The organism is Cupriavidus sp. H18C1, from assembly GCF_049311595.1.
Taxonomy (GTDB): Bacteria; Pseudomonadota; Gammaproteobacteria; order Burkholderiales; family Burkholderiaceae; genus Cupriavidus; species Cupriavidus cauae.
The window spans coordinates 1,953,342-2,184,027 of sequence record NZ_CP186008.1; the positions used below are offsets into that span (position 1 = coordinate 1,953,342).

The window sequence follows — 230,686 nt, forward strand, 5'->3', positions numbered from 1 at the left end:
GACGCGGATGGCGCCGGCCTGAGTCGATGCATTCGCTGCCATGACGATCCTCCTCCGATTTAGCGATTCACTTCCGATGGCGTGATCGCGGGGTACTTGGCGGCATTGAGCGCGATCTTGTCGCGCACCGCGGCGTCGAGATCGACCTCCAGCACACTGGCCAGCTCGACCAGGTAGATCAGGATGTCGGCCAGCTCCTGCCGCACATGCTCGCGCTCGTCCGTCGCCATCACGGTGTGGGACTCCTGCTCGGTCTTCCACTGAAAGATCTCCACCAGCTCCGCCACCTCGACGCTGAGGGCCATCGACAGGTTTTTCGGCGAGTGGTACCGCGCCCAGTCCCGGGCGCGAATGAAGTCGTTCAGTACCTGTTGCAAACGCTCCGTTTCAATCAGCTTCATCTGCGCGTCCTTGCCCAAGGTAGATGGTTCGATGGGCTACTTTACCGTGCCTGCCTCGGGCTCCGCTCGAGGCGCGGCCTCGTCTGCCGAGTCGTCCGCCGCCTCGTCCGCCGAGTCGTCCGGTGAGTCGTCCGCCGCCTCGTCCGCCTGCCCGGCCGGCTCACCGGCGAGCACGTCGGCCGCCCAGTGCGCAAAGGCTTCGCCGCGCGACGAGCCCAGGCGCACGCCGACCAGCAGCACCGCGTCGAGCGCATAGCACGTCGGGCCGGGCGCGACGCCATCGTCGCGCTGGGCCTCCTTGCGGATCGAGGCCGACCCGAGGCGGCGCCCGCAGAAGGCCGCCTTCAATTGCCTGGCGACATCCTGCTCGGAGGTCCGGTACAGGGCCGCCATATTGTCGAGCGTCATCCACAGCTTGCCGTCGAGCACGCGGCAGGCGACGCGCGTCAACGAGTCCTCGGTCTGGTAATAGCGCCGGTCGGCGCTGTCGGCGTTGGCATTCTCTGTCATGGTCGATGTCCCATGGTCTCCGGCGTTGAAGAACGATGTGGAGACGCAAGGTATCGCTTTCCGAAGGAGTGCACGTACAGCTGGCGCCGATCGGGCGACGCTTTTTAGTGAATTTGGCGCGAAAGCTAATGCCGCCCCCCGGCGGGGAAAAGCGCGGGCAAAATGAAATCGCAACGGCACCGGAGGGGGAGGCGAGGGAAGGGGAAGGGAAGGGAACAGCGAGGAAAAGGCTGGGGGAAGAAAAAAGCCAACTACCAAAGGAAGGATGACGTGCGACCCAACGAGGAGCTGGGTTGGTAGCTGGCTCCCGCAAGCGTTGACGGGCGAACCGACAAACGCGATCGTAGGTGCATCGGCCCGCCGGTTCTGTAGAAAAGCGCGCCGGGCTTTAACAGTCCGCGAGCCGCTCAGGCCACCTCCTGTCCGCTATCGATGCTTCGCCCCAGGAACAGCCCGCACATACACCGCAAAACGCAACTACGGTTGCGAAGCATCGCCCTGGCATTCGAGGACTCTGTGCCGCGGGCAAGTCGATCGCAGACCATCGATGTGCTCGTTGAGGTTTGGTGGAATGCGCTGCCACATGGGATCGAGGATGAAGTCGATTCCTTCGCGCCTGGCCTGCTTTGCCGCCGGCACGAAGTCGGCGTCGCCCGCTATCAGCACGATCTGGTCAACCTGCTTCTTGAACGCCAACGAGGACACATCGACGCCGATTCGCATGTCGACGCCTTTTTTGCCGGATATCGACCATTACATCGTCGGGCGTCAGCTCGGCCATCTGGATCTTGCCGGCCAACAGGTCGGCGACCTTGGAAGCCTTGATGGTCCATTGGCTGTAGGTGGAAAGATGCCCGAGCCGCAGTGCGACCTTGCGCATGCCTCGCAGATGCTCATGGAGCTGAAGCCGGAAAGCAGCCTCGGCCGACTTGGCGAAGTCGACAATTCGCTTGTTGATCGGGTTGTGCATCTTCTTTGTCAGCGGCGGACAGTCGTAGAAGAAGATGCGATACAACTCGCGACGATCCAGCCGCCGTCTCTGGCGATCCGGGAATGCATCGCCTCCAGTGCCGTTTCGACGTGGTGACAGATGGGCACATGCCCATCGATGGGCGCACTCCGCCGCCCGGCGCGCGTCATGGGCGTTCTGCGGCTCGATTGCCCGAAAGCGCTTGATGAAGAAGGCGCCGTCGATAAGGATGGCTGTCGGCATGCTGACTCCCGCGGCCTGCGTTGCTACGCCAAAATGAAAAAAGCCCAGGGGTTCGGCGCGCTGCTGGATGATTGCAACGGCTTACTGCCAAGGGCTGGATGCAGGCGAATCTAGCATTGGCCAGGGTCCGGGGCAACAGCACCCGGGATGCCTCGCAGTGAAAAAGAAAGCGCCCGAAGGCGCTTTCCTTGTCCTGCCGGCAGCCGCGCGTTCAGCGTGCGGTGCCGTTCTGCGGCGTCGGCGCCGAGGCCACCGGGCCGGTTTCGGACAGGCCGCCGCCCAGCGCCCGATACAAGTCGATCGCGTTGTTCAGCCGCAGCTGTCGCGCCTGGATCAGCGCCTGCTCGGCGGTGAACAGTTGCCGCTGCGCGTCCAGTGCTTCGATCTGCCCGGTGATGCCGCTGCGGAAGCGCAGGTTGGCCAGTTCGAAGCGGGCCGCCTCGGCGTTGCGCACCTGCTCCTGGCCGGTGACCTGCTCTTCGAGCGTGCCGCGTGCGACCAGCGCGTCGGCCACCTCGCGGAAGGCCACCTGGATGGTCTTCTCGTAGTTGGCCACCTGGATGTTCTTGCGCACGTTGGCCAGATCCAGGTTCGACATGTTGCGGCCGAAGTCGAAGATCGGCAGCACCAGTTGCGGCGCGAACGACCACGCCTTGGTGCCGGCCTCGAACAACCCCGAGAAGTCGCGGCTCATGCTGCCGAGCTGGCTCGTCAGCGTGATGCGCGGGAAGAACGCGGCGCGGGCGGCGCCGATATTCGCGTTGGCCGACAGCAGTTGCTGTTCGGCCTGGCGGATATCGGGACGCTGCTCGAGCAGGTCCGACGGCAGCCCCGGCGGGATGTCGGTGACGAAGCGTTCGTCCGACAGCGTGCGCGGCGGCGGCAGGTTCGGGATCGCGTCGATCGGGGTGCCGACCAGCACCTCCAGCGCGTTGCGCGCCTGCGCGCGCTGGCGCGCCAGTTCGGCGGCCGAGACGCGGGCTTGCGCCACCAGCGACTCGTTGTCGCGCAGGTCCAGCGCCGAGGTGGCGCCGGCCTCGAAACGCTGCTGCGCCAGGCGGAACGTTTCCTCGCGGGTCTTCAGCGTGTTCTGCGCGATCGCGTACTGCTCGTCGTAGGCGCGCTCGGCCAGGTAGGCCTTGGCCACTTCCGACACCAGCGAGATCTGCGCGGCGCGGCGCGCTTCCTCGGTGGCGAAGTACTGCGCCAGCGCGGCGTTCGACAGGCTGCGCACGCGGCCGAAGAAGTCCAGCTCGTACGAGGTGATGGCGCCGCCGGCCTGCCAGTAGCCGGCGGTATAGCCCTGGCCCGACGGCGAGGCCGCGCCCGAGACCTGCTGGCGCGTGTAGCCGCCGGTTGCGTTGACGGTGGGCAGCAGGTCGGCGCGCTGCACCTGGTACAGCGCGCGCGCTTCCTCGATGCGCAGCGCGGCGGTGCGCAGGTCGCGGTTGTTGTCGAGCGCGGTCCCGATCATCGCCTGCAGGCGTGCATCGCGGAAGAACTCGCGCCAGCCGATGTCGACGGCGCGGCGGCTCTCGCCGGTCTTCACCTCGGACTGGCCGTAGCCTTCGGGAGCGGCCGGGAAGCCGGTTGCCACCGGCGCGGCCGGACGCTCATAGCGCGGCGCCAGGGTGCAGCCGGACAGCACGCCGGCCACCAGCAGCAGCGCGGTCAGTGTCTTGGTCATGTCAGATTTCCTCCTTCGGGTCCAGCCACTTCTGGTCCAGCATGCGCTGACGCTCGCTGCCCTTGAAGCGTTTGCGGATCACCACGAAGAACACCGGCACCAGGAAGATCGCCAGCAGCGTCGCGGTAATCATCCCGCCCATCACGCCGGTACCGATCGCGCGCTGGCTGCCCGAACCGGCGCCGGTCGAGATCGCCAGCGGCAGCACGCCCAGGATGAACGCGAACGACGTCATCAGGATCGGCCGGAAGCGCAGGTGCACCGCCTCCAGCGTCGCGTCGATCAGCCCGCGTCCCTGCGCCTGCAGGTCCTTGGCGAATTCCACGATCAGAATCGCGTTCTTCGCCGACAGGCCGATGGTGGCGATCAGGCCCACCTTGAAGTAGACGTCGTTGGGCATGCCGCGCAGCGTCACGCCCAGCAGCGCGCCGAGCACGCCCAGCGGCACCACCAGCAGCACCGCGGCCGGGATCGACCAGCTCTCGTACAGCGCGGCCAGGCACAGGAACACGATGATCAGCGACAGCGTGTACAGCATCGGTTCCTGCGCGCCGGCCAGGCGCTCTTCGTACGACTGGCCCGACCACTCGAAGCCGAAGCCCGGCGGCAGCTTGGCGAACATCTCTTCCATCGCCGCCATCGCCTCGCCGGTACTGCGGCCCGGCGCGGCCTGGCCGGCCAGCTTGACGGCGGGCAGCCCGTTGTAGCGCTCCAGGCGCGGCGAGCCCATGATCCACTTCGACGTCGCGAACGCCGCGAAGGCCACCATGTCACCGTTGCTGTTGCGCACGCGCAGCTTGGTCAGGTCGTCCGGCAGACGGCGGTCCGCGCCTTCGGCCTGGGCGATCACGCGGCGCACGCGGCCCTCGTAGATGAAGTCGTTGACGTACGAGGAGCCGAACGCGATCGACAGCGTCGAGTTGATGTCGGCGATCGACACGCCCAGCGCGCGCGCCTTCTCGCGATCGATGTCGATCTGCAGCTGCGGCGCGTCTTCCTGGCCTTCCGGACGCACGCCGGCCAGCACCGGATTCTGCGCGGCCATGCCGAGCATCATGTTGCGCGCTTCCATCAGCTTGGCGTGACCCTGGCCCGAGCGGTCCTGCAGGCGGAAGTCGAAGCCGGACGAGTTGCCCAGTTCCGGAATCGCCGGCGGGTTCAGCGGGAAGATGATCGCGTCCTTGATGAACGACAGCGCGCCGAACGCCCGGCCGACCAGGGCCTGCGCGGTTTCGTCGGAGCCGCTGCGCTCCTTCCAGTCCTTGAGCCGCACGAAGGCGATACCGCCGTTCTGGCCGCGGCCGAAGAACGAGAAGCCCGCCACCGTGATCATCTGGTCGACGATCTTGCTTTCCTTCTGCAGGTAGTAGTCCTCGATCTGCTTGAGCACGCCGAGGGTGCGCTCCTGCGTCGCGCCGTTGGGCAGCTGCACCACGGTGATGGTGTAGCCCTGATCCTCGTCAGGCAGGAACGACGACGGCAGGCGCTGGAACAGCAGCACGACCGCGACGATGATCACGCCGTACAGGATCAGATAGCGGCCGGTACGGCCGAGGATGCGCGCCACCATGCTCTGGTAGCCCGTCGCCGCGCGCGCGAAGCTGCGGTTGAACCAGCCGAAGAAGCCCTTCTTCTCGTGGTGATGGCCCGCCTCGACCGGCTTGAGCAGCGTCGCGCACAGTGCCGGCGTCAGCGTCAGCGCCATCAGCGCCGAGAAGGCCATCGAGGCGATCAGCGACAGCGAGAACTGGCGATAGATGTTGCCCACCGAACCGGCGAAGAACGCCATCGGGATGAACACCGCGGTCAGCACCAGCGTGATGCCGACGATGGCGCCGGTGATCTGGCCCATCGCCTTGCGGGTCGCCTCGCGAGGAGACAGCCCTTCCTCGCTCATGATCCGTTCGACGTTCTCGACCACCACGATCGCGTCGTCCACCAGAATACCGATGGCCAGCACCATGCCGAACATCGTCAGCACGTTGATCGAGAAGCCGAACGCCAGCAGCATGCCGAACGTTCCCAGCAGCGCGACCGGCACCACCAGCGTCGGGATGATCGTGGCGCGGAAGTTCTGCAGGAACAGGTACATCACCAGGAACACCAGCACGATCGCTTCGAGCAGGGTCTTGACCACTTCCTCGATCGAGATCTTGACGAAGGCCGAGGTGTCGTACGGAACGGTGTACTCGTAGTCCGCCGGGAAGAACTTCGACAGCTCCTCCATCTTCGCGCGCACCGCGGTGGCGGTGGACAGCGCGTTGGCGGTCGGCGCCAGCTTGATGGCGATGGCGGCCGACTGCTTGCCGTTGGTGCGGGCGACGGTCGAATAGTCTGCACCGCCCAGTTCGACGCGGCCGACGTCGCGGATGCGCACCTGCGAGCCGTCCGGATTCACGCGCAACAGGATGTTGGCGAATTCCTCGGGCGTCGACAGCCGGCTCTGCGTGGTCACCGTGGCGTTCAGCTCGGTGCCGCGCGGCGACGGCGTGCCGCCCAGTTCGCCGACGGCGACCTGGATGTTCTGCTCGGAAATCGCCGCGGTGACGTCCAGCGGGGTCAGGTTGTAGCCGGTCAGCTTGGCCGGATCCAGCCACACCCGCATCGCGTACTCGGTACCGAACAGGTCGGCCTGGCCGACGCCGGGCACACGGCGGATCGAGTCCAGCACGCTGGCCGATACGTAGTTGCCCAGCTCGATCGCGCTGGCATTGCCGGACTTGGACGTCACGGTCAGGAACATCATGTAGTTGTTCCCGGCCTTCTCGACGCGCACGCCCTGCTGGCGCACTTCCGCCGGCAGACGCGCCTCGACCCGCTTCAGGCGGTTCTGCACCTCGACCGAATTCAGGTCGACGTTGGTACCCGGCTGGAAGGCGATGGTGATGGTCGCCAGGCCGGTCGACTCACTGGTCGACTGGTAGTACATCAGCCCGGGCGCGCCATTGAGCTCCTGCTCGATCACCGAGGTGACCGAGTCTTCGAGCGTCTTGGCGGAGGCGCCGGGGTAGGTCGCCGTGACCGAGATGGTCGGCGGCGCGATATTGGGATACTGCGCGATCGGCAACTGCATGATCGACAATATCCCGCCCAGCACGATGATCAGCGCGATCACCCACGCGAACACCGGCCGGTCGATGAAAAACTTGGCCATGAGGCTGGCTCCCTGTGTATTCCGCTATCTGCTAGCGCTTGACTTGCGCTTACCGCTGGTCCCGTTGCCGGAGCCGTGCTCAGCCCTGCTTGGCCTGGGCCGCCGAGGCAGCCGCCGGCGCCGAAGCGCCGCCCTGGCCGGCCGCAGCCGCCGCGCCGCTGGCGCCGCCCGCCGGGGCCTGCGCCTGGAACGGCACGGCCTTGGCCGGCGCACCCGGCTTGACCTTCTGCAGGCCCTCGACGATCACCTTCTCGCCGCCCTTCAGGCCTTCGGTGACGATCCAGCGGTCCCCGATCGCCGCGCCGGCCTTGACCGGCACCGCCGCGACGTTGCCGTCCGCGCCGACCACCATCACCGCGGCGCCCTGGGCGTTGCGGATCAGCGCGCGTTGCGGCACGGTCAGCGCGTTCTCGTCGACACCCTGCTCGACCCGCACCCGCACATAGGTGCCCGACAGCAGCTCGCGCCGCGGATTCGGGAACTGCGCGCGCAGCGCGATCGCGCCGGTGCTGGGATCGACCGTCATGTCGGAGAACAGCAGCTTGCCGGTCTCGCTGTATTCGGTGCCGTCCTCGAGGAACAGGCGCACCTTGGCGCCGCCGTCGACGCCCTTGATGGCGCCGGACTCGATGCCGCGACGCAGCCGCATCACTTCGGTGGCGGGCTGGGTGAAGGTCACCCAGATCGGGTCGACCTGTTCGACCAGCGCCAGGCGGGTCGCCTCGCCGTTGCCGACCAGCGCGCCCTCGGTGACCAGCGCCCGGCCGGCACGGCCCGAGATCGGCGCGGTGACGGTGGTATAGCCCAGGTTGATCTGCGCCGTGGTGACCGCGGCCTTGGCCGAGGCGATCTCGGCGCTGGCCTGGCCCGCGGCCGCGACGGCCTCGTCATATTCCTGCTTGCTGACCGCGTTGACCGCCACCAGCGGCTTGTAGCGCTCGGCCTTCTGCCGCGCGGCGACCGCGTTGGCCTCGGCGCGCGCCAGACTCGCCTTGGCGGAGGCGAGCTGGGCCTGGTACGGCGCCGGGTCGATCTTGAACATCACCTGGCCGGCCTTGACCTCGCCGCCCTCACGGTAGTTGCGCGACAGCACGATTCCTTCGACCCGCGCCCGCACTTCGGCGGTGCGCACGCCTTCGAGACGGCCCGGCAGCTCGTTGACGACCGGTACCGCCGTCGGCGTCACCGTCACCACGCCCACCTCGGGCGGCGGCATCGCGCCGCCCTGCGGGGCGTCGTTGCCGCAGGCGGACAGCGTCAGAACCGTCAGCGCAGCGGTAACGGCAAGCAAACTCGAACGTTGGGACTTCCTCATCGATAACCCCGTGATGGCAATTTGAGATCGGCCGGATACGCCAAACGCCGGCCCAGAGCTAAGGGGCCGGCGTGGACGTCCTGTGCGGCAGAACCCCACGACGGACCGTCGTGGAGAAAAAGAACAATACTAGCCACAAACCGCAATGGTGCCGTATGGATTGCGACAGATGGTCGCGTATGCGTCACAACATGCAGCCCGCAGGACCCGAATGGTCAGGATCTCTTGGTAGAAAGATGCGCAGGGCTGGTCCAAATTGTGGCTAGCGCGTAGTATATATACATTCAAGCATGTATGTAAGAGAAATATTGCACCGCAAGGATGGCCTGTCTCTTGCCCGTCCCCTTTTGCAGGCCGGCATCGTCCGCATATGCGGGTGTGACCCGGATCGGTTAGCATGCCGCCCGTCGCACCGCAGCAAAACAGAGGCAGGAAGTCCAGTGGTACCGCAGTTTCGTGACGGATTTGTTTCTTTCGTGGCTGGCCGGCGACCGCGCGCCGCCGCCCCGATGCCGGGCGAAGCCGTCCCATTCGTCCCTACCGCCCACTGAAGACACCGCTTATGGCCAGACGTACCAAGGAAGAAGCCCTCGAGACGCGACATCGCATCCTCGACGCGGCCGAGGCCGTATTCCATGCGCGTGGGGTGGCGCGGCCCTCGCTGGCCGATATCGCCGAAGCCGCCGGCGTGACCCGGGGCGCCATCTACTGGCATTTCAAGAACAAGAGCGATCTGTTCGCCGCCATGTGCGACCGCGTGCATCTGCCGGTCGAGGCGCTGTGCGAACCGGAGCGGATCGCCAGCCAGGAAGACCCGCTCGGCGGCATCCGCGACATCGTCGCGCTGGTGTTCCGCGAGACGGTGGTCAATCCGCAATGGCGGCGCGTGTTCGAGATCGTATTCCACAAGTGCGAGATGGTGGACGACAACGGCGCCATCCTCGAGCGCCAGCGGCAGTCGCACGAGCAGGGGCTGCTGAAGATGCGCGAGCACCTGCGCCTCGCGGTCGAGCGCGGCCAGCTGTCGGCCGACCTCGATCTGGACCTGGCGGTCAATGCCTTCCATGCCGCCATCGGCGGCGTGCTGGCCCACTGGCTGTTCGCGCCGGGCGACTTCGACCTGAATGCCGACGCGGAACGGCTCGCCGACGTCTTCGTCGACACGCTGCGCTTCGCGCCCTCGCTGCGCAAGGGCTATGTGCCGCGGCCGATGGCCAAGCTGGACGAGGAAATGGCCGCCTTGCGGCTCAAGGTCCAGCAGTGTTCGGGCGGCTGACGCGCCGCCGAGCATCCCACCGCATCGCCCTGCGTTGGCCCGCATCTACTTTCGCCCGAATCTCATCCCTTCATCGCCTCGCGCCAGCGCGCGAGAAAGGCCTGCTTGCGGAGCGTGTCCTGCGCGGCCAGCAGGCCCGGGCCGACGCTGATCGGCTTGAACGCGTAGCCCAGCCGCTCGGCCAGCGCCGCGGCGGTATGGCCGCTCTTCGTATCGGTGCGGATCGTATAGAGCCGCGAGGCCGAGCGCGCCAGCAGCGCCTGCCCCTCGCGCGACAGCAGGAAATCCAGCCATAGCCGCGCCGCCCACGGATGCGGCGCGCGGCGCGCGATGAAGGCCACGCGCGACATCACCAGCGTGTAGTCGCTCGGTGCCACCACGCCGATCGCCGCGCCGCGCTCCATCAGCGACAGCGCGTACGAGCCCAGCAGGTTGTAGGCCAGCACCAGTTCGCCGCTGGCCACCGATTCGACCATGTCGGCGGTCGACGCCGACAGCCGCACGCCGGCGCGTCCCAGCGCCTGCGCCAGATACCAGAACTCGCCGCCCATGCGGGCGTCCTGCTGCGCCAGCAGATAGCCCACGCCCGAGCGCTCGATGTCGTAGGTCACCACGCGGCCGCGCCAGCGGGTCGCGTTGTCCTGCAGCAGCCGCGCCAGCGCGCTGCGGCTGCGCGGCACCGGCATGCCGTCGAAATGGCGGCGGTTGTAGACGATCACCGCCGGCTCGAACGTCGTGCCCCAGGCTTCCTCGCGCCAGCTGGCCCAGCCCGGCAGCCCCGCGCGCTCGGGCGAGGCGTAGTGCAGCGCGTGGCCGTCGTTGACCAGCTTGATCTGCAGGTCCATCGCGGTGCTCCACAGCACGTCGGCGTGGTCGGCGCGGACCGGCTGCGCGGACTCGGCGAGAAAACGCCGGTTCAGCTCGATCGTGTTCAGGTCGTGATAGGCGACCTTGACGCCGGGAAAACGCGCCTCGAAGGCGTTGAGCAGCGGCCGCGCAACGTCCTCGTCGGTCGAGGCATAGACCGTGACCATGCCCTCGCGCTGGGCGCGCGCGATGATCTGGGGATAGTCGGCCGGATAGCCCGGTGGCGGGGCCGGCGAGTTCGGCGCGGGGCCGGGCGCAGTGCCGGATCCGCTGCCGGACCCGGTGCCGGACCCCGTGCCGGGCGCGGCGAACGCGCCTTGCCAGGCCAGCGCGCCGGCGCCGGCCAGCAGGCGGCGGCGCAGCGCGGAGGGCGGGTCGCCGCGCTCGGCTGGCGCGGTCGGATCGGCTGGCATGGAAGGCGGCAGGACAGGCAAGCGGGCAGGGCGCGGACGGTGTCGCGGCAGCACGCGGAAGCGGCAAACCGGCGCGACGGTGGAGCGGTATTATAGGCGCCCGGATCGGGCACGAGTCCACGCCCGCATGGCGACAGCGTCCGCCCCATTGCACGGCGACGCCGGGCTCGCGCGGGCTGGCCTTCGTCAGCGATCCGAGGCGATTTCCGTACCCGTTTCCCCATCCTTTCCCGCGTTCCAACTCCGGCAGGAGGCCGGCATGCGCATTCTGCTGGTCGAAGACGAAACCGAACTCGCGCACTGGGTGGCGCGCGCGCTGGAGCAGGGCGGCTTCGTGGTCGAGCACGTGGCCGACGGCCTGCTCGCCGACGCGCGCCTGCAGGCCGAGGAATACGACGCCGTGGTGCTGGACCTGCGCCTGCCCGGCAAGGACGGCCTGTCGGTGCTCAAGGCGATGCGCGGCCGCGACGACCGCACGCCGGTGCTGATCCTGACCGCGCAGGACACCCTCGACGAACGCGTGCGCGGCCTGAATCTCGGCGCTGACGACTACCTGCCCAAGCCGTTCGCGCTGGCCGAACTGGAGGCGCGCATCCTGGCGCTGATCCGCCGCAGCCGCGGCCGCGCCCACCCGCGCCTGCAATGCGGCACGCTGGTGTTCGACGGCGAGACGCGGAGCTTCACGCTGGCCGGCGCGCCGCTGGCGCTGACCCCGCGCGAATCGACGCTGCTCGGCGCGTTGCTCGCGCGCAGCGGCCAGCCGCTGACCAAGGCGCAGCTGCTCGACAAGGTGTTCTCGCTCGATGCCGACGTCAATCCCGATGCCATCGAGGTGCTGATCTACCGGCTGCGCAAGAAGCTGTCCGGCCACGGCGTGACCATCGTCACGCTGCGCGGCTTCGGCTATCTGCTCGAACCGGAGGCCGCCGCTTGAGCGCGCCGGGCGGGCCTCGGGGCGAACTTCGGGGCGAACTTCGGGGCGAACTTCGGGGCGAACTTCGGGGCGAACTTCGGGGCGAACTTCGGGGCGAACTTCGAGGCGGTCCCCGAAGTGGTCCCCCGAGCGATCACGGCAGTGGTCACCGCAGTGATGACCGCCATGGCCATCAAAGTGGACCCCGAAGCGGTCCCCTGCGCCGCTGGCTGCGCGGCAGCCTGCGGCGCCAGTTGCTGGTGCTGCTGCTGCCCGCGCTGGCGGCGATGATGGCGCTCGACAGCTGGCTGACCTACGGCACGCTGCGTGACGCCGCCAATACCGCCTACGACCGCTCGCTGTTCGGCTCGGTGCGCGCGATCGACAACGCGATCGGCATGGCCGGCGAGACCGTGCAGCTGACGCTGCCCGACGCCGCCATGGAGATGTTCGAGACGGCGGCGCAGACGCGCGTGTTCTATCGCGTCGCGCTGGAGCGCGAGGGCGCCATCGAGACCGTGACCGGCTACGACGACCTGCCGCTGCCGCGCGGCACGCTGGCCAACAACGTGCCGCGCTATTACGACGCGGTCTATCGCGACGCGCCGGTGCGCATCGCCGCGATGGCCCGGCCGGTCTACCGGCCCGACGCCCACATGCGCGTGATCATCCAGGTCGCCGAATCGGCCGAGCCGCGGGCGGCGCTGGTGGGCGCCGTATGGCGCAACACGCTGGCGCGCGACGCACTGCTGATCGTGGCCAGCGCGCTGATCCTGGTGGGCGGCGTGACCTTCGTGCTGCGCCCGCTCAAGCGCGTGCGCGACGATGTCGAGGCGCGCCCGCCCGACGACCTGACGCCGCTCGCGGTCGGCCCCGTGCCGGCCGAGGTGCGGCCGCTGGTCGATGCGGTCAACCGGCACGTGTCGCGCTCGGCGGCGATGGCGCAGGCCCAGGCGCAGTTCATCGCCGATGCCGCGCACCAGCTGCGCACGCCGCTGGCGATCCTGAAGACGCAGGCGGAATTCGCGCGCCGCCAGCTCGACGGCAGCGGCGACCCAGCCCCCGCGCGCGAGGCGGTCGACGGCATCGTGTCGCAGCTGGAACAGGCCTCGCGCCTGGCCAACCAGTTGCTGGCGCTGGCGCGGGTACGCCAGCACGAGGCGCAGGACGCCGAGGCGGGCCAAGGGGCCGACCAAGCGGGCGGCCAAGCGGCGGTGCCCGACACCGTGATCGACGCCGCCGCGGTGGCCGGCCAGGTCGCGCTCGACTATCTGCCGCTGGCGCGCGCCAAGCAGCAGGACTTCGGCTGGGAGGACGGCGGCGGCCGGCCGCTGCCGGTGCGCGCCGACGCGGCGCTGCTGCGCGAGGCGCTGGCCAACCTGGTCCACAACGCGATCCAGTATTCGCCGCGCGGCAGCCGTATCACGCTGTCGGCCGCGCGCGAGCGCGACAGCGCCTGCCTTGCGGTCGAGGACGATGGCCCCGGCATTCCGGCCGAGGAACGCGAGCAGGTGTTCGCGCGGTTCTATCGCCGCGTCGGCCACGACGAGCCCGGCTCGGGCCTGGGCCTGGCGATCTCGCGCGAGATGGCGGCGCGCTTCGGCGGCAGCGTGACGCTGCACGAGGCGCGCCAGGGGCAGGGGTTGCGGGCCGAGCTGCGGCTGCCGCTGGCGGACGCGTAGGCGGATCCATCGGGCGAACGCATCGGGCGGGCGCATCGGGCGGGCGCATCGGGCGGGCGCATCGAGCGGGCGCATCGGGCGGGCGCATCGGGCAGGCGCATCGGGCGGGCGCATCGGGCGGGCGCATCGGGCAGGCGCATCGGGCGGGCGCGGGAAGCCGGCACAGGAAGCCGACGCAACGAGCGGACACCGCCGCCCGACGCACCGCCGGCACGGGTTCGCCGCCTCCACCCGATCCGCGTAAACCCCAGTCCAAAAGCTGTAGTTTTGACAGCTTATTGACAGTTTCCGGCTCCTAGAATCGCCGCCATGGCCGTACAAGCGGCCACTGAACGATAAAACCACGATATCGCAAGCAGGAGACGCCATGCGCCGCACCCTCGTTCGACTTCCCCGCCTTTTCCAATTTGCCCTGATCGGCGCCGCCGTGGCGGCCGGCCCGGCCTTCGCGGTCGACACCGCCAAGTTCATGATCGGCGCCAACCCCGGCGGCGGCTGGGACCAGGCCGGCCGCACCCTCGGCGCCGCGATGGTGTCGGCGGGCGTGGCCAAGTCGGCCTCGTACGACAACCGCGGCGGCGCCGGCGGCACCATCGGCCTGACCCAGTTCGTCAATACCGACAAGGGCAATCCCAACGCGCTGCTGGTCACCGGCGCGGTGATGGTCGGCGCGATCGAAACCAACAAGCCGCCGGTCACGCTGAAGAACGCCACCCCGGTGGCGCGGCTGTTTACCGACACGATGGTGATCACGGTGCCGGCCAGCTCGCCGATCAAGTCGATCAAGGACCTGACCGCGCAGCTCAAGGCCAATCCGGGCAGCGTCAGCTGGGGCGGCGGCTCCAAGGGTTCGATCGACCATATCCTGGCCGGCCTGATCGCCAAGGACATCGGCGTCGATCCGAAGCGCATCAACTACGTGCCGTTCCAGGGCGGCGGCGAGGCCTCGGCCTCGGTGCTGGGCGGCCACGTGACGGCCGGCATCGCCGGCGTGTCCGAGTTCCTGCCCTTCATCAAGAGCGGCAAGATGCGCGCGCTGGCGGTGACCTCGAAGGATCGCGTCGCCGATATCCCGACGCTGAAGGAGCAGGGCGTCAACGTCGAGATCTACAACTGGCGCGGCGTCTATGGCGCGCCGGGCATCACCCCCGAACAGCGCAAGGCGCTGATCGACGCGGTGGTCAAGGCGACCGAATCGCCGTCGTGGAAGCAGGCGCTGGCCAAGAACGACTGGACGCCGTTCCTGCTGACCGGCGACGAGTTCGGCAAGTTCGTCGACGCCGAATCGGCCCGCCTGGGCGCGATGCTGCGCGAACTGGGCGTGGCGAAGTAAGGGCGTCGCGGCCTCGGGGATTTTTCGCCTTCCCCGCCTTGCGCGCCTTTCCTGTCCACCCGGTCCATTCGGCGCTTCCGGCCCTTCCGGCCCTTCCGGCCCTTCCGGCCCTTCCGGCCCTTCCGGCCCTTCCGGCCGATCTGGACCTGACAGCTGCACCGGCGCCGCGGCCTCCCGGACCGCGGCCCGTCCGTTTCCGCCCCCGCCGGATGCGCTCCCCGCATCCGGCCTCGATCCGGAGCCCATCGTGAAACCTTCCCACACTGCCATCGGCATCGTCGTGCTGTTGCTGTCCGCCGGCTTCTTCGCCGGCATCCAGGGCATCTCCGGCGAATCCGGCTACGCCGGCCTGTCGCCGCGTTTCGTTCCCACGCTGGTCGGCGTGGGCCTCGCCATCTGCGGCGCGCTGCTGACCTGGCAGGGCGTGCGCGGCGGCTTTCGCGCGATGCCGGAGGAGGACGCCGAGCTGCCGTCGCAGCCGCACAGCCTGCGCGGCCTGCTGTGGGTCGCCGCCGGCCTGCTGCTGAACATGGCGCTGATCGGCACGCTGGGCTTCGTGCTGGCGTCCACGCTGCTGATGGTCTGCGTCGCGCGCGGCTACGGCAGCCGCCGTTTCATCCGCGACGCGCTGATCGGACTGGCGATCACGGTGCCGATGTGGGTGCTGTTCGATTTCCTGCTCGGCATCAACCTGCCGCTGCTGCCGATCGTCGGCCTGTAAATCCCGGGCCGGTAAATCGCAGGCCTGCTAGGCCGGAGACACGCAAATGGATACGCTGAATCAATTGATGAACGGCTTTGCCGTCGCCATCACGCCGCTGAACCTGATGTGGGCGCTGGTCGGCTGCTTCCTGGGCACCGCGATCGGCGTGCTGCCCGGCATCGGCCCGGCGCTGACCGTGGCGATGCTGCTGCCGCTGACCGCCAAGGTCGAGCCCACCGCGGCGCTGATCATGTTCGCCGGCATCTACTACGGGGCGATGTACGGCGGCTCGACCACCTCGATCCTGATGAACACGCCGGGCGAGTCCTCGACGATGATCACCGCGATGGAGGGCAACCTGATGGCCAAGCGCGGCCGCGCGGGCCCGGCGCTGGCCACCGCGGCGATCGGCTCCTTCGTCGCCGGCACCATCGCCACCGTGATGCTGTCGCTGTTCGCGCCGGTCGCGGCCGACGTCGCGCTGCAGTTCGGTCCGGGCGAGTACTTCATGATCATGCTGCTGGCCTTCACCACGGTGTCGGCCGTGCTGGGCTCGTCGCTGCTGCGCGGCATGACCAGCCTGTTCCTGGGCCTGGGCATCGGCCTGATCGGCATGGACTCGCTGTCGGGCCAGACCCGCTACACGCTGGGCATCCAGGGAGCTGTACGACGGCATCGACATCGTCGTCGTCGCGGTCGGCCTGTTTGCGGTCGGCGAGGCGCTGTTCAACGCCTTCTTCCCGCAGCCCGCGGGCACCTTCAACAAGCTCGGCCCGGTGATGATGTCGCGCTCGGACTGGAAGCGCTCGATCCCCGCCTGGCTGCGCGGGACCTTCATCGGCTTTCCGTTCGGGCTGATTCCGGCGGGCGGCGCCGAGATCCCGACCTTCCTGTCGTATGCCAGCGAGAAGAAGCTGAGCAAGCATCCGGAGGAATTCGGCAAGGGCGCGATCGAAGGCGTGGCCGGACCGGAGGCCGCCAACAACGCCGCGGTGACCGCCACGCTGGCGCCGCTGCTGACGCTGGGCATCCCGACCTCGAACACCACGGCGATCATGCTGGCGGCGTTCCAGAACTACAACCTGCAGCCTGGCCCGATGCTGTTCCAGACCTCGGGCGACCTGGTCTGGGGCCTGCTCGCCTCGCTCTACATCGGCAACGTGATGCTGCTGGTGCTGAACCTGCCGGCGATCGGCCTGTGGGTCCGCATGCTGCGGATCCCGACGCCGCTGCTGTATGGCGGCATCCTGATCTTCGCGGGCCTGGGCGCCTACGGCATCCGCCAGTCGGCCTTCGACCTGCTGCTGCTGTTCCTGATCGGCCTGCTCGGCATGGCGATGCGCCGCTTCGACTTCCCGACCGCGCCGGTGATCGTCGGCATGATCCTCGGACCGATGGCCGAGAAGCAGCTGCGCAACGCGCTGTCGATCAGCCAGGGCGACTGGACCATGTTCCTCCGCCATCCGATCTCGGCCTCGATCCTGGCGCTGACCGTGGCGGTCGTCGTGATCCCGCGCCTGCTGCGCTGGCTGTCGCGGCGCTCGGCGATGCGGGGCGTGGCCGACGCGGCCAATTGATCGGCGCCGGGGCAGGGGTCGCGCTGCATCAGGCGCGGCATCGGGCGCGACATGAAGCGGCGACATGAAGCGGCGACATGAGGGGGGCGACATGAGCGGGCGACATGAAGCGGCGGCATGAAGCGCGACATCCCCCGCCACAATGCGCGACAATGCGCGTGACGCCACAAGGCCCGGGGCTCCCGGGCCTTGTCGTTTGCCTGCCCTCCTCTCACCACAAGAAAGCGGCGGCGCCCTGCGCCAGCCTGCCACCGTCATGCGATCCGTACTCTCCCGTTGGCGTCCGACGCTGCTGACGCTGCTGCTTGGACTGGGCGCCGCCCTGTTGTGCGAATGGCTGCGCACGCCGCTGCCCTGGATGATCGGCCCGCTGCTGGCCGTGGCCGCCGCCCGCATGATGGGCGCCGACCTGCGCGCGCCATCGCAGGCCCGCAACGCCGGCCAATGGGCGATTGGCACCTCGCTGGGGCTCTACTTCACGCCCGACGTGGTCGCCAAGCTAGTCGAGTTCTCGCCTTACGTGATCGCCGGCTCGCTGTTCGCGCTGGTGCTCGGCACCGCCGGCGCGCTGATGCTGCGCCGGACCACCGGGGTCGCCTTCAAGACCGCATTCTTTTCCACCGCGATCGGCGGCGCCTCCGAGATGGCCAACCTGGCCGAGCGCAACGGCGCACGCATCGACCAGGTCGCGGCCGCGCATTCGCTGCGCGTGTTATTGGTGGTAGTAATCGTGCCGGCGCTTTTCCAGTATGGTGGTATTCATGGCCTCGATACCTATATCCCGGGACCACGCACCGTCGATGCGTTGGGGCTGGCCGGGCTGATCGCCATCACCGTGGCCTTCGCGCTGCTGATGAACCGGCTGAACCTGCCCAACCCCTTCGTCATCGGCACGCTGATCGCCGCCGCGGCGCTGACCGCCTCGGGCATCGAGCTGTCGGCGATCCCGACCTCGATGAGCCATGCCGGCCAGCTGCTGATCGGCGTCTCGCTCGGCGTGCGTTTCTCGCGCGAATTCCTGCATACCGCGCCGCGCTTCCTGGCCGGCGTGGCGCTGTACACGCTGGTGGCGCTGGTGATATCGGCGCTGTTCGGCTGGGGACTGGCGGCGCTGTCCGGCGCGCATCCGGCCACCGTGATCCTCGGCACCACGCCGGGCGGCATCGCCGAGATGTGCATCACCGCCAAGGTGCTCGAGCTCGGCGTGCCGCTTGTCACGGCCTTCCACGTGATCCGGATGGCCTTCGTGGTGCTGTGTACCGGCCCCCTGTATCATTGGCTGAAACATCGCGCCGCCCCGGAGGAGACCGAGTAGCCGGGCGGCCAGGACAACCGAGGACCACCGACGGGCCGCCATGCCAGAGACGACGCTTGCCATCGCCGACATCGACGCCATCCTGGAGCGCGTGCTGGCGCCCTGGGTCCGCCAGCTGAACCTGCGCGCCGAGCGCGTCGACGCCGACAGCGTCACGCTGCGGCTGCCCTTCGATCCTTCCCTTCGCCACGCGGGCGGCGTGGTCTGCGGCCAGGTGCTGATGTCCGCGGCCGACACCGCGATGATCGTCGCGATCTCCAGCGCGCTGGGCGGCTTCCGCCCGATGACCACCGTCAGCCTGACCACCAATTTCATGCGCCCCGTGATCGAGGGCGACATGCTGGTGCAGGCCACCGTGCTGCGGCTAGGCAAGACCGTGGTGTTCGGCGAGATCGCGGTGCGCGGCCCCGACGGCAAGCTGGCCGTGCAGGCAACCACCACCTACGCGCTGCTATGACGGGGTCGGCCGCCCGCCCGGACATGGCCACCGACGCGCCGATCGCACCGACGGCGCCGTCGCGCACGCCGTCGCGCGCGTCGCAGTACGGCGGGCCCTTCGAGCAGGTGGTCTTCGCCGGCGGCGGCAATCGCTGCTGGTGGCAGGCGGGCTGGTGGGACACCGTCGCGCCCGAGCTCGGGCTGCGCCCGCGCGTGATCGCCGGCATCTCGGCCGGTGCTGCCACCGCCTGCATGATTTACACGCACGAGTCGCGGCAGGTGATGGACTACTACCGCGGCGTGCTCGCCGGCAACAAGCGCAACGTCTACTGGCGCAACCTGCTGGGCAACCAGCGCGTGTTTCCGCATTACGGCATCTATCGGGCGGCCCTGCTGTCGATCCTGGGGGGACGGCCGCCTGGAGCGGCTGCAGGCCGCGCCCGAGATCCGCATCGGCGTCGCCCACATTCCACGCTGGTGCGGGCCGCGGCTGGCGGTGATGGCGGGACTGCTGGCCTACAACATCGACAAGCATCTGCTCAAGACGCTGCATCCGCGGCTGGGCCGCACGCTGGGCTTTCATCCCGAGTTCGTGCGGGCCCAGGACTGCGCCACGCCGGAGCAGCTGGCAGACCTTTTGCTGCAGTCGTCGTGCACGCCGCCGTTCACGCCCGTGTTGCGGCGCGATGGCCGCGCGGTGCTCGACGGCGGCCTGGTCGACAACGTGCCGGTCGACGCGCTCGACGCCACGCCCGGCGACGTGCTGGTGCTGATGACCCGGCTGTATCCGCGCCCGCGCCGTTTCGTGATGGACTGGAACGGCCAGCGGCGCCTGTATCTGCAACCGTCGCGGCGGGTGCCGATCTCCAGTTGGGATTACACGCGCCCGGAAGGCATGACGCTGGCCTACGACCTGGGCCGGCGCGATGGCGAAACCTTCCTGCGCGAATGGACGGCACAGGCGCCAGCCGATCTGGCGCCGGCCTCGTAGCGCGGGGGCGGCGCAGCGGCTGCTCCCTTCGGTGTTCTTGCGGAATTCTCGCGGCCTGCGCGCCGCGGCAGGAGGCATAGATGACGAAGCGGCAAGCTGGCAACGACAACGAGCGCAAGCGCGCAAGCAAGGTATCGGCCGAACCCCGGATGGAGCGCGTGCCGCGCGGCAAGGGCAACGTCGGCGCCGGCCGCGCGCGCCAGGCCGACTTCGTCGTGATCGGCGGCGGCTCGGCCGGCGTGGCCGCGGCGATGCGGGCGGCCTCGCACGGCGCCAGCGTGATCCTGGTGGAGCGCGAGCAGATCGGCGGCACCTGCGTGAACCGCGGCTGCATTCCCAAGAAGATGCTGCACTACGGCGCGACCTGGGCCGCGATCCTGTCGGGCTGCCTGTCGCATACCGGCGGACGCGAGGACTGGAACGACGCCATCGTCCGCGTCAAGGCGGAGATGGCGCGGCTGCATGCCAGCTATACGCAGCGGCTGCAGGAGGCGGGCGTGCAGGTGCTGCGCGGCGAGGCGACCGTGACCGCGCCGGGCGAGGTACGGGTCGGTGGCGACACGCTGCAGGCGCGCCGCATCCTGATCGCCACCGGCTCGCGGCCGGCACCCCTGCCCGTGCCCGGCGGCGAGCTGGCCAGCACCTCCGACGACGTGTTCGCGTGGAACGGCGTGCCGGCCTCGCTGGTGGTGATCGGCGGCGGCTATATCGCGGTCGAGATGGCGTCGATCCTGTCGCGATACGGCGTCAAGGTCGACATGCTGGTGCGCGAATCGCGGCTGCTGGAAAACTTCGACGAGGACATCGCCCACGCGCTGGCCGAGGCGCTGACCGCCAAGGGCGTGCGGCTGCATCTGAACACCGACGTGACGCTGCTCGACCAGGCCAACGGCGCGATCGAGGTCTGCTACCGGCAGGCGGAGGAGGGCGGCAGCGGCGACGGCGGCGACGGCGGAAATGGCGGCAAGAACGGCAAGGGCAAGCAACGAATCCACAGCGTGCGCGCGCAGGCGGCGCTGGCCGCGATCGGACGCGAACCGAATCTCGACGGCCTCGGCCTCGAGGCGCTGGGCGTGGCGCGCGGGCAGCGCGGCCTGCGCGTGGACCGGCAGTTCCGCACCAGCGTGCGCGGCATCCATGCGATCGGCGACGTCACCGAAGGGCCGCAGCTGACGCCGGTCGCCACCGCGCAGGGCCGCTGGCTCGCCGACCGGCTGTTCGGCCGGCGCGGCGAGCGCGCCGACTTCGACGTGATCCCCACCGCGGTGTTCTGCGAACCCGCGGTCGGCAGCGTCGGACTGACCGAGGCGGCGGCGATCGAAGCCGCCGGCAAGCCCGAGCGCATCGGCACGCGCATCAAACGCTTCGTCTCGCTGGAGAACCGCTTCGCCGGCAACACGATGCCGTCGGTGATGAAGGTCGTCTACAACGCGCGCAGCGGGCGCGTGCTCGGCGTGCATCTGCTGGACAACGCCGCGCCGGAGATCGCGCAATCGATCGCGGTCGCGCTGCGACTGGGCGTGCGGCTGTCGCATCTGGAGACCACGATGCAGCTGCACCCGACCGTGGCGGAGGAACTGTTCGGCTGAGTGGCCGCGACCTGCCGTTCTGCCGCTTTGCCGCTTCGCCGCTTTGCCGCTCGGCTGTTCTGTCGCGCTGCCGCGCCTAGCGCGACACCACCGCGGTCGCCTCGATCTCGAACAGCATGCCGTCGAGCGCCAGCCGCGGTACCGGAATCAACGTGCAGGCAGGCGGCGGACGCGTGCCCCACATGCGCCGCAGTTCGGCGCCGAATTCCCTGCAGGCGCTCCTGCGAATGGTCGACGATCAGCACGGTCAGCTTGGCCACGTCGCGCAGGTCCGCGCCGCCGGCATGCAGCGCGATCTCCAGGTTTTCCAGCGCGCGCCGCACCTGTCCGGCGAAGTCCGGCGCCAGCGTGCCGTGCTGATCCTCGCCGCCCTGGCCGCTGGCGAACACGATGCGCGCCGGGGCGGTCGCCACCGCGACATGCGAGTAGGCATTCGGACTGGGGTCGTAGAGGCCGTGCGGATTGACGAAGTGCAGGCTGCAGGCGGGACGGCGCGATTCGATCATGGCGTGGTTCTGAAGAGGGAGAGGATCGGGTTGCAGGGCGCGCAGCGGATTCGGTGCGCGCCCGCCCGTTGAGGAAACGGAGTGGCGCCAGTATCGAACCTCAAGTTAACCTGAGGTCAACGGTGACCCTGCTAGCATTGGGACTTTCGCTGCGAAGACCGACGCAATCCCGCCATGCCACGCAAGCCATCCAACGACCCATCGATCGAACCGCCGCCACGCAAGCCATCCAACGACCCATCGATCGAACGGCCGCCACGCAAGCTATCCAACGACGAATCGATCGAACGCCGTCGACGCCAGCCATCCAGCGACGAGCCGATCGAACGGCCGGTCCGCCAGCGCGGCCCCAAGGCCGCCGACCTGCTGTCGGTCGGCGAGGTGGCGGCACGCACCGGACTGGCCGTGTCCGCGCTGCATTTTTACGAGTCCAAGGGATTGATCCGCAGTACGCGCAGTGCCGGCAACCAGCGGCGCTATGCGCGCGCGGTGCTGCGGCAGCTGGCGGTGATCCGCGTCGCGCAGCGCATGGGCTTGCCGCTGGCATCGATCGCCGAGGCGATGGCGCGGCTGCCTGAAGGACGCGCGCCGACGGTGGCCGACTGGCGCCGGTTGTCGGCGGCGTGGCGCGAAGACCTGGACGAGCGCATCCGCACGCTGACCCAGTTGCGCGACCAGCTCGACGGCTGCATCGGCTGCGGCTGCCTGTCGTTGAAGGCGTGCCCCTTGCGCAATCCGGGCGACACGCTGGCGGGGCAGGGGCCGTGGCCGCATCTGATGGGCGGCGGCACGGGGGGCGGCGGCACGGGCCGCCGTCACGATTAGCGCGGGGGGCACGCGCGCTCGGCGCAGGAACGGCCGCGTCAGCACAGAACCTGGCGCTCAGCGCAGGACCGCGCGTGCTCAGCGCGCGGCGGGGCGCGCGTTGCCGCAGGGATCGGGCCGCTGCACAGGCGGCACCAGCACCACGTGGTCGTAGGCGCCGGCCTCATCGGGCGCCGCCGACTCCAGGTACGCGACCGTCAGCACCTCGGCGGGCTTCGCGCCGAGCCAGCGCGGCACGCCGATGTCCTCGCGCACATGGCCGTTGCCGGCCAGCAGCACCACGCCGTGCGCGGCGTGCGCCCTCAGCGCGGCCGCCATCACGGCATCGCGCGCGGCCTGGGCGTTCAGCATGCCGGGCAACATCGCGCGCGGGAAATGACCGCAGTGACTGTCGTCGAGCAGGGCTGTCTGCGCGGCGGCAAGATCGGCCGGCAGCGGCCGCGCCAGCCCGAGCCGTTCGCGCTCGGCCGCGCCGAACACGTCGCCGCCCCGCATCACGCCGCGCGCATCGTCGCGCGACAGGTTGGCGGCGATCAGCGGCAGGTCGTGCCGCAACGCCAGCGCGATGACGGGCCGGTACAGCGACCAGTCCCATCCGGCGGCGCCGGCCTGCGCGATCAGATGATCGGCATCGCCCGGCCGCTCCCGGCGCGCCCGGTCCAGATCCGCCTGCCGCTCGCGATCGAATTGCTCCATCGCGATAGCCGGCCGCCAGCCCGCGTCGATCGCCTCGGTCAGCGAGGCCAGCCGGCGCCGGTGTCCTTCGGCGTTGTCGTGGACCTCGCCCAGCAAGACATAGCGGAAGGCTGCGAGCCGATGCGCGCCGTCATGCGCGCCGTATTGCCCGCCGACATGCGCATCGCCCTCGGGATACGCGGGCGCCATGGCGCAGCCGGCAAGCAGGGCCAGCGCGGCCGCCATGGCGGCGACCTTCGCCATGCCGCGGGGTCCGCCGTCAGCGGCCCGCATCCGCTCCCACCGTCGCCGGCACGCGATTGCCGTCCGCGTCGATCTCCAGCGGACCGCTGCCGGAGAAGCGGTCCAGCGCCAGGTAGATCACCGGCGTGATGAACAGCGTGATGACCTGCGAGAACAGCAGCCCGCCGACCACGGCCAGGCCCAGCGGCTGGCGCAACTCGGCGCCGGCGCCCAGGCCCAGCGCGATCGGCAGCGCGCCCATGATGGCGGCCAGCGTGGTCATCATGATCGGGCGGAAGCGCAGCAGGCAGGCCTGGCGGATCGCCTTGGCCGGCGGCATGCCCTGCCCGCGCTGCGCGGCCAGCGCGAAGTCGATCATCATGATGGCGTTCTTCTTGACGATGCCGATCAGCATCAGCACGCCGATGATCGCGATCAGCGACAGCTCGACGCGGAACAGGAACAGCGTCAGCAGCGCGCCGACTGCAGCCGATGGCAGGCCCGCGAGAATCGTCAGCGGATGGATATAGCTTTCGTACAGCACGCCCAGCAGCACGTAGATCACCGCGATCGCCGCAATCAGCAGGATCACCTGTGTCGCCTGCGACGACTGGAACACCGCCGCATCGCCGCCCCAGCTGGTGAAGATCTCCTGCGGCATCGCGGTTTCCTGCTTGAAGCGGTCGATGCGCGCCGACGCGTCGCCCAGCGCCGCGCCCGGAGCCAGGTTGAACGACACCGTGACCGACGGCAGCTGGCCTTGGTGATTGACGGCGATCGGACCGACGCGGCGCTCGGTGGTCGCGAACGCCGACAGCGGCACCAGCGTGCCGCTGGTGCTGCGCACATAGATCTTCGAGAACGCGGTCTCGTCGATGCGGTCGACGTCCGCGGCCTGCAGGATCACGTAGTAGCTGTCGATCGAGGTGTAGATCGTCGACACCTGGCGCTCGCCGAACGCGGTATAGAGCGCGGTGCGCACGTCCTGCATCTGCACGCCCAGCGAGTTGGCCTTGTCGCGGTCGATCGCCAGCTGCGCCTCGAGGCCGGCCTGCTGCGAATCGCTGGTGACGTCTCGGAACAGCGGATCGGCGCGCATCCGTGCCATCAGCTTGTCGGCGGCGGTCTGCAGATTGCCCGACTGCACGCTCTGCAGCGTGTATTGATAGCGCGCCTTGCTGACGCGGCCGCCCAGCTGCAGGTTCTGCACCGGACGGAAATAGACGTTCAGCCCCGGAATGCCCGCCACGTCGCGGCGCAGCGATTCGACCACCGCCGGCATCTTGGGCCGCTCGCCGCCGGGCTTCAGCTCGATGAACATGCGGCCGGTATTGATCGCGGGCGAGGGGCCGCCGCCGATCGCCACCACGATGCTCTTGACCGCGGGATTGGCGCGCATGCGCTCGGCCGCGTCGCGCATCAGCGTCGACATCGCGTCGAAGGAGATGTCCTGCGGGCCGTCGGCATTGACCTGGATCTGGCCGATGTCCTCCTCGGGAAAGAACCCCTTGGGGATCAGCACGAACAGCACCGCGGTCAGCACGAAGGTCATGCCGGCCGCGGCCAGCACGGTCCGCCGATGGGCCAGGCACCAGTCGAGCCCGCGCGCATAGCGGTGCAGCGTGTATTCGAACAGGTTCTCGAACCACTGCGTCGAGCGCAGGCCGAGGCTCTGCCGCTGGGCCGGCGCCGCGGCGTGGGCGGGCGCATGGCGCGGCGCATCGCCATAGGCATGCTGCGATTCGTCGACCGGCACGTTCTCGGCCGACAGGAAGCGCGCGCACAGCATCGGGATCAGCGTCAGCGATACCAGCGCGGAGACCAGGATCGACAGCGACACCACCGCGGCGAACTCGTGGAACAGCAGGCCGATCACGCCCGGCATGAAGAAGATCGGGATGAACACCGCGACCAGCGACACCGAGATCGACACGATGGTGAAGCCCATCTCGCGCGAGCCGACCAGGGCCGCCTTCAACGGCGCCATGCCTTCCTCGATATGGCGGACGATGTTCTCCAGCATCACGATGGCGTCGTCGACCACCAGGCCCACCGCCAGCGTGATCGCCAGCAGCGACACGTTGTCCAGGCTGTAGCCGAACGCCTTCATCAGCGCCACGGTGCCGATCAGCGAGATCGGCAGCGACACCGTCGGGATCAGCGTGGCCGCGGCGCGGCGCAGGAACAGGAAGATCACCATCACCACCAGCGCCGCGGTCAGCGCCAGCGTGAACTGCACGTCGTGGATCGACTCGCGCACCGAGCGCGAACGGTCGTTGACCACGTTGACGTTGACCGAGGCCGGCATCTGCTGCACCAGGCGCGGCAGCGCGGCGCGGATCGCGTCGACCACCGCCACCGTGTTGGCGTCGGGCTGGCGCTGCACCGCCAGCACGATCGAGCGTTCGTTGTTCAGCCAGCTGCCGGTCTTCAGCGTCTCGACGCTGTCCTCGACCTCGGCCACGTCGGAGAGCCGCACCAGCGAGCCGTTGGGCTGGCTGGCGACGATGATGTTGCGGAAGGCGTCCGCGTCGGCCAGCTGGCGGTTGGCCTGGATCGTCAGCATCTGGCGCGCGCCGTCGAGCGTGCCCACCGGCGTGTTGGCGTTGGCGCGCGAGATCGCCCCGGCCAGCTCGTCGAGCGTCATGCCGCGCGCGGCCAGCGCATCGGGACGCGCGCGCACCCGCACCGCGAACCGCTTCTGGCCGTAGACCAGCACCTGCGCGACGCCGGGCAGCGTCGACAGCGTCGGCGCGATCAGGTTGTCGCCGAAGCGCGTTCAGCTCGGCCAGGCTCATCGCCGGCGAATTGATCGCCAGCAGGATCACCGCCGCGTCGGCCGGATTGACCTTGCGATACGACGGCGGCTCGTTCATCTCGGTCGGCAGCGAGCGCTGGGCGCGGAACAGCGCCGATTGCACGTCGACCGCCGCGGCGTCGATGTCGCGGTCGTTGTTGAACTCGATCGTGATGCTGGAATTGCCCAGCGTGTTGGCCGAGCTGATCACCGACACGCCGGGGATCGTGGCGAACTGCTTCTCCAGCGGCGTGGCCACCGAGGCGGCCATCGTCTCGGGACTCGCCCCGGGCAGCCGCGCGGTGACCTGGATCACCGGCGAATTGAAGCTGGGCAGCGCGGCGATCGGGATGGTCGGGTACAGCACGATGCCGGTGACGACGATCGCGATCGCCAGCAGCACCGTCATCACGGGCCGGCGGATGCAGAGTTCGGACAGCGTCATGGCGTCAGTGCTTCCCGGGGACCGGCGCCGCGGCTGGTGCGCTCGCCTCGCGCACCGCGCTGCCCGGGCGCAGGTTCTGCACGCCCTCGACCACCACGCGCGTGCCGGCCGGCACGCCTTCGACCACCGCCGCGGCGGCGGTTGCCGCCAGCATCTTCACCGGCATCGCGCGGACCTTGCCGTCGGCCTGCACCGCGTAGACGAAGCGGCCTTCGGGTCCGGTCACCACTGACTGCGGCGGCACCGACACCACGCCGGTCAGCGTCTGCACCACCGCCTCGACGCGCGCATAGGTGCCGGGCCACAGGCGCTGCGCCTCGTTGTCGAACTGCGCCTTGACGCGGATGGTGCCGTATTGCGGGTCGACGGTGTTGTCGACGAAGGTGATGCGGCCCTGCACCGGCTCGGGATTGCCGTCGTTGGGCTGCGCTTTCACCGGCACCGGGCCGCCGCGCAGCGCATCGCGCAGCGCGGCAAGCTGGCGCTCGGGCAGCGTGAAGGTGACGGCGATCGGCTGGATCTGCGCGATCGTCACCATCGGCTGGGCCGCGGTCGGCAGCACCAGCGAACCGGGGAAGACGTTGATCACGCCGGTGCGGCCGCTGATGGTGGCGCGGATCGCGCCGTAGCTAACCGCGACGCGGCCGGCCTCGATCGCGGCCTGGTCGGCGCGTACCGTGGCCTCCAGCGCATCGACCTTGGCGCGCGCGGTATCGACGGCGCTGCGCGAGATGAAGTTGCGCGCGACCAGTTCCTCGCTGCGCGCCAGCGAGCGGCGGGCGTCGGCCAGGTCGGCCTGGTCGCGCAGCAGCTGCGCGCGGGCGCGGGCCAGGTTGGCCTCGTCCATGCGGGTGTCGAGCGAGAACAGCAGATCGCCGGGCTTGACGGTCTGGCCTTCGCGGATATGGACGGTGCGGACGGTGCTGGAGACCTGCGGGCGGACCTCGACGGTAGACAGCGCCGTCACGTTGCCGTTGACGCTGACCTGCAGCGGCACGTCGCCCTGGCGCGCCAGCGCGGTGGTCACCGCCACCGGGGCCGGTCCCTGCGCCTGCGGCTTGGCGGCGAACCATGTCTTCCAGCCGAACCAGCCGGCCCCCGCCAGCAGGACGACCAATGCCAGCGCCAGCCAGGGCGACACACGACTTCTGCCGGTACCCATGGCCTGGCTCCAGTTGCTTTCGACGAAGCCCTTGGCCTGGTCGATACCCTTCGATTTCATGCGAGGACCCTCTGCTGCGCCGCGCTGTGATGCGCGTGTTCGCTCCCGTTTGTCGCCGTGCCCATCCGGACGGCCGCCGCCGGCTTCTGGGAACCGGTGGGCGGCCGGCCGCCCCCAGTGGTACCGCCATGGCGCCGTATCTGGCAAGCGTTGGCAGACGCGTCCGTATTACAAACGATTACAGGGGAGGGGCCGTCTTTGTATCAGGGAACAAACATTAGCAGAAAACGGGCCTGCCGGGCCGGCCGCCAGGGGCACGGGTGGCTGCGGGCCGTGCGCCGCGGCACCGAAGAGGTACGTGAAACGGGTACGCGACCGAGTACGCGACCGGGTACGCAAGGACCGCGCGCCAGGCCGGCGCGCTCTGGCCGACGCTCAGGCCAGCGCCTTCAGGCCTGCTGCGGCGCCTGCCGGCGCAGCCAGCGGCAGCCGAGAGCACGGGCTCGCCCGGACAGCAGCAGGGCGCCGAGCATCAGCGCGGCCGCGCCCCCAGTGCAGCGCGTGCGCGCCGGCGGTGGCGTAGATCGCCGCGCCGACCATCGCGCCGATCGCCTGGCCCAGGTAGATCGAGGAGGAATTGAGCGAGATCGACACCGCCGCCCGCTCCGGCGCGAGCGCCACCAGCCGCGCCTGCTGCGCGCTGTTGGTGGCGAAGCCGCCCACGCCCCACAGCATGAAGATCAGCACCAGCGCGACCGCGCCGACGCCGGTCAGCGGCCACAGCAGCATCGCCGCCAGCGAGGTGCCCAGCGCGACGTGCACCACGCGCCCCGGCGTGGCCCGGTCCATGCGCGCGGCCGCGACCACGTTGCCGAGCACGCCGCAGGCGCCGTAGGCCAGGAACATCAGGCTCAGCGCGCCGCCGCTGACGCCATGGACGTCGCGCAGCATCGGCGCGATATAGGTGAACATCGTGAACATGCCGGCCGAGGACACCATCGTCACGCCGACCACCATCAGCAGCGGGGTATGGCGCAGCACCGCCCCCCAGGCCGCGCGGCCCACCGGCGCCACCATCAGCCCGCGCGGCAGCACGCGCCACAGCGCGAGGGCCACGCCCAGCGCCATCACGCCGACCACGCCCATGCTGACGCGCCAGCCCAGCGTGGTGCTGATCCAGGTGCCCATCGGCACGCCGACCACGCTGGCCACGCTCCAGCCGAGGAAGACGAAGCTGATCGCCCGGCCGCGCAGCTTCGCGTCGACCAGCAGCGGCAGCGTGGCGGCGGCCTGCGGGGTATAGATCGCGGCGCCGATCGCCGTGACGAAGCGCAGCACCACCAGCGTGCCGAAGTTCGGCGCCAGCGCCGAGGCCAGATGCAGCACGCCATAGAGCGCGAGGGCGCCCACCAGCAGCAGCCGGCGGTCGATGCGCGAACCGAGCGTGGCAAACAGCGGCGCGCCGACGCAGCAGGCCAGCGCGAAGGCGGAGATCAGCTGGCCGGCGGTGGCGGCGCTCAAATGGAAATCGCCGGCGATGTCGTTCAGCATGCCGGTGACGATCATCGCGCCGGTGCCGATGACGAAATTGCCGACGCATAGCGTCAGAAGCCTGGGATCCATGATGGGGGCGCGTGCGGGGGAGTCGGGCCCGCGAGGCCGCGGGCGGTCGCGGGGCGGCCCGCGAAATCCCGGCAGTGTAGCGGTTTTGCGCCGATCGGGTCGGGCGCCCCCGCAGCCGCGGGCGCGGGGGGAGCGAGGCGGGCCGGTCCCCGCCGGGGCGGGCTGCGCCCTAGCGCGTCAGTGCGGGCGTCAGCGCCTTGGGATTGACTACGCTGCCGTGCTCGCCGGACAGCACGTCGAGGATGTTCTGGAACGCGGTGCGGAAATACAGCTCGTAGCTGTCGCGCTCGACGTAGCCCAGATGCGGCGTGCAGATGCAGTTCTCCATCCGCAGCAGCGCGTGGCCCTGCAGGATCGGCTCGGACTCGAACACGTCGACCGCCGCCATGCCGGGCCGGCCGCGGTTCAGCGCCGCCACCAGCGCGTTTTCCTCGACCAGCTCGGCGCGGCTGGTGTTGACGAACAGCGCGGTCGGCTTCATCGAGGTCAGGTCGGCAAGCTTGACGATATGGCGCGTCTCGTCGTTCAGCCGCAGCAGCAGCGACAGCACGTCGCTGTCGGCGAACAGCTGCTCCCTGGACTCGGCCACCGCGAAGCCGTCCTCGCGCGCGGCCGTCTGCGAGCGCTCGCGGCCCCACACCAGCACGTTCATGCCGAAGGCGCGGCCATAGCCGGCCACCAGGCGGCCGATCTTGCCGTAGCCCCAGATGCCCAGCGTCTGCCCCTTGAGCACCTGGCCAAGCCCGAAATTGGGCGGCATCGTGGTCGATTTCAGACCCGACTGCTGCCAGGCGCCGTGCTTCAGGCTGGCGACGTACTGCGGGATCCGCCGCTGCGCCGCCATGATCAGCGCCCAGGTCAGCTCGGCCGGGGCGACCGGCGAACCGACGCCTTCGAGCACCACCACGCCGCGGTCGGTGCAGGCGTCGACGTCGATATGGCTGCCCACCCCCGCCGACCCGGCCGGTCTGGCTGATGATCTTGAGCTTGGGCAGCTTCTCCAGCAGCTGGCGCGTGATGCGGGTGCGCTCGCGGATCAGCACCACGGCTTCGACATCGGACAGACGCGCCGCCAGCTGGCCCACGCCCTTGACGGTGTTGTTGAACACCTTGACGTCATGCCCCTGCAGCAGCTGGAAGCAGGCCAGCTTGCGCACGGCATCCTGGTAGTCGTCGAGAACGGCAATTTTCATCGTCGGATTCGGTGAGGCGGTTCGATGAGGCGATTTGGTCAGGCGGTTCGGTCGACCGCGGTGAGCGGCCGATGCCAGGCCGCGGAGCAATTGACGCCGCAACCCGGTTGGTACGCGTGCCCACAGACCGGCATGTCCGTGGCCAGTAAGGTGGGCCACCAACGTGCTGCGACAAGCCATGGCGACACGGCCTTCCGACCGATTTTCGCGCCCGCCGCTTGCTGCAGAGCAAAAAACGGAGGACGACAGCGGTGGTATCCTTGCCGCCTTCGGTGACGTCCCGGATTGTCGGTCGAGCTTCGCTCCCGCAGCCGGTTTGTCGCCGGACAAAGCTTGACTGGCACCCGCTGCGACACGTCCGCGGGAAAACCGCCACTGTAGCGCAGCCGCAAGGCCCCCCGCGATCGATTCACCACAGGATCGCGCCGGACTTGTAACGGGATGTGACGGTCCCGAGCAGCCGTGGTCGGCGACCGACCACCCTGCGGACGCCATGCGGGCAGAACGCCCGCCCCACATGCGGAACCGCTTTCACAAGAAGTGGTCCCTCAAGCATGCGGCGCATGGCACGCGCTCCCGTCGACCCCGCGTTGACCCGGCTGTTTGACGATATTCAGAGCGCGGCCCCGGGCCAGGCTTTGCCAAAGATTTCTTTTTTGCTTTGGAGTACCACCATGAACCACCCCACCATGCAAGGCACACCGGCGCTGAACGTTCCGGCCTGGGTCAAGCACCAGAAGCTGGTCGCCTGGGTCGCCGAGATCGCCGCGCTGACCAAGCCCGACAGCATCTACTGGTGCGACGGCTCGCAGGAGGAATACGACCGCCTGTGCGAGCAGATGGTCGCCGCCGGCACGATGAAGCGGCTCAACCCCGCCAAGCGCAAGAACTCCTTCCTCGCCCTGTCGGACCCCTCCGATGTCGCGCGCGTCGAGGACCGTACCTTCATCTGCTCGCAGAAGCAGGAGGACGCCGGCCCCACCAACAACTGGATGCCGCCGGCCGAAATGCGCCAGACCCTGAGCGGGCTGTTCGATGGCTGCATGCGCGGCCGCACGCTGTACGTGGTGCCGTTCTCGATGGGGCCGCTCGGTTCGCCGATCGCCCACATCGGCGTGGAGCTGTCCGACAGCCCGTACGTCGCCGTCAACATGCGGATCATGACCCGCATGGGCCGCGCCGTGTACGACGTGCTGGGCGCCGACGGCGAGTTCGTGCCGTGCGTGCATACCGTCGGCAAGCCGCTGGCGGCCGGCGAGAAGGACGTGCCGTGGCCGTGCAACCCGACCAAGTACATCGTCCACTTCCCCGAGACCCGCGAGATCTGGTCGTTCGGCTCGGGCTACGGCGGCAACGCGCTGCTGGGCAAGAAGTGCTTCGCGCTGCGGATCGCCTCGACCATGGGCCGCGACGAGGGCTGGCTGGCCGAACACATGCTGATCCTCGGCGTGACCTCGCCCGAGGGCAAGAAGTACCACGTCGCGGCGGCCTTCCCGTCGGCCTGCGGCAAGACCAACTTCGCGATGCTGATTCCGCCCAAGGGCTTCGAGGGCTGGAAGGTCACCACCATCGGCGACGACATCGCCTGGATCAAGCCGGGCAAGGACGGCCGCCTGTACGCGATCAACCCGGAAGCCGGCTACTTCGGCGTGGCCCCGGGCACCAGCGAGAAGACCAACTTCAACGCGATGGCGACGCTGAAGGAAAACGTCATCTTCACCAACGTCGCGCTGACCGATGACGGCGACGTCTGGTGGGAAGGCATGACCAAGGAAGCGCCGGCCCACCTGATCGACTGGCAGGGCAAGGACTGGACGCCGGAGATCGCCAAACAGACCGGCGCCAAGGCCGCGCACCCGAACGCGCGCTTCACCGCGCCGGCGTCGCAGTGCCCGTCGATCGACGCGAACTGGGACAACCCGGCCGGCGTGCCGATCGACGCCTTCATCTTCGGCGGCCGCCGCTCGACCACGGTGCCGCTGGTGACCGAAGCCCGCAACTGGACCGAAGGCGTCTACATGGCCGCCACCATGGGCTCGGAAACCACCGCCGCGGCCGCGGGCCAGCAGGGCGTGGTGCGCCGCGACCCGTTCGCGATGCTGCCGTTCTGCGGCTACAACATGAGCGACTACTTCGGCCACTGGCTGGCGCTGGGCAAGAAGCTCGAGGCCGCCGGCGCCAAGCTGCCGAAGATCTACTGCGTCAACTGGTTCCGCAAGGACGAGGCCGGCAACTTCGTGTGGCCGGGCTTCGGCGAGAACATGCGCGTGCTGTCGTGGATGATCGACCGCGTCGAAGGCCGCGGCCAGGGCACCGAGCACGTGTTCGGCACCTCGCCGCGCTACGAGGACCTGCGCTGGGAGGGCCTGGACTTCTCGCCGGAGCAGTTCCAGAAGGTCACCTCGATCGATCGCGCCGCCTGGGAACAGGAACTGGCGCTGCACGAAGAGCTGTTCACCCAGCTCAAGCACCATCTGCCGCAGGCGCTGTCCGAAACCAAGGACGCGCTGGCCAAGCGGCTGGCGGCTTGATGCGGTAGTGCCGCACGTCGCGCTTGCCATCGGCGGGCGCGACGGCAAAAAATGGAGCCCTCGCGTTCTTGTGCGCGAGGGCTTTTTTCGTCCGGCGTTTTTGCTCGACTGGCCAGCCCGGGCGCCATCAACGCTTCGCCTTCGCCTCACCCGCCATTCGCTTCACCCCCCAACTGCTCCACCGCATACTTGACCAGGCCCGCGCGGCCCTCGATGCCGAGCTTGCGCTTGAGGTTCAGCCGATGCGTCTCCACCGTGCGCACCGACACGCCGAGGGACGCGGCGATTTCCTTGTTGGCCAAGCCCCGGCCGATGCCGTTCAGGATGTCGCGTTCGCGCGGGGTCAGCGCATCGAGCGGATGGGCGGCCGGGCCTTCCTCGATCATGCGCCGCGCGATGCGGGCGCTGTAGAACACGCGGCCGGCCAGCACCGCGTCGATCGCGGCCAGCAGTTCGTCGGCCGGGGCGTCCTTGAGGACGTAGCCGCGCGCGCCCGCGCGCATCGCCTGCCGCACGTATTCGAGGTTGTCGTGCATCGACAGCATCAGCACCGCGATCTCGGGATGGCGCTGGTGCAGCGCGTCGGCCAGCGCGATGCCGCCCATGCCGCGCATGCCGATATCGGTGATCAACAGGTCCGGCAGCGCTTCCGGTGAGCGGCCGGCCAGCCACGTCAGCGCCGCTTCGCCATCGTCGGCCTCGCCGACCACGGTCAGGCCCGGCTGCAGGGCCAGATGCATGCGCATGCCGTCGCGCACCAGCGTGTGGTCGTCGACCAGCAGCACGCGCGCAGGACGGTACGGTTCGGTGAAGGAACTCATCGGGACAGCGGGGGAAGAGTGGGACGGAGCGCCCGGCGGCGCGTCCGCCGTCCTGGCGAGCGCCCGGGTGTCGGGCACGAACGCCGAGGCCGGCAGATACGCCCGCAGGCGCGTGCCGACCGGCGCGGAGTCGATATCGAATTCGCCGCCCAGGCTGGCGATGCGCTCGCGCAGATTGCGCAGGCCGATGCCGCCGCGCGGGTCGCGCTGCACGCGCTCCAGATCGAAGCCGCTGCCGTCGTCCTGCACCACCAGCGCGACGCCCGACTCGGCATACGACAGCGTCAGCTCGACCCGCCGCGCATTGGCGTGGCGCTCGACATTGGTCAGCGCCTCCTGCGCGATGCGGTACAGCGCGGTGGCCGCCTCGTCCGACAGCGGCCGAGGCACGCCGTGGCAGTCGATATCGATCTTCAGTCCGCTCGCGCCCTGCATCTCGCGCGCCAGATGCTGCAGCGCGGCCTGCAGGCCCAGATCGTCGAGCAGCGCCGGACGCAGATTGCGGGCGACGCGCCGCACCTCGTTGAACACCGTCTCCAGCCGGTTCAGCGCCATGCCGAGCACCGGCGCCACCGCGCCGCCGTCGGTCGGCGCCTGCGCGAGCCGGTTCAGCGCCGTCTCGAGCACCAGCTTGACTGACACCAGCAGCTGGCTGACGCCGTCATGCAGCTCGCGCGACAGTCGCGCGCGTTCGTCCTCCTGCGAGCGCACCACGCGCTGCGCCAGCTGGCGCAGCTTGGCGTCGGCCTCGCGATGCTCGCTGATGTTCAGCGCCAGCCCGCCCGCGCCGACCAGCAGGATGCTGATCGCGGCGATCGCGCCGATCCACGCCAGCGTGGCGCGGATATCGGTCTCGGCGCGCTTGTCGAGCTCGCGCAGCGTGCGTTCGACGTCGTCCAGATAGATGCCGGTGCCCAGCATCCAGCCCCATTCCGGCACCGCCACCACATAGCCGAGCTTGGGCGCCAGCTGCCGCGTCGACGGCTTCTCCCAGCGATAGCGCACCGCGCCGCCGCCCGAGCGCGCCGCCGCGATCAGTTGCTGGATCGGCAGCGCGCCCTCGGGATCGCGCAGGTCCCACAGGTCCCGGCCGATCAGGTCCGGCTGGCGCGGATGCATCAGGTTGCGGCCGTTCAGGTCGTACAGGAAGAAGTAGCCGTCCGGGCCGTAGTCCAGCCCGGCAAGCGCCTGCATCGCGGCCTGCCGCGTGGCCTCGTCGTTGCGCCCGGACTTGACCAGCGGCGCGATCGCGCTCTGCGCCAGCTGCACGTAGTGGCGCAGCTCGGTTTCCTTGCTTTGCAGATAGGCGGCCTCGACCAGCGCGCGCTCGTGGCGGACCAGCGCGGTGGCCTGATAGTGCACCGCCAGCGCGATGCCCAGCATGGCGATCGCCAGCGGCGCGACCGCGAGCAGCAGAATCTTCTGGCGGAGTTTCATCGTGACCAGGGTAAACACGGATGCCTGGGAAGCGGCCTCTGACCGTCCCGTTGCGTAGTACTACGCAGGATCGCTGCGTAGTTACGCGCTTGTGCCTCGATTGGCGGGTGTCAATACTACACGCCGACGCGCGACCGGCCCCAGGCTGGCGCGGCGTCATTCGCAACGGGATACGCCAGTGCCCCGCACCGGCGTATCGCCCCGCCTGCCAGACAAGATCCGGACCGGAAGTCGAGGGACCGGGCGCCGCTGACATCTGTGCTGACGTTCGCGCTGACGTCCGCGCGGAAATCTGGAGACAGCTTGCCCCCGATCACCCGCCATTCGCCGCCCGCCGGCGCGCGTGCCACCGTGCGCGCCGATCGGTCCACCGGCCCTTGTCCCCGTGCGGGCTTTGTTCCATGTGGTCTGAGGAGACCTTCACTATGAATCGCATCGGGCAACACCTGATGTGGCTGGCCGTCGCCGTGCTCGGCGCGTTTGCCTTCGCCACCGTTGCACTGTCGCGCGGCGAAGCCGTCAGTGCCTTGTGGATCGTGGTCGCCGCGATCTGCATCTATCTGATCGCTTACCGCTACTACAGCCGCTTCATTGCCGACAAGGTGATGCAGCTGGACCCCAAACGGATGACGCCGGCCTGGCGCCATAACGACGGCCTCGACTACGTGCCGACCAACAAGGCGGTGCTGTTCGGCCACCACTTCGCCGCGATCGCCGGCGCCGGACCGCTGGTCGGACCGGTGCTCGCCGCGCAGATGGGCTACATGCCCGGCATGCTGTGGATCCTGGCCGGCGTGGTGTTCGCCGGCGCGGTGCAGGACTTCATGGTGCTGTTCATCTCGACCCGCCGCGACGGCCGCTCGCTGGGCGACCTGGTCAAGGCCGAGATGGGCACGGTGCCCGGCATGATCGCGCTGTTCGGCTGCTTCATGATCATGATCATCATCCTCGCCGTGCTGGCGCTGATCGTGGTCAAGGCGCTGGCCGATTCGCCGTGGGGCACCTTCACGGTGGCGGTGACGATCCCGATCGCGCTGTTCATGGGCATCTACACCCGCTACATCCGCCCGGGCCGCATCGGCGAGGTGTCGGTGATCGGCTTCGTGCTGCTGATGCTCGCCATCGTCGGCGGCCAGTACGTGCACGAGAGCGCCACGCTGGCGCCGCTGTTCACCTTCGATGGCAAGGCGCTGACCTGGATGCTGATCGGCTACGGCTTCGTCGCCGCGGTGCTGCCGGTGTGGCTGCTGCTGGCCCCGCGCGACTACCTGTCGACCTTCCTGAAGATCGGCACCATCATCGCGCTGGCGGTCGGCATCCTGATCGTCGCGCCGGAACTGAAGATGCCCGCCTTCACGCAGTTCGCCGAGGGCGGCGGCCCGGTCTGGTCGGGCAACCTGTTCCCGTTCCTGTTCATCACCATCGCCTGCGGCGCGGTGTCGGGTTTCCACGCGCTGATCTCGTCGGGCACCACGCCCAAGCTGCTGGAGAACGAGACCCACGCGCGCTTCATCGGCTACGGCGCGATGCTGGCCGAGTCCTTCGTCGCGATCATGGCGCTGGTGGCCGCCTCGGTGATCGAGCCGGGCGTCTACTTCGCGATGAACAGCCCGGCCGCCGCGATCGGCACCACGCCCGAGGCCGTGGCCCAGGCGGTGTCGAACTGGGGCTTCGTGATCACGCCCGACGTGCTGGTGCAGACGGCCAAGGACGTCGGCGAGAACACCATCATCTCGCGCGCCGGCGGCGCGCCGACGCTGGCGGTGGGCATCGCCCACATCCTGCACCAGGTGATCGGCGGCCAGGCGATGATGGCGTTCTGGTACCACTTCGCCATCCTGTTCGAGGCGCTGTTCATCCTGACCGCCGTCGACGCGGGCACCCGCGCCGGCCGCTTCATGCTGCAGGACCTGCTGGGCAGCTTCGTGCCGTCGATGCGCCGTACCGACTCGCTGCCGGCCAACCTGATCGCGACGGCGCTGTGCGTCGGCGCCTGGGGCTACTTCCTGTACCAGGGCGTGGTCGATCCGCTGGGCGGCATCAACACGCTGTGGCCGCTGTTCGGCATCTCGAACCAGATGCTGGCCGCGGTGGCGCTGGTGCTGGGCACCTGCGTGCTGGTCAAGATGAAGCGCGGCCGCTACGCGTGGGTCACGCTGCTGCCGACCGTCTGGCTGCTGATCTGCACGCTGACCGCGGGCTGGCAGAAGCTGTTCCATGCCGACCCGAAGATCGGCTTCCTCTCCCACGCCAGCAAGTTCAGCGACGCGATCGCCCAGGGCACGGTGCTGGCGCCGGCCAAGACGATGGAGCAGATGCACCGCATCGTGTTCAACGACTACCTGGACGCGGGCCTGTGCGCGCTGTTCATGGCGGTGGTGCTGTCGATCGTCTATTACGGCCTGCGTACCGGCCTGCGCGCCGGCGCCCAGGCACGGCCGACCGCGCACGAGACGCCGTTCGAGCCGCTGCCGGCGGCCGCTTCGGCGCAGCGCTGAGCCAGGCGCGGAAGCCGACGCCGAACGCCGTAACGTCAAACCCCACGCAGAGGAAGGAACGCCATGCTGGATCCGCTAAACAAGATGGGCCAAATGGGCCGCTACCTGGGCCAGTCGCTGCGGCTGATGGTCGGGCTGCCCGACTACCAGACCTATGTGGCCCATATGGAGAGCACGCATCCGGACCGGGAGCCGATGAGCTACGAGGAGTTCTTCCGCGAGCGGCAGGAGGCGCGTTACGGCGGCGGGCAGGGCAAGTGCTGCTGAACTGCCGAGCTGTCGGGCTGCCGGGCTGCCGGGCTGCTGAGCTGCCGGGCCCGCTCCCGGGGCGGGCGGGAAGCGGGCCTCGTTGATTTGGCGCGGCGACCGGTTCCCCGCCTTCGGCAAGACCACAAGCTGTCAACACTTCAAAGGCTGCCCACGGGCAGCCTTTGTTGCGTTTCTGCAGCATTAATAAAGGCTTACAGGCAGTTACAGCAATGTCCGTGCCCAAAATCTACACTTGCATCACAGTTTGGCAACCAGAGGAAAAACACTATGTCTCGCCGACTCGTTCGCAATATGACCGTGGCCCTCGCCCTGGCGGCATCGACGACGCTGCCTGCATTCGCGAGCGACATGAATAACGCACTGGGTGGCGCCCTCGGCGGCGTCGCCGGTGCAGCCGTCGGAGGCGCGCTGGGCGGCTCCACCGGCGCCGTGATCGGCGGCGCGGTGGGCGGTGGCGCCGGCGGCGCGATCAGCTCGAATCGCCGCGAGCGCACCGGCGCCATCCTGGGCGGCGCGCTGGGCGGCGGTGCGGGTACGGCGGCGGGCAACGCGATGGGCGGCCGGACCGGCGGCCTGGTCGGCGCGGCCCTGGGCGGCGGCGCAGGCGCGGCGCTGGGCGGCAATATCTCGCGCAGCAACTCGTACGCCGACGACCGCGACCGGTACTACCGCGATCGCCACTACAAGAAGAGCAAGTACAAGAACAAGCACCGCTACCACCGCCGCGGCCATCGTGACTGGGACGATTGATGGCGGATTGATGCAGTGACAGCCAGTTCGACGGGCCGCGCAAGCGGCCCGTTTTGTTTTGGGCGGTCGGTGTCGGGCGCCTCGGGTGCTCGGGCGCTAGGGCTCGGACGCTCGGACGCTCGGACGCTCGGGCGGTGGGGCGGTGGGGCGGTGGGGCGGTGGGGGGGTGAGGCGCCAGGGCGGGCGCGCCGTCAGGCGGCGGGCGATTGCTGTTTGGATGGCCGGTGTACGGCCGACCAGTCGATCCCCATCATCCCGCCGCAAGCCGGCAGCGAAGTCGAGGCCGTAAAACGACGATGCCCGTGCGCGAGGCACGAGCATCGGGGCACCAGGCAGACCGCCGAAGCGGTCCGGCAGCCGGCGTGGTTACTTCGCGGCGCCTTCGGTGAAGACGTCGAACTTGCCTTGGCGGGCACCTTCGCTGAACACGTCGAACTTGCCTTGGCGGGCGCCTTCGCTGAACACGTCGAACTGGCCCTGGCGAGAGCCTTCGGTAAATACGTCGGTCTGGCCGACCTTCGCGCCGTCGGTGTACGGGTCGAACTTGCCGGCCTTGGCGAACGCCGGGGCGGCGGTCAGGGTGGCCACGAGGGCGGTGGCGACGGCGGTCAGGGCGAAGCGAGAGATCGTCATGATGTGTCCTTTTTTCTGTTTGGGAGGACGTCCGCGCCGGCGGGGTTTCGCTGCAGTGCGGCATCCGATGGCTGCATATTAGGCATTTCCCTTATATGAATAAACATTACCGCACACAATGATTAGTTCTATAAAGAACAACAAAAACCCCAAGCTGTGGAAAAATGGGGGAAGAAAAAAGGGAGACTGTGCAATGGATCGGCTGCAATCGATGCGCGTGTTCGCCAAGGTGGTCGAACTCGGCAGCTTCGCCCGTGCGGCGCAGCAACTGGAAATGTCCAACGCGGTGGTGACCCGCTATGTCGCGGACCTGGAGAGCCATCTGGGCACGCGGCTGCTGAACCGGACCACCCGCAGCCTGTCGCTGACCGATGCCGGCGAAACCTATCTGCAGCGCTGCCAGCAGATCCTGGAGGACGTCGAGGAGGCCGAATCGGTGGTGACCGCGCGCAGCCAGTCGCTGTCCGGCACGCTGCGGATCGTCACGCCAGTGATGTTCGGGTTACATTTGCTGCCCGACATGCTGGCGCGCTTCCAGCAGATGTATCCCGACGTGGTGTTCGATGTGCTGCTGTCGGACCGCAGCATCGATATCGTCGAGGAGGGCCGGGACGTCGGCATCGTGCTGTCCGACCTGGGGCTCGGCTCGCATCTGGTGGCGCGGCCGCTACTGTCCGCGGAAGTGATCCTGTGCGCCTCACCCGGTTATCTGCGGGCGCATGCGCCGCTGCGCCATGCCCATGAACTGACGCAGCATCGCTGCATCGCCATGCGGCTGACCAATGCCGAGCACGCCTGGACGCTGTCCGGTCCCGAAGGCGAGGTGACCGTGCCGATCCGGCCCGGCCTGGTCTGCAGCAATGCCGAACTGGCGCACCAGGCGGCACTGGCCGATCTCGGCATCGCGATGCTGTCGTCGTATCTGGCCCGGCCCAGCATCGAGGCCGGGCTGCTCGAGCACATCCTGCCGCAATACCAGCTGCCGCGCCGCGACATCAGCGTGGTCTACCCGAGCCGCAAATTCCTGCCGACCAAGGCGCGGGCCTTCATCGACTTCCTGCTGGAAGAGGGGAAGAAGAAGAGCGCGGATGGAGCGGGTGGGACGGCGGCAGCGGCGGCCGTCGCCGCGGGCAATCACGCGGCAAGTTAGCCGAAGAAATCCAAGAGCTCCAAAGAACTCCGAAGAACCCGGAAGAACGCGGGCCGACGCAGCGGCACGCGCGGGACCGAGGCCGGCGTGCGCCCGCCTCGGTCCTGCGCCTTATTCGCTGGCGCTCGCGGCCGTCTTGGCGCGGGCGGTCTTCTTGGCGGGAGTCTTGCTGGCCGCCTTGGCCGCGACCTTGGTGCCGGCCTTGGCGGCGGTCTTGGCCGCCGTCTTGCTCGCCGGCTTGCCGGCCGCCACGCCCGGCTCGCCAGCCTCGGCGGTCTTCGCAGCCGACTTGGCCGCGGTCTTGCCGGCTGCCGTCTTGGCGCCCGGCTTCGGCTCGCGCACCTCGAACTCGAAACCGATCTTGCCGTCCGGCTGCTTGACCAGATAGGCCTTGAAGTTGCGGCCGGTACGCGAGGACTTGAAGCCGGTCAGCAGGTCCGTGCGGCCCTGGTCGAGCAGCTTGCCGATCTGCTCGCGCGAGATCTCCTGCTGCAGGATGATCTTGCCGGTGGTGAAGTCGCACGACTTGGGCGACCCGACCGCGTTCTCGCAGACGTACTTCATGCCGTGCTCGAACACCGAGCCGCTGCACTTCGGGCAGGTGCCGACCGGCTCCTGCCCGCTGAAATCGACCGGCTCGCCGTCGTTCTCGTCCTCGTTCTGGCCGAAGTCGAACTCCATCTTGTAGTTGCCGTCGTCGTCGCGCGCCAGCTTCAGGATCGCGGCGAAGGGGCGCCCCATCTTGCTGCGGAAGCCCTGCAGCGGCCCGATCTCCTTGTCGCGCAGCAGCGTCTCGACCTCGTCGATCTCGAACTGCCGGCCACCGGGGATCTTGCTGATCGAGAAATCGCACGCGGTGCAGGCGAAGCGGCGGTAATTCTCCTTGACCTGGCCGCCGCATTGCGGACACGGCGTCTGCAGCGTCGCGTAGTCGCCGGGGATGGTGTCGCTGTCGTATTCCTTGGCGCGCTTGACGATCTGCTGCGTCATCTGCGCGATCTCGCGCATGAATTCGTCGCGCTTGAGCCGGCCGCGCTCGATCTGCGCCAGCTTGTGCTCCCACTCGCCGGTCAGCTCGGCCTGCGTCAGCTCCTGGACGCCGAGGCCGCGCAGCAGCGTCATCAGCTGGAACGCCTTGGCGGTCGGAATCAGCTCGCGGCCCTCGCGCACCAGGTATTTCTCGGTCAGCAGCCCTTCGATGATGGCCGCGCGCGTCGCCGGCGTGCCCAGGCCCTTGCCGGCCATCGCCTCGCGCAGCGCGTCGTCGTCGACCAGCTTGCCGGCGCCTTCCATCGCCGACAGCAGCGTCGCTTCGTTGTAGCGCGCCGGCGGCTTGGTGGTCAGCCCGACCGGCTCGACCTTGTCGGTGCGGACCTTCTCGTCCTTGCCCACCGGCACCAGGTTGGCGTCGTCGCCCTGCGCCTCGCGGCCGTAGACCACCAGCCAGCCCGGATTGACCAGCACCTTGCCTTCGGTCTTGAAGTGGTGGCCGGCGACCTCGGTGATCCGCGTGGTCACCTGGTATTCGGCGGCCGGGAAGAACACCGACAGGAAGCGGCGCACCACCAGGTCGTACAGCTTCTGCTCGGGCTCGGACAGGTTCTTCGGCGCCTGCAGCGTCGGGATGATGGCGAAGTGATCGCTGATCTTGCTGTTGTCGAAGATCCGCTTGTTCGGCTTGATCCAGCCGCTGGCCAGGATCTTCCTGGCATGCGGCAGATAGTTCGGCGAGCTGTCGGCCAGCATGTCCATCGTCTGCTGGACCGTGCCCATGTAGTCCTCGGGCAGCGCGCGCGAATCGGTACGCGGGTAGGTCAGCACCTTGTGCTTTTCATACAGCGCCTGCGCCAGGCCCAGCGTGTTCTTGGCCGAGAAGCCGAAGCGCGAGTTGGCCTCGCGCTGCAGGCTGGTCAGGTCGAACAGCGCCGGCGACAGCTGCGTCGAGGGCTTGGATTCCTCGGTGACCGTGCCGGGCTTGTCGCGGCACGCGGCGACGATGCTCTTGGCCTCGGCCTCGCTCCACAGCCGCGACTCGCGCGCCTCGGGATCGAACTCGTTCTTCTTGAACTTCGGGTCGAACCAGCGGCCCTCGTACAGGCCGGCCGCGGCGATGAATTCGGCGCGCACTTCCCAGTAGTCGCGCGGCACGAAGTGTTTGATCTTCTCCTCGCGCTCGACCACGATCGAGAGCGTCGGGGTCTGCACCCGGCCTACGGTCGTCAGGAAGAAACCGCCGCCCTTGCTGTTGAAGGCGGTCATCGCACGGGTGCCGTTGATGCCGACCAGCCAGTCCGCCTCCGAGCGGCAGCGCGCGGCGTCGGCCAGCGGCAGCATCTCGGCGTCCTCGCGCAGGCTGGCGAAGCCGTCGCGGATCGCCTGCGGCGTCATCGACTGCAGCCACAGGCGCTGCACCGGCTGCTTGGCCTTGGCCTGCTGCGCGATCAGCCGGAAGATCAGCTCACCCTCGCGCCCCGCGTCACAGGCGTTGATCAGGCGGGTGACGTCCTTGCGCTTGATCAGCCGGTTCAACACCTTCAGTCGCGACTCGGTCTTGGCGATCGGGCGCAGGTCGAAGTGGGGCGGGATCACCGGCAGGTTGGCGAAGCTCCACTTGCCGCGCTTGACCTCGTATTCGTCCGGCGCGGCGATTTCCACCAGGTGGCCGACCGCCGACGAGAGCACATAGTCGTCGCTCTCGTAATACTCGTCATGCTTGGTAAAGCCCCCCGAGCGCACGGGCGATATCGGCCGCGACCGATGGCTTTTCCGCGATGATGAGAGCTTTGGACATGGGTGAGAATCCTTGCCGGCCGCCCCTTGGCGGACCGCGTTTGGCACAGCACTAATATGTAAACAGCACACTTGAGGCCCCCCTGGGGCCATGAGGCGCCAATAATAAGCGGGGTATTGACAACGGTGCAAGGCGAGTTCCATCCCCGCCTTCGCGCGTCGTCCCCGGCCCCAACGCGCTCCGGAGCCGGCCCCGGCGGGCTTCAAACGCCGCTTTCTCCCTGCTGTGACCGGCCCGATCCGTCAGGATTCAACCAGTCGAGCAGATCCGGCGGCGGTTCTCCGCCGGCCGGCATGGCCGCGCCGCGGCTCAGCAGCCGGGCCAGCGTGTCGGCGTGGGGCAGCAATGTGCCATAGAACTGCGGCGCCCCGCCGGCGGCGTCCTGCACCAGCACGGTCGGGAAGTTCTCGATATCGATGTCGCCCAGCGCGTCGGCATGCGTCTCGATGTCGATCCAGACGAAGCAATCGCCCGGATGGCGCGCCGCCTGCTCGCGCCAGACCGCCAGATAGTCGCGGCAGGTGCCGCACCACTCGGCGCACAGGCACGCCACCAGGCGACCCTCGGGGTGTGCCCGCAGCGCCGCCGCTATCGCGGCCGCATCGCGTTCGGGAAAGTAAACGGCCATCGGTCATCCAAAACATGAGCCTTGCATGCGCTTGATCGAGCACGTCACCAGCGACCTGACGGACACCGTAACAAGCGCCTGATCGGGCACGAGGAACGGCGATTGTAGCGATTCCGGCCGCCCCCGTGCCGGGCGGCCTTTGGGCCTAGGCCAGACGCCGGTACAGATTGCCCGGCATCCGCTCGGCCGCACCAGCCAATTCCAGTTGCAGCAGCGCGGCGGCAACGGCCTCCGGCGGCAGCCCGGTACGGATGCACAGCGTGTCTGGATCGACCGGATCGTACGCCAGCGCGGTGCCCAGCGCATCGGCACCGCCTGACGGCCGTGCCGGCATCGTGGCCTCCGGCTTGCCGGCGGCACGCGAGCCTCCCGCCCACGAATCTGCCAGCGAATCTGCCAGCGAATCTGCCCGCGAACCTGCCCGCGCACCTGCCCACGAACTTGCCCGCGGATCCGCCAACAAACCCGGTTCCTCGAACACATCCTGTGGCGACGCCACCAGCTTGGCGCCCTGCTGGATCAACCGGTGGCAGCCCGCCGCCAGCGGCGCGTGGATCGAGCCGGGCACCGCGAATACCTCCCGGCCGAGTTCGGCGGCCAGCCGCGCGGTGATCAGCGAACCCGAACGCAGCGCCGCCTCGACCACCAGCACGCCGCGGGCCAGCGCCGCGATCAGCCGGTTGCGCTGCGGGAAATGCTGGCTGCGCGCCGGCGTACCCAGCGGGAATTCGCTGAGCAGCAGCCCTTCGGCGGCAATCCGCTGGGCCAGCGCCCGGTGGCAGGCCGGATAGCAGCGGTCCAGCCCGGTCCCCACCACGGCGATGGTGCCGCCGGGGCCAGTTAGCCCGCCGGTATGCGCCGCCACGTCGATGCCGAGCGCGAGGCCGGACACCACTGCGATGCCGGCCGCCGAAAAAGCAGAAGCGAACCTCTGCGCGTCCCGCCCGCCCTGCACGGTGGCGCTGCGCGCCCCGACCACCGCGAGTGCCGGCGTTTGCAGGCGCTCCAGTCGGCCGCGGGCGTACAGCAGCAGCGGCGGGTCGCTCAGGTCCAGCAGGGCACGGGGGGTAGGCCCGATCCGCCAGCGTCAGCAGGTGGTGGCCGGGTTCGCGCAGCCACCCTACGGTGCGGTCGATCCGGGCCGACAGTGACGCATCCGGCCGCGCCCGGACGGCCTTGGCCACGGGGCCCGGCAGCCAGCGCGCGAGTTGCGCTTCGCCCGCCGCCAGCACCTGTTGCGGCAGCCCGAACTTGTCGAGCAGCAGCCGCGCTGTACGGCGCCCGAGGCCCGGCACCGCGTCCAGTCGCAGCCAGGCCGCGACCTCGTCCGGGTCGAGCGCGGCGGCGCAGGTATCGGCGGCGGAGCAGAGTTCCGGCATAGGCGGCGTTCCACGTGTTGTCTATTCCACTTCAGATATCGATTCGACTTCGGATCGTCCGGCGGGCACCGGCACCAGGACGCTGCCGGGCATCACCTCGCGGACGGAAGACACGATGTTCACGACGGCGATACCGTCCGGCCCGGCGGGACCCGATACCAGTTCGACCGTACCCAGGTTCTGCGTCGGCGCATCGGGCGGCAGGCGCGGCCAGGCTTTACCGCCTCGCCGGGCGTCCGCGTACGTGCCGGACGGTGCAAACACCTGCCAGCGGCTGCCCATCGCGGCGTGGAGCGGCATATCGAGCACATAGGCGACATCGCCGGCGGCGCCGAACTGGCGGCCATCGGGCAGCGCCACGATGGTCGGACCGGCGCCGCAAGGCAGGGCGGTCATCAGCCCGGCGAGGGCGGGGGCCAACGCCAGCCGTCGCCGCAGCCACCACGGGCACCAGCGGCGCCTCAGCCAACACAGGCGCCCCGGCCACCACGGCCGCAACTGCCGCCACAGCCACCACAGCCACCACAGCCGCCACACCGGCGCCGCCTGAGGTTCTTTGGTAAGATCGCGCACTTTGTTGAGCCGGTTGGATATCTGGCCGGATTGACGGGTACCCGACAGCGGGGTACCCCAACAGCGGGTACCCCAACAGCGCGCAGCGACCGCCGCCGCGCCTTGATTTTTTCCATTCGCGCCCCGATTTTGCTGACATGGCCCCTGCCGCGACAATGCGACAACGGCCCAATCGACAGCAGCGGCAAGCAACGGCGGCAACCGCGTCGCGCATCAGCACCATGGCCAAACTCGACATCCTCACCTACCCGGACCCCCGCCTGCACATCGTGGCCAAGCCCGTCGCGCAGGTGGACGACCGCATCCGCCAGCTGGTCAAGGACATGGCGGAAACCATGTACGAAGCCCCCGGCATCGGCCTGGCGGCGACGCAGGTCGACGTGCACGAGCAGGTCATCGTGATCGACATCTCGGAGACCCGCGACGCGCTGCGCGTCTTCATCAATCCCGAGATCGTCTGGGCCAGCGACAACCGCAAGGTGTGGGAAGAGGGCTGCCTGTCGGTGCCCGAGGTCTACGACCGCGTCGAGCGCCCCGACCGCGTGCGCGTGCGGGCCCTCAACGAGAACGGCGAGACGTTCGAGCTCGAGGCCGACGATCTGCTGGCGGTCTGCATCCAGCACGAGATGGACCACCTGAAGGGCAAGGTCTTCGTCGAATACCTGTCGCCGCTGAAGCTGAACCGCATCAAGTCCAAGCTGCAGAAGCGCGCGCGTACCCGGATGTAAGCGCGCACCAGTCACGCGCAATCCAGCGGCAGCCCGCGCCAGCGGGTTTGCTATGCTGATGCCTCTCTTGCAGTTCTCCCACCGGCCGCCCTCGCGGCCGGTGTTGCCTTTCAGAGCCCAACCGTCCAGCCGGAGCGTTCCATGACCAGCCCCGCCCCCCTGCGCGTCGCCTTTGCCGGCACGCCCGAATTCGCGCGCGTCGCGCTCGCGGCCATCGTCGAGGCCGGCTTTCCGGTGGTGGCGGTGCTGACGCAGCCGGACCGGCCGGCGGGACGCGGCATGCAGCTGCAGGCCAGTCCGGTCAAGCAGCATGCGCTGGCGCAGGGTCTCGGTCCGATCCTGCAGCCGCGCTCGCTGCGCCGCCATGGCAAGTATCCCGAGGAAGCGGTCGCCGCGATCGACGCGCTGGCCGCGCAGGCGCCCGACGTGATGGTGGTCGCCGCCTACGGCCTGATCCTGCCGGCCGAGGTGCTGACGCTGCCGCGCCATGGCTGCCTGAACATCCACGCCTCGCTGCTGCCGCGCTGGCGCGGCGCGGCACCGATTCACCGGGCCATCGAGGCGGGCGACGCGCAGACCGGCATCACGCTGATGCAGATGGACGAGGGCCTCGATACCGGCGCGATGATCGCGCGCGAGCCGGTGCCGATCGGCGAGGACACCACTACCGGCACGCTGCACGACACGCTGGCGGCGCTCGGCGGCCGCATGATCGTGCAGGCGCTGCGGCGGCTGGCGGCCGACGGCGCGCTGCCGGCCGAGCCGCAGCCGGAGCAGGGCGTCACCTATGCCGAGAAGATCGGCAAGGACGAGGCGAGGCTCGACCTGCGCCGCGCCGCGGTGGAACTCGCCCGCCAGATCCGCGCCTTCAATCCCTTCCCCCGGCGCCAGCGTGCAGATCGGCGACGCCGCGATCAAGTGCTGGCAGGCGCAGCCGCTGGCACGCGCGCCCGAGCATGGCGACGCTGCACCGGGTACGGTGCTGGCCGCCGACGCGCAGGGCGTGGTGATCGCCTGCGGCGAAGGCGCGCTGCGCATCACCGAACTGCAGAAGGCCGGCGGCCGACGCCTGCCCGCGCAGGCCTTCCTGCAGGGCACGCCGCTGCCGGCCGGCACGCGCTGCGCGGTGCCCGGCGACGCGGCATAACGGGCATGACGGGCATAAGTGGGCATGGCGCGGCACCGCGCGGCATGACGGGACATATCCCGGCATAATCCGGGCGACCCGTTTCCGCGAGGACCGACCATCATGCTGGGCATCGTCGACCTGCCGCTCTTCATCGGCGCCGTGTTTCTGCTGAACGTGACGCCCGGGCCCGATACCGCCTATATCGTCGGCCGCAGCGTCGCGCAGGGCCGCGCCGCGGGCGTGATGTCCTCGCTCGGCGTCAGCGCCGGCTGCTGCGTGCACGCGCTGGCGACCGCGTTCGGCCTGACCGCGGTGCTGGCCGCCTCGCCGGTGGCCTTCACGGTGATCAAGTACGCGGGCGGCGCCTATCTGGCGTGGCTGGGCCTGCGGCTGCTGCTGTCGAGCTGGCGCACGCCGGCCGCCGGCACGGCCGCTCCCGCGCAAGCGCCCGCCACCGACCGCCGCAGCCTGCGCGCGCTGTTCATGCAGGGCTTTCTGACCAACGTGCTGAACCCGAAGGTGATCCTGTTCTTCGTGTCGTTCTTCCCGCAGTTCGTCGATCCGCGCGCCGGCCAGCAGGCGCTGGCCTTCCTCGCGCTGGGCGCGATCATGGTGGCGATGTCGACGGTCTGGAACTCGATGGTGGCGTGGATGGCCGGCACGCTGACCCGCCGGGCCAGCGAAGCGCCGCGCCTGAAGTGCTGGCTCGACCGCGTGATCGGCGCCGCCTTCATCGGCCTGGGCGCGCGCCTGGCGATGACGCAGCGCTAGCGCCGCGGCCGGCAAAAACCCTTGCCGGCATTGAATTTAGCGGCCCGGCCCCTATCTAACCGTCACCGCACGATCGCGCGCGGTGCCCCAATACCGCGGCAGATACCGCGGCAGATACCGCGGCAGATACCGCGGCAGATACCGCGGCAGATACCGCGGCAGATACCGCGGCAGATACCGCGGCAGATGCCGCGGCAATACGGCCGCGCAGGCAGGGCGCCCGGGCGCGCGACGGCGTTACCACGGAGACCACGGCAATGTTCAACTGGGTCAAGACCTTCATGCTGATGGCGGCCATCACGGCGCTGTTCATCGTCATCGGAGGCATGATCGGCGGCCGCAGCGGCATGATGTTCGCGCTGCTGATGGCGCTCGGCATGAATTTCTTCTCGTACTGGTTCTCGGACAAGATGGTCCTGCGCATGTACAACGCGCGGGAAGTCGATGCGGCCAGTGCCCCGCAGTTCTACGGCATGGTGCAGGAGCTTGCGCAGCGCGCCGGCCTGCCGATGCCGCGCGTCTACCTGATCGACGAGGACGCGCCCAACGCCTTCGCCACCGGCCGCAATCCCGAGAACGCGGCGGTGGCGGCGACCACCGGCATCCTGCGCGTGCTGAGCAACCGCGAGCTGCGCGGCGTGATGGCGCACGAACTGGCGCACGTCCGGCATCGGGACATCCTGATCTCGACGATCGCGGCCACGATGGCCGGTGCGATCGCCGCGCTGGCCAACTTCGCGATGTTCTTTGGCGGGCGCGACGAGGAAGGCCGTCCGGCCAACCCGATCGCCAGCATCGCGATGGCGATCCTCGCGCCGCTGGCCGCCTCGCTGATCCAGATGGCGATCTCGCGCGCCCGCGAATTCGAGGCCGACCGCGGCGGTGCCGAGATCAGCGGCGATCCGCAGGCGCTGGCGATGGCGCTGGACAAGATCGACCGCTATGCCCGCGGCATTCCGTTCCAGGCGGCCGAGCAGCATCCGGCCACCGCGCAGATGATGATCCTGAACCCGCTGTCGGGCGGCGGCATCGCCAATCTGTTCTCCACGCACCCTGCCACCGAGGAGCGGGTCGCGCGGCTGATGCAGATGGCGCAGACCGGTACGTATCCGGTCTGATCGAAGCGCCCATCGAGGGCCTGATCGAAGCGCCGATCCAGGCCCGATCCAGGGTCCGATCGGCGCCGCGTGCCGGCCGCCACGGCGGCCGGTCCGCGCCGACAGGGTAAACTGCCCGCCTTGCTCCTCCCGAGCCGGCGGGCTTTTTGATGCGCGGGCGATGCCCGCACGCGCGACGCGATGCCGGTCCGCGGCGCGCCCCGGCCGCGGTTTCCGCGGGTATTTCCGCGCGCGAGTTCTGCGCGTAGTGCCGCCCGCCGTTGTGCCCGCGGTCCTGCCCGCAGTGCCCTTTATTTGTTCGTTTCCTCACGGTGTCCGATCCATGCGTTTGCCTCCCGATTCCCTTGCCTTCCAGATGCTCGCCGCCGCGGCCGCGGTGCGTGGCGTCAACGAGGGCAGCGCGCTGCCGCAGGCGATCGACGCCGCCTGCGCGCAGTACCGGCTCGAGCGCACCCGTGACGCGAGCGCGCGCGGCGCGCTGCAGGACCTGGCCTATCGCACGATGCGCCAGTTCGGCACCGTGCGTGCGCTGGTCACGCGCATGGTGTCGCGCCCGCCCGGCGCGCTGGTCGATTCGCTGCTCGCGGTCGCGCTGACGCTGCTGATCGAGGGCGACAAGGAACAGGGACAAGTCGGCGCGCAGGGCGAAGGGCAGGGCGCAGGGCAGGGCGGCTATGCAGCCTTCACCGTGGTGGACCAGGCCGTCAACGCCGCCGCTTCCGATCCGAAGTCCGCGCATGCGCGCGGCATGGTCAATGCGGTACTGCGCCGCTTCCTGCGCGAGCGCGAGGCGCTGCTGGCCGAAGTGCGCCGCGACGAGGAGGCACGCTGGAACCTGCCGGCATGGTGGCTGCGCCTGCTGCGCGAGGCCTATCCCGACCGCTGGCAGGCGCTGGCAGGCAGCGCCAGCGAGCGGCCGCCGATGACGCTGCGGGTCAATACCGCGCGCGTTGCGCTCGACGACTATCTGGCCCGCCTCGCCGCCGCGGGCATCGCGGCCGAACGCGTCGGCCCGCAGGCGGTGCGCCTGGCGCGCGCGCTGCCGGTGGCGCAGGTCCCCGGCTTCGACAGCGGCGAGGTCTCGGTGCAGGACGCCGGCGCGCAGCTCGCCGCGCCGCTGCTCGAGATCGCCGATGGCCAGCGCGTGCTCGATGCCTGCGCCGCGCCCGGCGGCAAGACCGGCCATCTGCTCGAACTGGCCGACGTGGAACTGACCGCGGTCGAGAGCGATGCCGCGCGCGCCCAGCGCATCGACGAGAATCTCGCGCGGCTGCAGCAGCGCGCGCAGGTGGTGATCGGCGACGCGAGCCGGCCGCAGGCATGGTGGGATGGCAAGCCGTACGATCGCATCCTCGCCGATGTTCCATGCTCGGCCTCGGGCATCGTGCGCCGCCATCCCGATATCCGCTGGCTGCGCCGCGAGAGCGACCTGGGCAAGCTCGTCAACGAGCAGCGCCGCATCGTCTCGCAGCTGTGGCCGCTGCTGAAACCGGGCGGCATTCTGGTGTACGTGACTTGTTCTATTTTCCCAACGGAGGGCGAGGAGCAGGCGCGCTGGTTTGGTGCCCAGCTACCAGATGCGATACGATTGCAGGCGCCCGGCCAGCTGCTGCCCGGCAGCATCCCAAATGGCGTGGCTGATGGCGGGACCGGCAGCCACGATGGCCTGCCGTCGGACCACGACGGTTTCTTCTACGCCCGCTTCCAGAAACGCCTCTGATCCGATGCTCGCACCGCTTCGCTTGTCCGTCCTCCGTGCCCATGACGACAAGGCGTGCGGACCCGCAGCAGACCATGCCGTTATCGGCCTGGCCGCGCTGCGCCGGCTGGCGTGGCTGCTGCTGATGGTGCTGGTCCTGTGCGCGAGCGCATTGTCGCCGCGCGCCGGTCACGCACAGAACATCGAAATCCGCGAGGCCCGCGTCGAATATCAGGACGGCGGCTTCGAGCTGAACGCCGGCTTCGACTTCGAATTGTCGCCGGCACTGGAGGACGCCTTGCACAAGGGCATCCCTCTGTATTTCGCGGTGGATTTCCAGCTGAGCCGCCCACGCTGGTACTGGTTCGACGAAAAGCCGGTCAGCACCAGCCGCAGCGTCAGGCTGACCTTCCATCCGCTGACGCGGCAGTACCGGGTCTCGACCGGCGGACTGCAGCTGCCCTTCATGCGCCTGAAGGGCGCGCTCGATTTCATCAAGCAGGTGCGTGGCTGGCGCGTGTTCGAGCGCGGCGACGTCAAGCTCGGCGTGCCCTACCAGGCCGAGGTCCGCATGCGGCTCGACCTGTCGCAACTGCCCAAGCCGTTCCAGATCAATGCGGTCAATACGCGCGACTGGAATCTGTCGTCCGACTGGCGCCGCTTCGCGTAGCCGCCGGTGGCCGAAGCCCCGCCGGCACCGCCCCCCGCACCGCCTGCACCCGCTGCACCCGTTGCACCTGCCGCTCCGGCTTCGCCCGCCGCGCCAACGCCCGCACCGGCCAACGGACATGCGGCCTCGCCCGCGAACGCTTCGCCGGCCGCGGCTGCACCGGGGCAGGCATCGGCTCCGGCGTCGATGCCGCCGTCGGCACCAGGTGCCGCCCCGGGCAGCGCTCCGGCTAGCGCACCAGGCCCGGCCTCCACGCCGAATTCCTCTCCGGCGTCGGCTCCTGGCATCGGCAACGTTCGTCCGCCGTCGCCGGCCTTCGGGCGTCCGGTCGCCGGCATGCTGGCACCGATCTCGCTGTCGTCGCTGGTCGTCGAGCCATGATCTCCCCGCTGAACAGCGTGCTCGACAGCCGGCTTCGCCGGGTGCTGAGCCGCGTGGTCGCCGGCACCATCGTCTTCCTGGCGCTGGTGCTGGTGATGCTGCTCGCGGCCGCGTCGGCCAACACCGAATTCTTCGACCGCTATTTCACGCTGCTGTACAAGATCAATCTGGTGATCGGCGTGCTGATGGTGCTGATCATCGGCGCGCTCGCGGTAGCGCTGTGGGTCCGCTATCGCCGCGGCAAGTTCGGCACGCGGCTGATGACCAAGCTGGCGCTGTTCTTCGGCATCGTCGGCGTGCTGCCCGGCGTGCTGATCTATCTGGTGTCGCTGCAATTCGTCTCGCGCAGCATCGAGTCGTGGTTCGACGTGCGCGTCGAAACCGCGCTCGAGGCCGGCCTGAATCTGGGCCGCTCCACCATCGACAGCGCGCTGGCCGACCTGCAGGCCAAGGCGCGGCAGATGAGCGACCAGATCATCAGCGCCAGCGAGCCGACCAACTCGCTGCAGCTGAACCGGCTGCGCGAGCAATACGGCGTACAGGAGGCCTCGATCTTCACCGGCGGCGGGCGCGTGATCGCTTCCGCGTCGAGCAACTACGCGATGCTGGTGCCGAGCCTGCCGTCCGGCGTGCTGGTCGAGCAGGCGCGGCTCGCGGGCGGCTACGCGGCGGTGGAGGGCGGCACCGATCCCGGCACCGACGGCGGCAGCGATGGCCATCCGCAGCCCGAGCGCGCCGACGCCAATCATCTGTACCGGCTGCGCGTGATCATTCCGCTCGGCCCCGCGACGCCGGCCGACGAATCGTCGCTGGGCGCGGCGCCGCGTCCCGCGGGCAAGGATCGCTGGGCGGGCTCGGGGCTGTCGCTTGAGCGGCGCGCCGAGGACTATCCGTCGTCGGGCTTCGGCCTGATCGGCGACACGGTGCGCGAGGAACGCTATCTGCAGATCGTGCATCCGGTCCCGGCCGTGCTCGCGCGCAATGCCGACGAAGTCCAGCGCGCCTACCAGGACTATCAGGAGAAGGCGCTGGGCCGCACCGGCCTGCGCAAGATGTATATCGGCACGCTGACGCTGACGCTGTTCCTCGCGGTGTTCATCGCCGTGATGCTGGCGCTGCTGCTCGGCGGCCAGCTGGCGCGGCCGCTGCTGATGCTGCTGCAGGGAACCAAGGAAGTCGCCGAAGGCGACCTGTCGCCCAAGCGCGAACTCAAGAGCCGCGATGAGCTCGGCATGCTGACCCAGCAGTTCAACATGATGACGCGCCAGCTGGCCGAGGCGCGCCTGGCGGTCGAGCAGAATCGCGCCGCGCTGGAGCAATCGAAGGCCTTCCTCGAAAGCGTGCTGCAGAACCTGACCGCCGGCGTGCTCGTGATGGACCGGCGCTTCTCGCTGGTGACCGCCAATCCCGGTGCGGAACGCATCTTCGGGCAGCCGCTCGGGCCGACCATCGGCCATCCCGTCGAGGCTATTCCGGGCATGGCGGCGTTCGGCGAGATCGTGCGGCAGGCCTTCTCGGAGCAGAGCACCAGCGAGGTGCTCGGCGGCGCCGCGCACTGGCAGAAGCAGATCGAATTGCCGCACGGCGACGAGGAACAGCCGCTGACGCTGCTGGTGCGCGGCGCGCGGCTGCCGGGCGGCGACGCTATCACCGACCATGCCGAGCCCGGCTACGTGGTCGTGTTCGACGATATTTCCGATGTGATTTCGGCTCAACGGTCGGTCGCATGGGGCGAAGTGGCCCGGCGCCTCGCGCATGAAATCAAGAATCCGCTGACGCCGATCCAGCTGTCGGCCGAGCGGCTGCAGATGAAGCTCGCGCCCAAGCTCGAAGGCAATGACGCCGACGTGCTAAAGCGCGGGGCCACCACGATCGTTAACCAGGTAGCGGCGATGAAGCGCATGGTCGACGATTTCCGCGACTACGCGCGCACGCCGCCGGCGATGCTGCAGACGCTGCAGCTCAATGGGCTGGTGGCCGAAGTCCTGCATCTGTACGGGATCGACGATCCCGGCCTGCACGAGCATCCCGTGATTCATCCGTCGCTGGCCAACGATCTGCCCGACATCAAGGGCGACCCGACCCAGCTTCGGCAGGTGATACACAATCTGCTGCAGAATGCGCAGGATGCGGTGGCGGAGAACGTGGCGGCGGGCCGTCCGGCGCCTTGTATCGCTCTGCACACCGAGACTGTAGAATACAAAGATGCCTCCGGCGAAAGCCGCCAGGCTGTCAAGCTGACCATCGCCGACAATGGTCCGGGGTTCGCCCCGCGCATCCTCAGCCGCGCGTTCGAGCCATACGTGACGACCAAGGCGAAAGGGACCGGTCTGGGTCTTGCGATGGTGAAGAAGATCATTGACGAACATGGGGCGCGCATCGAGCTGCGCAATCGCATGGAGGGCACCGAAGTCGCCGGCGCCCAGATTTCCATCCTGTTCGCCAAGCTGGCATAGCGATGCATGATGATGCGGTCCGACCCGGAACGCCGCGGAGGGGTTAAGAGGAAAGTATGGCAACCATCCTCGTAGTCGACGACGAAATGGGTATCCGTGAACTGCTCTCGGAAATCCTCAGCGACGAAGGCCATGTAGTCGAAGTAGCCGAAAACGCGCAACAAGCCCGTGAATACCGTGCCGGCAATACGCCCGACCTGGTGCTGCTCGACATCTGGATGCCGGACACCGACGGTGTGACGCTGCTCAAGGAATGGTCCTCACAAGGCCAGCTGACGATGCCCGTGATCATGATGTCCGGGCACGCGACCATCGATACCGCGGTGGAAGCGACCAAGATCGGCGCGCTCAATTTCCTGGAAAAACCGATCGCGCTGCAGAAGCTGCTGTCCGCGGTCGAGCAGGGCCTGGCACGCGGCCAGGAACGTCCGCGCGCGGCCGCTGCGCCGGCCGCACCGGCTGCCGAGCCCGCAGCCCGCGCCGCCGAAACCGCGCCGGCGGAGGCCTCCGCCAATGGCACGCCGCAGCGCGTACCCGAAGCCGAAATGCAGTTCTCGTTCGACATGCCGCTGCGCGAGGCGCGCGACATGTTCGAGCGCGCCTACTTCGAATACCACCTGCTGCGCGAGCACGGCAGCATGACGCGCGTGGCCGAGAAGACCGGCCTGGAGCGTACCCACCTGTATCGCAAGCTCAAGCAGCTCGGCGTCGAGCTGAGCCGCAACAAGCCGGAGCCGGCCGAGCAGTAAGGATGACGATTCGGCGCGGCGGGGGGTTGACCAGTCTCATGCCCGCTGTTATAGTTTCGCTTCTTTGGCCCGGTAGCTCAGTCGGTAGAGCAGAGGATTGAAAATCCTTGTGTCGGCGGTTCGATTCCGTCCCAGGCCACCAGGTTGAAAGGAAAAACGGACGCTTCGGCGTCCGTTTTTCTTTGGTGCTTTCCTTTCTCGCGCTTCTCAGGCCTTCTCGCCGGGCCATGCCATGTGGCCGCGCATATGGCCGCAACGTTCCGGCGTCAAGCCGCCTGCGCGTCTCCCCCATCCTCGCCGTACCCCGATGCCTCAGGGCCCCGCTTCCTGCCCTGCAACGACGTGCATCACGATCACCACGCCCGCTGGAAAAGCTTACAAGCGTTGGTATGTCTTACCCTGCCGGCATCGTTTTCGTCCCGCGACAGCTTCAGGCCCGTACCCATCGCAGCGCCTCCGGCCAATGGCCATGGATGGGAACGCCGATTGCATATCGAATGGCGGGCCCCGATCGCGGGGTTCATGTCAGCGCTACGGGGACTTAGCGCACTGCTGGAGGGAAAACAACATGAGAACAATGACATCCATCGCCGCCCTGGCTGTTGCCATGGCATGCGGACTCGCCGGCTGTACGGCCGCCGGCAGTGGCACGGGATCGGGGTCCGGCTCCGTTTCGGGCTCGGGCACCGTGACGCCGACCGACTCGTCGCGCACCGGCACGGGAACCAGCACGAGCGGCAGCTCGTCCGGCACCTCGAGCGGATCCGCCACGGGCACGAGCGGCACCCGCTGAACGCCGCTGTCCATCCGCGACGGCAAGTCGCTTCAAGCGGGCCACATCGGCTGGAGTCGGTGCGGCCCGCTTGGCTTTGAGAGAGCCACTGCGTCCACTCGAATCGAAGGAGCGTTGCCATGCCGACCGCCCGCGTCGTCTCCGCCGGTACCGTCCATCCTCGCGCCTTCGAATGGGCCGGCTATACGCTCGGCTTCGCGATGAGCGGCTTCTTCGACGGCATCCTGCTGCATCAGATCCTGCAGTGGCACCATCTGCTGTCCGGCATCGAACGCGGCGCGCTTGGCGACCTGCGCGTGCAGGTGATGGCCGACGGGCTGTTCCACGCGCTGATGTACGTGATCGCCGCGATCGGGCTGTGGCTGCTGTATCGAACGCGCGAGGCCTTCGCGATTCCCCATGCGCCTCGCCGCCTGCTGGCGGACTTCTGGATCGGCTTCGGCGTCTGGCACGTCGTCGACGCGGTGCTGTCGCACTGGATCACCGGCATCCACCGCATCCGCATGGACTCGCCCACTCCGCTGCTGTGGGATCTGATCTGGCTGCTCCTGTTCGGCGTGATCCCGCTGCTGGTCGGCATCCGCATGCGCAGAACGGGGACACCAGCAAGCCCGGGCGCAGGCCCGCGCGGTCCCGGCATCGCGGCCAGCTGGGTCGCCGCCATCCTGGTCGGCGCCGCGCTGCTCGGCGCCGCGCTGAACCTGTTTCCGGTACGTGCCGCGCCCAACGACAGCACCACCGTGGTGATGCGTCCCGGCGCCGCCCCATCGCAATTGTTCGCCGCGCTCGAGGGCACCGATGCCCGCATCATGTGGACCGACGCGCGCGGCGGCGTGTGGGTGCTCACCGGCGCCGAAGCGGTGGACCGCCTTCGCCTGTACCGGCATGGCGCGATGTACGTCAGCGGCACGATGGCGCCGGCGGGGTGTTCCGCCTGGGTTCGTTAGCGCGATCGCCTGTCCGTGCACGGCGTGCCCACCTCGACAGTTCAGAAGCTATAGTCGCTTAAAACTTATAATCGACTTATAATGCAGGATCGGAACAATCGCGTGGATGAACGCGATCAACTGGACCTGCAAGGCGGCCAAACAGCTGCGCAAAATGGACAAGCTCCAGCAACGTGCGATTGTGGAAGCGGTCGGCGCACTGCATGCGATGCCCCAATGCCAGAACGTCAAAGCCCTGAACAACCATACCTACGGCTACCGATTGCGCGTGGGCAACCATCGCGTGCTGTTCGACTGGGATGGCCGCATCAGGATCGTCGAGATTCAAGAAGTGAGGAAGCGCGATGAACGCACCTACTAGCATCCAGGTCCTGCTGAACCCCGATGGCAAGCCCGCCTTTGTCGTCATCCCCCTATCAGGACTACATCGCTCGCCACGCCGAGGAACGGGGTCTGATTCCGCATGCCGTGATTCAGCGCACCGTCGAGGGCGCAACGCCCGCGCGCGCCTGGCGCGAACATCTGGGGCTGACCCAGGCCGACGTCGCGGCGCGTATCGGCATCTCCCAGTCGGCCTACGCGCAGCAGGAGCGCAGCGAGCGTCTGCGCAAATCGACGCGAGAAAAGATTGCCGTGGCGCTGGGCATTCAGCCACAGCAGCTGGACTTTTGATCGCTGCACACCTGCGCCGACCCTCTCTCGAACCGCACCGCAACAACTCCCCCCGACGCGACTTTCCGCACGCCGCCCGCTCGCGGCTGTGCGGATTCCCATCCATGTCTGCCCCGATGCAGACATTGCCCCCCGCGCAAAAGCGCTTGTCTTTCAGAGGCTTAGTCTCCGCCACCGATCGCGGCGTGCAGTGGCACGCCCATTGCAACGCTGGCGCCTCGCAAGCTGCCGCGACAGACGGCAGACGCGCTGACCGCTCCCGTGCGGAGCGTGGAAAGGCAATGCCGGCGAGGCCGGCCAAACAGGAGACAACGATGCGGCAAACAGCAGCTCGGTGGAAGCGGCCGTCCTTGGGGACTGGCGCGATGGTGGCGGCATTGCTGGTCGCCGGATGCGGCGGCGGTGACGATGGCGGGGGCGGCAATCTGCAGCCGCAGAGCGCCGAGAACGCGCCCGGCCTGGGGTTGGGGCACCGGGCGACGGTCGAGGCGACCGTGCTGTCCTCCGCGCCGGAGCGCGTGACGGGCGGCGATGCGCTGATCCGCCTGAGCGCCAGCGAGCGCGCGCCCGGCAAGAAATTCAAGGTCAGCCTCAATGGCGTCGATGTCAGCGACGCGTTCACGCCGACCGCCGACCGCGAGGCGCTCGGCATCGTCAGCGGGCTCAAGCTCGGCGAGAACACGCTGGAGGTCAAGCACGGCCCCGCGCGCACCACGCTGACGCTGACCAACTATCCGATCACCGGCCCGGTCTTCTCCGGCCCGCACGAGCGTCCCTACATCTGCGCGACGCAGAACTTCACGCTGCCCGACGGCAGCAAGCTGGGCGCACCGCTCGACGAGAACTGCTCGGTCGAACGCCGCGTGCACTACGTCTACCGCTCGACCGCCAACAGCTTCAAGCCGCTGCCGACGCCGGTCGCCGCCTATCCGGCGGACGTCGCCAGCACCACCAACAACGCCGGCGCGACCGTGCCCTACATCGTCCGCGTCGAGACCGGCACGATCAATCGCGCGATCTACCAGACCGCGATCCTGCACGACCCGTTGAAGGACGCCGAACCGACGCCGCTGGCGCCGCCCTCCGGCTGGAACCGCAAGGTCATCTATCCGCTCGGCGGCGGCTGCCAGGGCGGCTGGTACATGCAAGGCACGCCGGTCGCGGTGCTGAACCACAACTACCTGCGCAAGGGCTACGCGGTGGCCAGCGCCTCGCTCAATACCTTCGGCAACAATTGCAACGACCTGCTGTCGTCCGAGACCATCGCGATGGTCAAGGAACGCCTGATCGAAAACTACGGCACGCCGTTCTTCACGATCGGCACCGGCGGCTCGGGCGGCGCCTACCAGAGCCACCAGACCGGCGACAACTATCCGGGCCTGTTCGACGGCATCATCGTGACCTCGGTGTTCCCGGACGTGACCTCGTCGACGATCTTCAAGCTGCACGATTCGCGGCTGCTGCATCTGTACTTCACGCAGACCGCGCCGGGCCAATACAGCGACGCGCAGCGCTCGGCGATTTCTGGCTACCTGAAGCCGGGCAATATTGCCGCGATGAGCAGCAGCGCGGGCCGTCTCGATCCGGTGGTGTCGTTCCCGGCCGGCTTCCCGGCCGACCAGAAATACCATCCGGTCAACAACCCGACCGGCGTGCGCGCCACCGTCTACGACCACACGGTCAACGTCTACGGCAAGGACGCGCGCGGCTTCGCCAAGCGGCCGATCGACAATGTCGGCGTGCAGTACGGCCTGAAGGCGCTGAACGACGGCATGATCACGCCGGACCAGTTCATCGACCTGAACGAGAAGATCGGCGGCGTCGACGTCGACTTCAAGAAGATCGCGCAGCGCACGGTCGGCGACCTTGACGCGATCGCACGCGCCTACCAGTCCGGCCGCATCACGTCGACCGGCGGGGGCCTCGCGACCACGCCGATCATCGATCAGCGCGACTACTTCGACGACCGCGTCAACGGCGACATCCACAACAAGATCCACAGCTACTCGGTGCGCGCGCGGCTGATCGCGGCGAACGGGCACGCGGACAACCAGGTCATCGTCGGACCGGGCACCATCCGCGACGACAACTTCGACCAGATGGATCGCTGGCTGACGGCGATGCTGCGCGACACCGGCCCGGGCAGCAAGGCCGAGAAGGTGGTGCGCAACAAGCCGGCGGACCTCGTCGATGCGTGCTGGGACGCGGGCGGCAACAAGATCGTCGAGCCGCAGACCGCGCACGGCCCGGGCCAGTGCAATACCTTGTACCCGGCCGGCACCACGCCGCGCATGGTCGCCGGCGGCCCGCTGGCCGACGATGTCGTCAAGTGCCAGCTCAAGCCGGTCGATCCCGCCGACTACAAGGTGATGATGACGCCCGCGCAGCTGGCGCGGCTGCAATCGATCTTCCCGACCGGGGTCTGCGACTGGTCGCGGCCGGGCGTCGAGCAGCAGCCGTTGAAGGGCACCTGGCTGTCGTTCGGTCCGTCGCCGGTCAATCTGCTGTTCGATGTAACGCAGCCTTGATCGGCGCGGCCGTGAGGGCCGTGTCAGCCCGAACTGCCCCCTGACGAGGCAGGCGCCGATGCATCGACGACCCGATGCATCGGCGCGCCTGATGTTTACGCCGATTGACGCGCCGGGGTGCGGCTTTGCCTAATGGCCGGTCGTTGGCCGGCGCATGCCGCCGGTATCCCTTCCGCGCATCGACATGACGGACTCCTCCGCGACTTCTGCAGCGACGCCGGCGATGCCGCCTTCGGCATGGCCGCGTGGACGGGCACGCCGCGCGGCCACGATCGCCGCGGTCTGCGCGGTGATGGCGGCCGGGGTCACGATCGCCTATCTGTGGGGCGAGCGCGTCGGCATCCGCGCGCAGCGCGACGGCACCGCGCACCGCATCGAGGCCTATATCGGCGGACTGCGCAGCGAGATGCGCCGCTACGAATATCTGCCGGCGGTGGTCGCGCTGAACCACGACGTGCAGCGCCTGCTGCGCGAACCGGCGACGCCGGGCCTGCCGATGGCCGCCAACCGCTTTCTCGCCGAGGTCAATGCCGCCGCCAAATCGACCGCGATCTATGTGATGGACGCACACGGCCTGACGCTGGCCGCCAGCAACTGGAACGAGGCGGCCAGCTTCGTCGGCATCAATTTCTCGTACCGGCCGTATTTCCGCGACGCGATGCAGGGCAAGCCGGGCCGCTTCTATGGCATCGGCACCGTCAGCCGCGAGCCGGGCTACTACTTCTCCCAGCCGATCGTGCGCGAGGGCGCGCTGCTCGGCGTGGCCGCGGTCAAGGTCAATCTCGACAAGATCGACGAGCCCTGGCTCGCCAACGACGACCGCATCCTGGTGGTCGACGCCAACGGCATCGTGTTCCTGAGCTCGCAGCCCGACTGGCGCTTCAAGTCGCTGCGCGAGCTGCCCAGCGAGACGCGCTGGCAGCTGGCCTCCACGCGGCAGTACTCGACCGTCGATTCGCTCGACCCGATCGGCTTTCGCGAGCAGCGCCGCTTCGCTGCCGACATCAGCGTGGTGCAGATGCCGGACGGCGACGAATTCCTCGCGCAGAGCCGCCGCATTCCCGATACCGACTGGCGGCTGATCGTGCTGTCCGACATGGAACCGATCCGCACGCTGGCGCGCAACAGCGCGGTGATCGGCGCCTTCGCGCTGGGCTTTCTGCTGCTGCTGATCCTGTACGTGCTGCAGCGCCGCCGCGCGGCCGCGCAGAACCGTGCCGCCAAGGAGGCGCTGCAGCGCGCGCACGACGAGCTCGAACGCAAGGTCGCGATGCGCACGCAGGCGCTGTCCGGCTCGAACCTGAAGCTGCAGAAGGAGATCGCCGAACGCAAGCGCGCCGAGCAGGTGCTGAAGGCGGCGATGGACGAGCTGGTGCAGGCCAGCAAGATGGCCGCGCTCGGCCAGATGTCGACCGGCATCACGCACGAGCTGAACCAGCCGCTGGCGGCGCTGCGCACGCTGTCGGCCAACACCATCGTGTTCTTTCGCCGCGGCCAGACCGAGGCGGTCGAGACCAACCTGAACGTGATCTGCCAGATGGTCGAACGGATGGGCAAGATCACCGCACAGCTGAAGAAGTTCGCGCGCAAGACGCCGGTGCAGTCGGTGCCCACGCCGGTCGGCACGGTGATCGCCGACGCGCTGTTCCTGCTCGACTCGCGCATTCGCGCCGAGGGCGCGGAGCTGGTGGTGTCGGTGCCGGAGCCCTCGCCACTGGCGCTGTGCGAGGGCAATCGGCTCGAGCAGGTGCTGGTCAACCTGCTGTCGAACGCGCTCGATGCGATGAAGGACGCCAACGCGGACGCCGCCGAGGACGCGGCCGCGCGCGTGCTGGAGATCCGCGCGCACGCCGACCCGCAGTGGGTCACGATCGAGGTGGCCGACCGCGGCTGCGGCATCGACGACGACGTGATGCCGCGGCTGTTCGAGCCGTTCTTCACCACCAAGGAGCAGGGCGTGGGCCTCGGCCTCGGGCTGGCCATCTCGGCCGGCATCGTGCGCGAGTTCGGCGGTACGCTGCGCGCGGAGAATCGCCGTGCCTTCGAGGTATCCAGCCACGTGTCCACCGACGTGTCCGGCAACGTGCCCGGCCACGCGGCGGATCACAACGACATCGCCGGCGCCCGCTTCATCATCCAGCTGCCCGCCGCACAGGAGACCCATGCCGATGCGAACTGACCTGTCGGTCCTCTACGTCGAAGACGATGCCGCGGTGCGGCTGGGCAGCACGCAGTCGCTGCAGATCGCCGGGCTGTCGGTGGAGGCGTTCGGCTCGGCCGAACAGGTGCTGCATCGCCTCACGCCCGGCTTTGCCGGCGTGCTGGTCACCGATGTGCGGCTGCCCGGCATCAACGGCCTCGCGCTGCTCGACAGGGCGCTGGAGATCGATGCCGCGCTGCCGGTGATTCTGGTCACCGGCCACGGCGATATCTCGATGGCGGTGCAGGCGATGCGCCGCGGCGCCTACGATTTCGTCGAGAAGCCGTACTCGCCCGGCGAGCTGACCGAGGTGGTGCAACGCGCGATGGAAAAGCGCGCGCTGACGCTCGAAGTCGAGGCGCTGCGCCGGCAGCTGGCCGACACGCAGGCGATCGAGGCCAAGGTCATCGGCCGCTCGGCGGCGGTCGAACGGCTGCGCAAGCTGATTCTCGATCTGGCCTGCACCGATGCCGATGTGCTGATCCTCGGCGAGACCGGCACCGGCAAGGAACTGGTGGCGCGCTGCCTGCATGAATACGGGCCGCGCCGGCAGGGCAACTTCGCCGCGCTCAATTGCGGTGGCGTGCCCGAGTCGCTGTTCGAGAGCGAGGTGTTCGGTCACGAATCGGGCGCCTTCACCGGCGCCGCGCGGCGGCGCGTCGGCAAGATCGAATACGCGCAGCGCGGCTCGCTGTTTCTCGACGAGATCGAGACCATGCCGATGTCGCTGCAGATCAAGCTGCTGCGCACGCTGCAGGAGCGGCAGTTCGAACGGCTGGGCTCGAACACGCTGCTGCCGATGGATTGCCGCGTGATCGCGGCCACCAAGGTCGATCTGCTGGCGCTGTCGGCGGAGCAGCGCTTCCGCGCCGATCTGTACTATCGCCTCAACGTCGCGGTGATCGACATCCCCCCGCTGCGCGAGCGGCGCGAGGACATTCCGCTGCTGTTCTCGCACTTCCTGCTGCAGGCCGCGCTGCGCTACGAGCGGCCGGTGCCGGACGTATCGCCGCAGCATATGCGCGAGCTGATGATGCATCCGTGGCCGGGCAATGTGCGCGAGCTGCGCAATGCCGCCGACCGCTTCGTGCTGGGACTGCAGGGCGGCAACACGGGCGTGCCCGCGGGGGGCGGCCCTGGCAGCGGCAATGGCAGCGGCAATGGCGGCGCCAGCGAGGCGCGTTCGCTCGACGAGCAGGTCGCGGTGTTCGAACGCCATCTGATCGAGGAAGCGCTGCGCGCCGCGTCGGGACGCATGGCGGCGGCGAGCGATCTGCTGCGCGTGCCGAAGAAAACGCTGTACGACAAGATCAAGCGGCTCGGCGTCAATCTCGAGGCCTTCCGCTCGAGCGCGGCGACCGACTGAGACGCGGCACGCCCCGTCCGTGCCGATGCTCTCCACGGCGAGGCCGTCCAAATCGGCTTCGTCCACATCCGACGTGTCCACATCGCGCGCGTCCACATCGCCGTGCCCACATCCGACGTGTCCACATTGAACACGTCCACATTCCGCCTCGCCTGTCGCCAGTTCGACCGAGTCTTGCTAGACTGCGTGCGCGCATGGGTCGCGGGGATGGAAGGCTGAAAACCATGCGCACTTCGGTGCCGGTCCTGGCTGTTTGCCGGCGCCGTCGCAGCGGTAACACGACGTGAAAAAAGACAGGACTGCCAGGCGGCGTCTTTGTCGCGACAGCGGCAAAGACGCCGGTTCCGACCGCGCTGTCCACATTCGATCGGGCCGCTTTTTCCCGCATTCTTCCTTCCCGCGCAGCGCCGAGCGCCTACACTGTAGTGACCGTTTTTTGCGCTCCCCACCGTCGCTGCACCATGGCCCATATCACGTTCGCGCCGGCGATCCAGCGCCATGTCCCCACGCCGGACCGTCATCTGTCCGCCCCCCTCGGTGCGCGCCGCGCTCGACGCGGTGTTCGCCGAGCAGCCGGAGTTGCGCGGCTACATCCTCGACGACCAGAACCAGTTGCGCCGCCATGTGACCGTCTTCATCGACGGCACCATGATCCGCGACCGGCGACGGCTCAGCGATGCGCTGCGCGAGGACAGCAAGGTCTACGTGGTGCAGGCGCTGTCCGGCGGATAGCACCCCAGCGCGAGTACAAGGGCCTGGACGCGCATCGACGCTTCACGCATCACCACTTCACGCACCGACGCTTCACGCAACGACCGGCAACGACGCTTCTCGCAACGACACTTCACGCCTCGAGGCTTCGCGCTTCGACGGCCAACGCGCCGACGGCCACGCGACCGGCGGCCGATACCAGGAGACCTGAACGATGAACGACCGAATTCTCGTGGCCACGCGCAAGGGCTTGTTCGAAATCGAACGCCAGCCCGATGGACGGTGGCAGCAAACCCAGGCGCATTTTCTCGGCGAGCCGGTCAACATGGTCTTGTCCGACCCGCGCGACGGCACCGTCTATGCCGCATTGAATCTGGGCCACTTCGGCGTCAAGCTGTGGCGCCGCGCGCGCGGCCAGAACGAGTGGACCGCCTGCGCGGTGCCGGTCTATCCGCCGCAGCCGGAAGAGCAGGCCGCGGCCGCCGCAAACGCCCCCACCGACCCGGACGCGCCCAAGCCCGCGCCCTGGTCGCTGCAGCAGCTGTGGGTGCTCGAGGCGGGCGGCGCCGACGAGCCCGGCGTGCTGTGGGCCGGCACCATCCCGGGCGGCCTGTTCCGCTCCGGCGATGGCGGCGCCAGCTGGACGCTGAACCGGCCGCTGTGGGACCGGCCCGAGCGCGCCGAATGGTTCGGCGGCGGCTACGACTATCCCGGCATCCATTCGATCTGCGTTGATCCACGCGACAGCCGCCATGTGTCGGTTGCGATCTCCTGCGGCGGCGTCTGGCAGACCCGCAACGGCGGCGACAGCTGGGAGGCCACCACGCGCGGCATGAAGGCGGGCTATATGCCGCCCGAACGCAGCGAGGATCCCAACATCCAGGACCCGCACTACATGGTGCAATGTCCGGCCCGGCCCGATGCGCTGTGGGTGCAGCATCACGATGGCGTTTTCCGTTCCGAGGACGGCGGCGCCAGCTGGCGGCGCATCGAGAGCCGGCCGTCGAAGTTCGGCTTTGCCGTCGCGGTGCATCCGCGCAATCCCGAGACCGCGTGGTTCGCGCCGGCGACCAAGGACGAATGCCGCGTGCCCGTCGACGGCAGGCTGGTGGTGTCCCGCACCCGCGACGGCGGCCGCAGCTTCGAGGTCTTCGACGAGGGCCTGCCGACGCCGCCGGCCTACGACCTGATCTATCGGCACGGCCTGGCAGTCGACGACAGCGGCGAACGGCTGGCGATGGGCTCGACCACCGGCGGCCTGTGGGTCTCGGAGAACGGCGGCGAACGGTGGTCCTGCGTGTCGGCGCATCTGCCGCCGGTCTATTGCGTGCGCTTCGGCTAGCGCGCACGCAGGCCGCACACGCGGCGCACCGCGCATCGCAGGCGGTGCGCCGCGCATTCGATACCGCGGGTCAGGACACAACTGCGCCGGCGCGCATTGACGGCGGGCAGGGCGGACGGAACACTGCGCGCTCCGCGCCGGCGGGCACCATGCCGCGCACGGATCCGTATCCACCTTCGCTCCGCGTTCGATGTCCACCCGCCGTCCTCACGCCATGTCCGCGGCAGATGCCGCCTCCGTCGATGCACGGGTCGATGCACCCGGTAATGCATCGGTTGATGCACCAGTTGATGCACCAGTTGATGCACCGGTGGATGCACGGGTCGATGCACCGGCTGAGTTCGCAATCCCGCTGGCGCGCAGACTGGTTGCCGAGGCCCTCGGCACGGCGCTGCTGATCGCGGTGGTGATCGGCTCCGGGCTGCGCGCCGAGCGGCTCGCGGCGGGCAATGTCGCGCTGGCGCTGCTGGTCAATTCGCTGGCCAGCGGCGCGGGCCTGGCCGCGCTGCTGCTGGCCTTCGGCGGCATGTCGGGGGGGCCATCTGAATCCGGCGGTCACGCTGTCGGCCTGGCTGCGCGGCATGCTGCCGGCGCGCGAGGCGCTGCGCTATGTCGCCGTGCAATTGGTGGGCGCAGTCGCCGGCGTGATCGCGGTGCACCTGATGTTCGCCGAGCCGCCGCTGGCCTGGTCGGACCAGGCGCGCACCGGCGCGCCGCTGTGGTGGAGCGAATTCCTGGCGACCTTCGGCCTGATCGGCGTGGCGATGGGCACCGCGCGCGCCCGGCCCGCGCTGCTGCCGTTCGCGGTGGCCGGCTATATCGCCGCGGGCTACTGGTTCACCGCCTCGACCTCGTTCGCCAATCCGGCGCTGACGCTGGCGTGCGCGCTGACGGCGACGTTTACCGGCATCCGCGCGATCGACGTGCCGGGCTTCGTGCTGGCGCAATGCGCCGGCGCGCTGGCGGCGACGCTGGTGTTCCACTGGCTGCTGCGGCCCGCACCGCGCGGCAGTGCGACCCGAACCGGGGCCGGTTGCGCCGCCGCTAGTGCCGCCGCTAATGCCGCCGCTAGTGCCGCTGCGAGTGCCACTGATCGCGCGGAGATCAGTCCGGTCCGCGGTCCCGTCCGCCGCCCCGTCAGCGCCGCCGTCGACGGCCGCATCGACAGCCCCGCCAGCAGCGCCGCCCCTACCAGCGCCGATTGAGCTGGATTCCGAAGATCGAGCCCGTGGCCTGCGAGGCCCAGGCGTCGGCCGGCGCCGCGAAGCTGATGCCGTCGACGTCGCTGGCGCGGCTGTAGGTGTAGAAGGCGCGCAGATTGGCGTTGCCGGCGGCCTTGCCCAGCGTCAGCGTCGGCGCCACCGTCAGGGCGGTGCGCTGCCCGCTGACGCCAAAGCCGGACGAGATCTGATCGTGCGCGACCTCGAAGCTCAGGCGGAAGCGCTCGGTGGGCGCATAGGCCGGGCGCACGCGCGTGGTCATCCATTGCAGCGTGCCCAGTGCCGAGCGGTCGTATTGCAGGCTCGATTCGACCGAGCCGATCAGGCCCGAGCGGCCCTTCCATTCCATCGATTCGGCGACCCGCACACGCGACAGCGTGTCGCCCATCCCAGAGTAGCCCGTCATCGCGGTGCGGCTGCCGGTGCCGTATTGCAGGCCGAAGCGGTTGGTGCCGGCCAGAACGCCTTCTGCTCGTGCATCGCCGACGCCCACCAGGCATTGCCGGCGGCGTCGGCCAGCGCGTCGGCCTCGACGCGCGTGAAGCCCAGCTGCAGCGTGCCCTTGTCGTTCACGCCGATCGGTGAGGTGCGCACCGAGTGATAGCTGGGCAGATGCTGCCCATTGGTGTCGTTGCGGGCGGTGTACTGGTAGCTCAGGCCGACGCCGGCGAGCTTGGCATCGTCGACGCCGAAACGCAGCGCGCTGGAGGTCGGCGGCAGCAGGCCCGACGACATCAGGAACGGCGAGGTATCGCGCCGGCCGGCCCACATGGTGGCGCCGTCGAGCGCGGCGATGCCCTTGACCGCGGTATAGAACTGCGGGATCAGCTGATACGGGTCGACCGGAGCGGGGCGCCCGTCGATGGTGGTGGTGTTGGTGCCACGCGCCTGCGCCACGACCTCGATCGCACCGCCGCCGTCGAGCGTGTACAGCTGCTCGCGCAGCTTGACCTCGCCGCTGCTCTGGCAGGCCACGCCATGGCCGATGCCGGTCGACAGGCTGCCGCCCGGACAGGCCCGCATCGCATGGGTGTTGTCCTCGTAGGCCGCGCGTCCGCTGTACGACAGGCTCCAGACGGTCTCCTCGGCCGGCTCGGCGCTCGGCAGGTTGGAGGCGAACACCGGCGGCGCATCGCTCGGCGCCGCATCGCCGCCGGCCGAAGCCATGGCCTCGGGCATGAACTCGCCCAGCCGGTTGGGGAACAGCACCACCGGCGGCGGCGCGGGCGGCAGCGGCTCCGGCGGTCCCATCAGGCCGGGGTCGAGCTCGGCCAGCGCGGTCTGTTCGGGGGGTGTCGGCGGGAGGCAGGCTCAGGGCTTCGGTGGCGGCTTCGGTGGCGGCATTGGCCGGGGCGGTGCCCTGCGCGTCCCGCTGAAGCAGGCCCGCAAGTGGGTCGGTGTCAGCGGCCGGCTGCGGCGCTGGGGGGTGCTGCCGCCTCCGCGGCAGGTGCCGCCCGGTTCGGTCGTTGCTGATGCGACGGCCAGCTCGACAGCTGCGCCACCGCGGGCACCGGGGCGGCCGGCGCGAACACCGGCGGCGCGATCGGCTCGGGCGCCGGTGGCGTCTGCGCGCAGGCGGCGATGCCCCCACGCAGCCAGGCCGGCCAGATACAGCCAGCGCGGACGCGGCAGTACGGGCGAACGGACTGACGAACGGCGGACGGACCGGTTCAGCGAAGGGCGGCGAGAGGAGGACGACGGGGACAACGGCATGCGGTGACAACAGGACAGCGGCGAAAGTGCAACGGCAAGGTACAACGGCGAGGTGCAGCCGCAAGGTGCAGCGGCAACGTACAACGGCAGGCTACGGGCTTCGGCCGTGCCGGACCGACGGTTTTATCAGCCGGCCTGATTGGACAGCAAGAGAGGTTACAAAATCCATCGGCCGTGCACTGTAGGTAACCAAAGCGTACGGTCGGCCACCGAGGCAAACACGGCGGATCGGTGGTGGAGCGGCGACGAATCGGCCGCGAATCGCGGCCCGCCAGGGCGCGCCATACCGCACTTTCCTAGCGAAAACCCGGACACTGGCGCGGCCCCGTGGCGAATTGGGCACCGCTATAATCGATCAGCCTGCTGGAACGGGTATGAGCGGGCAACCAAGGGGTGAATCCGGGCCTGTTATCGGCGCAAGCTGCCACGTCGGCGGGTGCGCCGATAACAGGCCCGTTGTTGCGCGCTGTCGTACCACGGCTTGCCGCGCGTCCCCGGCCAGCGCTGGAGTCGACGCATCTCTCGCCTTCGGCCGGATCAAAATTCGAAAACGAGGAGAGTAGTCGATGGAACGTCGTTCCTTTCTGTTGAAAGCGTCGGCCGTGGCCGCCACCGGTGCCCTGGCCGCCTGCGGCAAGCAAGAGCAGGCCGCCGCCCCGGCCCCGGCCAGCGCGCCCGGAACGCCCGCCGCGCCTGCCGTGGTCGGCAGCAATCCGGCCGTCGAATGGCGCCTGGCGTCGAGCTTTCCGAAATCGCTCGACACCATCTACGGCGGCGCCGAGACGCTGTCCAACCGGGTCAAGGAACTGACCGACGGCAAGTTCAACATCAAGGTGTTCGCCGCCGGTGAAATCGTGCCGGGCCTGCAGGTGCTCGACGCCGTGCAGAACAACACCGTGCAGATCGGCCACACCGCCGGCTACTACTACTTCGGCAAGAACCCGACGCTGTGCTTCGACACCACCATCCCGTTCGGCCTGACCGCGCGCCAGCAGACCGCGTGGATGGTGCAGGGCAACGGCATGAAGCTGATGCGCGAGTTCTTCAAGGAATACAACGTCGTCAACTTCCTGGGCGGCAACACCAACGCGCAGATGGGCGGCTGGTTCCGCAAGGAGATCCGCACCGTCGCCGACCTGCAGGGCCTGAAGTACCGCGTCGCCGGTTTCGCCGGCGTGGTGCTGTCGCGCCTGGGCGTGGTGCCGCAGCAGATCGCCGGTGGCGACATCTATCCGGCGCTGGAGAAGGGCACCATCGACGCCGCCGAATGGGTCGGCCCGTATGACGACGAGAAGCTGGGCTTCTTCAAGGTCGCGCCGTTCTACTACTACCCGGGCTGGTGGGAAGGCAGCGCGCAGCTGTCGTTCTACGCCTCGGCCAGCGAATTCGAGAAGCTGCCGGCGCTGTACAAGCGCGCGCTGGAGACCGCGACCTTCGAAGCGCACACCAGCATGATGGCCAAGTACGACACCGTCAACCCGCAAGCGCTGGCGCGCCTGCTGGAGAACGGCGTCAAGCTGCGCCCGTTCTCGCGCGAGATCATGGAGGCGTGCTTCAAGGCGACCCAGGACGCCTACGCCGAGGAAAACGGCAAGAACCCGTCGTTCAAGAAGATCTACGACGACTGGCGTGTGTTCCGCAACAACCAGGCCGCGTGGTTCAACGTCGCCGAGCAGGGCTTCGCGCAGTTCAGCTTCGCCCGCAAGCTGTAATCCGCGTTCCACTGTCTTCCTTGCGGGCGGCTTCACGCCGCCTGCAAGGCTCGGTCCGCACCGGTAGAATCCCCTGCTTCTGAGAGGATTCTCCGATGCAGACCGGCATACTCTACGCCCTGCTGGCGTACATCATCTGGGGGCTGCTGCCCCTGTACATCAAGTCCCTCCACGGCATCGCGCCCCTCGAGATCCTGCTGCACCGGATGGTGTGGTCGCTCGTGCTGCTTGGCGCCATCCTGGCGATCCGCCGGCAATGGGGCTGGCTGCGCGCGGTCTGGTCCGATCGCCGCCTGCTGCTCGGCTTCGTCGCCAGCGCCACGCTGCTGTGCGGCAACTGGTTCCTCTATATCTGGGCGGTGTCCAACGACCGCGTGGTCGATGCGAGCCTGGGCTACTTCATCAATCCGCTGTTCAGCGTGCTGCTCGGCGTGGTGTTCCTGCGCGAGCGGCTGCGGCCGGCGCAATGGGTTTCCATCGCGCTGGCGGCCGCCGGCGTGGTGTGGCTGACCTTCGCCGCCGGGCAACTGCCGTGGATCGCGCTGGCGCTGGCCGGCACCTTCGGCGGCTATGGGCTGCTGCGCAAGACCGCGGCACTGGGTGCGCTCGAAGGGCTGTCGCTGGAGACGCTGCTGCTGTTTCCCTTCGCCGCCGGCGCGCTGGCGTGGATGTTCGCCACCGGCCAGGCGGGCTTTGCCCATGCGAGCCTGGGCGTGCAGCTGCTCGTCGCGATGGCGGGGCCGGTCACCGCGGTGCCGCTGCTGTTCTTCGCCGCGGCCGCGCGGCGCATCCCGCTGTCGCTGCTGGGCCTGCTGCAGTACACCGGCCCGACGCTGCAGCTGCTGCTGGGCGTCTGGCTGTATCACGAGCCGTTCCCGGCCGACAAGCAGCTGGGCTACGCGATGATCTGGGTATCGCTGGCGCTCTATGCGCTGGAGGGTTTCTGGATGTCGCGGCGCCGTCCACCCCCCGCGGTGGCGGTAGAGTGATCCATCGACGGTATCGATGAACCGAATTGTCGACGAAGCCTGATCATTCATCGGCATCATGATTTTGCCTATCGAGCGGTTGGCCGTGAGGATCGCCATGCCGGCACTTCGAACGGATCGGTGCGTTGTCATCGATGTGACGGATGTGGCTGGCGCCTGCCCGGTCGCGTTTGATTATTGCCACGAATAATCGAACGCCCATGACCAGCACGCCGGTCCCGCCGCTGCGCAAGATCATCCACTGCGACTGCGACGCCTTCTATGCCTCGGTCGAGATGCGCGACGACCCGTCGCTGCGCGGCCGGCCGATGGCGGTCGGTGGCTCGCCGGACCGGCGCGGCGTGATCGCGACCTGCAACTACGAGGCACGCGCGTACGGCGTGCGGTCGGCGATGTCGTCGGCGCAGGCGGTCAAGCGCTGTCCCGAGCTGCTGATCCTGCGGCCGGCGATGGACAAGTACAAGGAAGCGTCGCGCCGGATCTTCGGCATCTATCGCGAATACACCGAGCTGGTCGAGCCGCTGTCGCTGGACGAGGCCTATCTGGACGTCAGCGCGTGCCGCCAGCACCAGGGCAGCGCGACGCGCATCGCCGAAGAGATCCGCCGGCGCGTGCGCGAGGAGGTCGGCGTCACGGTCTCAGCCGGCGTCGGCCCGAGCAAGTTCATCGCCAAGATCGCCAGCGACTGGAACAAGCCCGATGGCCTGTTCGTGGTGCGGCCCGAAGCGGTCGACGCCTTCGTCGCCGCCTTGCCGGTCGAGCGCATCCACGGCGTCGGGCGGGTCACCGCGGCCAAGCTCAACCGCCTCGGCGTGAAAACGTGCGCGGATCTGCGGGCCTGGACGCCGGACCTGTTTCATCGGCACTTCGGCAGTTTCGGCGGCCGGCTCTACAACCTGTGCCGCGGCATCGACGAGCGGCGCGTGTCGCCCGAGCGCGAGCGCAAGTCGATCAGCGTCGAGGAGACCTATGCCGACGACCTCCCCGACCTGCCGGCGTGCCTGGCCGAGCTCGACCCGCTGATCGCGCAGCTGGAGGCCCGCATCGCGCGGGCCGGCGCCCAGCACGTGATCCACAAGCTCACGGTCAAGCTGCGCTTCTCGGATTTTCGCCAGACCACGGTCGAATGCCGCGGGCAGATGCCGGACCGCGCCGTCTACGCGCGGTTGCTGGCCGAGGGCCATGCGCGGCGGCGGTTGCCGGTACGGCTGCTGGGCGTCGGCGTGGCGACCAGCGATCCTGACACCGCGCAGCTGGACCTGTTCCGCGATCTGGCCGATGTCGATGCGGAGATCGACGACAACTACGAAGGTGAGGGCGGGAACGGGGACCCGAGTGAGAACGTCGGCCGGGACAGAGACGGAGACAGAGACGGAGACAGCGACCACGACCGGGACGAACGCGCCTGATGCCTGGCAACTGACGCCCGCCGCCTCCGTCTTCGCTTACGGCAGCTGATTGCGCATCAGCACCAGCCAGGGCGCGTGCGAATTGGTGAAGCCGTCCACCAGCCCCGAATCGCCCAGCTCGACCAGCTCCATCGACACCGACTGCTGCAGATTGCCGCCGATCGTCTTGACCACGCGGGCGGTCGCATCGACCTCGACCACGATATCGCAGTGCATCGGCGTGGTGCCGAAGCCGATCTCGTCGACGCCGGCCAGGTATTTGTCGCGGCCGCGGCCGGCGCAGAGGATATCGCCCGGGCGCGGCATGGCCGGCAGCGGCTCGAGGCGGAAGGCCGGCGCCGGCAGGATGCCGTCGCGCGCGTCCACCACATACATCGAATGCGATTGCCCGGTCAGGAACTGGCGCTCGTTCAGCCCGGCCTGGCGCAGCACCCACGAAATGAACACCGCGGACCAGGCCCATCGTCCCTCGGTGATCTGCTGGCAATCGACCTCCTTGCCGACGATCGCCCAATAGCGCTGCGCCAGCGCGCAGCCCTGCGGGGTCGCCTCCATGCCGGTGCCGTCCGGAAAACCGGCGCAGCCGGGCGCGGCGGTGGTGCCGAAGCTCTCGTCGGTATCGGCCGACGACGCGTGCAGCGAGCCGTTCTGCAGGATCTCTTCGATGCCATCGGGCAGCGCCGGCGGCGGCGGTGGCAGCGGGCTGCTGACCACGCAGGCGGTGTCGTCGCGCCCGATGCGGATGGTCTGGCCGCCCCAGCGCTGCCATTCCTGCAGCGCAATCTGCACGATGCGCTGGCGCGGCGTGGCGCCCGGCATCGGTGCCGGCGCCTGTACCTGGGCCTGCGGCAACGGCATTGCCTGCGGCCGCGCGGTCGGCGGCGGCGAGGGCGGCTGGGAAGGGGGCGTCGCGCACCCGGTCAGCAGGCAGGCGGCAACCGTGCCGGCAAGCACGGAAAAACGGGTACGCAGCACGGTCAACGCACGTCCCGGTAAAGCCCGCGGGGCGCTGTGGAAAATCATGTGAGAAACGATGTGAATAACGCTGTGGAAATCCGGGTGGCAAGGCGCGCATCGGCATGACCTGAAGACGGCGGGCTACGACGAAGGATTGGCGCGCAATGGCGCTGCAAGGCCCGTGAAGTACGGAAAAAGCGCGGAAAAAACGCGGGAAAAATGCTGGAAAGAACGCGGAACCGGCACGCCGCGCGAGGCTTCGCGGCACCGCGTCGGGCGCCGCACGGCCCGGGGGCCGATGCCGGTGGACAAACGGGGAAAAGCCTTGCGGCTACGTTGTGGATAACATTTCCCGCCCAGTGCCCCACGCTCGCCTTGCGGCGACAGGCGGCGGCACGGCGGGACCATGCAGAACCGGGCTGGTCGGTACCGCCCGACAGCTTACTGATTGACGGCGTCCTTGAACTTCTGGCCGGCCTTGAACTTGACCGTCTTGGCGGCTTCGACCTTGATCTCTTCGCCGGTACGCGGGTTGCGGGCCATGCGCTCGCCACGCTCGCCCTGGCTGAACGTGCCAAAGCCGATCAGGCTCAGGGTGTCGCCCTTGGCGACGGCGTCCATGATGGCGTTCAGGGTCACGTTCAGTGCCTGCTCGGCCTTGGCCTTGGTCAGACCATCCACACCCGCGGCGATCGCGTCGATCAGTTCGGTTTTCGTCATGCTTCACTCCGTATCGAGTTGAAAAAACACATTGCCTTCCGCCCGCCCGGTGTGCCGGACGTGGCCCCGGAAAAGGCGCTGCGGGCCACATCATACCGTGTCACGCCGGCCGGTCCCCGCGCGACATTGTTACAGCAACCCTTGGCTGGACAAGGCCTGCCGGGGTTGGAGGGGGGGGATCGGGACGGTTTACGGGCGGTATACGCCACCGGAGTACGCGGTCACCTGCGCAGCCGGAGTACGGAGCCGCGTACGGGCCGGAGTACGCCCCGTGGCGGCCTCGGCCTGCCAGGGAGGTGCCATGTGCCGTCCAGGACGTTAACCGGCCTCTGGGGGGCCTCTGAGGGGCTCCGACACATTCTGGTCGCGTTCGGGCCGCGTCCAGTCCGGCCGGAGTACGCCGGTTTTGTCGCTGATCGGCTTCCAAGGTTCAGGCGTATACCGCGATTGGGGCGATGGACTTGCCCGGAGGTATACGCGTCGACGGTAAACCGCATCCGGCGAGTCCGCGCCGAGGAAGGCCCGATGGGGGGTAAACGCAGCCAGCGCGGTTTACCTCGTTTTCCCCGTTTCGCTTCGCAGCCGATAGGGGGGACGTAGTCCCTTTGGTTTAGATAGTTCTTTTGATGTATACGGATAGTAGTAGTAGGTAAACCCGCCCCCCTTCTGTGGACAAGTCGGTATACGCCAGTCGAATCAACGGTTTTACCGAATGCAGAACCATCGGGACGAAATCCCGGGGCAGGTGGATGACTCAGCCGTTTGGCGGAGGACCCTCCGACAAGGCTAGGACTTATGCCCGAGGCATCCCCATGCCAGCCCCAGGCGGCCCACATCAAACCCGCGTGCTTATCCACAGAAGAAGGGCGAGTTGTCCACAGAACGGCCCCACACAACGGCCCCACACAACGGCCCCACACAACGGGCCCACATCGCGACCGCTGCCGAGCGGTATACGTCGGCGGACGGCGTGCGTCCGATGGACCGCTTCTTGCACGGTCTTGCGTTAACCGATCGCCCGGCCTTGCCAGGCAGGCATCGGGCGGGAGCCACGGGCCTCAGGTATACGCCGCGCCACGCACCGTCACGCGGCGCGGGTATCATCCCGCATCGCCCGGACGGCAGGCGCCGGCATCGGGCACACGACCAGAAGACAGACCAGACGACGGTAAAACAGACGGTAAACAGGACGGATATGGCCGAACAGTCGAAGCGCAAGCAGGACAGCAAGGGGGGACAAGAGCGACAAGGCGGGCAAGGCCGCGAAGGCGCAAAAGTTGGAAAAGGTCGAAAAAGCCGAAAAGGCGGAAAAACAGAAGAAGCCGAAGACCGCCAAGGACCGCATCGAGGTCCGCCAGTCCGGCGTGCACGGCAAGGGCGTCTATGCGATCGCGCCGATCGCCGCGGGCGAACGGATCATCGAATACAAGGGCGAGCGGATCTCGTGGGAGACCGCGCTGGAGCGCCATCCGCACGATCCGAACGACCCCAACCACACCTTCTATTTCAGCCTCGAGGGCGGCGACGTGCTCGACGCCAAGTTCGGCGGCAACCGCTCGCGCTGGATCAACCATGCCTGCGAACCGAACTGCGAGGCGCGCGAGAAAAAGGGCCGGGTGTTCATCCACGCGCTGCGCGATATCGCGGCGGGCGAGGAGCTGTTCTACGACTACGGGCTGGTGATCGACGCCCGCTATACGAAGAAGCTGAAGAAGGAGTTCGAGTGCCGCTGCGGCAGTCCGAACTGCCGCGGCACCATGCTGGCGCCCAAGGGCAAGCGCTGACGCCTTGCCGCCGAGGCGTGCTCCGGGGCCAGAGCTAGCCCGCGCCCGGCGCCTCGCACGGAATCCGGATCACGAAGCGCATGGTCGCGCGCGCCTGGCCATCGGCGCGCTGCGATTCGCCTTGCGATTCGCCTTGTGATTCCCGCCGTGATTCGCGCCGTGATTCCACCTCGGGTACGTCCTCGATGCTGATGCTGCCGTGGTGCAGGCTGATGATCTCGTGCACGATCGCCAGACCCAGCCCGGCGCCGCCCGGGGTGGCTTCGGGGCTGCGTCCGGGCACATGGTCCCCCGCGGAAGAAGCGCTTGAACACCTCCTCGCGCCGCGCCGGTGCAATGCCGGGCCCGTTGTCCTCGATCATCACCACCGCCATGCCGCGATGGCCGATCGCCTCGCCGCCGGCGCGCACGGTGATGCGGCCGCCGGCGGGCACGTACTTGACCGCGTTGTCGATCAGATTGTTCAGTGCCTCGCGCAACAGCAGCCGGTTGCCGCGCACCATCGACGGCGCGGCGCCGGTGAAGGTCGGCCCCGGCAGCGTCTCGAAGCCCAGGTCGATATGGCGCGCCAGCGCCTGCGGCACCCATTCGGCGCCGGTTTCGAACGCCAGCGTGGCCAGGTCGAAATGCTCGATCGGACCGAGGCGCTCGAGCGACAGGCCCGGCTCGGCGCGCGCCAGCGACAGCAGCTGGTTCGACAGCCGCACCGCGCGGTCCGCCGCCGATTGCAGCTCGCGCAGCGCGTGGCGCGTGACCTCGGGGTTCTCCGCCTCCACCGCGCGGTCGGCATGCAGCTTGACCGCGGTCAGCGGCGTGCGCAGCTGGTGGGCGGCATCGGCGATGAACTTGCGCTGGGCGTCGAGGGCGTCGCGCAGCCGCGCCAGCAGCGCGTTCAGCGCGCGGATCAGCGGCTCGACCTCGGCCGGCACCTGGGTCTCGTCCAGCGAGGCGAGCGAGCGCGCGGTCTGCCGGTTCAGCTTGTCGGTCAGGATCTGCAGCGGCACCAGCTCTTCCTTCAGCACGTGCGACAGGATCAGGCTGCCGACCAGCAGCAGCAGGATCAGCGGCACCGACACCGACAGCAGGATTTCGTTGGCGGCCGTCTCGCGCCGGTCCAGCAGCTCGGCCACCTCGACGACGATGGGGCCGCGCGACGGGGCGCCGGCGGCCTGCGGCGCGCTGGCCGAAGCCGCGGCGTCGTTCGGCACGCTGCCCGTCACACTGCCGGTGACGTTGTCCGCCACGCCGCCCGCCATGTCCGCGGTGGCGTCGATGTCGCCATCGGCCGGCGTCGTCTGCACGGGATCGAGATGCACCGGCAGCCGAACCGCCCGTACCTGCCGCCCGCTGAACCAGGCGTAGAACAGCCGCGCGTCGTGCAGCGTGGTCTGGCCGGTGCCGTAGCCGAGCCAGGTATCCATGCCGCCGATCAGCCCGTCGGGCCCGTGGATGCGCCAGTAGATGCGGTCGCTGCCCTCGGCCTCGACCAGGGTCTGCGCGATCGCGGGGATATCGTGTTCGAGCCGGGGACCGGCGATGCGGATCTGCTGCGCGATATTGTTGGCGACGCCGTACAGGGCGCGGTCGAATACCTGCGTGGTGTAGTGGGCCGCGAGCCAGTAGGACAGCGAGCCGCTGGCGAGCACCAGCGCGAACAGCGGCGTGGCCAGCGCCCGCAGCAGATGGACGCGCAGGCTCTGGGTCGAGGCCAGGCGCACCTGCTGGGCGCCGCCGCCGTTTGAACGGGAACCGCCAGCCCCGCCAGAACCGCCGGCCCCCCCGTTGCCGTTGGTCCCCCCCGGTACCGCCCTGGCCGCCTGATGGACCTTCGCCGCGCGCGCTCCGCAGAGGCGCCTGGAGCCGCCGCACGCCGCGCCTCGCGCTAGGCCTGGCCGCGGCTTTGCAGCAGGTAGCCGAAGCCGCGCACCGTCACGATCTCGACGTCGCTGTCCTCGAGCTTCTTGCGCACGCGATGGACATAGACCTCGATCGCGGTATCGCCGACGGTGTCGCCGCCATCGCCGGCCGGATGGGCGAAGGTTGCCAGGTGGTCCTGCAGCTGGGCCTTGCTGACCACGCGTCCCTGCCGCTGCAGCAGCAGTTCGAGCACCGCGAACTCGCGCGGCGACAGTTCCAGCGGCTTGCCGTCGAGGAACATGCGCCGGTCGCTGCCCGACAGCCGCAGCCGGCCCAGCCGCACGTCGCGGTCGGGCGCCGCCTCGCCGTGCTGGCTGCGGCGCAGCAGCACGCGCACGCGCGCCTCCAGTTCGGGAAAGGCGAAGGGTTTGACCAGATAGTCGTCGGCGCCGGCGTTCAGGCCGGACAGCTTGTCCTCGAGTTCGTCGCGCGCGGTCAGGATCAGCACCGGGGTGGTGCGGTTGCGGGCGCGGTAGCGCGACAGCAGGGTCATGCCGTCGATGCCGGGCAGGCCCAGGTCGAGGATCACCAGGTCGTGCTGCTCCTTGAGCAGATGCTCGGTGGCATAGACCCCGTCATGGACGACGCGCACCTGGTGGCCCGCCTGGAACAGGCCGGCTTCGACGCCGCTGGCGATCTGGCGGTCGTCTTCGATCAACAGGATGCGCATGGGCGAAAGGTTCGGCTGGGTTCGGCAGGAAGGCTCAGGGGGGAGCGCCGCAGGTAGCGCGGCTAGCGTCGCGCTTCGGGTGCCGGGCGCCCCGCCTGGCCGCCGATTGTACCGCGCACGGCGCGGGCCTTCCTTTCGATTGGCTTGCGGTGGGGGACCGCGGTTGGTCACGCTGGGCCCGGCGGTGCGCCCCCCGGTCGGCCCTGCGATCGGGCTACGCGGCGGGTCCCCGTGGTCGGCGCCCGATGTCTGGCAACACGCCTTTACCAGCGCGCCCGCCGCTCAGCGCTCAGCGCTTGGCCAGCGTCGCCGCGGCCTGCTCGATGAAGCGCGCCAGGTCGATATCGCGCTGGGTCAGGCCGTTGGCGTCGTGGGTCGACAGCGTGATGTCGACGCGGTTGTAGACGTTGAACCATTCGGGATGGTGGTCGGCCTTCTCGGCCTGCATCGCCACGCGCGTCATGAAGGCGAAGGCGGCGTTGAAGTCGGCGAAGGTGAAGCGCTTGTGGATCGCGTCGCGATCGGCGACCGCGGTCCAGCCGGGCAGCGACGCCAGCAGCGGCGCGCGTTCCTGTTCGGACAAGGGGGAAAGGGTCGGAGACGTCATGATGGCAAGGCCCGGAAAGTCGGAATCGGAAAATGGCAGAGCCGGCCCGCCCGACCGTCGCGGTCGGGCATGCCGGCATTCTTTCATAAAGCCCCGCAAAGGGGCGGGAGTGGGCGCTGAACCGGCGCGGAATAGGCGCGAAGTCGGGCGCGAAATCGGGCGCACAAGCCGCGTCGTGGAAAGGGCGCGGATTGCGGGCCTCAGATATCGTCGCTGTCGCTCCAACCCTCGCGGTTGCCCACCTGCAGCACCTGGTCGCCCTCGGCCACGTCGCCCGCGCCCAGCGTCGGCTGCTGGCGCAGCTCGGCGTACAGCGGCGTGAAGTCCGGGCGGGTCGCGTCGAACAGCTGTTCGAAGCTGTCGATGACGAAATAGGTCTTCTGGAAGGTGTCGATCCGGTAGCGGGTGCGCATGATGCGGCGGACATCGAAGCCGATCCGGTTCGGGCTGGCCGAGTCGAGGCTGTAGATCGACTCGCCCTGGCTCGACACGATGCCGGCGCCGTAGATGCGCAGGCCCTCGGGCGTGCGGATCAGGCCGAATTCGACGGTGTACCAGTACAGCCGCGCCAGCATGTCGAGCGCGCCCATGCCGGCCGCCTTCAGGCCGCCCTGGCCGTAGGCCTGCATGTAGTCGGCGAAGACCGGGTTGATCAGCAGCGGCACGTGGCCGAACACGTCGTGGAAGCAGTCCGGCTCCTGCAGATAGTCCAGCTGCTCGGGCTTGCGCATCCACCAGCTGGCCGGAAAGCGCCGGTTGGCCAGATGCTCGAAGAAGACCTCGTCGGGCACCAGGCCCGGCACCGCGACCACCTGCCAACCGGTGGCGGCCATCAGCTTGTCGTTCAGGCGGGCGAAGTCGGGCACGCGGTCGGCGTCCATGCCCAGCGTGTCGAGGCCGCGCAGGAACTCGTCGCAGACCCGGCCGCGCAGCATCGAGGCCTGGCGCGCGTACAGCTGGCGCCAGACGGCGTGGTCGGCGTCGGTGTAGCGGTGCAGCGGCTGGGCGATGGTGAAGTCGGGGTTCAGGTCCGGGTCCGACAGTAGGCCGGCTTCGAACTGTTCCTTCAGCTTGTCGGTCAGCGTGCCGGCAAAGGCGGGCGCCGACGCGGCGTTCTGGTCCTGGGTTGGGTCGAGGATCGCTTCCATCTGGTTTGTCTCCGGCGATTCGGTGCGGGCCATGCCTTGGGCCGTGGCGGTTGTGGCGGCTGGGGCGGCCGCTGTGGTGTCCGCTGTCGTGTCCACTACGGTGGACCGGCGCGCCCGGGGCTGGCATTTGCAGGTTTGCCGCACGCGGTCCATCGTGCATGCGGGATTTCTGCAAAGTCTACCGAGATGGCGCTGCAAAGAGCCCGCAAAAACGGCTTGGATTGCCGTTCCGATGCGGGTAATCTGCATAAAACGCAAAACCGATGCAGGATCTTTGTATGCTGAGCCTCGACAACTTCGATCTGGCCCTGCTGGCCGCGCTGCAGGCGGACGGCCGCAGCACGCACCAGCAACTGGCCGAGCAGGTCCATCTGTCGCCCAGCCAGGTCGGCCGGCGCATCGCCCGGCTCGAGGCCGAGGGCGTGATCGCCGGCTACCGGGTGGTGCTGTCGCCGCCCGCGCTGGGCCTGGGCGTGCTGGTCTTTACCAGCGTCAAGCTGGCCCACCATGGCGACACCGCGATCGAGCGCTTCCGCGAGGAGATCCTGCTGCTCGAGGAGGTGCAGGAGTGCTACTCGGTCGCCGGCGAGGCGGACTACCTGCTGCGCATCGTCGTCACCGATCTGCCGGCGCTGGCCGATTTCACCATGCGCAAGCTGATGCGGGTCCCCGGCGTCGAGAGCGTGCGGTCCAATATCGTGCTGACCGCGCTGAAGCGGGAAGGGGCGCTGCCGCTGTCGCATCTGCGGTGACACGGAGGCGCCGCCACTGAGGACGCTGACCCTGCGGCGCTGACTCCACGGCGCCGACCATCCGGCCTTGACGCCGTGGCGCCACCCTGCGGCGCTGACCCGTCGGTTGGCTTGCGCGCCGGCGCCTCGCATGTCACTCTCGCCAGGTGCCCGCTGATGCACCAGGCGGGGGCGATCATGCGGAGAGGGATCAGATGCGAGACCGGGCCACGGGCGTTGGCGGGGGAAGGGGACATGCAGGGAGCGGCGGACGCAGCGTCGGACTTGGCGGCACAGATGGCGGCAGCCATGGCCTCGGCCGTCCCGGCAAGCCTGGCGAGGCCCGGTGCCCGCAGGCCGGATCGCCGGCGCCTGTTCGCGCCTGCCCTGGCCGCATGTGCGCTGGCGCTCGGCACCCAGGCCGCACTGGCGACCCAACTGACCCGTATTTCGCCGGAAGGCCAGGTTTCCAAGGTCCGCCAGGTCACGCTGCGCTTCGACCAGTCGATGGTGCCGCTGGGCGACCTGCGCGCGACCGCGCCGGCTGCCGTGCAATGTACCGGCGCCACGCCGGCGGACGTCAGCGGCGAAGGCCGTTGGGTCGACGACCGCAACTGGGTGTTCGACTTCGTCCGCGACCTGCCGCCCGGCGTGTCGTGCACGGTCCGGCTGCGCGCCGGGCTGAAGAGCCAGGCCGGCCAGGACTATCGCGGCAAGTCCGAATACCGCTTCGAGACCGGCGGTCCGATCGTGGTGTCCAGCCGCCCCTCCGGCGGCGAGATCGAGGAGGACCAGGTCTTCGCGCTGCGCTTCAACGGTCCGGCCACGCCCGAGTCGGTGCGCCAGCATGCCTGGTGCCAGGCACAGGGCGTCGGCGAAATGATTCCGGTGCGGCTGGTCACCGGCGCGGACCGCGAGGCGGTGCTCAAGGCGCTGGGCTGGAAGCCGCGCGGCGCCGACAGCGTGCATCTGCTGGCCTGCCAGCAGCGGCTGCCGGCCGGGGCCAAGATGGAACTGCTGCTGACGCCGGGCATCGCCACGCCGTCGGGCCTGGCGAGCAAGGAAGGGCGCCGCTTCGAATACCGTGTGCGCGAGCCGTTTACCGCCAGCTTCAGCTGCGAGCGCGAGAACGCGCAGGCGCCCTGCACGCCGCTGCGGCCGATCACGCTCGAATTCTCGGCGCCGATCGCGCGCCGCGCGGCCGAATCGGTGGTGCTGCGCACGCCGTCGGGACCGGTGGCGCCGAAGCTGGAGGCGAACCTGGCGGCCGATGCCACGGTCACCTCGCTGCGCTTCGAGCCGCCGTTCGCCGAGAACGCCAATCTGACACTCGAGTTGCCGTCCGGCCTGAAGGACGAAAGCGGCCGGCCGCTGAACAATGCCGACCTGTTTCCGTTGCGCGTAGCCACCGCGCCGATGCCGCCGCTGGCCAAGTTCGCCGCGGCGCCGTTCGGCGTGATCGAGCGCTTCGGCGAGGTACCGAAGCGCCAGGCGGACAAGCCGGCCGACTATCCGCCGCTGCTGCCGGTCACGCTGCGCCATGTAGAGCGTGAACTGAAAGTGCTCGGCGTGCGCGCCGAGGCGGGCATGGTCAGCCGGGTCCGGGTCGACGACGATGCCGCGGTGCTGCGCTGGCTGGCGCTGGTGCGGCGCATGCACGAGACCAGCTGGACCCGCGCCGAACTCGACGCGATCCTGGCCGGCAAGCCGCCGTCGGCGGCCCGCATTCCGCGCAACGCGCCGCAGGTGGAAACGCGCGCCGTGTCGCTGCTGGCCGGGGTGCCCGGCGTGCGCAAGCTGGCCGTGCCGGCCTCGGTGGGCGAGGGCGCCAGCCGGCCGTTCGAGGTGGTCGGCATTCCGCTGCCGGAGCCGGGCTTTCACGTGGTCGAGATCGCCTCGCCGAACCTGGGTGCGGCGCTGCTGGGCAAGCCGGCGCCGATGTATGTCCGCACCGCGGCGCTGGTCACCAATCTGGGCGTGCATTTCAAGGCCGGGCGCGACAACGCGATGGCGTGGGTCACCACGCTCGACGGCGGCAAGCCGGTGCGCGAGGCCAGCGTCGCGGTGCGCGACTGCAGCGGCAAGCTGATCGCCACCGCGCGCACCGACGATGCCGGCGTCGCGCGCTTCGGCCGGCTCGGCGATGGCGCCGATGGTGGCGATGGCGCCAGCGGGTCCAGCCGCTATTGCGAGGACACCGGCCTGTCGGGCTACTTCGTCTCGGCGCGCATCGTCGCCGCGCATCCGCAGGCGCGCGGCCAGGCCGACATGGCCTTCGTGATGTCCGACTGGAACCGCGGCATCGAGAGCTGGCGCTTCCATGTGCCGACCGATACCAGCGCCACGCCGACCGTGCGCGCGCATACGGTGTTCGACCGCACGCTGCTGTCGTCGGGCGAGACCGTCTCGATGAAGCACTACCTGCGCGTCGAGACCGCGAACGGCTTCGCGCTGCCCCCGGGCGGCGCCGGCGAGTCCGGACAGTGGCCCGACAAGCTGGTGATCCGCCACGAGGGCAGCGGGCAGACCTACGAGCAGCCGCTGCAATGGCGCACCACCGCCTCGGGCGGGCGCAGCGCCGAGAGCCGCTTCGCGTTGCCGCCCGCCGCCAAGCTGGGCCGCTATACGGTGGAGCTGGCCGACGCGCGCCAGCGCAGCTACGACAGCGGCGCCTTCCGAGTCGAGGCCTTCCGCCTGCCGGTGCTGGCCGGCACGGTGCGCGCCGCGGCCGCCGGCGGTGCCCAGGCGCTGGTCGCGCCGAAGTCGCTGCCGCTCGATGTCGAGGTGCACTACGTCTCCGGCGGCGCGGCGGCGGGTTTGCCGGTGCGGGTGTCCGCGCTGCTGCGCGACCGTATGCCGCGCTTTGCCGATGCCCCCGGCTACAGCTTCGATACGCCGCGCGCGCCGGACGAGCAGCGCGAGGAGTCCGACGAGGTAGAAGACGCGGACACCGGCCGGTCGCCGGCGCAGGATGGCCAGACGCTGATCGCCGACAAGCGCGCGCTGACGCTGGACGCCAACGGCGGCGGCCGCCTGACGCTCGACACGTTGCCGGCCGTGACCGCGCCGCGCGATCTGCTGGTCGAGGCGGCCTTCGCCGATCCCAACGGCGAGATCCAGACGCTGCGGCAGACGCTGCCGCTGTGGCCCGCGGCGGTGGTCGCCGGCATTCGCGCCGACGACTGGGTCGCGGTCAAGCGCCAGGCCACGGTGCAGGGCATCGCCTTCGATATCGACGGCAAGCCGCGCGCCGGCGTGCCGATGGAGGTGCATGCGCGCGCCCGCATCACGACCTCGGCGCGCAAGCGCGTGGTCGGCGGTTTCTATCGCTACGACAACCGCACCGAGGTGCGCGACCTGGGCAAGGTCTGCGAGGCGAAGACCGATGCGCGCGGCCGCATGCAGTGCGCGGTGACGCTGGAGCAGGCCGGCGAAGTCGAACTGATCGCCCGTGCCCGCGACGATGCGGGCCGCGTCTCCGAAGCGGCCACCAGCGTGTGGGTCACCGGCCAGGGCGAGCTGTGGTTCGGCGGCGAGAACCACGACCGCATCGACGTGCTGCCCGAGCGGCCGTCCTATGCGCCCGGCGATACCGCGCGCTTCCAGGTACGGATGCCGTTCCGCCAGGCCACCGCGCTGGTGGCCGTCGAACGCGAGGGCATCCTCGAGACCAGCGTGGTGACGCTGGCCGGCAAGGACCCGACCGTCAGCGTCAAGGTCAAGCCCGAATGGGGGCCGAACGTCTACGTGTCGGTGCTGGCGCTGCGCGGACGCCTTGCACGAGGTGCCCTGGTATTCCTTTTTCACCTGGGGATGGCGCGAGCCGCGCGAATGGTGGCGCGCCTTCCGCAGCGAGGGGCGCGAGTACGTCGCGCCGACCCCGCTGGTCGATCTGTCCAAGCCGGCGTTCCGGCTCGGGCTGGCCGAGATCCGGGTCGGCAACGAGGCGCACCGGCTCGACGTCAAGGTCGCCACCGACCGCGCCAGCTACCCGGTGCGAGGACAGGCCAAGGTGACGGTGCAGGTCACGCTGCCGGACGGCAAGCCGGCCGCCAACGGCGAGGTCGCGCTGGCCGCGGTCGACGAGGCGCTGCTGGAACTGATGCCCAATACCAGCTGGAACTTGCTCGAGGCGATGCTGCAGCGGCGCAGCTACGGGGTGGAAACGGCAACCGCGCAGATGGAGATCGTCGGGCGGCGTCACTATGGCCGCAAAGCGGTGCCCACCGGTGGTGGCGGCGGCAAGAATCCGACCCGCGAACTGTTCGACACGCTGCTGCTGTGGAACCCGCGCGTGCAGCTCGACGCGGCCGGCAAGGCCGCGCTGACGGTGCCGCTGAACGATTCGCTGACGCGCTTTCGCATCGTCGCGATCGCCGATCTCGGCGTTTCGCGCTTCGGCACCGGCAGCGCCACCGTGGCGGCGACGCAGGATCTGCAGCTGATCTCGGGTTTGCCGCCGCTGGTGCGCGAGGGCGATCGTTACCGCGCGATGTTTACGCTGCGCAATACCACGGCGCGCGCGATGACGGTGCAGGTCAGCGCGCGCAGCGTGGCGGCCGGTGCGGGCGGTAGGGGCGGCGCCAATGCCGGCGCTGCTGCCGGTGTCGCCTCCGGTGCTGCCTCCGCGGCTGCTTCTACTGCCGCCTCGGGCGCCCCGGCCACCGATGCGGCAGCCAACCCGGGTACCGCAGCGCTGCCCACGCAGACGGTATCGATTCCGGCCGGACAGGCGCGCGAGATTGGCTGGGACGTGGTCGCGCCGCTGATCGCGCAGGGCAGCGGCCAGGCCACCGCCACCGAGAGCGAGATGCAGTGGGAAATCGTGGCGACCGAACAAAGCAAAGGCGAGGGCAAGGGCGGCGGCACGGGGGCCACGGGCGGCACGGGCGGCGACGGTCCCGCCTCCGACCGCATCCGCATCGGCCAGCGGCTGGCCGCGGCGGTACCGCTGACCGTGCAGCAGGGCACGCTGGCCCAGCTGGCGCCGGGCCTGTCGGCGCCGGTCCGCGCGCCCGCGGCCGCGCTGCGCGATCCCTCGGGGGGCACCGCGCGGCGGCCTGCAGATCGGCCTGCAATCGTCGCTGGCCGGCGGCCTGCCCGGCGTGCGCGACTGGTTCGCGCGCTATCCGTACTACCTGCCTGGAACAGCGTGCGTCGAAGGCCGTGGGCCTGGGCGACGCCGCCGGCTGGCAGGCGCTGATGGCGCAGCTGCCGGCCTATCAGGACGACGACGGGCTGGTCGCCTATTTCCCGATGCAGGGCGACGCGGTGCGGGACGGCGGCAGCGAGGTGCTGACCGCCTATCTGCTGGCGCTGGCCGACGAGGCGCATCGCGCCGGGCTACCGCTGCAACTGCCGGCGCAGGCGCGCGAGCGGATGGAGCAGGCGCTGGCCGCCTTCGTCGAGGGCCGGCTGCAGCGCCGCCCTTGGGCGCCGACCGCGGACCTGGAGATCCGCAAGCTGGCCGCGCTCGAGGCGCTGTCGCGCGGCGGCAAGGCGCAGGCCCGCATGCTCGGCTCAATCCAGATCGCGCCGCAGCAGTGGCCGACGTCGGCGCTGCTGGACTGGACGGCGCTGCTGCAGCGCCTGCCCGATGTGCCCCAGCGCGACGCCCGGCTGGCCGAGGCGCAGCGCCTGCTGCGCGCGCGGCTGGACCTGCAGGGCACGCGGCTGGCGTTCTCGACCGAGCGCGACGACCACTGGTGGTGGCTGATGGCGGGCGGCGACATCAACGCCGCGCGGCTGCTGACGCTGGCGCTGGAACTGCCCGAGTGGCGCGAGGATGCGCCGCGGCTGGCCAGCGGCCTGCTGGGCCGGCAGAACGCCGGCGCGTGGAACACCACCAATGCCAATGCCTGGGGCGTGCTGGCGGTGCGCCGGTTCGCGCAGGTTTTCGAGCGCGAGCCGGTCGGCGGCGCCACGCGCGTGACGCTGGGCGAGGCCGCGCGCAATTTCGACTGGCGCTCGGCCGCGACCGGCAAGGATGGCGTCGCGACGGGCGCGCTGATGCTGCCGTGGCCCGCGCAGCCGTCACAGCCGCCCCAGCCGCCACAGCCGCCCCAGCCCGCTCCGTCCGCCGCCCCGGCCACGCTGCAGCTGCAGCACGAGGGCGCCGGCAGGCCGTGGGCGACGGTACGCGCGCTGGCCGCGGTGCCGCTGGCCGAACCGATCGCCGCCGGCTACCGCATCCGTCGCAGCGTCAGCGCGGTCGAGCAGGCCACGCCGGGACGCTGGTCGCGCGGCGACATCTATCGCGTCAAGCTGGAGATCGACGCGCAGGCCGACATGACCTGGGTCGTGGTCAGCGATCCGGTGCCCGGGGGCGCCACCATCCTCGGCAGCGGGCTGGGCCGCGATTCGCAGATCGCCACGCGCGGCGAGCGCCGCACCGGCGCCTGGCCGGCATTCAGCGAGCGCACGCCGCAGGCCTACCGCGAGTACTACGCCCATCTGCCGAAGGGCTCGGCGACCATCGAGTACACCGTACGGCTGAACAACGCCGGCGAGTTCGCGCTGCCGCCGACCCGCGTGGAGGCGATGTACGCGCCCGAGGTGTTCGGCGCGGCGCCCAATGCGCGCCTGACCGTGGGGCCGCGTTCGTGAGCGATGTCCTCGAACGGCGCGGCTGGACGATGCCGCCGCGGGTGCGCGAATGGTGGATGGCCGGCGCCGTGGCCGGCACCATCTACGGCACGCTGCTGGTCAGCGCCGCGCTGGAGCTGCCGCCCGGCACGCCGCTGGCGGGCAGCTTCGCCTGGCAGCCGGCGTGGAAGACCGCGATGGTGCTGCTGCTGGCGCGCGCGGCGTGGTTCCATCCGCTACGGCGCGAGCGCCGCTGGCTGATCGCGGCGCTGCTGTTCTCCGCGCTGGGCGATCTGCTGCTGGCGGTGCCGTGGCTGCCGTTCTCCTTCGTCGGCGGGCTGGGATTCTTCCTGCTGGCGCACCTGGCCTATCTCGCGCTGCTGTTGCCGCTGGTGGGCGACGACCGCCCGCATCGGCTGCTCGCCTGCGGCGCGGTGATCGGTGCGGTCGGCACGCTGCTGGGGCGCTTCTGGCCGAACCTCGGCGCACTGACGGTCGAGGTTTGCGCCTATGTCGTTGCGCTGACCGCGATGGCCTGCGCGGCGCTGCTGGCGCGGCTGCCGACGCCGCTGGCGGCGCTCGGCGCGCTGTGCTTCGTCGTGTCCGATGCGCTGGTCGGCATCGCGCGCTTCCTGTCGCCGTTCGATCGCTTCGAACTGGGCATCTGGTGGACCTATGCCGCGGCCCAGCTGCTGCTGGTCGCGGGCATCGTCGCGGGGCGGCGGCCATGAAACAGCGGACCGGACCGCTCGGCGTGCTGCGCGCGGCCAGGGCCGCGGCACTGCCGTGCGCGATGCCGTGTTTTCTGTGGTTCCGGATGCGGTTCGTGCTGCTGTTCGCGGTCTTGTTCGCGGCGTCGTTCGCGGTACCGTCCGCGCCGGCGTCCGCCGAGGCGCTGCCCGGCTTCGAGCAGGTGCGCGAGCGCTACCGCAGCGCCGACGTGATCGTGCGCGACCGCCATGGCGAACCGGTCGCCACGGTGCGGACCGATTTCAGCGCGCGGCGCGGGCAATGGGTGTCGCTCGACGAGATCTCGCCAGCGGTGCGCACCGCCATCGTGCTGTCGGAGGACCGGCGCTTCTACCAGCACAGCGGCGTCGACTGGCAGGGCGTGGCCGGGGCGGCCTGGGCCAACCTGTGGAACACGCGCACGCGCGGCGCCTCGACGCTGACGATGCAGCTGGCGGCGCTGCTCGACGACGACCTGCGCCGCGGCGCGGGCGGACGCAGCGCGGCGCAGAAGATGAGCCAGGCCTGGCGCGCGGCGCGGCTCGAACACGGCTGGAGCAAGAGCCAGATCCTCGAGGCCTATCTGAACCTGGTGCCGCTGCGCGGCGAACTGGTCGGCCTGACGGCGCTGTCGCACGCGCTGTTCGGCAAGCTGCCGAGCGGACTCGACGCACGCGAGGCGGCGCTGGCCGTGGCGCTGGTGCGCGCGCCCAATGCCGCGCCGGCGCGGGTCACGCAGCGGGCCTGCCAGATCCTGCGCGAGATGGGGCAGCCCGCGGGCTGCAGCGGGCTGGACGGCTTCACGCAACTGGCGCTGGCACGCGCCGCCATGCCGGGCACCGGGCCGGGCCGCGCGCAACTGGCGCCGCACCTGGGCCGCCTGCTGGTCGAACGGGTCGCGCAGGGCGTGCCGGAAGTTCAGGGCGCGCAGGGCGTGCGGGGCGGCCAAGGCGGCCAGGGCGTGAGAGACGCGGCATGGACGCCGCCGGCCGCGATCGACTCGACGCTGGACGCCGGCGTGCAGCGGCTGGCGATGGCCAGCCTGCAGCGGCATCTGCGCGAGCTCGCCGGACGGCACGTCGAGGACGGCGCGGTGGTGGTGCTCGACAACGCCAGCGGCGACGTGCTGGCCTATGTGGGCTCGTCGGGCGCGCTGTCGGGGGCCGCGCAGGTCGATCATGCGGCCGCGCTGCGCCAGGCCGGCTCGACGCTCAAGCCCTTCCTGTATGCGCAGGCGCTGGAGGAGCGGCGCCTGACCGCCGCCTCGCTGCTGGACGACCGGCCGGTCAACCTGCCGACCGGCGGCGGCCTCTACATTCCCCGCAACTACGACGGCCGCTATGGCGGCTGGGTCAGCATGCGCGCGGCGCTGGCCGGTTCGCTCAATGTGCCGGCGGTGCGCACGCTGGTGATGGTGACCCCGCACCGCTTCCATCGGCGCCTGGTCGCGCTCGGGCTGCCGCTGACCGAGGCCGGCGACTACTACGGCTACAGCCTGGCGCTGGGCAGCGCCGACGTGTCGCTGCTGACGCTGACCAATGCCTACCGGACGCTGGCCAACCAGGGCCGGCAGGCGCCGGTGCGGATGCGGCTGGCCGAGCCGGCGCCCCGGCCGGTGGCCGTGATGTCGGCGGCCGCGACCCATGTGATCGGCGACGTGCTGTCCGACCGGCATGCGCGCGCGCGGACCTTCGGCCTCGACAGTCCGCTGACCACGCGCTTCTGGACCGCGGTCAAGACCGGCACCAGCAAGGACATGCGCGACAACTGGTGCATCGGCTGGTCGCAGCACTACACGGTCGGGGTCTGGGTCGGCAACGCCAGCGGCGCGGCGATGCGCGATGTGTCGGGCGTCTCCGGCGCGGCGCCGGTCTGGCACGAGGTGATGGCCTTCCTGCATCGCGATCGCGCCAGCCGGCCGCCCGCGCTGCCCGCCGGCGTCGAACGCGTGCCGGTGCGGTTCGAGGGCGTACCCGAGCCTGCGCGCGAGGAGGTGTTCCTGGCCGGCACCGCCGTGCCGGTGGTCGCGGTCGGCAGCCATCACGAGGGCGCGCCGGCGGCGCGCAGTGCGGTGGCGAGTGCGGTGCCGAATGTAGCGTCAAATGTAGCGCCGAATGCAGCGCGGAATGCAGTGCCCCATGCAGCGCCCCGCGCAGTGCGCACAGCGACAGACCCCGGCCGCGGCGCGGCGATCGCCAGCCCGGCCGACGGCACCGTCTTCGCCCTCGATCCCGATATTCCGCCGCAGGCGCAGCGCGTCTGGCTGCACGCCGAGGATGTCGCCGGCCGCACCGCGCGGGCGGTGGCCTGGCGGCTCGACGGCAAGCGGCTCGGCCGCGGCGGCAAGCTGGCGTGGTTGCCGTGGCCGGGACGGCATCGGCTCGAACTGGTCGATGCCGCCGGCACGGTGCTCGATACGATCCACATCGAGGTGCGCGGCGCGACCGTACGGGAGGCGGGCGCGCGTGCGCCGTCAGCGCAGGGCAGGGCGGCGGCGCGGCAGGGTGCCACGGCCGAGCGCGGATAATCGTTGCTTGCCGCTTGCCGCTTGCCGCTTGCCGCTTGCCGCTTGCCGCTTGCCGCTTGCCGCTTGCCGCTTGCCGCTTGCCGCTTGCCGCTTGTGCCGCCGCCGTCCGCCGCTCGTCGCTCGTCGGTAGCCGGTCGCCGGTCGCCGGTCGCCGGTCGCCAGTCGCCAGTCGCCAGTCGCCAGTCGCCAGTCGCCGCCGCTCGCGCCGCCCGCCGCCAGCCTGCCGCACCGGTAACGCGTCGCCTCGTCGACCGTCGCCATTCTCGGCATTCCAATATTTTCAGGAGCCTCGATCCGTGCCTACCGAACCGATTGCCTCGCCGACCGCCTCGCAGATCGCCTCACCGACCGCCTCGCCGATGCTGCTCGATGCCGCCCAGACCGCGGCGCGGCTGCCGTATCCCGAACTGGCCGTCGCCATTGCCGACATGCTCGGCGAGCTGCGCGCCGGCACCGCGATGGCCCCGCCCCGGCTGGCGCTGCCGGTCGGCGACGTGACCGCCGCCAGTCCGGAGGGCGAGGGGACGCTGCTGGTGATGCCGGCGCGCAATGCCGACCTCGTGATGACCAAGAACATCACGGTCCATCCCGGCAACCCCGCGCGCGGGCTGCCCAATATCCTCGGCGAAGTGGTGGTGGCCGACGCGCATACCGGCGTGCGGCTGGCGCTGCTCGACGGGCCGACCGTGACCGGGCGCCGCACCGCGGCGGTGTCGCTGCTGGCGGCGCAACGCTTTGCCGCGCGGCCCGACGGCGAGCTGCTGATCGTCGGCGCCGGCGTGCAGGCCACCACGCACCTCGAGGCCTTCGCGGCGGGATTGCCACTGCGGCGGGTCTGGCTGCATTCGCGCACGGCGGACAAGGCCCATGCGCTTGCGGCGCACGCGCGCGGCCTGGGGCTGGAAGCCGAGGTGCTGGAAGCCGTCGGCGAGGTCGAGGCGGTGCTCGCGCGCGTGTCGATGGTGGTCACCGTGACGTCGAGCCGCACGCCGGTGCTGCCGGATCTGGATGCCGGCTGCTGGCGCGACGACCACTTCATTGCCGCGGTCGGCGCGTTCCGGCCGGACATGTGCGAGCTGCCGCCGGCGCTGTGCCGCGGCGCCGAGAAGGCGGGGCGCCTGCTGGCCGATACGCTGTTTGGCATCGAGGACGAGGCCGGCGACCTGCTGCAGGCCGGCATCGACTGGGATGCGGTGCAGCCGTTCGAGACGGCGATCCTGGCCGCGGATGCGATCCGCGCGCGCACCGGCAGTCCGCTGGTGTTCAAGAGCGTGGGCTATGCGTTGTGGGATCTGGCCGCGTGCGCCCTGGCGGTGCGAGCCGCCAACGCATGACGCCGCGGAAGGCATCGGGACACGACCCGGTGTCACATTCCTGAGACACTTCTGACGCCTCTCTCCCCGCCGCGGTGGCCCTTCGGGTACCGCTGATTGCGGTAAACCCTCAATTTAGTGGCGCCCCTCTACAAAATGTATCTAGATTGAAACGATGGCGGCATCCGCAGCGGGATAATGCTGCCCTTGCAGTTGAAAACCACGAAGGAGAGAGGATGTCGCACAAGAAAAAAATCCTGGTGGCTGTCGCGGCCATGGTAGTGGGCGGCGCCGCCCAGGCACAGTCGGCCGGCAGCACCGTCGTCAGCACGGGCTGGTTCCGCGTGATGCCGAACAGCTCGGCCGATCCGATGACCATCGACAGCGTCGGCGGCCGCCCGGTGGGAACGCAGCGTCCCAACACCGGCGCCGATATCAAGGCGGCCAACACGGTTGGCCTGTCGATCGACCATTTCATCACCGACAACATCTCGGCCGAGTTCGTGCTGGGCGTGCCGCCCAAGCACGACGTCGAGGGAGACAAGGGCTACGGCAAGTACGGCAAGCTCGGCACGGTGCGCCAGTGGAGCCCGGCGGTGCTGGTCAAGTACCACTTCCTGGAACCGGCCGCCCGCCTGCGCCCCTACGTCGGCCTGGGCCTGAACTACACCTGGTTCAGCGACGAGACGATTACCAACCAGCAGTTCGTGCGCCGGGAGTTCGGCCCGAACGCCACCATGACCGCCAGCGCCAAGTCGTCGTGGAATCCGGTCTTCAACATCGGCGCCAACTACAAGATCAACGAGCGCTGGCATGTCGGCCTGTCGGTGTCCTACCTGCCGCTGGACACCACCGCGACCCTGGTCACGCGCAATACCGCACTCGGCGGCGCAACCGTGGTGTCGCACACCAAGATCAAGATCAATCCGATCGTGACCTTCCTGAACGTCGGCTACCGCTTCTGAGCGTCGCCGACGGGCCGCGTCCGCGTCTGCCTGGAGCGCGGACGCGGTCCCTTCCCGTCAGCCCTTGACCGGATAGCCCGCCAATTCGATGGCCTCGCGCACCTCCTGCGCATCGGCGTCCGATTCCACGCTGACCGCCTGCGCCGCGATATCGGCCGACACGCGGGCGTCGGGATCGACCTGCTTCACCGCGCGCGTGATCGCGCCCACGCAGTGATTGCAGGACATGCCTTCCACTTGAAACTGCATCATCGTTGAACTCCTGGGTATCGGTGAAATGGGCCCGGATCTCCGTCGTTCCCGCGCCTGCAGGACCGGGCGGGGGGAATGACCGGATGGTTTCCGGGACGACGGCGCCATTGTGAACCTTCCCATCATGTCAACCGCAAGCCCCGCCTTGCGGCCCCAAAAACTGGCGCATCGGCCTTGACCTTCCTAGCATGGTAAGGTCCAGCATCCAGTGACAGGCTATGTCAACGAGGATGCCAACCGCCATGTCCACGTCTTCCATTCCGCTGTCTCCGGCCCCGGCCGGTACGAATGCCACGCCCGCCGCGCCCGAGTGGCGCCTGCCGATCGAAGGGATGACCTGCGCCTCCTGCGTGCGCCGGGTCGAGAACGCGCTGGCCAAGGTGCCCGGCGTGCGTTCGGTCGCCGTCAACCTCGCCACCGAGGAGGCCACCGTGCAGGCCGACAGCGCCGCGGTGCTGCCCGCTGCGGCCGACGCCGTCGCCGCCGCCGGCTACGCGGTGCCGCGCACCGAGCTGGAACTGACCGTGCGCGAGATGACCTGCGCCTCCTGCGTCGGCCGCGTCGAGCGGGCGCTGCGTGCGGTGCCGGGCGTGGTCGACGCCCAGGTCAATCTGGCCACCGAGCGCGCCCTGGTGACGCTGGTCGGCGGCAGCCCGGCCGACATGCTGCCAGCGCTGACCGAGGCCGTGTCCCGCGCGGGCTACGCCGCCGAACCGGTGGCCGAGGGGATGGCCGATGGTGCGGTGGCCGGGAAGGGCACGCCCGCGCGCACCGCCGACTTCTGGTCCGGACCCTGGTCCGTGGCGATCCCCGCCGCGCTGTCGCTGCCGCTGGTCGCGCCGATGGTGCTCGGCTGGTTCGGCATCGCGTGGAACGTGCCGGCGCTGTGGCAATGGCTGCTGGCCACGCCGGTGCAGTTCGTGTTCGGCTGGCGCTTCTATCGCGCCGGCTGGAAGGCGCTGCGCGCCGGCACCGGCAATATGGATCTGCTGGTCGCGCTCGGCACTTCGGCCGCTTACGGCCTGTCGCTGTGGCTGATCTGGCGCGGCGCCGCCGCCCATGGCGAGGGCCATCCGCACCTGTATTTCGAGAGCGCGGCGGTGGTGATCACGCTGGTGCGGCTCGGCAAATGGCTGGAGGTCCGGGCCAAGCGGCAGACCGCGGACGCGATCCGCGCGCTGGCCGCGCTGCGGCCCGATACCGCGCGGGTGCGCCGCGACGGCGTCGACACCACGGTGCCGCTGGCGCAGGTACGGGTCGGCGACGAGGTGGTGGTGCTGCCGGGCGAGCGCATTCCGGTCGACGGCGTGGTGATCGACGGCGACAGCCATGCCGACGAATCGATGCTGACCGGCGAGAGCCTGCCGGTGCCCAAGCATGTCGACGACCGCGTGACCGGCGGCGCCATCAACGGCGAGGGCCGGCTGGTGCTGCGCACCGCCGCGGTCGGCGCGGAAACGGTGCTGGCGCGCATCATCCGCATGGTCGAACACGCGCAGGCGGCCAAGGCGCCGATCCAGCGGCTGGTCGATCGCGTCAGCGCGGTGTTCGTGCCGGTGGTGCTGGCGATCGCGCTGGTGACGCTGCTGGGCTGGGGGGCTGGCGCTGGGCGACTGGCAGTCGGCGCTGCTCAACGCGGTGGCGGTGCTGGTGATCGCCTGCCCGTGCGCGCTGGGCCTGGCCACGCCGACCGCGATCATCGCCGGCACCGGCGCTGGCGCCCAGGCCGGCATCCTGGTCAAGGACGCCGAGGCGCTGGAGACCGCGCATCGCGTCAACGTGGTCGCGTTCGACAAGACCGGCACGCTGACCGTCGGGCAGCCCGAGGTGGTGGCGCTGCTGTCCGCGGAGGGAGCGGCAGGCAGCGCGGAGCCGCGCGACGACGCATCGTCGCTGCTGCTGTCGCGGCTGGCCGCGCTGCAGGCCGGCAGCGAACATCCGCTGGCCCGGGCGGTGCTGCACGCCGCCGAGCAACGTGCGCTGGCGGTGCCGGTCGCGAGCGAACTGCGCGCGCTGCCGGGCCGCGGCATCAGCGGGCGCATCGACGGCGTCGCCTGGGCGCTCGGCAGCGAGCGGCTGCGCAAGGAGCTGGGCGCGTCGCTGGACGAGGACTCCGAACTGCAGCGCGAGGCCGAGGCGCTGCGCCTGGCCGGACGCACGGTGTCGTGGCTGATCGCGATCGATACGCGCCGCGTCGAAGGACTGGTCGCGTTCGGCGATGCGATCAAGCCGGGCGCGCGCGAAGCGGTGGCGCGCCTGCATGCGGCCGGCGTGCGCACCGTGATGCTGTCGGGCGACAGCCACGGCGCCGCGGCGCAGGTCGCCGAGGCGCTCGGCATCGACGACGTGCAGGCCGAGGTGTTGCCCGAAGACAAGGCGGCGCGCGTGGCCGCGCTCAAGCGCGGCGGTGCGGTGGTCGCGATGGTCGGCGACGGCGTCAACGATGCGCCGGCGCTGGCCGCGGCCGACGTCGGCATCGCGATGTCCACCGGCACCGACGTGGCGATGCACGCGGCCGGCATCACGCTGATGCGCGGCGACCCGGGCCTGGTCGCCGACGCGCTGGCGATGTCGCACCGGACCGTGCGCAAGATCCGGCAGAACCTGTTCTGGGCCTTCGTCTACAACGTGATCGGCATCCCGCTGGCGGCGGCCGGTCTGCTCAGCCCGGTGGTGGCCGGCGCGGCGATGGCGTTCTCGAGCGTCAGCGTGGTCGGCAACGCGCTGCTGCTGCGGCGCTGGCGGCCGGCACCGCGCGACGGGGCCGTGCAGCGCTGAAACCTGGAGGAAGCAAGGCGATGAATATCGGCGAAGCGGCGGCCGCCTCGGGCGTGTCCGCCAAGATGATCCGGCACTACGAATCGATCGGGCTGCTGCCCGAACCGCCGCGCAGCGAAGGGGGCTATCGGCGCTACGACGAGCGCGCGCTGCATACCTTGCGCTTCGTACGGCGCGCCCGTAATCTCGGGTTCTCGCTGGACGAGATCCGCAACCTGCTGCTGCTGTGGCAGGACCGCGGGCGCGCCAGTGCAGACGTCAAGGCACTGACGCTGCGCCACGTCGCCGAGCTGGAAACGCGCATCGCGGAACTGGCGGCCATGCGCGACACGCTGCGCGCGCTGGCCGAGGCGTGCAGCGGCGACGAGCGGCCGGATTGCCCGATCCTCGCCGACTTCGCCGAGCCCGGGAGCGCGCCGTCAGCGGGGGATAGGCGTCACGGCAGTTCGCGCGACGGCAATGCCGACGATGGCAATGCGTCCGACGGCAATGCGCGCCACGCCTGCCACTCTTGAACGCTGACCGGCGTGCGGCCGCGCCGCGCGCCGACGAGGAGAGCGATCGCATGGAAGCATCCCAGAGCGCCGCCATCGCGCCGGCCGACAGCCGCCAGCGCATGCGCGACGGCACCGAGCTGCTGCTGCGTACCTGGCTGCCCGACCCGCAGCTGTGGCCCGAACCGTCGGGCACGCTGCTGCTGGTGCACGGGGTGGCCGAGCACTGCGGGCGCTATGCCCATGTGGCCGCGCGGCTGTGCGCGCTGGGCCTGCGGGTGGTGGCCTACGACCAGCGCGGCCACGGCGCCAGCGGCGGCGCGCGCATGGTGGCCGAGCGGCCCGATGTCTTCCTCGACGATCTGGTGGAGATCTACGACGGCGTGGTGCGGCGCTGGCCCGAACTGCCGATCGTGCTCGGGCACAGCATGGGCGGACTGGTCGCGGCGCGGCTGGCGACCTCGCGCGTGCGGCCGGTGCGCGCGCTGGTGCTGTCCTCGCCGGCGCTGGCGCTGCGTGTGAGCGGCGCGATGCTGACGCTGCAGCGGATGCTGCTGACGCTGGCGCCGAACCTGCGCATACCGAGTCCGATCCGTCCGACCGACCTCAGCCACGATCCCGCCGAAATCGCCAGCTATCGCAGCGATCCGCTGGTGCAGCGCACGCTGACGGCCGGCATCCTGCAGAGCATGCTGCTCGGCATCGAGCGCGCGCAGGCCGATGCGCCGCTGCTCGAGGCGCCCACGCTGCTGCTGGTGGCGGGCGCCGATCGCGTCGTCGATCCGGCGGGCAGCCGGCGCTTCTGCGACAATGCGCCGGCCGACCTGCACGAATGCATCTGGTTCGAGCACGCCTACCACGAGATCTTCAACGAGCAGGCGGCGCTGCGGGCCGAGGTGCTGGACGCGCTGAGCGACTGGCTGCGCCGCCATCTGCAGCCGGTGACGGACACGGAGCGCTGAGGCGCACGCCGACGCGTATGCTGGCGCGATCGCCGATATCGACGCAACGCCAAACGCACGACGCATAATCCCTGACGCCTCAGGCGTGCCGTCCACCCGCGGCGGACGGCCGCACCCCGATCGACTACCCAACCCAGAAGAAGAGCATGGAGACCTACGACTACATCATCGTCGGCGGCGGCACCGCGGGCTGCGTGCTGGCCAACCGGCTGACGCAGGACGCCGACGTCAGCGTGCTGCTGCTCGAGGCGGGCGGCAAGGACGACTACCACTGGATCCATATTCCGGTGGGCTATCTGTACTGCATCGGCAATCCGCGCACCGACTGGATGTACCGCACGGTCGCCGAGCCGGGACTGAACGGCCGCTCGCTGATCTATCCGCGCGGCCGCGTGCTGGGCGGGTGCTCGTCGATCAACGGCATGATCTACATGCGCGGGCAGCGCGAGGACTACGACGAGTGGGCGCGCATCACCGGCGACGACGGCTGGCGCTGGGACAACGTGCTGCCGCTGTTCAAGCGCAGCGAGGACCATCACCGCGGCGCCAACGAGTTTCACGGCGCCGGCGGCGAATGGCGCGTCGAGCCGCAGCGCCTGCGCTGGGACATCCTCGAGCGCTTCATCGACGCGGCCGAGCAGACCGGCATTCCGCGCACCGACGACTTCAACCGCGGCGACAACTTCGGCGTCGGCTACTTCGAGGTCAACCAGCGCCGCGGCATTCGCTGGAACACCTCGAAGGCCTTCCTGCGGCGCGCGTCCGAACGGCCGAACCTGACCATCGTCACCGGCGCGCAGGTCAGCGAGCTGACTTTCGACGGACGCCGCTGCAGCGGCCTGCATTACGTCGGCGGCGGCCAGCCGCATACGGTGGCGGCGCGGCGCGAGGTGATCCTCGCCGCGGGCGCGGTCAACACGCCGCAGCTGCTGGAGCTCTCCGGCATCGGCCAGCCCGAGCGGCTGCAGGCGATGGGCATCCCGGTGCGGCAGGCGCTGCCGGGCGTCGGGGAGAACCTGCAGGACCATCTGCAGCTGCGCATGATCGTCAAGGTCGAGGGCGTGCGCACGCTCAATACGCGAGTCGGCAACTGGTGGGGCAAGCTTGGCATCGGGCTGCAGTACGCGTGGAACCAGAGCGGGCCGATGAGCATGGCGCCGTCGCAGCTCGGCGCGTTCGCGCGCTCGGATCCGGACCAGGCGCGGCCCAATGTCGAGTACCACGTGCAACCGCTGTCGCTCGACAAGTTCGGCGAGCCGCTGCACACCTTCAACGCGTTCACGGCCAGCGTCTGCAATCTGCGGCCGACCTCGCGCGGCAGCGTCCACATCGACAGCCCGGACTTCCGCCAGGCGCCGGTGATCGCGCCCAACTACCTGTCGACCGACGAGGACCGCAAGGTCGCGGCGGACTCGCTTCGGCTGACCCGCCGCATCGTCGCCGCGCCCGCGCTGGCGCCGTACCGTCCGCAGGAATGGCTGCCGGGTCCGCATGTCGAGGACGACGAATCGCTGGCGCGCGCGGCCGGCGATATCGGCACCACGATCTTCCATCCGGTCGGCACCTGCCGCATGGGCAAGGCCGATGATCCGCAGGCGGTGGTCGACCAGCGCCTGCGCGTGATCGGCGTGCAGGGCCTGCGCGTGGTCGATGCCTCGGTGATGCCGCTGATCACCTCGGGCAATACCAATTCGCCGACCATCATGATCGCCGAGCGCGCCAGCGACATGATCCGCGAGGACTGGCGCAGCGGCGCGCGCGGCTGAAGGCACGGACGCGGCCCCACGGTCGGCGCCGCCCGCGTGCGGCGCCGCACCGCTCCCGGCGCGCCTGCCCGCGGCTTGTCGGCAGTTCGCCCGCAGCTTTCCCTTGGCCTTGCCAAACACCGCCTCCGCGCTGCCTGACAAACATGACAGCTGGTTCATGTTTCAGGCTCAGTGCAAACCCGGATGTTTTGCGACGCAACAGGTGCCCACAATAGACGCCGGACAGTCGTGATGCCGCGCTCACATCTGCGCATGCATCGGCGCTTGCATCCGACCGTGCCGCCGCTGCCACCCAGCGCGCTGCCACACACACCAATAAGACATTGCAGACAAGGCGATCCCCGCCCGCGCTGATATTCGCGCAGCGCCGGCCGGGGTCGCGGGTCGAATCCGGGCACGACAGGCCAGAAGCCGGCGTCGCGCCGAACGAGGACGGGCAGGAGACATGAACCAGCAGGAAACCATCCTGGAGACGCGCAACCTCACCAAGGAGTTCAAGGGGTTTACCGCGGTCAGCGACGTCAATCTGCGGGTCAGGCGCGGGTCCATCCATGCGCTGATCGGCCCGAACGGAGCGGGCAAGACCACCTGCTTCAATCTGCTGACGAAGTTCCTGGTGCCGACCACCGGCACCATTCTGTTCAACGGCATCGACATCACCGGCGAGAAGCCCGCGCAGATCGCGCGCCGCGGCGTGATTCGCTCGTTCCAGATCTCGGCGGTGTTTCCGCACCTGACCGTGCGCGAGAACGTGCGCATCGGGCTGCAGCGCAAGCTCGGCACCGCCTTCCACTTCTGGCGCAGCGAACGCACGCTGTCGGTGCTCGACGACGAGGCGATGGCGCTGCTCGAGCAGGTCGGCCTGACCGAGTTCGCCGACACCGTGACCGTCAACCTGCCGTACGGCCGCAAGCGCGCGCTGGAGATCGCCACCACGCTGGCGATGGAGCCCGAGCTGATGCTGCTCGACGAGCCGACCCAGGGCATGGGTCACGAGGACGTCGACCGCGTCACGCAGCTGATCAAGAAGGTCTCGGCGGGCCGCACCATCCTGATGGTCGAACACAACATGAACGTGGTGTCGTCGATCGCGGACACCATCACCGTGCTGCAGCGGGGCGCGATCCTCGCCGAAGGGCCGTACGAGCAGGTCTCGAAGGACCCGCGCGTGATGGAAGCCTATATGGGCACGGCCGAGGCCGAGCTGCAGGGCGCGCACTGAGAGCAATGCGGAGCGACGACATGACGACTGACAACACGCCCGCCCTCGAGATCCGCGGCCTGCAGGCCTGGTACGGCGAATCGCACATCCTGCACGGGGTCGACCTGACCGTGAACCGCGGCGAGGTGGTCACGCTGCTGGGCCGCAACGGCGCCGGCCGCACCACCACGCTGCGCGCGATCATGGGCCTGACCGGCACGCGCAAGGGCTCGATCAAGATCAACGGCCACGAGACGATCCATCTGCCCACGCACAAGATCGCGCACTACGGCATCGGCTACTGCCCCGAGGAACGCGGCATCTTCGCCAGCCTGTCCTGCGAGGAGAACCTGCTGCTGCCGCCGCAGCTCAAGGGCGCCGGCGCGCAGCAGGGCATGAGCGAGGCCGACATCTACGAGATGTTCCCGAATCTGGCCGAACGCCGGCAGAGCCAGGGCACGCGCCTGTCGGGCGGCGAGCAGCAGATGCTGGCGGTCGGGCGCATCCTGCGCACCGGCGCGAACCTGCTGCTGCTCGACGAGATTTCGGAAGGATTGGCACCGGTGATCGTGCAGGCGCTGGCCCGCATGATCCGGATGCTGAAGCAGAAGGGGTACACGGTGGTGATGGTGGAGCAGAACTTCCGCTTCGCCGCGCCGCTGGCGGACCGCTTCTATGTGATGGAGCACGGCACCATCGTCGAGCGCTTCGGCGCCGGCGAGCTCGAACAGAAGATGCCGGTGTTGCACGAACTGCTTGGGGTCTGATCCTTCGGGGTCGCAGGCATGGTCGAAGGTACGGTCGAACGTACGGTGGCAGGAACGGGCGGCGCGAGGCCGCCGAAACACAGGAGACAAGCAATGAAGATCAAACGGCTCGCAGCCGCGATGGCGGCCTTGGTGACGGGCATGGCGGCCGGAGCGGCCTCCGCGCAGGTATCGGGTGACTCGGTCAAGATCGGCTTCATCACCGACATGTCCAGCTTGTACGCGGACATCGACGGCAAGTCGGGCGTCGAGGCGGTCAAGATGGCGATCGAGGACGCCGGCGGCAAGGTGCTCGGCAAGCCGATCGAGTTGCTGTCGGCCGACCACCAGAACAAGGCCGACATCGCCGCCTCGAAGGCGCGCGAATGGATGGACCAGCAGGGCCTGGACATGCTGCTGGGCGGCACCAACTCCGGTACCGCGCTGGCGATGAACAAGGTCGCGCAGGAAAAGAAGAAGGTCTACATCAACATCGGCGCCGGCACGGCCCGCCTGACCAACGAGGAGTGCTCGCCGTACACGGTGCACTACGCCTACGACACGGTGGCGCTGGCCAAGGGCACCGGCAGCGCGGTGGTCAAGCAGGGCGGCAAGTCGTGGTTCTTCCTGACCGCGGACTACGCCTTCGGCCATTCGCTGGAGAACGACACCTCGGCGGTGGTCAAGGCCAATGGCGGCACGGTGGTCGGCTCGGTGCGCCATCCGCTGTCGGCGTCCGACTTCTCGTCGTTCCTGCTGCAGGCGCAGTCGTCGAAGGCGCAGATCCTGGGCCTGGCCAACGCCGGCGGCGACACGATCAACTCGATCAAGGCGGCCAAGGAATTCGGCATCACCAAGAACATGAAGATCGCCGGCCTGCTGATGTTCATCAACGATGTGCACAGCCTCGGTCTGAAGAACACCGAAGGCCTGCTGATGACCGACAGCTGGTACTGGGACATGAACGACGAGACCCGCAAGTTCGCCAACCGCTTCTTCGCCAAGAACAAGAAGATGCCGAGCAGCCTGCAGGCCGCCGACTACTCCGCGGTGCGTACCTACCTGAAGGCGGTCGAGGCGGCCAAGACCGACGATCCGGACAAGGTGATGGCCGAGCTGAAGAAGGCCAAGATCGACGACTTCTACACCAAGGGCTATATCCGCGCCGACGGCCGCGCCATTCATGACATGTACCTGATGCAGGTCAAGACCCCGGCAGAGTCGAAGAAGCCCTGGGACTACCTGAAGGTCGTGGCGACGATCCCGGGCGACCAGGCCTTCACGACGCCCGCCGAGTCGAAGTGCGCGCTGCTGAAGAAGTAAACGACGGTGGCCCGGCGGTGCGCGCCTCGCGCATCGCCGCGGCCCGATGAACGACCGGCGCCGCGTGCGCGTTCGCTGCGGCCGGCCCATGCCTTCCTCGATGGATGGCGGGCCGGCGCGGAACGGGCCCGCGGCGCCGCATAGCTGACGCCTGCGATGGACATCTTCGGTATTCCCTTGCCCGCCATGTTGTCCCAGCTGTTGCTCGGGCTGGTCAACGGGGCTTTCTATGCGATGTTGAGCCTTGGCCTGGCGGTGATCTTCGGCCTGCTCAACGTCATCAATTTCGCGCACGGCGCGCTCTTCATGCTTGGCGCGGTGCTGGCCTGGATGGGCATGGAGTACGCCGGGCTCAACTACTGGGTGATGCTGCTGCTCGCTCCGGTGGTGGTCGGCGTGATCGGCGTGGTCATCGAGAAGACCATGCTGCGCTGGATCTACAAGCTCGACCATATCTACGGCCTGCTGCTGACGCTGGGCATCACGCTGGTGATCGAGGGCGTGTTCCGCTCGATCTACGGCGTGTCGGGCCTGCCGTATTCGACGCCGGAGCTGCTGGCGGGCGCGACCGACCTCGGCTTCATGATCCTGCCGAACTACCGCGCCTGGGTGGTGGTGGCCTCGCTGGCGGTGTGCCTGGCGACCTGGTACATGATCGAGAAGACCAAGCTCGGCGCCTATCTGCGCGCCGGCACCGAGAACCCGAAGCTGGTCGAGGCCTTCGGCGTCAACGTGCCGCTGATGGTCACGCTGACCTACGGCTTCGGCGTCGCGCTGGCCGCCTTCGCCGGCGTGCTGGCCGCGCCGGTGATCCAGATCTCGCCGCTGATGGGGCAGAACCTGATCATCGTGGTGTTCGCGGTGGTGGTGATCGGCGGCATGGGTTCGATCCTGGGCTCGATCGTCACCGGTCTTGGCCTCGGCGTGATCGAGGGCCTGACCAAGGTGTTCTATCCGGAAGCGTCGTCGACCGTGGTGTTCCTGATCATGGTGATCGTTTTGCTGCTGCGGCCGGCCGGGCTGTTCGGGAGGGAGAAGTGATGGACGGACAAAGCGCATCGCGCACACAGGGACCCCAGGGGACGCAGGCCTCCACGCCAGCGGAAGCGGGCGCCGCGCGCAGCGGCGTGCCGCGTACCGTGCCGCTGGTGTTCTACGGCCTGCTGCTGGTCGCGCTGATCGCCGCACCGATGGCCGGCGCCTATCCGGTGTTCGTGCTGAAGGTGCTGTGCTTCGCGCTGTTCGCCTGCGCGTTCAATCTGCTGATCGGCTACACCGGCCTGCTGTCGTTCGGCCACGCGGCCTTCTTCGGCGGCGCCGGTTATGTGGCCGGGCACGCGATGAAGGTGTGGGGCGTGACGCCGGAGGTGGGGCTGGTGCTGGGCACGCTGGCAGGAGCGGCGATCGGCTACGTGGTCGGCGCGCTGGCGATCCGGCGGCAAGGCATCTACTTCTCGATGATCACGCTGGCGCTGGCGCAGATGCTGTTCTTCTTCTGCCTGCAGGCGCCGTTCACCGGCGGCGAGGACGGGCTGCAGGGCATTCCGCGCGGCAAGCTGTTCGGCGTGCTGTCGCTGTCGGACGACCTGACGCTGTACTACGTCGCGCTGGCGATCATCGTGCTGGCCTTCGCGCTGATCGTGCGTACGGTGCATTCGCCGTTCGGGCAGATCCTGAAGGCGATCAAGGAGAACGAGCCGCGCGCGATCTCGCTGGGCTATGACACCGACCGCTTCAAGCTGATGGCCTTCGTGCTGTCGGCCGCGCTGTCGGGGCTGGCCGGCGCGATCAAGGCGCTGGTGCTGGGCTTCGAGACGCTGACCGACGTGCACTGGTCGATGTCGGGCACGGTGATCCTGATGACGCTGGTCGGCGGCCTGGGTACGCTGTCCGGTCCGATCGTCGGCGCCTTCGTGATCGTCGCGCTGGAGAACAAGCTGGGCGACATCGGCAGCTTCCTGGCCTCGGCCACCGGCGTCGAGTGGTTCAACTCGCTGGGCGAGTCGGTGACGATGGTGACCGGCGTGATCTTCGTGATCTGCGTGCTGCTGTTCCGCCGTGGCATCATGGGCGAGCTGCAGGCGCTGTTCAACCGGGGCCGCCACTGAAGCGCACTGAAGCGGCGCCGGAGGCCGCGGCGGGGAGTGGCCGCCGCGGTACATGCCCGTTTTTAGGGCTAGGGTTTTTTCTAGCTTGTTGGATACGCACCGCTTCGTTACATTGGAGCCACGGTTTTCGCAGGTTAAATGGAGGCGGAAGCGAGGAGACGACAGGCGCGCACCCACGATGAGCATTCCGTGAGGAAGCAGCGTTAAATAAGGAAAGGGCGTTGACGGGTGATCCTCGGCAACGCCCTTTTAATTTGTGCCGTTCTCCGTGAGACAATGCGCGCCTTGCCCGCGACCGCCATGCCGTCTCCGTCCGATCCCATCCTTTCCGGTTCCTCCGGTTCCTCCGGTTCCTCCGGTGCCCCCCGGCGCCTCCGCGCCAACTCCCAACTATCTGATTCGACAGGCTTTTCCGGCCGACCAGCCGATGCTGGCGGACTGGCTGCAGGCGTGCGCGCCGGCGCCGGTGCTGCTGCAGCGGGGCCGCGCCGCGATGCTCGAGCGGCTGCTGCAGCGGCCCGAACTGGGCCTGTGCCTGCTGGCGTGGGAGGGCGCCGCGCTGGTCGGTTGCCTGCCGGTCCAGCTGGTGCCGCGCCTCGATCTGGGCGGCCTGGCGGCGATGGCGACCGAAGCCTGGTGTTTGCCCGGCGCGCACGAAAGTGGTGCAATCCTCGCTTCCTGCCGTGACTGGCTCGCCGAGTGGTGCCGGGCGCATGGCGTGCGCCATCTGCTGTGGGCACCGGGCCTGCCCGCTGCCGGGGGAGTCTCGCGAGCCCGGGAAGTCGGATCACGGCCTGAGCCGGCTGCCGTGCGGCCTGTGGCATCGCGACCTGGCGCCGGCGGTCAAGCAGTTGTCCTGATCCGACCGCGGAGTCCTTGCCCGTTCCTGCGTTTGGCGGCGGCCCCGGATAGTCCGTCCCACGCCGTCGCCTGCTCGGCCTGCGTCCGCCCCACGCCGTCGCCCGCTTTCGCTTCCTGCTTTCGTTTCTTTACCCCTGTCCCGCTGACGCTTTCCCGGATGTTCCAATGGAATTCGCCTTCCTGTTTGCCGCCGCCTTCCTGGCCGGCCTGATCGATGCGGTCGCCGGCGGCGGCGGCCTGGTGCAGATTCCCGCAATCTTCAGCGCCTACCCGAGCCACGCGCCGGCGACGCTGATCGGCACCACCAAGGTCGCCTCGATGGCCGGCACCTTCAACGCCGCGGTGCGCTACGCGCGCCGCGTGCGGATCTACTGGGGCGCCACCGGGCCCGCGGTGGTGGCCGCCTTCCTCTGCTCGATGGCCGGCGCCTACACGCTGACCCTGGTGCCCGCGGATCCGCTGCGCAAGCTGCTGCCGTTCGTGCTGGCGATCCTGCTGATCTATACGCTCGCCAGGAAGGACCTCGGTGCCGAGCATGCGCCGACGCTGTCGGGCGCGCGTGAGCGCTGGGTCGCGCTGATGGGCGGCGCAGCGATCGGCTTCTACGACGGCATCTTCGGACCCGGCACCGGCAGCTTCCTGATGATCATGTTCGTGCGGCTGTTCGGCTACGACTTCCTGCACGCCGCGGCCTCGACCAAGCTGGTCAACCTCGCCACCAATGTCGCGGCGCTGATGCTGCTCGGCTTCAAGGGGCACGTCTGGTGGGAGCTCGGCCTGGTGATGGCGGTGGGCAACGTCATCGGCAGCCAGCTCGGCAGCCGGCTTGCGCTGAAGCACGGCAGCCGTTTCGTGCGCAAGGTGTTCCTGCTGGTGGTCAGCGCGCTGATCCTGAAGACCGCCTGGGACGCCTTCGTCGGCTGAGGGCGCGCACGGCCTTCGCGTAGCCGCCGGGTACGTTTTCGCGCAGGTCTCCGCGCGCTCCTCGCGGACGTCCCGAGGCAGGTCGCCGCGTGGTCCTGGGGCACGTCCCCACGCGGGTCCTCGCCGACGTCCCGGCGCACCGGTCGCTGCGCCGAAAGGCGCGCCGATGCTGGCGATGCGGGTTAATCCTGCCTTGGCGGCAAGGGGCGCTGTGTTAGACTCGGTGCGAATTCCCGACCGCTCGGTCGGCGAATCAAATCCGGCGCCGGCCGCCTCCTCGCAAGCCCGTCTTCAGGATGGATTGCGCTGGAGGATCGGCCGCGACCCTTCGAAAAAAATGAGGGCACGCGCGGACGGGATCGGGCACGACGGCGAAGCGCGGCGACCAGGCATCGCGGATCCGTCGGAACAACAAGCCAGGCGCGGACCGGCCCCAAGCCGGCTCGATGCCGACCGGTTTGAGAGAAGAAGGAGACACGATGAATTTCAAGCGCGCCAGCATGCTGGCCTTCGCCGCCGTCTGTCTGTGCGCCGGCGCTGCCCAGGCCCAGGTCAAGATCGGGGTCACGGTATCGGCGACCGGTCCGGCGGCTTCGCTGGGCATCCCGGAGAAGAACACCTTCACGCTGCTGCCCAAGGAGATCGCCGGCAAGAAGGTCGAATACATCGTGCTCGACGACGCCTCGGACAGCACCACCGCCGTCAAGAACACCCGCAAGCTGATCAGCGAGGACAAGGTCGACGCCGTGGTCGGCTCGACCGTGACGCCGAATTCGCTGGCGATGGTCGATGTGGTCGCCGAGAGCGGCACGCCGATGATCACGATGGCGGCGTCGGCGCGCATCATCGAACCGATGGACGCCAAGCGCGCCTGGGTCTTCAAGACCCCGCAGAACGACTCGCACATGGCGACCGCGATCTCCGAGCACATGAGCAACAACAACGTGAAGACGGTGGCCTTCATCGGCTTCGCGGATGCCTACGGCGAGAGCTGGTCGCAGGAGTTCGCCAAGGTGGCGGACATCCGCAAGATCAAGGTCGTCGCCAACGAGCGCTTCGCCCGTACCGATACCTCGGTCACTGGCCAGGTGCTGAAGATCATGGCCAGCAATCCGGACGCGGTGCTGATCGCCGGTTCGGGCACGCCGTCGGCGTTGCCGGCCAAGGCGCTGAAGGAGCGCGGCTACAAGGGCAAGATCTACCAGACCCACGGCGTCGCCAACCCCGACTTCCTGCGCGTTTGCGGCAAGGACTGCGAAGGCGCGCTGCTGCCGGCCGGCCCGCTGCTGGTCGCCGAACAGCTGCCCGACAGCAATCCGGTCAAGAAGCCGGCGATGACCTACAAGACCGCCTACGAGAAGGCCTTCGGCGGCCAGGTCTCGACCTTCGGCGGCCATGCCTGGGATGCCGGCCTGCTGCTCGAGCGCGCGATTCCGATCGCGCTGAAGAAGGCGCAGCCGGGCACGCCGGAATTCCGCAAGGCGCTGCGCGATGCGCTGGAGCAGACCAGGGAGCTGCCGGTCTCGCACGGCATCATGACGATGAGCCCGACCGACCATCTGGGCCTGGACCAGCGCTCGCGCGTGATGGTGCAGATCGTCGACGGCAAGTGGAAGCTGCAGAAGTAGGAACGCCTGGCAGCTTCGCCGCGCGGCAGGGCGCATGGACGCACCATGCGCCTTTTTTGTTTTGCGGCCACGGTGAAGGGGAACCGGTGAGGCAGAACCGGTGAGGCAAAACCGGTCAAGCGGAACCGGTCAAGCGAAACCGGTCAAGCGAAACCGGGCGCTAGGGTTCGCGCGGATTTCCTCGAAGCGTAAGACCTTTACTATTTCGTAATTCGCTGCATCGCGGCAACCCCCGAGGAGATCATGGACCTCTCGATTGCGGCCATCCTGGCACAGGACGGCATCACCTCCGGCGCGATCTACGCGCTGTTGGCGCTGGCCCTGGTGCTGGTGTTTTCGGTGACCCGCGTCATCTTCATCCCGCAAGGGGAGTTCGTCGCCTACGGCGCGCTGACGCTGGCGGTGATGCAGGCCGGCCATGCGCCGCAGACCTCGTGGCTGCTGGTGGCGATGGGCGTGCTGACCTTCGTCTACGAGGGCGCCACCGTGCTGCGCAGCGCCGAACTGCGCCGCAGCGCCGTCCGCCGGCTGGCGGTGCTGGCCGGCAAGTACCTGGTCTTTCCGTTCGCGGTGCACTGGCTGACCCAGGCCTTTGGCGCGCAGCCGCTGCCGATGCTGGCGCAGATCGCGCTGACGCTGCTGATCGTGGTGCCGATGGGCCCGATGCTGTATCGCATCGCCTACCAGCCGCTGGCCGAGGCTAGCACGCTGGTGCTGCTGATCGTCTCGGTCGGCGTGCACTTCGCGCTGGTCGGCCTGGGGCTGGTGATGTTCGGCGCCGAGGGCTCGCGCACCACCGCGTTCTCCGATGCGCGCTTCGACGTCGGCGCGCTGTCGGTGTCGGGCCAGAGCCTGTGGGTGATCGGCGTGTCAGGGCTCTTGATCGCCGGCCTGTATTTCTATTTCGACCGCACGCTGACCGGCAAGGCGCTGCGCGCCACCGCGGTCAACCGGCTGGGCGCGCGCCTGGTCGGCATCGGCACCACGCAGGCGGGCCGGCTGTCGTTCACGCTGGCCGCCGCGATGGGCGCGCTGTGCGGCATCCTGATCGCGCCGCTGACCACGGTCTACTACGAGTCGGGCTTCCTGATCGGCCTGAAGGGCTTCGTCGGCGCCATCGTCGGCGGGCTGGTCAGCTATCCGGTGGCCGCCGCCGGCGCGCTGCTGGTGGGGCTGCTCGAATCCTATTCGTCCTTCTGGGCCAGTGCGTTCAAGGAGGTCATCGTGTTCACGCTGATCATTCCGGTGCTGCTGTGGCGCTCGCTGACCAGCAAACATGTGGAAGACGAGGAATGATGCAACGGCAAGCCACACACACAACCGGGACGCAGCAGGCGTCCGACACGGCGGCGGCCGCAACGCAGCCGATCCCGGCGCCGGTCTCCGGCAGCGCGAACCTGCGCAACCGGCTTCTGCTGATCGCGTTCGCGGCGATCCTGGCGCTGCTGCCGGTGCTGCCGACACCGGAGTTCTGGATCACGCTGGGCAACTACATCGGCCTGTACAGCATCGTCGCGATCGGGCTGGTGCTGCTGACCGGCGTCGGCGGCATGACCTCGTTCGGGCAGGCGGCCTTCGTCGGCCTCGGCGCCTACAGCACCGCCTATCTGACCACGCAGTACGGGCTGTCGCCCTGGTTCGGCCTGCTGGTCGGGCTGGTGATCACGATGGCCTCGGCCTATGTGATCGGCCTGATCACGATGCGGATGTCGGGGCATTACCTGCCGCTGGCGACGATTGCCTGGGGGGCTGTCGCTGTTCTTCCTGTTCGGCAACCTGGAATTCCTCGGCAAGTACGATGGCCTGAACGGCATCCCGGTGCTGTCGCTGCTGGGCTTCGAGCTGCAGTCGGGCCGCTCGATGTTCTATCTGATCTGGGTGGTGGTGCTGCTCGCCGTGGTGGCGATGCAGAACCTGCTCGACTCGCGTCCCGGCCGCGCGATCCGCGCGCTGAAGGGCGGCGGCGTGATGGCCGAGGCGATGGGCGTCAATACCGCGTGGATGAAGGTGGTGGTGTTCGTCGTCGCGGCGGTGCTGGCCTGCATCTCGGGCTTCCTGTACGCGCATCTGCAGCGCGCGGTGAACCCGACGCCGTTCGGCCTGAACTACGGCATCGAGTATCTGTTCATGGCGGTGGTCGGCGGTGTCGGCCATGTCTGGGGCGCGGTGCTGGGGGGCGGGGGATCCTGACCATCCTGAAGGACATGCTGCAGGGCGTGCTGCCCAAGCTGCTGGGCGCCAACGGCAACTTCGAGATCATCGTGTTCGGCGTGCTGCTGGTGCTGCTGCTGCAGTATGCGCGCGACGGGCTCTGGCCCTTCCTGCGCAAGGCATGGCCGAGCGGGCCGCCGGTGCGCGCGCCCGACCAGGCCGCCGCGCTGCCGGTACGGCAGAAACCGCAGGCCGGCGAACTGATCCTGGACGTGCGCGCCGCGCGCAAGGAGTTCGGCGGACTGGTGGCGGTCAACGACGTCAGCTTCCAGGTGCGCGCCGGCGAGATCGTCGGGCTGATCGGGCCCAATGGCGCCGGCAAGTCGACCACCTTCAATCTGGTCACGGGCGTGCTGCCGCTGACGCGTGGCGAGGTGCGCTATCGCGGCGAGGCCATCACCAATCTGCCGTCGCGCGAGATCGTCAAGCGCGGCATCGGCCGGACCTTCCAGCACGTGCATCTGCTGCCGACGATGACGGTGCTCGAGAACGTCGCCATCGGCGCGCATCTGCGCGGCGACTACCGGCCGCAGGGCGGCGTGTCGGCGGCGATCCTGCGCATGAACCGCGGCGAGGAGGCCAAGCTGCTGTTCGAGGCGAAGCGCCAGCTCGAGCGCGTGGGCCTGGCCGACTGCATGTACATGGAAGCCGGCAGCCTGGCGCTGGGCCAGCAGCGCATTCTGGAGATCGCCCGCGCGCTGTGCTGCGATCCCGCGCTGTTGCTGCTCGACGAGCCGGCCGCGGGCCTGCGCTACAAGGAGAAGCAGGCGCTGGCCGACTTGCTGCGCAAGCTCAAGGCCGAGGGCATGAGCGTGCTGCTGGTCGAGCACGACATGGACTTCGTGATGAACCTGACCGACCGGCTGGTGGTGATGGAGTTCGGCACGCGGATCGCCGAGGGCGTGCCCGAGGAAGTGCAGAAGAACCCCGCGGTGCTCGAGGCCTATCTGGGCGGCGTGGAATAAGGGAGCGAGCGGTGAGCGTGATTCTCGAAGTGAAGGACCTGCATGTCCGTTACGGCAAGGTCGAGGCGGTGCACGGGGCCAGCCTGTCGGTCGAGGCCGGCAAGATCGTCACGGTGATCGGCCCCAATGGCGCGGGCAAGTCCACCATGCTGAACGCGATCATGGGGGCGCTGCCGCCGACCGGCTCGGCCAGCGGCATGGTGTCCTACCTGGGCCACGACATGGCGGGCATTCCGGTCGAGGGACGGGTCGCGCGCGGCATGTGCCTGGTGCCGGAGAAGCGCGAGCTGTTCGGCTCGATGAGCGTCGAGGACAACCTGCGGCTCGGCGCCTTCCGCCGCAAGCGCGCCGGCGAGAAGAACTTCCTCGACCAGATGGACGTGGTCTACGAGCTGTTCCCCCGGCTGCGCGAGCGCGCGCGCCAGGATGCCGGCACGCTGTCCGGCGGCGAGCGCCAGATGCTGGCGGTCGGCCGCGCGCTGATGGCCAAGCCCGAACTGCTGATGCTGGACGAGCCCAGCCTTGGTCTCGCGCCGCTGATCGTCAAGGAGATCTTCCACATCATCAACGACCTGCGCCGCACCGGCGTGGCGACGCTGCTGATCGAGCAGAACGCGCGCGCCGCGTTGCAGGTGGCGGACTACGGCTATGTGATCGAGACGGGGGAGATCGCGATGGCCGGGCCGGCCGACGAGCTGGCCGCCGATCCGCGCGTCATCGAGACCTACCTGGGGTTGGCGAAGAAGGCGGCTTGAAGGCTGGCTTGAAAGCGTGGCCGGACAGTCTTGTCTGCCCCTTCCATGCGATGAGAGAATAACGGCGCGCTTCGGTGCGCCGTTTTCATTTGTCGCTCTTATGGTCGGCAACGTTAAATTAGCGTGATTAATGTTTCTTGCGTTGGACAACTACTTGTCATCTATCCGGTGAATCATTACCCCTGACGCGGACCACATCCGGGTCCTGCGCCGCCGTTTCCAGCAGCCATTGCCGGAAGCGGTTCAGCGCCGGATGGTCGCGCCGCTCCCGCGGCGCGCACAGGAAATAGCCGCGCGTCAGCCGGATCGGCAGATCGAAGGGCGCCACCACGCGGCCGGCGGCGATCTCGTCGCGTACCAGGCAGCGCTGCAGCACGGCGATGCCGATATCGGCCTTGACCGCCTGCACCAGGATCGAGACCTGGTCGAACCCCGTGGCCAGCGTCGGCGCAGCGTTGGGTACGCCCGCCGCAACGAACCAGTGCTGCCAGTTGGCGGGCGCGCCGGTGTGAAAGAGCAGGGACTCCTGCAGCAAATCCGCCGGCGTCCGCCATTGACCGGCGTCCCGCCGCAGCCGTGCGCGCTCCGGATGGCAGACCGGCACCATCTCGCTGCCGATCACGTAGTCCACCTGCAGATTGGGCCAGCTGTGGGCGGTGCCCGCCAGCAGCGCCGCATCGGGTACGGGGCCGGAGAAATCCTCGTCGCGCCGGTACGGCACGAAGTCGAGGCGGATATCGGGATGGCGCCGATGGAAATCCGGCAGGCGCGGCACCAGCCAGACGCTGGCCAGCGTGGGCAGGGCCGACAGCGTCAGATGGTGTTGCCGGTCGCCGGCCAGCAGCGCGGCGCTGGCCGATTCGATCGCGGCCAGCGGCTGGGCCACCGCCTCGAGGAAGGCGCGGCCCGCGGCGGTCAGCACCAGCCGATGCGCGTTGCGCTGGACCAGCGGCTGGCCGAAATGCGCCTCCAGCCTGGCGATCGCCCGGCTGATCGCGCCCTGGGTCACGCACAGCTCCTGCGCCGCGCGCGTGAAGCTGCCCAGCCGCGCCGCGGTGGCGAAGGCGTGCAACTCGGACATCGACGGCGATCGCAGGCGCATGCGGGCCTTCTCCGCTCACGGCGAAGCGGGGCGCCGTGAGAATGAACTGAGGTAATGGAAGCGTGCAATATAGTCGTTTGTGCACGCTCGGTAAACTGGCCGACACTTGACGCGTCGCGGGCATCCATCAGCCTCGAATCGGCCCCGAATCGGCATCGTCCGCCACATAAAAGACAAGGCAATTCCAAGGAGAACATCGCCATGAACCGAGCCGTGACCACGCGTCGTCGCTTTGTGCTGTCTGCTGTGACCACCGCCGTCGCCGCCGCCGTGCTGCTGCCCGCCGCGGCCAGCGCCGCGCCGGCCAACTATCCCAGCCGCCCGATCCGCCTGATCGTGCCGTTCGCCGCCGGCGGCTCCACCGATCTGTCGGCGCGCCTGGTCGCCGAGTACGCCGGCCGCGAGCTGGGCCAGTCGATCGTCGTCGAGAACAAGGGCGGGGCAGGCGGCTCGCTCGGCATGGGCGAAGTCGCCCGTTCGGCGCCGGACGGCTACACGATCGGCATGGCCACGGTCAGTACGCACGGCTCGAATCCCGCCGTCTATCCGAAGCTGAGCTACGACCCCATCAAGGACTTCGTGCCGGTCACCAATGTGGTGGCGATCCCCAGCGTGTTCGCGGTGCATCCGGGCGTGCCGGCCAAGACCATGAAGGAGTTCATCGCGCTGGCCAAGGCCAACCCCGGCAAGTACAGCTTCGCCTCGCCGGGCGCCGGCTCGCTGGGCCACGTGAATATCGAGAACTTCATGATGCTGTCCGGTATCGATCTGCTGCATGTGCCCTACAAGGGCGCCGGCCTGGCGCTGAACGACGCGGTGGCGGGGCAGGTCAACGCGATCACCGACAACCTGTCGTCGACGCTGCCGCACGTCAAGGGCGGCCGCCTGCGCGCGCTGGCCGTGCTGGGTGCGAGCCGCTCGGCGCAGTTGCCGGACGTGCCGACCTACGCCGAGCTCGGCTTCAAGGACATGGGCGAGGGCGGCTGGTTCGGCATCGTCGCGCCGGCCGGCACGCCGGCACCGGTGGTGGCCAAGCTGAACGCCGCCATCCACAAGGCGATGCAGAACCCGGACTTCAAGCGCAAGGTCGAGGAATCCGGCGGCACGCTGGTGCCGACCACGCCCGAGCAGTTCAAGGCGCAGATCGAACAGGCGATGGCCCGCTATGCGCGCGTGGCCAAGACCGCCAAGATCGAGCTGAACTGATGGCGGCGGCGTTCGAACCCATCGTCCGCCGCCTGCCCGAGGGCGAAGCGCTGCCGCTGGTCTGCGATTCGCCCCACAGCGGCACGCGCTATCCCGACGACTTCGGCGCGGCCGTACCGATGGCGCGGCTGCGCGAAGGCGAGGATACCCATGTCGAGGCGCTGTGGGAGGCGGTGCCGGCGGTCGGCGGCACGCTGATCGCGGCGAACTTCCCGCGCGTCTATATCGATCCGAACCGGATGCCCGACGATCTCGACCCGGCGCTGCTGGACGGGCCGTGGCCCGAGCCGCTGGCCCCGGGCGAGAAGACGCAGCTGGGCTTCGGCCTGGTGTGGCGCAACATCGACGCCAATACGCCGATCTACGCCCGCAAGCTTGGCGTGGCCGAGGTGCGCAATCGGATCGAGCACTACTACCGGCCGTACCATGCGGCGCTGGCGGAAGCCGTGGACGCGACCTATCGCCGCTTCGGCGCGGTCTGGCATCTGAACCTGCACTCGATGCCGAACAATGCTTACGCGCGCCTGAAGAAGGTCAGCCCGCATCCGCTGGCGGACTTTGTGCTGGGCGACCGCGACGGCACCACCTGCGATCCGGAGTTCGTCGGACTGATCGAGCGGAGCCTGCGCGACATGGGCTATACCGTGGCCCGCAACGATCCGTACAAGGGCGTGCAGCTGATCGCCCAGATCGGCCGGCCGGCGGAGCGCCGCCACAGCCTGCAGATCGAGATCCGCCGTCCGCTGTATATGGACGAGCGGACTCGGGAGCGCAATGCCAATTTCGGTACGGTGCAGCGGGATATGGGACGGCTGCTGGAGCGGGTGGCGGAGTACTTGCGACAGCAGCGGTGATTCCTGGTGCCCCCCGAGTCGCGGGGTAGGGGGTCGCAGCGTGTAGAGGTAAGGAAAAGGCTGGGCCGATGGTCCGGCCTTTTTTGTTTCACGTGGAACACTACCCGGGCAGTGGCGGCATGGCGGCGTTTCACGTGAAACGAGGTGGTGGCCACGCGACGCCGGCGTTGTTTCACGTGAAACATGGCTCCGTGGAAGCACAATGTTTCACGTGGAACGGGAGTGTGTCCGGAATGCCCAAGTGAATGCCGGTATAATTCGGCATCCCGTTTTTCCCTCTCCAGCCTCCCGGAGGAGGTGCCCCCATGCTTTACCCGAAAGAATTCGATGTCATTGTCGTCGGCGGTGGCCATGCCGGCACCGAAGCGGCCTTGGCCGCGGCCCGCATGGGCTGCCAGACGCTGCTGCTGACCCATAGCATCGAGACGCTCGGGCAGATGAGCTGCAATCCGTCGATTGGCGGCATCGGCAAGGGGCATCTGGTCAAGGAAGTCGACGCTCTCGGCGGCGCCATGGCGGCCGCCACCGACGAGGCCGGCATCCAGTTCCGCATCCTGAACTCCAGCAAGGGCCCGGCCGTCCGCGCCACCCGCGCCCAAGCCGACCGCGTGCTGTATCGCAAGGCGATTCGCACCCGGCTGGAGAACCAGCCCAACCTGATGCTGTTCCAGCAGGCCGTCGACGACCTGATGGTCGAGGGTGACCGCGTGGTTGGCGCCGTGACCCAGGTCGGCGTCCGCTTCCGCGCCCGCGCCGTGGTGCTGACCGCCGGCACCTTCCTGGACGGCAAGATCCACGTGGGGCTGGACAACTACACCGGCGGCCGTGCCGGCGATCCGGCCGCGGTCACGCTGTCGGCTCGGCTCAAGGAGCTGAAGCTGCCGCAGGGCCGCCTGAAGACCGGCACGCCCCCGCGTATCGACGGCCGTACCATCGACTTCTCGGTGATGGAAGAGCAGCCCGGCGACCTCGATCCGGTACCGGTGTTCTCGTTCCTGGGCCGCCCGGAGCAGCATCCGCAACAGCTGCCGTGCTGGATTACCCACACCAACGCCCGTACCCACGAAATCATCCGAGGCGGGCTGGACCGCTCGCCGATGTACACCGGCGTGATCGAAGGGGTGGGGCCGCGTTACTGCCCGAGCATCGAGGACAAGATCCATCGCTTTGCCAGCAAGGAAAGCCACCAGATCTTCCTGGAGCCGGAAGGGCTGACGACGAACGAGTTCTATCCCAACGGCATCTCGACCAGCCTGCCGTTCGATGTGCAGCTGGAGCTGGTGCATTCGATCCGCGGCCTCGAGAACGCCCATATCCTGCGTCCCGGCTATGCGATCGAGTACGACTACTTCGATCCGCGTGCGCTGAAGGCCTCGCTGGAGAGCAAGGCGATCGGCGGGCTGTTCTTCGCCGGCCAGATCAATGGCACGACCGGCTACGAAGAGGCTGCGGCGCAAGGGCTGCTGGCCGGCATCAACGCCGGCCGCTACGCGCAGGAGCGCGAGGCCTGGGCGCCGCGCCGCGACCAGGCGTACCTGGGCGTGCTGGTCGACGACCTGATCACGCGCGGCGTGACCGAGCCGTACCGGATGTTCACCAGCCGCGCCGAGTTCCGGCTGAGCCTGCGCGAGGACAATGCCGACATGCGGCTGACCGAGGTCGGTCGGGAGCTTGGCGTGGTCGACGACGCGCGCTGGGACGCCTTCAACCGCAAGCGCGATGCTGTTTCACGTGAAACAGAGCGCCTGAAGAGCACCTGGGTCAATCCGGCCAGTCTGCCCGCCGACGACGCGGTGCCGCTGCTCGGCAAGGCGATCGAGCGCGAATACAGCCTGGCGGACCTGCTGCGGCGCCCGGGCGTCGGCTACGAGGCGCTGATGGCGCTGCAGGCAGGCCGCCACGCCCCTGCCGAGCCGCTGGCCGACGACCCCCTGCAGGCCGAACAGATCCGCGAGCAGATCGAGATTGGCATCAAGTACCACGGCTATATCGCCCGCCAAGCCGCCGAGGTCGACAAGCTGGAAGCCAACGAATCGACCCGGCTGCCGGACGACTTCGACTACACCGAAGTGCGCGGCCTCGGCTTCGAGGTCAGCCAGAAGCTGAACCAGCACCGCCCGCAGACGCTGGGCCAGGCCTCGCGCATCTCGGGCGTCACGCCGGCGGCGATCTCGCTGCTGCTGGTTCACCTGAAGAAGAAGGGCATGGGCCGCGGCAAGACGGCCGGCTCGGGCCGCGAGGCGGCCTGAGTGGGCGGTCCGCACGCATCCCAGGCGCGGCGCCACGGCGCGGTCGACGAGGCCGCCCAGCGCCGCCGCCTCGAGGCGGGCCTGGCCGCGATCGGCCTGCCGCTCGACGACGCCCGCATCGAGACGCTGCTCGCCTATCTGGCGCTGCTGCGCAAATGGAACGCCACCTATAACCTGACCGCGATCCGCCATCCGGACGAGATGCTGACGCATCATCTGCTGGACTCGCTGGCCGCCGTGCCGGCGCTGGCCGAGGCGGCGCGCCGGTCCGAGGTCGCGCCGAGCGCGCGGGCCCGGGTACTGGACGTCGGCTCGGGCGGCGGCATGCCGGGCCTGCCGCTGGCGATCGCCTGTCCCGACGTGTCGGTGCTGATGGTCGATATCGTGCAGAAGAAGACCGCCTTCCTGACCCAGTGCCGCGCGCAACTGCGGCTGGCCAATGCGGCGGCCCATTGGGGACCCGTGGAGAAGCTGGCGGACGCCGACGGTTTCGCCGTGATCACGTCACGGGCCTTCGCCGAGCTGACTGACTTCGTCACGCTGGCCGGCCACCTGCTGGCACCGGGCGGCCGCATGATCGCAATGAAAGGGGTCTATCCGCACGCCGAACTGGAGCGGATGGAGCAGGCCGGACTGATGTCGGCCTGGCAGGTCGAAGCGGTGCCGCCGTTGGCGGTGCCCGAACTGGACGCGCAACGCCACCTGGTGGTGCTGTCGCGCCGTGGCGAGCGCAGCGATGCGCGCGCCGACTGAATACAAGCGAGGAGCTGCACAACCCATGGCAAAGGTATTCGTGATCGCAAACCAGAAGGGCGGGGTGGGCAAGACCACCACCACGGTGAACCTCGCCGCTGGCCTTGCCGCGCAAGGGCAGCGCGTGCTGCTGGTCGATCTCGATCCGCAAGGCAATGCATCGATGGGTTCGGGCATCGACAAGCAGGGGCTGGAGCACAGCGTCTATCAGGTGCTGGTCGGCTTCGCCACGATCCCGCAGGCGCGCCAGCGCTCGGAGTCGGGCAAGTACGACGTGCTGCCGGCGAACCGCGAACTGGCCGGTGCCGAGGTCGAACTGGTCGAGCTGGAGCATCGCGAGCGCCGGCTGCGCCAGGCGCTGGCCGAGGTCGAGGGTGAGTACGATTTCGTGCTGATCGACTGCCCGCCGTCGCTGTCGCTGCTGACGCTGAACGGACTGTGCGCCGCGCACGGCGTGATCGTGCCGATGCAGTGCGAGTACTTCGCGCTGGAGGGGCTGTCCGATCTGGTCAATACGATCAAGCAGGTGCACGCCAACCTGAACAAGGACCTGAAGGTCATCGGTCTGCTGCGTGTGATGTTCGATCCGCGCGTGACGCTGCAGCAGCAGGTCTCTGCCCAGCTGGAAGCGCACTTCGGCGACAAGGTGTTCAAGACGATGATTCCGCGCAATGTGCGGCTGGCGGAGGCGCCGTCGTACGGCATGCCGGGCGTGGCCTTCGATCCGGCGTCGAAGGGCGCCAAGGCCTATCTCGATTTCGGCGCCGAGATGATCGCGCGCGTCAAGCAACTGGGCCAGATCGCCTGAGCCGGCGAGCGGCAGCAAGCAAGGAGCCACCACCATGAGTACCGCGAAGAAGAAGGGCCTGGGCCGTGGGCTGGAAGCCCTGCTGGGCGGCCCGGCGGAGATCGTCGAGGCGGCGCGCCAGGACGGTTCGCCGACCGTGTTGCGCGTCGATCAGCTGCAGCCCGGCAAGTATCAGCCGCGCACGCGAATGGACGAGGGCGCGCTGCAGGAACTGGCGGCGAGCATCCGCGCGCAGGGGCTGATGCAGCCGATCCTGGTGCGGCGCGTGGCCGAGCCGGATCGCTACGAGATCATCGCCGGCGAGCGCCGTTTCCGCGCCTCCAAGCTGGCGGGCCTGGACAAGGTGCCGGTGCTGATCAAGGACGTGGCCGACGAGGCCGCGGCCGCGATGGCGTTGATCGAGAACATCCAGCGCGAGGATCTGAACCCGCTGGAAGAGGCGCAGGGCATCATGCGCCTGATCCGCGAATTCAAGTTCACCCACGAGCAGGCCGCCGAGTCGGTCGGCCGCTCGCGCAGCGCGGTGTCGAATCTGCTGCGCCTGCTGAACCTGGCGCAGCCGGTGCAGACCATGCTGATGGCCGGCGATCTCGACATGGGCCATGCGCGCGCGCTGCTGGCGGTGGACGGCGCGCACCAGATCACGCTGGCCAACCAGATCGTCAACAAGCGGCTGTCGGTGCGCGAGACCGAGAAGCTGGTGACCTCGACGTTGAAGCCCTTCGACTTGAAGTCGCTGAAGCAGAAGACCGGGCAGGGCGCACGCGATGTCGCGAGGCTGGAGGAGGAGCTGTCCGACGCGCTCGGCATGCCGGTGCAGATCAAGCTCGGCGCGCGCGGCAAGGGGTCAGCTGACGATCCAGTTTTCCAGCAACGATGCGCTCGACGGCGTGCTGGCTCGCTTGCGCGATCCGGCCGCGGGACGACAGGTCGCATGAACGCGGTTGGGCGATGATCGCCCAATGGAACAGCGCGAATGGCGCCGGGTTCTTCCCCCGGCGCCATTTTTTTGCTACGCAATCCGATTACGTGTCAGGTCATTGCCGCGCAATATCCGCGCAAGCATGATCGAAGCGAGATAGCAAGAGTTGTGGTGTTTTGCCTTGCAAGGCAACTGTAAGCAGATTGACTCGTTATCTGCATTCCCCCGTAAAATCGTGCGGTTTGAATACTGGCCGAGGACGAAAAGTTCCTGGCCAGAACTGCAAGCAGGCAGACCGACAAGTTGTAGTGGCGACAGACCCAAAGCCGCCTCGCGCGGGATCGAATACCGACCGTACCGAGCGGACTTCCGGGCGTCAGGCCGACGAGTGGGATCGCGACGCGTGGGACCGTGACGACTGGCGCGACGACGCGTCCGGCGACAGTCCCGCCGCGCCGATCCAGCCGCTGTCGCACGACGACGCGGTGTCGCTGTTCGGCGAACGCGCGCTGCGGCCCTCGCGGATGACGCCGGGCAAGGTGGTGCTGGCGCAAGTCGCGGTGACGCTGCTGTCGGCGATCGGCTGGGCGGTGTTCGGGCCCGAGGCCGCACCGTACGGCTGGTCGGCGCTGTTCGGCGGCGCGGTGTGCTGCGTGCCGAGCGCGTTCTTCGCCTTCCGGCTGTGGCTCGCAAGGGATCGCGCGTCGATCGGCGGGCTGGTGGTCGGCGAGGCGATCAAGGTGATGGCCACCGTCGCGCTGTTCGTGCTGGTGGTGGTGCTGTACCGCGATCTGCGTTGGGTACCGATGCTGGTCACGTTCCTGCTTGCGTTGAAGACGTACTGGGTGGCGCTGGCGATTCGATAGATTTTCGATTCGTCGAATTGCGGAACGCCATGCCCCGAACCAGTGCCGCGTTGTTCTGATTCAGGGCAATTGAGGGCCGGTTTCGAGAAAACAAGATTGGATGCGGCACCGATTTGGAATCGGGCGCGGCGTCGGAAAGTTACGAAGCGACTTGCATTGCGGTGACCGGCCGACGAGCCGAAGGCGGTGCAAGAAGCATACCGAGCGTTCGCGATGGCGAATGCAGGTCAAACAGGTTTCGCAATATACGGTTCGATTCGACATGGCAACTGCTCAAGGCGCTGAAAACGCGCTCACCCCATCCGGCTATATCGCCGAACATTTGCAGAACCTGAATTCGATCGGCGGCAAGCAGGCCTCCGTGGTCGACTTCGGCGTGATCAATTACGACACCGTGTTCTGGTCGGTGCTGTGCGGCGCGATCGCCGTGCTGTTCCTGTACCTGGCCGCGCGTCGCGTTACCGCCGGCGTGCCGGGCCGCTTCCAGGCCTTCGTCGAAATGATCGTCGAGATGGTCGACGACCAGGCCAAGGGCATCATCCACGGCGACCGTTCGTGGATCGCGCCGCTGGCGCTGATGGTGTTCTGCTGGATCACCATGATGAACGCGATCGACTTGATCCCGGTCGACTGGGTCCACGGCCTGAACCACCTGCTGGGCGTGTTCGGCGTCCACCTGCCGCACCACAAGGCCGTGGCCACCGCCGACCTGAACGGCACGCTGGGCATGTCGTTCGCCGTGCTGATCCTGATGATCTACTACAGCTTCAAGATCAAGGGTGCGGGCGGCTTCGTGCACGAGCTGCTGTCGGCCCCGTTCGGCGGCAAGTGGTACCTCGCCCCGTTCAACCTGGTGCTGAACGTCATCGAATTCCTGGCCAAGGCCGTTTCGCTCGGCATGCGACTGTTCGGCAATATGTACGCCGGCGAACTCGTGTTCCTGCTGATCGCGCTGCTGGGCTCGATGTGGACCTTCGGCGCCGACCTGTCGGCATTGGGCTTCGTCGGCCACGTGATTGCCGGCGCGGTCTGGGCGATCTTCCACATCCTGATCGTGCTGCTGCAGGCCTTCATTTTCATGATGCTGACGCTGGTGTATCTCGGCCAGGCACACGACAAGCACTGATTTCCGGTTTTTTGGTTTTTGGTTTTTTTGGTTCTAAGTCTCTTCTCAAATTAAAGGAGTCGTCATGCAAGAATTTCTCGCCAACATCCAGGGTCTGACCGCCATCGGTATCGGCATCATCATCGGCCTGGGCGCGATCGGTGCCTGCCTGGGTATCGCTCTGATGGGTGGCAAGTACATCGAAGCCTGCGCGCGTCAGCCGGAACTGATGAACCCGCTGCAGACCAAGATGTTCCTGCTGGCCGGCCTGATCGACGCGGCATTCCTGATCGGTGTGGGCGTGGCCATGCTGTTCGCGTTCGCCAACCCGCTGCTGGCCGTCATTCAGTAAATCTTTTCGGTCTGCATGATGCTGACGGGCGGCGCAGGCCACTAGCCTGGCCGCCTTTGCGCATTTATCTGTAGTTTGATTACCGAAAGGAACACACCATGAATCTGAACGCAACGTTTTTTGCGCAGATGGTCGTGTTCTTCATCCTGTGGTGGGTTGTCGCCAAATTCATTTGGCCGCCGCTGGTGAAGGCGCTCGACGAACGCGCAAAGAAAATCGCCGACGGTCTCGCGGCTGCCGAAAAGGGCAAGGCCGAACTCGAGCTGGCCAACAAGCGCGTGGACGTGGCCCTGGCCGAAGCCCGCGCCGAAGGTGCGCAACGCGTCGCCGACGCAGAGAAGCGCGCCCAGATGGTCGCCGAAGAGATCAAGCACAACGCCCAGGCCGAAGCCGCACGCATCATCGCGCAAGCGAAGGCCGACGCCGAGCAGCAGGTCACCAAGGCACGCGAGCAGCTGCGCGACCAGGTCGCCGTGCTGGCCGTCAAGGGTGCAGAGCAGATCCTCAAGCGTGAAGTGAATGCGCAGGTCCACGCCGACCTGCTCAACCAACTGAAGGCCGAGCTCTAATCATGGCAGAAACCGCAACCATTGCCCGTCCCTACGCCGAGGCGCTGTTCCGCGTCGCCAGCGAGGCCAACGCCGGCAATCTGGGTGCATGGTCCGAGCTGGTTTCGGAAATGGGGCAGGTCGCGGCCACCCCGGAGATCAAGGCGCTGGCCGACGATCCGAACGTTCCCGGCGACAAGCTGGCCGAACTGTTCCTGTCGGTGCTGAAGTCTCCGGTCAACGACGAGGCGCGCCGCTTCGTGCAGTTGCTGGTGGACAACGACCGCCTGACCGTGCTGCCGGAGATTGCCGAGCAGTTCCATGCGCTGAAGAACGCCCAAGAAGGTTCGGCCGACGTCGAAATCACCAGCGCGTTTCCGCTCGACGGCGCGCCGCTGACCGATCTGATCGCCTCGCTCGAACGCAAGTTCGGGCGCAAGCTGGTGCCGACCGTGACGGTCGACCCCTCGCTGATCGGCGGCGTTCGCGTCAAGGTGGGCGACGAAGTGCTGGACACCTCGGTGCGCGCGCGCCTGGCCGCCATGCAAGCCGCGCTGACCGCCTGATGTGCGGACAGCCGACGGATTGAAGAATTAGGAGCATTGTGATGCAACTGAACCCCTCAGAAATCAGCGAGCTGATCAAGTCCCGCATCTCGGGCCTTGGCGCCGAAGCTGAAGTGCGCAACACCGGCACGGTGATTTCCGTGACCGATGGCATCTGCCGCGTGCACGGCCTGTCCGGCGTGATGCAGGGCGAGATGCTGGAATTCCCCGGCAACACCTTTGGCCTGGCGCTGAACCTCGAGCGCGACTCTGTCGGCGCCGTGGTGCTGGGCGACTACGAACACATTTCGGAAGGCGACCAGGTCAAGTGCACCGGCCGCATTCTGGAAGTGCCGGTGGGCAAGGAACTGCTGGGCCGCGTGGTCAACACGCTGGGCCAGCCGATCGACGGCAAGGGCCCGATCAACGCCAAGCTGACCGACGTGATCGAGAAGGTCGCCCCGGGCGTGATCGCCCGCCAGTCGGTGAGCCAGCCGGTGCAGACCGGCCTGAAGTCGATCGATGCGATGGTGCCGATCGGCCGCGGCCAGCGCGAGCTGATCATCGGCGACCGCCAGACCGGCAAGACCGCCGTCGCCGTCGACGCGATCATCAACCAGAAGGGCAAGGGCGTCTTCTGCGTCTACGTGGCAATCGGCCAGAAGGCGTCGACGATCGCCAACGTGGTGCGCAAGCTGGAAGAGACCGGCGCGATGGAATACACCGTCGTGGTGGCCGCCGCCGCTTCGGACTCGGCCGCCATGCAGTACCTGGCCGCCTACGCCGGCTGCACGATGGGCGAGTACTTCCGCGACCGCGGCGAAGACGCGCTGATCGTCTATGACGACCTGACCAAGCAGGCCTGGGCCTATCGCCAGGTGTCGCTGCTGCTGCGCCGCCCGCCGGGCCGCGAAGCCTACCCGGGCGACGTGTTCTACCTGCACTCGCGTCTGCTGGAGCGCGCCGCGCGCGTCAACGCCGACTACGTCGAGAAGTTCACCAATGGCGAAGTCAAGGGCAAGACCGGTTCGCTGACCGCGCTGCCCGTGATCGAAACGCAGGCCGGCGACGTGTCCGCGTTCGTGCCGACCAACGTGATCTCGATTACCGACGGCCAGATCTTCCTGGAAACCGACCTGTTCAACGCCGGTATCCGTCCCGCGATCAACGCCGGTATCTCGGTGTCGCGCGTCGGTGGCGCTGCGCAGACCAAGGTCGTCAAGAAGCTTTCCGGCGGTATCCGTACCGACCTGGCCCAGTACCGTGAGCTGGCTGCGTTCGCGCAGTTCGCCTCGGACCTGGACGATGCCACCCGCAAGCAGCTCGAGCGCGGCCGCCGCGTGATGGAACTGCTCAAGCAGCCGCAATACCAGCCGCTGCAGGTGTGGCAGCTGGCCGCGTCGCTGTACGCCGCCAACAATGGCTTCCTCGACAACGTGGAAGTGAAGGACATCCTGCCGTTCGAAAAGGGCCTGCACGACCACCTGAAGACCAAGTACGCCGATCTCGTCAACCGTATCGAAGACACCAAGGATCTGTCGAAGGACGACGAAGCCGCCCTGCGTGCCGCGATCGAGGATTTCAAGAAGTCCGCCGCGTTCTAACCGCGTGATTCCACGGACCGCGCAACCGGCGCCGGCCTGAGAGGGACGGCAGCCGGGGCGCGGCACGACTGGAGAGGAAGATATGGCCGGAACGAAAGAGATTCGAACCAAGATCAAGAGCGTGCAGAACACGCGCAAGATCACCAAGGCGATGGAAATGGTCGCCGCATCCAAGATGCGCAAGGCGCAGGAGCGGATGCGTGCTGCCCGCCCGTACGCCGAGAAGGTGCGCAACATTGCCGCGCACCTGGCCACGGCCAACCCGGAGTTCAAGCATCCGTTCCTGCAGGCGCGCGAAGTCAAGCGCGCCGGCTTGATCGTGGTGACGACCGACAAGGGGCTGTGTGGCGGCCTGAACACCAACGTGCTGCGCGCCGTCACCAACGAACTGCGCGACTGGCAGAACCGCGGTGTGCAGGTGCAATCCACCGCGATCGGCACCAAGGGGATGCAGTTCCTGGGCCGCGTTGGCGCCAAGGTGGTCTCGCACGTGGTGCATCTGGGCGATACGCCGCATCTGGAAAAGCTGATCGGCGCGATCAAGGTCCAGCTCGACGCCTTCACCAATGGTGAGGTGGACGCCGTGTACCTGGCGTACACGAAGTTCGTCAACACCATGAAGCAGGAGCCGATGGTCGAGCAGCTGCTGCCGCTGTCCGCCGAGCGGATGGCGCAGACCGAAGAGGAAAAGCGCGCTTACTCGTGGGATTACATCTACGAGCCCGACGCCCAGACGGTGGTGGAAGACCTGCTGGTCCGCTACGTTGAAGCGCTGGTGTACCAGGCCGTGGCCGAGAACATGGCGTCCGAGCAGTCGGCGCGCATGGTGGCCATGAAGGCGGCGTCCGACAACGCCAAGAACGTGATTGCAGAACTGCAGCTGGACTACAACAAGACCCGCCAGGCAGCGATCACCAAGGAATTGTCGGAAATCGTCAGCGGTGCGGCAGCCGTGTAACTGACGAGACTGGGCGTCAAGAATTCAAGCTATCGGAGATACGAAATGAGTATCGGAAATATTGTGCAGTGTATTGGCGCCGTGGTGGACATCGAGTTCCCCCGCGACGCGCTGCCGAAGGTGTACGACGCGCTGGTGCTGGAAGAGAGCAACGAAGCGTCGTTCGCCGAGAAGGGCCTGACCTTCGAAGTGCAGCAGCAGCTCGGTGACGGCGTCGTCCGTACCATCGCGCTGGGCTCGTCCGACGGCCTGCGCCGCGGCATGTCCGTGAAGAACACCGGCGCGCCGATTTCGGTGCCGGTCGGTCACGGCACGCTGGGCCGCATCATGGACGTGCTGGGTCGTCCCATCGACGAAGCCGGCCCGATCGCCGCGGACGAAGTGCGCGCGATTCACCAGAAGGCCCCGCAGTTCGACGAACTGTCGCCTTCGGTGGACCTGCTCGAAACCGGCATCAAGGTGATCGACCTGGTCTGCCCGTTCGCCAAGGGCGGTAAGGTCGGCCTGTTCGGCGGCGCCGGCGTCGGCAAGACCGTCAACATGATGGAGCTGATCAACAACATCGCCAAGCAGCACAGCGGCTTGTCGGTGTTCGCCGGCGTGGGCGAGCGTACCCGTGAAGGGAACGACTTCTACCACGAAATGAAGGACTCGAACGTGCTCGACAAGGTGGCCATGGTGTTCGGCCAGATGAACGAGCCGCCGGGCAACCGTCTGCGCGTGGCGCTGACCGGCCTGACCATGGCCGAGCGCTTCCGCGACGAAGGCCGCGACATCCTGTTCTTCGTCGACAACATCTACCGCTACACGCTGGCCGGTACCGAAGTGTCGGCACTGCTGGGCCGTATGCCTTCCGCCGTGGGCTATCAGCCGACGCTGGCTGAAGAAATGGGCAAGCTGCAGGAGCGCATCACGTCGACCAAGACCGGCTCGATTACCTCGATCCAGGCCGTGTACGTGCCGGCGGATGACTTGACCGACCCGTCGCCCGCCACCACCTTCCTGCACCTGGACTCGACCGTCGTGCTGTCGCGTGACATCGCCGCGCTGGGTATCTACCCCGCCGTCGACCCGCTCGACTCGACCTCGCGCCAACTGGATCCGCAGATCGTCGGTACCGAGCACTACGAAGTGGCCCGCCGCGTCCAGCAGACCCTGCAGCGCTACAAGGAACTGCGCGACATCATCGCGATTCTGGGCATGGACGAACTGTCGCCGGAAGACAAGCTGGCGGTGGCGCGTGCACGGAAGATCCAGCGTTTCCTGTCGCAGCCCTTCCACGTCGCGGAAGTGTTCACGGGTTCGCCGGGCAAGTACGTGCCGCTGAAGGAAACCATCCGCGGCTTCAAGATGCTGGTGGACGGCGAGTGCGATCACCTGCCCGAGCAGGCGTTCTACATGGTCGGCTCGATCGACGAAGCCTTCGAGAAGGCCAAGAAGCTCCAGTAAGCCTCGCCAGGCGACGGCGCGCCGGCACGGTGTTCGTGCGCGGGCGCGCCGCCGTTCCAAGCGAAGCGACTGGACAAAGGAATTCACATGGCAACCATTCTTGTAGACGTCGTCAGCGCGGAAGCCTCGATCTTCTCCGGCCAGGCGAAGTTCGTGGCGCTGCCGGGCGAGTCGGGTGAGCTGGGCATCCTGCCCGGGCACACGCCGCTGATCACGCGCATCCATCCGGGTGCGGTGCGGATCGAGAAGGAAGACGGCAGCGAAGAGTTCGTGTTCGTCGCCGGCGGCATTCTGGAAGTCCAGCCCAAGCACGTCACCGTGCTGGCCGACACCGCGATCCGTGGCACCGACCTCGACGAGGCCAAGGCGCAGGAAGCAAAGCGCGCCGCCGAGGAGCTGCTGCAGAACCAGAGCAGCGAGTTCGATCTGGCGCGTGCGCAGAGCGAGCTGGCGGTCGCCGCTGCACAGCTGGCGGCCATCGCTCGTCTGCGCCGGAAGAAGTAAGCAGGGCCCGTCCAGGCGTTGCTTTTTCGTCAGCGCGAAGGAAAAAGGCAGCCGTCAGGCTGCCTTTTTCATGATGCGAGCTATGCTGTTGGCTAAAGTCAGACAAACACTGACAGAAAACTAAAAACACAAAAAAAGCGCGCGGGCCGGGGAGGCGCCGCGCGGACGGGAAAATCCCTTCGAGGGGTCAATTCGAAGGAACGGGTTCGGTCGGGCGACGTGTAGCGCGTCCTGTTTGCATGGACAGCCTGTCTCGCAGGCTTCGCTACCGTTCGCCGCAGCACCGGCATCCGATCTGGCGCTTATTCCACTACTATTCGCGCCGTTTATCGGGACACCGGCAATACATTCTGCTGCTGGGCTTTCTTCAGGGCGCCTGCGGCTCTCTGGCTTGCGGCGCCGTCACAAAGTTCACAATGTGTCAAAGCATTGTGGGGGAAACTTCCCCCAATGGCAGTAACAAAGTGTATCGGTTTGCAAGTAGTTGAAAGCGAAAAGACGGCAAATTGGCCGCAATAGCCACAAAAATAGGCACACTCTGTTGGCTATCGCACGCTGGCATCGTTCTGGTGCATGACTATTTCCGTTTCGGCACTGCTTGCCGGATCACGTCGGCGGGGTTGACGCTCAGTGCGTGCACCGGCAGTGTTTCATCGCCGCGGGCGTCCTGCCCGCCTGCCGAGGAGCACTGAATGGATACCATGCAGGCCGATATCGAAGGCATGCTGAAGCTGCATACGGTCGCCGTGGTCGGGCTGTCCGACAAGCCCGAGCGCGCCAGCCACGAGGTAGCCGCCTTCCTGCAGCGGCACGGTCACCGGATCGTGCCCGTCAACCCGAACCACGCCGGCGAGACCATCCTGGGCGAACGCTGCCATGCCTCGCTGCGCGATGCCGCGCAGGCGTTGGCGGCGGAGGGCGAGCGCATCGAGTGGGTCGATATCTTCCGGCGCTCGCCCGATGTGCCGCCGGTGGTGGACGAGGCGATCGCGATCGGCGCGCGCGGCGTCTGGCTGCAACTGGGCATCGTCAACGACGAGGCGCTGGCCCGCGCGAAGGGCGCCGGGCTGATGGCGGTGCAGGACCGCTGCAGCAAGGTCGAAACGATGCGTGGTTGAGCGGCGTCGCCGCGTATCATTCGACCCTTCGCGACCCCTTCGCGACCGCTTCGCTTTCCGTCTTCCCCTCCTTTCCTCTCGCACGATTTCGCTCGGGAACGCCATGGCCATCGACCCAGACCTGCTTGCCTACTATCGCGGACTCGCCGACCGCTATGCCGGCGCGCCGGTGCCCGCCGATGCGCTCGAGCGGCGCGCCCGCTTCCGTGAGGTCGCGGCGCTGTCGCATCGTCCCGATCCGGAAGGGCTCGCCGTGTCCGAGCTGCCTATCGCGCTGGCGGGCAGGACGCTGAACGCGCGCCTGTTCCGGCCCGCCGCGGTGGCGAGGCCGCGTCTGCTGGCCTATTTCCACGGCGGCGGCTGGGTCGTTGGCTCGCACGAGACCCACCACGGCGTGGCCGCGGCGCTGGCGCTCGATACCGGCTGTGCGGTCGTCAGCGTCGACTACCGGCTCGCACCCGAGCATCCCTATCCCGCGCCCTGTGACGACGCCCTCGACGCCGTGCGGTGGCTGGCGCAGCGGCGCGACGCCCTCGAAGTCGATCCGCGCTTCCTTGCAGTCGCCGGCGACAGCGCCGGCGGCCATCTGGCGGCGCAGGCGGCCGCACTCGCCAATGCCGCCACGCCGGGCTTGGTGCGCGGCCAGTTTCTGATCTATCCGGTCACCGCACCCCGCTTCGCGAGCGAGAGCTATCGCGCCTTTGCCGCCGGCCCCGGCCTAACGCGCGACGAAATGACGTGGTACTGGACGCAGTTCATCGGCGATGCGCGGCTCGCCGACGGCACGGCAATGGACGATCCTCGCCTGCATCTGATGGCGTCGCTCCCCGGCCACGCCGCCGTGGTCCCGCCGGCGACGGTGGTGCTGGTCGCCGCCCACGACGTGCTGCGCGACGACGGCCTCGCCTACGCCGATCATCTGGTGCGCGAAGGCGCCGCGGTGATCACCATCGAGGCGAGCGGCATGACCCATGGCTTCGCCCGCCTGCAGGGCGAATCGCCGCGGGCACGGGAATGGATGCGGCGTGGCGCCCAGGCCTTCGCCCAGTTGCTGGACGAGGAATGATGCTCGACGGGGGAGGACGCTCGACGAGATCGAGGCTGGACGAGGAATGAGGCTGGACGAGTAGCGCGGCCGGACAAGGGACGAGGCAGGGGACAGGCAATGAAGCCAGGCGGACCGGCGCGCGGAATCACCGGAGCGCCATGCCGGTGATACTGCCGGCGGCGGTGTGGCGATCCCGTAGAATGGCGGGCTGACGAGGACCACCATGACCGCACTGCAGAACGACATCTTCCTGCGCGCGCTGCGCCGCCAGCCGACCGAATACACGCCGCTGTGGTTGATGCGCCAGGCCGGGCGCTATCTGCCCGAATACAACGCCACGCGCGCACGGGCCGGCAGCTTCCTGGGCCTGGCCAAGAATCCGGCGTTTGCCACCGAAGTCACGCTGCAGCCGCTCGACCGCTTTCCGCTCGACGCCGCGATCCTGTTCTCGGACATCCTGACCGTTCCCGACGCGATGGGCCTCGGCCTGTCGTTCGCCCAGGGCGAGGGCCCGCGCTTCGCGCGGCCGCTGCGCACCGAGGCCGATGTCGCCAAGCTGGCGGTGCCGGATATGGGCGAACTGCAGTACGTGTTCGATGCGGTCGCTTCGATCCGCCGTGCGCTGGTGCAGGACGGCCGCCAGCGCGTGCCGCTGATCGGCTTCTCGGGCAGCCCGTGGACGCTGGCTTGCTACATGGTCGAAGGCGGCGGCTCCGACGACTTCCGGCTGGTCAAGGGCATGATGTACGCCCGCCCGGACCTGATGCACCGAATCCTGGAGATCAATGCGCAGGCCGTGTCCGCCTATCTGAACGCGCAGATCGAGGCGGGCGCCCAGGCCGTGATGCTGTTCGATACCTGGGGCGGCACGCTGGCCGACGGCATGTACCAGCGCTTCTCGCTCGACTACATGCGCAAGGTCATCGCCGGCCTGCGCCGCGAGCATCAGGGCGAGAGTGTGCCGGTGATCGTCTTTACCAAGGGCGGCGGCCTGTGGCTGGAGCAACTGGCCGACAGCGGCGCCGACGCCATCGGCCTGGACTGGACCGTCAATCTGGCCGCGGCGCGCCGGCGCACCGGGGGCCGCGTCGCCCTGCAGGGCAATCTGGACCCGACCGTGCTGTTCGCCGACGAGGCCGGCATCCGCGAACAGGCCCGCAGGGTGCTGGACGATTACGCGGCCGGCGGCGGCAGCGACGGCCATGTCTTCAACCTCGGACATGGGATCTCGCAATTCACGCCGCCCGAGAGCGTAACGGTGCTGGTCGACGAAGTGCACCGCCACAGCCGTGCGCTGCGGCAGCGCGACGGCGCCCAGGCGTAGGCCCTCGCGCGCCGGTGCCGGTCGGTCTGCGCTGCCGGATTGTGCGCCTGCGGGGCGCCATCGTGGCGCTTCGGCGATGAATCGGCGCCTGTCAAGGCTTGACTTATGCACACAAATGGGCTTTCCGCACTGCACGACGGGGTTATCACTTAACACAATCGGGGGGATATTGCTAAGTCATTGATTTTTAATGGCTTGACAGCAGGCGCTGGAGCATGGTCATGGTCCCGAAAGCCTTGTTTCGCGCGCCTTTACGGCAAGTTGGCCCGAGTTTTCAACAAAGTTATCCACAGGCGATGTGGAGAGAGGGGAAAACTGGTCATCTATCATCGACTTAGCCCCACATTTGAAGTTTTACTTTAAGTTGATGCTGCACCGCACCCAACGACCGGCACGCCGCCTCCGTGCCCCCGCCGCGCGCCGCCGATGCACAGCCTCGGCGACGGGGTGTCGTGTATGGTGCACACTCTGATGCCGGCGGAGTTCGCCGGCCATCCCCCGCCTCCGCTGATCGTGTCGTCCTCGTCCCCATCCCAGCCAGGCTCGCCGCCGCAGAACGAAGCCGGCCGCGCCGCGGCGCCGCTGGTGCAGATCGCGCTGGACACGCCTGCCGACGACCGCTTCGATTATCTGAACGCCGAGCTGGACGGCGGGCCCGTCCGTCCGGGCGAACTCGTTGTCGTGCCGTTTGGCCGGCGCGAGATGGTTGGGGTCGCCATTGCCGGCACCGATTGCAGCGAGGTACCGGCCGACCGGCTGCGCCCGGTATCGCAGCGGCTCGGCTGGCTGCCGCCGCTCAATGCGCACTGGCTGGCGCTGGCGGCCTTCGCGGCCGCCTATTACCACCGGCGCCTCGGCGAGGTGATCCTGCCGGCCTTGCCGCCCGGTCTGCGCGACGCGCAGGCCTGGCCCCGCCTGGCGGCACGCGCCCGCACCGAGCAGTTCCGGCTGCGCGACGGCTGTGCCGAGGCGCTGCTGGCCGCGGTGCCGCCGCGCGCGCGCTCCGTCGGCGCGCTGGCGAAGGCGCTGATCGATGCCGCGGCGCAAGGGCAGTGGCTGACCCAGCAGGCCGCGCGCGTGCTGTGCACCGCCGCGCCGGCGCGGCTGGCGCAATGGGTGGAGGCGGGTTGGGTCGACTGCGAGACGGTGGACCGGCCGCTGTTGACGGCCGCCGAGCCGGGCGAATCCGGTGACTCTGCTGATTCCGGTGAGTCCGGCATCGTCAGCAACCACGGCGATCGCGATAACCCCGGCGGCCTCGGCCACTCCGGCGAACCCGGCGAACCCGGCGAACCCGGCGACTCGGGCGACTCTGGCGACTCTGGCGACTCTGGCGACTCGGGCGGTTCGGGCAGCTCGGGCGACTCGGGCGACTCGGGCGACTCGGGCGACTCGGGTCCGGGTGGCGGTGGCGACCGCCGCGATCCGGCCGATCCTGGCGCAACGGCCGAATCTACGGCCGCAGTACGTCCCCCCCCGCACCCCCCCTGCACCCGGAGCAGCGCCAGGCCGTCGACGCCATCGCCGCCGCCACCGGCTTCGCCCCCTTCCTGCTGCACGGCGTGACCGGCAGCGGCAAGACCGAGGTCTATCTGCACGCGATCGCGGCCACGCTGGCGCGCGACCCGGGCGCGCAGGTGCTGATGCTGGTGCCGGAAATCAATCTGACGCCGCAGCTGCAGGCGCGCATCGCCGCACGCTTCCCCGCGGCGCCGCTGGCCGTCCTGCACAGCGGCATGGCCGACCAGGAGCGCACGTTGTACTGGCTGGCGGCGCATCGCGGCGAGGCGCGCATCGTGCTGGGCACGCGGATGGCGGTGATGGCATCGCTGCCGACGCTGGCGCTGATCGTGGTCGACGAGGAGCACGACACCTCGTACAAGCAGCAGGAGGGCCTGCGCTACTCGGCCCGCGATCTGGCCGTCTGGCGCGCCAAGCAGCTCGGCATCCCGGTGGTGCTCGGCTCGGCCACGCCGTCGATGGAATCCTGGTGGCGGGCCGAGCAGGGCGCCTACCGCAAGCTGGTGCTGCGCGAGCGCGCGCAGGCCGACGCGGTGCTGCCGACCGTGCGGCTGGTCGACCTGAACCACGAGCGGCAGCGCCAGCGGCCGCTCTACGAGGGCCTGTCGGCGCCGCTGCTGCAGGCGATCGAGGCGCGCCTGGCCCGCGGCGAGCAGAGCCTGCTGTTCCTGAACCGACGCGGCTATGCGCCGGTGATCGCCTGCGACAGCTGCGGCTGGCTGTCCGGCTGTCCGCGCTGCTCCGCGTACCTGGTGCTGCATCGGCCCGAGCGCTGCCTGCGCTGCCACCACTGCGGGCTCGAGGCCCGCATTCCGCACCACTGTCCGGACTGCGGCAACGTCGACATCGCGCCGCTGGGCCGCGGCACGCAGCGGATCGAGGAGGCGCTGGCCGCGCGCTTCCCGCAGGCGCGCATCGCACGGATCGACGCCGATTCGACCCGCCGCAAGGGCAGCGCGCAGGCGATGTTCGAGGAGGTCCACGCCGGCGAGGTCGACATCCTGGTCGGCACCCAGATGATTGCCAAGGGCCACGACTTCCAGCGCGTGACGCTGGTCGGCATCGTCCATCCCGACGCGGCGATGTTCAGCCACGATTTCCGCGCGGCCGAGCACCTGTTCGCGTCGCTGATGCAGGTGTCGGGCCGCGCCGGCCGCGCGGGCCTCGCGGGCGAGGTGCTGATCCAGACCCGCTATCCGGATGCCCCGGCGCTGCAGGCGCTGGTACGCCACGACTACGACGGCTTTGCGGCCACGCAGCTGCGCGAACGGCGCCAGGCCGGGCTGCCGCCCTTCGTCCATCAGGTGCTGGTGACGGCCGAGCATGGGCAGTTGCAACGGGCCCTGGACTTCCTGCATGCCGCCCGCGAGCGGGCCGACGGCATGGCGCTGGCCGCCGAGGTGCAACTGCACGACCCCGTGCCGATGTCGATGGTGCGGATCGCCAACCGGGAGCGCGCCCAGATGCTGATCGAAAGCGGCTCGCGCATGGCGCTGCAACGCTTTGTCGGAGAGTGGACGCAAACTTTCAGTGAAGTCGGGACGAGCGTAAAAGGGGTGCGCTGGCAGCTGGAGATCGACCCGTTGCGGATCTGACCACGGGCGCACGAAGCCCGCCACCGCCGTTCGGCACACCGGCGGTGCAACCGCACGAAGCCGGTGCTTTCATGGCAGTTGCACCTAGTGGGTTATACCAAGTTGCACCCTGGCTTTGTCCGGGAGTATGATCGCGCCAATTTGCGTCACATCGCGCGACTTCCGCACGACTGTCCAGGCTCTCCTTGAGCGACCCGGGGTGGGCGATGCAGAGGCGGCAAGCGCGTTCCTCGGAGATCTCCTCGCATGGCCACCACCACCCTCGGCGTCAAGCTCGACGACGCCTCCCGCGACCGCCTGAAGCGCGTTGCCCAGTCGATCGACCGCACGCCGCACTGGCTGATCAAGCAGGCGATCTTCTCCTACCTCGAGCAGATCGAGCGCGGACAGGCGCCGCACGAGGTGAACGGCAGCGGCCAGCCGGAGGCCGATGGCGCCGACACGCTCGACGCGGTCGCCGGCGAGGGCGCGCCACAGCCCTTCCTGGAGTTCGCCCAGAGCATCCAGCCGCAGTCGGTGCTGCGCGCGGCCATCACCTCCGCCTACCGCCGGCCCGAAACCGAATGCGTGCCGGTGCTGCTGGAGCAGGCACGGTTGCCGCAGCAGCAGGCCGACGCCGCGCTGGCGATGGCAAAGAAGCTGGCCCTGAACCTGCGCCAGCAGAAGGTCGGCAGCGGCCGGGAAGGACTGGTGCAGGGGCTGATCCAGGAGTTCTCGCTGTCGTCGCAGGAAGGCGTGGCGCTGATGTGCCTGGCCGAGGCGCTGCTGCGCATTCCGGACAAGGCCACTCGCGACGCGCTGATCCGCGACAAGATCAGCGGCGCCAACTGGCAATCGCACCTGGGCCAGAGCCCGTCGCTGTTCGTCAACGCCGCCACCTGGGGCCTGCTGGTCACCGGCAAGCTGGTCTCGACCCACAACGAGGCGGGCCTGACCCGCGCGCTGACCCGCATCATCGGCAAGGGCGGCGAGCCGCTGATCCGCAAGGGCGTCGATATGGCGATGCGCCTGATGGGCGAGCAGTTCGTCACCGGCGAGACGATCTCCGAGGCGCTGGCCAACGCGCGCAAGTACGAGGCCCAGGGCTTCCGCTACTCGTACGACATGCTGGGCGAGGCCGCGATGACCGAGGCCGACGCGCAGCGCTATCTGGCGTCCTACGAGCAGGCGATCCACGCGATCGGCCAGGCCTCGCGCGGCCGCGGCATCTACGAGGGCCCGGGCATCTCGATCAAGCTGTCGGCGCTGCATCCGCGCTACAGCCGCGCCCAGCACGAGCGCGTGCTCGGCGAGCTGTACGGGCGCCTGAAGTCGCTGACGCTGCTGGCCCGCCAGTACGACATCGGCATCAACATCGACGCCGAGGAGGCCGACCGGCTGGAGATCTCGCTGGACCTGCTGGAGCGGCTCTGCTTCGAGCCCGAGCTGGCCGGCTGGAACGGCATCGGCTTCGTCGTGCAGGGCTACCAGAAGCGCTGCCCTTTCGTGATCGACTACCTGATCGACCTGGCGCGCCGCAGCCGCCATCGCCTGATGATCCGCCTGGTCAAGGGCGCCTACTGGGACAGCGAGATCAAGCGCGCCCAGGTCGACGGCCTGGAGGGTTACCCGGTCTACACGCGCAAGGTCTACACCGATGTGTCGTACCTGGCCTGCGCGCGCAAGCTGCTGTCGGTGCCGGACGCGATCTATCCGCAGTTCGCCACCCATAACGCGCACACGCTGGCCGCGATCTACCAGATCGCCGGCCATAGCTACTACCCCGGCCAGTACGAGTTCCAGTGCCTGCACGGCATGGGCGAGCCGCTGTACGACCAGGTGGTCGGCCCGGTGGCCGAGGGCAAGCTGAACCGGCCGTGCCGCATCTACGCACCGGTCGGCACGCACGAGACGCTGCTGGCCTACCTGGTGCGGCGTCTGCTGGAGAACGGCGCCAACACCTCGTTCGTCAACCGCATCGCCGACGACACCATCTCGCTGGACGAACTGGTCGCCGACCCGGTCGCGCAGGTCGAACGGATGCACAAGGAAGAGGGCACGCTGGGCCTGCCGCATCCGCGCATTCCGATGCCGCGCGGCCTGTACGGCAAGGCGCGCGCCAATTCGGCGGGGCTCGATCTGTCGAACGAGCATCGCCTTGCCTCGCTGTCGTCGGCGCTGCTGCACGGCGCGACCGAGCGCCTGAGCGCCGAGCCGATGCTGGGGGTCGACCCTGTTGGCGGCGGCGAAACCGCGCCGGTGCTCAATCCCGCCGACCATCGCGATGTGGTCGGCCAGGTCACCGAGGCCAGCGCCGCCGATGTCGAGGCCGCGCTGCAGGCCGCGGTCAATGCCGCGCCGATCTGGCAGGCGACGCCGCCCGAGGTCCGCGCCGCCGCGCTGGAGCGCGCCGCCGACCTGATGGAAGCGCAGATGCAGGGGCTGATGGGCGTGATCATGCGCGAGGCCGGCAAGACGTTCTCGAACGCGATCGCCGAGGTGCGCGAGGCGGTCGACTTCCTGCGCTACTACGCGGTGCAGGTGCGCGAGCACTTCTCCAACGACTCGCATCGTCCGCTGGGTCCGGTGGTCTGCATCAGCCCGTGGAACTTCCCGCTGGCCATCTTCACCGGCCAGGTCGCCGCCGCGCTGGCCGCCGGCAACACGGTGCTGGCCAAGCCCGCCGAGCAGACCCCGCTGATCGCGGCGCAGGCGGTGCGCCTGTTGCGCGAGGCCGGCGTGCCGGCCGGCGCGGTGCAGCTGCTGCCGGGGCGCGGCGAGACCGTCGGCGCGGCGCTGGTCGGCGATGCGCGCGTCAAGGGCGTGATGTTCACCGGCTCGACCGAGGTCGCCCGCCTGCTGCAGCGCAATCTGGCCGGCCGCCTCGATGCCGCCGGCCGCCCGGTGCCGCTGATCGCCGAGACCGGCGGCCAGAACGCGATGATCGTCGATTCGTCGGCGCTGGCCGAGCAGGTGGTCGCCGACGTCGTGAGCTCGGCGTTCGATTCGGCCGGCCAGCGCTGCTCCGCGCTGCGCGTGCTGTGCCTGCAGGAGGATGTGGCCGACCGCGTGCTGGAGATGCTCAAGGGCGCGATGGCCGAGCTGACCATGGCCAACCCGGACCGCCTGTCGACCGATATCGGCCCGGTGATCGACGAGGAGGCGCGCGCCGGCATCGTCAAGCATATCGAGGCGATGCGCGCCAAGGGCCGCCGCGTGCATCAGGCCGATGCCAACGCCGCGCTGTCGGCCGCGTGCCGCCATGGCACCTTCGTGCCGCCGACGCTGATCGAACTGAACCATATCGGCGAGCTGCAGCGCGAGGTGTTCGGCCCGGTGCTGCACGTGGTGCGCTACCAGCGTTCGCGCCTGGATGCGTTGCTCGACCAGATCAATGCCACCGGCTACGGCCTGACCATGGGCGTGCACACCCGCATCGACGAAACGATCGAGCATATCGTGTCGCGCGCCCATGTCGGCAATCTCTACGTCAACCGCAATATCGTCGGCGCGGTGGTCGGCGTGCAGCCGTTCGGCGGCGAGGGCCTGTCGGGCACCGGTCCGAAGGCCGGCGGTCCGCTCTATCTGCACCGCCTGCTGTCGACCTGCCCGCAGGACGCGTTCGTCGCCGTGGCCCGTGCGGCCGCGGCGGCCGACGCGCCGGCCGCGGAGCCGCGTGCGGCCCTGCGCCCCGAGGCCCAGGCCGCCTTCGATGCCTACCGCCAGTGGGCGGCATCGGCCACGGCCCCGGCGCCGGCGCTGGTGGAACAGTGCGAGCGCTTTGCCGCGGCCTCGACCTCGGGCATGACGGTGACGCTGCCGGGCCCGACCGGCGAGCGCAATACCTACACGCTGCTGCCGCGCGACACCGTGCTGTGCCTGGCGCCCAACGAAGCCGACCTGGCCACGCAGCTGGCGGCGGTGCTGGCGGTCGGAGCCGGCGCGTTGTGCCCGGACGCCGAGCCCGCGCGGACGCTGTATGCGCGGCTGCCGAAGGCAGTACAATCGCGCGTCCGCCTGGTTGCCGACTGGAGCGCGGCCGACGTCGCCTTCGATGCGGTGCTGCACCACGGCGATTCGGACCAGCTGCGCGCCGTGTGCGAACAGGTCGCGCAGCGGCCCGGTCCGATCGTCGGCGTGCAGGGGCTGGGCCACGGCGACACCGGCATCGCGCTGGAGCGTCTGCTGATGGAGCGCTCGCTGTCGGTCAATACCGCGGCGGCCGGCGGCAACGCGAGCCTGATGACGATCGGCTGACCGCAAGGACTGACCGCAGCGATTGACCGCAACGATTGCGCGCCTGAGCCGGTTGGACGTATCGGTCCGACGTCCGGGTTGGGCGCCAGACAGGCGCAGGTGCGGCGGCGATCCCGCCCTCGCTGCGCCACCGAGAAAGCGCGGTCCGCAGGGGCGGGCCGAACGCTTCCAAGAGTGCAGTGAACCGGCCTACAGGCTACCCAAGGAGAACGGATGAACACGACCTTCCACAAGACGGCGCTGACCGTCGCACTGACGATCGCCGGCCTGACCGCGGCGTCCGCCGCGTTCGCGCAGGCGCAGGAGATCAAGCTCGGCTTTGCCGCGCCGATGACGGGCGGCCAGGCGCAGTACGGCAAGGACATGCAGAACGGCGTGGTGCTGGCGATCGAGCAGATGAACGCCACCAAGCCCAAGATCGGCGGCAAGGAAGTCAAGTTCGTGCTGCTGTCCGAGGACGACCAGGCCGATCCGAAGACCGGCTCGGTGGTGGCGCAGAAGCTGGTCGACAACGGCATCCAGGGCATGCTCGGCCATTTCAACTCGGGCACCAGCATCCCGGCCTCGATGGTCTACAACCGCGCCGGCATCGCGCAGATCGCGATGGCGACCGCGCCCGAGTACACCCGCCAGGGCTTCAAGACGACCTTCCGCATGATGACCTCCGACACCCAGCAGGGTTCGGTGCTCGGCAACTACGTGGTCAAGAAGCTCGGCGCGAAGAACATCGCCATCGTCGATGACCGTACCGCCTACGGCCAGGGCCTGGCCGACGAGTTCGAGAAGGCCGCCAAGGCAGCCGGCGGCAAGATCGTGCGCCGCGAGTTCACCAACGACAAGGCGGTGGACTTCAAGGCCGTGCTGACCAACATCAAGCGCAGCAACCCGGACATCATCTTCTTCGGCGGCGCCGAGACGCAATCCGCGCCGATGGCCAAGCAGATCAAGGAACTCGGCCTGAAGTCGCCGCTGGTGTCGGGCGAGATGTCCAAGACCGACAACTTCCTGAAGCTGGCCGGTCCGGCAGCCGAAGGCACGGTGGTGTCGCTGGCCGGCCTGCCGCTGGAGCAGATGCCGGGCGGCGCCAAGTATGCGCAGGACTACGAGAAGCGCTTCAAGAGCAAGGTCCAGACCTACTCGCCGTATGCCTACGACGGCGCCACCGCGCTGATGACGGCGATGGTCAAGGCCGGCTCGGCCGATCCGGCGCGCTATCTGCCGGTGCTGGCGGCGACCAACATGCCGGGCGTCACCACCAAGACGCTGGCCTACGACGCACGCGGCGACCTGAAGGATGGCGGCATCACCGTCTACAAGGTCGTGGGCGGCAAGTGGACCGTGCTGGAAACGCTGGGCGGCAAGTAAGCCCGGTTTTCCACAGCGGGTCGACATTGGGTCCACTGTCCCGGAATTCCACAGTTCCACAGTTGGCCTGCGGTCCGGAACGCCACCCCTCGGGGTGGCGTTTTCTTTGGCCGCCGCATCACCACCGCATCACCACCGCATTGGCCGCGGCGCTGGCCGCCGGCTTGACCACCAGGGCGGCGGCATCCGGCCGGCTCGACCCGCTTCCCCGGCCTTGCCTCGCGCGTGGCGCATAATCGCGGTCTTGCCGTTTCCTCGCTATCCCAGTTGTCTCTCTTTGCCCATCACCCTGAAGGAGTACCCGTGTCCGCGCAGCCAGTCAGCTACGACCACGCCATCGAGCTTGCCACGCAGGAGCGCTACGACGAAGCGCTGGCGGTGATCGACGCGTTGGCGCGCCAGCGGCCCGAGGTCGTCGATTACGAGGCGCTGCGCGCCCGGCTGCTGTTCGACAAGGGCGAGCCCGAGCAGGCGCTCGCCGCCCTCGACGCGGCGCTGGCCCGCCTGCCCGAGCTGCCGCTGCATCCCGCGCACCGCTGGGCCTCGCGCGGCGTGCTGGCGCATCGCTACGGCATGCTGCTGATGAACCAGCAGCGTTTCGCCGAGGCGCTGCCGTGGCTGGAGGAGGCGGCGCGGCGCAACGGGCTGGCCACCGGCGAATGGAGCGCGCAGCTGCATGCGGGGCTGGCGCATTACCGGCTCGGCCAGTTCGCCGAGGCTGGCCGCTATTGGTACGACCTGCTGTATCGCGCGCCGGACCTGGGCGCGCACGACATCCTGAGCCTGGCCGCCGCGCACGTGCAGGGCGCCGAGTCCGAGGGCCAGCGCGCCGAACCGATGCTGCGGCTGTGCCTGGCCCGCATCGGCCTGGACAATGCCGATCTGCTGGAGATGAGCGAGGAGCAGGGCGATGCGCTGGCCGCGCAGCAGGCGCAGATGGTGCTGGCCGAGAACCCGGACCATCCGCACGCGCGGCGCATCCTCGCACCGCTGCGGCTACGTGCCGGGGATCTCGCCGGGGCGCGCGACGACCTGGCGGTCTACCAGCGCCAGGTGCCGGACCCGAAGGCTCAGGTACGCGAGCTCGAATGGCGCCATCAGGGCGGCGAGGCCGAGCCCTGGCGCGATTTCGTGCTGACCGACGCGGCCACCGACGCCCATGGCTACTACCTCGCCGGATTGGCGCTGGCGGACTTCATCGAGCGCGTGCCGGCCTCGGCAGACGCGCTGCGGCCGCAACTGCTGCGCGCCTGGCAAACGGGCCTGGCCCGCTTCGAGCAGTATTTCGCCACCGGGGAAGGCGGCTACGATGACGCCGACCCGCATATCTATTCGCTGCTGTGCGACCGGCTGGCGCGCCGGCTCGATCTCGACGATGCCGCGCAGCGCGACGAACGCATCGCGCTGCATGAGAAGGGCATCGCCGTCAGCGATTTCATCGAGCACTGGCTTGATCTGCTGGCCTGCCACGACGCCGCCGGACGCCATCAGCGCGTGGTCGAGATCGCCGGCGAGGTGTTGAACCGCTATCCGCTGGACCGCCATGCGGGCCACGTGACCTGGGTGTTCAGCCGGCTGATCCACGCCTGGAAGGCGATCGGAGGCAGCGAGGCGATCGGCGCGGCGCGGGCCGCGATCGCCCATATGGAGGCGCGGCTCGACGCGCTGCCGGTCGAGGAGCGCAGCGAGGCGGCGCTGTCGATGGCCCATGCGCGCACGCATTTCGCCACGCTGCTGGGGAATTCGGCCGGATCGATGGAAGCGCGCGAACGCGCGCTGGCGCTCGACGAGATCGAGGCCCTGCAGGCGCGCGCGGTGGTGGTCGAGGACGCCTGGGTCTACGACGCCTTTGGCCGCATCTGGCGCGGCCTGGCCGACAACGAGCGCGCCTTGCCGCTGTTCGAGCGCGCCATCGCGCTGACCGAGGGCGATGCCGAGGACCAGGCCGCGGCGCGGCTGCAGCGCGGGCTGATCCGGCTCGATGCAAAGCAGTACGCGGAGGCGCTGACCGACTTCCATGCCGCCTTTGCGGTGCGCGACGACTGGGAGGCCGACGTGCATCTGCATGCGGCGCAGGCCGCGCTGGGTCTGGCCCGGCGCGAGGAGGCGCGCGATCTGTTCCTGCAGGCCCGCGCGCGCGGGGCCGCGCAAGGGCGCACGCGCGCGTTGTACACGAAGGTCGAAAACGCACTGAAGGCGACGCGGCCGGCGTGGAAACTGTGGGGGCGTCTAAGCCTGAGGTGCAGGCCGCGCGCGTAAGTGGAGACGCGACCGGGACGCGACGAAGATGCGATCCGATAGCGGATCCGATAGCGCGTCGCTAGAAACCTCAGCAAAACTCGTGCCTTGTCGGACAAACCCGGACACGGGTTCAAAGGCCCTTCCGTTAGGATGTCACCCTATGAATGGATTGAGCCAACTATTTCCGACCTGGCCGCTCGCACCCAGCGGGCTGTTCTGGGTCGGCCTCGCGCTGGTAGGCGCGGGCCTTGCCGGCGAAATTTGCCGGATGTATCTGAGATTGCCGCGTATCGTCGGTTATGCCGCCACCGGCCTGCTGGCCGGCACGCTGGGCCGCCCCATCGTCGACCAGACGATGATCGCGCAGACCCGCATCCTGATCGACATGGCGCTGGCGCTGGCCCTGTTCGAACTCGGCCATCGCCTGTCGCTGGTCTGGCTGCGGGCCAATCGGTGGCTGTTGTTTACCAGTGCCTCGGAGAGCCTGCTGACCTGGGGTCTCGTCACCGCGGTGCTGCAATGGATCGGCGTGAGCCCGACCGTCGCCATCCTGGCCGGCGGCATCGCGGTCAGCACGTCGCCGTCGATCGTGCTGCAGCTGAAGAACGAATTGCGCGCGGAGGGCCAGGTCACCGAACGGCTGATGGCGATGACCGCGCTCAACAGCATGTATGCCGCGGTGATCGTGCAGCTGGCGACGGGCTGGCTGCATTCGGAATACGGCAATCTGGGCGCGGCGCTGCTGCATCCGCTGTATCTGCTGGTCGGCTCGTGCCTGCTGGCGTGGCTGGTCGGCAAATTGAGCCAGGCCGTCTATGCGCGGATGCCGGCCGACGATCAATACAGCTTTCTGGTGCTGGTCGGCATCGTGCTGTTCACGCTGGCGCTGACGCGGCTGCTGAAGCTGTCGATGCCGCTGACGCTGCTGCTGGCCGGCGTCGTCTTCAAGCATCAGGACAATCAGCCGCGCGTGTGGCCCGCGCACTTCGGCAGCGCCGGTACGCTGCTGATCATCGTGATGGTGGTGTCGCTGGGGTTGCCGGTGACCGTGCGCGACTGGTCCATCGCCGGCGTCGCCGCGATCGTGCTGGTGCTGCTGCGGCATCTGGCCAAGCTCGGCGGCGTGGTGTCGCTGGGTTCGTTCTCGGGCCTGAGCATCCGGCAGTGCGTGGCGCTTGGCGTGGCGCTGGGGCCGATGTCGGGTCTGGCGTACCTGCTGATGAGCGATGTGGCGCGGCTCTATCCTGAAACCGGGGAAATGCTCAACGCGATCGTGCTGTGCGCGCTGGCGATCGAGCAGATCGCGGCGCCGGTATTGGCCGCATGGGCACTTCGCTATGCCGGCGAGGTCAGAGGCAATGGAGGAGGGCGCTGATGTCACTCGAACCGTTCAAGCAATCCGAGGCGCTGACCTTCGGCGTCGAGCTGGAAATGCAGCTGGTCAATCGCCATGACTACGATCTGGCCCCGTTTGCGCCCGACCTGCTGCGGCTGCTGAAGGGCGCCCAGCATGCCGGCGATATCAAGCCGGAGATCAGTCCGTCGATGATCGAGATCAGCACCGGCATCTGCCACGATTACGCGCAGGCGCTGTCCGAGCTGACGACGATGCGCGACCTGATGGTCGAGGCCTCGCACTCGCTGAACCTGGGCATCTGCGGCGGCGGCACGCATCCGTTCCAGCAGTGGGCCGATCGCACCATCTCGGATTCGCCGCGCTACCAGTACATCTCCGAGCTGTACGGCTACCTGGCCAAGCAGTTCACGGTGTTCGGGCAGCACGTGCATATCGGCTGCCCGACCGCCGACGATTCGCTGTTCCTGCTGCATGCGATCGGCCGCTATGTGCCGCACTTCATCGCGCTGGCGGCATCGTCGCCGTATGTGCAGGGCGTCGACACCGGCTTCGCTTCCGCACGACTGAATTCGGTCGCGGCCTTCCCGATGAGTGGCCGCGCGCCCTTCATGCTGACCTGGGATGCCTTCACCGCGTACTTCGAGAAGATGCGCAAGACGGGCGTGATCGAGAGCATGAAGGACTTCTACTGGGATATTCGCCCCAAGCCGGAATTCGGCACCATCGAAGTCCGCGTCATGGACACGCCGCTGACGGTCGCTCGCGCCTGCGACATCGCCGCCTATATCCAGGCGCTGGCGCGCTATCTGCTGCTGTCGCGCCCCTTCATGCCGGAAGAAGACGACTACCTGGTCTACACGTTCAACCGCTTCCAGGCCTGCCGCTTCGGACTGGACGGCGAGTACGTGCATCCGAACGAACTGACGCGGATGCCGATCGCCGACCATATCCTGTCGATCTGCGACGTGCTCGTGCCGCATGCCGAGGCGCTCGGTTCGCTCGAGGCGCTGGCCAATATCCGCATGCTGGCCGCCAGCCGCAGCGGCGACGCCGAATGGGCGCGCCAGGTCGATGCCGATACGCGCAGTCTGCGCGAGGCGGTGCGGCAGAGTTGCGATCGCTGGGCAGGGTAAGAGAGTCCTTGTGCCGGGCCGCACCGCTGCCATCCTTGCCTTCCCTGCGATCACAGCCATCGCTGCGATCGCGGGGCGCGGCGGTCAGACCCCGTGCGGGATGCTGTCGCCGTCGCCGAGGCCGAGCCGCTGATTGGCCGGCACCGCGACCGCCAGCAGCTTCGGCGGTGGCAGGTTCAGCGCCTTCATCATCTCGATGAATTCTTCGCGCGTGCGGCCGCACAGCCGGCTGTTGGTGGCCCGTTCCTTACCGATGGTCGAATGGGTGCGGCCCTTGTAGTCATGGGCCGGATACACCAGCGTGTCGTCGGGCAGCGCGAACAGCTTGCGCGTCAGGCTGTCGTATAGCGTGCCGGCGTCGCCGGACTGGAAGTCGGTGCGTCCGCACCCATCGATCAGCAGCGCATCACCGGTAAAGACCCGGCGCACCACGCCGCCGTCCGGCTGCGGCTCTTCCCACAGATAGCTCATGCTGCCGGCGGTATGTCCCGGCGTATGGATCGCGCGCAGGGTCTGCGTGCCGAACGCGATGGTATCGCCGTCGATCAGCTGCTTCAGCGCCGGCCGGATATCGCAGCCCGACGGCGCGGCGGTATGCGCACCAGTGCGTTGCGCGAGATGGCCGGCCGAGGTGATGTGGTCGGCGTGCGCATGCGTCTCGATGACCCAGGCGAGGCGTACCCCGGTCTGCTGCACCAGCGCCAGATCGCGTTCTAGCTGACGGTCGACCGGATCGATCAGCACGGCATCACGCGTCGCCGCATCGATCAGCAGGTAGGTGTAGGTACTGGACTCGGGGTCGAAGAGTTGATGGAAGGTTTGCATCTGCGGGAATACTAACGAAGCGCCGCCTGGCGCTAGTCTTCGAATACGTCGGCGAGGTGCTGGGCGCTCAGCAGTCTTTCTCCCCAGGCTTCCAATTGTTCAAGCCGGGCGCTGTTCAGCCGGGATTCGAGCTCGGCTGGCAGAGGGCCGAAGCGCTTGGTAAGCAGATTTCGCAGGAGCATGGCCTGACCCTGTTGCAGGCCCTCCTGCAGACCGACCTGCCTGCCCTCCTGCCGGCCTTCTCGCCGGCCTTCCTGCAGTCCTACCTGCCAACCTTCTTGCAGGCCTTCCCGTTTGTAGTTGGCCTTCCACTGTGCAATATTCGTCGACAGCGACATTTCAGCCTCCATCAGGTTGTGTATGTCCGTTAAATCCAAACCGGCCCGGCGATGCCGTGAGCCTACATCCTTCAGCCAACGTACGAAAGTGTCCTCCAGGACCGGGTCGTCGGCCACGCGCAGCCTGATCCAGCGAACCGCTTCGAGCATCGCCGTCTCCGTCACCGCGTTCTCGAAGCGGAACACCGCGGCGACGAGATTGTCCAGCTTGGCCAGTTCCTCGTCGGAGTATCGCCGCGCTTCCACCAGAAGATATTCGCAGCGCGGCTGGCAGCGGCACAAGTCATCCGGCAGCCTGGGCGAGAGATCCGCGATATCGGTCTTTGCCGTCCAACTGCCTTCACCGTTGTAGACCACGATGGGCAGCACCGGCGGCAACTGGCCGTCGTGCAGCATATTCCGTCCACGGATCAGCTCCAGACCGAGCGACGTGACGTAATTCGTCATGCGAATCGCCATATGGCGATCGATGGTGCTCTGGAATTCGATCAGCAGATAGAGGTAGACCCACTCGCCGCCGGCCTTGATGCGCCAGACCATGTCGCTGGCGCGCTGCCGGAAGCGGTCCGTGACGTAGTTGCCCGAGATCCGTTCGAGGGTGTCGAAGTCGAGCGCGCGGACCCACGCGCTGGGCACGAAATCCCGCAGCAGGTCGCGCACGAGATCGGGTGTGGAGAACAACAGCTTGTAGCAGGCATCGTGGCTCGGCATGGCTCGCGCATCGCAGTTGCAGTGCCGGGAGAATGCCGCGCCGATGGGCTGCGAGATTCCACAAAAGTGCGTGCTACTTTAGTGTTCGAGCTTCAGCACTCGACGATATTGACGGCGAGTCCGCCGCGCGCCGTTTCCTTGTATTTGGTCTTCATGTCGGCGCCGGTCTCGCGCATGGTCTTGATCACCGAATCGAGCGAGACATAGTGATTGCCGTCGCCGCGCAAGGCCATGCGCGCGGCGTTGACGGCCTTGACCGAAGCCATCGCATTGCGCTCGATGCAGGGAATCTGCACCAGCCCGCCGACGGGATCGCAGGTCAGCCCCAGGTTGTGCTCCATGCCGATCTCCGCGGCATTCTCGACCTGCTCCGGCGTGCCGCCGAGCACCGCCGCCAGCGCGCCGGCGGCCATCGAACACGCCACGCCAACCTCGCCCTGGCAGCCGACTTCGGCCCCGGAGATCGACGCGTTCAGCTTGTACAGCAGACCGATCGCGCCGGCCGTCAGCAGGAAGTCGATCACGCCACGCTCGTTCGCACCGGGCACGAAGCGATCGTAGTAATGCAGCACGGCCGGAATGATGCCCGCCGCGCCATTGGTCGGCGCCGTCACCACGCGGCCGCCGGCCGCGTTCTCCTCGTTGACGGCCATCGCATAGAGGTTGACCCAATCCATCACCGACAGCGGGTCGGACAGCGTGCGTTCGGCGCGCTCGGTCAGATTGCGGTACAGCTCCGGCGCGCGCCGTTTGACCTTGAACGGGCCCGGCAGCTCGCCATCGGTGCGGCAGCCGCGCGCGACGCAGGCCTGCATCACCTGCCAGATATGCAGCAGGCCGGCGCGCACATCGGCTTCGCTGCGCCAGATGCATTCGTTTTCGAGCATCAGCTGTGCGATCGACTTGCCACTGCTGCTGGCCATGTCGAGCATCGCGCGGCCGCTGCGGAAGGGATGTGGCAGTTGCCGGTCGGCCTCGAGCACCTGCGTGTTGGCCGCGCCCGCGCTGACGACGAAGCCGCCGCCGACCGACAGATAGCGGCCCTCGCGCAGCGTCGCGCCCGCGGCATCGAAGGCATGGAACTTCATGCCGTTCGGATGCTCGGCCAGCGCTTCGCGCCGGTAGAACGCGATATGTTCCTTTTCGACGAAGGGAATCGGATGCTTGCCGAGCAGGGATAGCGTGCGCGAGGCGCGCAGCTCGGCCAGCCTGGCGTCGATGGTGTCAGGATCGATGGTATCGGGCGCCTCGCCGAGCAGCCCGAGAATCACGCCCTTGTCGGTGCCGTGCCCCTTGCCGGTCGCGCCGAGCGAGCCGTACAGCTCGACCCGCACGCTGGCGACCTGCGGCAGCACGCCGTCGCGCTCCAGTCCGTGTGCGAACATGCCGGCCGCACGCATCGGTCCCACCGTATGCGAGCTGGACGGCCCGATGCCGACCTTGAACAGGTCGAATACGCTGACAGCCAATTGGATCTCCTTTCGCGCACCGGACCCGCAAGCGGATCGGCCGCGTCGCCGGCGTTGCTAGACCGGCTTGTCGTCCTCCGGCCGGTGCCACAGCGACACGCCCGGCCCCGGAGGTTCTTCCGGCAGGTCCTTGTGTTTCAGTACGCTGATCGCGCCGTCGTTCTCGAGAATGGCGATATGCACGTCGTCGAGGCTGGTGCAGTTCTCGCGTCGCAGTACCTTCATCAGATCGTCGCTCGTGATCCGGGCGCCGTGCATGACGTCTTCGAAGACCTTGCCGTCGCGAATCAGCAGCTGCGGTTTGCCTTCGACCGCGTATTCGATGGGCCGGCTGCGCCAGCTGAGCCAGCTGACGAGAACGTTGGCGCCGATCAGCGTGGCGGCGAGGATCAGGCCGGCCGACACCGACTTGTCATCGCCGACCATCGCGTTCTGCACGCCTTCGGACAGGATCAGCAGCAGGATCAGATCGAATGGGGTCATCTGTCCGATCTGTCGTTTGCCGCCCAGCCGCATCATCAGCAGCAGGGCGAAGTAGACGATCAGTCCACGGACGATAAATTCCCACCACGGTGCGTTCATCTCCCACATCGACAGTCTCCTTACCGATGGCAGCCCCGGCGCGAACGCCAGAGCCTCAGGCCCGAACGCAGGACCGCGTCCGGGCGGCGATGGTGCCGCCCTGCCGGAATCGCCCGCAGCGCCCGCCGACTGCGAGCTGACTGCCTGCTTACTCCTCGTACGCGCTCATCGGCATGCACGAGCAGAACAGGTTGCGATCGCCGTAGACGTTGTCGGCACGGCCGACCGGCGGCCAGTACTTCTGCGTCCGCAGCGAGGCGACCGGATAGGCGGCTTCCTCACGAGTGTACTTGTGGTTCCACTCGTTGGCAGTGATGACGGCGGCGGTGTGCGGCGCGTTCTTCAGCGGGTTGTCCTCGCGGTCGAAGCTGCCGTCCTCGACACGGGCGATCTCCTTGCGAATGGCGATCATCGCGTCGATGAAGCGGTCCAGCTCGTGCAGCGCCTCGCTCTCGGTCGGCTCGATCATCAGCGTGCCCGGCACCGGGAAGCTCATGGTCGGCGCATGGAAGCCATAGTCCATCAGCCGCTTGGCGACATCCTCGTTGCTGATGCCGGTCGCTTTCTGGATCGGACGCAGATCGAGAATGCACTCGTGCGCGATATGGCCGTTGCCGCCGGTGTACAGCACCGGGTAGTAGTCCGACAGCCGCTTGGCGACGTAGTTGGCCGCCAGGATCGCGTTCTCGGTGGCAGCGGTCAGGCCGCGCGCGCCCATCATCGCGATATACATCCACGAGATCGGCAGGATGCTGGCCGAGCCGTAGGGCGCGGCCGAGATCGCGCCGATGCCGTCGTCCGCGCGGCGATAGCCGCTGCTGGTGTGGTTCGGCAGGAACGGCGCCAGATGCGCGCCCACCGCGACCGGACCGACGCCCGGGCCGCCGCCGCCGTGCGGAATGCAGAAGGTCTTGTGCAGGTTCAGGTGCGACACGTCGCCGCCGAACTGCCCCGGCGCCGCGGTGCCCACCATCGCGTTCATGTTGGCGCCGTCGACATAGACCTGGCCGCCGTGGCTGTGGACGATCTCGCAGATGCGCTGCACGCCTTCCTCGAACACGCCGTGCGTGGACGGGTAGGTGATCATGATCGCGGCGAGGTTCTTGCTGTGCTGCGCGGCCTTCTTCTCCAGATCGGCAAGATCGACGTTGCCATCCTCGTCGCAGGCCACCACGACCACCTGCATGCCGGCCATCTGCGCGGACGCCGGATTGGTGCCGTGCGCCGACGACGGGATCAGGCAGATATTGCGATGGCTTTCGCCGCGGCTCGCGTGGTAGGCGTGGATGATCTGCAGGCCCGCGTATTCGCCCTGCGAGCCGGCATTCGGCTGCAGGCTGACGGCGGCGTAGCCGGTGGCGGCGCACAGCATCGCCTCGAGCTGCGCGATCATCTCGCGGTAGCCGACGGTCTGGTCGTCCGGCGCGAACGGATGGATGCTGGAGAACTCGGGCCAGGTGACCGGAATCATCTCGCTGGTCGCGTTGAGCTTCATCGTGCAGGAGCCCAGCGGGATCATCGTGCGGTCGAGCGCCAGGTCCTTGTCGGCCAGCATGCGCAGATAGCGCAGCATCTCGTGTTCGGCGTGATGCGTGTTGAAGACCGGATGCGTCAGGTAGGCGCTCTGGCGCGACAGCGCGGCCGGATAGCCGTCATCGGCCGCGGCTTCCAGGGCGTCGAAGGCCGGCACCGGCTTGCCCTGCGCGAAGATCTCCCACAGTGCGACCACATCGTCGCGGGTGGTGGTCTCGTCCAGCGAGATGCCGACATGCGCGGCACCGGCGCGGCGCAGATTGATGCCGCGCGCGGCGGCCGCGGCGTGGATCGCCTCGGTGGCGGCGCCGGTCTCGATCGTCAGCGTGTCGAAGAAGGTCGCATTGCTGCGCGCGTAGCCCAGAGCCTGCAGGCCGCCGGCCAGCGTCGCGGTCAGGCGATGCACGCGTTGCGCGATGCGCTTCAGGCCCTGCGGACCGTGGTAGACGGCGTACATCGACGCCATGACCGCCAGCAGCACCTGCGCGGTACAGATGTTCGAGGTCGCCTTCTCGCGGCGGATATGCTGCTCGCGCGTCTGCAGCGCGAGCCGGTAGGCCGGGTTGCCCTGCGCGTCGACGGTGACGCCGACCAGGCGGCCCGGCATCGAGCGCTTGTAGGCGTCCTTCACGGCCATATAGCCGGCGTGCGGGCCGCCGAAGCCGAGCGGCACGCCGAAGCGCTGCGAGTTGCCGACGGCCACGTCGGCGCCCCATTCGCCGGGCGCGGTGAGCAGTGTCAGCGCCAGCAGGTCCGCCGCCGCGACCACCAGGCCGCCGGCCGCGTGCACCGCATCGGCGATCGCGCGGTAGTCCGCCACGTCGCCGTTGACGCCCGGGTATTGCAGCAGCACGCCGAAGGCATGCGCCTGCGCCGCGTCGGCGGCGGGACCGACCTTGACCTCGATGCCGAGCGGCAGCGCACGGGTGCGCACCACTTCGATCGTCTGCGGCAGCACGTCGTCCGCCACATAGAAGGTATTCGACGCGTGCTTGTTCACGCGCTGCAGCAGCGTCATCGCCTCGGCCGCGGCCGTGCCTTCGTCGAGCATCGACGCGTTGGCGATATCGAGGCCGGTCAGGTCGGTGACCATCTGCTGGAAGTTCAGCATCGCTTCGAGGCGGCCCTGCGAGATCTCCGGCTGGTACGGCGTGTAGGCGGTGTACCAGGCCGGGTTCTCGAAGATATTGCGCAGGATCACGCCCGGCGTCAGCGTGTTGTAGTAGCCCTGGCCAATGAAGCTCTTGAACACCTTGTTCTTGCGGGCGATGCCGCGCAGCTTGGCCAGCGCGGCTTCCTCGGTCAGCGGCTCGGTGAATTCGCCCAGCGGCATGCCGTCGCGGCGGCGGATCGCGGCCGGGATGATGGCGTCCATCAGCGCGGCGCGGCTGTCGTAGCCCAGCACCTTCAGCATGTGCTGCTGTTCGGCGGCGTCGGGCCCGATATGGCGGTGGGAGAAGGCGTCGCGAGCTTCGAGTTCGGCCAGCGAAGGGCGAGCGGATTGAGCGGCGTTCATGGGCAGGGGGAGCGTTCATGGCAAGTGACTCGGAGAGGCGGGCCGGGACATGGTGGTCAGCCATGGTCCCCGGCGCCGCGGGCGGGGCGCCGGGCTCAGGCGCCGACGCTGGCCTTGTAGGCGTCGGCCGTCATCAGGCCGTTGACGTCGTCGCCGTTGGCCGGCTTGATCTTGAACAGCCAGGCATCGAAGGCGTTGGCGTTGACGCTCTCGGGCGCGTCCTTGACGGCGTCGTTGACGGCGACCACTTCGCCGGCCACCGGCGCGTAGATGTCCGACGCGGCCTTGACCGATTCGACCACCGCCAGCGCGTCGCCGGCGCCGACCGTCTTGCCGACCTCGGGCAGTTCCAGGAAGACGATGTCGCCGAGCGCATCCTGCGCGTGATCGGTGATGCCGATCGTCAGCGTGCCGTCGGTTTCGACGCGCACCCATTCGTGCGACTCGGTGTACTTCAGGTCAGCGGGGAAATTCATCGAGATTCTCCAATTTCAGATTCTTGTGTCGCGCCGCCGCGTGCCATCGGGATGAAGGGGGCCGCGGGGCGCAGCGTGACCGGGTGGACGATGTCCGATGCGAGCTGTCAGCTCACGAGTGCCTTGCCATTGCGCACAAACGGCAGTTTAACCACAGTCGCAGTCAGTTTGCGGTCGCGGATCAGCACCTGGACTTCGCTGCCGAGCGCCACATCCTTGGGCAGGCGCGCGAAGGCGATCGATTGGGACAGCGTCGGGCTGAAGGTGCCCGAGGTGATCTCGCCCTCGCCGGCGGCGGTCAGCACGGTCTGGTGCGCGCGCAGCACGCCGCCCTTGTCCCGCAGGATCAGGCCGGCGAACTGCTGGCGCTGGCCGTTGGCCACCAGCGCGGCCTTGCCGACGAAATCGCGCTCGCTCTGCAGGTCGACCGTCCAGGCCAGGCCCGCGTCGAGCGGCGAGGTGTGGATGTCCATGTCCTGGCCGTACAGATTCATGCCGGCTTCCAGGCGCAGCGTGTCGCGTGCGCCGAGGCCGGCCGGGCGCACGCCGGCGGCATGCAGCTTTTCCCAGACCGCGGCGACGTTGTCGGCCGGCACCACCAGCTCGAAGCCGTCCTCGCCGGTGTAGCCGGTGCGGGCCACCATGATTTCGCCGATGGCGGCGTCCTGCACCACCATCGCGTTGAAGGGCTTGAGCGCTTCGCTGGGCTGGGTCGACGGGAATGCGCTCCAGACCTTGGCGCGCGCATTCGGGCCCTGCACGGCGACGATCGCCAGCGGGGTCGCGCCATCGGGAGCGTTATCGGTACGGCGCGGGGTGATCGTCACGCCGGCGCCGGTGTCGGCATTGCGCTGGCGGATCCAGTCGATATCGCCGGTCGCGGTGCTGGCGTTGACCACCAGGCGGAAGCGGTCCTCGGCGAAGAAGTAGACGATCAGGTCGTCGATCACGCCGCCGTTCGGGTCGAGCATGCAGGAATACAGCGCCTTGCCCGGGGTTTGCAGCTTGTCGACGTTGTTGGCGAGCAGTTCGCGCAGGAAGGCGCGGGTATTGGGACCGGTGAGGTCGACGACGCACATGTGCGAGACGTCGAACATGCCCGCATCGCTGCGCACCGCGTGGTGCTCCTCGATCTGCGAGCCGTAGTTGACCGGCATGTCCCATCCGCCGAAATCGACCATGCGGGCGCCGAGGGCGCGGTGGATGGCGTTGAGGGGCGTGGCCTGGAGCGTCATGAATTCCTCGGAGCGTGGCATCGTTCGGTCCGGCGCGCGCGGCGCGCCAAACAAAAAGGGTCATCCGTCGCGCGGCTCGGTGCGAACCGTCGCGACGGATGACCCCCTCTGTCCTCGATACCTGAGAGATTACGGCCCGGCTTGCCGTCCTCGTCGGACTGACCGGCCTCGCCGTGCGCCCCTTCGGTGGACACGCTCATCATCCAGCTAATGAATGACGGGTGTCGCTCTCCAGAGTTCGGCATACATCGTGTGCATACTGCATGCCGATCCGCCCGGTCCATGGTGCCTGAGAGTTTTCGGGTGATTCCCCTTCGGCGGCGCGAATGACGATACAGTCGCGCGCTCTCCCGGACGGATGGCGCGACTCTAACCGCAGCCCTGGCGGCTGTCAACGCGAGAGCGGCGCGTTGCAGGAGTCGGTTTCCGGGTCTCGGCCGGCCCCGCCCCCGTGTTAACATCGCCGGCTTCGACCCGTTCGCGACCCACTTGCGACCCACTCGCGACCCGTCCTCCAACGCGTCGCGCCCGCGGGCCGCGCCCTTTGCGATGCGGTCCGACCTCCCGCTGTACCCGACCTCCGATCCCCGACCGATGACCCACGGACTGAACGCCGCCCAATCCGAAGCCGTCCGCTATCTGGACGGCCCCTGCCTGGTGCTCGCCGGCGCCGGCTCGGGCAAGACCCGGGTGATCACGCAAAAGATCGCGCATCTGATCGAGGACAAGGGCTTCGAGCCCCGCCATATCGCCGCGGTGACCTTCACCAACAAGGCCGCCAAGGAGATGCAGGAGCGGATCGCCAAGCTGATGGAGGGCAAGACCCGCGACGGCAAGCGCATCCCGCTGCGCCAGCTGACCGTCTGTACCTTCCATTCGCTCGGCGTGCAGATCCTGCGCGCCGAGGCGGAGCACCTGGGCCTGAAGCCCCAGTTCTCGATCATGGACGCCGACGACTGCTTCGGCCTGATCCAGGAACAGCTGGCGACCACCGACAAGAAGCTGATCCGCAGCGTGCAGAGCACGATCTCGCTGTGGAAGAACGGCATGGTCGATCCGGAGACCGCGATTGCCGAGGCCCTTGATGCCGACCAGCACCAGGCCGCGCTGATCTACCGCAACTACGTCGCCACGCTGGCGGCCTACCAGGCGGTCGACTTCGACGACCTGATCCGCCTGCCGGCCGAGCTGTTCGCGCGTGACGAAACCGTGCGGCTCAAGTGGCAGAACCGGCTGCGCTACTTCCTGGTCGACGAATACCAGGACACCAACGCCTGCCAGTACCAGCTGCTGAAGCTGCTGGCCGGCGGCTCGCATCTGCGCGCGCCGGCCTTCACCGCGGTCGGCGACGACGACCAGGCGATCTACGGCTGGCGCGGCGCCACGCTGGACAACCTGCGCCTGCTGCAGACCGACTTTCCGAACCTGAAGGTCATCAAGCTGGAGCAGAACTACCGCTCCACGGTGCGCATCCTGCAGGCGGCCAACGCGGTGATCGCCAACAACCCCAAGCTGTTCGACAAGACACTGTGGAGCGAGCACGGCATGGGCGATCCCATCTCCGTGACGCAGATGAACGACGAGGAGCACGAGGCCGAGTCGGTGGTGTTCAAGCTGTCGGCGCACAAGTTCGAGCGGCGCGCGCAGTTCCGCGACTACGCGATCCTTTATCGCGGCAACCACCAGGCGCGGCTGTTCGAACAGATCCTGCGCCGCGAGCGCATCCCTTACGTGCTGTCGGGCGGGCAGAGCTTCTTCGACAAGGCCGAGATCAAGGACATCTGCGCCTACCTGCGGCTGATCGCCAATCCCGACGACGATCCCGCCTTCATCCGCGCGGTCACCACGCCGCGACGCGGCGTCGGGAATACCACGCTGGAGGTGCTGGGCACCTTCGCCGGCCAGGCCAAGGTCTCGCTGTTCGAGGCCGCGATGATGGGTGGCATCGAAGGCAAGCTGCAGCCGCGCCAGCTCGAGCCGCTGCGTACCTTCTGCGAGGCGATGGTGCGGCTGGCGGACCGCGCCGCGCGCGATCCGGCCACCGAGGTGCTCGACGACCTGATGGAAGGCATCCACTACGAGGCCTATCTGTACGACACCTTCGACGAGCGCCAGGCCCAGGCCAAATGGACCAATACGCTGGAGTTCCTCGACTGGCTCAAGCGCAAGGGCACCAAGCCGGAGGCCCCCGATGGCGAGGCGACGGGCTTCGACACCGCCGACGGTTTCGGCGAAGAGGGCAAGAACCTGCTGGAGCTGACGCAGACCGTCGCGCTGATGAGCATGCTCGAAGGCCGCGAGGAAGATCCCGACGCGGTGCGGCTGTCGACGCTGCACGCGTCCAAGGGCCTGGAATATCCGCATGTGTTCCTGGTCGGCGTGGAGGAGGGCATCCTGCCGCATTGCCGCGAGGACGAGGACCTGAGCGACGAGAAGATCGAGGAGGAGCGCCGCCTGATGTATGTCGGCATCACGCGCGCGCAGCGCAGCCTGCATATCAGCTGGTGCAAGAAGCGCAAGCGCGCGCGCGACACCTACTCGTGCCAGCCGTCGCGCTTCATCGGCGAGATGAAGCTCGAGGAGGCTCCGGCGCCGAAGGACGAGACGCCGGCGATGAGCCCGAAGGACCGGCTGGCGGGGCTGAAGGCGCTGCTCGGCACCAAGGCCGCCACCGGCTGAAGCGGCTTGGGCGGCTGAGGGGCCTGAGGCGGCTGAGGCGCAGCGCCGGGTAGGCCCGTCCCTTCGTATCGGCGTCGATACAAGGCAGCCAGGGGCCTGCAACATCCGGCTGCTACGGTGGCGGATCGCCCATCGTACTTTGAGGGCGCAGGCGCGTGGCGCCGAAGCGCCGAGAGAACAGCCGAATCGCCGGCCCTTGATGTCGATCAAGTCCGGCGCAGGCTGGCTTGGCTAGCATCGAAGCGGATTCCTCAGAAGGCCGCCGATGGCAACGACCGCTCCCCATTTCGCTTCCGAAGTCGCTTCCGAAGCCGTTCCCGAAGTCCCTGCCGAAACCGCTTCCCCCAGCCGCTCGGCATGCCGTCATCCGCCGCGGCGATCTCGCCGATTTCCGCGCGCTTGCGGAACGCATCGACGTGAACGGGCCGCGCTACACCTCGTACCCGACCGCCGACCGCTTCGATGCGGGGTTCGGCGACGACGCGTATCTGTCCGCGCTGGACGACTGCCGGGCAGGGGGCGCCGACGCGCCGCTGTCGCTCTATCTGCATATCCCCTTCTGCGAGAACATCTGCTACTACTGCGGCTGCAACAAGATCATCACGCGCGACCACGGCCGCAGCGCGCGCTACGTCCGTTACCTGGCGCGCGAGATGGCGCTGGTGGCGAATCGCCTGGGCGAGCGCCGGCCCGTCGTGCAATCGCACTGGGGCGGCGGTACGCCGACCTTCCTCGATCCCGCCGAAATGCGGCAGGTCATGGCCGCGCTGCATCGGCACTTCGATCTGCGGCCGGACGGCGAGCACTCGATCGAGATCGATCCCCGCCGCGTCGACGACGAACGGATGGCGCTGCTGGCCGAACTCGGCTTCAACCGCGTCAGCCTCGGCGTGCAGGACTTCGATCCCGAGGTCCAGGCCGCAATCCATCGCGTGCAGCCGGTGCAGGACACGCGCAGGGTGGTCGCCGCTTCCCGGCGGCTCGGCTTCCTGTCGATCAGCATGGACCTGATCTACGGCCTGCCGCACCAGACGGCGGCCCGCTTCGGCGCCACCATCGAGCGCGTGCTGGAGATGCGGCCCGACCGCCTGTCGCTGTACAGCTACGCGCATCTGCCGCATGTCTTCAAGCCGCAGCGTCGGATCGACGAGGCCGCGATGCCGTCGGCCGGCGAAAAGCTGGACATCCTGGTCTCGGCCATCGAGCGGCTGACCGCGGCCGGCTATGTCTATATCGGCATGGATCACTTCGCGCTGCCCGACGACGCGCTCGCCCGCGCCCAGCGCGACGGACGGCTGCAGCGCAATTTCCAGGGCTATGCCACGCATGCCGGCCACGACCAGCTCGGCTTCGGCATCTCGGCGATCGGCGCGGTGGCCGGCCGCTACGTGCAGAACGCCCGCACGCTGGACGCGTACTACGGCGCGCTCGACGCCGGCAGGCTGCCCGTGCTGCGTGGCCACGCCTGTGACGCCGACGATCGGCTGCGCAAGGACATCATCGGCGCGCTGATGTGCCATGGCGAATTGGATACGGCCGAGGTCGCGCGGCGGCACGGCATCGACTTCGACGCCGAGTTCGCCGCCGAGCGGGCGGAACTTGCGTCGCTGGCCGCGCAGGGGCTGGTACGGCTATCCGATGCGCGGATCGAGGTGACGCCGTTGGGCCGCCTGCTCGTGCGGCGCGTGGCCATGGTGTTCGATCGCTATCTGCGGGACGATCGGGCGGCCACCGCACAGCCGGATTCGGATCGCTTGTCCGGTCCGCTTTCGGGTTCCAATACCGATCCCGTTGCGGATCGCGATCCGGAAAAGGCGGTGGCGCACCCGCTGCAGCGGATGCCGTCGACATCCCGCCCCGGCGCGGTACCCACTGCCCGGTACTCGCGCGTGGTCTAGCGCGCCGGAGCGCCGGACGTAAAAAAGCCAGCGGGATGCCGCTGGCTTTTTTTGCTGCCGAGGCGAGCGCCGCGCGGCGCCCCGGTCTTATTTCGACGCGTTGACCATGTAGTCGGCCGCGGCGATCACGTCGGCGTCGGGGCCGGCGTAGCCACCCTTCGGCGGCATCACGCCCTTGCCCTTCAGCGCGAAGTTGTGGACCGCGTCCATGCCTTCCTTGATGCGCGGGGCCCAGGCGGCCTTGTCGCCGACCTTCGGCGCACCGGCGACGCCGGCGGCGTGGCAGGCTGCGCAGACCTGATCGTAGACGCGCTTGCCGACCTCGGCCGAAGCGGCGGCGGGGGCCGCAGCCGTGGTCTGTGCCGGTGCGGCGGCCGCCGGAGCCGGCGCGGCCGGTGCCGCCGGGGCAGCGGCGGCAGGAGCCGCAGCAGCGGGAGCGGCCGCGGCAGCGTCAGCCGCCGGTGCGGCAGGTTCCGAAGCGGCAGCGGTGGTCGCCGCGGCCGGTGCCGGCGCGGCGGGCTCCTGCAGCTTGCCGCCGGCCGAGTTGACCAGATGCACCATCGCGCGGGCCAGCTCGTAGTCGGCGAAGTCGTCCGGCGAGGTGCCGGCACGCGGCGGCATCGCACCCTTGCCGGCGATCACCGATTTCATCAGGCCGTCGTAGCCCTGGCCGAGGCGGGCAGTCCAGTCGCCGGCCGCGCCGAACTTCGGCGCACCCGCCGCGCCGGTGGCGTGGCAGGCCGCGCAGACGGCGGTATAGACCTGTTCGCCGGTCTTGAAGACGCGCGGCGCATTGGGATCGCGCAGTTCGAGCGAGGCGACCGGCTTGATGCGGTCAACCACCGCTTCCGCCGTATCGGTGGAGCCGGCGCCTTCCGGGCCACCGTAGCCGACGAAGCTGACCAGCAGGATGATCACGGTGATCGGCACCACGAAGGCGGCAATCACCACAGCGATCAGCTGCTTCGGGGTCTTGATGGGAGACTCGTGTTCGTTATGGACGTCGCTCATGCTGAACTCTCGATTTTGCAGGAAACCCGTGACCGCTCCGCTTGGCGGCCTTTCGTTGGTCCGTGTCTTGGGCCTGACTGCCGCCCCCTCCGCGCATCCGAGTCTGCCGAGCCTGACAGCCACACCCCATGCCGCCTGGCGCGCCGTCCGTGTGGACGAGACGCAGCCCCGCTTTTTGCGCAAATAACGGGCGATTATAGCCGTAAAGCCCCTCCCGATGGCGCGAAAAGCGCCTCGGACGAAACCCGTAGGCGCGGGGAAAACGTGCACCGGCATGGACGCGCTACGGCAAACGCGGTATCCTATGCGACTTTCCGACGGCGGCATTCGCCGCAGTCGACCGCGCGGCTCCCGCCGCATCTCGTGCGCCCGTAGCTCAATGGATAGAGTACTGCCCTCCGAAGGCAGGGGTTGCTGGTTCGATCCCAGCCGGGCGCGCCAAGTCCCACAACGGTTTTCCGCTTTTTCTCCGTCCAGCCCTTGAGGCGCAATGCACTTGCACTGCATTTGGATTGCACCGACGCGCGATCGTCTATCGTGCTACGGCGACCAGAAGCATCATCGGCCGTTCCATTTCTTCTTCCAGGCCGGGATTCGATTCGATTTGCTCGGCCGACGGTGCAAATTCCTCGACGGCCCGGATCGTGAACCCTGCTCGTATCAGCGTATTGAGCGTGGTGCCGATCGTCCTGTGGTACTTCAACACGCCTTCGCGAACCAGTCGGTCCGGCGTTCGCCCTCGACCGAATAACGATTGACCGGCCACGTCTTGCGACCCTGCTCATCGACGATCCAGTGTGGATTGGAGGCGGCCATGAAAACCGGATGTTCGATGGTGAACACCATGCTTCCGCCTGGCGCGAGGGCGCGATAAATCATCCGGGCCAGCCGCTCGAAGTCCTCGACATAGTGAAACGTCAGCGCGCTGTAGGCGAAATCAAAAGCCGCCTCTGGCAATTCGACGGTCTCGATATCCGCGATCCGATATTCGATGTTGGGATCGGTGGTGTCCGCTTTTGCCCGCGCCAGCATGTTCTCGGAAATATCCAGTCCAAGAACCGATGCGGCGCCTTGCCCGTGCATCCATCTCGACGCCCAGCCAAAACCACAGCCGAGGTCGACGACACGCTTGCCTGTCAGATCGGGCAGCATCGCCCGTATGGCCGGCCACTCGGGAGCGCCGTCAAGGCCATCCACCTGGCGAGGTAACTGGCTGTAGCCATGAAAGAAATCCGGGTTGTCGTAGATGTTCTGCGCCATGATGAAAACCAGAATGTCGTCGCGCTCGCGCCAGTTTAGTGCGATCGATGTTCCCGCCTCCCGAATCCGCCTCCGCGCCGCCTCCAGGGTATCGGCCGGATGCCCGCCGCCACCATCCCTCCTGACACCACGCTGTCAGCAGCCCCCTCGCAAACTGCGGTCTCCTTCAACGACCACAGAGGTGGCATCATGCAAAACGTTCTGATCAACTGGCTGGAAATTCCCGTCGTCGACATGGGCCGGGCCGTGCAGTTCTACGAGCGGGTATTCGAGACGCAGCTGCGCCGTGAAACGATGAGCGAAATCGATATGGCAATCTTTCCGCATTCCCATTCGGGTGGCGCGCTGGTGGCCGGGGAGGGTTTTCGGCCGAGTACCGAGGGCAGCCTGCCTTATCTGCATACGCCCGCGCTCAATGACCTGCTGGGCCGGGTGGCCGCTGCCGGCGGCAAGACGGTGTTCGGGCCGATGGAGCTGCCGGACGAGATCGGCCGGATCGCCCATATCATCGACAGCGAAGGCAACAAGATCGGCCTGCACGAGCCCGTGCCAGCCAACCGCTGACCGCGTGACCCTGGCCTGACTCGCCTGACCCGCCTGACTGACTCCCTGCCTCACTCACTCTCCCACGCCAATGAGCCGCCGCGCCGACCGACTGTTCCAGATCGTCCAGGTCCTGCGCGGCCGCCGCCTGACCACGGCGGCGCTGCTGGCGCAGCGGCTCGGCGTGTCCGAGCGGACCGTCTATCGCGACATCCAGGCGCTGTCGATATCGGGCGTGCCGGTCGAGGGCGAGGCGGGGATCGGCTATCGGCTGCGGGCGGACTTCGACGTGCCGCCACTGATGTTCTCCGGTATCGAGGTCGAGGCGCTGGTGGCCGGCTTGCGGATGCTGAAGGCGTGGGGCGGTGGTGCGCTCGCCGCCGCGGCCGATCCCGCGCTGGAGAAGCTGGTGGCGGCGCTGCCGCCGACGCGGCGGCTGTCGGCGCAGCAGAGCCGGGTCTTTGCGCCGGCCTATATGCACGACAGCAAGGTCCGCGAGGCCTTCGACGTCGTCCACGGCGCCATGGGCGAGCAGCGGCTGCTGCGGCTCGATTACTGCGACGCACAGCAGCGGCTCACGGAACGCGTGGTGCAGCCGCTCGGCCTGTTCTTCTGGGGCAATGTCTGGCTGCTGGCGGCGTGGTGCACCGCGCGCGAGGACTATCGCAGCTTCCGGCTGGATCGCTGTCGGGCGATCCGGATGCTCGACGACCATTTCCACGAGACGCCAGACCGTTCGTTAAACGGTTTCCTGAAGGCAGTGAAGGCGACCGGCTACTGAGCAGCACGCAGAGCCTGGCAGCGTTTTCCACGAGACCCCCGGACCGTTCGTTAAACGGTTTCCTGAAGGCGGTGAAGGCGACCGGCTACTGAGCAGCAGAGCCTGGCAGCGTTTTCCACGAGACCCCCGACCGTTCGCTGAACGGCTTCCTTAAGGCGGTCAAGGCATCTGGCTACTGCGGAGGGCGCACGCTCGGGCAGTGCCGCTGCCACCGGCGCCTGTATTCACATACGCCCAACGCCCGCGCAGCGTTGCTGTGTTCGGCGCTACACTTGCCGGCTCGATGCCCGCCGGTGCGCCACCGGCGCCGACCCCTATCCATCACCGTCAAGGAGAGTCCGCCGTGAGCCCGTCCCAGGTCACGATCCGCGAGGTATTGACCGGCACCGCCAAGCCCTACGGCATGCCAGCCAAGACCGGCAAGCAGAGCGCGATCGACAAGCATCCGGTCGGCGCGCCGGTCGCGGTGGATACGCTTGGACTGCACGGCGACGAGCAGGGCGACCGCCGGATCCACGGCGGGCCGGAGAAGGCGGTCCATTGCTATCCGTGGCAGCACTACGCGGACTGGCGGCACGACATCGGACCCTTGCCGGTGCTGGAGCGCGCCGGCGCGTTCGGCGAGAACCTGAGCTGGGCGGGCGGCGACGAGCATGACGTCTGCCTTGGCGACGTCTGGCGGATCGGCTCGGTGACCCTGCAGGTATCGCAGCCGCGGCAACCGTGCTGGAAGCTGAACGTGCGTTTTGGGCGCGACGACATGTCGGCGCTGGTGCAGCAGAGCCTGCGCATCGGCTGGTATTTCCGCGTGCTGGAGCCCGGCAGGCTGCAGGCCGGCGACGCCGCGGTGCTGCTCGAGCGGCCGCACGCCGACTGGTCGGTGGCGCGCCTGGCCGGGTTGGTACGCGACCGCGAGACCGATCCCGAGTTGCTCGACGCGGTGCTGGCGTTGCCGCTGGTCGATTCGTGGCGGCGGCTGTTCGAGCGCCGGCGCCAGAGCGGCGCGGTCGAGGACTGGACCGCAAGGATGCGGGGGTAGCGGGCTCACTGCCAGGGCCAGCCGCCGTCCTGGCCGGAACTTTGCCCAATGCGCGCCGGCCTGACCTTGAAGCGCGCCGTCACGCTGTCACGCCGTTATTGCCCCATTGCCCCATTGCCCCGTTGCCCCTATTGATCGACCATGCCCGCCGCCATCCCCCACCACGAGTACCAGATCACCGCGATCCGCGCCCAGGGGGCGGGCGGGCAGAACATCAACAAGGTGTCGAACGCGGTGCATCTGCGTTTCGATATCCGCGCGTCCTCGCTGGCCGAGGACCACAAGCAGCGCCTGCTGCAACTGCACGACCACCGCATCACGCGCGACGGCGTCATCGTGATCAAGGCGCAGCAGCATCGCAGCCTCGAACTCAATCGTGACGAAGCGGTGCGGCGGCTGCATGAGCTGGTCGACAGCGTTGCCGTGCCGCCGGCGGTACGGCGTCCGACGCGGCCGACGTTCGCGTCGAAGCTGCGACGGCTGGAGGGCAAGACCCAGCGCAGCCAGATCAAGGCATTGCGAGGGCGGGTGGCGGAGTAGGGCGTCGGCACGTCCCTCACTCCTCGCTCCTTCGCCGCCTCACCTCTCGCCCCTCACCTCTCGCCCCTCGCACCCGCGGCCCTCGCCCCTTCACCCCTCAGCCCTCGGCCCTTCGGCGCTCCCTCCCCTCACCTCGTCGCTCCCCGCGCCCTCGGCCCTTCGCCCTCGGCCCTTCGGCCCTTCGTCCGCCCCCTCGGCCCTTCGCCCTCGGCCTTCGCTCCTACCCCAGCCGCTTGGCAGAAATCCACGGATCGTTGTCCGAAGGCCAGGCGGCGGGACTTTTAAGCTCGGTGGCATCCCTGCGAATGGCCAGGGAATCCCGAGGAAAGTCCCGATGAAGCCGATGTCCCCGATGACTCATGCCCGCGTGCTGGCGATCTGCCAGGCGCTGTTCACCTCCGCCCTGTCCGTCGACCTGACGCTGACCGGCCTGGTCGGCTACACGCTGGCGCCCGACAAGGCGCTGGCCACCGTGCCCTTCGCGCTGATCACGGTGGCCTCGGCGGTGACCGCGATCGCCGCGGCCTTTCTGATCGAGCGGCTCGGGCGGCGGCTCGCCTTCTGCCTGGGCGGCATCGCCTGCACCGCGGGCGGCCTGATCTCGGTCTGGGCCATCGCCCATCACGATTTCCTGGCCTTCTGCGCCGGCACCGCGCTGGTCGGGGTGTTCCAGGCCTTTGCCCGCTTCTATCGGCTTGCCGCCGCCGATGCCGCGCCGGCCGCCGACAAGCCGCGCGCGATCTCGGCGGTGCTGACCGGCGGCGTCGTTGCCGCGGTCTGCGGTCCGGCCATCGCCGCCTGGTCGACCGACCTGATGAGCCCGCTGCCATTCGCCGGTTCCTATGCCGTGGTCGCGGCCTTCGGCGTGGCGACGGTGCTGCTGCTGGCGTTTGCCTATCGCGAGCCGCCTGCGCCGCCGGCCGGCAGCAACCCCGAGTCGCAACTGCCGGCGCGCCCGCTGGGCGAGATCGTGCGCCAGCCGGTGTTCCTGGCGGCCTTCGCCAACAACGGCATCGGCAACGCGGTGATGATGTTCGTGATGACGGCCACGCCGATCGCCGCGGTGGCCTGCAACCACACCATCGCGCAGGGCGCCCAGATCATCGAATGGCATCTGGTCGGCATGTATGCGCCGTCCTTCGTGTCGGGCTGGCTGCTGCAGCGCTTCGGCAATCCGGCGATGCTGATGGCCGGAATCGGGCTGTCGGCGCTGTCCAGCGTGATCGCGCTGGCCTCGACCTCGCTGCCCGCGTTCTATGCCGCGCTGCTTTGCCTGGGCGTGGGCTGGAACTTCATGTTCGTCGGCGGCACCACGTTGCTGACCAGCAGCTATCGCGATGCGGAGCGCGCGCGGACGCAAGCGGTGGCGGAGTTCTCGACCGCGGTGCTGACCGCTGTCGCGACGCTCGCGGCGGGCCAGATCCTGCACCACTACGGCTGGGATGCGGTGAACCTGGCGGCCCTGCCGGCGCTGGCGGTGGCGCTGCTGATCACGCTGGGCTGGCAGCGGCGCAGCCGGACGCTGGCGCCGGTATGATCGGCCGCATCCCGGCCTTCACGCTCGCGCTGGCGAGAACCCTGCCCGACATGCCCAAGCCCACGTCCATGCCCAGCCATCTGCATTCCGTCCCCGACACGCCGCGCGTGGTGCTGATCGTCGCGCCGGACCCGGCCCAGGAACTCGACGTGACCGGCCCCACGGCCGTGTTCGGGCAGGCCAACCGCCTGTCGGGACGGCCCGATCCGGCCTATCAGATCCGCATCGCCAGCGTCAGCGACGATGCGGTGATCCGTACCGAGAGCGGCATCCGGCTGCTGGCCGACGCGCCGTTCCACCGCATCGCCGAGACGCTGCCCGGCCCGATCGACACGCTGCTGCTGGCGGGCGGCGCCGGCCATGCGGCGGCCGCCGACAACGCCGCGCTGATCCACTGGCTACGCGAGATGGCGCCGCGCGTGCGGCGCCTGGGCGCGGTCTGCACCGGCGCCTTCGTGCTGGCGCGCACCGGGCTGCTCGATACGCAGCGCGCCACCACGCACTGGCGCCATGCCGAGAAGCTGGCGCGGCGGCATCCGCGCGTGACGGTCGATGCCGATCCGATCTGGATCCAGGCCGGGCGCCTGTACACGTCGGCCGGCGTCACCGCGGGCATGGACCTGTCGCTGGCGCTGGTCGAGGACGATCTGGGCCACGCCACCTCGCTGGCGGTGGCGCGCGAGCTGGTGCTGTTCCTGCGGCGGCCGGGCAGCCAGGCGCAGTTCTCCAGCGCGCTGCAGGCGCAGGCGGCGCAGAGTCCGGAGCTGAGGGAGTTGCAGGGATGGATCGCCGACCATCTCGACGCGGACCTGTCGGTCGGCGCGCTGGCCGAGCGGGTGGCAATGAGCCCGCGCAATTTTGCGCGGGTATTTGCAAAGCAGGTGGGGCAGACGCCTGCCCGCTATGTGGAGACGCAGCGGGTCGAGGCGGCGCGGCGGATGCTCGAGCAGAGCGAGCGCCGGCTGGAGACGGTGGCGCGTATGGCGGGATTCGGCAGCGCCGACGGCATGCGGCAGGCCTTCCTGCGCCATCTGCGGACCACGCCGGAACGCTATCGCGCCGCGTTCCGGGCGCAGTCGACGCAAACGCAGTCGCAAAAGCAGACGCCGGAGCGGGAACCGGTGAACGCCGCCGCCTGAGCGACGGGCGTCCCGCGGTCCCCGCGGTTCGACTTCAGCGCGTGCCCTGCAGCGCCGCGATGCGGGCCTCGATCGGCGGGTGGCTGGAGAACAGCGCCAGCCACGACTTGCCGCCCGAGATGCCCATCGCCTGCATGTTCTGCGGCAGGCCGTCGGCTTCCATGCCGCCCAGGCGGCGCAGCGCGGCCACCATCGGCGACGGCGTGCCCATCAGGCGGGCGGCGCCGGCGTCGGCGCGGAATTCGCGATGGCGCGAGAAGGCCGCAACGATGATGCTGGCGAGGATGCCGAACACGATTTCGCAGACGATCACCGTGACCATGTAGCCGATGCCGGGGCCGCTCGACTCCTCGTCGTTACGGCGCAGCATCGAGTCGACGAAGTAGCCGACGATGCGGGCGAGGAAGATCACGAACGTGTTCACCACGCCCTGGATCAGCGTCAGCGTCACCATGTCGCCATTGGCCACGTGCGCGACCTCGTGCGCCAGCACGGCCTCGACCTCGTCGCGCGACATGCTCTGCAGCAGGCCGGTCGACACCGCGACCAGCGAGCTCTTCTTGGTCGCGCCGGTGGCGAAGGCATTGGGCTCGCCCTCGTAGATGGCGACCTCGGGCATCGGCAGGCCGGCGCGCTGCGCCAGCTTCTCGACGGTCTGCATCAGCCACAGCTCGGTGCTGGTGCTGGGATGGGTGATGACCTGCGCGCCGGTGGACCATTTGGCGATGGTCTTGGACATCAGCAGCGAAATGAAGGCACCGCCGAAGCCCATCAGCGCGGCGAAGGCGAGCAGCGTGCCGAGGTTCAGGCCGTTGGCGGTCAGGAAGCGATTCACCCCGAGCAGGCTCGCGGTGATGCTCAGCACGATCATGACGGCGAGGTTGGTCGCCAGGAAAAGCAGGACGCGTTTCATCTTGGTTCAGTCAACAGGGAAAAGGCGCGGACAGGGCCGCATGGCGAAGGCCCGTGAGCGGTCACGGGGCTTCGGGTTCGGAATCGGCGCGGACGGCCGGGGATCAGCCGCGCGGCGGGCGCGGCAGCAGGGGCAGGTCGGGTTCGGGCAGCCGCAGCGCGGCGTAGGCCGGCGGGCCGGTGCGGCCGCCGGCGTCCGTCATCGCGGGCGCCGAGGGAAGCAGCAGCTGTTCGGCCAGATCGGCGCCGGACGGCGCGGCTTCGCCGGCGTCGGCAAACGGCGTGGGGCCTGGCGCGCTGGAGTCCGAGGCCGGATCGCAGAGGGGGGCCGAGCACATCGGCGGCACTGGCGGCACTGGTGCCGCTGGCCAAGACCGCGTCGAAGGCACCAATGACCTCGATGACCTCGATGGCTTCGGCGACCTCGACGGATTCGATCCCATGCACCGCCGCGCCGCCCGCGGGCATGCCGGCGCCTGCCCAGCCATGCAACGGCAGCAGGGCGAGCAGCAGCGGCAGCAGCGACAGCCGGAGCAGCCGCTGCAGCGATCGCACGAAGGTGGCGGGACGCAGCACGAGGTTCGAGTGGGGGTTCGAAAAAGTGCCGGGCGGGTACGCTGCCCCACCCGGTTGCGGCGATTCTACCTGAGATGCGAACGCGCCATTCGCGATGGGAGATCGCTCGATTTGTGCGCCCCCTCGGGAAGACCGGAGCCGGTGCCCTCGGCAAGACCGGGGAGCCGGAGGTCCCTCCGGCATCCGAGGAAGCGGTTACCGGCAAGCCGCTCCGGGCTGGACTACACTGCCCCCTTGAAAACCCTGTAATCGCTACAAGGTGAGTGTCATGAGAATCGGAGAACTCGCCCGCCAGTCGGGCTGCGACGCGGAGACCATCCGCTACTACGAGCGCGAGGGCCTGCTCGATGCGCCCCAGCGCGAGGACAACGGCTATCGGCGCTACGGCGACGCCCATCTGGTGCAGCTGAACTTCGTGCGCCATTGCCGCTCGCTGGGCATGAGCCTGTCCGACGTGCGCCGGTTGCGCGATTTCGCGCGCGATCCGAGCGCGGCCTGCGACGGCATCAATTCGCTGCTGGACCGGCAGATCGAGCAGATCCACGCGCAGCGCCTGGCGCTGGAGGCGCTGGAGAGCCAGCTGCGGGCGCTGCGGCACACATGCGACGAGGGCCACCGCGCCAGCGAATGCGGCATCCTGCAGAACCTGCAGCAGGCGGCCGGCGGCGGCCCCTGCGAGTGCCACCGCACCGAAGCGGGCCATCCGCACTGAGCCGCGGCGGCCCAGGGCCACGCCGCTTTGCCGGTGCTGTGCTAGCATCCCGATAACCGGTCACGCGATTCGTCGCGCCCGCTTTTTTTGACGCCTGGCTTTCCGTTTCCGGATTCCGACATTCGGCCTCATGGCTACATGGCCACCTGGCCACCGGACCGCCGGGGCCGAATCCCCAACCGAACCCTTTGCCGATGTTCGCTCGCCGCTTCGTCTCGTTCGCCCAGGCCCGCCGCCTTGCCCGGCTGGCTGGCGCGCGCGTGGCGCGGCAGATCGCGAACGCGGCCCGCATGCGCGCACCGCTGATGCGCGCACCGCGCATGGCGGCCAGCCTGGCCGCCGTCCCCTCCCGCCGGATCACGCGCCGAATCTCCACCCCGCTTGATCCCGCCCGGTTCCCAGCCTAGCCGCACCGCAGTCGCGCCGGGCCAGCCGAACCGGGCCCGAGCCTCCTTTTCCGGATCGTTTTCCCGCCACGCGCGCCGGTCGGAGTAGCCGCACGCCGGGCGCCCACCGGCCTTATCGCCGCGCGGACGCCGATCCGGCCGAATCCAACAGACAAGCAAGACCAGCGCGCCCAGGGGCGCGCAAGCCATACAGGAGCCGCCATGACCGCATCCGCTTCGCTGCAGCCCACGCTGTACCTGACCGAACTCGACGTGACCCGACTGGAGCGCATCGCCAGCCGGGCCCCCGCCAACGGCATCGCCGAGATGCTGGACGACCTGCTGGCCCGCGCCGCGATCGTGCCGCCCGACGCGATCCCCCAGGACGTGGTGACGATGAACTCGACGGTGCGCTGCGCGCTGGAAGGCGACCCGGCGCCGCGCGAGTGGACGCTGGTGTACCCGGACAGCGCCGATTTCGAGGCGGGTCGGATCTCCGTGTTCTCGCCGGTCGGCCAGGCGCTGCTGGGCGCCCGCGCGGGCGAGACGGTCAGCTACCGGCTGCCGGACGGCCGCGAACAGCGGGTGACGGTGCTGGAGCTGTCCTACCAGCCCGAGGCCAACGGCCAGTTCACGCTGTAGTTCAGGCTGCCGTTCACGTTGCAGTTCACGCTGTAGTTCACGCTGGAAAGGGCCGGCGGCCCCGCCGCGGCGCCTCGCGCGGGCGCCGCTGGTTCCGCCACGTTGTCGTTTCACGGCGCGCAACTCACCATTCGTCGCAGCCCCATTTGTGGCCGCAAGGCCAGGGACTAACCTTCAACCCGTGCTCACATGGCGACATAGATCGCTCAGGGGCAGCAGGTAGCTGACACACAAATAAAGCTCAGTTGAAGGAGTCCCAAATGATCACCAGCCGTATCATCGGCGGCGCGTTGGCCGCCATCGTGGCCGCGACCTCGGCGGTCGCCGTGGCCGCGCCCGCCACCTCGAGCAAGGTCGGCAAGTTCGACGTCTATGCCGATGCGCTGCGCGCCGGCAAGTTCAACACCTTCACCGACGGCGCCCGCCAGGGCAAGTTCGATACCTTCAGCGAAGGCGCTCGCCAGGGCAAGTTCGATCCCTACAGCGAAGGCACCCGCCAGGGCCAGTTCGACAGCTTCAGCGAAGGCGCCCGTGCGCCGAGCGGCGAGATTGCCGCCACCTCGCTGGACAACGCCCGCAGCGGCGACGGCTCGCTGTACGGCTATCGCGTCTGACGCCGGGCCGGCGCCGCGTCCGGGGGCAACGGGTTACCACCTCACGCCACCGCCACGCAAGCGCGCCGGCCACACCGGCTTATCGGTTTATCTCCCACCTGCCCGGTTGACCTCCTTTCCTCCTTCTCTCTCTCTCCGGGTGGGTGTTTTTTATTCCGCAGGTCCGCGCAGTTCCTTGTCTGCCGCGCGCGCCGGCTTTAGAGCTGGCGCGCCGCGAAGGCGTCGCAGCGGCCGATATCGGCCGACTCGAGCCCGCGCCGCAGCCAGCGGACCCGCTGCTCGCTGGTGCCGTGCGTGAAGGCTTCGGGCACGACATAGCCTTGCGACTGGCGCTGCAGACGGTCGTCGCCGATCGCGGCGGCGGCCTGCAGTCCTTCTTCGATATCCCCGGGTTCGAGCAGCTGCTGATTGGCGCGTTGCGCGGCCGCGGCCCAGACGCCGGCCAGGCAATCGGCCTGCAGCTCCATCCGCACCGACAGCTGGTTGGCCTGCGCCTCGCCCATGCGCCGACGCGCGCTGTCGACCTTGTCCGCCACGCCGAGCAGGTGCTGCACATGGTGGCCGACCTCGTGCGCGATCACATAGGCCTGGGCGAAGTCGCCGGCCGCGCCGAAGCGCTTGCGCAGCTCGTCATAGAACGCCAGGTCGATATAGACCTTCTGGTCGGCGGGGCAATAGAACGGTCCCATCGCGGACTGGCCCATGCCGCAGGCGGTCTGCGTGGCGCCGGTAAACAGCACCAGCGTCGGCGGTTCGTAACGCCGGTTCAGCTCGGTTTCGAACAGCCGCGACCAGGTGCGCTCGGTGCTGCCGAGCACCTTGCGCACGAACACGGACATGGGATCGGTGGCGGGCGGGCCCTGGGTGGCCTGCTGCTGCGGGGTCTCGGACTGCTGCAGCACCGAGGCGCCCTGCATGATCACGGTGGGATCGATGCCGAAGAAGTAGGAGGCGGCGAGCGCGACCAGGATCGTGCCGATGCCGATGGTCTTGCCGCCGGCACCGAAGCCTCTGCCGCCTCGCCGGTCTTCCACATGTTGGCTTTCGGCTTCGTCGTCAAGGCGCATGGTGGCTCCGCTGGTTCAGGTACGCGGCCACGGAAGGGGGCACAGGGGCCCCGGCCGCGAAGTGCCGCCAAGTATAGCAATGGCGGCACTGGCGCGGGTTTGCGGGGGAGGCCCGCCGGCTTCAGGCGGGCAGGGTGTCCGGGCTTGGGGGGTGGGCGCCCCGACGCACGCGGGAGGGTCCCGGCTTGCGCGGCCGGAGCGCGCCAGCTGGGGCTGCCCAGAGCATCCGACTTCAAGCGGGCACGGCGCTCGAAGCCTCGACCGCGGCGGTGGCCGGCACCTTCGTGCCGCCGACCTCGGCGACGCGCAGCAGATTGGTCGTGCCGCCCTGGCCGAACGGCATGCCCGCCGCGATGGTGATCTGGTCGCCGGGCTCGGCATAGCCCTCGGTCAGCGCCGCGCGCGTTGCCGCGTCGACCATCTCGTCGACGCTCTGCACATCCGGGCTGACCGTCGAATGCACGCCCCAGGCCAGCGCCAGCCGCCGCGCGATCTCGACATGCGGCGTGATGCTGACGATCGGCGCGCACGGCCGCTCGCGCGCGGCGCGCAGCGCGGTCGCGCCCGACGAGGTATAGGTCACCGTCGCGGCCGCGCCGATGATCTGCGTGACCTCGCGCAGCGCGGCGCAGATCGCGTCCTGCCGCGTCGACAGCGGCGCCTCGTGCTGGGCGTCGAGCAGATTGCGATAGAGCGGGTCGCGTTCGACCTCGGTAATGATGCGGTTCATCATCGCGACCGCGGGTACCGGGTGGCGTCCGTTGGCCGATTCGGCCGACAGCATCACCGCATCGGCGCCGTCGTAGATCGCGCTGGCGACATCCGACGCCTCGGCGCGCGTCGGCACCGGCGAGTCGATCATCGATTCGAGCATCTGCGTGGCGATCACGATCGGCTTGCCGAGTTGGCGGCACACGCGCAGGATGCGCTTCTGCACGCCGGGCACGCGCTCCGGCGGCAATTCCACGCCGAGGTCGCCGCGCGCGACCATCACCGCGTCGGACACCCGGACGATCTCGTCGAGCTGCTGCAGCGCGGCCGGCTTCTCGATCTTCGACAGCACGCCGGCGCGCGTGCCGATCAGCTCGCGCGCCTCGACGATGTCCGACGGACGCTGCACGAAGGACAGCGCGATCCAGTCCGCGCCCAGCGACAGCGCGAACTCGAGATCGCGGCGGTCCTTGTCGGTCAGCGCCGGAATCGGAATCACCGCGTCCGGCACGTTGACACCCTTGCGGTCCGACAGCGTGCCGTGATTGACCACGCGCGTGGCGATGCTGCCCGCGGACACCGATTCGATCCGCAGCTGCACCTTGCCGTCGTCGATCAGCAGCGACTGGCCCGGCGCGGCGACGCGGAACAGTTCCGGATGGGGCAGATGCACGCGCGTCGCGTCGCCGGGGGTCGGATCGCTGTCGAGCACGAAGGGATCGCCGGCCTTGACCGCAACCTTGCCGACCGCGAAGGTGCCGATGCGCAGCTTCGGCCCCTGCAGATCGGCCAGCACCGCGATCGGACGGCCGGTCTCGGCCTCGACCTGGCGCACGGCCTGGTAGCGCTGCCGATGGTCCTCGTGCGTGCCGTGGCTGAAGTTCAGCCGGAACACGTCGGCGCCGGCCTCGAACAGCTGCCGGATCACCGCGATATCGGTGCTCGCCGGTCCCAGCGTGGCAACGATCTTGGCTTTGCGCTGGCGTCTCATGGTGTCTCCTGTTGCGGTGTTTGCAGTGGTGCGGTGTTGCGGTATTGCGGTTGTGATGGGGCACGTTGCCGTGCCGGGGGCGATTCCGTGTCGCGATCGTGGCTGCGGTCGTGCGCGTTGCCGATGGCGACAGGCGTGACGACGTCGCAGGGCCATCGTCAGAGAATCAGCATCGCGCGGAAGTCGTTGACGTTGGTGCGCGTCGGCCCGGTGACGATCAGATCGTCGAGCGCGGCGAAGAAGCCGTAGCCGTCGTTGTCGGCCAGGCGCGCGCGTGCCGACACGCCGCGCGCGGCGGCGCGCGCCAGCGTGTCGGGCGACAGCAGCGCGCCGGCGTTGTCTTCGGAGCCGTCGATGCCGTCGGTGTCGGCGGCGATCGCATGCACGCCGGGCAGGCCGTCGAGCGCGACCGCGAGCGACAGCAGGAATTCGGCGTTGCGTCCGCCGCGGCCGTTGCCGCGCACGGTGACCGTGGTCTCGCCGCCCGACAGCAGCACGCAGGGCTTGCGCCACGGCTGGCTGCGCTGGGCGACCTGGCGTGCCAGCGCGGCGTGCACCAACGCGACCTCGCGCGCCTCGCCCTCGATGCAGTCCGAAAGAATGTGGGCCTCGATGCCGAGCGCGCGGGCGCGCGCGGCGGCCGCTTCCAGCGCCTGCTGCGCGGTGGCCAGCGTCACGCTGCGATGCCCGTCGAAGCGCGCGTCGCCGGGCTTGGGCGTTTCACCGGCCCCGCTCTGCAGATGCGCGCGCACGGCCGCAGGCACCTCGATGCCGTACTTGCCGATCACCGCCAGCGCATCGGCGCAGGTGGTGGCGTCGGGCAAGGTCGGACCGCTGGCGATCAGCGTCGGATCGTCGCCCGGGATGTCGGAGATCAGCAGCGTCTCGACGCGCGCCGGCGCGCATTGCAGCGCGAGCCTGCCGCCCTTGAGCGCGGACAGATGCTTGCGCACGCAATTCATCTCGCCGATGTTCGCGCCGCTGCGCAGCAGCGCCTTGTTGACGGCCTGCTTGTCGGCCAGCGTCAGCCCCGGTGCGGGCGCGGCCAGCAGCGCCGAGCCGCCGCCCGAGATCAGGCACAGCACCAGGTCGTCGGCGCTCAGTCCCTCGACCATCTCGACCATGCGCTGCGCGGCCTGCTGCCCCGCGGCGTCGGGCACCGGATGCGCGGCCTCGACGACCTCGATGCGCGCGCACGGCGCGCCGTGGCCGTAGCGCGTCACCACCAGTCCCGACAGCTCGCCCTGCCAGTGGGCCTCGACCGCCTGCGCCATCGACGCGGCGGCCTTGCCCGCGCCGATCACTACGGTGCGGCCCTTCGGCGGCGGCGGCAGTTGCGGCGGCAGGCACTGGCCCGGACTGACCGCGGCGACCGCGGTGTCGAACAGCTCGCGCAGCAGCGCGCGCGGATCGGCAAGACTGTCGCGACGCGTTGGCGTCAGCAGGGCGGCGTGGGAATCGGAATACATGGCGGTGCGCGATGGGATGGCGGGATGGCGTGGCGGTGAGCGTCCGCGCCGGCGAACACCGGCACGGACGAGGCGGGCGCGTGGATCGCTCGCACGCGCCTGTTCGACTTACTTCGCGACTTACTTCGCGGCTTGCTTCGCGGCCTACTCCGCGATCGTATGGTTCGACATCAGCTCGATCGCGCGGCACAGCGCCGAGTGATCCTGCTTGCCGAAGCCATTGGCGGCGCAGGTGTTGAACAGCTCCTGCGCGGTCGCGGTGTTCGGCAGCGCCACGCCCAGCGCCTTGGCGCCCTGCAGCGCCAGGTTCAGGTCCTTCTGGTGCAGTTCGATGCGGAAGCCCGGATCGAAGGTGCGCTTGACCATGCGTTCGCCGTGCACCTCCAGGATGCGCGACGACGCGAAGCCGCCCATCAGCGCCTGGCGCACCTTGGCCGGATCCGCGCCGGCCTTCGAGGCAAACAGCAGCGCCTCGGCGACGGCCTGGATGTTCAGCGCGACGATGATCTGGTTGGCGACCTTGGTGGTCTGGCCGTCGCCGTTGCCGCCGACCAGCGTGATGTTCTTGCCCATCAGCTCGAACAGCGGCTTGACCTCCTCGAAGGCCTCGGCCGGGCCGCCGACCATGATGGTCAGCGTGGCGGCCTTCGCGCCCACTTCGCCGCCCGACACCGGCGCGTCGAGATAGGCCGCGCCCAGCTTGTTGATGCGCGCCGCGAAGTCCTTGGTGGCGATCGGCGAGATCGAGCTCATGTCGACCACGATCTTGCTGTGCGAGGCTTCCTTGCCGGCCGCCTTCAGCGCGGCGGCCACGCCCTTCTCGCTGAACAGCACGCTCTCCACGTGCGGGGTGTCGGGCACCATGATGATCACGATGTCGGCGCGCTTGGCGACCTCCTCGGCGCTGGTGCAGACCGTGACGCCAGCGTCGACCAGGGCCTGCGGCGCGGGGGTTGACGTCATGGACGAACAGCGTGTGGCCGGCCGCGCGCAGGTGGCCGGCCATCGGCGCGCCCATGATGCCCAGGCCGATGAAGCCGACGTTGCGTTGGTTTGCCATGGTGAGTCTCCTTGGAATGGTGATGAATGAAATCTGTTCTGGTTCTGTCGCCGTTGCGGTCCGGCGGGATCACTGCACGCCGAACTGAGCGCGCCAGCCCAGGCCCGCCTCGGTGCTCGTGCGCGGCTTGTATTCGCAGCCGACCCAGCCGGTGTAGCCGATCTGGTCGAGCCAGGAGAACAGGAAGCCGTAGTTCAGCTCGCCGGTGCCCGGCTCGTTGCGGCCCGGGTTGTCGGCCAGCTGCACATGCCTGATGCGCGGCAGGTTGGCCTTCAGCGTCGCGGCGATTTCGCCTTCCATCCGCTGCATGTGATAGATGTCGTACTGCACGTACAGGTTGGGTTCGCCCACCTGTTCGATCAGGTCGAGTGCCTGCTGCGTGCGCGACAGGAAGAAGCCCGGAATGTCGAAGGTATTGATCGGCTCGATCAGCAGGTCGATCTTCTCGGCGGCGAGCTTGCGGGCAGCGAAGCGCAGGTTCTCGACCAGCGTCTCCTGTGCCTGCTCGCGCCTGACGTTCTGCGGCAGGATGCCGACCAGGCAGTTCAGCTGCTGCACGCCCAGCACCTTGGCGTACTGGATCGCGTCGCCGACGCCGTCCTGGAATTCGCCGACGCGATCCGGGTGGCAGGCGATGCCGCGCTCGCCCGCTTCCCACTTGCCGGCCGGCAGGTTGTGCAGCACCAGGTCGAGCTGGAAGCGGTTGAGCCGATCGGCGATCTGGTCGGCGTGGAAGGCATAGGGGAACAGGAACTCGACGCCGCGAAAGCCCGCGCGCGCGGCGGCTTCGAAGCGGTCGAGGAAGCCGACCTCGTTGAACAGCATGGTCAGATTGGCAGCCAGTTTCGGCATGGATGTCTCCAGAGTCTGGGTGGGGTTGTCGGTGTGGCCATCGGGGCGGCGGAAGCATGGCTGTGTGGACAAGCCCGCCTCCGCCTGCGCGCGCGTCAGGCCGTTTCCGCTTCTTCCTTCAGGATCGCCGTGTCGGCCTCTTCGTCGACGCGGTCCTCGATCGGCTCGAACTCGTTGATGTTGTCGATCTCGGTGCCCATCGCGATATTGGTCACGCGCTCGAGGATCACCTCGACCACCACCGGTACCGAGAACTCGGCCATCAGGTCGCGCGCCTCGGCGAAGGCCGGCGCGATGTCCTCGGGCTTGAACACGCGGATCGCCTTGCAGCCCAGGCCCTCGACCACCTTGACGTGGTCGACACCATAGCCCTGGAGCTCGGGCGCGTTGATGTTGTCGAAGGCCAGCTGCACGCAGTAGTCCATCTCGAAATTGCGCTGCGCCTGGCGGATCAGGCCGAGGTAGGAGTTGTTCACCAGCACGTGGATGTACGGCACCTTGAACTGCGCCGCCACCGCCAGCTCCTCGATCATGAACTGGAAGTCGTAGTCGCCGGAGATCGCCACCACATCCGATTCGGGCGAGGCCACCTTGACGCCGATCGCGGCCGGAATGGTCCAGCCCAGCGGGCCGGCTTGGCCGCAGTTGATCCAGTGGCGCGGCTGGTTGACCGACAGGAACTGCGCCGCGGCGATCTGCGACAGGCCGATCGTGCTGACGTAGCGCACGTCGCGCGGGAAGTACTGGTTCATCTCGCGATAGACGCGCTGCGGCTTGACCGGAACGTTGTCGAAATCGCTCTTGCGGTGCATGGTGCGGCGCCGCTGCTGCACCTCGGCGACCCAGGCCTTGCGGCACGGCAGCCGGCCGGCCTGCTTCATCTCGCGGGCGACCTCGACGAACTGCTCGAGCGCCAGCTTGGCATCGGAGACGATGCCCAGGTCCGGGCCGAACACGCGGCCGATCTGCGTCGGCTCGATGTCGACGTGCACGAACTTGCGGCCCTTGGTGTAGACCTCGACGCTACCGGTGTGGCGGTTGGCCCAGCGGTTGCCGATGCCCATCACGAAGTCCGACGCCAGCAGGTTCGCATTGCCGTAGCGGTGCGAGGTCTGCAGCCCGACCATGCCGGCCTGCAGCGGATGGTCGTCGGCCAGCACGCCCCAGCCCATCAGCGTCGGCACCACCGGCACGTTGACCAGCTCGGCGAATTCGACCAGCAGCTCGGCCGCATCGGCATTGATCACGCCGCCGCCGCAGACGATCAGCGGCTTGGCCGAGGCGTTCAGCATCGAGATCGCCTTCTCGATCTGCGCGCGCGAGGCGGCCGGCTTGTACGGCTGCAGCGGCTGGTACGTTTCCGGATCGAATTCGATCTCGGCGACCTGCACGTCGAACGGCAGGTCGATCAGCACCGGACCCGGACGGCCCGAACGCATCAGGTGGAAGGCCTGCTGGAAGACCTGCGGCACCAGCGCCGGCTCGCGCACGGTCACGGCCCACTTGGTCACGGGCTTGGCGATCGATTCGATGTCGACGGCCTGGAAGTCCTCCTTGTACAGGCGGGCGCGCGGCGCCTGGCCGGTGATGCAGAGGATGGGAATCGAGTCGGCCCAGGCCGAGTACAGCCCGGTGATCATGTCGGTGCCAGCGGGGCCCGAGGTGCCGATGCAGACGCCGATATTGCCGGCCTCGGCGCGGGTATAGCCCTCGGCCATGTGCGAGGCGCCCTCGACGTGGCGCGCCAGGTAGTGGTCGATCGAGCCCGTCTTGCGCAGGGCCGAGTACAGCGGGTTGATGGCGGCGCCGGGTACGCCGAACGCCACGGTGATGCCTTCCTTTTCCAGCACGGCTACCGCCGCGTCCACTGCTCTCATCTTCGGCATGTCTGTCTCCAAGGGTGATCCAATCCGTTGGAGTCGATCCTATTACCGCCTTGGCGCTGCGATAAAGGGAAGAGAGATCAGTTGATTCCATACCTGAGGTTTGGAATGATGTCGTATGGCGCGTGCGCCGGCGCACCGTCCGCCTTCACCGGCGTCATGCGCTGCGGCGCATTGCCGGCATAGCGCGCGGCAGATGCCGCGGCGTGGCGGCGCGGCGCACAATCGTGCGCGGGAGGAGACAAACGTTGGACAAACTCAAACAGATCGAGGCCTTCATCTCGGTGGTGGAGCAGGGCAGCATGGCCGCCGCCGCGCTGACCCAGGGCGTGACGCCGGTGATGATCGGCCGGCGCATCAATGCGCTGGAGGCGCGCATCGGCGTCAAATTGCTGCACCGCTCCACGCGGCGCATCGTGGTGACCGAGCAGGGCGCCGCCTTCATGGAGCAGTGCAAGAAGGCGCTGGCGGACCTGGACCGTGCCGAGATGCTGATCGCCGAAGGGCGCCACAAGGCGACCGGCCACCTGATCGTCTCCGCGCCGGCGGCGTTCGGCCGCAAGCATGTGGCGCCACACGCGCCGGCATTCCTCGCCAACAATCCCGAGGTGCAGATCTCGTTCAACCTGACCGACCGCGTGGTCGACCTGGTGCGCGAGGGCTACGATGTCGGCATCCGCATCGGCGGCGCGATCGACCCCAACTTCGTCGCGATCAAGCTGGCGACCAACAAACGCGTGGTGTGCGGCACGCCGGCCTACTTCGCGCGGCACGGCGTGCCCCGCACGCTCGACGACCTGGCGCAGCACAACTGCCTGGCGTTCAACCTGCAGGGCGGGCAGCAGCGCGGCTGGTACTTCCGCCAGAACGGCAAGGCCGTCAGCGTGCGCGTGACCGGCAATCTGGACTGCAACGACGGCGAGCTGCTGCACCGCTGGACCTGCGAGGGGCTGGGGCTGGGCTGGCGCTCGACGTGGGAGATCCTGCCGCAGCTCGAGAGCGGGGAGCTGATCACGGTGCTGGACGAATACGCCTTGCCCGATTACGACATCCTGGCGGTGTACCCGCAGCAGCGGCCCGTCCCGGCGAAGATCCGCTTCTTCATCGAGCACCTGAAGACCGAATTCAACCGCCCGGGCTACTGGACCGCGCGTTCCGGCTGCCCGTAAGGACCCGCAGCGCTCGTTTTGCAGAGGAGGGCCGATGGCTGCCTGGCTGGCCGACGCCGTGGTGCTGCTGCACCTGCTGTTCGTCGCCTTCGTGGTCGCGGGCGGCGTGCTGCTGTGGCGCTGGCCCCGCGTCGCATGGCTGCATCTGCCGGCCGCGCTGTGGGGGCGCCACCGTCGAATGGACCGGCTGGATCTGCCCGCTGACGCCGCTGGAAAACCGCCTGCGGCATGCGGCCGGCGAACAGGGCTATGCCGGCGGCTTCGTCGAGCAGTACCTGCTGCCGCTGCTGTACCCGCAGGCGCTGACGCGCGAGACCCAACTGTGGCTGGGCGCGCTGGTGGTGGGGGATCAATGTCGCGGTGTACGCGCTGTGGTGGTGGTCGCGCCGGCGCAGGCGTTGACGGCGCGCGCCGTCGAAGAAGGCGTCAGGCCAGCAGCGCCGCCACCAGGTCCTTGCCGGCCGGCGCCGGTACCTCGTCGAAGTGCAGCGCACCCTCGACATGGCTCAGGTGGCCGACCATCAGTTCGACCGCGCGCTCGGCGTCGCCGGCGCGCGCCGCTTCGATGAATTCGCGATGCTCGTCGGACGAGCACGCCGCGTCCCGCCGCGACTGGTACAGCATGGTGATCACCGCGCTGCGCATCGACAGCTCGTGCAGCATCTCGATCAGTACCTTGTTGCCGACCACCTCGGCCAGCAGGATATGGAAGTCGCTGAGCAGGCGGGTGCGGGTCTGCGCGTCGTTGCCGGCCAGGGCCTTCCTTTCGGCGGCCAGATGCTTGTCGATCCGCTTGTAGTCGGCGGCGGTGGCGCGCGCGACGAACTCGCGGGCCAGCGCGGCCTCCAGGATGCGCCGCACGGCAAAGACCTCGCGCGCCTCCTCGGCGCTGGGCTTGGCGACGAAGGCGCCCTTGTCGGGCACGATCTGGATCACCTTGTCCTTGGACAGCATCAGCAGCGCCGCGCGCACCTTGGTGCGGCTGACCCGGTAGACCGCCGCCAGAGCCTCCTCGCGCAGCTTGGTGCCGGGCGGCAGGCGGTGCGAGACGATCGCCGCGACGATGTCGTCGGCGATCGCCTCGGCGGTCATGGCAGGGTCGATATGCTCGGGCATGGGGCGCAGCGCGGGCGGCGCGCTTGGGGGAAATGCCGAATTCTATCGTCCCGTGGCTTTACCCGGCACCGGCGCATACCCGGGGGCCGCGTGGCCACCCTCGAGCCCGTCCAGGCCATCGAGCACCGGGGCGCTGAGCCCCTCGTCCAGTTCGGCGGCCGGGATCTCGCCGTTCAGCACCGCATGCGCGCGTTCGCGGTCGATGTCCTTCTCCCACGCCGCGACCACCACGGTGGCGACGCAGTTGCCGATCAGGTTGCCCAGCGCGCGGGCGATGCCGATGAACCAGTCGACCGACAGCACCAGCACCAGGCCGATCGCCGGGATTGCCGGATGCGCGGACAGCGTCGCGGCCAGGATCACGATGGCGGAGCCGGGGATGCCGTGCGCGCCCTTGGAGGTCACCAGCGCGACCGCCAGGATGCCCAGCAGGTCGGCCATCGACAGCGCGGTATTGGTGGCCTGCGCGATGAACACCGCGGCGAGCGTCAGGTAGATCGAGAAGGCGTCGAGGTTGAACGAGTAGCCGGTCGGGATCACCAGGCCCACCACCGACTTGCGGATGCCCATGAATTCGAGCTTGCGCATGACCTGCGGCAGCACGCTGTCCGACGAGGCGGTGCCCAACACCACCAGCAGCTCGGCGCGCAGGTACTTGATCAGCTTGAACACCGAGAAGCCCGACAGCCGCATCACGGTGCCGAGCACCACGGCCACGAACACGACCACCGCGCCGTAGAACAGCACCACCAGGAAGCCCAGCTGCTTGAGCGAGCCGATGCCGTACTTGCCGACGGTGAACGCCACCGCGCCCAGCACGCCCAGCGGCGCCAGCTTGATGATGAAGCCCATCATCTTGAACAGCGTCTGCGAGAAGGTGTCGATCAGCCGGACCAGCGGCCGGCCCGGCTCGCCGATCAGCGACAGCGCGCAGCCGAACAGCACGGACACCAGCAGCACCTGCAGCACGTCGCCCGACGAGAAGGCGCCGATCACGGTCGACGGAATCAGCTTGAGCAGGAAGTCGACGGTGCCGCCGCTGGCCACCTTGGCCGCGTTGTCGACATAGGCGCTCATCGCCGAGGCGTCGAGCGAAGCCGGGTTGACGTTCATGCCGGCGCCCGGCTGGAACACGTAGGCCAGCAGGATGCCCAGCGCCAGCGCGATGGTGGTGACGATCTCGAAATAGACCACCGCCTTGACGCCGACGCGGCCGACCTTCTTCAGCTCGCCGGCGCCGCAGATGCCGGCCACCACCACGCAGAACACGATCGGCGCGATCAGCATCTTGATCAGCTTGATGAAGGCGTCGCCGAGCGGCTTGAGCTTGGCGGCGAACTCCGGAAAGGCCAGCCCGAGCACGGTGCCCAGCACCAGCGCGATCAGCACCTGGCCGAACAGCGAGCGCGTGAAGCGGTGGATCGGATGGCGGGGGGACGGGATTGGGGGGTAGGCGTGTGCGGCCGGCCGGCGCCGGGCAGGGCGGGTTGCTGCATGACTTGTCTCCAGACGGGCGGGTCCGTGTCGGTGTGACGGCTCACCCTGTTCGATTCAGGACTGCCACCGGCGCCGCTGTCGGCAACGGTGTCTCGGGTTCGGCACACCCGGTGCGATGGATGTGGCTCGCGTGGAAGGCCCCCCTGTTGGGGCGGAATTCACGCCGACGACTGTCTGGACCGGATTGTCCGCAGCGCTTTGTCGGAACCTGGACCGGAATATAGTGCATATCTTTTTTGTATGCAATTTTTGAATTCACTGTGCTAACATGGTCTGCATCGATGACCCCGAGCGCGTCCCGGCGCCGGGGAACAGCGCACCACACAAGCACAACAGCACCGCGCCAGGCGGGCAGCCCAACCGGCTCGCCAGGCCGCAAGCGAGCGCGCTACAGTCATCGCATCCCCGTTCGGGGGCCCGGGTGCCGGCGTACAGCCGGCACGATCCGTTCAGCAGGAGACACGCATGGCAGCATCCACAACGCCCACCCCGGTGTCCGGCACCGAAGTTGGCGCGCGCATCATGGCCTGGGCCGACGCCCTCGCCGTCCACACCGAGCAGCCGGGCATGCTGACTCGCACCTATCTGACCGACGCGCACCACGGCGCCGCCGCCCAGCTGGCGGCATGGATGGAAGCGGCCGGCATGACGGTGCGCCGCGATGCCGCCGGCAACGTGATCGGCCGCTATGAAGGCACCGAGCCGGGCGCGCCGGCCCTGCTGACGGGTTCGCATTTCGACACCGTGCGCGATGCCGGCCGCTACGACGGCAATCTGGGCGTGATCCTGCCGATTGCCTGCGTCGCCGAATGGCACCGCCAGGGCAAGCGCTTTCCGTTCGCGATCGAGGTGGTCGGCTTTGCGGAGGAAGAGGGCGTGCGCTTCAAGGCGACGCTGCTGGGCAGCCGCGCGATAGCCGGTACCTTCGACCAGAACGTGCTCGACAACGTCGATGACAGCGGCAAGACCATGCGCGAGGTGATGCGCGCCGCCGGCTTCGATCCTGCGGGGCTGCCGGCCGCGGCGCACGCGCGCGACAAGGTGCTGGCCTTCGTCGAAGTCCATATCGAACAGGGTCCGGTGCTGCTGAACGAGAACCTGCCGGTCGGCGTGGTGACCGCGATTTCCGGCGCGACCCGCTTCATCGTCGAGCTCGACGGCCTGGCCGGCCATGCCGGCACGGTACCGATGGACATGCGCCGCGACGCGGCGATGGCCGGTGCCGAGATCGGGCTGTTCATCGAGCGCCGCTGCAGCGGCTCGCCTGGCCTGGTCGGCACCGTCGGCCAGTTCAACGTGCCCAACGGCGCCGCCAACGTCGTGCCGGGCCGCGCGGTGTTCTCGATCGATATCCGCGCCGGCGAGGACGCGGTGCGGCAGGCCGCCGTCGCCGACGTGCTGGCCGAGATCGAGCGCGTCTGCGCGCGCCGCAAGGTCCGCGCCCAAGTCCGCAAGACCCACGAGGCGGCCAGCGTGCCGTGCGCGCCGTGGCTGCAGCAGCAATGGGCGGCCGCGATCGAGCGCCAGGGCGCGCCGGTGCGCCTGCTGCCGTCCGGCGCCGGCCACGACGCGATGGCGATCGCCGCGATCGCCGACGTGGCGATGCTGTTCGTGCGCTGCGGCAATGGCGGCATCAGCCACCATCCGACCGAGACCATGACGGTCGAGGACGCCGCGCTCGCCGCGCGCGTGTTCAGCGACTTCGTCGAACACTTCAGCGCCCGTCCCTGACTCGGGCCGCTTGCCCGCAGTCTTGATACCGAACAAACTCCCGCGCCCAGCGCGCCCTCAGCCAACCCGCGAAGAGCCATGACCGCACGAGACAACATGAACCCCACGCAAACCACGCTGACCCACTTCATCGACGCGAACCGTCCCGCGCAGGAGGCCTTCCTCGCCGAGCTGGTCAAGGTGCCGTCGGACAATCCCCCCGGCGACTGCGACGCCCACGGCGCGCGCGCACGGCAACTGCTCGAGGGCCTGGGCTTCCAGGTCGAGGCGCACAAGGTGCCCGACGAGCTGGTCAAGGCTGCCGGCATGATCAGCGCGACCAATCTGGTCGTGCGCAAGACCTTCGGCAACGGCGGCCCGACCATCGCGATGAACGCGCACGGCGACGTGGTGCCGCCGGGACTGGGCTGGACCAAGGATCCGTACGGCGGCGAGATCGCCGACAGCGAGCACGGCCCGGTGATGTACGGCCGCGGCGTGGCGGTGTCAAAGTCGGATTTCGCCACCTACACCTATGCGGTGCTGGCGCTGATGGAGGCGGAAAAGCAGGGCGCCAAGCTCAACGGCACGGTCGAGCTGCAGTTCACCTACGACGAGGAAACGGGCGGCGACATCGGCCCGAAGTTCCTGCTGGACCAGGGCCTGACCAAGCCGGACTACGCGATCTCGGCCGGCTTCTCGTACGGCATCACGTCGGCGCATAACGGCTGCCTGCACGTCGAGGTCACCGTCAAGGGCAAGCAGGGCCATGCCGCGATGCCGCATACCGGCGTCGACGCGATCGAGGCCGCGACGCACATCCTGCAGGCCGTCTACGGCCTGCGCGCCGAGCTGGCCACGCGCAAGTCCAAGGTGCCGGGCATCGACACCGCGACGCTGAACGTCGGCCTGATCAAGGGCGGCATCAACACCAATGTGGTGCCCGACCTGGTGACCTTCCGCATCGACCGCCGGATGATCCCGGAAGAGATCGGCTTCGACGCGGAAGGCGAGATCCGTGCGGTGGTCGAGAAGGCCGCCAAGGACCGTCCGGGCATCGAGGTCAAGGTCGAGCGCATCATCCTGGCCGAGCCGCTGTCCGAGCTGCCCGGCGTGGAGAAGCTGATCGGCGCCCTGAAGAGCCGCGCCGAGGAAGTGTTCGGCGTCGACATCCCGGTGCACGGCGTGCCGCTGTACACCGACGCCCGCCACTACACCAGCCGCGGCATCCCGACCGTGCTGTACGGCGCCGGCCCGCGCACGCTGATGGAAGCCCGCGGCCACAATTCGGACGAGAACCTGCGGCTGAACGACCTGAACCGGGCCACCAAGGTGGTGGCGCTGGCGTTGTCGGACCTGATGTCGTGATTGGATGTCGTGATTTGATGTCGTGATCCGACCCGGGGCCCGCATCGCCCTGGGGATAGACGAACGGCCCGCTGACGCGGGCCGTTTGCATTGGGGCGCAGCGTCGCGACCACGTCCGCCGCGGCTCAACCCGCCGCGACATCCCCCGGCAACGCCGTCGCCCCCGCCCCCAACGGCCGCTGCATCAGCGCCGTATCGATCCACTGGCCATGCTTGAAGCCGACCGCCTCCAGCCGGCCGGCCATGCGAAAGCCCATGCGTTCGTGCAGCGCGATCGAGCCGTTGCCTTCGCCGCCGGCCGGGCACGCGATCACGGCGACCATCTGGCGCCACGGGCCGTGTTCGCAGCGGGCGAGCAGAGCGGCCAGCAGGACGGCGCCGATGCCGCGGCCGCGATGGCGCTCGTCCAGGTAGATCGAATCCTCGATGGTGTGGCGGTAGGCGCTGCGCGTGCGATAGGACGACGCGTAGGCGTAGCCCGCCACCACCGGACGGCCGTCGATCTGCAGCTCGGCGACCAGGTAGGGCAGGCCCTTGTCCAGCACGGCGGCACGGCGCTCGCGCATTTCATCGAGCGTGGGCGGCGTTTCCTCGAACGAGGCGCGGCCGTGGAGCACGTGGTGGGTGTAGATCGCGTGGATCGCGGGGAGGTCGTCGTCGGTCGCATCGCGCACGGTCGGCGCGGCAAGGGGGGCCTGGTTCGTGGTCATGGCGTCTGGCGTGGTATCGAAGGCCGGCGCGCGGCGTACCGCTTCGCCGGCGCTGCTTGTAGCTTGTATAGTCCGTCGTGTTTGCAGATGACAACGTTTGCGTTTCGAGGGACGGACCCATGATCAAGATTTACCACAATCCGCGCTGCTCCAAGTCGCGCGACACGCTGGCGCTGGTGCAGCAGGCCGCCGAACGCCTGGGCGAACCGGTCGAGGTGGTCGAGTATCTGAAGACGCCGCCGACGCTGGCTACGCTCAAGCAGCTGCATGCGCTGCTGGACGTGCCGGTGCGCCAGATGGTGCGCGACAACGAGGCGATCTACGCCGAGCTCGACCTGGCCGATCCGGGGCTGAGCGACGCCGAGGTGCTGCAGGCCGTGGCCGATCATCCGATTCTGCTGCAGCGGCCCATCGTGGTGCGCGGCCAGCGCGCGGCGATCGGCCGGCCGCCCGAGAACGTCGCCGCGCTGCTTTCCTGAGCGCCGAGTCCAGCCGATCTCCAAGATCGCATCGCGCTTCGAATCGAACCGTGCCCCGGACTGAACCGAGCCCGGATCGGACCGAGCCCCAAAATAGAAACCGGCCTCCGTGTGGAGGCCGGCCCGGTGCTGGAGGCGCGGTAGCTTCAGGCGGGTCGTTATTTGACACCCAGCCAGTGCATGGCCTCCTGACCGAAAGCGATGGCCGCCAGCACGATCAGCAGCAGGACCAGCGCCACGGTGCTGACGTAGACCGTGGCCTTGGCGATGTCGGCTTCATCGTCGGCGGGGTGGGAGTGGGCGACACTGTGCGCGTGCGGTGGCCGGTGCAGCCGTTCGGCCAGATGCCGCCAGTGAAGATCGGGATGGAAACGCATGATCGACACCTCCTCGACAGGAACGCGCGTCAGGCGGTCTTCACCATAGCAACGGACCGCCATGCATGGCGAGGCCGCCGCAGTTGCGCACGGCGCGGCGTCGGAACGGCCATGCACGCTTTTACTATAGGCGATGGCGACATGGCGAACGCCCAGCGTGGCGCGGACGCGACCTAAGGGTCAACCCTGCTGCGCAATGTCGTCGGGCGGCGCGGAGGTGCCGGTGGGCTCGGCCGAGGATGGAGAACCTGCAGGGCCCGCGGGGGCCGCATCGGCCGCCGGCGCGATCGCCGCGAGGGCGGCTTCGCGTTCGCGCAGCGCGGCCAGCATGTTGCAGAACATCGCCCCCTGTTCGAGCGCGTCGTCCAGCGCGACATGGGTATGCGGCAGCGGATCGATCCATGCCTGCGGCAGCGCGGCCTTGACGGTGCGGCGGTAGCGCAGGCCGGTCAGCGAGAACCCCAGCGTCTTGATGTCGAGCGCGGCCCAGCCGAACGGCGAGCGGCCGGCGAAACGCATCATGTACCAGAACATCCAGGTGAAATCGAAGCCCGCGGGGGAAGGCCACGAACACGGGTTTGCCCGGCAGCGCTTCGACCCATTCGACATAGCGCACCAGCGCCTGCTCGGGCGGCTGCAGATCGCGCCGGCAGGCGGCCCAGGCCTCGGGCTCGGTCTCCCACCATTTCATCTGCACCGGATGGCCGACCGCGCCGGGCAGCGTTTCCAGATTGGCCGAGAAGGTGCCGAGCACGGTCTTGTCGGCCAGCATCGCCACCGAGGCGAACGACAGCATCGAATGCGGCCCCGGGATCGGACCGTCGGTCTCGACGTCGGTGCTGACGTAGATCTCGGGGCGGGTATCGGGCAGCTGTCGCTTGGCCATGGTCGGAGGGTGGGCCGTCAGGCCACGTCGATCAGATGATCGGCGACGAAGGGGTTGTCGCGCCGCTCGTCGCCGAAGGTCGACACCGGGCCGTGCCCCGGCACGAAGGTCACGTCGTCGCCCAGCGGCCACAGCCGCGTGCGGATCGACCGGATCAGGTCGGCGTGGTTGCCGCGCGGGAAATCGGTGCGCCCGATCGAGCCGGCGAACAGCACGTCGCCGACGATGGCCAGGCGGTGCGGCCGCGAGAAGAACACCACGTGGCCGGGCGTATGGCCGGGGCAATGGTAGACCTCGAGCGTTTCGTCGCCGAACTGCACCGTATCGCCCTGATCCAGCCAGCGATCGGGCTCGAATGCCTCCGCGTGGCCGAAGCCGAAGCGCTTGGTCTGCTCGGGTAGCTGGTCGATCCAGAACTGCTCGTCGCGATGCGGCCCCTCGATCGGCACGCCGAACTCGCGCGAGAGTGCGGCGGCGCCGGCGCAGTGGTCGAGATGGCCGTGCGTCAGCAGGATCTTTTCCAGCGTCACGCCCTGTTCCTTCAGCGCGGCCTGGATCCGGTCCAGATCGCCACCGGGATCGCAGACCGCGGCGCGCCCGGTGCGCTCGTCGATCAGCAGCGAGCAATTCTGTTGGAAGGGCGTGACGGGAATCAGCAGGACTTTCATCGTTGGGGGGGGGTCGGACGATCGCCGGGAATGCGCGGCGTATGGGGTTGGATCGGCGTTCTGGTGATGTGCCGGCCTATGTCGTCGCATTGTAGCGTCGGCCTTTGGTAGACATCGGACGTACCCAATATGTGAACTGTGATGCCTTTTCGTTGCATCGACGTCAACGGCAGGGATAGTCCGGAGAATCGCCGCAATCCGTTGTCAGTTCGGGGATTGCGAGCAATTGCACGCCGTAGCCAGACAATTCGTAACAAAATCGCTGTAAATCGCGCGGGCGACCGATGTTAGACTCGCGCGATGCTTTGGCCGACCCACCCCCTCACCCATGCTCGCCGCGCGCTCCGCTACGGCTTTCACGCCGTCTGTGCGTTGACGCTGGCCGCCTGTGCGGTGTCGCCGAACGACGATCCCAACAGCGCCGCGGCCGACCAGAATGCGGCGCCGACCGCTGCCACGCCCGCCGCAAAACTGGCGCAGGCACGCAAGTCCCGAACCCCGAACAACGACAACCGTGCCGACGCCCGCAACGAGGCGCCGGCCGCGGCCAGCACCGAGACGCCGGCGCCGACCGGCTCGTGGCGCCTGTTCAGCTGGGGCGACGACGACAGCAATGAAAATGACTCGGCGTCCCGCGGCACGCCGCGCGGTTCGTCGCTGGAAGGCCTGCGCGCGGATATCGGCACCTTCGAGCAGCGCGGCACGGCGTCGTGGTACGGCAAGCAGTTCCACGGCCGCAAGACGGCCAACGGCGAGCGCTTCGACATGGGCGCGATGACCGCCGCCCACCCGTCGCTGCCGCTGGACAGCTGGGTGCTGGTGCGCAATCTGCGCAACGACAAGGTGGCGGTGCTGCGCATCAACGACCGCGGTCCGTATCACGGCAATCGCGTGCTCGACGTGTCGTATCGCGCCGCCAAGCGGCTGGGCTTCGTCGACCGCGGGCATACCCAGGTCGAAATCCGCCGGCTGTCGCGTACCGAACTGGCCGCGCTGGGACCGCTGCGCGAGCCCGGCATGGACACGGGCGCCACCGACGGCGGCGGCGACGGTGTGGACGACGACGACACCGTGGCCAAGCCGGTCAAGGCCAAGCGCGTGGTGCTCAAGACCCGCAAGACGGCCAGCAAGGCCAATGCGCACTGAGGCCGGCTTCTCGTTCCTCGCCTCCTTCCTCGCGCATCGGCGCGCCTCGGACTGCGCCACCGTCAGAACCACTGCTACAGTCCCTGCTGAAGCCACAGTCACCGCTCCAGTAAGCGACTACGCGACCCCCTGCGCAGGTCCCCGTTCCACCCGGCTTCCCCCACCGGAGCGCCTGAGCGGCGCCGACCACGATGCCGGCGCGCATGGCTCCGCCCCGCATCTTCCCGGTCTGCCTCTTTCCGGCCTTACTCCTGCTCGCGGCGCGCCAGCGCCATCGCATAGAGCGCCGCGGTATCGGCCCCGGTGATCGCCGCGGCCAGCTTGGCGGCGCGCTTGGCCGGCAACTCCTCCAGCAGCAGCGCCAGCACCCGCTGCGCGTTCGCGTCCAGCGCCGCCTCACCCTTTGCCGGTGCGCCTGCCCCTTCGATCACCAGCACGAACTCGCCCTTGGCGCGCGCCGGATCGGCCGCCAGCCAGGCCGGCGCGTCGGCGACCGCCATCGTCTCGGCCTGCTCGAACAGCTTGGTCAGTTCCCGGCCGATCAGCAGCCGGCGCGTCGGCGGCAACTGCTGCGCGAGCGCGGCCAGCGTGTCGGCGATGCGGTGCGGCGCTTCGTAGACGACCCAGGCGTGCTCCAGCGCCGCCAGCGCGGCGATCGCCTCGGCGCGCGCCTTGGCCTTGCTCGGCAGGAAGCCCGCGAAGGTGAAGCGGCCCGCGCCGGTATCGAGCATCTCGCCGGCGACCGACAGCGCGGTCACCGCGGCGCTCGGACCGGGCAGCGGCACCACGCGATGGCCCGCCGCGCGCACGGCCTCGACCAGCCGCGCGCCCGGATCGGAGATGCCCGGCGTGCCGGCATCGGACACATAGGCGATGCGTTCGCCGGCGGCCAGCCGCTCGGCCACGCGCACGCCGGCCTCGCGCTCGTTGTGCTCGTGCACGGCCAGCAACGGCCGCTGCAGGCCCAGGCGCGACAGCAGCTGACCGGTGTTGCGGGTGTCCTCGCAGGCGATCGCGTCGGCAAGGCCCAGCACATGCAGCGCCCGCAGCGTCAGGTCCGCAAGGTTGCCGATCGGCGTGGCGACGACGTACAGCGTGCCGGTGGGATAGGACTGGCCGGTTGCCAGCGAGATCCAGTCAGTCATGCTTGAGAACTTCCGTTGATGCGCACATTCAAAACCACGGCACGAGGCTCGGCACGCGATTCGGGGAGCGACCCGGCGAGGGACCGCGCGAACGACGGGACGAAGGACACGTCGAAAGCGCGCGGCGAACGCGCCGAGGCGCGGGCGCTGGCCTATCTGCAGGGCCAGGGTCTGGCGCTGGTGGTCCGCAATTATCGCTGCAAAGGCGGCGAGCTGGACCTGGTGATGCGCGCGCCCGACGGTACGCTGGTCTTCGTCGAGGTCCGCTCGCGCAGCAGCGACGCGTTCGGCGGCGCGCTGGCCAGCATCACGACGACCAAGCGCCAGCGCATCCTGCAGGCCGCCAATCACTATCTGGCGACGCTGGACCACGCGCCGCGTTGCCGGCTCGATGTGGTGGCGATCGGACCGCGGCGGCTCGAATGGCTGCGCGATGCGTTCGGCGCCGGCGAGCCGGAATGACAGGGCGGTGCCATCGACATCGAACCAGCGCATTCGCCAGCGGCCGCGGCCGCCGGGCTGTCCGTCATAATGCGCGTTGCGGCGCACGGCCGACTGGCATTGCCCTGGCGCGGCGCAGGCCGCCCTGCCGACTGCCGATCCTCTTTCGCATTACCGCTACAGCAAGGAACGCATGAAGACTTCGCTTTTTTCGCGCGACGCGCTCGCTGAACCGACGCCGGTCCGCGCCCCCGCCCAGGCCCGTGGCGCCAGCCGGCTCGCCGCCGTCGCCCGCGCCGCCGCCACCGCCACGCTGATGCTGACCGCCGCCACGCAGTTGAGCGGCTGCTTCCCGGTGATCGCCGGCGCCATGGGGGCCGGCGTGATGAGCGCCACCGACCGCCGGCCGACGTCGATCCAGGCGGTCGACCGCGGCCTGCAGCTCGAAATCGAGAACACGCTGGCGACGCGCTACAGCGGCGCGGCGCGCGTCAACGTCACCGTGTTCAACAAGAAGGTGCTGCTGACCGGCGAGGTCAAGGACGCCAATCTGCGCCAGCAGATCGAGCAGTACGTGCGCGGGCTGCCGAACGCGCGCGAGGTCATCAACGAGCTGGAGGTCGTGTCGTCGCCGTCGTTCGCCCAGCAGAGCCAGGACGCCTTCGTGACCAGCAAGGTCAAGACGATGCTGATGACCGCCGAAGGCGTGCCGTCGAATTCCACCAAGGTCACCACCGAGCGCGGCGTGGTCTATCTGATGGGCCTGGTCACCCGTCCCGAGGGCGATCGCGCCACCGAGACGGCGCGCAATGTCGGCGGCGTCAGCAAGGTGGTCAAGGTGTTCGACTACATCGACGAGGCCGAGCGCGCCCGCCTGGACGCGGCCGCATCGTCGCAGAACGCCGCGCCCGGCGAACCGGTCGGCGGCACGCCGGCGCCGGTGCAGAGCACCCCTGGCGCCGCGGTGCCGACCAACTCGGCCCCCCGCGCCCATCGGCCCCGATCTGTCTTCGCCGGTAACGGCGCCGACGACGGCACCGACGACCGCACCGACGACCGCGCCGGTGCCCGGTGCGGTCGGCCTGCCCCCGGGCCGCAACCTGCCCTGATCCGCTCGCGCCGTCCCCCGACGTTCAGGCGCGCCGGCCATCCGGCCCGGCGCGCCTTCCGTGCTCCCCTCCACCCGCCTGCCGCTCCCTTCGCGTCTTCCTCGCTCCCACCCGCCTGCCGCGCCCTCCGCGTCTTCCTCGCTCCCACCCGCCGGCCGCGCGCTCCTCGCCTTCCTTCCTCCACCGTCCGGCTGCTCCCGCCTTGCCCGCGGCTGACCTACGCTGATGTTGCGGCGGCGCAATGGCGTTCGCCGTCCGACCATCTGCGAAAACCGCAGTACGCCCGCGCCGGCCGATGTGATAGGGTTGCCCTGCCTTGCGCGTCACTCACGCGCCCCGGCCGGTCGCTCGTCCGGTCCGCGCCGTGCGGCCGATCGATGCGCCGAAGTGCCGATCCCAGCGAGGAGCGAGACCATGAAGAACAACAATCCCCAGCGAGCCGCCGCGGCCGGTCTGGCCGCCCTGGCGATGTTCGCCATCGCGCCGGCCAGCGCCGCCGATCCCACCACCGAACAGGCCCGCAACTGGGCGGCGGCCTGCGCGAGCTGCCACGGCCCCTCCGGCCGCGCGCCCGCCGGCAGCCCGGTGCCCGGTCTGGCGGGCCGGCCGCAGTCCTATCTGATCGAACAGATGCAGGCGTTCAAGACCGGCAAGCGCGAGGCCACGGTGATGCACCAGATCGCCAAGGGCTATACCGACGAGCAGATCGCCGCGATGGCGAAGTGGTTCGCCGCGGTCAAGTAATACGCACAAGTCATGCGGTCCAGGGAACGCGGTCAAGCGATGCGATCCCGTAGTGTGACCCAGTTGTGCGACCCAGTTGTGCGATCCAGTTGTGCGGACAAACAAGCGAGGGGAAGCTGACATGCAACGACGCGAATTTCTCGGCGCGGCCGCGGCGGCTGCGGCTATCGGACCGGCGGCCGTCGGCACGCTGCTTAGCGGCTGCGCCAGCGGCGGCACGGCGCGCGCCAGCGGTGGCAAGGTGGTGGTGGTCGGCGGCGGCTACGGCGGCGCGACCGCCGCGCGCTATCTGCGCGAATGGAGCGACAACACGATCGACGTGACGCTGGTCGAGCCGAATCCGGCCTTCATCTCCTGCCCGCTGTCGAATCTGGTGCTCGGCGGCAGCAAGCGGATCGAGGACCTGACGGTGTCCTACGATGCGCTGAGCCGCCGCCACGGGGTCAAGGTCGTGCGCGACACCGTTGCCGCGATCGACCCGTCGAAGCGCCAGGTACGCCTGGCCAGCGGCGGCACGCTGCCGTACGACCGGCTGGTGCTGTCGCCGGGCGTCGACTTCATGCCCGACGACGTGCCGGGCCTGAAGCGGCCCGGCGGCGACCAGATCCTGCACGCATGGAAGGCCGGTCCGCAGACGGTCGCGCTGCGCCGCCAACTCGAAGCGATGCGCGATGGCGGCACCTATGCGCTGACGGTGCCGGTGGCGCCTTACCGCTGCCCGCCGGGGCCGTACGAGCGCGCCTGCCAGGTGGCGCACTATTTCAGCCAGGCCAAGCCACGCAGCAAGGTGCTGATCCTCGATGCCAATCCCGACGTGACCTCGAAGGCCGCGCTGTTCAAGCAGGTGTGGGCCAGCAAGTACAAGGGCATCGTCGAGTACCGGCCGCAATACCGCACGGTCGACATCGACCCCGCCACGCGCACGCTGAAGTTCGAGGTCCAGGACGACGAGCGGGTCGACGTCGCCAACGTGGTGCCGGCCCAGCGCGCCGGCGCGATCGCCGTCAACACGGGACTCGCCACCGCCAACGGCCGTTGGTGCGAGGTCGACTTCCTGACCTTCGAATCGAAGGCCGTGCCGAACATCCATGTGATCGGCGACGCCATCCAGATCGCGCCGCTGATGCCCAAGTCCGGACACATGGCGAACCAGCACGGCAAGATCGCGGCGGCGGCGATCGTCGCGCTGCTGTCGGGCCGGCAGCCCAACCCCGAGCCGCTGTACAACAACACCTGCTACAGCTTCACCTCCGATCGCGAGGTGATCCACGTCGCCAGCGTGCATCGCTACGACCCACAGAAGAAGACCATGGTGACGGTGCCGGACTCCGGCGGGGTGTCGACGGCGCCCAATACGCTCGAAGGCACCTACGCCTTCGCCTGGGCCAATGCGATCTGGGCGGACGCACTCGGGTAAGCGACTCGGCAAGGCTGGCGTCAGGCGACCGCAAACGACCGGGCCGCTGCGGGGGAACGGCGCGGCCCGCGCCTCGCATCGGTCGGAATCTCCTCGCGTGCGCCATAGCGGCTGGTCCATGACCGGCTCCATGTGTCGATGACGGGCGAAATACGGCAGTACTGCGCGACGTAGTTCTTGTTCGGATGCGTCCGCAGTAGCGGCTGCAACGGCTTGATGTCGCCGCCCGTCGCCATGGCGTCCCGCGCCGTGCTGTCGATGGCCGTCGCGATGACCGAGTGGCCCCAGACCAGCTGCAGCGCACTGCGCGACAGTATCGTGCCCGGTTGCGCCGGCTCGTCCACGGCCGTGCCCATCAGGAACGCCGCCACCTTGCGCCCGTTTTCCGGGCTGATGCGCCAGCCGTCGTCGGATGGATTCCTATGGAGCAGGTCCAGCAGGGACAGCCGTATCCGATGGATGGCCGACTTGTCCGACAGGACGAAGTTCATCGCGCGGTGATATGCCCCGAGGCCGCAGGCGACGTGATCGTTCGCCAGGATGGCCGCGTCCTCGCTCGTCGCCACGGTGTCGCCCAGTGCGATCCACAGTTGCGGAACGCGGTCGCGGCCTGCGCGATCCTTGGCAAAAGGAGCTGTGCCGCCCCTGGATCATGAAGGGCAGCACCCCCTTGCGGGCGTCGCTGAACGACATGCCGCGGATTTCGTTGGCAAGTGTGTCGGCGATGCACTGGACGGTGGCATCGTCATCGAGCATGCGGCTGAGCCCGGCCACGGCGCTTCCCTGGTGCATCGGATCACCGGTTTCCGCGAGGGACAGGATCTGCGCGCCGGTGCCGCACAACGCCACCAGCTGCCGAACGGTGCCGGGGGTGCGCCACGCTGCCTCGGCGACGACCGGCACGGCGATGGACAGGACGATACCCTGCAGCGCCGACTGATCGCCCTTTCTGGCGGCCGTCCGAATTCGCGCCAGGGCCGCGGGTCCATTCCTGAAGACCTCCATCGAGGCGATCATGAACGCAAGGTCCGCGCTTGCCTCGGCCCGCTTCTCTTGCCCGAGCGAATCCACCGCAAGGCCATAGAGGCCGTCCACGTACCGGAACGTGTGGAACTGCGGCTCGCTCAGCCATATCCGGCCGTCCAGGCCGATGCCGCGAAACACCTTGTCGAACAGCTTCCTGCAGAGGCCGCGCTGTTTTTGCACCGCTTCGTCGAGCTCCGCAACGGCACGCTTGGGCCGATCGGCAAGCGGCGGGGTCAGATAGCGCAGATGGCCCGAATAAGGGCCGATTTGCACGGAGCCGCTTGCTTCGAAGTACGTTGCCGTGGCAGGCGTCGCACCGGCGGCTTCTCCATGCCGGGCGGCGGCCGTGCGTTCGGCGGCTGCCAGTAGCGCCTCGTGGGAACGGACGGCGGGATAGATCGAGGCCATGTTTCGTTGCTCCTTCGTCGTGGTGGAGGACGCAATGTATGGGCGCCGGCTATCGCGGCTCGATCGTCTAACGGCGCGGACTTTAGCAAGGTTGCGTGGGTGGCTTGCATTCTCACGCCGCTGCCAGGCGGCGCCCGACATGACGCCGACATGACGCCGACAGGACAGCGGCATGACGCCGACATGGCGCGATTTGGCGAGCGTGGCCTGCGCGCCGTCGTTGCCGGGGAGCTGGGGGTAAACGATACATGCGTCTTCACGCATATACGCATACAGTGAATCGCATGAACGAACTGGATCGCGTCTTCGAACAGGTGTCGCACTACTTCGCGCTGCTCGCGGAGCCGACGCGGCTGAAGATCCTGCACGCGCTGTGCGACGGTGAGAAGCCGGTCGGCGCCGTGGTCGAGACGGTGGGTTCGTCGCAGGCCAATGTGTCGCGGCATCTGAACGCGATGTTCCGCTCCGGCGTGCTGGCGCGGCGCAAGGAGGCGAACCTGGTGTACTACGCGATCGCCGACCAGAGCGTGGTGGAGCTGTGCCGGACCGTGTGCGTGCAGGTGGCCGCGCGGATCGAGGACGACGCGCAGCAGGTCGCGATGGTGGACCGCTTCATGCCCACCGAGCCGAAGCGGCGCGGCGCGTCGCCGCGCAAGACGGGTGGAGCCGGCGCGGCGCGCTGACAGCAGCACGAAGCGCGCATCGGTTGCCACCGCGCGCGCTGAACATCAAGACGAAGCGCGCGGCAGTCCCCCCAGCGCGCCCCAATACGAACAGGCATGCCGACCGCGCCCGCACGGGAGCGCGGCGAGCGGCCGAGGAGACCGAACGTGCCGGATCGCAGTCGCCCGGGTCGCATCGAGCCCGCGCCGGAACACTTCGTCAGTGCCGACCTGCAGCAGCAGATCGGGCGCCACGGCATCGACAGCCGCCGACGCGATCTGCTGCGCGGCAGCTTTCTCGCGGCTGCCGGCGCCACGGCGGCGGCGGCGGGCCTGTTCAAGCCGGCGCGCGCCGCGACCGGCAATGCCGCCGCCTCTACGACAACCTCCACGGCCACCCACACCGCCGCCGACGGCGATCCCGCCATCCTGAAGCCCCAACCCTGGGCCACCTCGCTCGGCCGACCGGTCGCCGCGCGTCCCTACGGCCAGCCTTCCAGCCACGAAACCGCCCTGGCGCGGCGCGAATCGCCGGGTTTGACGCGCGTGTCGGCGGCCTCGGTCAGCTTCGCGCCGCTGCAGGGCCTGTTCGGCATCATCACGCCCAACGGCCTGCATTTCGAGCGGCATCACCAGGGCTGGCACGACATCGACCCGACCCGCCATCGGCTGATGATCAACGGCCTGGTCAAGGCCCCGCGCGTCTATACGATGGACGAGCTGATGCGGCTGCCGTCGGTCTCGCGCATGCACTTCATCGAATGCGGCGCCAATACCGGCATGGAATGGGGCAATGTCGCGGTGCCGACGGTGCAGTACACGCACGGCATGCTGTCCTGCTGCGAATTCACCGGCGTGCCGCTGCGCGTGCTGCTCGACGACGCCGGCGCCGACCAGCGCCGCGGCCGCTATCTGCTGGCCGAGGGTGGTGACGGTTCGGCGATGACGCGCACCATCCCGATGGAGCTGGCCGACGAGATCATCGTCGCCTGGGGCATGAACGGCGAGATGCTACGGCCCGAGAACGGCTATCCGCTGCGGCTGGTGGTGCCGGGCGTGCAGGGCGTGTCGTGGGTCAAATGGCTGCGCCGGCTGGAGCTGGGCGACCGGCCCTGGAACACCAAGGACGAGACGCTGCACTACGTCGACATGATGCCGGACGGCATGCTGCGGCAGTACACGTCGATCCAGGAATGCAAGTCCGTGATCACCACGCCGTCGGGCGGCCAGCGGCTGACCGGCAAAGGTTTCTACAACGTCAGCGGGTTGGCGTGGTCCGGCCGCGGCAAGGTGCGCCGCGTCGATGTCTCGGTCGACGGCGGGCGCAACTGGCGCACCGCGCGGCTGGAGACGCCGGTGCTGTCCAAATGCCTGACCCGCTTCAATCTCGACTGGGTCTGGGACGGCTCGCCGGCGATCCTGCAGAGCCGGGCGATCGACGAGACCGGCTACGTGCAGCCGACCATCGCGCAGCTGCGCGCGGTGCGCGGCACGCGCTCGATCTACCACAACAACGCGATCCAGAGCTGGCTGGTCGCGGCCAGCGGCGAGGTGTCCAATGTCCAGGTGCGATAGCGGCGATGGGGGGCGAGCGCGGCAAGCGCGGCAATCGCGCCCGCGCCGGCGCCCGCCCGGGCTGGCGCCGTGGCGCCATGCTGGCCGGCCTGCTGATCGGCATCGCGGGCGGGGCGGCCCTGTCGACTCCGGCGGTGCGTGCCGCGCAGGCGGGTTCCAATGCCGCGGTCCAGGACGCGGCGCTTTCCGGGGGGCGCCCCGGTCTCCAAGGGCACCCCGGTCTCCAGGGACGCCGCGGTTTCCAGGGACGCCAAGGCCGCCCGCGCCCAGCTCGGCCGCACCGCCACCGCCGCAGAAGTGAAAGCCTGGGACATCGACGTCCGCCCCGACTTCCAGGGCCTGCCGCCCGGGCGCGGCACCGTCGCGCAGGGCCAGACCGTCTGGGATGCGCGCTGCGCCTCCTGCCACGGCGACTTCGGTGAATCCAACGCGGTCTTCACGCCGATCGCCGGCGGCACCACCGCGGCCGATATCGCCAGCGGACGCGTCGCGGCGATGACCGGCTCGCAGCCCTACCGCACCTCGCTGATGAAGCTGAGCACGGTCAGCACGCTGTGGGACTACATCCACCGCGCGATGCCCTGGGACGCGCCCAGGAGCCTGACCGTCGACGAGGTCTACGCGGTGACCGCCTACATCCTGAACCTGGGCGACATCGTGCCGGCCGACTTCACGCTGTCGGACGCCAATATCGGCGAGGTCCAGCGCAAGCTGCCGAACCGCAACGGCATGACCACCGAGCACGGCCTGTGGCCGGGCCGCGGCAAGCCGGACACGCGCAATACCGCCTGCATGGCCAACTGCGCCGGCAAGGTCGAGGTCAGTTCGCTGATCCCGGAATACGCGCGCGGCACGCACGGCGACCTGGCGGCGCAGCAGCGCGGCTTCGGCCCGGTGCGGGGCGTCGCGACCGGGTCGCCGGAGGACGGGGCGAAGGACAAGCCGGCGGGCAAGGCCGCGGCCGCGACTGTAGGCAACGCGGCGGCCAACCCGGCGGCCACCGCCGCCGCCCAGCCCCCTCGGCGCCAGGCTGACCGGCCAGTACCAATGCCTGGCCTGCCACGCGCAGGACCGCAAGCTGGTCGGACCGTCGTTCCACGAGATCGCCCAGCGTTACAAGGGCAAGGACGCCCACGGTCCGCTGGCGCAGAAAATCCGCAGCGGCGGGCAGGGCGCGTGGGGGGCCGGTGCCGATGCCACCGCAACCGCAAGTTCCAGAATCGGATATTCAAGCCATGGTGAAGTGGATACTTGAGGCAAAATAGCGTATTGGGCCGCCCTGGCGCCCCCATCGAAGGGGCCGGGCCGGACCAATACGCCGCCGTGCCGGGCAGATCCGCTGCCACACGGCCGTGCCGTCCCCACGGCTCATTCCAGTTCGGAGAGGAGAACAATGAAGCAGTTCGTGATTGCAGCCATGATGCTGGCCGGTGCGGCCTCCGCCCACGCCGCCGTCGACGCGGCCAAGGCCCAGGAGATCGCCACCAAGAACGCCTGCATGGGCTGCCACCAGGTGGACAAGAAGCTGGTCGGGCCGTCCTACAAGGAAGTCGCCGCCAAGTACAAGGGCGACAAGGGCGCGATGGCGAAGCTGACCGACAAGGTCAAGAAGGGCGGTTCGGGCGTCTGGGGCCCGGTGCCGATGCCGGCCAACCCGAATATCAGCGAAGCCGATGTGAAGACCGTGCTGGAGTGGGTTCTGGCCGGCGCACCGGCCAAGTAATTGCCTGGTGACGGGCCGGCGTATCGGCGGCAATCGCAGTTGCGCCGCCGTCGCCGGCCACGGCAGGAACAGCAGCAGGCAGTCGTAAGCAGCAAGAAGCAGCAGCACAAGCGGCAACAAGCAGCAACAGGCAACGACAGCAGTGACCGGGCGGCGATGCACCGCCCGCGCCAGGCCGGCCGGCGTGGCGACCAAACGAATACCGCGGGGCGGGTAGAAGCAGGAGTGCAGGACACCATGAACATCACAAGACGAGAGATGCTGCGGGTCAGTGCCGTCGTGTCGCTGATGGCGGCAGCCGGCCTGATCGGCGAGGCGCAGGCGGCCGAGTGGAACAAGGCGGCCTTCGAGGGCAAGAGCGTCAACGACGTGATCAAGGCCCTGGGCGGCGGTGCGCCGGAGAAGAGCGGCTCCATCGCCTTCAACGCGCCCGATATCGCCGAGAACGGCGCCGTGGTGCCGGTGGCGGTCACCAGCAATCTGCCCGACACCGAGCAGATCGCGATCCTGGTCGAGAAGAATCCCAATACGCTGGCCGCGGACTTCGTGATCCCGGCCGGTACCGAGCCGTTCGTCTCCACGCGCGTGAAGATGGGCCAGACCTCCGTGGTGCATGCGGCCGTCAAGGCCGGCGGCAAGTGGTATGTCGCCTCCAAGGAGATCAAGGTGACGCTGGGCGGCTGCGGCGGCTGACCACGCCGATCGCAGGCACAGGCGCCGCGCTGACCGCCCGGCGTCCCGCTTTCCCAGACTGCCCATCGCAAGCATCGCAACAGGAGAACGTCATGGCAGACCCGATGCGCGTACGCGCCACCGAGAACGGCGGCGTGGTCGACGTCAAGATTCTGATGAAACACGATATGGAAACCGGCCAGCGCAAGGACGCGTCCGGCAAGACCATCCCGGCCTGGCACATCCAGACCGTGATCGCCCAGTGCAAGGGCAAGGAGGTCTTCCACGCCAACTTCGGCCCGGCGGTGTCCAAGGACCCGTTCCTGAACTTCAAGTTCAAGGGCGGCGCCAAGGGCGACAAGGTCACGGTGACCTGGGTCGACAATCGCGGCGACAAGCGGACCGACGAGGCCACCATCTCGTGATGCCGGCACGGCCGGCAGGTTGCCGGCCGCTCTGGTAAGGTGCCCCTTCGGTTGCCGGGTCGGCGGCCGCGCACGAGGCGCGGCGGACGCGGCGGAAGGAAGATCATGCGTCGAGCATTCTTTGCAAAGGCGGCCGCCGCGCTGGCGGCGGTCGGACTCGGGAGCCGGGCCACGGCCCAGACGGCGGGCGCGCCGCGGAGCGGGGGGCGGACGCCACCGGGTGGTGTACCAGCTGTCGGAAGGCAACGGCCAGGCGGTGCGCGCGATCGGGAATCTGCGCAACCATCTGGCCGGCGCGCCCAATACGAAGATCGTCGTGGTCGCGCTCGGCTACGGCGTGGATTTCCTGGTCGAGGGCGCCCGCGACGCGCGCGGCAACACCTTCGATGCCGCGGTCGGCGCGCTGGCCGGCATGGGCGTCGAGTTCCGCGTCTGCCGCAACACGCTGACCGCCCGCCAGATTCCCGAGAACAAGCTGCTGCTCGAGACCAGGATAGTGCAGGCCGGCGTGGTCGAGATCGCGCGGCTGCAGCAGGACGAAGGCTACGCCTATATCAAGCCGTAGCGTGCTGCGCGGCAAGATCCGCGCAGGGAAAGAGCCGCGCATGAAACGATTCGCGCATAGAACAACAGCGGCCCGCCTGGTCGGCGAGACCGAGAGGAGAAACCCCATGAGACCGAACCGACGCCGTTCTGGCTGGGCCGTGCTGGCCGCCGCCGGCGCCGTCGCGCTGACGGGCGCGATGGCCGTGCAGGCGCAGGGCGAAAGCAATACCACCGACGAAATCGCCAAGTACCGGCAGATGCTGGCCGAGGGCAATCCCGCCGAGCTGTGGGAAGCCGCCGGCGAGGAGCTGTGGAAAAAGCCGGCCGGGCCGAAGAACGTATCGCTCGAGCGCTGCGACCTCGGCAAGGGCCCCGGTGTGACCAAGGGCGCCTACGCCGAACTGCCGCGCTATTTCGCCGACGCCGGCAAGGTGATGGACCTGGAGCAGCGGCTGGTGTGGTGTCGCACGACGCTGCAGGGGCTGACCGAGCAGCAGGCCACCGCGACGCCGTTCTCGTCCTCGGGCAAGCGTTCCGACATCGAGCGGCTGGTGGCCTTCGTCACCGGCGAGTCGCGCGGCGTCAAGATGAACGTCAAGCTCGACCATCCGGAAGAGAAGCAGGTCTACGCGCTGGGCCAGAAGATGTTCTATTACCGCGGCGGCGCCTACGACTTCGCCTGCGCGACCTGCCATGCGGTGGACGGCCAGCGCATCCGCCTGCAGGACCTGCCCAATCTGCTGACCGACAAGGGCGCCCAGGCCGCCTACACCACCTGGCCGGCGTACCGCGTGTCGCAGGGCGAGGTTCGCACCATGCAGCACCGGCTCTACGACTGCCTGCGCCAGCAGCGCTTCCCCGAGCCCGCCTACGGCTCCGATGTGATCACCGCGCTCACGATGTTCCTGGCGCGCAATGCCAACGGCGGCACCTACGACGGCCCGGGCCTGAAGCGCTGAACCAGGGGGAGAGCACGACATGATCCAGACAGAACAATCGCGCCTGCGCGCGGCAGCCGCGGCGGTGTGCGGCGCGCTGGCGATGCTGGCGGCGCCGGCGATGGCGCAGGACGGCGCGGCATCGAAGGGCAAGGCCTCGTCGAAGGCCGCGGCGAATATCCCGCCGGTTTCCGACGGCGACATGAAACGCCTGATCGCCAACTCGTTCACCTCGAAGGGCCCGGCCACGCTGCAGGGCGTGCTCGAGCGCGACGAGATGCAGCAGCTGTGCAGCGACTATCCCGACCGCACCAAGGTGCCGGCCGCGGTGGCCAAGAAGGTCGAGGCCGCCGAACAGCAGAAGATCCGCTATCCGGCCGACAATCGCTGGCTCGGCGACTGGAAGGAAGGCGAAAAGGTGGCGCAGCTCGGCCGCGGCATGCAGTTCTCCGATCCGCCCGGCGGCGTCAACGGCGGCAACTGCTATGCCTGCCACCAGATGACCAAGGCCGAGATCTCGTTCGGCAACATCGGTCCGTCGCTGTATCAGTACGGCAAGCTGCGCGGCAACTCGGAAGCGGTGCTCAAGTACACCTGGGGCAAGATCTGGGACTCCAGCGCCTTTGCCGCGTGCTCGAACATGCCGCGCTTCGGCCATAAGGGCATCCTGACCGAGCAGCAGATCCGCGACGTGATGGCGCTGCTGCTGGACCCGGCCTCGCCGGTCAACCAGTAAGGGGCGCGCGATGCGGGCCGCGGCGGTGGTGACGGTCGGCTGGGGGCAGGGGCTGCATCGCGCGAAGCGCGCCGCGGCGTCGGGCATCGTGGCGGCGATCGTGTCGACCGTGGCGTTGGCGTTGGCATTGGCATTCCCCGCGCCGGCCGCCGCCCTCGAAGTCGGCGACACCGTGCGCCTGCCGGCGGTCCAGCTGCTCGACGGCCGCACCGTGCCGCCCGAGCACTGGGCCGGCAAGCCGCTGGTGGTGCAGGTCTGGGCCTCGTGGTGCCCGTTCTGCGCGCTGCAGAACCCGCGCCTGCAGAAGCTCTACGACAGCACGCGCGGCACGCCGCTGCAGGTGCTGACCATCAGCATCGACAAGGACCAGAAGGATGCCGTCGGCTATCTGCGCCAGCGCGGCTATACCTTCCCCGCGGCGATGGACACGCCGGCGCTGCGCGCCGCGATCGGTCCGCGCAAGGGCCTGCCCGAGCTGTACGTGATCGACGCCAGGGGCAAGGTCGTACAGAAGGAAGTCGGCGAGATGCTGGAGGAGGAGGTCGCCGCGCTGGCCAAGTACGCCAGGCCCTAGCGCGGCGGCAAAGCGGCCCGTCCCGGTCCTGCACCGGTCCTGCACCGGACGGCGCGGCCGCCATCGAGAGGAAGACGACAATGAACCGACGCGAGTTCCTGCAGGTGCTGGCCATCGCCAGCGCCGCGGGCATGGCTTTTCCCACGCGCGACGCGCAGGCGGCGCAGGCCGCGGCGAAGCTGTACGACGTGCCGCGCTTCGGCAACGTGCACCTGCTGCATTTCACCGACTGCCATGCGCAACTGCTGCCGGTCCATTTCCGCGAGCCCAGCGTCAACCTGGGCATCGGGGACTATGCCGGCAAGCCGCCGCACCTGGTCGGCCAGGCCCTGCTCAAGCACTACAGGATCGCGCCGGGCAGCGCCGAGGCGCACGCCTTCACCTATCTCGATTTCAACGAGGCCGCGCGCCGCTACGGCAAGGTCGGCGGGTTCGCGCATCTGGCCACGCTGGTCAAGCAGCTGAAGGCCAGCCGCCCCGGCGCGCTGCTGCTCGACGGCGGCGATACCTGGCAGGGCTCGGCCACCGCGCTGTGGACGCGCGGCCAGGGACATGGTCGACGCCGCGCTGGCGCTCGGCGTCGATGCGATGACCCCGCACTGGGAAATGACGCTCGGCGCCGAACGCGTGCGCGAGGTGGTCGATCGCGACTTCAAGGGCAAGGTCGCCTTCCTGGCGCAGAACGTCAAGACCAAGGACTTCGAGGACCCGGTCTTCGAGGCCTACACGCTGCGCGAGATGAACGGCGTGCCGGTCGCGATCATCGGCCAGGCCTTCCCCCTATACGCCGATCGCCAACCCCGGCTACCTGGTGCCGGACTGGACCTTCGGCATCCAGGAAGAGAACCTGCAGCGCATCATCGACGAGGCCCGCGCCAAGGGTGCGCAGGCGGTGGTGCTGCTGTCGCACAACGGCATGGATGTCGACCTGAAGCTCGCCTCGCGCGTGCGCGGACTCGACGCCATCCTCGGCGGCCATACCCATGACGGCGTGCCGGCCCCGGTGCGCGTGCGCAACGCGGGCGGTACCACGCTGGTTACCAACGCCGGCTCGAACGGCAAATTCCTCGGCGTGCTCGACTTCGACGTGCGCGGCGGCAAGGTGGCCGATTTCCGCTACCGGCTGCTGCCGGTGTTCGCCGACTACCTGCCGGCCGATCCGGCGATGGACGCGCTGATCCGCAAGGTCCGCGCGCCCTACGAGCAGAAGCTGGGCGAGGTGCTGGCGGTCAACAAGGAACTGCTCTACCGCCGCGGCAATTTCAACGGCACCTTCGACCAGCTGATCCTGGATGGACTGATGGACGTGCAGGGCGCCGAGATCGCGTTCTCGCCGGGCTTTCGCTGGGGCACCACGCTGCTGCCCGGGGAGGGCATCACGATGGAAAAGCTGATGGACCAGACCGCGATTACCTACCCGTACACCACGGTGACGCAGATGAGCGGCGAGACCATCAAGACCGTGCTGGAAGACGTGGCCGACAACCTGTTCAACCCGGACCCCTACTACCAGCAGGGCGGCGACATGGTCCGCGTCGGCGGCCTGCAGTACACCATCGACCCCGCCGCGCCGATGGGCAAGCGCATCACCGAGATGCGCCTGAAGGGCAAGCCGATCGAGGCCGGCAAGACCTACAAGGTCGCCGGCTGGGCCCCGGTCGCCGAGGAAGCCCGCCACAACGGCGGCCCCCCGATCTGGGACCTGATGGCCGGCTGGCTGCGCCAGCGCAAGGAAGTGGCCGCGGCGCCGCTGAACCTGCCGTCGGTCAAGGGGGATGGGCGGAAACCCGGGCATGGCGGCTTGAGGTTGCGTGATGGCTGGGTCGACGGCGGTCACGCCAACCCGCCGCGACGGCTTGAAATGGCCGCAAAGCTCACGCTATAATCGCCCGCTACGGGCCGATAGCTCAGCTGGGAGAGCGCTGCGTTCGCAATGCAGAGGTCGGGAGTTCGATCCTCCTTCGGTCCACCAAGATTCAAAGGCCAGAGCGTGCGCTCTGGCCTTTTGCTTTTTGGGGGCACTGGGGGGCCGCCAGAACGCCGAATGCAAGAACCGAAAGCTTGCTGCAGCGTTGAATTCGACGCTGTGGAGCAGGCATGCTGATATGCGTGCCATGAAGCGAACCTCTTGCACCGGGCTCCGGCCCGCCCCTATACTACGCGGCAACAAAACCCGCCAAGGCTATGCGCGCGAGCGTACCCTCAAACCGGCGGGTTACTTTTTTTGTGCGGCAGAGTCTGGCCAGGGCTGCATCGGAACAACGATGAAAATACCCTTTGGCAAGCCGGCTACGACTCACGCGCAGCCAGGCTGATTCCCACGGCCCCTTGTCCCCCCCAGCCCTCCATGGCACGTCGACTATACTTTTCCCATTGGAGGACAAGCGATGAAAGCCACTGTCAGGACCACGGTCAAGCTGATCCGCAACGATCCCGAGAGCGACAAGGCGCTGCGCGAGTTCATTGCCACCGGGAAGCTGAACTCCACCAGGACGTTCAAGATCCGGGACGCCGCCAAGGGCGTTGAGCGCGAGGTCAAGCTGAAGCTGATTCCCGCCCAGGGCTGACCTTGAACATTGCGCTGCCCGCGATCCTGCTGTTTTTCCTGGTCGCGCCGGGCTTCCTTTATCACCACTACAGCCAGGCCAGAGAGGCGCGCGAAGCCGACATGACGCCCTTCGGGGCGACGGCGATCAAATCCATCGTGCTGGCGCTGATCGTGGATGCCGTGGTCGGCCTCGCCGCCACGGAATATTTCGGTTACCAGCTCTATCTCGGCGACGCGCTGCGCATGCTGTCCGGCGGTGCCGCGGCGGCCAGCGTCCCGCCGCACCGCTATGAATGGCTGAACGAACACCCGTGGCCGGTGTTCGGTTTCTTCGCCGGGACGTTTGGCCTTGCCTTCGCGCTGGCGATGCTGCGCCGGTGGCTGGTCAGCCGATTCCACCTGGACCATCCGAACAGCTGGGCGAGCGGCTTCTTCCGGCAGCAGGCGCCCTGGTACTACCTCTTCAGCGGCATCGATTCGGGCATCAGCGACGGCGCCATGGTGGTCGTCAGCGCCGTGGTGCCGATGAAGGACCAGTCGTATCTCTACACCGGCCTGCTGGAGGATTTCGAGTTCAAGAGCGATGGGGAGCTGGAGCGGATCATCCTGTCCGCCGCGTCCCGGCGCAGATTGACCGACGACCGTGGACGCAGGCTGGAGGAGCACGGGCGCTTCTACCCGATCGAGGGCAATCGGCTGGTGATCCGGTCCAGCGAGTGGACGACCTTGAACGTCAAGTTCCTGGTGGAAGAAAAGGCCGAAGCTGCGGCTCCGGCCATCGCGGACGTTTAGCGCATCTGCCTGGCCGAAGCCTCGGCCCCGGCCCTCGCGGACGACTAACGCATCTGCCTGGCCCAAGCCGCGGCTCCGGCCCTCACGGACGATCAGCGCATCTGCCTGGCCGAAGCCTCGGCTCCGGCCATCACGGACGACTAGCGCATCTGCCTGGCCGAAGCCGCCACGACCGGCCCCGCCTCCCGCGCCTCTCCCGACCCCGACGACCGCCCGATCAACGCCGCCGATACCGCCGACACCAGCCCGGCAAACATCACGTACGCACAGATCTGCCACGGCTTGCCCTCGCCCGACTTCAGCAGCGCGGTGGCGATGATCGGCGTGATGCCCGACGCGAAGATGCCCGAGAACTGGTAGACGAACGAGATGCCGGTATAGCGGACCTTGGCGTCGAACAGCTCGCAGAACAGCGCCGCCTCCGGGCCGTAGACCGCGGCGTAGAAGATGCCGAACGGCACGATGATGGCCAGCCACAGCAGCATCACGTTGCCGCCGCCGTTGAGCATCAGCCAGAACGCGGGGAAGGCCGAGCATGCGGTAATCAGCGATCCCCAGAAGTAGACCCGGGTGCGGCCGATGCGGTCCGACAGGTGGCCGAAGAACGGGATGAAGAAACACATCACGATGGCGGCGGCCATCACGCCGGTCAGCGCCTCGGTGCGGCTGATCTTCACCGTCTGGGTCAGATAGCTGATCGAGAACACGCCGAAGACATTGAAGAAGACGCCGTCGATATAGCGGGCGCCCATGCCCTTCAGGATGTTGCCGGGGTAGCGCCGCATCATGTCGACAAAGGGAATGCGCGTCTCTGCGTTGCGCTGCTTGACCGCGGTGAACTCGGGCGTTTCCTTGATCGACAGCCGGATATACATGCCGACGAAGACCATGCCGGCGGACACCAGGAAGGCCACGCGCCAGCCCCAGCTGAGGAACTGCTCGTCCGTCAGCGTCAGCGACAGCAGCGCCACCACGCCGGAGGCCAGGCACAGGCCGATCGACAGCCCGATCTGGGGCAGCGAGGCATAGAAGCCCTTGCGGCCCGGCGGCGCGTACTCGTAGGCCATCAGCACCGCGCCGCCCCATTCGCCGCCGAGCCCGATGCCCTGCAGCACGCGCAGCAACAGCAGCAGGATCGGCGCCCACAGGCCGATGCTGTCGTAGGTGGGCACCAGGCCGATCAGGAAGGTCGAGATGCCCATGATCATCAGCGTGATCACCAGCATGCTCTTGCGGCCGACGCGGTCGCCGAAGTGGCCGAAGATGACGCCGCCGAGCGGCCGCGTGACGAAGCCCACCGCGAAGGTGGTGTAGGCCAGCATGGTGGCGACCACCGGATCGCCGGCCGGGAAATACAGCTTGTTGAACACGATGCCGGCGACGACGCCGTACAGGAAGAAGTCGTACCACTCGATGGTGGCGCCGATCACCGATGCCATCGCGACCTTGCGTACCGCCTGTTCGTTGGGGCTTGCCATGCTTGTCTCCTTTGGATGGACGGCGCCCTTGGTGGAATGAGTATGCGGGCGCTCGCGCTGCTGGGGGGCTCGGCCGTGGGTGGCGCAGCGAACCGAGCCCGGGTTCGCTGCCGCTATGCGTTGGCGGGGCGATGGCGGGCCGGGGTCAGACCGGCTCGGTGATGCCGCGCTCGGGTTGGCGATGGGCCTGGCGCTCGGCTTGGCCCTCGGTATCGCGTTCGGTCTGCCGTCGGGTTTGGCGCTCGGGCTCGCGCTCAGGTTTGCGCTCAGGCTCGCGCTCGGTCCCGCGCTCAGCCTCGCGCTCGACCCGAACCGGCCCCGCCGCCGCCGCGCCGACGATCTCGCTGACCGTCTGCACGCGCGCATCCTCGCGAATGAAGTCCGCCGCGCGCTCGGCCATCATCACCACCGGCACATTGGTATTGCCCGACACCAGCGTCGGCATCACCGAGCAATCGACCACGCGCAGGCCCGCCACGCCATGCACGCGCAGCCGCTCGTCGACCACCGCCAGCGGATCGCTGGCCGGGCCCATCTTCGCTGTACCCGACGGATGGAAGATGGTGGCGCCGTACTCGCGGCAGAAATGCAGGATCTCGTCGTCCGACTGCACCGCGTCGCCGGGCCGGAATTCGGCCTGCATCAGCGTGCGCATCGGCTCGGTCTGCGCCACGCGGCGGGCGAAGCGGACCGAGGCGATCGCGCTGCGCCGGTCCAGCTCGGCCGACAGATAGTTGGGCTGCATCGACGGCGGCGTGAACGGATCGGCCGAGCGGATCCGCACCGTGCCGCGCGACTCCGGACGCAGCTGGCAGACCGAATACGTACAGCCGGAGAACGGATGGACCTGGCCGCCCGCCATGTCGGCCGACAGCGTGGCGAAGTGGAACTGCGTATCGGGCGTCGCGCTCTCCTGCGGCAGGACGCGGCAGAACATCGCGCCCTGGTTGATGCCGATCGCCAGCGGTCCCTGCCGCCACAGCAGCCATTCGAGCCCCATGCGCGCCTTGCCGAACAGCGAGCGCAACTGGTCGTTGGTGGTGATCGGCCGCGCCACCTGGTAGATCAGCCGGATCTGCAGATGGTCCTGCAGGTTCTCGCCGACGCCGGGCAGCGCGTGCACCACCGGCACACCGAACTCGCGCAGCAGGCTCGCCGGTCCGATCCCCGACAGCTGCAGCAGCTGCGGCGACTGCAGCGCGCCGGCGCACAGCAGCACCTCGCGGCGCGCGCGCAGCACGTGCTGGCGGCCGTTCTGCATATAGCGCACGCCCACCGCGCGCCGCCCTTCGAACAGGATCGCGGTCGTATGCGCGCCGGTCTCGATGCGCAGATTGGGACGCGACTGCGCCGGCCGCAGATAGGCCACCGCGGTCGAGCAGCGCCACCCCTTGCGCGTGGTCAGCTGGTAGTAGCCGACGCCTTCCTGGTCGCCGGTATTGAAATCGGCCTTGCGCGGCAGGCCGAGCGCTTCGCCCGCTTCGATGAAGGCATCGACCAGCGGATGGCGCCGATCGATCGACGTCGCGTTCAGCGGACCCTCGGTGCCGCGCGTCGGGCCGGGGCCGAGGTCGTTGTTCTCGAGCTTGCGGAAGTAGGGCAGGCAGTCGTCCCAGCTCCAGCCGCGATTGCCCAGCGCGGCCCAGTGGTCGTAGTCCTCGCGCTGCCCGCGCACGTAGATCAGGCCGTTGATCGCGCTGCTGCCGCCCAGCGTGCGGCCGCGCGGCCAGTAGATGCGCCGGTTCAGCATGTTGGGGTCGGGGTCGGTATGGAAGCCCCAGTTGACCTCCTTGTGGAACATCGTCTTGCCGTAGCCGATGGGGATATGGATCCACGGATAGCGGTCCGGCGGTCCGGCCTCGAGCAGGCACACCGCGTGGCGGCCGTCCTCGCTGAGCCGGTTGGCCAGCACGCAGCCGGCCGAGCCGGCGCCCACCACGATGTAGTCAACGGTTTGCGACATCGTCGCTGTCTCCTGATCGGGTGTTGCGGGCAGGGTTTGTCCGGGGCGGAATGGCCGCGGGCTCTGCCAGCAACGTTCTTATAATGGAACGACTTGTCCCGATTTTATTTGCCGACCCGGAAATGAAAAGGCAATACGCGTGGAGGCGCGGAAAGTGAAACAGAACGTGCAAATTCCGTTTCAGAATCGCAGTGCAGCAGCCAGTGCGGCAGACCCGCGTGTGACCGACGAGGACGCGCGCAGCCTGCGCGTGCTGATGGTGCTCGATGCGCTCGCGCGCGCCCAGCATCCGCAGACCCTGGCGCAACTGTCGCAGCGCCTGCACGTGCCGAAGACCACGCTGATGCGCCTGCTGGCGGCGATGGAGGGCGCGGGTTTCGTGCTGCAGATGCCGGCCGAACGCGGCTTCGTGCCGGGACCGCGGGCCGCGGGGCTGGCGCTGCAGACCTTGCGCAGCCCGCCGGTGCTGCGCGAATGCCGCGCGATCCTGGGCCGGCTGGTGGCGGCCCTGGGCGAGACCTGCAACCTGACCGCGCTGGACGGCGATCGCGTGCTCTACGTCGAACGCGTCGAAACCCACGAGCCGCTGCGGCTGCAACTGTCGCCGGGCATCCATGTGCCGCTGCACTGCACCGCCAGCGGCAAGCTGTTCCTGTCGGCGATGAGCCGGCTGGAGCGGCAGCATACGCTGCAGCGGCTGGTGCTGACGCGCAATACGCCGCGCACGCTGGCCGATCTGTCGCTGCTGGAGGCCGAGCTCGATCGGCTCGGCGCGCGCGGCATCGGCGTCGACAACGAGGAATTCGTGCGCGGCATGACGGCGGTGGCGGTGCCGGTGCGCGAGCTGGCATCGGAGGCGAACGGCACGGCGGCAAGCGCGCGCCCGGTGCTCGCTGCCATCGCCTGCCACGCGCCCACGGCGCGCGTACCGCTGGAAGGACTGCTGCGGGCGGTGCCCGTGCTGCAGGAGGCGGCGCAGCAGATGGCGCGGGTATTACGGAGTGAATGACCCGCGCGCCGAGACCAGCGAACCGCTACACAGCTCCGTGCCGCGGCACCCACACCGTGAAGGTGGTTCCCGTCCCCCTCGCGCGAAACGACCTCGATATCGCCGCCATGCAGCATCGCCAGTTCGCGCGCGATATGCAGGCCCAGCCCCAGCCCCTCGGATTCGGTGGCCGAGCGCCCCGAGCGGAAGGCGTCGAACAGATGCGGCAGCAGGTCAGGCGGGATCGCGCCGCCGTTGCTGACCGCCACCGTCACGCGGTCGTCCGTGCCCTCGACCCGCACGCGCACCGGCACCGCCGGGTCGCCATGCTGCAGCGCGTTGCCGATCAGGTTGGCCAGCACCTGCGACAGCAGCCCGGGGTCGACCGTCGCTACCGTATCGCCGAAGCGTTCCAGCAGCAGCCGGCCCTTGCCGTGCCGGCTCTCGTGTTCGTCGACGATCGCCGCGCACAGCGCATGCAGGTCCTCGCGCTGCAGCGAGGGCTGCATGCGGCCGCCGTGCAGCCGTGCGACATCGAGCAGCTGATCCACCATCCGCACCATGCGCGTGCCGCTGCGGCGGATGCGCTCGACGGCGGGCGCGGTCTTCTCGTCGTGGCAGAAGCGCTCCAGGAACGAGGTCGAGGCCAGGATCGCCGACAGCGGCGTGCGCAGGTCGTGCGCCAGCACCGCCATCAGCATCTCGTTGGCCTTCAGCAGCCGCTGCGTGGTGGCGAGCTGCTCGGCCAGCTGCTGCTTCTGCCGCGCCAGCTGCACGAACACATCGACCTTGGCGGCGAGGATGTTGGCGTCCAGCGGCTTGTAGAGGAAATCGACCGCGCCGGTCGCATAGCCCTTGAAGGTGCGCTGGCTGTCGTAGCCGGCCGCGGTCAGGAACAGGATCGGGATATGGTTGGTTCGGGTGCTGCCGCGCATCAGCTCGGCCAGCTCGAAGCCGTCCATGCCCGGCATGTGCACGTCGAGGATGGCCAGGCCGAACTCGTGCTGCAGCAGCAGGTCCAGCGCCTGCGGGCCGGAGTTGGCGTGCACCAGTTCGACGTCGGGTCGCGCCAGCACCGCATCGAGCGCGGTCAGATTGCTGGCGATGTCGTCGACGGTCAGGATCTTGATGGGATCGGACATGGCAAGGTTTCAGTGGACGGCGCGCCGCAGCCGGCTGCCGATCGCTTCCAGGGTCAGCACCTCGTCGACCGCGCCGCGCGCGATCGCCTCGGCCGGCATGGTCTCGGCCGACGCGGTGTCCGGGGCCTGCACCCAGGTTCGTCCGCCGCAGTGGCGGATGGTCTCGAGCCCGCGCGCGCCGTCGTCGTTGGCGCCGCTGAGCAGGATGCCGAGCAGCGCCTCGCGCCAGGCATGCGCGGCGGACTCGAACAGCACGTCGATCGACGGGCGCGAGAAGCGCTCGGGCGGATCGACCGACAGCGCGAAATGCACGCCTTCGGCGCGCTCGCTGCCGAGATTTCCAACGGGAGTACCGACTTGACTGCCGGAGTAGGCGCCACCGTGGCGGCTGTCGCGCTCGACCAGCAGGTGATAGTCGGGCGGCGCCAGGTACAGGTGGCCGTGCCGCACCGGCATCTTGTCCTCGGCCTCGCAGACCGGCAGCGCGCAGCGCAGCGAGAACAGCTGCGGCAGCAGGCTCGGCGTATCCGGCCGCAGATGCAGCACCACGATCAGCGCCGGACGGAAGGCCGCCGGCAGCATCGGCAGCAGCACGTTCAGCGCCTCGATGCCGCCGGCCGAGCCGCCGATGACGACGGCGTCGGGCGCGGGGGACGGGTTGGCGATGGAGGCGTTCATGCGGCGATAAGTCGTGTCAATGCGGTGGTGTCAATGCGTCGATGTCGATGCGGTGATGTCGATAGAGCGATGTCGATGCGGCGATGCCGGTGCGAATTCATCGCTTGCGGTACAACCGGTCCGACGGCATCACGGCCTCGAAGGCCTCGGCGTGCGCGCTGAACTGCAGCGTCTCCTTGCTGCCCAGCCCCAGAAAACCGTGGCGCACCAGCGCGTCGCGGAACAGCCCGAGCGCGCGGTCCTGCAGCGCGCGGTCGAAGTAGATCAGCACGTTGCGGCACGAGATCAGCTGCGCTTCCTGGAACACGCTGTCGGTCGCCAGGCTGTGGTCGGCGAACACCGCGCGCGAGACCAGGCCGGCATCGAACTTGGCCTTGCCGTAGGCCGCGTGATAGTAGTCGCCCAGCGAATGCCGGCCGCCCGCGGCGAGGTAATTGCGGCCGAAGCCGCGCAGCCGGCCGGCGTCGTAGACCCCGGCGCGCGCCTCGGCCAGCGCCGCCGGGTTGATGTCGGTCGCATAGAAGGTGGTGCGCTCGTGCAGGCCCTCCTCGGCGAACAGGATCGCCAGCGACCACAGCTCCTCGCCGGTGCTGCAGCCGGCCACCCACACCGCGATCGACGGATAGGTCTTGAGCACCGGCGCGACATGCTCGCGGATCGCGCGGAAGTACGACGGGTCGCGGAACATCTCGCTGACCTGCACCGTCAGGTACTGGAACAGCCGCGCGAACAGCGCCGGATCGCGCAGCATGCGGTCCTGCAGCTGGGACAGCGTGTCGAGCCTCAGGTCGCGCAGCGCCTGCGACAGCCGGCGCCGCAGCGAGGCGCGCGAATAGCCGCGGAAATCGTGCTGGTACTTGCGGAAGATCCCCTCGAGCAGCAGTTCGAGCTCGATCTCGAAATCGTCGGCGGGCACGGCCGCGAACGCGTCGTCGGCCGGCATGGAGCCGGTCGAAGGCCGGGCGGGAGGGGTCAGCGCGCGTGGAGCCATACCCTGCACAGCGAAAGCAGCTTGTCGATATCGATCGGCTTGGCAATGTAGTCGTTGGCCCCGGCCAGCAGGCAGGCCTCGCGATCGGACGACATCGCCTTGGCGGTCAGCGCGATGATCGGCAATTGCGCGTGGCGGCCATCCTGGCGGATATGCCGCATCGCGGTCAGTCCGTCCATCTCCGGCATCATGATGTCCATCAGCACCAGGTCGATATCGTCGCGGCCGTCGAGGATTTCAAGGGCCTGGCGGCCGTTGCGCGCGATCTCGACCTGCGCGCCGAGCGGTTCGATGACCTTGGACAGCGCGAAGATATTGCGCGCGTCGTCCTCCACCAGCAGCAGCCGGCGGCCCTCGAAGGCGTCGTCGCGGCTGCGCACCGCGCGCAGCATGCGCTGGTGTTCCGGCGGCAGCGCCGATTCCACGCTGTGCAGGAACAGCGTGACCTCGTCGAGCAACCGCTCGGGCGAACGCGCGCCCTTGATGATGATCGACTTGGAATGGCGGCGCAGCTGCTGCTCGTCCTCTGCCGACAGCTGACGGCCCGTGTAGACGATCACCGGCGGCATCGAATACGAGGCGTCGGCCGCCATCTGCTCGAGCAGGTCGTGACCCGAGCCGTCCGGCAGCGCCAGGTCCATCACCACGCAATCGAAGCGGCGTTCCGACAGCCGCGCCAGCGCCGCCGACACGGTGTCGGCGGTGACGATGTCGATGTCGGCCGATTGCAGCAGCGCGCGGATGCTCTCGCGCAGCGTGGCGTCGTCCTCGACCACCAGCACCGTGCGCATGCCGCCGCGCGCCATGCGCGCCTCCAGCTCGCGGATCACGCTGGCGAGGTCGTCGCGGCCGCTCGGCTTGAGCGTGTAGCCGATCGCGCCGCGGTGCAGCGCCGCCTCGGCATGGTCGCTGATCGACACCAGGTGGGTCGGGATATGCCGCGTGGCCGGGTCGCGCTTGAGCCAGTCGAGCAGCGTCAGCCCCGAATGGTCGGGCAGCGCGACATCGAGCAGGATGCCGCAGGGCTGGTATTCGCGCGCCAGCTCCAGTCCCTGCTGCGCGGTGGTCGCGTGCAGGCAGTCGAAGTCGAGTTCGTGCGCCAGGTCGTAGAGGATCCGCGCGAAGGCGACGTCGTCCTCGATGACCAGGATCAGGCGGTTTCCGCGCGAGCGCCGGTCGCGGTCGTCGTCGATCGGCGCCGGGCCGAGCATGGTGTGCAGCGGTGGCGCGCTGATCGTGATCGAAGACGCGCTCTGCGCCGTGGGCGTGGTGTGCGACATCTGCGCCGTGTGCCCTTGTCTTGCGCCGGCAGCATGCGTCGACGCGGACATCGCGGCGACCGCATCGGGCACCGGCGCGGGCTGCGGCGAGGTCAGCGCCTCGGTCACGTCGATGCCGCCCTCGGCCGCGACCTGCGCCGCCGCTTCGAGCACCGCCGCCGGGGCAGGGGGGCACCGACGAGACGGCCGCCGCCGGCGCGGCCGGTCCGATGAATTCGAGCGGCAGCGTCAGCGTGAAGGTGCTGCCGGACCCCGGTTCGCTGTCGACCGTCAACGTGCCGTTGAGCAGCTGCGCCAGCTGGCGCGAAATCGACAGGCCCAGGCCCGTGCCGCCATAGCGCCGGCTGGTGGTGCCGTCGGCCTGCTGGAAGGCCTCGAAGATGATGGCCTGCTTGTCGCGGGCAATGCCGATGCCGGTATCGCGCACCGCGAAGCGCATGCCGTCGTGGCCATCGCGCGTGACCGACAGCGTCACCTCGCCGCGCTCGGTGAACTTGAAGGCGTTGGACAGCAGGTTGCGCAGGATCTGCTGCAGCCGCACGTTGTCGGTGACCAGCGTCGCGGGCAGGTCCGGCGCGCGCTCGATGCGGAACTGCACCGACTTCTGCGCGGCGATCGGCGCGAAGCCTTGCGCGAGGCCGCCGACCAACGCCTCGATGTCGACCGGCTCGGGCTGCACCGTCAGATGGCCGGCCTCGATCTTGGACAGGTCGAGGATGTCGTTGATCAGATTGAGCAGGTCGGTATTGGCCGAGTGGATGGTGGCGGCATAGCGCACCTGCTCGGGCGTCATGTTGCCTTCCTTGTTGTCCTGCAGCAGCTTGGCCAGGATCAGCGCGCTGTTGAGCGGGGTGCGCAGCTCGTGCGACATGTTGGCCAGGAACTCGGACTTGTACTGGTTGGCGCGCTCGAGCGCCCGCGCGCCGGCCGCGAGTTCTGCCTGGTATTGGAGCAGGTCCCGCTTCTGCGCCTCCAGCAGCTGCGTGTGTTCCTCCAGCTGGACGTTGCTCTGCTCAAGCTCGGCCTGCTGGGTCTCCAGCCGCGCCTGCGATTCCATCAGCGCGCGGCCGCGCTCCTCCAGTTCCTCGTTGGAGACGCGCAGTTCCTCCTGCTGGACCTGCAGTTCCTCGGCCTGGCGCTGGGTCTGTGCCAGCAGCGTCTCCAGCCGCGCGCGATAGGCCGAGGCGGTCAGCGCCACGCCGGCGGCTTCCGCGATGCGGCCGATCAGCTCGACGGTGTCGTCCAGCTTCGGCTGCGCGCTGGCGAAGGCCAGCTCGACCACGCCGACCACATGGCCGTCCGCGGTGACCGGGGCGGCCAGCACCGCCTGCGGCACGTCGCGGCCCAGCGCCGAGCCGATGCGCAGATAGTGCGACGACAGCCCGCGCGCCAGCAGCGGCCGGTTTTCGCTGGCGGCTTGTCCGGCCAGCGTCTCGCCAAGCGCCAGGTTCTCGGGCGTGTCGGCGGGCGCGGCCCAGCCGGCCAGCCGCTTCAGGCTGCCGTCCTCGAGCCGATAGACCACGCCGGCCTGGGCCTGCGCCAGCGGCACCAGCGCGCGCAGCAGCGCGCTGCCGACCTCGGCCGGACTGTCGAGCCCACGGGTCTGCTGGACCACGCGTACCTGGCCTTCCTGCAGCCAGACGAAGCGGCGCATCTGCAGCTGGCTGGCGATATAGCGGTAGATCGCCGCGGCGAGGAACCACATCACCACGGTGCCGCAGAGGCGGTTGATCAGGCCGATGGTCGGATCGCCCCCGCCCGGCGAGAAGATATAGCCGGCCGCCATCAGCAGGGTCGCCCCGGCGGCCGTCCATAGCGGCATCATCGGCCGGTCGACGAACACGCACAGGCAGATCGGGAGCAGATAGAAGATCCACTCGGCGACGCCGAGCGGGGTCAGCAGGTCCGCGACCAGCAGCGCGGCCAGCAGCAGCGGAATGACGAGCGTACGCAGCAGATCGCTGCGCGCAAGGGATTGGGGCATGGGCGACCGGGTGGAATGGAGAAGGCGGGGGGCGCCGGCGCAATAGCCGCCCGGTGCCTGCGCATGACGCCCCATGCTACAGATCCAAGTGACGTAAAAAAATCAGACAAAATCCGACATGCCCGCCATGCTGGAAGCGCGACCGGCTATGGCAGTATGGCGCGATGGCGGCGCCACTCGCGGTCCCGGCCGCGGCCCGCGGCGCCTTGCCGACTCTCCAACACCACAGGAGCCCGAACCATGCCGAGTTTCGATCGCCGTACCGTTGCAGGCGAGCTGCCGCAGGGAGGCCGCTGAGATGGCCGGTGCCAGCCTGCTTGCGCTGCTCGACGATATTTCGACGATCCTCGACGACGTCGCCACGATGAGCAAGGTCGCCGCGCGCAAGACCGCGGGCGTGCTCGGCGACGACCTCGCGCTGAACGCGCAGCAGGTGACCGGCCTGAAGGCCGAGCGCGAGCTGCCGGTGGTGTGGGCGGTGGCGCTCGGCTCGTTGCGCAACAAGGTGATCCTGGTCCCGGCGGCGCTGGCCATCAGTGCCTTCGCGCCCTGGGCGGTGACGCCACTGCTGATGATCGGCGGCGCGTTCCTCTGCTACGAGGGCTTCGAGAAACTCGCCCATCGCTACCTGCCCGGCCATGCGGAACCGACCGAGCGCGCCCGGGAGGCGGTCGAGCGCGCGGCGCTGCGGCAGGCGGCCTCCAATCCCGCGGTCGACCTGGTCGCGCTGGAGAAGGAAAAGATCAAGGGCGCGGTCCGCACCGATTTCATCCTGTCCGCCGAGATCATCGTGATCTCGCTCGGCACGGTCGCCAACGCGCCGTTCGGCACCCGGCTGGCGGTGCTGACCGCGATCGGGCTGCTGATGACGGTGGGGGGTCTACGGGCTGGTCGCCGGCATCGTCAAGCTGGACGATGCCGGGCTCTACCTGAGCGGCCGCGGCAACGGCTTCGCGCGCCGTATCGGCGACGGCCTGCTGAAGCTGGCGCCGATGCTGATGAAGACGCTGTCGGTGGCGGGCACCATCGCGATGTTCCTTGTTGGCGGCGGCATCCTGGTCCACGGCCTGCCGTGGGCGCACCACCTGGAAGAGAGCGCCGCGCAGTGGCTCGGTGCCATTCCCGGCCTCGGGCCCTTCCTGTCCTGGCTGGGGCCGCTGCTGATCAATCTGGTCGGCGGCGTGATCGCCGGCGCGATCGTGCTGGCGGGCGTGATGCTGGTGCAGCGCGGCCGGCGGGCGTTGCGACCGAGTTCGCACTGAAGCCTCGCCGGGCGTGCTGACGGCGGCCTGGGGATAACTCCGGGGACAACCCTGTGCCTGTCCTGTGCGCCGCACAAGGGACAAGCGCTGGGCAGCTTGTGGGACGCCTGTGGAGCGCGGACGGACAACTTCGGCGCGCTGCGAACCCGTTTCCGCGAGGGCATCGGGTTATCCCGTATACGTCGGGTTTTCCCCTAAGCCTTATACAGTCCGCCAGCCCTTGTACTGCAAGGGCGCGGCGCCCTTATCCACTGTCGAGGGCGCCGTTTTACCTACTACTACTATCTACGTATACGTAAAACAATCTTTAAAGACCATGGGGCACCGTTGCGCGGTGCGGCGGCTGGATGTGCGTTTACGTACGTAGGCACGTAGGCACGTCGGGCAGGTTGGGCACGTTCGGCAGGTCGGAGACGCCATGCCCCTTGGGACGTCCATGGGTCCCAGGCACGCAGCCTGGCCGCCCCAACCGCCCCAACGGCCCCAACGGCCCCGACGGCCGCGACGGCCCCGACCGCGTTCCTGCTACCGCGGCACCTTGAAGGCCGCGCGTCTGCGTTGCGCCTCCTCGCGCGCCCAGCATCCCTGCTGGTGGTCGTTGACCATCCCCATCGCCTGCATCAGCGCATACATCGTGGTCGGCCCCACGAAGCGCCAGCCGCGCTCCTTCAGGTCCCTGGACAGCGCGGTGGCTTCCGGGCAGGTCGTCATCGTGCGCAGTACCTCCGGCGTCAGCACGGCAGGCCGGCTCTTCGGGTCCGGCTCGTAGCGCCACAGATAGGCGGCCAGCGAGGATTCGGTTTCGAGCAGTTCGAGCGCGCGCTGGGCGTTGTTGATCGCCGCCTCGATCTTGCCGCGGTGGCGCACGATGCCGGCATCGCCGAGCAGCCGCTCGATGTCGCGCTCGCCGAAGCGGGCCACCTTCTCGACGTCGAAGTTGGCGAACGCCTTGCGGAAGGCCTCGCGCTTGCGCAGGATCGTCAGCCAGCTCAGGCCGGCCTGGAAGCCCTCGAGGCACAGCTTCTCGAACAGGCGGCGGTCGTCGTCGACCGGATAGCCCCACTCGTTGTCGTGGTAGTGGCAATAGTCCTCGAGCGTGCCGCACCAGCCGCAGCGTGCCAGCGGCGTGCCGGGCACCGGTGCGGCCTGCTTCGGTCGGGTGGTGGCGGGCATGGTGGTCATCGTGTCTCCGTTGTCTCGATTGGGGCCGGTGGGGCAGGGTTGGGGCCGGTTTGGGCCGGTTTGGGCCACGTTGGGCCGGGTTGAGCCAGGTGGGGCTGGGTGGGGCCAGGTTGGGACGAGGTCGCGACCTCGCAAGCAAGCCGCCATGTTAGTGCGAGTTCGCCGCCGCTTGCAGGGGACAACGCCGCAACGCTGAATTTCAAAATATTTGACCGAGGCGTCCGCAACGCTTGACGCCGCGACGGTGGGGATTTGTCAAACTAGGCCCGTATTCCCCGAATCCACGCTGTCGAAGAAAGGATGCCCATGTTGCCCGCGCTCTATGTCTCCCACGGTTCGCCGATGCTGGCGATCGAACCCGGCCCGGTGGGCCCGGCGTTCGATGCGCTGGGCGAGCGGCTGCGCGCCTTGCGCCCGCGCGCGGTGCTGGTGATTTCGGCGCACTGGATCTACAGCACGCTGGCCGTGACCACGGCGGAGCGCCAGCAGGCCTGGCACGACTTCGGCGGCTTCCCCCCGGAGCTCTATGCGCTGCGCTACGACGCGCCGGGTTCGCCGGCGCTGGCCGGGCGCGTCAAGGCGCTGGTCGAGGCCGCCGGCATCCCCGGCGCCGGCTTTGTCGCGCTGGACGACGCCAGGCCGCTCGATCACGGCGCCTGGCTGCCGATGCGGTATTTCTTTCCCGATGCGGACGTGCCGGTGGTGCAGCTGGCACTGAACCCTTATCTGGACCCGGCCGTGCAGATCGAGATCGGCCGCGCGCTGGCGCCGCTGCGCGACGAGGGCGTGCTGGTGGTCGGCTCGGGCAGCTTCACGCATAACCTGCGCGAGGTGTTCGGCGAGGAACGGCCCGTGCAGCACGGCGGCGCGGCCGAGCCCTATGTCGAGGCGTTTCGCGGCTGGATGGCCGACGCGCTGGACGAGGCGCTGCGCACCGGCGATACCGCGCGCATTTCGCGTTATCGCAGCGAGGCGCCGCACGCGCGCCGGGCCCATCCGACCGACGAGCACCTGCTGCCGTTCTTCGTCGCGCTGGGGGGCGGCGCTAGGCCCCGCCGCGGGAACCGCCGGCGCTCCTGTGCCGGCCAAGGTGGCAGAGACGGCAGAGACGGCTGAGATGGCACAGGTCGCCAAGGTCGCCGGGGCCGCCAAGGTCGCGCGTGCGACCGATGCGGTCACCTACGGCGTACTGGCGATGGATACCTTCGTCTTCGAAGGCATGGGCGCGGCCGCCGCGGCGTGAGGGTGGCGGGTCCCGGCCCGCGGCCGCCGCGGCGTGAGTGCGGCGGGGCCCCGCCAGGCGGCTGCCGCGGCGTGAGGCCCGGCGGGGCCGGCTAGGCCGCCGCCGGCGGCGGCGCCCCCAGCATGCCGCGCCGGCGCAGCGCATAGGCGAACGCGCCCAGCGCCGCCAGCCCCAGCACCACCATCACCCACAGCATCAGCCAATAGCCGCCGGCCGCGCTCCACATCAGCGCGCCGAGCCACGGCGCGATCGCCTGCATCAGCAGCACCGGCGTCATCATCAGCCCGTTCAGCGTCGCATAGTGGTGCCGCGAGATCAGCTCGGGCATCGCCATCGCCCGCAGCATCGTGTTGATGCCGTTGGCGCAGCCGTACAGCACCGCGGCCAGCATCAGCCATTTGCCGTGGCCCAGCGCCAGCGTCAGCAGGCCGAGGCACATCACCAGGTAGACCGGCATCGCGATCCGCACCGGCTGTCGCGACGGCATGCGCGCCATCGCCAGGCGGCCGATCACCTGCGCCGGCCCGATCAGCGCCGCCACCATCAGCTGCTGGCCGACCGGCAGCCCCTTCTCGTTGAGCATCGGGATCAGGTGCGCGCCCAGCAGCGAGGCCACCACCGCCAGCGCGGTGAAGGCCAGCACCACCGCCCAGAACACCGGATCGCGCAGCGCGAGCGTGGCGATGCCCGGCGAGCCCTTCCCCAGCGGCGACACCGGCTGCACGCTGGCATAGGTCGGATGCGGCGTGAAGCGCAGCCGCGCATGCAGCGGCGCGCAGACCAGCAGGTTCAGCGCGGCGAAGATCAGCAGCGTGCCGCGCCAGCCGATATGCAACACCAGCCATTGCGCCAGCGGAATGAAGATGGTGCTGGCAAAGCCCGCCACCAGCGTCACGATGACGATCGACTTCTGGTAGCCGTCGCCATAGGCCTGGCGCAGGACGACGAAGGCGGGCTCGTACAGCGTGGTCGCCATCGCCAGGCCCAGCGGCACCCACATCAGCAGGAACAGCGTCGGGTTCGGCGTCCAGGCCCACAGCATCAGTCCCAATCCGGCCAGCACCGAGCCGCTGCCCATCACCCACCGCGCCGGCGCGCGATCGAGCAGCCGCCCGACCGCGAACGAGCACAGCGCCCAGACCAGCAGGCCGAGCGAATAGCCGCCGGCCAGGAACGGTTTGCCGTAGCCGAGCGTGCGGCTCATCGGCTCGATGAACACGGTAAAGGTGAAGTACAGCGTGCCCCAGGAAATGGTCTCGGTCAGGCCAAGCACCCAGGCCAGATGGCGAGGCGGTTCGGACCAGGGGGGCGGGGGTGGGGCTGTGGTTCGGCGGCGCCGGCGGCGTCGCTGGCGGCCGCCATGCCGGGGGCAGAGCCGGCGGTGTCGGGGCGCGGACCGGGAGAGAGGTCGGGTGTCGTCATGGCATGCGCCGGGGAGGCCGGCGCCGTGGCCGCCGATGCGATGCCGGCGGCGCATGGTTGGGGGAAACCCGATTGTAGCGGCGGCTCGCCGCCGCGTGCGCGGGGCGTTGCGCGGCGGCATCGGGCGCGTTCCCGGGCTTTCGCGTTCTCCCGAGACTTCGCGCGTTCCCTCAGCCTTCGCGTCTTCCCCCGGCTTTCGCGCCTTGCCCGGGCCTTCGCGCCTTCCCCCGGCTTTCGCGCCTTGTCCGGGCCTTCGCGCCTTCCCCCTTCCGGACCTACGCCTTGGCGTCGGGCGGTCCCTTCAGCTCGACCACATTGCCATCGGGATCGCGCAGGTAGATCGACGGTCCCGTGCCCTCGGCGCCGTAGCGCGATTCGACGGGTCCGGCTTCGACGCCGTGCGCCCGCAGATGGGCGGCGATGGCCTGCGCATCGAAGGGCTCGACGCGCAGGCAGAAGTGGTCCAGATTGCGGCCCTCCAGGCCCGGCCCCGCGCCGCCCGCCTTGCCGAGCGGGCCGTCCAGCGTGACCAGGTCGATCAGGCTCGCGCCGGCGCGCAGCTGCGTCAGCCCAAGCTTCGGCTGCTCGCGCTCCAGCGTGCAGCCCAGCACGTCCACGTAGAAGCGCAGCAGCGCCGGCACATCGGCGCTGCGCAGCACCAGATGATCGAGACCCCGGATCGACAGCATGGCGTCAGCGCGGCGGCGTCAGAGGCGCCGCCCGTCGAACGGGATGACCTTCAGCTTGTCCAGGTCGATCCCCTCCAGGCAGCGCGCATTGACGGCCGCCGTCGGCTGGCCCTTCGGATCGGTGGCTTCGCCGAACGGCCCGCAGCCGCACACCGGGCAGAAATGGTGGGCGATCTTCATGGTGTGGAAGCGGTAGGTCGAGTAGTCGGACTCGGGCGTCTTCAGGTGAAACCGGTCGCGCGGCACGAACCACAGCAGATGGCCGCGCCGCTGGCAGATCGAACAATTGCACGACAGCACGGCCTCGATCTCGCCCTCGACCTCGAATGCAATGCGGCCGCAGTGGCAGCTGCCCTGGTATGGCATGGTGTTCTCCTCGGTTATGTGGACGGTGCCGCCGGTGCTTCAGGGGGAATCGCTTCGGCTGGCTGGCTTCAGCGGGTTGGCTTCAGCGGGTTGGCTTCAGCAGGTTCGCCTTCGACCGGTGGCGGCGACTGTCGGTATCCTGACAGTGTAGCGGCATCAACCGGTGTCACAATGCCGCAATCCCAGAGCGCATCAGCGCCGACCCCACCAGGAGACCACCATGAGCGAATCCCACCAGGCGCCGCGTGCGCGCTTCAGCCATATGGAACAGGGCACCCGCGAAGACTGGGCCGCGATCTCGGCCGAGTTCATGCCCTATGCCGCCGCGCTGCCGGACCGCGTGCTGGCCCATCTGCGGCTGCTCGACGGCGATTGCGGCGGCTTTCCGGTCGACCGGCTGACCCACAGCCTGCAGACCGCCACGCTGGCCCACCGCGACGGCCGCGACGAGGAATACGTGGTCTGCGCGCTGCTGCACGATATCGGCGACACGCTGGGCAGCTACAACCATCCCGACATTGCGGCGGCGATCCTCAAGCCCTTCGTCAGCGCCGAGAACCTGTGGATGGTGGAAAAGCACGGCGTATTCCAGGGCTACTACTTCTTCCATCACCTGGGCCTGGACCGCAACCTGCGCGAGCAATTCCGTAGCCAGCCCGAGCTGTTCGAGCGTACCGCCGAGTTCTGCGCGAAGTACGACGCGGCGGCCTTCATGACCGACTACGACACGCTGCCGCTGTCGTTCTTCGAGCCGATGGTGCGGCGCGTGTTGGCGCAGCCGAAGAACTCGATGTATGTGAAGAAGGGCGAGGACAAGCTGGCGCAGGTGGAGTAGGGCGGCAAGCTGACTCGGAGAATCGGCGCCCCTCCCCCGCTGTGCGGGAGAGGGCAGCACACCGCAGGCGAGATCAGCCTTTCAAACTCACGCCGCCTGTTGCCCCGCCTGCGGGTTCCTGAACTGCGCCAGCAGCGTCTGCCAGCGCGAGCGGGCCGCCTTCAGGTTGTTGGCCTTGACGTGGCCGAAGCCGCGGATGTCGTCCGGCAGATTGGCCAGCGCTACCGCGGTGCCGTGGTTGGCGGCATTGAGCCCCGCCACCAGCTCGTCGAGCAGCGCCCGGTATTCGCCGATCAGCGCGCGTTCGGTGCGGCGTTCCTCGGTCTTGCCGAACACGTCCAGCGGACCGCCGCGCAGGCCCTTCAGTCTCGCCAGCAGCTTGAAGATCGTCATCGTCGACGGGCCGAAGCGGCGCTTGATCAGTCGGCCCTGCTCGTCGTGCTTGGCGATCATCGGCGGCGCCAGCCAGAAGTTCAGCTGGTAGTCGCGGCCCGGCTCGCCCTCGAACTGGTTGCGCAGCTTGTCGAGGAAGACCGGATCGGTATAGAGCCGCGCGACCTCGTATTCGTCCTTGTAGGCCATCAGCTTGGCGAGGTTGCGGGCTACCGCCTCGGTCAGCGGCAGCGGCTTGCCGCTGCCGACTAGCGCGCTTTCGGCCGCGCGCACGCGGTTGACCGCGTCGCGATAGGTCTGCGCATAGGCCGCGTTCTGGTACGCGGTCAGGTGCTCGGCCCGATGGGCGATCAGCTTCTCCAGCAGCGCTCCCGACGAGGTCGGCAGCTTGACCACGTCGGCGCCCTCGGCGGTGCGCTTGAGCTCGCCCGTCAGCGACAGCACATGCTCGGGGTCGTGCGCCATATGGCGGCCCCATTCGAACGCGGCCTTGTTCTTGTCGACCGATACGCCGTTCAGTTCGATCGCGCGCACCATCGCGTCCAGCGACAGCGGCACCCAGCCCTTCTGCCACGCATAGCCGAGCACCAGCGGGTTGGTGTAGATCGCGTCGCCGAGCAGCGCCACCGCCAGCGCGCTGGCATTGACGAAGTCGCATTGTTCGCCGACCGCGTTGCGCACGTCCTGCTCGGCCGACAGCCCGGGGAACTGCCACTTCGGATTGCGGATGAACTCGGCGGTCGGGGTTTGCGCGGTATTGACGATCGCGCGCGTGCGTCCGGCCTGCGCCTTGGACAGGACCTCGTCGGTGGCCGACACGATGGCATCGCAGCCGATCACCAGGTCCGCCTCGCCCATCGCGATGCGCGTGGCGTGGATGTCCTCGGGCCGCGCGGCGATCTGCACGTGCGACAGCACCGCGCCGCCCTTCTGCGCCAGTCCCGCCATGTCGAGCACGGTGACGCCCTTCTGCTCCAGGTGCGCCGCCATGCCGAGCAGGCCGCCGATGGTCACCACGCCGGTGCCGCCGACGCCGGTCACCAGCACGCCGTACGGCCGCTCCAGCGCGGGCAGCGCCGGCTGCGGCAGCGGCGGAAGGTTCGCCATCGACACGCCGTGCGCCTCGGGCTTGCGCAGCTGCGCGCCTTCGGCGGTCACGAAGCTGGGGCAGAAGCCGTTCAGGCAGGAGAAGTCCTTGTTGCAGGACGACTGGTTGATCTTGCGCTTGGTGCCGAGCTCGGTTTCCAGCGGCTCGACCGACAGGCAGTTGGACTTGACCGAGCAGTCGCCGCAGCCTTCGCACACCGTGTCGTTGATGAAGACGCGGCGCGCCGGATCGGGGAAGCTGCCGCGCTTGCGGCGGCGGCGCTTCTCGGTGGCGCAGGTCTGGTCGTAGATCAGGATGGTGCAGCCCGGCACCTCGCGCAGCTCGCGCTGGATGCGGTCCAGCTCGTCGCGATGGTGGACCGTCACGCCCTGCGGCAGCTTGATCGCGCCGCTGTACTTCTCGGGCTCGTCGGTGACGATGTCGATCCGCTTCGCGCCCTCGGCGGCGACCTGGAAGGCGATGTCCTGCACCGACAGCTGGCCGTCGACCGGCTGGCCGCCGGTCATCGCCACCGCGTCGTTGTACAGGATCTTGTAGGTGATATTGACGCCGGCCGCGATCGACGCGCGGATTGCCAGCAGGCCAGAGTGGAAGTAGGTGCCGTCGCCGAGGTTGGCGAACACGTGCTTGTCGCCGGCGAACGGCGACTGCCCGATCCACGCCACGCCTTCGCCGCCCATCTGGCTGAAGGTGCTGGTGCTGCGGTCCATCCACACCGTCATGTAGTGGCAGCCGATGCCGGCCAGCGCGCGCGAACCCTCTGGCACGTTGGTCGAGGTGTTGTGCGGGCAGCCGGAGCAGAACCACGGCTTGCGCTCGGCCGCCACGCGCGGCGTGGCCAGCGCGCGCTCCTTGGCCTCGATCACCGCGATGCGCGCGGCGATGCGGGCGCGCACGTCGCTGGGCAGGTCGAACTTGTCCAGGCGCGTCGCGATCGCCTTGGCGATGATCGCCGGCGACAGCTCGTAGTGCGCCGGCAGCAGCCAGTTGCTCTGCGGGATCGACCATTCGCCGCCGGCATTGTCCTTCTCGTCGAACTTGCCGTAGACCTTGGGCCGGACGTCGTCGCGCCAGTTGTACAGCTCTTCCTTCAGCGCGTACTCCATGATCTGGCGCTTTTCCTCGACCACCAGGATTTCCTGCAGGCCCTCGGCGAAGGCGCGCGCGCCCTGCGCTTCCAGCGGCCAGACGCAGCCGACCTTGTACAGCCGGATGCCGATGCGCTCGCAGGTCTCCTTGTCCAGGCCCAGGTCGGTCAGCGCTTGGCGCGTATCGAGGTAGGCCTTGCCGCCGGTCATGATGCCGAAGCGCGCGTGCGGCGAGTCGATCTCGATGCGGTCGATGCGGTTGGCGCGCACATAGGCCAGCGCCGCGTACCACTTGTAGTCGAGCAGCCGCGCTTCCTGTTCCAGCGGCGGATCGGGCCAGCGGATATTGAGACCGCCCGGCGGCATCGCGAAGTCCTGCGGCAGCGCGATCTGCACGCGGTGCGGATCGAGTTCGACCGAGGCCGACGATTCGACCACGTCGGTGACGCACTTCATCGCCACCCACAGGCCCGAGTAGCGGCTCATGGCCCAGCCATGCAAGCCGAAGTCGAGGTATTCCTGCACGTTGGCCGGGAACAACACCGGCAGCCCGCAGGCCTTGAAGATGTGTTCGGACTGGTGCGCCAGGGTCGAGGACTTGGCCGAGTGGTCGTCGCCGGCTAGCACCAGCACGCCACCGTGCTTCGACGAGCCGGCCGAGTTCGCATGCTTGAAGACGTCGCCCGTGCGGTCCACGCCCGGGCCCTTGCCGTACCACATGCCGAACACGCCGTCGTATTTCGCGCCCGGGTACATGTTGACCTGCTGCGAGCCCCACACCGCGGTCGCGGCCAGGTCCTCGTTCAGGCCCGGCTGGAACACGATGTTGTGGCCGGCCAGGTGCGACTTGGCCTTCCACAGCGCCTGGTCCAGCGCGCCGAGCGGCGAGCCGCGATAGCCCGAGATGAAGCCGGCGGTATTGAGGCCGGCGGCGCGGTCGCGTTCCTGCTGCAGCATCGGCAGACGAACCAGCGCCTGCGTGCCGCTGATGTAGATGCGGCCGCGTTCGAGCGTATATTTGTCGTCCAGGGTAACGTTCGCGAGCGCGCGACGGATGGCGTCGCTGACCGGGGCGGTCAGGGGGGGCATTCATAGGTGCTCCTCTTCGGGCATGTTGTCGGGATCGCCGACACACTTCAGTGGTGGGCAGCCGCGCAGGCCTCTTGTGAAGGCGGAAGCGACCGTGTCTCTGCCCGGCATGGTAGCACCGGCGGCGTTGACACGGCACCCTGCGGCGCAGCATCCCGGGCCCCCTCCGGCTCGGCGATTTCCCGAATGGACAAGCCCTGGCGTGTACACTGCACTGCATCCAAGCCCGGCAGCGGGCGGCGTCCGCAGGATGCCGCCTGGCCGCGGTGGTGCAACCCCCACTGCTGGAGCGACCGCTCCCCCAGGACAACCGATGAATACCAATCCCCGCCAGGGCACCGCGACCCTGGCCGTTCTGATCGACGCCGACAATGCCGCTCCCGGCATCGTCGAGGGCCTGCTGGCCGAAGTGGCCAAGTACGGCGTGGCCGCCGTCAAGCGCATCTATGGCGACTGGACCAAGCCCAATCTGGCGGGCTGGAAGGAATGCCTGCTGTCGCATTCGATCCAGCCGATCCAGCAGTTCCGCTATACGGTGGGCAAGAACGCCACCGACAGCGCGATGATCATCGACGCGATGGACCTGCTGTACACCGGCCGTTTCGATGGCTTCTGCATCGTGTCCAGCGACAGCGATTTCACGCGGCTGGCCTCGCGCATCCGCGAGCAGGGCCTGACGGTCTATGGCTTCGGCGAGCGCAAGACGCCCAAGCCCTTCGTCACCGCCTGCGACAAGTTCATCTACTCGGACCTGCTGCGCGGCGACGTCGGCAGCGACGAAACCGACGAGACCACGGCGCCGGCGCGCCGCCGCAGCGGCGGCGAACTGCGCCAGGACACGCGCCTGGTGCGGCTGCTGCAGTCGGCCGCGCAGGCGGTGTCCGACGAGGAAGGCTGGACCACGCTCGGCAGCATGGGCACCCACATCGCCAAGCAGGCGCCCGAGTTCGATTCGCGCAACTACGGCTACGGCAAGCTGTCGGAGCTGGTCGCCGCGACCGGCCTGTTCGAGGTCGAGACGCGCAACGGCGGCAACAACAAGACCATCTGGGTCCGGCTCAAGCGGCGCGGCGAGCAGCGCAGCGGCGAACAGCGCGCTAGCGAGCAGCGTGGTTCCGAACAGCGAGGCGGTGAGCAGCGCGGCGGCGAGCAGCGAGCCGCCGAGCAGCGCGGTACCGAACAACGAGGTGCTGAGCAGCGCGGCGTCGAGCAGCGCGGTAGCGAGCAGCCAGGCGGTGAACAGCGCGGAGGCGAGCAGCGGGGCGAAAGACAGGACCACGCGGGGCAGGGTGGCCAGCGTCAAGGCGGTCAGGGCCAGGGTGGTCAGGGGCGGGGCGGTCAGCGCGGACGCGGCGGCGCGGCTTCGGCACCGGAACCGGCCGAAACCGTGCCGGCCGTCAGCGAACCCGTGCCTGCGCCCGAGCCGGTGCAGTTCGACGAGCCCGCGGTAGCCGCCGCGACCGAGCACGCCGGCGATACCGCCCATGGCAATCCCGAACCCGCCGCGCCGGCGCGCTCGTCGCGCGGCCGCCGCGCCTCGCGCCGTCCGGACGTGAAGCTCAGCGAGACGCCATGGCCGATCGACAGCACGGTGTTTGCCGCGCCTGCCGCGGCGAGCGAAGCGCTGGAGGTGCCGGGCGCCGAAGCGCCGGCGATGGCGGAGCGGGAAGAACCGGTGGGAACCGCCGAAGCGGTGCAGGCCGCCGAGGCCGCGCCGCCGGCACGCAAGCGCCGCAGCCCGGCCCCGCGCAAGCGCGCGGCGAAGAAGACGGCGGCTGCGGAATAACGCCGAGAAGCCGATCGTGCCGGTCCGCCTCGCGCGGCGGACCGCCCGCTACCGCACCAGCTGATTGATCTCGATGATCGGCATCAGCACCGCCAGCACGATCAGCAGCACGACCACGCCCATCG

The 230,686-nt window shown here is 68.8% G+C and carries 165 protein-coding genes, 3 tRNA genes, 30 pseudogenes and 2 riboswitches (2 of these 200 only partly in view); of the genes and pseudogenes, 126 read left to right on the forward strand and 72 right to left on the reverse strand.

The features are described 5' to 3' along the window. The 8 genes and pseudogenes from OJJOAM_RS09110 to OJJOAM_RS09145 form a co-directional block, all read right to left on the reverse strand. Positions 1-42 (reverse strand): annotated as a pseudogene (locus OJJOAM_RS09110) (DUF72 domain-containing protein); it reaches 841 nt to the left of the window's first position. Positions 43-59: 17 nt separating this feature from the next. Continuing rightward, complete coding sequence (locus OJJOAM_RS09115) at positions 60-401, reverse strand: nucleotide pyrophosphohydrolase (RefSeq protein ID WP_174106073.1); 342 nt, start codon at positions 399-401, stop codon at positions 60-62. A 36-nt stretch (positions 402-437) separates the two neighbouring features. Further along, the gene (locus tag OJJOAM_RS09120) at positions 438-911 is read right to left on the reverse strand and encodes a hypothetical protein (RefSeq protein ID WP_422647770.1); all 474 of its coding nucleotides are present in this window, start codon (positions 909-911) and stop codon (positions 438-440) included. A 477-nt stretch (positions 912-1,388) separates the two neighbouring features. Beyond that, on the reverse strand, positions 1,389-1,607 hold the full coding sequence (locus tag OJJOAM_RS09125) for an NYN domain-containing protein (RefSeq protein ID WP_422647771.1): 219 nt from the start codon (positions 1,605-1,607) through the stop codon (positions 1,389-1,391). Beyond that, positions 1,585-2,124, reverse strand: a complete 540-nt coding sequence (locus tag OJJOAM_RS09130; protein WP_422647772.1) for a hypothetical protein — start codon at positions 2,122-2,124, stop codon at positions 1,585-1,587. The genes OJJOAM_RS09125 and OJJOAM_RS09130 overlap by 23 nt, the downstream gene beginning before the upstream one ends. A 211-nt stretch (positions 2,125-2,335) precedes the next feature. Next, the gene (locus OJJOAM_RS09135) at positions 2,336-3,811 is read right to left on the reverse strand and encodes an efflux transporter outer membrane subunit (protein WP_422647773.1); all 1,476 of its coding nucleotides are present in this window, start codon (positions 3,809-3,811) and stop codon (positions 2,336-2,338) included. 1 nt (position 3,812) lies between these two features. Continuing rightward, the gene (locus tag OJJOAM_RS09140; RefSeq protein WP_149317406.1) at positions 3,813-6,965 is read right to left on the reverse strand and encodes an efflux RND transporter permease subunit; all 3,153 of its coding nucleotides are present in this window, start codon (positions 6,963-6,965) and stop codon (positions 3,813-3,815) included. Between the two features lie 79 nt (positions 6,966-7,044). Beyond that, positions 7,045-8,280, reverse strand: a complete 1,236-nt coding sequence (locus tag OJJOAM_RS09145) for an efflux RND transporter periplasmic adaptor subunit (RefSeq protein ID WP_422647774.1) — start codon at positions 8,278-8,280, stop codon at positions 7,045-7,047. 562 nt (positions 8,281-8,842) lie between these two features. On the opposite strand from OJJOAM_RS09145, the gene OJJOAM_RS09150 reads away from it, so the two are divergent. Continuing rightward, positions 8,843-9,556: a TetR family transcriptional regulator gene (locus OJJOAM_RS09150; protein ID WP_226107868.1), complete on the forward strand. Its 714-nt coding sequence runs from the start codon at positions 8,843-8,845 to the stop codon at positions 9,554-9,556. A 62-nt stretch (positions 9,557-9,618) separates the two neighbouring features. Here OJJOAM_RS09150 and OJJOAM_RS09155 read toward each other — a convergent pair whose 3' ends face one another. Next, positions 9,619-10,836 carry an ABC transporter substrate-binding protein gene (locus OJJOAM_RS09155; RefSeq protein ID WP_422647775.1) on the reverse strand — a complete coding sequence of 406 codons (1,218 nt, stop codon included), beginning with the start codon at positions 10,834-10,836 and terminating at the stop codon, positions 9,619-9,621. Positions 10,837-11,095: 259 nt separating this feature from the next. On the opposite strand from OJJOAM_RS09155, the gene OJJOAM_RS09160 reads away from it, so the two are divergent. From OJJOAM_RS09160 to OJJOAM_RS09200, 9 genes and pseudogenes are all read left to right on the forward strand, one after another. Next, a complete protein-coding gene (locus OJJOAM_RS09160; RefSeq protein ID WP_226107864.1) occupies positions 11,096-11,770 on the forward strand; it encodes a response regulator in 675 nt (224 codons plus the stop codon). Between the two features lie 266 nt (positions 11,771-12,036). Then, complete coding sequence (locus OJJOAM_RS09165; protein ID WP_422649548.1) at positions 12,037-13,431, forward strand: sensor histidine kinase N-terminal domain-containing protein; 1,395 nt, start codon at positions 12,037-12,039, stop codon at positions 13,429-13,431. A 367-nt stretch (positions 13,432-13,798) separates the two neighbouring features. Continuing rightward, positions 13,799-14,764 carry a tripartite tricarboxylate transporter substrate binding protein gene (locus OJJOAM_RS09170; protein ID WP_226107862.1) on the forward strand — a complete coding sequence of 322 codons (966 nt, stop codon included), beginning with the start codon at positions 13,799-13,801 and terminating at the stop codon, positions 14,762-14,764. A gap of 247 nt (positions 14,765-15,011) precedes the next feature. Beyond that, positions 15,012-15,485, forward strand: a complete 474-nt coding sequence (locus OJJOAM_RS09175; protein ID WP_422647776.1) for a tripartite tricarboxylate transporter TctB family protein — start codon at positions 15,012-15,014, stop codon at positions 15,483-15,485. Positions 15,486-15,531: 46 nt separating this feature from the next. Then, positions 15,532-17,044: pseudogene (locus tag OJJOAM_RS09180) on the forward strand (tripartite tricarboxylate transporter permease). A 256-nt stretch (positions 17,045-17,300) separates the two neighbouring features. After that, on the forward strand, positions 17,301-18,359 hold the full coding sequence (locus OJJOAM_RS09185; RefSeq protein WP_422647777.1) for an AbrB family transcriptional regulator: 1,059 nt from the start codon (positions 17,301-17,303) through the stop codon (positions 18,357-18,359). A 40-nt stretch (positions 18,360-18,399) separates the two neighbouring features. Beyond that, positions 18,400-18,816, forward strand: coding sequence for a PaaI family thioesterase (locus OJJOAM_RS09190; protein ID WP_422647778.1), 417 nt, complete (start codon positions 18,400-18,402; stop codon positions 18,814-18,816). Positions 18,817-18,839: 23 nt separating this feature from the next. Beyond that, a pseudogene (locus OJJOAM_RS09195) lies at positions 18,840-19,788 on the forward strand (patatin-like phospholipase family protein). A gap of 80 nt (positions 19,789-19,868) precedes the next feature. Then, positions 19,869-21,377 (forward strand): dihydrolipoyl dehydrogenase family protein, encoded by a 1,509-nt coding sequence (locus OJJOAM_RS09200; protein WP_422647779.1) that lies wholly within the window; start codon positions 19,869-19,871, stop codon positions 21,375-21,377. A gap of 76 nt (positions 21,378-21,453) precedes the next feature. On the opposite strand, the pseudogene OJJOAM_RS09205 reads toward OJJOAM_RS09200, so the two are convergent. Beyond that, a pseudogene (locus OJJOAM_RS09205) lies at positions 21,454-21,883 on the reverse strand (RidA family protein). A gap of 321 nt (positions 21,884-22,204) precedes the next feature. On the opposite strand from OJJOAM_RS09205, the gene soxR reads away from it, so the two are divergent. Beyond that, positions 22,205-22,708, forward strand: coding sequence for a redox-sensitive transcriptional activator SoxR (gene soxR, locus OJJOAM_RS09210; protein WP_226108162.1), 504 nt, complete (start codon positions 22,205-22,207; stop codon positions 22,706-22,708). A gap of 78 nt (positions 22,709-22,786) precedes the next feature. Here the strand turns inward: soxR and OJJOAM_RS09215 are convergent, their stop codons facing one another. The 5 genes and pseudogenes from OJJOAM_RS09215 to OJJOAM_RS09235 form a co-directional block, all read right to left on the reverse strand. Then, on the reverse strand, positions 22,787-23,647 hold the full coding sequence (locus tag OJJOAM_RS09215) for a ChaN family lipoprotein (protein WP_422647780.1): 861 nt from the start codon (positions 23,645-23,647) through the stop codon (positions 22,787-22,789). Between the two features lie 16 nt (positions 23,648-23,663). After that, positions 23,664-26,868: pseudogene (locus OJJOAM_RS09220) on the reverse strand (efflux RND transporter permease subunit). 4 nt (positions 26,869-26,872) lie between these two features. Continuing rightward, positions 26,873-28,090: an efflux RND transporter periplasmic adaptor subunit gene (locus OJJOAM_RS09225; RefSeq protein WP_422647781.1), complete on the reverse strand. Its 1,218-nt coding sequence runs from the start codon at positions 28,088-28,090 to the stop codon at positions 26,873-26,875. 375 nt (positions 28,091-28,465) lie between these two features. After that, a complete protein-coding gene (locus tag OJJOAM_RS09230) occupies positions 28,466-29,653 on the reverse strand; it encodes an MFS transporter (protein ID WP_422647782.1) in 1,188 nt (395 codons plus the stop codon). Positions 29,654-29,822: 169 nt separating this feature from the next. Further along, positions 29,823-30,846: pseudogene (locus tag OJJOAM_RS09235) on the reverse strand (D-2-hydroxyacid dehydrogenase family protein). A 674-nt stretch (positions 30,847-31,520) separates the two neighbouring features. Here OJJOAM_RS09235 and OJJOAM_RS09240 point away from each other — a divergent pair. Next, on the forward strand, positions 31,521-33,377 hold the full coding sequence (locus OJJOAM_RS09240; protein ID WP_422647783.1) for a phosphoenolpyruvate carboxykinase (GTP): 1,857 nt from the start codon (positions 31,521-31,523) through the stop codon (positions 33,375-33,377). A gap of 146 nt (positions 33,378-33,523) precedes the next feature. On the opposite strand, the gene OJJOAM_RS09245 is transcribed toward OJJOAM_RS09240, so the two are convergent. Next, the gene (locus OJJOAM_RS09245) at positions 33,524-34,198 is read right to left on the reverse strand and encodes a response regulator (RefSeq protein WP_422649549.1); all 675 of its coding nucleotides are present in this window, start codon (positions 34,196-34,198) and stop codon (positions 33,524-33,526) included. Positions 34,199-34,288: 90 nt separating this feature from the next. Next, positions 34,289-35,635 (reverse strand): annotated as a pseudogene (locus OJJOAM_RS09250) (cache domain-containing protein); the annotation flags it as partial. Between the two features lie 425 nt (positions 35,636-36,060). Here OJJOAM_RS09250 and OJJOAM_RS09255 point away from each other — a divergent pair. The 3 genes from OJJOAM_RS09255 to OJJOAM_RS09265 all read left to right on the forward strand — a co-directional run bounded on the left by OJJOAM_RS09255 (position 36,061) and on the right by OJJOAM_RS09265 (position 39,153). Further along, positions 36,061-38,133: a carbon starvation CstA family protein gene (locus OJJOAM_RS09255; protein ID WP_422647784.1), complete on the forward strand. Its 2,073-nt coding sequence runs from the start codon at positions 36,061-36,063 to the stop codon at positions 38,131-38,133. A gap of 63 nt (positions 38,134-38,196) precedes the next feature. After that, positions 38,197-38,400, forward strand: a complete 204-nt coding sequence (locus OJJOAM_RS09260; protein WP_006579436.1) for a YbdD/YjiX family protein — start codon at positions 38,197-38,199, stop codon at positions 38,398-38,400. A 270-nt stretch (positions 38,401-38,670) separates the two neighbouring features. Then, positions 38,671-39,153: a hypothetical protein gene (locus OJJOAM_RS09265; RefSeq protein WP_149317426.1), complete on the forward strand. Its 483-nt coding sequence runs from the start codon at positions 38,671-38,673 to the stop codon at positions 39,151-39,153. Positions 39,154-39,519: 366 nt separating this feature from the next. Here the strand turns inward: OJJOAM_RS09265 and OJJOAM_RS09270 are convergent, their stop codons facing one another. Then, on the reverse strand, positions 39,520-39,786 hold the full coding sequence (locus OJJOAM_RS09270) for a hypothetical protein (RefSeq protein WP_422647785.1): 267 nt from the start codon (positions 39,784-39,786) through the stop codon (positions 39,520-39,522). Between the two features lie 193 nt (positions 39,787-39,979). On the opposite strand from OJJOAM_RS09270, the gene OJJOAM_RS09275 reads away from it, so the two are divergent. Beyond that, a complete protein-coding gene (locus OJJOAM_RS09275) occupies positions 39,980-40,936 on the forward strand; it encodes a LysR family transcriptional regulator (RefSeq protein ID WP_422647786.1) in 957 nt (318 codons plus the stop codon). Positions 40,937-41,047: 111 nt separating this feature from the next. Here OJJOAM_RS09275 and OJJOAM_RS09280 read toward each other — a convergent pair. From OJJOAM_RS09280 to OJJOAM_RS09295, 4 genes and pseudogenes are all read right to left on the reverse strand, one after another. Next, positions 41,048-43,727, reverse strand: a pseudogene (locus tag OJJOAM_RS09280) (DNA topoisomerase III). A gap of 202 nt (positions 43,728-43,929) precedes the next feature. Next, positions 43,930-44,355, reverse strand: a complete 426-nt coding sequence (locus OJJOAM_RS09285) for a thioredoxin family protein (protein WP_422647787.1) — start codon at positions 44,353-44,355, stop codon at positions 43,930-43,932. A gap of 145 nt (positions 44,356-44,500) precedes the next feature. Beyond that, positions 44,501-45,734: pseudogene (gene dprA / locus OJJOAM_RS09290) on the reverse strand (DNA-processing protein DprA). 21 nt (positions 45,735-45,755) lie between these two features. Beyond that, the gene (locus OJJOAM_RS09295; RefSeq protein WP_422647788.1) at positions 45,756-46,094 is read right to left on the reverse strand and encodes a hypothetical protein; all 339 of its coding nucleotides are present in this window, start codon (positions 46,092-46,094) and stop codon (positions 45,756-45,758) included. 434 nt (positions 46,095-46,528) lie between these two features. Here OJJOAM_RS09295 and def point away from each other — a divergent pair, with 434 nt between their 5' ends. The 9 genes and pseudogenes from def (at position 46,529) to OJJOAM_RS09340 (ending at position 56,150) form a co-directional block, all read left to right on the forward strand. Then, positions 46,529-47,035: a peptide deformylase gene (gene def / locus OJJOAM_RS09300; protein ID WP_422647789.1), complete on the forward strand. Its 507-nt coding sequence runs from the start codon at positions 46,529-46,531 to the stop codon at positions 47,033-47,035. Positions 47,036-47,176: 141 nt separating this feature from the next. After that, positions 47,177-48,182: pseudogene (fmt, locus tag OJJOAM_RS09305) on the forward strand (methionyl-tRNA formyltransferase). Between the two features lie 102 nt (positions 48,183-48,284). Further along, the gene (locus OJJOAM_RS09310; RefSeq protein WP_422647790.1) at positions 48,285-48,935 is read left to right on the forward strand and encodes a LysE family translocator; all 651 of its coding nucleotides are present in this window, start codon (positions 48,285-48,287) and stop codon (positions 48,933-48,935) included. A gap of 257 nt (positions 48,936-49,192) precedes the next feature. Further along, positions 49,193-50,053: a zinc metalloprotease HtpX gene (gene htpX, locus OJJOAM_RS09315; RefSeq protein ID WP_422647791.1), complete on the forward strand. Its 861-nt coding sequence runs from the start codon at positions 49,193-49,195 to the stop codon at positions 50,051-50,053. Between the two features lie 322 nt (positions 50,054-50,375). Continuing rightward, complete coding sequence (rsmB, locus tag OJJOAM_RS09320) at positions 50,376-51,773, forward strand: 16S rRNA (cytosine(967)-C(5))-methyltransferase RsmB (protein ID WP_422647792.1); 1,398 nt, start codon at positions 50,376-50,378, stop codon at positions 51,771-51,773. A gap of 4 nt (positions 51,774-51,777) precedes the next feature. Continuing rightward, positions 51,778-52,422, forward strand: coding sequence for a DUF4390 domain-containing protein (locus tag OJJOAM_RS09325; protein WP_422647793.1), 645 nt, complete (start codon positions 51,778-51,780; stop codon positions 52,420-52,422). A 377-nt stretch (positions 52,423-52,799) separates the two neighbouring features. Next, positions 52,800-55,259 (forward strand): sensor histidine kinase, encoded by a 2,460-nt coding sequence (locus OJJOAM_RS09330; RefSeq protein WP_422647794.1) that lies wholly within the window; start codon positions 52,800-52,802, stop codon positions 55,257-55,259. A gap of 56 nt (positions 55,260-55,315) precedes the next feature. Further along, positions 55,316-56,008 (forward strand): response regulator, encoded by a 693-nt coding sequence (locus tag OJJOAM_RS09335; protein WP_422647795.1) that lies wholly within the window; start codon positions 55,316-55,318, stop codon positions 56,006-56,008. Positions 56,009-56,074: 66 nt separating this feature from the next. Continuing rightward, positions 56,075-56,150, forward strand: a tRNA-Phe gene (locus OJJOAM_RS09340). A 389-nt stretch (positions 56,151-56,539) separates the two neighbouring features. Here the strand turns inward: OJJOAM_RS09340 and OJJOAM_RS09345 are convergent. Continuing rightward, positions 56,540-56,815, reverse strand: a complete 276-nt coding sequence (locus OJJOAM_RS09345; RefSeq protein ID WP_422647796.1) for a hypothetical protein — start codon at positions 56,813-56,815, stop codon at positions 56,540-56,542. A gap of 105 nt (positions 56,816-56,920) precedes the next feature. Here OJJOAM_RS09345 and OJJOAM_RS09350 point away from each other — a divergent pair, with 105 nt between their 5' ends. The 9 genes and pseudogenes from OJJOAM_RS09350 to OJJOAM_RS09390 form a co-directional block, all read left to right on the forward strand. Next, positions 56,921-57,748, forward strand: a complete 828-nt coding sequence (locus tag OJJOAM_RS09350; RefSeq protein ID WP_422647797.1) for a DUF2243 domain-containing protein — start codon at positions 56,921-56,923, stop codon at positions 57,746-57,748. Between the two features lie 106 nt (positions 57,749-57,854). Continuing rightward, complete coding sequence (locus OJJOAM_RS09355) at positions 57,855-58,109, forward strand: type II toxin-antitoxin system RelE family toxin (RefSeq protein ID WP_422647798.1); 255 nt, start codon at positions 57,855-57,857, stop codon at positions 58,107-58,109. Next, positions 58,093-58,420: pseudogene (locus OJJOAM_RS09360) on the forward strand (helix-turn-helix domain-containing protein). Before OJJOAM_RS09355 ends, OJJOAM_RS09360 begins: the two are co-directional and overlap by 17 nt. Positions 58,421-58,734: 314 nt before the next feature. Then, the gene (locus tag OJJOAM_RS09365) at positions 58,735-60,948 is read left to right on the forward strand and encodes a DUF6351 family protein (RefSeq protein ID WP_422647799.1); all 2,214 of its coding nucleotides are present in this window, start codon (positions 58,735-58,737) and stop codon (positions 60,946-60,948) included. A gap of 184 nt (positions 60,949-61,132) precedes the next feature. Continuing rightward, positions 61,133-63,127 carry a sensor histidine kinase gene (locus tag OJJOAM_RS09370; RefSeq protein ID WP_422647800.1) on the forward strand — a complete coding sequence of 665 codons (1,995 nt, stop codon included), beginning with the start codon at positions 61,133-61,135 and terminating at the stop codon, positions 63,125-63,127. Next, a complete protein-coding gene (locus OJJOAM_RS09375) occupies positions 63,117-64,514 on the forward strand; it encodes a sigma-54-dependent transcriptional regulator (protein WP_422649550.1) in 1,398 nt (465 codons plus the stop codon). Before OJJOAM_RS09370 ends, OJJOAM_RS09375 begins: the two co-directional genes overlap by 11 nt. Positions 64,515-64,975: 461 nt before the next feature. Beyond that, positions 64,976-65,246 (forward strand): annotated as a pseudogene (locus OJJOAM_RS09380) (MoaD/ThiS family protein). 193 nt (positions 65,247-65,439) lie between these two features. After that, positions 65,440-66,567 carry a WD40/YVTN/BNR-like repeat-containing protein gene (locus OJJOAM_RS09385; protein WP_422647801.1) on the forward strand — a complete coding sequence of 376 codons (1,128 nt, stop codon included), beginning with the start codon at positions 65,440-65,442 and terminating at the stop codon, positions 66,565-66,567. A 214-nt stretch (positions 66,568-66,781) separates the two neighbouring features. Further along, positions 66,782-67,658, forward strand: a pseudogene (locus tag OJJOAM_RS09390) (aquaporin); the annotation flags it as partial. Between the two features lie 97 nt (positions 67,659-67,755). Here the strand turns inward: OJJOAM_RS09390 and OJJOAM_RS09395 are convergent. Next, positions 67,756-69,038, reverse strand: a pseudogene (locus OJJOAM_RS09395) (carbohydrate porin). A 1,028-nt stretch (positions 69,039-70,066) separates the two neighbouring features. Between OJJOAM_RS09395 and OJJOAM_RS09400 the strand changes: the two are divergent. The 3 genes from OJJOAM_RS09400 to dinB all read left to right on the forward strand — a co-directional run bounded on the left by OJJOAM_RS09400 (position 70,067) and on the right by dinB (position 73,610). Next, complete coding sequence (locus tag OJJOAM_RS09400; RefSeq protein WP_422647802.1) at positions 70,067-71,212, forward strand: TRAP transporter substrate-binding protein; 1,146 nt, start codon at positions 70,067-70,069, stop codon at positions 71,210-71,212. A 95-nt stretch (positions 71,213-71,307) separates the two neighbouring features. Beyond that, the gene (gene rarD, locus OJJOAM_RS09405; protein ID WP_422647803.1) at positions 71,308-72,201 is read left to right on the forward strand and encodes an EamA family transporter RarD; all 894 of its coding nucleotides are present in this window, start codon (positions 71,308-71,310) and stop codon (positions 72,199-72,201) included. A gap of 200 nt (positions 72,202-72,401) precedes the next feature. Then, positions 72,402-73,610 (forward strand): DNA polymerase IV, encoded by a 1,209-nt coding sequence (gene dinB / locus OJJOAM_RS09410; RefSeq protein WP_422647804.1) that lies wholly within the window; start codon positions 72,402-72,404, stop codon positions 73,608-73,610. A 36-nt stretch (positions 73,611-73,646) separates the two neighbouring features. Here dinB and OJJOAM_RS09415 read toward each other — a convergent pair whose 3' ends face one another. Then, entirely contained in the window at positions 73,647-74,429 is a 783-nt protein-coding gene (locus OJJOAM_RS09415; protein ID WP_422647805.1) for a DUF2272 domain-containing protein, read from the reverse strand. Between OJJOAM_RS09415 and OJJOAM_RS09420 the strand changes: the two genes are divergently transcribed. After that, positions 74,401-74,637, forward strand: a complete 237-nt coding sequence (locus tag OJJOAM_RS09420) for a hypothetical protein (protein WP_422647806.1) — start codon at positions 74,401-74,403, stop codon at positions 74,635-74,637. The two genes, OJJOAM_RS09415 and OJJOAM_RS09420, sit on opposite strands and share 29 nt — an antisense overlap. Before the next feature lie 371 nt (positions 74,638-75,008). On the opposite strand, the gene OJJOAM_RS09425 is transcribed toward OJJOAM_RS09420, so the two are convergent. Continuing rightward, complete coding sequence (locus OJJOAM_RS09425) at positions 75,009-75,287, reverse strand: HU family DNA-binding protein (protein WP_006579334.1); 279 nt, start codon at positions 75,285-75,287, stop codon at positions 75,009-75,011. Between the two features lie 1,277 nt (positions 75,288-76,564). On the opposite strand from OJJOAM_RS09425, the gene OJJOAM_RS09430 reads away from it, so the two are divergent. Then, positions 76,565-77,071 carry an SET domain-containing protein gene (locus OJJOAM_RS09430; RefSeq protein WP_422647807.1) on the forward strand — a complete coding sequence of 169 codons (507 nt, stop codon included), beginning with the start codon at positions 76,565-76,567 and terminating at the stop codon, positions 77,069-77,071. Here the strand turns inward: OJJOAM_RS09430 and OJJOAM_RS09435 are convergent. The 4 genes from OJJOAM_RS09435 to phhA form a co-directional block, all read right to left on the reverse strand. Then, entirely contained in the window at positions 76,981-78,789 is a 1,809-nt protein-coding gene (locus OJJOAM_RS09435) for a sensor histidine kinase (RefSeq protein WP_422647808.1), read from the reverse strand. The genes OJJOAM_RS09430 and OJJOAM_RS09435 overlap by 91 nt on opposite strands. 164 nt (positions 78,790-78,953) lie before the next feature. Beyond that, entirely contained in the window at positions 78,954-79,658 is a 705-nt protein-coding gene (locus OJJOAM_RS09440) for a response regulator transcription factor (RefSeq protein WP_023263551.1), read from the reverse strand. A gap of 289 nt (positions 79,659-79,947) precedes the next feature. After that, positions 79,948-80,265: a 4a-hydroxytetrahydrobiopterin dehydratase gene (locus tag OJJOAM_RS09445; RefSeq protein WP_422647809.1), complete on the reverse strand. Its 318-nt coding sequence runs from the start codon at positions 80,263-80,265 to the stop codon at positions 79,948-79,950. Between the two features lie 200 nt (positions 80,266-80,465). After that, positions 80,466-81,413, reverse strand: a complete 948-nt coding sequence (gene phhA, locus OJJOAM_RS09450) for a phenylalanine 4-monooxygenase (protein WP_422649551.1) — start codon at positions 81,411-81,413, stop codon at positions 80,466-80,468. Positions 81,414-81,691: 278 nt separating this feature from the next. Here phhA and OJJOAM_RS09455 point away from each other — a divergent pair, with 278 nt between their 5' ends. The 4 genes and pseudogenes from OJJOAM_RS09455 (at position 81,692) to pbpC (ending at position 91,985) form a co-directional block, all read left to right on the forward strand. Next, complete coding sequence (locus OJJOAM_RS09455) at positions 81,692-82,165, forward strand: Lrp/AsnC family transcriptional regulator (protein ID WP_149317455.1); 474 nt, start codon at positions 81,692-81,694, stop codon at positions 82,163-82,165. Between the two features lie 288 nt (positions 82,166-82,453). Further along, a pseudogene (locus OJJOAM_RS09460) lies at positions 82,454-88,750 on the forward strand (alpha-2-macroglobulin family protein). 29 nt (positions 88,751-88,779) lie between these two features. Then, positions 88,780-89,460: a lysoplasmalogenase gene (locus OJJOAM_RS09465; RefSeq protein ID WP_422649552.1), complete on the forward strand. Its 681-nt coding sequence runs from the start codon at positions 88,780-88,782 to the stop codon at positions 89,458-89,460. 86 nt (positions 89,461-89,546) lie between these two features. Next, positions 89,547-91,985, forward strand: a complete 2,439-nt coding sequence (gene pbpC, locus OJJOAM_RS09470) for a penicillin-binding protein 1C (RefSeq protein WP_422649553.1) — start codon at positions 89,547-89,549, stop codon at positions 91,983-91,985. Here pbpC and OJJOAM_RS09475 read toward each other — a convergent pair. Continuing rightward, positions 91,932-92,246, reverse strand: a complete 315-nt coding sequence (locus OJJOAM_RS09475) for a hypothetical protein (RefSeq protein ID WP_422647810.1) — start codon at positions 92,244-92,246, stop codon at positions 91,932-91,934. The genes pbpC and OJJOAM_RS09475 overlap by 54 nt on opposite strands. Before the next feature lie 98 nt (positions 92,247-92,344). Between OJJOAM_RS09475 and OJJOAM_RS09480 the strand changes: the two genes are divergently transcribed. Both OJJOAM_RS09480 and OJJOAM_RS09485 read left to right on the forward strand, forming a co-directional pair. After that, positions 92,345-93,319, forward strand: coding sequence for a delta(1)-pyrroline-2-carboxylate reductase family protein (locus OJJOAM_RS09480; protein WP_422649554.1), 975 nt, complete (start codon positions 92,345-92,347; stop codon positions 93,317-93,319). Between the two features lie 215 nt (positions 93,320-93,534). Beyond that, the gene (locus tag OJJOAM_RS09485) at positions 93,535-94,263 is read left to right on the forward strand and encodes an OmpW/AlkL family protein (RefSeq protein ID WP_422647811.1); all 729 of its coding nucleotides are present in this window, start codon (positions 93,535-93,537) and stop codon (positions 94,261-94,263) included. Positions 94,264-94,320: 57 nt separating this feature from the next. On the opposite strand, the gene OJJOAM_RS09490 is transcribed toward OJJOAM_RS09485, so the two are convergent. Then, on the reverse strand, positions 94,321-94,515 hold the full coding sequence (locus tag OJJOAM_RS09490) for a heavy-metal-associated domain-containing protein (RefSeq protein WP_422647812.1): 195 nt from the start codon (positions 94,513-94,515) through the stop codon (positions 94,321-94,323). Between the two features lie 242 nt (positions 94,516-94,757). On the opposite strand from OJJOAM_RS09490, the pseudogene OJJOAM_RS09495 reads away from it, so the two are divergent. The 14 genes and pseudogenes from OJJOAM_RS09495 to OJJOAM_RS09560 all read left to right on the forward strand — a co-directional run bounded on the left by OJJOAM_RS09495 (position 94,758) and on the right by OJJOAM_RS09560 (position 113,237). After that, a pseudogene (locus OJJOAM_RS09495) lies at positions 94,758-97,293 on the forward strand (heavy metal translocating P-type ATPase). A 20-nt stretch (positions 97,294-97,313) separates the two neighbouring features. Next, positions 97,314-97,808: a Cu(I)-responsive transcriptional regulator gene (cueR, locus tag OJJOAM_RS09500; RefSeq protein WP_149317460.1), complete on the forward strand. Its 495-nt coding sequence runs from the start codon at positions 97,314-97,316 to the stop codon at positions 97,806-97,808. A 50-nt stretch (positions 97,809-97,858) separates the two neighbouring features. After that, on the forward strand, positions 97,859-98,749 hold the full coding sequence (locus OJJOAM_RS09505; RefSeq protein ID WP_422647813.1) for an alpha/beta hydrolase: 891 nt from the start codon (positions 97,859-97,861) through the stop codon (positions 98,747-98,749). Between the two features lie 146 nt (positions 98,750-98,895). After that, the gene (locus OJJOAM_RS09510) at positions 98,896-100,515 is read left to right on the forward strand and encodes a GMC family oxidoreductase (RefSeq protein ID WP_422647814.1); all 1,620 of its coding nucleotides are present in this window, start codon (positions 98,896-98,898) and stop codon (positions 100,513-100,515) included. A 445-nt stretch (positions 100,516-100,960) separates the two neighbouring features. After that, positions 100,961-101,737 (forward strand): ABC transporter ATP-binding protein, encoded by a 777-nt coding sequence (locus OJJOAM_RS09515; protein WP_422647815.1) that lies wholly within the window; start codon positions 100,961-100,963, stop codon positions 101,735-101,737. A gap of 20 nt (positions 101,738-101,757) precedes the next feature. Further along, complete coding sequence (locus tag OJJOAM_RS09520; protein ID WP_422647816.1) at positions 101,758-102,483, forward strand: ABC transporter ATP-binding protein; 726 nt, start codon at positions 101,758-101,760, stop codon at positions 102,481-102,483. 93 nt (positions 102,484-102,576) lie between these two features. After that, positions 102,577-103,785 carry an ABC transporter substrate-binding protein gene (locus tag OJJOAM_RS09525; protein ID WP_422647817.1) on the forward strand — a complete coding sequence of 403 codons (1,209 nt, stop codon included), beginning with the start codon at positions 102,577-102,579 and terminating at the stop codon, positions 103,783-103,785. 156 nt (positions 103,786-103,941) lie between these two features. Beyond that, positions 103,942-104,826 (forward strand): branched-chain amino acid ABC transporter permease, encoded by an 885-nt coding sequence (locus tag OJJOAM_RS09530; RefSeq protein ID WP_149317466.1) that lies wholly within the window; start codon positions 103,942-103,944, stop codon positions 104,824-104,826. Positions 104,827-104,975: 149 nt separating this feature from the next. Then, complete coding sequence (locus OJJOAM_RS09535; RefSeq protein ID WP_422649555.1) at positions 104,976-105,893, forward strand: branched-chain amino acid ABC transporter permease; 918 nt, start codon at positions 104,976-104,978, stop codon at positions 105,891-105,893. Between the two features lie 1,026 nt (positions 105,894-106,919). Further along, positions 106,920-107,678 (forward strand): TSUP family transporter, encoded by a 759-nt coding sequence (locus OJJOAM_RS09540; RefSeq protein WP_422647818.1) that lies wholly within the window; start codon positions 106,920-106,922, stop codon positions 107,676-107,678. A gap of 479 nt (positions 107,679-108,157) precedes the next feature. Then, positions 108,158-109,306, forward strand: a complete 1,149-nt coding sequence (locus OJJOAM_RS09545; RefSeq protein WP_422647819.1) for an ABC transporter substrate-binding protein — start codon at positions 108,158-108,160, stop codon at positions 109,304-109,306. Positions 109,307-109,549: 243 nt separating this feature from the next. Beyond that, positions 109,550-110,602: a branched-chain amino acid ABC transporter permease gene (locus OJJOAM_RS09550; RefSeq protein WP_422647820.1), complete on the forward strand. Its 1,053-nt coding sequence runs from the start codon at positions 109,550-109,552 to the stop codon at positions 110,600-110,602. Further along, positions 110,602-112,482 (forward strand): annotated as a pseudogene (locus tag OJJOAM_RS09555) (ABC transporter permease subunit). The gene OJJOAM_RS09550 and the pseudogene OJJOAM_RS09555 overlap by 1 nt, the downstream one beginning before the upstream one ends. Before the next feature lie 11 nt (positions 112,483-112,493). Then, complete coding sequence (locus OJJOAM_RS09560; protein ID WP_149317469.1) at positions 112,494-113,237, forward strand: ABC transporter ATP-binding protein; 744 nt, start codon at positions 112,494-112,496, stop codon at positions 113,235-113,237. 157 nt (positions 113,238-113,394) lie between these two features. On the opposite strand, the gene OJJOAM_RS09565 is transcribed toward OJJOAM_RS09560, so the two are convergent. Further along, positions 113,395-114,339 carry a LysR substrate-binding domain-containing protein gene (locus OJJOAM_RS09565; protein WP_422647821.1) on the reverse strand — a complete coding sequence of 315 codons (945 nt, stop codon included), beginning with the start codon at positions 114,337-114,339 and terminating at the stop codon, positions 113,395-113,397. A gap of 201 nt (positions 114,340-114,540) precedes the next feature. Between OJJOAM_RS09565 and OJJOAM_RS09570 the strand changes: the two genes are divergently transcribed. The 25 genes and pseudogenes from OJJOAM_RS09570 (at position 114,541) to OJJOAM_RS09690 (ending at position 146,000) form a co-directional block, all read left to right on the forward strand. Continuing rightward, positions 114,541-115,545 (forward strand): tripartite tricarboxylate transporter substrate binding protein BugE, encoded by a 1,005-nt coding sequence (locus OJJOAM_RS09570; RefSeq protein ID WP_422647822.1) that lies wholly within the window; start codon positions 114,541-114,543, stop codon positions 115,543-115,545. Next, positions 115,545-116,399, forward strand: a complete 855-nt coding sequence (locus tag OJJOAM_RS09575; RefSeq protein WP_422647823.1) for an N-formylglutamate amidohydrolase — start codon at positions 115,545-115,547, stop codon at positions 116,397-116,399. The genes OJJOAM_RS09570 and OJJOAM_RS09575 overlap by 1 nt, the downstream gene beginning before the upstream one ends. A gap of 305 nt (positions 116,400-116,704) precedes the next feature. Then, complete coding sequence (gene mnmG / locus OJJOAM_RS09580) at positions 116,705-118,648, forward strand: tRNA uridine-5-carboxymethylaminomethyl(34) synthesis enzyme MnmG (RefSeq protein ID WP_422647824.1); 1,944 nt, start codon at positions 116,705-116,707, stop codon at positions 118,646-118,648. Next, positions 118,649-119,401 carry a 16S rRNA (guanine(527)-N(7))-methyltransferase RsmG gene (rsmG, locus tag OJJOAM_RS09585; RefSeq protein ID WP_422647825.1) on the forward strand — a complete coding sequence of 251 codons (753 nt, stop codon included), beginning with the start codon at positions 118,649-118,651 and terminating at the stop codon, positions 119,399-119,401. 25 nt (positions 119,402-119,426) lie between these two features. Further along, a complete protein-coding gene (locus OJJOAM_RS09590) occupies positions 119,427-120,209 on the forward strand; it encodes a ParA family protein (RefSeq protein ID WP_149317475.1) in 783 nt (260 codons plus the stop codon). Between the two features lie 34 nt (positions 120,210-120,243). After that, positions 120,244-121,147, forward strand: a pseudogene (locus OJJOAM_RS09595) (ParB/RepB/Spo0J family partition protein). Positions 121,148-121,439: 292 nt separating this feature from the next. Continuing rightward, positions 121,440-121,997, forward strand: coding sequence for an ATP synthase subunit I (locus OJJOAM_RS09600; RefSeq protein WP_422647826.1), 558 nt, complete (start codon positions 121,440-121,442; stop codon positions 121,995-121,997). Between the two features lie 262 nt (positions 121,998-122,259). Further along, positions 122,260-123,123: a F0F1 ATP synthase subunit A gene (gene atpB, locus OJJOAM_RS09605; RefSeq protein WP_149317478.1), complete on the forward strand. Its 864-nt coding sequence runs from the start codon at positions 122,260-122,262 to the stop codon at positions 123,121-123,123. A gap of 64 nt (positions 123,124-123,187) precedes the next feature. After that, on the forward strand, positions 123,188-123,454 hold the full coding sequence (gene atpE / locus OJJOAM_RS09610; RefSeq protein WP_006579745.1) for a F0F1 ATP synthase subunit C: 267 nt from the start codon (positions 123,188-123,190) through the stop codon (positions 123,452-123,454). Positions 123,455-123,552: 98 nt separating this feature from the next. Next, positions 123,553-124,023, forward strand: coding sequence for a F0F1 ATP synthase subunit B (locus OJJOAM_RS09615; protein ID WP_422647827.1), 471 nt, complete (start codon positions 123,553-123,555; stop codon positions 124,021-124,023). A gap of 2 nt (positions 124,024-124,025) precedes the next feature. Next, complete coding sequence (locus OJJOAM_RS09620; protein WP_422647828.1) at positions 124,026-124,568, forward strand: F0F1 ATP synthase subunit delta; 543 nt, start codon at positions 124,026-124,028, stop codon at positions 124,566-124,568. A gap of 41 nt (positions 124,569-124,609) precedes the next feature. Further along, on the forward strand, positions 124,610-126,151 hold the full coding sequence (atpA, locus tag OJJOAM_RS09625; RefSeq protein ID WP_422647829.1) for a F0F1 ATP synthase subunit alpha: 1,542 nt from the start codon (positions 124,610-124,612) through the stop codon (positions 126,149-126,151). A gap of 82 nt (positions 126,152-126,233) precedes the next feature. Further along, positions 126,234-127,109 carry a F0F1 ATP synthase subunit gamma gene (gene atpG / locus OJJOAM_RS09630; protein WP_422647830.1) on the forward strand — a complete coding sequence of 292 codons (876 nt, stop codon included), beginning with the start codon at positions 126,234-126,236 and terminating at the stop codon, positions 127,107-127,109. A gap of 45 nt (positions 127,110-127,154) precedes the next feature. After that, positions 127,155-128,558, forward strand: coding sequence for a F0F1 ATP synthase subunit beta (gene atpD / locus OJJOAM_RS09635; RefSeq protein WP_422647831.1), 1,404 nt, complete (start codon positions 127,155-127,157; stop codon positions 128,556-128,558). 87 nt (positions 128,559-128,645) lie between these two features. After that, positions 128,646-129,062 carry a F0F1 ATP synthase subunit epsilon gene (locus OJJOAM_RS09640; RefSeq protein ID WP_149317482.1) on the forward strand — a complete coding sequence of 139 codons (417 nt, stop codon included), beginning with the start codon at positions 128,646-128,648 and terminating at the stop codon, positions 129,060-129,062. A gap of 692 nt (positions 129,063-129,754) precedes the next feature. Next, on the forward strand, positions 129,755-130,180 hold the full coding sequence (locus tag OJJOAM_RS09645; RefSeq protein WP_422647832.1) for a CoA-binding protein: 426 nt from the start codon (positions 129,755-129,757) through the stop codon (positions 130,178-130,180). Positions 130,181-130,283: 103 nt separating this feature from the next. Then, a complete protein-coding gene (locus tag OJJOAM_RS09650) occupies positions 130,284-131,246 on the forward strand; it encodes an alpha/beta hydrolase (protein ID WP_422647833.1) in 963 nt (320 codons plus the stop codon). Positions 131,247-131,451: 205 nt separating this feature from the next. Then, positions 131,452-132,552 (forward strand): uroporphyrinogen decarboxylase, encoded by a 1,101-nt coding sequence (gene hemE, locus OJJOAM_RS09655; RefSeq protein ID WP_422647834.1) that lies wholly within the window; start codon positions 131,452-131,454, stop codon positions 132,550-132,552. A 471-nt stretch (positions 132,553-133,023) separates the two neighbouring features. Then, positions 133,024-134,118 (forward strand): hypothetical protein, encoded by a 1,095-nt coding sequence (locus OJJOAM_RS09660; protein WP_422649556.1) that lies wholly within the window; start codon positions 133,024-133,026, stop codon positions 134,116-134,118. Further along, entirely contained in the window at positions 134,115-135,668 is a 1,554-nt protein-coding gene (locus OJJOAM_RS09665; protein ID WP_422649638.1) for a primosomal protein N', read from the forward strand. Before OJJOAM_RS09660 ends, OJJOAM_RS09665 begins: the two co-directional genes overlap by 4 nt. A 246-nt stretch (positions 135,669-135,914) precedes the next feature. After that, positions 135,915-139,904, forward strand: a complete 3,990-nt coding sequence (gene putA / locus OJJOAM_RS09670) for a trifunctional transcriptional regulator/proline dehydrogenase/L-glutamate gamma-semialdehyde dehydrogenase (protein WP_422647835.1) — start codon at positions 135,915-135,917, stop codon at positions 139,902-139,904. Between the two features lie 213 nt (positions 139,905-140,117). After that, complete coding sequence (locus OJJOAM_RS09675; protein ID WP_149317487.1) at positions 140,118-141,269, forward strand: branched-chain amino acid ABC transporter substrate-binding protein; 1,152 nt, start codon at positions 140,118-140,120, stop codon at positions 141,267-141,269. A gap of 303 nt (positions 141,270-141,572) precedes the next feature. Next, on the forward strand, positions 141,573-143,528 hold the full coding sequence (locus OJJOAM_RS09680; RefSeq protein ID WP_422647836.1) for a tetratricopeptide repeat protein: 1,956 nt from the start codon (positions 141,573-141,575) through the stop codon (positions 143,526-143,528). Positions 143,529-143,670: 142 nt separating this feature from the next. Then, positions 143,671-144,885 carry a cation:proton antiporter gene (locus OJJOAM_RS09685; protein ID WP_422647837.1) on the forward strand — a complete coding sequence of 405 codons (1,215 nt, stop codon included), beginning with the start codon at positions 143,671-143,673 and terminating at the stop codon, positions 144,883-144,885. Further along, positions 144,885-146,000, forward strand: coding sequence for a YbdK family carboxylate-amine ligase (locus OJJOAM_RS09690; protein WP_149317490.1), 1,116 nt, complete (start codon positions 144,885-144,887; stop codon positions 145,998-146,000). The genes OJJOAM_RS09685 and OJJOAM_RS09690 overlap by 1 nt, the downstream gene beginning before the upstream one ends. Positions 146,001-146,084: 84 nt before the next feature. On the opposite strand, the gene OJJOAM_RS09695 is transcribed toward OJJOAM_RS09690, so the two are convergent. From OJJOAM_RS09695 to gcvT, 7 genes are all read right to left on the reverse strand, one after another. Next, positions 146,085-146,825, reverse strand: a complete 741-nt coding sequence (locus OJJOAM_RS09695; RefSeq protein WP_422647838.1) for an MBL fold metallo-hydrolase — start codon at positions 146,823-146,825, stop codon at positions 146,085-146,087. 32 nt (positions 146,826-146,857) lie between these two features. Then, positions 146,858-147,874 carry an Rpn family recombination-promoting nuclease/putative transposase gene (locus OJJOAM_RS09700; RefSeq protein WP_422647839.1) on the reverse strand — a complete coding sequence of 339 codons (1,017 nt, stop codon included), beginning with the start codon at positions 147,872-147,874 and terminating at the stop codon, positions 146,858-146,860. 92 nt (positions 147,875-147,966) lie between these two features. After that, positions 147,967-149,343, reverse strand: a complete 1,377-nt coding sequence (locus OJJOAM_RS09705) for an L-serine ammonia-lyase (RefSeq protein ID WP_422647840.1) — start codon at positions 149,341-149,343, stop codon at positions 147,967-147,969. A gap of 57 nt (positions 149,344-149,400) precedes the next feature. Next, on the reverse strand, positions 149,401-149,934 hold the full coding sequence (locus OJJOAM_RS09710) for a DUF421 domain-containing protein (RefSeq protein WP_422647841.1): 534 nt from the start codon (positions 149,932-149,934) through the stop codon (positions 149,401-149,403). Positions 149,935-150,073: 139 nt separating this feature from the next. Further along, positions 150,074-152,974, reverse strand: coding sequence for an aminomethyl-transferring glycine dehydrogenase (gene gcvP / locus OJJOAM_RS09715; RefSeq protein ID WP_422647842.1), 2,901 nt, complete (start codon positions 152,972-152,974; stop codon positions 150,074-150,076). 95 nt (positions 152,975-153,069) lie between these two features. After that, on the reverse strand, positions 153,070-153,450 hold the full coding sequence (gcvH, locus tag OJJOAM_RS09720; protein ID WP_006576219.1) for a glycine cleavage system protein GcvH: 381 nt from the start codon (positions 153,448-153,450) through the stop codon (positions 153,070-153,072). A 107-nt stretch (positions 153,451-153,557) separates the two neighbouring features. Beyond that, a complete protein-coding gene (gcvT, locus tag OJJOAM_RS09725) occupies positions 153,558-154,685 on the reverse strand; it encodes a glycine cleavage system aminomethyltransferase GcvT (RefSeq protein ID WP_422649557.1) in 1,128 nt (375 codons plus the stop codon). A gap of 98 nt (positions 154,686-154,783) precedes the next feature. Then, positions 154,784-154,930, reverse strand: a riboswitch (glycine riboswitch). 21 nt (positions 154,931-154,951) lie between these two features. Beyond that, a riboswitch (glycine riboswitch) is annotated at positions 154,952-155,048 on the reverse strand. Between the two features lie 231 nt (positions 155,049-155,279). Between gcvT and OJJOAM_RS09730 the strand changes: the two genes are divergently transcribed. After that, a complete protein-coding gene (locus tag OJJOAM_RS09730) occupies positions 155,280-157,364 on the forward strand; it encodes a UvrD-helicase domain-containing protein (RefSeq protein ID WP_422647843.1) in 2,085 nt (694 codons plus the stop codon). 416 nt (positions 157,365-157,780) lie between these two features. Continuing rightward, the gene (gene hemN, locus OJJOAM_RS09735) at positions 157,781-159,262 is read left to right on the forward strand and encodes an oxygen-independent coproporphyrinogen III oxidase (protein WP_422647844.1); all 1,482 of its coding nucleotides are present in this window, start codon (positions 157,781-157,783) and stop codon (positions 159,260-159,262) included. An 87-nt stretch (positions 159,263-159,349) separates the two neighbouring features. Here hemN and OJJOAM_RS09740 read toward each other — a convergent pair whose 3' ends face one another. After that, complete coding sequence (locus OJJOAM_RS09740) at positions 159,350-160,273, reverse strand: c-type cytochrome (RefSeq protein WP_422647845.1); 924 nt, start codon at positions 160,271-160,273, stop codon at positions 159,350-159,352. 365 nt (positions 160,274-160,638) lie between these two features. On the opposite strand from OJJOAM_RS09740, the gene OJJOAM_RS09745 reads away from it, so the two are divergent. Further along, a tRNA-Arg gene (locus OJJOAM_RS09745) sits at positions 160,639-160,714 on the forward strand. Positions 160,715-160,805: 91 nt separating this feature from the next. Here the strand turns inward: OJJOAM_RS09745 and OJJOAM_RS09750 are convergent. Then, positions 160,806-161,533: pseudogene (locus tag OJJOAM_RS09750) on the reverse strand (class I SAM-dependent methyltransferase). Positions 161,534-161,722: 189 nt separating this feature from the next. On the opposite strand from OJJOAM_RS09750, the gene OJJOAM_RS09755 reads away from it, so the two are divergent. The 6 genes from OJJOAM_RS09755 to OJJOAM_RS09780 all read left to right on the forward strand — a co-directional run bounded on the left by OJJOAM_RS09755 (position 161,723) and on the right by OJJOAM_RS09780 (position 167,112). After that, positions 161,723-162,097 carry a VOC family protein gene (locus tag OJJOAM_RS09755; RefSeq protein WP_149317628.1) on the forward strand — a complete coding sequence of 125 codons (375 nt, stop codon included), beginning with the start codon at positions 161,723-161,725 and terminating at the stop codon, positions 162,095-162,097. 70 nt (positions 162,098-162,167) lie between these two features. Next, positions 162,168-162,857 carry a helix-turn-helix transcriptional regulator gene (locus OJJOAM_RS09760; protein ID WP_149317502.1) on the forward strand — a complete coding sequence of 230 codons (690 nt, stop codon included), beginning with the start codon at positions 162,168-162,170 and terminating at the stop codon, positions 162,855-162,857. Positions 162,858-163,200: 343 nt separating this feature from the next. After that, a complete protein-coding gene (locus tag OJJOAM_RS09765) occupies positions 163,201-163,896 on the forward strand; it encodes an MOSC domain-containing protein (RefSeq protein WP_422647846.1) in 696 nt (231 codons plus the stop codon). A gap of 141 nt (positions 163,897-164,037) precedes the next feature. Beyond that, positions 164,038-164,436 (forward strand): alternative ribosome rescue aminoacyl-tRNA hydrolase ArfB, encoded by a 399-nt coding sequence (gene arfB, locus OJJOAM_RS09770; RefSeq protein WP_149317503.1) that lies wholly within the window; start codon positions 164,038-164,040, stop codon positions 164,434-164,436. Positions 164,437-164,770: 334 nt separating this feature from the next. Beyond that, on the forward strand, positions 164,771-165,973 hold the full coding sequence (locus OJJOAM_RS09775; RefSeq protein ID WP_422647847.1) for an MFS transporter: 1,203 nt from the start codon (positions 164,771-164,773) through the stop codon (positions 165,971-165,973). Positions 165,974-166,041: 68 nt separating this feature from the next. After that, the gene (locus OJJOAM_RS09780; protein ID WP_422649558.1) at positions 166,042-167,112 is read left to right on the forward strand and encodes a GlxA family transcriptional regulator; all 1,071 of its coding nucleotides are present in this window, start codon (positions 166,042-166,044) and stop codon (positions 167,110-167,112) included. A 34-nt stretch (positions 167,113-167,146) separates the two neighbouring features. Here the strand turns inward: OJJOAM_RS09780 and htpX (OJJOAM_RS09785) are convergent, their stop codons facing one another. Together htpX (OJJOAM_RS09785) and OJJOAM_RS09790 are read right to left on the reverse strand one after the other, a co-directional pair. After that, positions 167,147-168,025, reverse strand: a complete 879-nt coding sequence (gene htpX / locus OJJOAM_RS09785; RefSeq protein WP_149317504.1) for a protease HtpX — start codon at positions 168,023-168,025, stop codon at positions 167,147-167,149. Between the two features lie 103 nt (positions 168,026-168,128). Beyond that, positions 168,129-168,362 carry a hypothetical protein gene (locus OJJOAM_RS09790; RefSeq protein ID WP_422647848.1) on the reverse strand — a complete coding sequence of 78 codons (234 nt, stop codon included), beginning with the start codon at positions 168,360-168,362 and terminating at the stop codon, positions 168,129-168,131. 506 nt (positions 168,363-168,868) lie between these two features. On the opposite strand from OJJOAM_RS09790, the gene OJJOAM_RS09795 reads away from it, so the two are divergent. From OJJOAM_RS09795 to OJJOAM_RS09810, 4 genes are all read left to right on the forward strand, one after another. Next, complete coding sequence (locus tag OJJOAM_RS09795) at positions 168,869-169,312, forward strand: Cd(II)/Pb(II)-responsive transcriptional regulator (protein WP_149317505.1); 444 nt, start codon at positions 168,869-168,871, stop codon at positions 169,310-169,312. A 188-nt stretch (positions 169,313-169,500) separates the two neighbouring features. Further along, positions 169,501-169,719: a hypothetical protein gene (locus OJJOAM_RS09800; protein ID WP_422647849.1), complete on the forward strand. Its 219-nt coding sequence runs from the start codon at positions 169,501-169,503 to the stop codon at positions 169,717-169,719. Between the two features lie 201 nt (positions 169,720-169,920). Then, positions 169,921-170,340, forward strand: a complete 420-nt coding sequence (gene rnk / locus OJJOAM_RS09805) for a nucleoside diphosphate kinase regulator (protein ID WP_422647850.1) — start codon at positions 169,921-169,923, stop codon at positions 170,338-170,340. A 260-nt stretch (positions 170,341-170,600) separates the two neighbouring features. Further along, positions 170,601-170,954: a hypothetical protein gene (locus tag OJJOAM_RS09810; protein ID WP_422647851.1), complete on the forward strand. Its 354-nt coding sequence runs from the start codon at positions 170,601-170,603 to the stop codon at positions 170,952-170,954. A 197-nt stretch (positions 170,955-171,151) separates the two neighbouring features. Here OJJOAM_RS09810 and OJJOAM_RS09815 read toward each other — a convergent pair whose 3' ends face one another. The 6 genes and pseudogenes from OJJOAM_RS09815 to gcl all read right to left on the reverse strand — a co-directional run bounded on the left by OJJOAM_RS09815 (position 171,152) and on the right by gcl (position 178,990). Next, the gene (locus OJJOAM_RS09815) at positions 171,152-172,021 is read right to left on the reverse strand and encodes a neutral zinc metallopeptidase (RefSeq protein WP_422647852.1); all 870 of its coding nucleotides are present in this window, start codon (positions 172,019-172,021) and stop codon (positions 171,152-171,154) included. A 232-nt stretch (positions 172,022-172,253) separates the two neighbouring features. Next, complete coding sequence (pyk, locus tag OJJOAM_RS09820) at positions 172,254-173,723, reverse strand: pyruvate kinase (protein WP_422647853.1); 1,470 nt, start codon at positions 173,721-173,723, stop codon at positions 172,254-172,256. Between the two features lie 158 nt (positions 173,724-173,881). Beyond that, on the reverse strand, positions 173,882-175,192 hold the full coding sequence (locus OJJOAM_RS09825) for a glycerate kinase type-2 family protein (protein ID WP_422647854.1): 1,311 nt from the start codon (positions 175,190-175,192) through the stop codon (positions 173,882-173,884). A gap of 144 nt (positions 175,193-175,336) precedes the next feature. Then, positions 175,337-176,252: pseudogene (gene glxR / locus OJJOAM_RS09830) on the reverse strand (2-hydroxy-3-oxopropionate reductase). 69 nt (positions 176,253-176,321) lie between these two features. After that, a complete protein-coding gene (gene hyi / locus OJJOAM_RS09835; RefSeq protein WP_422647855.1) occupies positions 176,322-177,104 on the reverse strand; it encodes a hydroxypyruvate isomerase in 783 nt (260 codons plus the stop codon). Between the two features lie 95 nt (positions 177,105-177,199). Beyond that, positions 177,200-178,990: a glyoxylate carboligase gene (gene gcl / locus OJJOAM_RS09840; protein ID WP_422647856.1), complete on the reverse strand. Its 1,791-nt coding sequence runs from the start codon at positions 178,988-178,990 to the stop codon at positions 177,200-177,202. A gap of 245 nt (positions 178,991-179,235) precedes the next feature. Here gcl and OJJOAM_RS09845 point away from each other — a divergent pair, with 245 nt between their 5' ends. Together OJJOAM_RS09845 and OJJOAM_RS09850 are read left to right on the forward strand one after the other, a co-directional pair. After that, positions 179,236-180,156, forward strand: coding sequence for a LysR substrate-binding domain-containing protein (locus OJJOAM_RS09845; protein WP_422647857.1), 921 nt, complete (start codon positions 179,236-179,238; stop codon positions 180,154-180,156). A gap of 34 nt (positions 180,157-180,190) precedes the next feature. Next, positions 180,191-180,558 (forward strand): annotated as a pseudogene (locus tag OJJOAM_RS09850) (DUF2784 domain-containing protein). A gap of 24 nt (positions 180,559-180,582) precedes the next feature. Here OJJOAM_RS09850 and OJJOAM_RS09855 read toward each other — a convergent pair. Further along, positions 180,583-181,272, reverse strand: a complete 690-nt coding sequence (locus OJJOAM_RS09855) for a GntR family transcriptional regulator (protein WP_174105955.1) — start codon at positions 181,270-181,272, stop codon at positions 180,583-180,585. 42 nt (positions 181,273-181,314) lie between these two features. Further along, positions 181,315-182,694, reverse strand: a complete 1,380-nt coding sequence (locus tag OJJOAM_RS09860; protein WP_422649559.1) for a C4-dicarboxylate transporter DctA — start codon at positions 182,692-182,694, stop codon at positions 181,315-181,317. Between the two features lie 540 nt (positions 182,695-183,234). Between OJJOAM_RS09860 and OJJOAM_RS09865 the strand changes: the two genes are divergently transcribed. Continuing rightward, the gene (locus tag OJJOAM_RS09865) at positions 183,235-184,500 is read left to right on the forward strand and encodes an allantoate amidohydrolase (protein WP_422647858.1); all 1,266 of its coding nucleotides are present in this window, start codon (positions 183,235-183,237) and stop codon (positions 184,498-184,500) included. A 78-nt stretch (positions 184,501-184,578) separates the two neighbouring features. Continuing rightward, on the forward strand, positions 184,579-185,847 hold the full coding sequence (locus OJJOAM_RS09870; protein WP_422647859.1) for a M20/M25/M40 family metallo-hydrolase: 1,269 nt from the start codon (positions 184,579-184,581) through the stop codon (positions 185,845-185,847). 125 nt (positions 185,848-185,972) lie between these two features. On the opposite strand, the gene OJJOAM_RS09875 is transcribed toward OJJOAM_RS09870, so the two are convergent. After that, positions 185,973-186,557, reverse strand: a complete 585-nt coding sequence (locus tag OJJOAM_RS09875; RefSeq protein ID WP_422647860.1) for a GNAT family N-acetyltransferase — start codon at positions 186,555-186,557, stop codon at positions 185,973-185,975. A 119-nt stretch (positions 186,558-186,676) separates the two neighbouring features. Between OJJOAM_RS09875 and arsC the strand changes: the two genes are divergently transcribed. Beyond that, entirely contained in the window at positions 186,677-187,036 is a 360-nt protein-coding gene (gene arsC / locus OJJOAM_RS09880; RefSeq protein ID WP_149317522.1) for an arsenate reductase (glutaredoxin), read from the forward strand. 158 nt (positions 187,037-187,194) lie between these two features. On the opposite strand, the gene OJJOAM_RS09885 is transcribed toward arsC, so the two are convergent. From OJJOAM_RS09885 to OJJOAM_RS09895, 3 genes and pseudogenes are all read right to left on the reverse strand, one after another. Beyond that, on the reverse strand, positions 187,195-187,413 hold the full coding sequence (locus OJJOAM_RS09885) for a hypothetical protein (RefSeq protein ID WP_149317523.1): 219 nt from the start codon (positions 187,411-187,413) through the stop codon (positions 187,195-187,197). 180 nt (positions 187,414-187,593) lie between these two features. Then, positions 187,594-188,299 (reverse strand): annotated as a pseudogene (locus OJJOAM_RS09890) (exonuclease). Positions 188,300-188,316: 17 nt separating this feature from the next. Further along, positions 188,317-188,967: an MBL fold metallo-hydrolase gene (locus OJJOAM_RS09895; RefSeq protein ID WP_422647861.1), complete on the reverse strand. Its 651-nt coding sequence runs from the start codon at positions 188,965-188,967 to the stop codon at positions 188,317-188,319. A 372-nt stretch (positions 188,968-189,339) separates the two neighbouring features. On the opposite strand from OJJOAM_RS09895, the gene OJJOAM_RS09900 reads away from it, so the two are divergent. Next, positions 189,340-190,113, forward strand: coding sequence for a septal ring lytic transglycosylase RlpA family protein (locus OJJOAM_RS09900; RefSeq protein WP_422647862.1), 774 nt, complete (start codon positions 189,340-189,342; stop codon positions 190,111-190,113). 245 nt (positions 190,114-190,358) lie between these two features. Here the strand turns inward: OJJOAM_RS09900 and rsmI are convergent, their stop codons facing one another. Next, positions 190,359-191,258: a 16S rRNA (cytidine(1402)-2'-O)-methyltransferase gene (rsmI, locus tag OJJOAM_RS09905; protein WP_422647863.1), complete on the reverse strand. Its 900-nt coding sequence runs from the start codon at positions 191,256-191,258 to the stop codon at positions 190,359-190,361. 18 nt (positions 191,259-191,276) lie between these two features. On the opposite strand from rsmI, the gene OJJOAM_RS09910 reads away from it, so the two are divergent. The 4 genes and pseudogenes from OJJOAM_RS09910 (at position 191,277) to OJJOAM_RS09925 (ending at position 194,969) form a co-directional block, all read left to right on the forward strand. Next, on the forward strand, positions 191,277-191,720 hold the full coding sequence (locus OJJOAM_RS09910; RefSeq protein WP_422647864.1) for a YraN family protein: 444 nt from the start codon (positions 191,277-191,279) through the stop codon (positions 191,718-191,720). A 364-nt stretch (positions 191,721-192,084) separates the two neighbouring features. Next, positions 192,085-192,486 (forward strand): annotated as a pseudogene (locus OJJOAM_RS09915) (BON domain-containing protein); the annotation flags it as partial. Between the two features lie 790 nt (positions 192,487-193,276). Next, entirely contained in the window at positions 193,277-193,552 is a 276-nt protein-coding gene (locus OJJOAM_RS09920; protein ID WP_422649560.1) for a c-type cytochrome, read from the forward strand. Between the two features lie 121 nt (positions 193,553-193,673). After that, positions 193,674-194,969 (forward strand): FCSD flavin-binding domain-containing protein, encoded by a 1,296-nt coding sequence (locus tag OJJOAM_RS09925; RefSeq protein ID WP_422647865.1) that lies wholly within the window; start codon positions 193,674-193,676, stop codon positions 194,967-194,969. A gap of 20 nt (positions 194,970-194,989) precedes the next feature. Here the strand turns inward: OJJOAM_RS09925 and OJJOAM_RS09930 are convergent, their stop codons facing one another. Next, positions 194,990-195,460, reverse strand: a complete 471-nt coding sequence (locus OJJOAM_RS09930; RefSeq protein ID WP_422647866.1) for a hypothetical protein — start codon at positions 195,458-195,460, stop codon at positions 194,990-194,992. Further along, on the reverse strand, positions 195,390-196,403 hold the full coding sequence (locus tag OJJOAM_RS09935; protein WP_422647867.1) for a hypothetical protein: 1,014 nt from the start codon (positions 196,401-196,403) through the stop codon (positions 195,390-195,392). The genes OJJOAM_RS09930 and OJJOAM_RS09935 overlap by 71 nt, the downstream gene beginning before the upstream one ends. Before the next feature lie 284 nt (positions 196,404-196,687). Between OJJOAM_RS09935 and OJJOAM_RS09940 the strand changes: the two genes are divergently transcribed. From OJJOAM_RS09940 to OJJOAM_RS10005, 14 genes and pseudogenes are all read left to right on the forward strand, one after another. After that, a complete protein-coding gene (locus OJJOAM_RS09940; protein WP_422647868.1) occupies positions 196,688-197,086 on the forward strand; it encodes an ArsR/SmtB family transcription factor in 399 nt (132 codons plus the stop codon). Between the two features lie 147 nt (positions 197,087-197,233). Then, on the forward strand, positions 197,234-198,640 hold the full coding sequence (gene soxC / locus OJJOAM_RS09945) for a sulfite dehydrogenase (protein WP_422647869.1): 1,407 nt from the start codon (positions 197,234-197,236) through the stop codon (positions 198,638-198,640). Between the two features lie 159 nt (positions 198,641-198,799). Beyond that, a pseudogene (locus tag OJJOAM_RS09950) lies at positions 198,800-199,905 on the forward strand (c-type cytochrome). A 128-nt stretch (positions 199,906-200,033) separates the two neighbouring features. Next, positions 200,034-200,363, forward strand: coding sequence for a c-type cytochrome (locus OJJOAM_RS09955; RefSeq protein WP_006577473.1), 330 nt, complete (start codon positions 200,034-200,036; stop codon positions 200,361-200,363). A gap of 237 nt (positions 200,364-200,600) precedes the next feature. Then, a complete protein-coding gene (gene soxY, locus OJJOAM_RS09960; protein ID WP_149317536.1) occupies positions 200,601-201,056 on the forward strand; it encodes a thiosulfate oxidation carrier protein SoxY in 456 nt (151 codons plus the stop codon). Positions 201,057-201,148: 92 nt separating this feature from the next. After that, on the forward strand, positions 201,149-201,460 hold the full coding sequence (gene soxZ, locus OJJOAM_RS09965; protein WP_149317537.1) for a thiosulfate oxidation carrier complex protein SoxZ: 312 nt from the start codon (positions 201,149-201,151) through the stop codon (positions 201,458-201,460). Between the two features lie 105 nt (positions 201,461-201,565). Then, positions 201,566-202,025, forward strand: a pseudogene (locus tag OJJOAM_RS09970) (DsrE family protein). A gap of 106 nt (positions 202,026-202,131) precedes the next feature. Further along, positions 202,132-202,965 carry a sulfur oxidation c-type cytochrome SoxA gene (gene soxA / locus OJJOAM_RS09975; RefSeq protein WP_422647870.1) on the forward strand — a complete coding sequence of 278 codons (834 nt, stop codon included), beginning with the start codon at positions 202,132-202,134 and terminating at the stop codon, positions 202,963-202,965. A gap of 19 nt (positions 202,966-202,984) precedes the next feature. After that, complete coding sequence (gene soxX, locus OJJOAM_RS09980; protein WP_422647871.1) at positions 202,985-203,680, forward strand: sulfur oxidation c-type cytochrome SoxX; 696 nt, start codon at positions 202,985-202,987, stop codon at positions 203,678-203,680. Positions 203,681-203,690: 10 nt separating this feature from the next. Continuing rightward, positions 203,691-204,254, forward strand: a complete 564-nt coding sequence (locus OJJOAM_RS09985; RefSeq protein WP_422647872.1) for a TlpA family protein disulfide reductase — start codon at positions 203,691-203,693, stop codon at positions 204,252-204,254. An 80-nt stretch (positions 204,255-204,334) separates the two neighbouring features. Next, positions 204,335-206,059 (forward strand): annotated as a pseudogene (gene soxB, locus OJJOAM_RS09990) (thiosulfohydrolase SoxB). A gap of 91 nt (positions 206,060-206,150) precedes the next feature. Further along, positions 206,151-206,226: transfer RNA gene (locus OJJOAM_RS09995), tRNA-Ala, on the forward strand. Between the two features lie 415 nt (positions 206,227-206,641). Continuing rightward, positions 206,642-206,821 carry a hypothetical protein gene (locus OJJOAM_RS10000; RefSeq protein WP_023265082.1) on the forward strand — a complete coding sequence of 60 codons (180 nt, stop codon included), beginning with the start codon at positions 206,642-206,644 and terminating at the stop codon, positions 206,819-206,821. 2 nt (positions 206,822-206,823) lie between these two features. Then, positions 206,824-207,594: a DUF6338 family protein gene (locus OJJOAM_RS10005; protein ID WP_422647873.1), complete on the forward strand. Its 771-nt coding sequence runs from the start codon at positions 206,824-206,826 to the stop codon at positions 207,592-207,594. Positions 207,595-207,734: 140 nt separating this feature from the next. Here OJJOAM_RS10005 and OJJOAM_RS10010 read toward each other — a convergent pair whose 3' ends face one another. After that, positions 207,735-209,072: an MFS transporter gene (locus OJJOAM_RS10010; protein WP_150081975.1), complete on the reverse strand. Its 1,338-nt coding sequence runs from the start codon at positions 209,070-209,072 to the stop codon at positions 207,735-207,737. Positions 209,073-209,217: 145 nt separating this feature from the next. Then, positions 209,218-211,035: a GMC family oxidoreductase gene (locus OJJOAM_RS10015; protein ID WP_422647874.1), complete on the reverse strand. Its 1,818-nt coding sequence runs from the start codon at positions 211,033-211,035 to the stop codon at positions 209,218-209,220. A gap of 154 nt (positions 211,036-211,189) precedes the next feature. Between OJJOAM_RS10015 and OJJOAM_RS10020 the strand changes: the two genes are divergently transcribed. Continuing rightward, positions 211,190-212,044, forward strand: coding sequence for an IclR family transcriptional regulator (locus OJJOAM_RS10020; protein WP_422647875.1), 855 nt, complete (start codon positions 211,190-211,192; stop codon positions 212,042-212,044). Between the two features lie 25 nt (positions 212,045-212,069). Here OJJOAM_RS10020 and OJJOAM_RS10025 read toward each other — a convergent pair. The 5 genes and pseudogenes from OJJOAM_RS10025 to OJJOAM_RS10045 all read right to left on the reverse strand — a co-directional run. Continuing rightward, positions 212,070-213,165 (reverse strand): annotated as a pseudogene (locus OJJOAM_RS10025) (hybrid sensor histidine kinase/response regulator). 9 nt (positions 213,166-213,174) lie between these two features. Further along, complete coding sequence (locus OJJOAM_RS10030; protein WP_422647876.1) at positions 213,175-213,843, reverse strand: chemotaxis protein CheB; 669 nt, start codon at positions 213,841-213,843, stop codon at positions 213,175-213,177. Positions 213,844-213,940: 97 nt separating this feature from the next. Next, a complete protein-coding gene (locus tag OJJOAM_RS10035) occupies positions 213,941-214,786 on the reverse strand; it encodes a CheR family methyltransferase (protein ID WP_422647877.1) in 846 nt (281 codons plus the stop codon). 29 nt (positions 214,787-214,815) lie between these two features. After that, positions 214,816-216,267, reverse strand: coding sequence for a response regulator (locus OJJOAM_RS10040; protein ID WP_422647878.1), 1,452 nt, complete (start codon positions 216,265-216,267; stop codon positions 214,816-214,818). A gap of 121 nt (positions 216,268-216,388) precedes the next feature. Next, positions 216,389-218,173: pseudogene (locus OJJOAM_RS10045) on the reverse strand (GAF domain-containing sensor histidine kinase); the annotation flags it as partial. Between the two features lie 223 nt (positions 218,174-218,396). Between OJJOAM_RS10045 and OJJOAM_RS10050 the strand changes: the two are divergent. Further along, positions 218,397-219,360 (forward strand): annotated as a pseudogene (locus OJJOAM_RS10050) (DUF808 domain-containing protein). A gap of 525 nt (positions 219,361-219,885) precedes the next feature. Here the strand turns inward: OJJOAM_RS10050 and OJJOAM_RS10055 are convergent. Continuing rightward, positions 219,886-220,533, reverse strand: coding sequence for a DNA-3-methyladenine glycosylase I (locus OJJOAM_RS10055; RefSeq protein WP_422649561.1), 648 nt, complete (start codon positions 220,531-220,533; stop codon positions 219,886-219,888). Positions 220,534-220,848: 315 nt separating this feature from the next. On the opposite strand from OJJOAM_RS10055, the pseudogene OJJOAM_RS10060 reads away from it, so the two are divergent. Further along, positions 220,849-221,785, forward strand: a pseudogene (locus tag OJJOAM_RS10060) (DODA-type extradiol aromatic ring-opening family dioxygenase). Between the two features lie 91 nt (positions 221,786-221,876). On the opposite strand, the gene OJJOAM_RS10065 reads toward OJJOAM_RS10060, so the two are convergent. The 3 genes from OJJOAM_RS10065 to OJJOAM_RS10075 form a co-directional block, all read right to left on the reverse strand. Beyond that, entirely contained in the window at positions 221,877-223,058 is a 1,182-nt protein-coding gene (locus OJJOAM_RS10065) for an MFS transporter (RefSeq protein ID WP_422647879.1), read from the reverse strand. Positions 223,059-223,482: 424 nt separating this feature from the next. Then, a complete protein-coding gene (locus OJJOAM_RS10070) occupies positions 223,483-223,896 on the reverse strand; it encodes a VOC family protein (protein ID WP_422647880.1) in 414 nt (137 codons plus the stop codon). 18 nt (positions 223,897-223,914) lie between these two features. Further along, a complete protein-coding gene (locus tag OJJOAM_RS10075; protein ID WP_422647881.1) occupies positions 223,915-224,262 on the reverse strand; it encodes a GFA family protein in 348 nt (115 codons plus the stop codon). A gap of 220 nt (positions 224,263-224,482) precedes the next feature. On the opposite strand from OJJOAM_RS10075, the gene OJJOAM_RS10080 reads away from it, so the two are divergent. Beyond that, positions 224,483-225,097 carry an HD domain-containing protein gene (locus OJJOAM_RS10080; protein WP_422647882.1) on the forward strand — a complete coding sequence of 205 codons (615 nt, stop codon included), beginning with the start codon at positions 224,483-224,485 and terminating at the stop codon, positions 225,095-225,097. Positions 225,098-225,184: 87 nt separating this feature from the next. On the opposite strand, the gene OJJOAM_RS10085 is transcribed toward OJJOAM_RS10080, so the two are convergent. Then, a complete protein-coding gene (locus OJJOAM_RS10085) occupies positions 225,185-228,766 on the reverse strand; it encodes an indolepyruvate ferredoxin oxidoreductase family protein (RefSeq protein WP_422649562.1) in 3,582 nt (1,193 codons plus the stop codon). A gap of 322 nt (positions 228,767-229,088) precedes the next feature. Between OJJOAM_RS10085 and OJJOAM_RS10090 the strand changes: the two genes are divergently transcribed. Continuing rightward, positions 229,089-230,561 carry an NYN domain-containing protein gene (locus OJJOAM_RS10090; protein ID WP_422647883.1) on the forward strand — a complete coding sequence of 491 codons (1,473 nt, stop codon included), beginning with the start codon at positions 229,089-229,091 and terminating at the stop codon, positions 230,559-230,561. A gap of 48 nt (positions 230,562-230,609) precedes the next feature. Here OJJOAM_RS10090 and gspF read toward each other — a convergent pair whose 3' ends face one another. Further along, on the reverse strand, positions 230,610-230,686 hold the 3' end of the coding sequence (gene gspF, locus OJJOAM_RS10095; RefSeq protein WP_422647884.1) for a type II secretion system inner membrane protein GspF. The gene runs 1,144 nt beyond the window's last position; 77 of the gene's 1,221 nt are visible here — the last part of the coding sequence; the start codon falls outside the window, past its right edge; the stop codon is at positions 230,610-230,612.

What these genes read in the sequence shown, in the direction of transcription:
- OJJOAM_RS09115 (WP_174106073.1), bottom strand. Translation starts at nt 401, where the DNA reads ATGAAGCTGATTGAAACGGAGCGTTTGCAACAGGTACTGAACGACTTC.
- OJJOAM_RS09120 (WP_422647770.1), bottom strand. Translation starts at nt 911, where the DNA reads ATGACAGAGAATGCCAACGCCGACAGCGCCGACCGGCGCTATTACCAG.
- OJJOAM_RS09130 (WP_422647772.1), bottom strand. Translation starts at nt 2,124, where the DNA reads ATGCCGACAGCCATCCTTATCGACGGCGCCTTCTTCATCAAGCGCTTT.
- OJJOAM_RS09135 (WP_422647773.1), bottom strand. Translation starts at nt 3,811, where the DNA reads ATGACCAAGACACTGACCGCGCTGCTGCTGGTGGCCGGCGTGCTGTCC.
- OJJOAM_RS09140 (WP_149317406.1), bottom strand. Translation starts at nt 6,965, where the DNA reads ATGGCCAAGTTTTTCATCGACCGGCCGGTGTTCGCGTGGGTGATCGCG.
- OJJOAM_RS09145 (WP_422647774.1), bottom strand. Translation starts at nt 8,280, where the DNA reads ATGAGGAAGTCCCAACGTTCGAGTTTGCTTGCCGTTACCGCTGCGCTG.
- OJJOAM_RS09150 (WP_226107868.1), top strand. Translation starts at nt 8,843, where the DNA reads ATGGCCAGACGTACCAAGGAAGAAGCCCTCGAGACGCGACATCGCATC.
- OJJOAM_RS09155 (WP_422647775.1), bottom strand. Translation starts at nt 10,836, where the DNA reads ATGCCAGCCGATCCGACCGCGCCAGCCGAGCGCGGCGACCCGCCCTCC.
- OJJOAM_RS09160 (WP_226107864.1), top strand. Translation starts at nt 11,096, where the DNA reads ATGCGCATTCTGCTGGTCGAAGACGAAACCGAACTCGCGCACTGGGTG.
- OJJOAM_RS09165 (WP_422649548.1), top strand. Translation starts at nt 12,037, where the DNA reads ATGATGGCGCTCGACAGCTGGCTGACCTACGGCACGCTGCGTGACGCC.
- OJJOAM_RS09170 (WP_226107862.1), top strand. Translation starts at nt 13,799, where the DNA reads ATGCGCCGCACCCTCGTTCGACTTCCCCGCCTTTTCCAATTTGCCCTG.
- OJJOAM_RS09185 (WP_422647777.1), top strand. Translation starts at nt 17,301, where the DNA reads ATGCGATCCGTACTCTCCCGTTGGCGTCCGACGCTGCTGACGCTGCTG.
- OJJOAM_RS09190 (WP_422647778.1), top strand. Translation starts at nt 18,400, where the DNA reads ATGCCAGAGACGACGCTTGCCATCGCCGACATCGACGCCATCCTGGAG.
- OJJOAM_RS09200 (WP_422647779.1), top strand. Translation starts at nt 19,869, where the DNA reads ATGACGAAGCGGCAAGCTGGCAACGACAACGAGCGCAAGCGCGCAAGC.
- OJJOAM_RS09215 (WP_422647780.1), bottom strand. Translation starts at nt 23,647, where the DNA reads ATGGCGAAGGTCGCCGCCATGGCGGCCGCGCTGGCCCTGCTTGCCGGC.
- OJJOAM_RS09225 (WP_422647781.1), bottom strand. Translation starts at nt 28,090, where the DNA reads ATGAAATCGAAGGGTATCGACCAGGCCAAGGGCTTCGTCGAAAGCAAC.
- OJJOAM_RS09230 (WP_422647782.1), bottom strand. Translation starts at nt 29,653, where the DNA reads ATGGATCCCAGGCTTCTGACGCTATGCGTCGGCAATTTCGTCATCGGC.
- OJJOAM_RS09240 (WP_422647783.1), top strand. Translation starts at nt 31,521, where the DNA reads ATGAACCACCCCACCATGCAAGGCACACCGGCGCTGAACGTTCCGGCC.
- OJJOAM_RS09245 (WP_422649549.1), bottom strand. Translation starts at nt 34,198, where the DNA reads ATGAGTTCCTTCACCGAACCGTACCGTCCTGCGCGCGTGCTGCTGGTC.
- OJJOAM_RS09255 (WP_422647784.1), top strand. Translation starts at nt 36,061, where the DNA reads ATGAATCGCATCGGGCAACACCTGATGTGGCTGGCCGTCGCCGTGCTC.
- OJJOAM_RS09260 (WP_006579436.1), top strand. Translation starts at nt 38,197, where the DNA reads ATGCTGGATCCGCTAAACAAGATGGGCCAAATGGGCCGCTACCTGGGC.
- OJJOAM_RS09265 (WP_149317426.1), top strand. Translation starts at nt 38,671, where the DNA reads ATGTCTCGCCGACTCGTTCGCAATATGACCGTGGCCCTCGCCCTGGCG.
- OJJOAM_RS09270 (WP_422647785.1), bottom strand. Translation starts at nt 39,786, where the DNA reads ATGACGATCTCTCGCTTCGCCCTGACCGCCGTCGCCACCGCCCTCGTG.
- OJJOAM_RS09275 (WP_422647786.1), top strand. Translation starts at nt 39,980, where the DNA reads ATGGATCGGCTGCAATCGATGCGCGTGTTCGCCAAGGTGGTCGAACTC.
- OJJOAM_RS09285 (WP_422647787.1), bottom strand. Translation starts at nt 44,355, where the DNA reads ATGGCCGTTTACTTTCCCGAACGCGATGCGGCCGCGATAGCGGCGGCG.
- def (WP_422647789.1), top strand. Translation starts at nt 46,529, where the DNA reads ATGGCCAAACTCGACATCCTCACCTACCCGGACCCCCGCCTGCACATC.
- OJJOAM_RS09310 (WP_422647790.1), top strand. Translation starts at nt 48,285, where the DNA reads ATGCTGGGCATCGTCGACCTGCCGCTCTTCATCGGCGCCGTGTTTCTG.
- htpX (WP_422647791.1), top strand. Translation starts at nt 49,193, where the DNA reads ATGTTCAACTGGGTCAAGACCTTCATGCTGATGGCGGCCATCACGGCG.
- rsmB (WP_422647792.1), top strand. Translation starts at nt 50,376, where the DNA reads ATGCGTTTGCCTCCCGATTCCCTTGCCTTCCAGATGCTCGCCGCCGCG.
- OJJOAM_RS09325 (WP_422647793.1), top strand. Translation starts at nt 51,778, where the DNA reads ATGCTCGCACCGCTTCGCTTGTCCGTCCTCCGTGCCCATGACGACAAG.
- OJJOAM_RS09330 (WP_422647794.1), top strand. Translation starts at nt 52,800, where the DNA reads ATGATCTCCCCGCTGAACAGCGTGCTCGACAGCCGGCTTCGCCGGGTG.
- OJJOAM_RS09335 (WP_422647795.1), top strand. Translation starts at nt 55,316, where the DNA reads ATGGCAACCATCCTCGTAGTCGACGACGAAATGGGTATCCGTGAACTG.
- OJJOAM_RS09345 (WP_422647796.1), bottom strand. Translation starts at nt 56,815, where the DNA reads ATGGACAGCGGCGTTCAGCGGGTGCCGCTCGTGCCCGTGGCGGATCCG.
- OJJOAM_RS09350 (WP_422647797.1), top strand. Translation starts at nt 56,921, where the DNA reads ATGCCGACCGCCCGCGTCGTCTCCGCCGGTACCGTCCATCCTCGCGCC.
- OJJOAM_RS09355 (WP_422647798.1), top strand. Translation starts at nt 57,855, where the DNA reads ATGAACGCGATCAACTGGACCTGCAAGGCGGCCAAACAGCTGCGCAAA.
- OJJOAM_RS09365 (WP_422647799.1), top strand. Translation starts at nt 58,735, where the DNA reads ATGCGGCAAACAGCAGCTCGGTGGAAGCGGCCGTCCTTGGGGACTGGC.
- OJJOAM_RS09370 (WP_422647800.1), top strand. Translation starts at nt 61,133, where the DNA reads ATGACGGACTCCTCCGCGACTTCTGCAGCGACGCCGGCGATGCCGCCT.
- OJJOAM_RS09375 (WP_422649550.1), top strand. Translation starts at nt 63,117, where the DNA reads ATGCGAACTGACCTGTCGGTCCTCTACGTCGAAGACGATGCCGCGGTG.
- OJJOAM_RS09385 (WP_422647801.1), top strand. Translation starts at nt 65,440, where the DNA reads ATGAACGACCGAATTCTCGTGGCCACGCGCAAGGGCTTGTTCGAAATC.
- OJJOAM_RS09400 (WP_422647802.1), top strand. Translation starts at nt 70,067, where the DNA reads ATGGAACGTCGTTCCTTTCTGTTGAAAGCGTCGGCCGTGGCCGCCACC.
- rarD (WP_422647803.1), top strand. Translation starts at nt 71,308, where the DNA reads ATGCAGACCGGCATACTCTACGCCCTGCTGGCGTACATCATCTGGGGG.
- dinB (WP_422647804.1), top strand. Translation starts at nt 72,402, where the DNA reads ATGACCAGCACGCCGGTCCCGCCGCTGCGCAAGATCATCCACTGCGAC.
- OJJOAM_RS09420 (WP_422647806.1), top strand. Translation starts at nt 74,401, where the DNA reads ATGCGCTGGCGCGGCGTGGCGCCCGGCATCGGTGCCGGCGCCTGTACC.
- OJJOAM_RS09415 (WP_422647805.1), bottom strand. Translation starts at nt 74,429, where the DNA reads ATGCCGGGCGCCACGCCGCGCCAGCGCATCGTGCAGATTGCGCTGCAG.
- OJJOAM_RS09425 (WP_006579334.1), bottom strand. Translation starts at nt 75,287, where the DNA reads ATGACGAAAACCGAACTGATCGACGCGATCGCCGCGGGTGTGGATGGT.
- OJJOAM_RS09440 (WP_023263551.1), bottom strand. Translation starts at nt 79,658, where the DNA reads ATGCGCATCCTGTTGATCGAAGACGACCGCCAGATCGCCAGCGGCGTC.
- OJJOAM_RS09445 (WP_422647809.1), bottom strand. Translation starts at nt 80,265, where the DNA reads ATGACGTCTCCGACCCTTTCCCCCTTGTCCGAACAGGAACGCGCGCCG.
- phhA (WP_422649551.1), bottom strand. Translation starts at nt 81,413, where the DNA reads ATGGAAGCGATCCTCGACCCAACCCAGGACCAGAACGCCGCGTCGGCG.
- OJJOAM_RS09455 (WP_149317455.1), top strand. Translation starts at nt 81,692, where the DNA reads ATGCTGAGCCTCGACAACTTCGATCTGGCCCTGCTGGCCGCGCTGCAG.
- OJJOAM_RS09465 (WP_422649552.1), top strand. Translation starts at nt 88,780, where the DNA reads ATGCCGCCGCGGGTGCGCGAATGGTGGATGGCCGGCGCCGTGGCCGGC.
- pbpC (WP_422649553.1), top strand. Translation starts at nt 89,547, where the DNA reads ATGCGGTTCGTGCTGCTGTTCGCGGTCTTGTTCGCGGCGTCGTTCGCG.
- OJJOAM_RS09475 (WP_422647810.1), bottom strand. Translation starts at nt 92,246, where the DNA reads ATGGCGACGGTCGACGAGGCGACGCGTTACCGGTGCGGCAGGCTGGCG.
- OJJOAM_RS09480 (WP_422649554.1), top strand. Translation starts at nt 92,345, where the DNA reads ATGCTGCTCGATGCCGCCCAGACCGCGGCGCGGCTGCCGTATCCCGAA.
- OJJOAM_RS09485 (WP_422647811.1), top strand. Translation starts at nt 93,535, where the DNA reads ATGTCGCACAAGAAAAAAATCCTGGTGGCTGTCGCGGCCATGGTAGTG.
- OJJOAM_RS09490 (WP_422647812.1), bottom strand. Translation starts at nt 94,515, where the DNA reads ATGATGCAGTTTCAAGTGGAAGGCATGTCCTGCAATCACTGCGTGGGC.
- cueR (WP_149317460.1), top strand. Translation starts at nt 97,314, where the DNA reads ATGAATATCGGCGAAGCGGCGGCCGCCTCGGGCGTGTCCGCCAAGATG.
- OJJOAM_RS09505 (WP_422647813.1), top strand. Translation starts at nt 97,859, where the DNA reads ATGGAAGCATCCCAGAGCGCCGCCATCGCGCCGGCCGACAGCCGCCAG.
- OJJOAM_RS09510 (WP_422647814.1), top strand. Translation starts at nt 98,896, where the DNA reads ATGGAGACCTACGACTACATCATCGTCGGCGGCGGCACCGCGGGCTGC.
- OJJOAM_RS09515 (WP_422647815.1), top strand. Translation starts at nt 100,961, where the DNA reads ATGAACCAGCAGGAAACCATCCTGGAGACGCGCAACCTCACCAAGGAG.
- OJJOAM_RS09520 (WP_422647816.1), top strand. Translation starts at nt 101,758, where the DNA reads ATGACGACTGACAACACGCCCGCCCTCGAGATCCGCGGCCTGCAGGCC.
- OJJOAM_RS09525 (WP_422647817.1), top strand. Translation starts at nt 102,577, where the DNA reads ATGAAGATCAAACGGCTCGCAGCCGCGATGGCGGCCTTGGTGACGGGC.
- OJJOAM_RS09530 (WP_149317466.1), top strand. Translation starts at nt 103,942, where the DNA reads ATGGACATCTTCGGTATTCCCTTGCCCGCCATGTTGTCCCAGCTGTTG.
- OJJOAM_RS09535 (WP_422649555.1), top strand. Translation starts at nt 104,976, where the DNA reads ATGGCCGGCGCCTATCCGGTGTTCGTGCTGAAGGTGCTGTGCTTCGCG.
- OJJOAM_RS09540 (WP_422647818.1), top strand. Translation starts at nt 106,920, where the DNA reads ATGGAATTCGCCTTCCTGTTTGCCGCCGCCTTCCTGGCCGGCCTGATC.
- OJJOAM_RS09545 (WP_422647819.1), top strand. Translation starts at nt 108,158, where the DNA reads ATGAATTTCAAGCGCGCCAGCATGCTGGCCTTCGCCGCCGTCTGTCTG.
- OJJOAM_RS09550 (WP_422647820.1), top strand. Translation starts at nt 109,550, where the DNA reads ATGGACCTCTCGATTGCGGCCATCCTGGCACAGGACGGCATCACCTCC.
- OJJOAM_RS09565 (WP_422647821.1), bottom strand. Translation starts at nt 114,339, where the DNA reads ATGCGCCTGCGATCGCCGTCGATGTCCGAGTTGCACGCCTTCGCCACC.
- OJJOAM_RS09570 (WP_422647822.1), top strand. Translation starts at nt 114,541, where the DNA reads ATGAACCGAGCCGTGACCACGCGTCGTCGCTTTGTGCTGTCTGCTGTG.
- OJJOAM_RS09575 (WP_422647823.1), top strand. Translation starts at nt 115,545, where the DNA reads ATGGCGGCGGCGTTCGAACCCATCGTCCGCCGCCTGCCCGAGGGCGAA.
- mnmG (WP_422647824.1), top strand. Translation starts at nt 116,705, where the DNA reads ATGCTTTACCCGAAAGAATTCGATGTCATTGTCGTCGGCGGTGGCCAT.
- OJJOAM_RS09590 (WP_149317475.1), top strand. Translation starts at nt 119,427, where the DNA reads ATGGCAAAGGTATTCGTGATCGCAAACCAGAAGGGCGGGGTGGGCAAG.
- atpB (WP_149317478.1), top strand. Translation starts at nt 122,260, where the DNA reads ATGGCAACTGCTCAAGGCGCTGAAAACGCGCTCACCCCATCCGGCTAT.
- atpE (WP_006579745.1), top strand. Translation starts at nt 123,188, where the DNA reads ATGCAAGAATTTCTCGCCAACATCCAGGGTCTGACCGCCATCGGTATC.
- OJJOAM_RS09615 (WP_422647827.1), top strand. Translation starts at nt 123,553, where the DNA reads ATGAATCTGAACGCAACGTTTTTTGCGCAGATGGTCGTGTTCTTCATC.
- OJJOAM_RS09620 (WP_422647828.1), top strand. Translation starts at nt 124,026, where the DNA reads ATGGCAGAAACCGCAACCATTGCCCGTCCCTACGCCGAGGCGCTGTTC.
- atpA (WP_422647829.1), top strand. Translation starts at nt 124,610, where the DNA reads ATGCAACTGAACCCCTCAGAAATCAGCGAGCTGATCAAGTCCCGCATC.
- atpG (WP_422647830.1), top strand. Translation starts at nt 126,234, where the DNA reads ATGGCCGGAACGAAAGAGATTCGAACCAAGATCAAGAGCGTGCAGAAC.
- atpD (WP_422647831.1), top strand. Translation starts at nt 127,155, where the DNA reads ATGAGTATCGGAAATATTGTGCAGTGTATTGGCGCCGTGGTGGACATC.
- OJJOAM_RS09640 (WP_149317482.1), top strand. Translation starts at nt 128,646, where the DNA reads ATGGCAACCATTCTTGTAGACGTCGTCAGCGCGGAAGCCTCGATCTTC.
- OJJOAM_RS09645 (WP_422647832.1), top strand. Translation starts at nt 129,755, where the DNA reads ATGGATACCATGCAGGCCGATATCGAAGGCATGCTGAAGCTGCATACG.
- OJJOAM_RS09650 (WP_422647833.1), top strand. Translation starts at nt 130,284, where the DNA reads ATGGCCATCGACCCAGACCTGCTTGCCTACTATCGCGGACTCGCCGAC.
- hemE (WP_422647834.1), top strand. Translation starts at nt 131,452, where the DNA reads ATGACCGCACTGCAGAACGACATCTTCCTGCGCGCGCTGCGCCGCCAG.
- OJJOAM_RS09660 (WP_422649556.1), top strand. Translation starts at nt 133,024, where the DNA reads ATGCCGGCGGAGTTCGCCGGCCATCCCCCGCCTCCGCTGATCGTGTCG.
- putA (WP_422647835.1), top strand. Translation starts at nt 135,915, where the DNA reads ATGGCCACCACCACCCTCGGCGTCAAGCTCGACGACGCCTCCCGCGAC.
- OJJOAM_RS09675 (WP_149317487.1), top strand. Translation starts at nt 140,118, where the DNA reads ATGAACACGACCTTCCACAAGACGGCGCTGACCGTCGCACTGACGATC.
- OJJOAM_RS09685 (WP_422647837.1), top strand. Translation starts at nt 143,671, where the DNA reads ATGAATGGATTGAGCCAACTATTTCCGACCTGGCCGCTCGCACCCAGC.
- OJJOAM_RS09690 (WP_149317490.1), top strand. Translation starts at nt 144,885, where the DNA reads ATGTCACTCGAACCGTTCAAGCAATCCGAGGCGCTGACCTTCGGCGTC.
- OJJOAM_RS09695 (WP_422647838.1), bottom strand. Translation starts at nt 146,825, where the DNA reads ATGCAAACCTTCCATCAACTCTTCGACCCCGAGTCCAGTACCTACACC.
- OJJOAM_RS09700 (WP_422647839.1), bottom strand. Translation starts at nt 147,874, where the DNA reads ATGCCGAGCCACGATGCCTGCTACAAGCTGTTGTTCTCCACACCCGAT.
- OJJOAM_RS09710 (WP_422647841.1), bottom strand. Translation starts at nt 149,934, where the DNA reads ATGTGGGAGATGAACGCACCGTGGTGGGAATTTATCGTCCGTGGACTG.
- gcvP (WP_422647842.1), bottom strand. Translation starts at nt 152,974, where the DNA reads ATGAACGCCGCTCAATCCGCTCGCCCTTCGCTGGCCGAACTCGAAGCT.
- gcvH (WP_006576219.1), bottom strand. Translation starts at nt 153,450, where the DNA reads ATGAATTTCCCCGCTGACCTGAAGTACACCGAGTCGCACGAATGGGTG.
- gcvT (WP_422649557.1), bottom strand. Translation starts at nt 154,685, where the DNA reads ATGACGCTCCAGGCCACGCCCCTCAACGCCATCCACCGCGCCCTCGGC.
- OJJOAM_RS09730 (WP_422647843.1), top strand. Translation starts at nt 155,280, where the DNA reads ATGACCCACGGACTGAACGCCGCCCAATCCGAAGCCGTCCGCTATCTG.
- OJJOAM_RS09740 (WP_422647845.1), bottom strand. Translation starts at nt 160,273, where the DNA reads ATGAGCGACGTCCATAACGAACACGAGTCTCCCATCAAGACCCCGAAG.
- OJJOAM_RS09755 (WP_149317628.1), top strand. Translation starts at nt 161,723, where the DNA reads ATGCAAAACGTTCTGATCAACTGGCTGGAAATTCCCGTCGTCGACATG.
- OJJOAM_RS09760 (WP_149317502.1), top strand. Translation starts at nt 162,168, where the DNA reads ATGAGCCGCCGCGCCGACCGACTGTTCCAGATCGTCCAGGTCCTGCGC.
- arfB (WP_149317503.1), top strand. Translation starts at nt 164,038, where the DNA reads ATGCCCGCCGCCATCCCCCACCACGAGTACCAGATCACCGCGATCCGC.
- OJJOAM_RS09775 (WP_422647847.1), top strand. Translation starts at nt 164,771, where the DNA reads ATGAAGCCGATGTCCCCGATGACTCATGCCCGCGTGCTGGCGATCTGC.
- OJJOAM_RS09780 (WP_422649558.1), top strand. Translation starts at nt 166,042, where the DNA reads ATGCCCAGCCATCTGCATTCCGTCCCCGACACGCCGCGCGTGGTGCTG.
- htpX (WP_149317504.1), bottom strand. Translation starts at nt 168,025, where the DNA reads ATGAAACGCGTCCTGCTTTTCCTGGCGACCAACCTCGCCGTCATGATC.
- OJJOAM_RS09790 (WP_422647848.1), bottom strand. Translation starts at nt 168,362, where the DNA reads ATGTGCTCGGCCCCCCTCTGCGATCCGGCCTCGGACTCCAGCGCGCCA.
- OJJOAM_RS09795 (WP_149317505.1), top strand. Translation starts at nt 168,869, where the DNA reads ATGAGAATCGGAGAACTCGCCCGCCAGTCGGGCTGCGACGCGGAGACC.
- rnk (WP_422647850.1), top strand. Translation starts at nt 169,921, where the DNA reads ATGACCGCATCCGCTTCGCTGCAGCCCACGCTGTACCTGACCGAACTC.
- OJJOAM_RS09810 (WP_422647851.1), top strand. Translation starts at nt 170,601, where the DNA reads ATGATCACCAGCCGTATCATCGGCGGCGCGTTGGCCGCCATCGTGGCC.
- OJJOAM_RS09815 (WP_422647852.1), bottom strand. Translation starts at nt 172,021, where the DNA reads ATGCGCCTTGACGACGAAGCCGAAAGCCAACATGTGGAAGACCGGCGA.
- pyk (WP_422647853.1), bottom strand. Translation starts at nt 173,723, where the DNA reads ATGAGACGCCAGCGCAAAGCCAAGATCGTTGCCACGCTGGGACCGGCG.
- OJJOAM_RS09825 (WP_422647854.1), bottom strand. Translation starts at nt 175,192, where the DNA reads ATGTATTCCGATTCCCACGCCGCCCTGCTGACGCCAACGCGTCGCGAC.
- hyi (WP_422647855.1), bottom strand. Translation starts at nt 177,104, where the DNA reads ATGCCGAAACTGGCTGCCAATCTGACCATGCTGTTCAACGAGGTCGGC.
- gcl (WP_422647856.1), bottom strand. Translation starts at nt 178,990, where the DNA reads ATGCCGAAGATGAGAGCAGTGGACGCGGCGGTAGCCGTGCTGGAAAAG.
- OJJOAM_RS09855 (WP_174105955.1), bottom strand. Translation starts at nt 181,272, where the DNA reads ATGCCCGAGCATATCGACCCTGCCATGACCGCCGAGGCGATCGCCGAC.
- OJJOAM_RS09865 (WP_422647858.1), top strand. Translation starts at nt 183,235, where the DNA reads ATGGCAGCATCCACAACGCCCACCCCGGTGTCCGGCACCGAAGTTGGC.
- OJJOAM_RS09870 (WP_422647859.1), top strand. Translation starts at nt 184,579, where the DNA reads ATGACCGCACGAGACAACATGAACCCCACGCAAACCACGCTGACCCAC.
- OJJOAM_RS09875 (WP_422647860.1), bottom strand. Translation starts at nt 186,557, where the DNA reads ATGACCACGAACCAGGCCCCCCTTGCCGCGCCGACCGTGCGCGATGCG.
- arsC (WP_149317522.1), top strand. Translation starts at nt 186,677, where the DNA reads ATGATCAAGATTTACCACAATCCGCGCTGCTCCAAGTCGCGCGACACG.
- OJJOAM_RS09885 (WP_149317523.1), bottom strand. Translation starts at nt 187,413, where the DNA reads ATGCGTTTCCATCCCGATCTTCACTGGCGGCATCTGGCCGAACGGCTG.
- OJJOAM_RS09895 (WP_422647861.1), bottom strand. Translation starts at nt 188,967, where the DNA reads ATGAAAGTCCTGCTGATTCCCGTCACGCCCTTCCAACAGAATTGCTCG.
- rsmI (WP_422647863.1), bottom strand. Translation starts at nt 191,258, where the DNA reads ATGACTGACTGGATCTCGCTGGCAACCGGCCAGTCCTATCCCACCGGC.
- OJJOAM_RS09910 (WP_422647864.1), top strand. Translation starts at nt 191,277, where the DNA reads ATGCGCACATTCAAAACCACGGCACGAGGCTCGGCACGCGATTCGGGG.
- OJJOAM_RS09920 (WP_422649560.1), top strand. Translation starts at nt 193,277, where the DNA reads ATGTTCGCCATCGCGCCGGCCAGCGCCGCCGATCCCACCACCGAACAG.
- OJJOAM_RS09925 (WP_422647865.1), top strand. Translation starts at nt 193,674, where the DNA reads ATGCAACGACGCGAATTTCTCGGCGCGGCCGCGGCGGCTGCGGCTATC.
- OJJOAM_RS09930 (WP_422647866.1), bottom strand. Translation starts at nt 195,460, where the DNA reads ATGAACTTCGTCCTGTCGGACAAGTCGGCCATCCATCGGATACGGCTG.
- OJJOAM_RS09935 (WP_422647867.1), bottom strand. Translation starts at nt 196,403, where the DNA reads ATGGCCTCGATCTATCCCGCCGTCCGTTCCCACGAGGCGCTACTGGCA.
- OJJOAM_RS09940 (WP_422647868.1), top strand. Translation starts at nt 196,688, where the DNA reads ATGAACGAACTGGATCGCGTCTTCGAACAGGTGTCGCACTACTTCGCG.
- OJJOAM_RS09955 (WP_006577473.1), top strand. Translation starts at nt 200,034, where the DNA reads ATGAAGCAGTTCGTGATTGCAGCCATGATGCTGGCCGGTGCGGCCTCC.
- soxY (WP_149317536.1), top strand. Translation starts at nt 200,601, where the DNA reads ATGAACATCACAAGACGAGAGATGCTGCGGGTCAGTGCCGTCGTGTCG.
- soxZ (WP_149317537.1), top strand. Translation starts at nt 201,149, where the DNA reads ATGGCAGACCCGATGCGCGTACGCGCCACCGAGAACGGCGGCGTGGTC.
- soxA (WP_422647870.1), top strand. Translation starts at nt 202,132, where the DNA reads ATGAGACCGAACCGACGCCGTTCTGGCTGGGCCGTGCTGGCCGCCGCC.
- soxX (WP_422647871.1), top strand. Translation starts at nt 202,985, where the DNA reads ATGATCCAGACAGAACAATCGCGCCTGCGCGCGGCAGCCGCGGCGGTG.
- OJJOAM_RS09985 (WP_422647872.1), top strand. Translation starts at nt 203,691, where the DNA reads ATGCGGGCCGCGGCGGTGGTGACGGTCGGCTGGGGGCAGGGGCTGCAT.
- OJJOAM_RS10000 (WP_023265082.1), top strand. Translation starts at nt 206,642, where the DNA reads ATGAAAGCCACTGTCAGGACCACGGTCAAGCTGATCCGCAACGATCCC.
- OJJOAM_RS10010 (WP_150081975.1), bottom strand. Translation starts at nt 209,072, where the DNA reads ATGGCAAGCCCCAACGAACAGGCGGTACGCAAGGTCGCGATGGCATCG.
- OJJOAM_RS10015 (WP_422647874.1), bottom strand. Translation starts at nt 211,035, where the DNA reads ATGTCGCAAACCGTTGACTACATCGTGGTGGGCGCCGGCTCGGCCGGC.
- OJJOAM_RS10030 (WP_422647876.1), bottom strand. Translation starts at nt 213,843, where the DNA reads ATGAACGCCTCCATCGCCAACCCGTCCCCCGCGCCCGACGCCGTCGTC.
- OJJOAM_RS10035 (WP_422647877.1), bottom strand. Translation starts at nt 214,786, where the DNA reads ATGCCGGCCGACGACGCGTTCGCGGCCGTGCCCGCCGACGATTTCGAG.
- OJJOAM_RS10055 (WP_422649561.1), bottom strand. Translation starts at nt 220,533, where the DNA reads ATGCCCGCCACCACCCGACCGAAGCAGGCCGCACCGGTGCCCGGCACG.
- OJJOAM_RS10070 (WP_422647880.1), bottom strand. Translation starts at nt 223,896, where the DNA reads ATGCTGTCGATCCGGGGTCTCGATCATCTGGTGCTGCGCAGCGCCGAT.
- OJJOAM_RS10075 (WP_422647881.1), bottom strand. Translation starts at nt 224,262, where the DNA reads ATGCCATACCAGGGCAGCTGCCACTGCGGCCGCATTGCATTCGAGGTC.
- OJJOAM_RS10080 (WP_422647882.1), top strand. Translation starts at nt 224,483, where the DNA reads ATGAGCGAATCCCACCAGGCGCCGCGTGCGCGCTTCAGCCATATGGAA.
- OJJOAM_RS10090 (WP_422647883.1), top strand. Translation starts at nt 229,089, where the DNA reads ATGAATACCAATCCCCGCCAGGGCACCGCGACCCTGGCCGTTCTGATC.